Annotated in this window: 202 protein-coding genes, 5 tRNA genes and 1 pseudogene (1 of these 208 running past the window's edge); 45 read left to right on the forward strand and 163 right to left on the reverse strand. The window is 66.6% G+C overall.

All coding sequences use genetic code 11. The features are described 5' to 3' along the window. From ppc to aspS, 44 genes and pseudogenes are all read right to left on the reverse strand, one after another. On the reverse strand, positions 1–1,450 hold the 5' portion of the coding sequence (gene ppc / locus CHEID_RS05075; RefSeq protein WP_273661485.1) for a phosphoenolpyruvate carboxylase. 1,358 nt of this gene lie to the left of the window's left edge; 1,450 of the gene's 2,808 nt are visible here — the first part of the coding sequence; its start codon is at positions 1,448–1,450; its stop codon lies off the left edge, out of view. A 181-nt stretch (positions 1,451–1,631) separates the two neighbouring features. Next, positions 1,632–2,417, reverse strand: coding sequence for a triose-phosphate isomerase (gene tpiA, locus CHEID_RS05080; protein WP_112769503.1), 786 nt, complete (start codon positions 2,415–2,417; stop codon positions 1,632–1,634). 48 nt (positions 2,418–2,465) lie between these two features. Beyond that, the gene (locus tag CHEID_RS05085; protein ID WP_112769502.1) at positions 2,466–3,677 is read right to left on the reverse strand and encodes a phosphoglycerate kinase; all 1,212 of its coding nucleotides are present in this window, start codon (positions 3,675–3,677) and stop codon (positions 2,466–2,468) included. Positions 3,678–3,810: 133 nt separating this feature from the next. Then, positions 3,811–4,818, reverse strand: a complete 1,008-nt coding sequence (gene gap / locus CHEID_RS05090) for a type I glyceraldehyde-3-phosphate dehydrogenase (protein WP_112769501.1) — start codon at positions 4,816–4,818, stop codon at positions 3,811–3,813. A gap of 133 nt (positions 4,819–4,951) precedes the next feature. Continuing rightward, positions 4,952–5,938 carry a DNA-binding protein WhiA gene (gene whiA / locus CHEID_RS05095; protein ID WP_112769500.1) on the reverse strand — a complete coding sequence of 329 codons (987 nt, stop codon included), beginning with the start codon at positions 5,936–5,938 and terminating at the stop codon, positions 4,952–4,954. A gap of 81 nt (positions 5,939–6,019) precedes the next feature. Continuing rightward, complete coding sequence (locus CHEID_RS05100; protein WP_181645910.1) at positions 6,020–7,018, reverse strand: gluconeogenesis factor YvcK family protein; 999 nt, start codon at positions 7,016–7,018, stop codon at positions 6,020–6,022. Positions 7,019–7,047: 29 nt separating this feature from the next. Next, positions 7,048–7,956, reverse strand: a complete 909-nt coding sequence (rapZ, locus tag CHEID_RS05105) for an RNase adapter RapZ (protein ID WP_181645909.1) — start codon at positions 7,954–7,956, stop codon at positions 7,048–7,050. A 5-nt stretch (positions 7,957–7,961) separates the two neighbouring features. Continuing rightward, positions 7,962–10,025: an excinuclease ABC subunit UvrC gene (gene uvrC, locus CHEID_RS05110; protein ID WP_273661432.1), complete on the reverse strand. Its 2,064-nt coding sequence runs from the start codon at positions 10,023–10,025 to the stop codon at positions 7,962–7,964. A 20-nt stretch (positions 10,026–10,045) separates the two neighbouring features. Beyond that, a complete protein-coding gene (locus tag CHEID_RS05115) occupies positions 10,046–10,540 on the reverse strand; it encodes a PH domain-containing protein (protein WP_420536368.1) in 495 nt (164 codons plus the stop codon). After that, positions 10,537–11,019, reverse strand: coding sequence for a 6,7-dimethyl-8-ribityllumazine synthase (gene ribH / locus CHEID_RS05120; RefSeq protein ID WP_112769497.1), 483 nt, complete (start codon positions 11,017–11,019; stop codon positions 10,537–10,539). Before ribH ends, CHEID_RS05115 begins: the two co-directional genes overlap by 4 nt. Before the next feature lie 38 nt (positions 11,020–11,057). Continuing rightward, positions 11,058–12,302, reverse strand: a complete 1,245-nt coding sequence (locus CHEID_RS05125; protein WP_112769496.1) for a bifunctional 3,4-dihydroxy-2-butanone-4-phosphate synthase/GTP cyclohydrolase II — start codon at positions 12,300–12,302, stop codon at positions 11,058–11,060. 5 nt (positions 12,303–12,307) lie between these two features. Then, positions 12,308–12,961: a riboflavin synthase gene (locus CHEID_RS05130; RefSeq protein ID WP_112769495.1), complete on the reverse strand. Its 654-nt coding sequence runs from the start codon at positions 12,959–12,961 to the stop codon at positions 12,308–12,310. 14 nt (positions 12,962–12,975) lie between these two features. Continuing rightward, positions 12,976–14,079 (reverse strand): bifunctional diaminohydroxyphosphoribosylaminopyrimidine deaminase/5-amino-6-(5-phosphoribosylamino)uracil reductase RibD, encoded by a 1,104-nt coding sequence (ribD, locus tag CHEID_RS05135; protein ID WP_273660950.1) that lies wholly within the window; start codon positions 14,077–14,079, stop codon positions 12,976–12,978. Next, a complete protein-coding gene (rpe, locus tag CHEID_RS05140; protein WP_112769432.1) occupies positions 14,076–14,774 on the reverse strand; it encodes a ribulose-phosphate 3-epimerase in 699 nt (232 codons plus the stop codon). Before rpe ends, ribD begins: the two co-directional genes overlap by 4 nt. A gap of 10 nt (positions 14,775–14,784) precedes the next feature. Beyond that, positions 14,785–16,293 (reverse strand): RsmB/NOP family class I SAM-dependent RNA methyltransferase, encoded by a 1,509-nt coding sequence (locus tag CHEID_RS05145; protein WP_112769431.1) that lies wholly within the window; start codon positions 16,291–16,293, stop codon positions 14,785–14,787. Beyond that, positions 16,293–17,285: a methionyl-tRNA formyltransferase gene (fmt, locus tag CHEID_RS05150; protein ID WP_112769430.1), complete on the reverse strand. Its 993-nt coding sequence runs from the start codon at positions 17,283–17,285 to the stop codon at positions 16,293–16,295. The genes CHEID_RS05145 and fmt overlap by 1 nt, the downstream gene beginning before the upstream one ends. After that, positions 17,282–17,788, reverse strand: a complete 507-nt coding sequence (gene def / locus CHEID_RS05155) for a peptide deformylase (RefSeq protein WP_112769429.1) — start codon at positions 17,786–17,788, stop codon at positions 17,282–17,284. Before def ends, fmt begins: the two co-directional genes overlap by 4 nt. Positions 17,789–17,798: 10 nt before the next feature. Then, on the reverse strand, positions 17,799–19,841 hold the full coding sequence (locus CHEID_RS05160; RefSeq protein ID WP_273660951.1) for a primosomal protein N': 2,043 nt from the start codon (positions 19,839–19,841) through the stop codon (positions 17,799–17,801). A 19-nt stretch (positions 19,842–19,860) separates the two neighbouring features. Then, positions 19,861–21,138: a methionine adenosyltransferase gene (metK, locus tag CHEID_RS05165; protein ID WP_112769427.1), complete on the reverse strand. Its 1,278-nt coding sequence runs from the start codon at positions 21,136–21,138 to the stop codon at positions 19,861–19,863. A gap of 45 nt (positions 21,139–21,183) precedes the next feature. After that, positions 21,184–22,518 (reverse strand): bifunctional phosphopantothenoylcysteine decarboxylase/phosphopantothenate--cysteine ligase CoaBC, encoded by a 1,335-nt coding sequence (gene coaBC, locus CHEID_RS05170; protein WP_112769426.1) that lies wholly within the window; start codon positions 22,516–22,518, stop codon positions 21,184–21,186. 20 nt (positions 22,519–22,538) lie between these two features. Then, positions 22,539–22,790 (reverse strand): DNA-directed RNA polymerase subunit omega, encoded by a 252-nt coding sequence (gene rpoZ, locus CHEID_RS05175; RefSeq protein ID WP_112769433.1) that lies wholly within the window; start codon positions 22,788–22,790, stop codon positions 22,539–22,541. A gap of 70 nt (positions 22,791–22,860) precedes the next feature. After that, positions 22,861–23,427 carry a guanylate kinase gene (gene gmk / locus CHEID_RS05180; RefSeq protein WP_112769425.1) on the reverse strand — a complete coding sequence of 189 codons (567 nt, stop codon included), beginning with the start codon at positions 23,425–23,427 and terminating at the stop codon, positions 22,861–22,863. 4 nt (positions 23,428–23,431) lie between these two features. Continuing rightward, a complete protein-coding gene (mihF, locus tag CHEID_RS05185; RefSeq protein ID WP_112769424.1) occupies positions 23,432–23,752 on the reverse strand; it encodes an integration host factor, actinobacterial type in 321 nt (106 codons plus the stop codon). Positions 23,753–24,137: 385 nt separating this feature from the next. Continuing rightward, on the reverse strand, positions 24,138–24,995 hold the full coding sequence (gene pyrF, locus CHEID_RS05190; RefSeq protein ID WP_112769423.1) for an orotidine-5'-phosphate decarboxylase: 858 nt from the start codon (positions 24,993–24,995) through the stop codon (positions 24,138–24,140). Continuing rightward, positions 24,992–28,330 (reverse strand): carbamoyl-phosphate synthase large subunit, encoded by a 3,339-nt coding sequence (carB, locus tag CHEID_RS05195; RefSeq protein ID WP_112769422.1) that lies wholly within the window; start codon positions 28,328–28,330, stop codon positions 24,992–24,994. Before carB ends, pyrF begins: the two co-directional genes overlap by 4 nt. Positions 28,331–28,391: 61 nt before the next feature. Then, positions 28,392–29,558 (reverse strand): glutamine-hydrolyzing carbamoyl-phosphate synthase small subunit, encoded by a 1,167-nt coding sequence (gene carA / locus CHEID_RS05200; protein WP_112769421.1) that lies wholly within the window; start codon positions 29,556–29,558, stop codon positions 28,392–28,394. A gap of 94 nt (positions 29,559–29,652) precedes the next feature. Next, on the reverse strand, positions 29,653–31,023 hold the full coding sequence (locus CHEID_RS05205) for a dihydroorotase (RefSeq protein ID WP_112769420.1): 1,371 nt from the start codon (positions 31,021–31,023) through the stop codon (positions 29,653–29,655). Next, positions 31,020–31,982 carry an aspartate carbamoyltransferase catalytic subunit gene (locus CHEID_RS05210; RefSeq protein WP_112769419.1) on the reverse strand — a complete coding sequence of 321 codons (963 nt, stop codon included), beginning with the start codon at positions 31,980–31,982 and terminating at the stop codon, positions 31,020–31,022. The genes CHEID_RS05205 and CHEID_RS05210 overlap by 4 nt, the downstream gene beginning before the upstream one ends. Beyond that, positions 31,979–32,614: a bifunctional pyr operon transcriptional regulator/uracil phosphoribosyltransferase PyrR gene (pyrR, locus tag CHEID_RS05215; RefSeq protein WP_112769418.1), complete on the reverse strand. Its 636-nt coding sequence runs from the start codon at positions 32,612–32,614 to the stop codon at positions 31,979–31,981. Before pyrR ends, CHEID_RS05210 begins: the two co-directional genes overlap by 4 nt. Before the next feature lie 258 nt (positions 32,615–32,872). Beyond that, positions 32,873–33,436: pseudogene (nusB, locus tag CHEID_RS05220) on the reverse strand (transcription antitermination factor NusB); the annotation flags it as partial. Positions 33,437–33,448: 12 nt separating this feature from the next. Then, complete coding sequence (gene efp / locus CHEID_RS05225) at positions 33,449–34,012, reverse strand: elongation factor P (RefSeq protein WP_112769416.1); 564 nt, start codon at positions 34,010–34,012, stop codon at positions 33,449–33,451. Positions 34,013–34,112: 100 nt separating this feature from the next. Then, positions 34,113–35,195 carry a M24 family metallopeptidase gene (locus tag CHEID_RS05230; protein ID WP_112769415.1) on the reverse strand — a complete coding sequence of 361 codons (1,083 nt, stop codon included), beginning with the start codon at positions 35,193–35,195 and terminating at the stop codon, positions 34,113–34,115. 55 nt (positions 35,196–35,250) lie between these two features. Beyond that, positions 35,251–35,721 carry a type II 3-dehydroquinate dehydratase gene (aroQ, locus tag CHEID_RS05235; protein WP_112769414.1) on the reverse strand — a complete coding sequence of 157 codons (471 nt, stop codon included), beginning with the start codon at positions 35,719–35,721 and terminating at the stop codon, positions 35,251–35,253. Beyond that, complete coding sequence (gene aroB / locus CHEID_RS05240) at positions 35,722–36,855, reverse strand: 3-dehydroquinate synthase (RefSeq protein WP_146743852.1); 1,134 nt, start codon at positions 36,853–36,855, stop codon at positions 35,722–35,724. A gap of 26 nt (positions 36,856–36,881) precedes the next feature. Next, positions 36,882–37,415 carry a shikimate kinase gene (locus CHEID_RS05245; protein ID WP_113629889.1) on the reverse strand — a complete coding sequence of 178 codons (534 nt, stop codon included), beginning with the start codon at positions 37,413–37,415 and terminating at the stop codon, positions 36,882–36,884. Further along, positions 37,412–38,644: a chorismate synthase gene (aroC, locus tag CHEID_RS05250; protein WP_112769413.1), complete on the reverse strand. Its 1,233-nt coding sequence runs from the start codon at positions 38,642–38,644 to the stop codon at positions 37,412–37,414. Before aroC ends, CHEID_RS05245 begins: the two co-directional genes overlap by 4 nt. Positions 38,645–38,654: 10 nt before the next feature. Further along, positions 38,655–39,080 carry a prepilin peptidase gene (locus CHEID_RS05255; protein ID WP_273660952.1) on the reverse strand — a complete coding sequence of 142 codons (426 nt, stop codon included), beginning with the start codon at positions 39,078–39,080 and terminating at the stop codon, positions 38,655–38,657. Between the two features lie 52 nt (positions 39,081–39,132). Further along, a complete protein-coding gene (locus CHEID_RS05260) occupies positions 39,133–40,050 on the reverse strand; it encodes a shikimate dehydrogenase (RefSeq protein WP_238599245.1) in 918 nt (305 codons plus the stop codon). Between the two features lie 58 nt (positions 40,051–40,108). Further along, positions 40,109–41,245, reverse strand: a complete 1,137-nt coding sequence (gene mltG, locus CHEID_RS05265) for an endolytic transglycosylase MltG (protein ID WP_112768944.1) — start codon at positions 41,243–41,245, stop codon at positions 40,109–40,111. A 119-nt stretch (positions 41,246–41,364) separates the two neighbouring features. Then, entirely contained in the window at positions 41,365–41,847 is a 483-nt protein-coding gene (ruvX, locus tag CHEID_RS05270; protein WP_112768943.1) for a Holliday junction resolvase RuvX, read from the reverse strand. A 2-nt stretch (positions 41,848–41,849) separates the two neighbouring features. Continuing rightward, positions 41,850–44,555 carry an alanine--tRNA ligase gene (alaS, locus tag CHEID_RS05275; protein WP_112768936.1) on the reverse strand — a complete coding sequence of 902 codons (2,706 nt, stop codon included), beginning with the start codon at positions 44,553–44,555 and terminating at the stop codon, positions 41,850–41,852. Between the two features lie 120 nt (positions 44,556–44,675). Next, positions 44,676–46,022 carry a replication-associated recombination protein A gene (locus CHEID_RS05280; RefSeq protein WP_112768935.1) on the reverse strand — a complete coding sequence of 449 codons (1,347 nt, stop codon included), beginning with the start codon at positions 46,020–46,022 and terminating at the stop codon, positions 44,676–44,678. 12 nt (positions 46,023–46,034) lie between these two features. Beyond that, positions 46,035–47,300: a phosphotransferase gene (locus tag CHEID_RS05285; protein WP_112768942.1), complete on the reverse strand. Its 1,266-nt coding sequence runs from the start codon at positions 47,298–47,300 to the stop codon at positions 46,035–46,037. A gap of 160 nt (positions 47,301–47,460) precedes the next feature. After that, positions 47,461–49,290, reverse strand: a complete 1,830-nt coding sequence (gene aspS, locus CHEID_RS05290; protein ID WP_112768934.1) for an aspartate--tRNA ligase — start codon at positions 49,288–49,290, stop codon at positions 47,461–47,463. A 242-nt stretch (positions 49,291–49,532) separates the two neighbouring features. On the opposite strand from aspS, the gene ypfJ reads away from it, so the two are divergent. After that, a complete protein-coding gene (ypfJ, locus tag CHEID_RS05295) occupies positions 49,533–50,456 on the forward strand; it encodes a KPN_02809 family neutral zinc metallopeptidase (protein ID WP_112768933.1) in 924 nt (307 codons plus the stop codon). A 10-nt stretch (positions 50,457–50,466) separates the two neighbouring features. On the opposite strand, the gene hisS is transcribed toward ypfJ, so the two are convergent. After that, positions 50,467–51,765, reverse strand: coding sequence for a histidine--tRNA ligase (gene hisS / locus CHEID_RS05300; protein ID WP_112768932.1), 1,299 nt, complete (start codon positions 51,763–51,765; stop codon positions 50,467–50,469). An 8-nt stretch (positions 51,766–51,773) separates the two neighbouring features. Further along, the gene (locus tag CHEID_RS05305) at positions 51,774–52,532 is read right to left on the reverse strand and encodes an MBL fold metallo-hydrolase (protein ID WP_112768931.1); all 759 of its coding nucleotides are present in this window, start codon (positions 52,530–52,532) and stop codon (positions 51,774–51,776) included. A 155-nt stretch (positions 52,533–52,687) separates the two neighbouring features. Here CHEID_RS05305 and CHEID_RS05310 point away from each other — a divergent pair, with 155 nt between their 5' ends. Continuing rightward, the gene (locus tag CHEID_RS05310) at positions 52,688–53,557 is read left to right on the forward strand and encodes a peptidylprolyl isomerase (RefSeq protein WP_112768930.1); all 870 of its coding nucleotides are present in this window, start codon (positions 52,688–52,690) and stop codon (positions 53,555–53,557) included. Here CHEID_RS05310 and CHEID_RS05315 read toward each other — a convergent pair. The 24 genes from CHEID_RS05315 to CHEID_RS05430 all read right to left on the reverse strand — a co-directional run bounded on the left by CHEID_RS05315 (position 53,554) and on the right by CHEID_RS05430 (position 80,975). Beyond that, complete coding sequence (locus CHEID_RS05315) at positions 53,554–55,845, reverse strand: RelA/SpoT family protein (RefSeq protein ID WP_112768929.1); 2,292 nt, start codon at positions 55,843–55,845, stop codon at positions 53,554–53,556. The genes CHEID_RS05310 and CHEID_RS05315 overlap by 4 nt on opposite strands. Continuing rightward, positions 55,842–56,417: an adenine phosphoribosyltransferase gene (locus tag CHEID_RS05320; RefSeq protein WP_112768928.1), complete on the reverse strand. Its 576-nt coding sequence runs from the start codon at positions 56,415–56,417 to the stop codon at positions 55,842–55,844. Before CHEID_RS05320 ends, CHEID_RS05315 begins: the two co-directional genes overlap by 4 nt. Positions 56,418–56,573: 156 nt before the next feature. Continuing rightward, complete coding sequence (locus tag CHEID_RS05325) at positions 56,574–58,220, reverse strand: ABC transporter substrate-binding protein (RefSeq protein WP_181645868.1); 1,647 nt, start codon at positions 58,218–58,220, stop codon at positions 56,574–56,576. 1 nt (position 58,221) lies between these two features. Continuing rightward, positions 58,222–61,233 (reverse strand): protein translocase subunit SecD, encoded by a 3,012-nt coding sequence (secD, locus tag CHEID_RS05330; RefSeq protein ID WP_181645867.1) that lies wholly within the window; start codon positions 61,231–61,233, stop codon positions 58,222–58,224. A gap of 110 nt (positions 61,234–61,343) precedes the next feature. Then, positions 61,344–61,613: a preprotein translocase subunit YajC gene (yajC, locus tag CHEID_RS05335; RefSeq protein ID WP_112768926.1), complete on the reverse strand. Its 270-nt coding sequence runs from the start codon at positions 61,611–61,613 to the stop codon at positions 61,344–61,346. Positions 61,614–61,664: 51 nt separating this feature from the next. Continuing rightward, positions 61,665–62,756 carry a Holliday junction branch migration DNA helicase RuvB gene (ruvB, locus tag CHEID_RS05340; RefSeq protein WP_112768925.1) on the reverse strand — a complete coding sequence of 364 codons (1,092 nt, stop codon included), beginning with the start codon at positions 62,754–62,756 and terminating at the stop codon, positions 61,665–61,667. Next, a complete protein-coding gene (gene ruvA / locus CHEID_RS05345; protein WP_112768924.1) occupies positions 62,753–63,379 on the reverse strand; it encodes a Holliday junction branch migration protein RuvA in 627 nt (208 codons plus the stop codon). The genes ruvB and ruvA overlap by 4 nt, the downstream gene beginning before the upstream one ends. Continuing rightward, entirely contained in the window at positions 63,376–63,930 is a 555-nt protein-coding gene (ruvC, locus tag CHEID_RS05350; RefSeq protein ID WP_112768923.1) for a crossover junction endodeoxyribonuclease RuvC, read from the reverse strand. The genes ruvA and ruvC overlap by 4 nt, the downstream gene beginning before the upstream one ends. Before the next feature lie 69 nt (positions 63,931–63,999). Continuing rightward, positions 64,000–64,752 (reverse strand): YebC/PmpR family DNA-binding transcriptional regulator, encoded by a 753-nt coding sequence (locus tag CHEID_RS05355; protein WP_112768922.1) that lies wholly within the window; start codon positions 64,750–64,752, stop codon positions 64,000–64,002. Positions 64,753–64,860: 108 nt separating this feature from the next. Further along, positions 64,861–65,451, reverse strand: coding sequence for a pyridoxal 5'-phosphate synthase glutaminase subunit PdxT (pdxT, locus tag CHEID_RS05360; protein WP_112768921.1), 591 nt, complete (start codon positions 65,449–65,451; stop codon positions 64,861–64,863). Positions 65,452–65,522: 71 nt separating this feature from the next. Beyond that, positions 65,523–66,455 (reverse strand): acyl-CoA thioesterase, encoded by a 933-nt coding sequence (locus CHEID_RS05365; protein WP_112768920.1) that lies wholly within the window; start codon positions 66,453–66,455, stop codon positions 65,523–65,525. A 35-nt stretch (positions 66,456–66,490) separates the two neighbouring features. Beyond that, a complete protein-coding gene (gene pdxS / locus CHEID_RS05370) occupies positions 66,491–67,471 on the reverse strand; it encodes a pyridoxal 5'-phosphate synthase lyase subunit PdxS (protein ID WP_273660954.1) in 981 nt (326 codons plus the stop codon). A 75-nt stretch (positions 67,472–67,546) separates the two neighbouring features. After that, entirely contained in the window at positions 67,547–68,026 is a 480-nt protein-coding gene (locus tag CHEID_RS05375; RefSeq protein WP_112768919.1) for a hypothetical protein, read from the reverse strand. Then, on the reverse strand, positions 68,023–69,213 hold the full coding sequence (locus CHEID_RS05380; protein ID WP_112768918.1) for a glycosyltransferase family 4 protein: 1,191 nt from the start codon (positions 69,211–69,213) through the stop codon (positions 68,023–68,025). The genes CHEID_RS05375 and CHEID_RS05380 overlap by 4 nt, the downstream gene beginning before the upstream one ends. Then, a complete protein-coding gene (locus CHEID_RS05385) occupies positions 69,210–70,187 on the reverse strand; it encodes a phosphatidylinositol mannoside acyltransferase (RefSeq protein ID WP_181645871.1) in 978 nt (325 codons plus the stop codon). The genes CHEID_RS05380 and CHEID_RS05385 overlap by 4 nt, the downstream gene beginning before the upstream one ends. Positions 70,188–70,189: 2 nt before the next feature. Next, positions 70,190–70,864: a phosphatidylinositol phosphate synthase gene (gene pgsA, locus CHEID_RS05390; protein ID WP_112768917.1), complete on the reverse strand. Its 675-nt coding sequence runs from the start codon at positions 70,862–70,864 to the stop codon at positions 70,190–70,192. Further along, positions 70,864–71,493, reverse strand: coding sequence for an HIT family protein (locus CHEID_RS05395; RefSeq protein ID WP_112768916.1), 630 nt, complete (start codon positions 71,491–71,493; stop codon positions 70,864–70,866). Before CHEID_RS05395 ends, pgsA (CHEID_RS05390) begins: the two co-directional genes overlap by 1 nt. Before the next feature lie 76 nt (positions 71,494–71,569). Further along, positions 71,570–73,630, reverse strand: a complete 2,061-nt coding sequence (gene thrS / locus CHEID_RS05400) for a threonine--tRNA ligase (RefSeq protein WP_238599246.1) — start codon at positions 73,628–73,630, stop codon at positions 71,570–71,572. A gap of 216 nt (positions 73,631–73,846) precedes the next feature. Continuing rightward, positions 73,847–75,205, reverse strand: coding sequence for a Dyp-type peroxidase (locus CHEID_RS05405; RefSeq protein ID WP_238599244.1), 1,359 nt, complete (start codon positions 75,203–75,205; stop codon positions 73,847–73,849). Between the two features lie 15 nt (positions 75,206–75,220). After that, positions 75,221–75,865, reverse strand: a complete 645-nt coding sequence (locus tag CHEID_RS05410; protein ID WP_112768915.1) for a copper chaperone PCu(A)C — start codon at positions 75,863–75,865, stop codon at positions 75,221–75,223. 54 nt (positions 75,866–75,919) lie between these two features. Further along, positions 75,920–76,219, reverse strand: a complete 300-nt coding sequence (locus CHEID_RS05415) for a hypothetical protein (RefSeq protein ID WP_112768914.1) — start codon at positions 76,217–76,219, stop codon at positions 75,920–75,922. Between the two features lie 124 nt (positions 76,220–76,343). Continuing rightward, positions 76,344–76,868 carry a copper resistance CopC family protein gene (locus CHEID_RS05420; RefSeq protein ID WP_238599243.1) on the reverse strand — a complete coding sequence of 175 codons (525 nt, stop codon included), beginning with the start codon at positions 76,866–76,868 and terminating at the stop codon, positions 76,344–76,346. A gap of 224 nt (positions 76,869–77,092) precedes the next feature. After that, complete coding sequence (locus tag CHEID_RS05425; protein WP_273660957.1) at positions 77,093–79,714, reverse strand: glycosyltransferase; 2,622 nt, start codon at positions 79,712–79,714, stop codon at positions 77,093–77,095. A 172-nt stretch (positions 79,715–79,886) separates the two neighbouring features. After that, positions 79,887–80,975 (reverse strand): WcbI family polysaccharide biosynthesis putative acetyltransferase, encoded by a 1,089-nt coding sequence (locus tag CHEID_RS05430; RefSeq protein ID WP_238599242.1) that lies wholly within the window; start codon positions 80,973–80,975, stop codon positions 79,887–79,889. 93 nt (positions 80,976–81,068) lie between these two features. Here CHEID_RS05430 and CHEID_RS05435 point away from each other — a divergent pair, with 93 nt between their 5' ends. Genes CHEID_RS05435 through CHEID_RS05445 form a run of 3 tightly spaced genes read left to right on the forward strand, consistent with a single transcriptional unit; the run spans position 81,069 to position 85,890 of the window. Then, complete coding sequence (locus CHEID_RS05435) at positions 81,069–82,307, forward strand: glycosyltransferase (protein ID WP_273661489.1); 1,239 nt, start codon at positions 81,069–81,071, stop codon at positions 82,305–82,307. Between the two features lie 59 nt (positions 82,308–82,366). Then, positions 82,367–83,668: a glycosyltransferase gene (locus tag CHEID_RS05440; protein WP_112769733.1), complete on the forward strand. Its 1,302-nt coding sequence runs from the start codon at positions 82,367–82,369 to the stop codon at positions 83,666–83,668. Then, positions 83,665–85,890: a glycosyltransferase gene (locus tag CHEID_RS05445; RefSeq protein ID WP_112769734.1), complete on the forward strand. Its 2,226-nt coding sequence runs from the start codon at positions 83,665–83,667 to the stop codon at positions 85,888–85,890. Before CHEID_RS05440 ends, CHEID_RS05445 begins: the two co-directional genes overlap by 4 nt. Positions 85,891–86,018: 128 nt before the next feature. Here CHEID_RS05445 and CHEID_RS05450 read toward each other — a convergent pair. The 4 genes from CHEID_RS05450 to CHEID_RS05465 all read right to left on the reverse strand — a co-directional run bounded on the left by CHEID_RS05450 (position 86,019) and on the right by CHEID_RS05465 (position 86,541). After that, positions 86,019–86,090 (reverse strand) — tRNA-Cys (locus CHEID_RS05450). A gap of 101 nt (positions 86,091–86,191) precedes the next feature. Next, a tRNA-Gly gene (locus CHEID_RS05455) sits at positions 86,192–86,264 on the reverse strand. 54 nt (positions 86,265–86,318) lie between these two features. Further along, a tRNA-Val gene (locus tag CHEID_RS05460) sits at positions 86,319–86,390 on the reverse strand. A gap of 78 nt (positions 86,391–86,468) precedes the next feature. Next, positions 86,469–86,541 (reverse strand) — tRNA-Gly (locus CHEID_RS05465). Positions 86,542–86,888: 347 nt separating this feature from the next. On the opposite strand from CHEID_RS05465, the gene CHEID_RS05470 reads away from it, so the two are divergent. The 3 genes from CHEID_RS05470 to msrB all read left to right on the forward strand — a co-directional run bounded on the left by CHEID_RS05470 (position 86,889) and on the right by msrB (position 88,816). Beyond that, positions 86,889–86,960, forward strand: a tRNA-Val gene (locus CHEID_RS05470). A 127-nt stretch (positions 86,961–87,087) separates the two neighbouring features. Then, entirely contained in the window at positions 87,088–88,422 is a 1,335-nt protein-coding gene (locus CHEID_RS05475) for a glycosyltransferase family 87 protein (protein WP_112769735.1), read from the forward strand. After that, on the forward strand, positions 88,397–88,816 hold the full coding sequence (gene msrB, locus CHEID_RS05480) for a peptide-methionine (R)-S-oxide reductase MsrB (protein WP_181645925.1): 420 nt from the start codon (positions 88,397–88,399) through the stop codon (positions 88,814–88,816). The genes CHEID_RS05475 and msrB overlap by 26 nt, the downstream gene beginning before the upstream one ends. Before the next feature lie 57 nt (positions 88,817–88,873). On the opposite strand, the gene hemQ is transcribed toward msrB, so the two are convergent. The 3 genes from hemQ to hemE form a co-directional block, all read right to left on the reverse strand. Continuing rightward, positions 88,874–89,608, reverse strand: a complete 735-nt coding sequence (gene hemQ / locus CHEID_RS05485) for a hydrogen peroxide-dependent heme synthase (protein WP_112769737.1) — start codon at positions 89,606–89,608, stop codon at positions 88,874–88,876. Between the two features lie 131 nt (positions 89,609–89,739). After that, the gene (hemG, locus tag CHEID_RS05490; RefSeq protein WP_112769738.1) at positions 89,740–91,146 is read right to left on the reverse strand and encodes a protoporphyrinogen oxidase; all 1,407 of its coding nucleotides are present in this window, start codon (positions 91,144–91,146) and stop codon (positions 89,740–89,742) included. After that, the gene (gene hemE, locus CHEID_RS05495; protein ID WP_112769739.1) at positions 91,143–92,279 is read right to left on the reverse strand and encodes a uroporphyrinogen decarboxylase; all 1,137 of its coding nucleotides are present in this window, start codon (positions 92,277–92,279) and stop codon (positions 91,143–91,145) included. The genes hemG and hemE overlap by 4 nt, the downstream gene beginning before the upstream one ends. Positions 92,280–92,391: 112 nt before the next feature. Between hemE and CHEID_RS05500 the strand changes: the two genes are divergently transcribed. Both CHEID_RS05500 and CHEID_RS05505 read left to right on the forward strand, forming a co-directional pair. After that, a complete protein-coding gene (locus CHEID_RS05500) occupies positions 92,392–93,057 on the forward strand; it encodes a DUF3000 domain-containing protein (RefSeq protein WP_420536396.1) in 666 nt (221 codons plus the stop codon). Positions 93,058–93,082: 25 nt separating this feature from the next. Next, positions 93,083–94,390: a ribonuclease D gene (locus tag CHEID_RS05505; RefSeq protein ID WP_112769740.1), complete on the forward strand. Its 1,308-nt coding sequence runs from the start codon at positions 93,083–93,085 to the stop codon at positions 94,388–94,390. Here the strand turns inward: CHEID_RS05505 and dxs are convergent. The 5 genes from dxs to dut all read right to left on the reverse strand — a co-directional run bounded on the left by dxs (position 94,387) and on the right by dut (position 100,047). Then, positions 94,387–96,303, reverse strand: coding sequence for a 1-deoxy-D-xylulose-5-phosphate synthase (dxs, locus tag CHEID_RS05510; protein WP_112769741.1), 1,917 nt, complete (start codon positions 96,301–96,303; stop codon positions 94,387–94,389). The two genes, CHEID_RS05505 and dxs, sit on opposite strands and share 4 nt — an antisense overlap. Before the next feature lie 325 nt (positions 96,304–96,628). After that, positions 96,629–98,029, reverse strand: coding sequence for a class I SAM-dependent RNA methyltransferase (locus tag CHEID_RS05515; protein ID WP_273660962.1), 1,401 nt, complete (start codon positions 98,027–98,029; stop codon positions 96,629–96,631). Then, entirely contained in the window at positions 98,029–98,613 is a 585-nt protein-coding gene (locus CHEID_RS05520; RefSeq protein WP_238599347.1) for a DUF3159 domain-containing protein, read from the reverse strand. Before CHEID_RS05520 ends, CHEID_RS05515 begins: the two co-directional genes overlap by 1 nt. Before the next feature lie 199 nt (positions 98,614–98,812). After that, complete coding sequence (locus CHEID_RS05525) at positions 98,813–99,550, reverse strand: DUF3710 domain-containing protein (RefSeq protein WP_112769744.1); 738 nt, start codon at positions 99,548–99,550, stop codon at positions 98,813–98,815. Between the two features lie 29 nt (positions 99,551–99,579). Beyond that, positions 99,580–100,047: a dUTP diphosphatase gene (gene dut / locus CHEID_RS05530; protein WP_112769745.1), complete on the reverse strand. Its 468-nt coding sequence runs from the start codon at positions 100,045–100,047 to the stop codon at positions 99,580–99,582. A gap of 203 nt (positions 100,048–100,250) precedes the next feature. Here dut and CHEID_RS05535 point away from each other — a divergent pair, with 203 nt between their 5' ends. Beyond that, positions 100,251–100,745 (forward strand): DUF3093 domain-containing protein, encoded by a 495-nt coding sequence (locus CHEID_RS05535; RefSeq protein WP_181645991.1) that lies wholly within the window; start codon positions 100,251–100,253, stop codon positions 100,743–100,745. Positions 100,746–100,815: 70 nt separating this feature from the next. Here the strand turns inward: CHEID_RS05535 and CHEID_RS05540 are convergent, their stop codons facing one another. Both CHEID_RS05540 and CHEID_RS05545 read right to left on the reverse strand, forming a co-directional pair. After that, positions 100,816–101,115 (reverse strand): DUF4193 domain-containing protein, encoded by a 300-nt coding sequence (locus tag CHEID_RS05540; protein WP_112769147.1) that lies wholly within the window; start codon positions 101,113–101,115, stop codon positions 100,816–100,818. A 157-nt stretch (positions 101,116–101,272) separates the two neighbouring features. After that, complete coding sequence (locus CHEID_RS05545; protein ID WP_112769154.1) at positions 101,273–102,397, reverse strand: inositol monophosphatase family protein; 1,125 nt, start codon at positions 102,395–102,397, stop codon at positions 101,273–101,275. Between the two features lie 157 nt (positions 102,398–102,554). Here CHEID_RS05545 and ppgK point away from each other — a divergent pair, with 157 nt between their 5' ends. Together ppgK and CHEID_RS05555 are read left to right on the forward strand one after the other, a co-directional pair. Then, complete coding sequence (gene ppgK / locus CHEID_RS05550) at positions 102,555–103,319, forward strand: polyphosphate--glucose phosphotransferase (protein ID WP_112769146.1); 765 nt, start codon at positions 102,555–102,557, stop codon at positions 103,317–103,319. 322 nt (positions 103,320–103,641) lie between these two features. After that, positions 103,642–105,510, forward strand: coding sequence for an RNA polymerase sigma factor (locus CHEID_RS05555; protein ID WP_238599273.1), 1,869 nt, complete (start codon positions 103,642–103,644; stop codon positions 105,508–105,510). 22 nt (positions 105,511–105,532) lie between these two features. On the opposite strand, the gene CHEID_RS05560 is transcribed toward CHEID_RS05555, so the two are convergent. The 3 genes from CHEID_RS05560 to CHEID_RS05570 form a co-directional block, all read right to left on the reverse strand. Beyond that, complete coding sequence (locus CHEID_RS05560) at positions 105,533–105,913, reverse strand: DUF308 domain-containing protein (RefSeq protein ID WP_238599272.1); 381 nt, start codon at positions 105,911–105,913, stop codon at positions 105,533–105,535. 68 nt (positions 105,914–105,981) lie between these two features. Beyond that, positions 105,982–107,718 carry a DEAD/DEAH box helicase gene (locus CHEID_RS05565; RefSeq protein WP_112769145.1) on the reverse strand — a complete coding sequence of 579 codons (1,737 nt, stop codon included), beginning with the start codon at positions 107,716–107,718 and terminating at the stop codon, positions 105,982–105,984. Between the two features lie 2 nt (positions 107,719–107,720). Continuing rightward, complete coding sequence (locus tag CHEID_RS05570; protein ID WP_112769144.1) at positions 107,721–107,963, reverse strand: DUF3039 domain-containing protein; 243 nt, start codon at positions 107,961–107,963, stop codon at positions 107,721–107,723. 59 nt (positions 107,964–108,022) lie between these two features. Here CHEID_RS05570 and CHEID_RS05575 point away from each other — a divergent pair, with 59 nt between their 5' ends. The 6 genes from CHEID_RS05575 to galE all read left to right on the forward strand — a co-directional run bounded on the left by CHEID_RS05575 (position 108,023) and on the right by galE (position 113,790). Further along, the gene (locus CHEID_RS05575; protein ID WP_238599271.1) at positions 108,023–108,535 is read left to right on the forward strand and encodes a DUF3099 domain-containing protein; all 513 of its coding nucleotides are present in this window, start codon (positions 108,023–108,025) and stop codon (positions 108,533–108,535) included. Further along, positions 108,522–110,225, forward strand: a complete 1,704-nt coding sequence (locus CHEID_RS05580) for a DUF7782 domain-containing protein (RefSeq protein ID WP_181645887.1) — start codon at positions 108,522–108,524, stop codon at positions 110,223–110,225. Before CHEID_RS05575 ends, CHEID_RS05580 begins: the two co-directional genes overlap by 14 nt. A 3-nt stretch (positions 110,226–110,228) precedes the next feature. After that, complete coding sequence (dtd, locus tag CHEID_RS05585) at positions 110,229–110,684, forward strand: D-aminoacyl-tRNA deacylase (RefSeq protein ID WP_112769141.1); 456 nt, start codon at positions 110,229–110,231, stop codon at positions 110,682–110,684. A gap of 167 nt (positions 110,685–110,851) precedes the next feature. Beyond that, positions 110,852–111,946 carry a sigma-70 family RNA polymerase sigma factor gene (locus tag CHEID_RS05590; RefSeq protein ID WP_112769151.1) on the forward strand — a complete coding sequence of 365 codons (1,095 nt, stop codon included), beginning with the start codon at positions 110,852–110,854 and terminating at the stop codon, positions 111,944–111,946. A 114-nt stretch (positions 111,947–112,060) separates the two neighbouring features. Further along, positions 112,061–112,771: an iron-dependent transcriptional repressor DtxR gene (locus CHEID_RS05595; protein WP_112769140.1), complete on the forward strand. Its 711-nt coding sequence runs from the start codon at positions 112,061–112,063 to the stop codon at positions 112,769–112,771. 14 nt (positions 112,772–112,785) lie between these two features. Continuing rightward, entirely contained in the window at positions 112,786–113,790 is a 1,005-nt protein-coding gene (gene galE, locus CHEID_RS05600; protein ID WP_112769139.1) for a UDP-glucose 4-epimerase GalE, read from the forward strand. Here the strand turns inward: galE and CHEID_RS05605 are convergent. After that, a complete protein-coding gene (locus tag CHEID_RS05605; protein ID WP_112769138.1) occupies positions 113,747–115,222 on the reverse strand; it encodes a DUF4192 domain-containing protein in 1,476 nt (491 codons plus the stop codon). The two genes, galE and CHEID_RS05605, sit on opposite strands and share 44 nt — an antisense overlap. A gap of 231 nt (positions 115,223–115,453) precedes the next feature. On the opposite strand from CHEID_RS05605, the gene CHEID_RS05610 reads away from it, so the two are divergent. Both CHEID_RS05610 and CHEID_RS05615 read left to right on the forward strand, forming a co-directional pair. Continuing rightward, on the forward strand, positions 115,454–116,605 hold the full coding sequence (locus CHEID_RS05610) for a PAC2 family protein (RefSeq protein ID WP_112769137.1): 1,152 nt from the start codon (positions 115,454–115,456) through the stop codon (positions 116,603–116,605). Continuing rightward, on the forward strand, positions 116,596–119,190 hold the full coding sequence (locus CHEID_RS05615; RefSeq protein ID WP_112769136.1) for a DEAD/DEAH box helicase: 2,595 nt from the start codon (positions 116,596–116,598) through the stop codon (positions 119,188–119,190). Before CHEID_RS05610 ends, CHEID_RS05615 begins: the two co-directional genes overlap by 10 nt. On the opposite strand, the gene CHEID_RS05620 is transcribed toward CHEID_RS05615, so the two are convergent. Beyond that, positions 119,187–120,152, reverse strand: coding sequence for a hydrogen peroxide-inducible genes activator (locus CHEID_RS05620; RefSeq protein ID WP_112769135.1), 966 nt, complete (start codon positions 120,150–120,152; stop codon positions 119,187–119,189). The two genes, CHEID_RS05615 and CHEID_RS05620, sit on opposite strands and share 4 nt — an antisense overlap. 246 nt (positions 120,153–120,398) lie before the next feature. Between CHEID_RS05620 and hrpA the strand changes: the two genes are divergently transcribed. After that, positions 120,399–124,652, forward strand: coding sequence for an ATP-dependent RNA helicase HrpA (gene hrpA / locus CHEID_RS05625; RefSeq protein ID WP_181645886.1), 4,254 nt, complete (start codon positions 120,399–120,401; stop codon positions 124,650–124,652). 54 nt (positions 124,653–124,706) lie between these two features. Here the strand turns inward: hrpA and nrdR are convergent, their stop codons facing one another. Both nrdR and CHEID_RS05635 read right to left on the reverse strand, forming a co-directional pair. Then, entirely contained in the window at positions 124,707–125,252 is a 546-nt protein-coding gene (gene nrdR, locus CHEID_RS05630) for a transcriptional regulator NrdR (protein ID WP_112769150.1), read from the reverse strand. Between the two features lie 130 nt (positions 125,253–125,382). Further along, on the reverse strand, positions 125,383–125,985 hold the full coding sequence (locus CHEID_RS05635) for a hypothetical protein (RefSeq protein ID WP_146743833.1): 603 nt from the start codon (positions 125,983–125,985) through the stop codon (positions 125,383–125,385). A gap of 367 nt (positions 125,986–126,352) precedes the next feature. Here CHEID_RS05635 and lexA point away from each other — a divergent pair, with 367 nt between their 5' ends. Then, positions 126,353–127,210 carry a transcriptional repressor LexA gene (gene lexA, locus CHEID_RS05640; RefSeq protein ID WP_112769133.1) on the forward strand — a complete coding sequence of 286 codons (858 nt, stop codon included), beginning with the start codon at positions 126,353–126,355 and terminating at the stop codon, positions 127,208–127,210. 39 nt (positions 127,211–127,249) lie between these two features. On the opposite strand, the gene hflX is transcribed toward lexA, so the two are convergent. Continuing rightward, positions 127,250–128,701 carry a GTPase HflX gene (gene hflX / locus CHEID_RS05645; protein ID WP_112769132.1) on the reverse strand — a complete coding sequence of 484 codons (1,452 nt, stop codon included), beginning with the start codon at positions 128,699–128,701 and terminating at the stop codon, positions 127,250–127,252. Between the two features lie 74 nt (positions 128,702–128,775). Between hflX and CHEID_RS05650 the strand changes: the two genes are divergently transcribed. After that, complete coding sequence (locus CHEID_RS05650) at positions 128,776–129,552, forward strand: hypothetical protein (protein ID WP_112769149.1); 777 nt, start codon at positions 128,776–128,778, stop codon at positions 129,550–129,552. Between the two features lie 64 nt (positions 129,553–129,616). Here the strand turns inward: CHEID_RS05650 and dapF are convergent, their stop codons facing one another. Together dapF and miaA are read right to left on the reverse strand one after the other, a co-directional pair. Continuing rightward, the gene (gene dapF, locus CHEID_RS05655) at positions 129,617–130,570 is read right to left on the reverse strand and encodes a diaminopimelate epimerase (RefSeq protein WP_112769131.1); all 954 of its coding nucleotides are present in this window, start codon (positions 130,568–130,570) and stop codon (positions 129,617–129,619) included. A gap of 13 nt (positions 130,571–130,583) precedes the next feature. Continuing rightward, positions 130,584–131,558 carry a tRNA (adenosine(37)-N6)-dimethylallyltransferase MiaA gene (gene miaA, locus CHEID_RS05660; RefSeq protein WP_238599270.1) on the reverse strand — a complete coding sequence of 325 codons (975 nt, stop codon included), beginning with the start codon at positions 131,556–131,558 and terminating at the stop codon, positions 130,584–130,586. 248 nt (positions 131,559–131,806) lie between these two features. On the opposite strand from miaA, the gene CHEID_RS05665 reads away from it, so the two are divergent. Then, positions 131,807–133,189, forward strand: a complete 1,383-nt coding sequence (locus CHEID_RS05665; protein WP_273660967.1) for a DUF349 domain-containing protein — start codon at positions 131,807–131,809, stop codon at positions 133,187–133,189. A 32-nt stretch (positions 133,190–133,221) separates the two neighbouring features. On the opposite strand, the gene CHEID_RS05670 is transcribed toward CHEID_RS05665, so the two are convergent. Next, positions 133,222–133,941: an Rv2732c family membrane protein gene (locus CHEID_RS05670; protein WP_238599305.1), complete on the reverse strand. Its 720-nt coding sequence runs from the start codon at positions 133,939–133,941 to the stop codon at positions 133,222–133,224. Positions 133,942–133,952: 11 nt separating this feature from the next. Then, complete coding sequence (gene miaB / locus CHEID_RS05675) at positions 133,953–135,470, reverse strand: tRNA (N6-isopentenyl adenosine(37)-C2)-methylthiotransferase MiaB (RefSeq protein ID WP_112769411.1); 1,518 nt, start codon at positions 135,468–135,470, stop codon at positions 133,953–133,955. Between the two features lie 195 nt (positions 135,471–135,665). Here miaB and CHEID_RS05680 point away from each other — a divergent pair, with 195 nt between their 5' ends. The 4 genes from CHEID_RS05680 to CHEID_RS05695 are packed head-to-tail and all read left to right on the forward strand — an operon-like array spanning position 135,666 to position 139,000. Continuing rightward, complete coding sequence (locus CHEID_RS05680; protein ID WP_112769390.1) at positions 135,666–136,394, forward strand: amino acid ABC transporter ATP-binding protein; 729 nt, start codon at positions 135,666–135,668, stop codon at positions 136,392–136,394. 38 nt (positions 136,395–136,432) lie between these two features. Further along, a complete protein-coding gene (locus tag CHEID_RS05685) occupies positions 136,433–137,344 on the forward strand; it encodes a glutamate ABC transporter substrate-binding protein (protein WP_112769391.1) in 912 nt (303 codons plus the stop codon). Positions 137,345–137,362: 18 nt separating this feature from the next. Beyond that, positions 137,363–138,058, forward strand: a complete 696-nt coding sequence (locus tag CHEID_RS05690; protein ID WP_112769392.1) for an amino acid ABC transporter permease — start codon at positions 137,363–137,365, stop codon at positions 138,056–138,058. Continuing rightward, positions 138,059–139,000: an amino acid ABC transporter permease gene (locus CHEID_RS05695; RefSeq protein WP_112769393.1), complete on the forward strand. Its 942-nt coding sequence runs from the start codon at positions 138,059–138,061 to the stop codon at positions 138,998–139,000. Here the strand turns inward: CHEID_RS05695 and CHEID_RS05700 are convergent. The 8 genes from CHEID_RS05700 to CHEID_RS05735 all read right to left on the reverse strand — a co-directional run bounded on the left by CHEID_RS05700 (position 138,945) and on the right by CHEID_RS05735 (position 144,946). After that, positions 138,945–139,625, reverse strand: coding sequence for a regulatory protein RecX (locus CHEID_RS05700; RefSeq protein ID WP_112769394.1), 681 nt, complete (start codon positions 139,623–139,625; stop codon positions 138,945–138,947). The two genes, CHEID_RS05695 and CHEID_RS05700, sit on opposite strands and share 56 nt — an antisense overlap. Further along, positions 139,625–140,740 carry a recombinase RecA gene (gene recA / locus CHEID_RS05705; protein ID WP_112769395.1) on the reverse strand — a complete coding sequence of 372 codons (1,116 nt, stop codon included), beginning with the start codon at positions 140,738–140,740 and terminating at the stop codon, positions 139,625–139,627. The genes CHEID_RS05700 and recA overlap by 1 nt, the downstream gene beginning before the upstream one ends. A gap of 310 nt (positions 140,741–141,050) precedes the next feature. Further along, on the reverse strand, positions 141,051–141,257 hold the full coding sequence (locus CHEID_RS05710) for a DUF3046 domain-containing protein (protein ID WP_112769396.1): 207 nt from the start codon (positions 141,255–141,257) through the stop codon (positions 141,051–141,053). Between the two features lie 6 nt (positions 141,258–141,263). Then, positions 141,264–142,139, reverse strand: a complete 876-nt coding sequence (locus CHEID_RS05715) for a PspA/IM30 family protein (protein WP_112769397.1) — start codon at positions 142,137–142,139, stop codon at positions 141,264–141,266. Between the two features lie 109 nt (positions 142,140–142,248). Then, positions 142,249–142,545 carry a helix-turn-helix domain-containing protein gene (locus CHEID_RS05720; protein ID WP_238599307.1) on the reverse strand — a complete coding sequence of 99 codons (297 nt, stop codon included), beginning with the start codon at positions 142,543–142,545 and terminating at the stop codon, positions 142,249–142,251. A 137-nt stretch (positions 142,546–142,682) separates the two neighbouring features. Then, the gene (locus CHEID_RS05725) at positions 142,683–143,270 is read right to left on the reverse strand and encodes a CinA family protein (RefSeq protein WP_420536397.1); all 588 of its coding nucleotides are present in this window, start codon (positions 143,268–143,270) and stop codon (positions 142,683–142,685) included. A 13-nt stretch (positions 143,271–143,283) separates the two neighbouring features. Then, positions 143,284–143,886: a CDP-diacylglycerol--glycerol-3-phosphate 3-phosphatidyltransferase gene (gene pgsA / locus CHEID_RS05730; RefSeq protein ID WP_420536398.1), complete on the reverse strand. Its 603-nt coding sequence runs from the start codon at positions 143,884–143,886 to the stop codon at positions 143,284–143,286. A 52-nt stretch (positions 143,887–143,938) separates the two neighbouring features. Beyond that, positions 143,939–144,946 (reverse strand): TerC family protein, encoded by a 1,008-nt coding sequence (locus tag CHEID_RS05735; protein ID WP_112769400.1) that lies wholly within the window; start codon positions 144,944–144,946, stop codon positions 143,939–143,941. 94 nt (positions 144,947–145,040) lie between these two features. Between CHEID_RS05735 and CHEID_RS05740 the strand changes: the two genes are divergently transcribed. Continuing rightward, on the forward strand, positions 145,041–145,235 hold the full coding sequence (locus CHEID_RS05740) for a hypothetical protein (protein ID WP_146743851.1): 195 nt from the start codon (positions 145,041–145,043) through the stop codon (positions 145,233–145,235). Here CHEID_RS05740 and CHEID_RS05745 read toward each other — a convergent pair. The 9 genes from CHEID_RS05745 to CHEID_RS05785 all read right to left on the reverse strand — a co-directional run bounded on the left by CHEID_RS05745 (position 145,232) and on the right by CHEID_RS05785 (position 158,461). Then, a complete protein-coding gene (locus CHEID_RS05745) occupies positions 145,232–148,648 on the reverse strand; it encodes a DNA translocase FtsK (protein ID WP_238599309.1) in 3,417 nt (1,138 codons plus the stop codon). The two genes, CHEID_RS05740 and CHEID_RS05745, sit on opposite strands and share 4 nt — an antisense overlap. A gap of 162 nt (positions 148,649–148,810) precedes the next feature. Continuing rightward, a complete protein-coding gene (locus CHEID_RS05750) occupies positions 148,811–149,515 on the reverse strand; it encodes a TIGR03085 family metal-binding protein (protein ID WP_238599310.1) in 705 nt (234 codons plus the stop codon). 77 nt (positions 149,516–149,592) lie between these two features. Further along, on the reverse strand, positions 149,593–151,875 hold the full coding sequence (locus CHEID_RS05755) for a ribonuclease J (RefSeq protein ID WP_112769403.1): 2,283 nt from the start codon (positions 151,873–151,875) through the stop codon (positions 149,593–149,595). Positions 151,876–151,882: 7 nt separating this feature from the next. Then, positions 151,883–152,785 (reverse strand): 4-hydroxy-tetrahydrodipicolinate synthase, encoded by a 903-nt coding sequence (gene dapA / locus CHEID_RS05760; protein WP_112769404.1) that lies wholly within the window; start codon positions 152,783–152,785, stop codon positions 151,883–151,885. 60 nt (positions 152,786–152,845) lie between these two features. After that, positions 152,846–153,598, reverse strand: a complete 753-nt coding sequence (gene thyX / locus CHEID_RS05765; RefSeq protein ID WP_112769405.1) for an FAD-dependent thymidylate synthase — start codon at positions 153,596–153,598, stop codon at positions 152,846–152,848. A gap of 5 nt (positions 153,599–153,603) precedes the next feature. Further along, on the reverse strand, positions 153,604–154,353 hold the full coding sequence (gene dapB / locus CHEID_RS05770) for a 4-hydroxy-tetrahydrodipicolinate reductase (protein ID WP_112769406.1): 750 nt from the start codon (positions 154,351–154,353) through the stop codon (positions 153,604–153,606). Positions 154,354–154,472: 119 nt separating this feature from the next. Continuing rightward, a complete protein-coding gene (locus CHEID_RS05775; protein ID WP_112769407.1) occupies positions 154,473–156,761 on the reverse strand; it encodes a polyribonucleotide nucleotidyltransferase in 2,289 nt (762 codons plus the stop codon). A 216-nt stretch (positions 156,762–156,977) separates the two neighbouring features. After that, complete coding sequence (rpsO, locus tag CHEID_RS05780; protein ID WP_112769408.1) at positions 156,978–157,247, reverse strand: 30S ribosomal protein S15; 270 nt, start codon at positions 157,245–157,247, stop codon at positions 156,978–156,980. Between the two features lie 209 nt (positions 157,248–157,456). After that, positions 157,457–158,461 (reverse strand): bifunctional riboflavin kinase/FAD synthetase, encoded by a 1,005-nt coding sequence (locus tag CHEID_RS05785; RefSeq protein ID WP_273660968.1) that lies wholly within the window; start codon positions 158,459–158,461, stop codon positions 157,457–157,459. A 31-nt stretch (positions 158,462–158,492) separates the two neighbouring features. Here CHEID_RS05785 and truB point away from each other — a divergent pair, with 31 nt between their 5' ends. Then, positions 158,493–159,482, forward strand: a complete 990-nt coding sequence (gene truB / locus CHEID_RS05790; protein ID WP_112770344.1) for a tRNA pseudouridine(55) synthase TruB — start codon at positions 158,493–158,495, stop codon at positions 159,480–159,482. 45 nt (positions 159,483–159,527) lie between these two features. Here truB and CHEID_RS05795 read toward each other — a convergent pair whose 3' ends face one another. From CHEID_RS05795 to rimP, 8 genes are all read right to left on the reverse strand, one after another. After that, positions 159,528–160,172 carry a 4'-phosphopantetheinyl transferase family protein gene (locus CHEID_RS05795; RefSeq protein WP_420536399.1) on the reverse strand — a complete coding sequence of 215 codons (645 nt, stop codon included), beginning with the start codon at positions 160,170–160,172 and terminating at the stop codon, positions 159,528–159,530. A gap of 80 nt (positions 160,173–160,252) precedes the next feature. Further along, entirely contained in the window at positions 160,253–161,149 is an 897-nt protein-coding gene (locus CHEID_RS05800; RefSeq protein ID WP_273660970.1) for a metallophosphoesterase family protein, read from the reverse strand. Positions 161,150–161,265: 116 nt separating this feature from the next. Further along, positions 161,266–162,591 (reverse strand): MATE family efflux transporter, encoded by a 1,326-nt coding sequence (locus CHEID_RS05805; RefSeq protein WP_238599430.1) that lies wholly within the window; start codon positions 162,589–162,591, stop codon positions 161,266–161,268. Further along, a complete protein-coding gene (gene rbfA / locus CHEID_RS05810; RefSeq protein ID WP_112770302.1) occupies positions 162,572–163,012 on the reverse strand; it encodes a 30S ribosome-binding factor RbfA in 441 nt (146 codons plus the stop codon). The genes CHEID_RS05805 and rbfA overlap by 20 nt, the downstream gene beginning before the upstream one ends. Positions 163,013–163,065: 53 nt before the next feature. After that, on the reverse strand, positions 163,066–166,140 hold the full coding sequence (gene infB, locus CHEID_RS05815; RefSeq protein WP_273660973.1) for a translation initiation factor IF-2: 3,075 nt from the start codon (positions 166,138–166,140) through the stop codon (positions 163,066–163,068). Positions 166,141–166,438: 298 nt separating this feature from the next. After that, positions 166,439–166,747: a YlxR family protein gene (locus CHEID_RS05820; RefSeq protein WP_112770084.1), complete on the reverse strand. Its 309-nt coding sequence runs from the start codon at positions 166,745–166,747 to the stop codon at positions 166,439–166,441. A 115-nt stretch (positions 166,748–166,862) separates the two neighbouring features. Further along, a complete protein-coding gene (nusA, locus tag CHEID_RS05825) occupies positions 166,863–167,957 on the reverse strand; it encodes a transcription termination factor NusA (protein WP_112770085.1) in 1,095 nt (364 codons plus the stop codon). After that, positions 167,954–168,526 carry a ribosome maturation factor RimP gene (gene rimP, locus CHEID_RS05830; protein ID WP_112770091.1) on the reverse strand — a complete coding sequence of 191 codons (573 nt, stop codon included), beginning with the start codon at positions 168,524–168,526 and terminating at the stop codon, positions 167,954–167,956. Before rimP ends, nusA begins: the two co-directional genes overlap by 4 nt. A 43-nt stretch (positions 168,527–168,569) precedes the next feature. Here rimP and CHEID_RS05835 point away from each other — a divergent pair, with 43 nt between their 5' ends. Then, positions 168,570–169,691: a hypothetical protein gene (locus tag CHEID_RS05835; protein ID WP_146743897.1), complete on the forward strand. Its 1,122-nt coding sequence runs from the start codon at positions 168,570–168,572 to the stop codon at positions 169,689–169,691. Here the strand turns inward: CHEID_RS05835 and CHEID_RS05840 are convergent. After that, positions 169,688–171,469 (reverse strand): proline--tRNA ligase, encoded by a 1,782-nt coding sequence (locus CHEID_RS05840; RefSeq protein ID WP_112770087.1) that lies wholly within the window; start codon positions 171,467–171,469, stop codon positions 169,688–169,690. The two genes, CHEID_RS05835 and CHEID_RS05840, sit on opposite strands and share 4 nt — an antisense overlap. 58 nt (positions 171,470–171,527) lie before the next feature. Here CHEID_RS05840 and CHEID_RS05845 point away from each other — a divergent pair, with 58 nt between their 5' ends. The 3 genes from CHEID_RS05845 (at position 171,528) to CHEID_RS05855 (ending at position 174,430) form a co-directional block, all read left to right on the forward strand. Beyond that, entirely contained in the window at positions 171,528–172,394 is an 867-nt protein-coding gene (locus tag CHEID_RS05845; protein WP_112770088.1) for a YaaA family protein, read from the forward strand. 122 nt (positions 172,395–172,516) lie between these two features. Beyond that, positions 172,517–173,224, forward strand: a complete 708-nt coding sequence (locus CHEID_RS05850) for a S1 family peptidase (protein WP_238599397.1) — start codon at positions 172,517–172,519, stop codon at positions 173,222–173,224. Between the two features lie 750 nt (positions 173,225–173,974). After that, positions 173,975–174,430 carry a hypothetical protein gene (locus CHEID_RS05855; RefSeq protein ID WP_112770090.1) on the forward strand — a complete coding sequence of 152 codons (456 nt, stop codon included), beginning with the start codon at positions 173,975–173,977 and terminating at the stop codon, positions 174,428–174,430. A 68-nt stretch (positions 174,431–174,498) separates the two neighbouring features. Here the strand turns inward: CHEID_RS05855 and CHEID_RS05860 are convergent, their stop codons facing one another. From CHEID_RS05860 to mqo, 12 genes are all read right to left on the reverse strand, one after another. After that, positions 174,499–174,765, reverse strand: a complete 267-nt coding sequence (locus tag CHEID_RS05860; RefSeq protein ID WP_146743898.1) for a hypothetical protein — start codon at positions 174,763–174,765, stop codon at positions 174,499–174,501. 501 nt (positions 174,766–175,266) lie between these two features. After that, positions 175,267–176,976 (reverse strand): purine-cytosine permease family protein, encoded by a 1,710-nt coding sequence (locus tag CHEID_RS05865; RefSeq protein WP_238599394.1) that lies wholly within the window; start codon positions 176,974–176,976, stop codon positions 175,267–175,269. A gap of 97 nt (positions 176,977–177,073) precedes the next feature. Next, positions 177,074–178,120 (reverse strand): urease accessory protein UreD, encoded by a 1,047-nt coding sequence (locus CHEID_RS05870; RefSeq protein ID WP_238599393.1) that lies wholly within the window; start codon positions 178,118–178,120, stop codon positions 177,074–177,076. Beyond that, on the reverse strand, positions 178,117–178,773 hold the full coding sequence (ureG, locus tag CHEID_RS05875) for an urease accessory protein UreG (RefSeq protein WP_112770061.1): 657 nt from the start codon (positions 178,771–178,773) through the stop codon (positions 178,117–178,119). The genes CHEID_RS05870 and ureG overlap by 4 nt, the downstream gene beginning before the upstream one ends. A gap of 137 nt (positions 178,774–178,910) precedes the next feature. Beyond that, on the reverse strand, positions 178,911–179,750 hold the full coding sequence (locus tag CHEID_RS05880; RefSeq protein WP_112770058.1) for an urease accessory protein UreF: 840 nt from the start codon (positions 179,748–179,750) through the stop codon (positions 178,911–178,913). Positions 179,751–179,798: 48 nt separating this feature from the next. Next, the gene (ureC, locus tag CHEID_RS05885) at positions 179,799–181,511 is read right to left on the reverse strand and encodes an urease subunit alpha (RefSeq protein ID WP_112770057.1); all 1,713 of its coding nucleotides are present in this window, start codon (positions 181,509–181,511) and stop codon (positions 179,799–179,801) included. A 16-nt stretch (positions 181,512–181,527) separates the two neighbouring features. Then, positions 181,528–181,905, reverse strand: a complete 378-nt coding sequence (locus CHEID_RS05890; RefSeq protein WP_112770056.1) for an urease subunit beta — start codon at positions 181,903–181,905, stop codon at positions 181,528–181,530. Positions 181,906–181,914: 9 nt separating this feature from the next. Beyond that, positions 181,915–182,673, reverse strand: a complete 759-nt coding sequence (locus CHEID_RS05895; RefSeq protein WP_112770060.1) for a type 1 periplasmic-binding domain-containing protein — start codon at positions 182,671–182,673, stop codon at positions 181,915–181,917. 11 nt (positions 182,674–182,684) lie between these two features. After that, positions 182,685–182,990, reverse strand: coding sequence for an urease subunit gamma (locus CHEID_RS05900; RefSeq protein WP_112770055.1), 306 nt, complete (start codon positions 182,988–182,990; stop codon positions 182,685–182,687). A gap of 140 nt (positions 182,991–183,130) precedes the next feature. Next, positions 183,131–184,630, reverse strand: coding sequence for an MFS transporter (locus CHEID_RS05905; RefSeq protein ID WP_238599392.1), 1,500 nt, complete (start codon positions 184,628–184,630; stop codon positions 183,131–183,133). A gap of 68 nt (positions 184,631–184,698) precedes the next feature. Then, complete coding sequence (gene cobA, locus CHEID_RS05910) at positions 184,699–185,745, reverse strand: uroporphyrinogen-III C-methyltransferase (protein ID WP_273660976.1); 1,047 nt, start codon at positions 185,743–185,745, stop codon at positions 184,699–184,701. A gap of 97 nt (positions 185,746–185,842) precedes the next feature. After that, the gene (mqo, locus tag CHEID_RS05915; RefSeq protein WP_238599437.1) at positions 185,843–187,327 is read right to left on the reverse strand and encodes a malate dehydrogenase (quinone); all 1,485 of its coding nucleotides are present in this window, start codon (positions 187,325–187,327) and stop codon (positions 185,843–185,845) included. Between the two features lie 245 nt (positions 187,328–187,572). Here mqo and CHEID_RS05920 point away from each other — a divergent pair, with 245 nt between their 5' ends. Next, on the forward strand, positions 187,573–188,826 hold the full coding sequence (locus CHEID_RS05920; RefSeq protein ID WP_112770336.1) for an alpha/beta hydrolase: 1,254 nt from the start codon (positions 187,573–187,575) through the stop codon (positions 188,824–188,826). Beyond that, positions 188,823–190,277, forward strand: coding sequence for a mycothione reductase (gene mtr, locus CHEID_RS05925; protein WP_273660977.1), 1,455 nt, complete (start codon positions 188,823–188,825; stop codon positions 190,275–190,277). The genes CHEID_RS05920 and mtr overlap by 4 nt, the downstream gene beginning before the upstream one ends. Here the strand turns inward: mtr and map are convergent. The 4 genes from map to CHEID_RS05945 are packed head-to-tail and all read right to left on the reverse strand — an operon-like array spanning position 190,274 to position 195,051. Beyond that, a complete protein-coding gene (gene map / locus CHEID_RS05930) occupies positions 190,274–191,137 on the reverse strand; it encodes a type I methionyl aminopeptidase (RefSeq protein WP_112770212.1) in 864 nt (287 codons plus the stop codon). The genes mtr and map overlap by 4 nt on opposite strands. A 45-nt stretch (positions 191,138–191,182) precedes the next feature. Next, on the reverse strand, positions 191,183–193,024 hold the full coding sequence (locus tag CHEID_RS05935) for a penicillin-binding transpeptidase domain-containing protein (RefSeq protein ID WP_112770213.1): 1,842 nt from the start codon (positions 193,022–193,024) through the stop codon (positions 191,183–191,185). A gap of 48 nt (positions 193,025–193,072) precedes the next feature. After that, on the reverse strand, positions 193,073–193,786 hold the full coding sequence (locus tag CHEID_RS05940; protein WP_112770214.1) for a LuxR C-terminal-related transcriptional regulator: 714 nt from the start codon (positions 193,784–193,786) through the stop codon (positions 193,073–193,075). Further along, positions 193,786–195,051, reverse strand: a complete 1,266-nt coding sequence (locus CHEID_RS05945) for a sensor histidine kinase (protein WP_112770215.1) — start codon at positions 195,049–195,051, stop codon at positions 193,786–193,788. The genes CHEID_RS05940 and CHEID_RS05945 overlap by 1 nt, the downstream gene beginning before the upstream one ends. Positions 195,052–195,176: 125 nt before the next feature. Between CHEID_RS05945 and CHEID_RS05950 the strand changes: the two genes are divergently transcribed. Then, on the forward strand, positions 195,177–196,157 hold the full coding sequence (locus CHEID_RS05950; RefSeq protein WP_112770216.1) for an ABC transporter permease: 981 nt from the start codon (positions 195,177–195,179) through the stop codon (positions 196,155–196,157). 74 nt (positions 196,158–196,231) lie between these two features. Next, the gene (locus tag CHEID_RS05955) at positions 196,232–196,978 is read left to right on the forward strand and encodes an ABC transporter ATP-binding protein (RefSeq protein ID WP_112770291.1); all 747 of its coding nucleotides are present in this window, start codon (positions 196,232–196,234) and stop codon (positions 196,976–196,978) included. On the opposite strand, the gene ispG is transcribed toward CHEID_RS05955, so the two are convergent. The 3 genes from ispG to dxr form a co-directional block, all read right to left on the reverse strand. Further along, positions 196,975–198,135 carry a flavodoxin-dependent (E)-4-hydroxy-3-methylbut-2-enyl-diphosphate synthase gene (ispG, locus tag CHEID_RS05960; RefSeq protein ID WP_112770287.1) on the reverse strand — a complete coding sequence of 387 codons (1,161 nt, stop codon included), beginning with the start codon at positions 198,133–198,135 and terminating at the stop codon, positions 196,975–196,977. The two genes, CHEID_RS05955 and ispG, sit on opposite strands and share 4 nt — an antisense overlap. A 96-nt stretch (positions 198,136–198,231) precedes the next feature. Further along, a complete protein-coding gene (locus CHEID_RS05965) occupies positions 198,232–199,494 on the reverse strand; it encodes a M50 family metallopeptidase (protein WP_112770288.1) in 1,263 nt (420 codons plus the stop codon). Next, complete coding sequence (gene dxr, locus CHEID_RS05970; protein ID WP_112770289.1) at positions 199,479–200,669, reverse strand: 1-deoxy-D-xylulose-5-phosphate reductoisomerase; 1,191 nt, start codon at positions 200,667–200,669, stop codon at positions 199,479–199,481. Before dxr ends, CHEID_RS05965 begins: the two co-directional genes overlap by 16 nt. Before the next feature lie 103 nt (positions 200,670–200,772). Here dxr and CHEID_RS05975 point away from each other — a divergent pair, with 103 nt between their 5' ends. Beyond that, positions 200,773–201,348 (forward strand): DUF2631 domain-containing protein, encoded by a 576-nt coding sequence (locus CHEID_RS05975; protein ID WP_112770290.1) that lies wholly within the window; start codon positions 200,773–200,775, stop codon positions 201,346–201,348. 17 nt (positions 201,349–201,365) lie between these two features. Here CHEID_RS05975 and rlmN read toward each other — a convergent pair whose 3' ends face one another. Further along, complete coding sequence (gene rlmN / locus CHEID_RS05980; protein ID WP_273660978.1) at positions 201,366–202,511, reverse strand: dual-specificity RNA methyltransferase RlmN; 1,146 nt, start codon at positions 202,509–202,511, stop codon at positions 201,366–201,368. A 79-nt stretch (positions 202,512–202,590) separates the two neighbouring features. On the opposite strand from rlmN, the gene CHEID_RS05985 reads away from it, so the two are divergent. Next, positions 202,591–202,983 (forward strand): LapA family protein, encoded by a 393-nt coding sequence (locus CHEID_RS05985; RefSeq protein WP_238599258.1) that lies wholly within the window; start codon positions 202,591–202,593, stop codon positions 202,981–202,983. Here the strand turns inward: CHEID_RS05985 and CHEID_RS05990 are convergent. The 5 genes from CHEID_RS05990 to rpsB all read right to left on the reverse strand — a co-directional run bounded on the left by CHEID_RS05990 (position 202,980) and on the right by rpsB (position 207,182). Beyond that, positions 202,980–203,831, reverse strand: coding sequence for a phosphatidate cytidylyltransferase (locus CHEID_RS05990; RefSeq protein WP_112769063.1), 852 nt, complete (start codon positions 203,829–203,831; stop codon positions 202,980–202,982). The genes CHEID_RS05985 and CHEID_RS05990 overlap by 4 nt on opposite strands. Before the next feature lie 44 nt (positions 203,832–203,875). After that, positions 203,876–204,433, reverse strand: a complete 558-nt coding sequence (frr, locus tag CHEID_RS05995) for a ribosome recycling factor (RefSeq protein WP_112769062.1) — start codon at positions 204,431–204,433, stop codon at positions 203,876–203,878. 70 nt (positions 204,434–204,503) lie between these two features. Then, positions 204,504–205,190, reverse strand: coding sequence for a UMP kinase (gene pyrH, locus CHEID_RS06000; protein WP_112769068.1), 687 nt, complete (start codon positions 205,188–205,190; stop codon positions 204,504–204,506). A 214-nt stretch (positions 205,191–205,404) separates the two neighbouring features. Then, complete coding sequence (tsf, locus tag CHEID_RS06005) at positions 205,405–206,223, reverse strand: translation elongation factor Ts (protein ID WP_112769061.1); 819 nt, start codon at positions 206,221–206,223, stop codon at positions 205,405–205,407. 104 nt (positions 206,224–206,327) lie between these two features. Then, on the reverse strand, positions 206,328–207,182 hold the full coding sequence (gene rpsB, locus CHEID_RS06010; protein ID WP_112769060.1) for a 30S ribosomal protein S2: 855 nt from the start codon (positions 207,180–207,182) through the stop codon (positions 206,328–206,330). 573 nt (positions 207,183–207,755) lie between these two features. Here rpsB and CHEID_RS06015 point away from each other — a divergent pair. After that, positions 207,756–208,301, forward strand: coding sequence for a M23 family metallopeptidase (locus CHEID_RS06015; protein ID WP_112769067.1), 546 nt, complete (start codon positions 207,756–207,758; stop codon positions 208,299–208,301). Positions 208,302–208,327: 26 nt separating this feature from the next. Here CHEID_RS06015 and CHEID_RS06020 read toward each other — a convergent pair whose 3' ends face one another. From CHEID_RS06020 to betT, 11 genes are all read right to left on the reverse strand, one after another. Next, on the reverse strand, positions 208,328–209,275 hold the full coding sequence (locus CHEID_RS06020; RefSeq protein WP_112769059.1) for a tyrosine recombinase XerC: 948 nt from the start codon (positions 209,273–209,275) through the stop codon (positions 208,328–208,330). A 39-nt stretch (positions 209,276–209,314) separates the two neighbouring features. Then, positions 209,315–210,535, reverse strand: a complete 1,221-nt coding sequence (gene dprA, locus CHEID_RS06025) for a DNA-processing protein DprA (protein WP_273660981.1) — start codon at positions 210,533–210,535, stop codon at positions 209,315–209,317. After that, complete coding sequence (locus CHEID_RS06030) at positions 210,532–212,097, reverse strand: YifB family Mg chelatase-like AAA ATPase (RefSeq protein ID WP_112769057.1); 1,566 nt, start codon at positions 212,095–212,097, stop codon at positions 210,532–210,534. The genes dprA and CHEID_RS06030 overlap by 4 nt, the downstream gene beginning before the upstream one ends. A gap of 10 nt (positions 212,098–212,107) precedes the next feature. Continuing rightward, positions 212,108–212,458, reverse strand: coding sequence for a YraN family protein (locus CHEID_RS06035; protein WP_273660982.1), 351 nt, complete (start codon positions 212,456–212,458; stop codon positions 212,108–212,110). 172 nt (positions 212,459–212,630) lie between these two features. Next, positions 212,631–212,939, reverse strand: coding sequence for a DUF2469 domain-containing protein (locus CHEID_RS06040; protein ID WP_112769055.1), 309 nt, complete (start codon positions 212,937–212,939; stop codon positions 212,631–212,633). 22 nt (positions 212,940–212,961) lie between these two features. Next, positions 212,962–213,600, reverse strand: a complete 639-nt coding sequence (locus CHEID_RS06045) for a ribonuclease HII (protein WP_112769066.1) — start codon at positions 213,598–213,600, stop codon at positions 212,962–212,964. Between the two features lie 88 nt (positions 213,601–213,688). After that, the gene (gene lepB / locus CHEID_RS06050) at positions 213,689–214,489 is read right to left on the reverse strand and encodes a signal peptidase I (RefSeq protein ID WP_420536369.1); all 801 of its coding nucleotides are present in this window, start codon (positions 214,487–214,489) and stop codon (positions 213,689–213,691) included. A 40-nt stretch (positions 214,490–214,529) separates the two neighbouring features. Further along, on the reverse strand, positions 214,530–214,871 hold the full coding sequence (gene rplS, locus CHEID_RS06055; protein WP_112769054.1) for a 50S ribosomal protein L19: 342 nt from the start codon (positions 214,869–214,871) through the stop codon (positions 214,530–214,532). 121 nt (positions 214,872–214,992) lie between these two features. Beyond that, on the reverse strand, positions 214,993–217,287 hold the full coding sequence (locus CHEID_RS06060) for a Tex family protein (protein ID WP_112769053.1): 2,295 nt from the start codon (positions 217,285–217,287) through the stop codon (positions 214,993–214,995). Positions 217,288–217,309: 22 nt separating this feature from the next. Further along, a complete protein-coding gene (locus CHEID_RS06065; RefSeq protein WP_112769052.1) occupies positions 217,310–218,890 on the reverse strand; it encodes an aldehyde dehydrogenase family protein in 1,581 nt (526 codons plus the stop codon). A gap of 58 nt (positions 218,891–218,948) precedes the next feature. Continuing rightward, entirely contained in the window at positions 218,949–221,048 is a 2,100-nt protein-coding gene (gene betT, locus CHEID_RS06070; RefSeq protein WP_112769051.1) for a choline BCCT transporter BetT, read from the reverse strand. A gap of 325 nt (positions 221,049–221,373) precedes the next feature. Between betT and betA the strand changes: the two genes are divergently transcribed. Next, the gene (gene betA / locus CHEID_RS06075; RefSeq protein ID WP_438825429.1) at positions 221,374–223,143 is read left to right on the forward strand and encodes a choline dehydrogenase; all 1,770 of its coding nucleotides are present in this window, start codon (positions 221,374–221,376) and stop codon (positions 223,141–223,143) included. On the opposite strand, the gene trmD is transcribed toward betA, so the two are convergent. The 4 genes from trmD to rpsP all read right to left on the reverse strand — a co-directional run bounded on the left by trmD (position 223,140) and on the right by rpsP (position 226,610). After that, positions 223,140–224,018: a tRNA (guanosine(37)-N1)-methyltransferase TrmD gene (gene trmD / locus CHEID_RS06080; RefSeq protein WP_112769049.1), complete on the reverse strand. Its 879-nt coding sequence runs from the start codon at positions 224,016–224,018 to the stop codon at positions 223,140–223,142. The genes betA and trmD overlap by 4 nt on opposite strands. 9 nt (positions 224,019–224,027) lie before the next feature. After that, positions 224,028–224,579, reverse strand: a complete 552-nt coding sequence (gene rimM, locus CHEID_RS06085; RefSeq protein WP_112769048.1) for a ribosome maturation factor RimM — start codon at positions 224,577–224,579, stop codon at positions 224,028–224,030. Positions 224,580–224,611: 32 nt separating this feature from the next. Beyond that, positions 224,612–225,955 (reverse strand): NADP-specific glutamate dehydrogenase, encoded by a 1,344-nt coding sequence (gene gdhA, locus CHEID_RS06090; protein WP_112769047.1) that lies wholly within the window; start codon positions 225,953–225,955, stop codon positions 224,612–224,614. Between the two features lie 166 nt (positions 225,956–226,121). After that, on the reverse strand, positions 226,122–226,610 hold the full coding sequence (gene rpsP / locus CHEID_RS06095) for a 30S ribosomal protein S16 (protein WP_112769046.1): 489 nt from the start codon (positions 226,608–226,610) through the stop codon (positions 226,122–226,124). A 214-nt stretch (positions 226,611–226,824) separates the two neighbouring features. On the opposite strand from rpsP, the gene CHEID_RS06100 reads away from it, so the two are divergent. Together CHEID_RS06100 and CHEID_RS06105 are read left to right on the forward strand one after the other, a co-directional pair. After that, on the forward strand, positions 226,825–228,309 hold the full coding sequence (locus CHEID_RS06100; RefSeq protein ID WP_273660986.1) for a protein adenylyltransferase SelO: 1,485 nt from the start codon (positions 226,825–226,827) through the stop codon (positions 228,307–228,309). A gap of 96 nt (positions 228,310–228,405) precedes the next feature. Then, positions 228,406–228,951 carry an RBBP9/YdeN family alpha/beta hydrolase gene (locus tag CHEID_RS06105; protein ID WP_112769044.1) on the forward strand — a complete coding sequence of 182 codons (546 nt, stop codon included), beginning with the start codon at positions 228,406–228,408 and terminating at the stop codon, positions 228,949–228,951. A gap of 63 nt (positions 228,952–229,014) precedes the next feature. Here the strand turns inward: CHEID_RS06105 and ffh are convergent, their stop codons facing one another. Further along, positions 229,015–230,619 carry a signal recognition particle protein gene (ffh, locus tag CHEID_RS06110; RefSeq protein ID WP_112769043.1) on the reverse strand — a complete coding sequence of 535 codons (1,605 nt, stop codon included), beginning with the start codon at positions 230,617–230,619 and terminating at the stop codon, positions 229,015–229,017. Positions 230,620–230,686: the final 67 nt, after the last annotated feature.

Consider the following 230,686-nt stretch of genomic DNA (forward strand, 5'->3'; position numbering starts at 1 on the left):
CTGCCGCCCGGTAGATGCCGAGTTCCCGCTCGGTCACCTCGGACCAGGTGGCGCGGGGATCGACGAGGGGGCGGGGGGAGGACAACTCCTCGCGCAGCAGTTCCACGCGCTCCTCCTCCCCCAGCTCCGCGTAGTTGGGGTGTACGCCCGCGCGGCGGAAGACCTCGGTAAGGATCTCCTCGTGGCTCTCGGAGTTCTGCCGCAGGTCCAGGCTGGAAAGGTGGAAGCCGAACGTGGCCACGGCGGTGATGAGGTCAGCCAGTTTGTGGTCTGCGACGAGCTCCCCGAGGGTTTCCCGCAAAGCGCGGTCCACGATGCGCAGATCGTCCAGGAGCTCCCCCGGCCCGCCGTAGGGCTCGTGGTCGTCCTCGATAGCGCCCGTGGCGATGAACCTGGCGACAACGTCCCGGCCCAGGGTGGCACTGGCGGTGGCGGTGGTTCGCCCTCGGATGCCGTGGAGGGCGCGGCGGAAGGGTTCGTCGGCGCGGGAGGGGACATCGTTGTGACCGCGGGCGGCCAGCGTCTCCAGCTCCTCGGTCACGGCGGTGAGCCGGGAGGACAGCGACAGCTCGTGCTCCAGCTCAGCGAGCATACAGATGTAGTGCGCGAAGATGGTTTGGGCGGCCCGCTCGGTGGCAAAGGTGACGGTTTGGGCGGTGACGAAGGGGTTACCGTCGTGATCGCCGCCGATCCAGGTGCCGGGGCGGACGATGGGGGTCCGCGGGATGTCCTGCCCGTAACGCTGGGTGAGCTCGTCGGCGACGCGCCGGTTGATCGCGGGGATTTCCCCCAGCAGGCTGATGCCGTAGTAGCGCATGCCCACGTTCACCTCGTCTTGGATGCGAGGTCTCGCGGAGCGGATGAGGGCCGTTTGCCACAACAGGGTGATGCGGCGGCGCACGGCCAGTTCGATGTCGGCGAGCTGGCTGTCGGTGCGGGCGGTCCGGGGCGCCCGGAGGATCGCGCCGCGTTCGCGCATGAGGGCGGTGATGTCCGCCTGCACGTCGAAGACGGTGCGGCGGCGGGTCTCGGTGGGGTGGGCGGTGAGAACGGGGGCGACCAGGGCCCCGGCGAGCGTCTCGATGATTTGTTCTTTGGGGACGCCCTCAGCCTCGAGCGCCTCCCACGTGTAATCCAGGGAGGAGGGCTTCGCGGCCTCCCCTGCATCGGCAGCTTTATCCCGCTTGCGCTCCTCGTGGAGGTCCTCGGCCAGGTTGGCGAGGAGGGCGAAGTAGGTGAAGGCGCGGATGACGGGCACCGCGGTCTCGGAGGGCAGCTCGTGGTAGCGGCGGGCCAGGTCCTGCAGGCCGGATTCACCGTGGCGGATGTCGAAGGCGTGCTTGCGGGACTTCTCCACGAGGTCGAAGACCTCGTCGCCCTCCTGCTCGCGCACGACGGCGCCGAGGACGTGGCCAAGGAAGCGCACGTCGTCTCGCACGGTGGGAGTGATGCCGTCATTGTCCAGATCCGGGGGGACGATCGGAATCTCGGTACCCGGGATGGTGCGCTGGTTTGCGTCGGGGGTAGTCATGGCGGGTGATCACTTCCAATGCTCGGGGAAAAGAGGCCGCCGTTGCGGGGGCTCTCCAAAAGAGAGGCCGGGCAACGGCGAGTGGCTGGGGTGTTCGAGACTAGCTGGTGTGGGCCTGGGCTGCAGCGGCGACGAGGCGGGCGAAGTCCTCCCCGTCGAGGCTGGCACCGCCCACGAGGCCGCCATCGACGTCGGGCTGGGCGATGAGTTCACCGATGGAGTCCGTCTTCACGGAGCCGCCGTAGAGGATGCGTGCGCCCTCGGCGACCTCCGGGCTGGCGATGGAACGCAGGAGCTCGCGGATGGCCGCGCACACTTCCTGGGCGTCCCCGGCCCCGGCGACCTTGCCCGTTCCTATGGCCCACACGGGCTCGTAGGCGATCACGGTGCGGGCGAGCTGTTCATCGGTCAGGCCTTCCAGGGACTGGCGGGTCTGCTCGGTGACGTAATCCACGTGCTTGCCCTCCTCGCGGACCTCCAGGGGCTCCCCCACACATACGATGGGGGACATCCCGGCACCGAGGGCGGCCGCGGCCTTCGCGGCGACGAGTTCGTTGGATTCCTCGTGGTACTGGCGACGCTCGGAGTGTCCGACGACAACCCAGGAGCAGCCCAGCTTGGCGAGCATGGCGGCGGAGATCTCGCCGGTGTAGGCGCCGGATTCATGCGTGGAGACATCCTGGGCACCGTAGGACACCTGCAGCTTGTCCCCGTCGACCAGGGTCTGGATGGAGCGGATATCGGTGAACGGGGGGATGAACGCCACATCCACGGTGTCGTACATGTCCTTGGGCAGGGCGAAGCTGAACTTCTGCACGACCTGGATGGCCTCCAGGTGGTTGAGGTTCATCTTCCAGTTGCCTGCGATCAACGGTGTGCGGGCCATAATTGCCTCTTTCTGGCTAACAGAGCTGTGCGGATAGGTGTGCGGGGGCTAGCTTTCGAGGACGGCGACCCCGGGCAGCGACTTGCCCTCGAGGAACTCCAGGGAGGCCCCGCCGCCGGTGGAGATGTGGCTGAAGCCATCTTCTTCCAGTCCGAGGGTGCGGACGGCGGCGGCGGAGTCCCCGCCACCCACCACGCTGAAGGCACCAGCGGAGGTGGCGTCGATAATGGCCTGCGCGACCCCGCGGGTCCCGTGGGAGAAAGCTTCGAACTCAAACACGCCCATTGGGCCGTTCCAGAAGATCGTCTTCGCGCGGCCGAGGATCTCGCTGAACTTCTCCACGGACTTCGGGCCGATGTCCAGGCCCATCCAGCCGGCCGGGATGGAGTCCAGGTTGACCGTGCGGTGGTCGGTGTTCTTGTCGAAGCCCTCCCCCACCTCCACGTCCACGGGGAGGACGATGGCGTCCCCGTACTTCTCCATCAACTGCTTGCAGTTGTCTACCTGGTCCTCCTGCAGCAGGGAGCCGCCGACCTCGTAGCCCTGGGCCGCGAGGAAGGTGAAGCACATGCCACCGCCGATGATGAGCTGGTCCACCTTGGGGGCCAGCGCCTCGATCACGCCCAACTTATCGGAGACCTTGGAGCCGCCGAGCACCACAACGTAGGGCTGCTCCGGCGAGCCGGAGACCTTTTCCAGGACCTCTAGCTCCGTCTCCACCAGGCCGCCGGCGTAGTGGGGAAGCTTCTGGGCGACGTCGTAGACGGAGGCCTGCTTGCGGTGGACGACGCCGAAGCCGTCGGAGACGAAGGCGCCGTTATCACCGGTGAGGTCGGCCAGTTCTGCGGCGAAGGCCTCCCGCTCGGCGGCGTCCTTGGACGTTTCCCGCGCATCGAAGCGGACGTTTTCCAACAGGAGGATATCCCCGTCGTTGAGCCCATTGGCTCGCTCGTGGGCATCCTCGCCGGTAACGTCCCCGGCCAGCGGGACGAATTGGTCGAGCCGCTCCGACAGGGCCTCGGCCACAGGGGCCAGGGAGAACTCCGGCTTCACTTCGCCCTTGGGGCGACCCAGGTGGGCGGACACGATCACGCGGGCCCCGGCCTCCAGCAGTGCGCGGAGGGTGGGCAGGGAGGCGTCGATGCGCCCGGGGTCGGTGATCTGCCCGTCGGACAGCGGGACGTTGAGGTCGGAGCGAACGAGGACGTGGCGGCCCTCTACCCCCTCAGCGATGAGATCTTGAACGGTTTTGACGGCCATGGTGAACCTACTTTCCGGCGCGAGCGCCCGGGAGTGAGAGTGTGGAAGGTGGGAAGGGTGTGAGCTGCCCGAAACGACAGAACAGCGGCCGGGGTATACGGACCGACCGCTGTGTGCTCATTTCCGGCGTGGCTTAGAGGCGCTCACCGATGTAGGTGGCCAGGTCCACGAGGCGGCAGGAGTAGCCCCACTCGTTGTCGTACCAGGAGACGACCTTCACCTGGTTGTCGATGACCTTGGTCAGGCCAGAGTCGAAGATGGAGGAGTGCGGATCGCCGACGATGTCGGTGGAGACCAGCGGCTCATCGTTGGAGTACTTGGCAATGCCCTTCAGCGGGCCCTCGGCGGCCTTCTTCAGGGCGGCGTTCACGGCCTCCACGGAGACCGGCTTCTCGGCCTCGAAGGTCAGGTCGGTGACGGAGCCGGTGATGACCGGCACACGCACGGCGTAGCCGTCCAGCTTGCCCTTGAGCTCGGGCAGAACGAGGGAGACGGCCTTGGCGGCACCGGTGGAGGTGGGCACGAGGTTCACGGCGGCGGCGCGGGCGCGGCGCAGGTCCTTGTGCGGAGCGTCGTGGAGGCGCTGGTCGCCGGTGTAGGCGTGGATGGTGGTCATGAGGCCCTTGACGATGCCGAACTCGTCGTTGAGGGCCTTGGCCAGCGGCGCGAGGCAGTTCGTGGTGCAGGAGGCGTTGGACACGATGGTGTGGTCGGCCGGATCGTAGGTCTCGTGGTTGACCCCCATCACGAAGGTGGCGTCCTCGTTCTTCGCGGGAGCGGAGATGATGACCTTCTTCGCACCGGCCTCGATGTGAGCGCGGGCGTCGTTAGCGTCCGTGAAGAAGCCCGTGGACTCGATGACGATGTCTGCCCCGAGTTCGCCCCACTTGAGGTTCTTCGGATCCCGCTCGGCGGAGACGGCGATGCGGTGACCGTCGACGGTGATGGACTCGTCGTCGTAAGTGACCTCTGCCTCCAGGCGGCCCATCACGGAGTCGCTCTTCAGCAGGGCGGAGAGAGTCTTGTTGTCAGTCAGGTCATTGATGCCCACAACCTCGATGTCCGCCTTCGTGTTGCGGATGGCGCGGAAGAAGTTGCGGCCAATGCGGCCGAAGCCGTTGATGCCAACGCGGATCGTCACGTTAAGTCTCCTTTGACTGGGTCGTGATAGGTAGAAATCATCACATTGAATTGTTTTACTGTCTTCAGCGTACCCGCGTCCCTGGCGCTGCGCAGCGGGGCCGGGTGAACCCTCGCCCCCGCCGGACGCGGTATTAGTCCACGTCAGTAAAGAGATCCTCGGTAACCGCCGCATGCGTGTCGGGCACCCCCAGCTCCTCGGCACGACGATCCGCCATGGACAGCAAGCGGCGGACTCGGCCGGCCACGGCATCCTTCGTCATCGGCGGTTGGGCTAATTGACCTAGCTCCTCCAACGAGGCCTGGCGGTGTTGCACCCGCAACTGCCCGGCTTCGGCCAGATGCTCGGGCACGTCTTCCCCCAGCAGCTCGAGGGCCCGCTCCACCCGGGCGGCGGCGGCGACAGCGGCCCGGGCCGAGCGCCGGAGGTTGGCATCGTCGAAGTTCGCCAGCCGGTTGGCGGTGGCCCGCACCTCCCGGCGCATCCGCTGTTCCTCCCAAGTCAGCCGGGTGGACTGGGCCCCCATCATGGTCAGCAGCGCACCGATGGACTCGCCGTCGCGGATGACCACCCGGTGGATGTTCCGGGTCTCCTTCGTCTTCGCAGTCACGCCCACGCGGCGGGCCGTGCCCACCAGGGCCAGCGCCGCCTCGTTGGAGGGGGTAGCAACCTCCAGCGCGGAGGCCCGACCCGGCTCGGTGAGGGAGCCCCGGGCCAAAAAGGCCCCCCGCCACGCCGCGACGCACTGCTGCTTCGTTCCCCCGATAATAGCCCGGGGCAGCCCGCGGACGGGTCGGCCGACTCGGTCGATAAGCCCCGTGCGCCGGGCCAGCTCCGTCCCACCATCGGTCCACCGCATGACATAGCGGGCGGAGCGGCGCAGATTGCTGGCCCCAACCACCTGCAGCTCGGCGTTGATGTTGTAGAGGTCCGAAACAAAACCCATGATGCGGCGGGCGGTGGCGGCGCTATCCACCTCGGACTCGATCACGATGGAACGGGAGACGAGGTGCAGCGCCGCGCTATAGCGCAACAGGCTGGCCACTTCGGCGGTCTGCACGTCGGTGGCGCTCACGGGCACCCGGGCAAGCTCGTCCTTCATGTCCTGAGTTAGGGCCACGTCGCTTTTCTACCGTCCTCTCGAAGGCTGTTGGCACACACACAATACCCCCCGGCACCGCTTCGGGGCGCGGCTGAGCGATCAGTACTCCGGCGGGATGTTCTGCAACTCCGCCACGTCCGCGTGGGGGCAGGCAGCGATCTCCGAGAGGACCGCGGCCAACTTGTCCGGCATGTGTCGGTCTGTCCAGCGGCCGCGATTGTCGTCCTCCCGCACATCCCGGTAGATCACGCGGGCCCCCAACGTGGCGGCAGCCCGTTCCACGTGGCGGCGCACGGCGGCCCCAGGCATCGTGGACAGGTCCACAACGATGACGTCGATAGTCAGGCTGGGGCAGTGCTGCCGGATCATGTGGATGTGGTGCTCCATGGACATGTGACTGGTCTCCCCCGGCTCGGAGACGAGGTTCATGATCATGACCTTGGTCGCCGCGGTCGTGTTAAGGGCGTCCACAATTCCGGGGACCAGAACATGGGGAATGACGGAAGAAAACCAGGAACCGGGACCCAAGGTCACCACATCCGCGCGGTGGATAGCCTCCACCGCCGGATCCGCCGCCGGGGGGTCCGTGGGGATGAGCCGCACGCGCCGGACCTCTCCCAGCGTGGAGGCCACCGCCACCTGGCCGCGCACGGCGATGACTTCCCGGGGGTCCTCCTCCAAACCGAGCACCTCCGCCTCTAAATCCAGCGGCTCCGGGCTCATGGGGACTACCCGGCCCTTGATGCCCAGGAGGCGCCCGATCTCGTCCAGAGCGGCGATATCGTCACCCATCACCTGGGACAGCCCCGTGATGAGGAAGTTGCCCACGGCATGCCCTTTGAGCGCACCATTGCCCCCAAATCGGTGCTGCAGCAACTCCTCCCACAACCGGCCGCGCTCGGAATCCTTCGTCAGCGCCGCCAGGGCCATCCGCAAGTCTCCCGGCGGCAGAGAGCCAAACTCCCGGCGCATTCGCCCGGAAGAACCGCCGTCGTCCGCGACCGTGACAATGGCCGTGACGTGGTCCGCGACCTGCCTGCTCGCGCGCAAAGTGGAGAACAGTCCATGACCGCCCCCCAAACACGCAATCCGCTCCATCTGCCGCATCCTCTCGACCATGAACTGGCCTAACTCTTCCGGTCGTTGTTGAGATCCCGGTGCACCACGCGCACCGGTGCCCCCTCCGCCATGAGTCGGCGGGCCAGCTCCTCCACTACCGCGACACTGCGGTGATGGCCGCCCGTGCAGCCCACGGCGACGGACACGAAGTTCTTCCCCTCCCGGTGATAACCCGGCAGCATCGCCAATAGCAGGTGCAGGGCCGAATCCACGAACTCCTGGGAACCCGCTTGGCCCAGCACGTAATCCGCGACTGGCTTATCCACCCCGCGGAAATTCCGCAGCTCCGACACCCAATACGGATTGGGCAGAAACCGTGCGTCCAGCAGCACATCCACGTCCTTTGGCGCCCCGTGCTTGAAGCCGAAGGACTGCAGGTTGATGCGCACCCCGGAACCGTGCAATTCGCTGAACTCCGTCTCCAGGGTGCGCCGCAGATCATGCACGCTGGAATTGGTCGTGTCCACGATGATGTCCGCCCGCGCCCGGATATCCGCGAGCATCTCGCGTTCCCGGTCAATGCCCTCCTGCAGGGTCCCCTCCCCCTGCAGCGGGTGGGAACGTCGCACCGTGTCGTAGCGGGTGATCAGCTCGCGGTCATCGGCGTCCAAAAAGAGCATCACCGGGCGCCTGCCGGAGCTGGTCAACGAATCCAGAACACCGGTCAGGTTGCCCGCAAAGGCCCGGGAGCGTACATCCGTGACAATCGCCAACCGCTCCACCGGGGAATCGTCGGCGAAGGTGAGCTCTACCATCCGCATGATCAACTCCGGGGGCAGGTTATCCGCCACATACCAGCCCATCTCCTCCAGGGCGGCAGCCGTGGTCCGCCGACCCGCGCCGGACATGCCCGTGATGAGGACGAGGGAGGGGGCCTTGTGGTCCATCTGTTCGCCAGGGGAGTCCAACCTGCTCATGCCCGCTACTCTAACCCCTCTTTGCGGTGCAGGGCGGCGTAAACCGCCTCCGCCAGGGCGGGGCCGAAGCCCTCCACCTCGGCGATATCGGCAACGCTGGCCTGCTTGATCCGGGCCACCGATCCGAACTGGCTGACCAGTTGCTTGCGCCGCTTCGGGCCCAGGCCGGAAATGTCGTCCAACGCGGACCGGCGCATCCGGGCGCTGCGCTGTTGACGGTGAAAGGTGATGGCGAAGCGGTGGGCCTCATCCCGGAGGTTCTGGATGAGGTACAGCGCCGGGGAGTTGCGGGCCACGATCACCGGATAATCCTCCCCCGGCAACCACAGCTCCTCCAGGCGCTTGGCGATGCCCACCAGGGCCACGTCGGTGACCCCCAACTCCTCTAGCACGGCCTGCGCCGCGGCCACCTGGGGCTTGCCGCCATCGACGACGAATAGCTGCGGAGGGTACGCGAAGGCCCGCTTGGGCGGGGCGGAACTCAGCCCCTCCTCCCCCTCCAGCAGCTCCCCGCCCTCGTCCCCGGCGGGAACGGCGAGCTTGTCCTCCACGTGCCGCTGGAAGCGGCGGCGCACCACCTCCGCGATGCTGGCCACGTCGTCGGAGTGCCCCTCCCCGGCGGCCTGGCGGATCTTGTAGCGCCGGTAGTCCGACTTCTTCGGCAACCCATCTTCGAACACCACCAGGCTGGCGACCACATCCGTGCCCTGAATATGGGAGACGTCGATGCACTCGATGCGCAGCGGGGAGGAATCGAGCCACAACGCCTCCTGCAGTTCGTGGAGGGCGGCCGAGCGGGCGGTGATGTCCCCGGTGCGCTTCAACTTGTGCTGCTTGAGGGCCTGCTGCGCGTTGGACTGGGCCGTCTCCATGAGCGCCTTCTTGTCCCCGCGCTGGGGCACCCGGATGTTCACCGCCGCGCCGCGCAGGCCGCTGAGCCATTCCCCCAACCGGTCCGCATCGTCCGGGATCGTGGGAACCAGAATTTCCCGGGGCACGGGCGTGACCTGCTTGTCGCCCACGAGGTCCCCCAGCGCCGTGACCGTTGCCGGGTTCATGACCCGCGCCAGGGAACGGTCTACCCCCGGGGAGCTCGCGCCGCCCACGGCCGTCTCCGTGGCCGTGGCCAGCTCCGCCTCTTCCCCGTAGAACTGGGTGAGGAAGTTGGCAATGACCGTGGAATCGGCGACGTCGTCGCGCTCGACCACCCAGCCACGCTGGCCGTGGATGCGCCCGCCGCGAACGTGGAAGATCTGCACGGCCGCCTCCAGCTCGTCCGTCACGAGGCCCACGAGGTCCGCGTCAGTGGCGTCCGAGAACACCACGGCCTGCTTCTCCATGGCCTTCGTCATCGCGCCCAGCTGGTCGCGCAGGCTGGCGGCGCGCTCGAAGTCCAGGTTCTCGCTGGCCACCTCCATCTCCCGGCGCACCCGGCGCAGCACCGGCTCCGTATTACCGGCCAGGAAGCTGGAGAACTGATCCACCAGCTCCCGGTGCTCGGCGGGACTCACCGTCCCCACGCACGGCGCGGAGCAGCGGTCGATGTATCCCAGCAGGCAGGGCCGCCCGAGGGCCTCGTGGCGCCGGTACACACCCGCCGAGCAGGTGCGGATGGGGAACACTCGGGTCAGGGATTCCAGGGTCTCCCGGATCGCCCACGCCTTCGGGTAGGGCCCGTAGTAGCGAACGCCCTTGCGCCGGGGGCCGCGGTAGAGGAAGGCCCGGGGGATCTCTTCCTTCACGCTGATGGCCAGCATTGGGTACGTCTTGTCATCCCGGTACATGACGTTGAACCGGGGATTAAACCGCTTAATCCACGTGTACTCCAGGTTGAGCGCCTCCAGCTCGGAGGCCACCACGGTCCACCGCACCGCGGCGGCGGACTGCACCATCGCCCGGGTCCGCGGGTGCAGCTGGGAATAGTCCTGGAAATAGTTGGACAGGCGAGACCTGAGATTCTTCGCCTTCCCCACATAGATCACGCGGTCGGAGGCGTCCCGAAATGTGTAAACCCCGGGCTCCGTGGGGATCGTGCCCGGGGCTGGGCGGAAGGTCGCACGTCGGCTCATGGGGGACAACCGGCCTCTTGCTAGTCCTCGTCGGGCATGTAGGCATCCTCCAACTGGCGGAAGCGCTCGACCTTCGCGGCCACGTCCTTGTCCTTGATGTAGAAGGCGAGCATTGGCACGAACTCGAAGTCCGGCAGCTCCAGACGGGCGTTGCGGGAGGAGGCCGGGAAGCTCAGCCCGTAGATGATCTCCCACGGATAGAACTGGGCGTTGGCGATGTTGCGCACCTCCACCCCGGCAGCACCGGCCCGCACCCGGGGGCGCAGCAGCGCCAGGCAGCACGCGGAGAAGATCAGCCCGATGCCCACGAAGGCGAACTGATCCGCCGGGGTCACGGCAACGCCGGTGTTGCCCACGCCCACCACGATGGCCATGAAGATGTGCGCGGCCATGACCACTACCGCCGCGATGATCGCCACCTTGCGCAAGTAAGCGGAGGTCACCGTGAGCTGCCAGCCCTCGGTGTCGGGCGGGCGGCTATCGGCGTTGGAGTTGACGGAATCCACGAAACTCACCTTATCCCCTTGATCTCGCGCAGAACCAAAGCCGTGTGGATCGCGGCGATGGCGCTATCGGCGCCCTTATCCTCTGCGGCCCCCGGACCCCCGGCCCGGGCCTCCGCCTGCTCGGGGGTGTTGACGGTGAGCACCCCGTTGCCTACGGGCGTTCCCGTGTCCAACCCGGCCCGGGTCAGCCCGTAGGTCACCGCGTCACACACCACGCGGAAGTGCTCCGTCTCCCCCGCGATCACGCAACCGGTGGCCACGACCGCGTCGAAGCTGCGGCACGCCGCCAGTACGGCGATGGGCAGCTCCAGGGCCCCGGCCACCCGCCACTCGGTCACGCTGGCCCCCGCGTCGGTGGCCGCGCGGATCGCCCGCTCGTGCAGGCGGTCCACGATGGCGGCGTTCCACGTCGCGGAGATGACGGCGACGCGCAGCCCCTCGGCCTGTCCCGGGGCGAGGCGAATGGAGCTGAGTCCGGCAGCGGGCATGGTGAGTTCTCTCTTTCGTAGGTCGGCGCGGTCTCCCGCTAGCTCAGGGAATCCAACTGATGGCCCATTCGGTCCCGCTTCGTCCGGAGGTACCGAATGTTCTCCGGGTTGGGTTCAAGCTCCACCGGCACCCGCCCGCAGACGGTGATGCCGTAGCGCTCCAACGCGCCCTTCTTGGCCGGGTTGTTGCTGATCAGCTCCACCTTATGGATGCCTAAGTCTTTGAGGATCTGAGCCGCGGCGCTGTACTCCCGCACGTCGGCGGGCAACCCCTGGGCGGTGTTTGCATCCACCGTATCCAAGCCCTCGTCCTGCAACACGTAGGCCCGCAGCTTGGGCACCAATCCGATGCCGCGCCCCTCGTGGCCGCGGAGGTAGATGAGTACCCCCCGGCCCCGTTCGGCGATGAGGTCCAGCCCGGCCACCAACTGCTCCCCGCAATCGCAGCGCAGGGAGCCGAAGACGTCCCCGGTCAGGCACTCCGAGTGCACCCGCACCAGGACGGGCTCCGCGTCCGGGGCGCCGAAGCTCTCCTCGTCCCCGGCCACGAGAGCCACGTGCTCCACTCCGTCCACCAGGCTGGTGTACCCAATGGCCCGGAAATCCCCGTGGGTGGTGGGCATCCGGGTGGACACGCTGCGCTCCACCACTGGTGTGTGGGCCCGCCGCCACTCGATGAGTTGCTCGATGCTGATGAGCGCTAGGTTGTGGGCGTCCGCAAACTCCCGCAGCTCCGGCAACCGCGCCATCCCCGTCGGGTCCTGCTCGCTGACCACCTCGCACAGCACGCCCGCCGGGAACAACCCCGCGGCGCGCGCGAGATCCACGCTGGCCTCCGTGTGCCCGGCTCGGCTCAGCACTCCCCCATCGCGGGCCCGCAGCGGAACCACGTGCCCGGGGCGGTGGAAATCCTCCCGGGTGGACTCGGCCGCCGCCAGCGTCCGGATGGTGTGGGCCCGGTCCGCGGCACTGATGCCGGTGGTCACGGATTCGGCGGCGTCCACGGTGACGGTGTAGGCCGTCTGGCGGACATCCTCGTTGCGCCCGACCATCGGGGGCAGTCCCAGCCGATCGCAGTCCGCACCGGTCATGCCCACGCACACGTAGCCAGAACTGTGCCGCACCATGAACGCCACCAGCTCGGGCGTGGCCAGCTCCGCGGCGAAGATGAGGTCCCCCTCGTTCTCGCGGTTTTCGTCATCGACGACGATGACGGCCTTGCCCGCGGCGATGTCCGCAATGGCCCGCTCCACATCGTCCAGCGCAATGGGTTGTTGGTGCATCGTTCCTACTCGTCGGTGGCCTGTGCTCGTCCCGCCCCGCCACCCTGGGTAGCTTCCGGCGTACGGGGGCCAATCATCTTCTCGACATACTTGGCCAGCACGTCGCATTCCACGTTGACTCTATCCCCCGGGTGGAGCTGGCCCAGCATGGTGTCCCGCATTGTGGTGGGGATGAGGGAGACCTCGAACCATTCGCCCGCGCTTATCTCCGCGATGGTCAGGGAGGTGCCGTTGATGGTGATCGAGCCCTTCTTTACCAGGTAGCGGTCCAGGTCCTCGGGCCGATCGAGGCGGAAGCGGTAGACCTCCCAGTGCTGGGCGGGGGTCCGGGACAGTAGCTGTGCGGTGCCGTCCACGTGGCCCTGGACGACGTGGCCGCCGAAGCGCCCGCCCGCGGCCATGGCCCGCTCCAGGTTCACGGCATCGCCGATCTGCAGGGAGCCCAGGGTGGTGTAGTCCAGGGTCACTTTCATGACGTCTGCGACCCAGGCGCTCTCGGTGCGTTCCGCGACGGTGAGGCACACGCCGTTGACGCAGATGGAGTCCCCGGGCGCGGCGTCCCGCAGGACGGTCTGGGCGTCGATGCGCAGTTGGATGGCATCGCCTTGGGGTTCGATGGCGGCGACGCGGCCGGTTTCCTCGACTATTCCGGTGAACATGGGGTGTAGGTCCGTTAGGCCTTCCGTGGAGGGGTGGGGATGGGGGTTAGCGCGGTGGCGATGAACAGCACGTCCGGGCCGAGCGCCGTGAGGCCGCGGGGGTGTAGCCGGCGGAGATCGGCCATGGTGGTGGGGTGCTGTGGATCATTGTGGACGCCAGGGAGCCCGGCGCCCAACACAGCCGGCGCGGTGTAGCACTGGAGCCGGTCGGCGATGCCCGCGGCGAGGAAGGCCCCGATCAGGGTGGGACCTCCCTCCACCAGCACGTCCACGACACCGCGGGCCCGGAGTTCCGCCAGGGCCTCGGCAATATCGTGGGTGCGCAGGTGCAGGGACTGCTCTGGGGGGCCCTGGAACATGGCGTAGCGTTCCCGGGGCAGGTTTCGGCGGCCCAGGGCGACCCGCAGGGGTTGGTGGGGATAGGGGGTCCCCTCCGGCTGGCGGGCGGTGAGGCGGGGGTTGTCCGTGCAGACCGTCCCGGCCCCGACCACGATGACATCGCGGTGGGCGCGGTCGGCGTGCACCCGGGCCCGGGCGGCGGGACCGGTGATCCACTGGCTGCTGCCGTCGCTGGCGGCGATGAAGCCGTCGGCGGTGCGGGCGAGCTTGAGAGTGACGTGGGGGCGCCCCCGCAGTACGGAGAACAACCAGGCTTCCACGGAGTAGATCCCGGTGGAGGTGGACCAATCTGAGCTGACCACCCCATCCTCCCGCAGGTCCAGATAGGGCCCCTGGACCCGCACGCCCGCGGCGCGCAGCCGGTCGCCGCCTCCTGCGGCGGGACGGAAGGGATCGGCGAAGAGGTAATGCACTTCTGCCACCTGCGCCTCGATGAGGGCCTGGGCGCAGGGCCCGGTGCGCCCAGTGTGATTGCAGGGTTCCAGGGTGACGTAGGCATGGGCTCCGCGCGCCCGCTCCCCCGCCCGCCTAAGCGCCACGATCTCCGCGTGGGCGCCGCCGGGCGGCTCGGTAGCGCCGGTGGCGATGACCCCACCGTCCGCCGGATCCACGAGCACGCATCCCACCGGGGGGTTCGGGGATGTGGTCCCCGCGACTTGCCAGCCGGCCGCATCCGCGCGGCGGAAGTGGACTGCCTTCACGCCCGTTATCAGCGTCATCGGGCCTGCACTGCCGCCTGGCGGATCTGCTGCACGGCAGCGTCCGGGTCCGGTGCTCCGAACACGGAGCTGCCGGCGACGTACACGTCCACCCCGGCAGCGGCCGCCTGGGCCGCGGTCTCGGCGCCGATGCCACCGTCGATCTCGATGAGGGTGGCAAGGCCCTCCCGGTCGATGCGTTCGCGCAGGGCCCGCACCTTCCCCAGCACCTCCGGACGGAACTTCTGCCCGCCGAAACCTGGTTCCACGCTCATCACCAGGACAAGATCGAAATCCGCGAGGTGGTCCAGCAAGGGGTCCACGGGGGTATCCGGTTTGACGGAGATACCGGCCAGGGTGCCGCTGGCGCGCAGTTGTGCTGCGAGTTCCCGCGCTGCGGCCAGGGAATCCACGGCCTCCAGGTGGAAGGTCACGCTGTCGAAGTCCGCGTAGTCCTCGGCCCACCTCTGCGGGTCGGCGATCATGAGGTGCACGTCCAGGTGCTTATCCGTGTGCGGCTGCACCGCCGTGGCGACCGGCAGGCCGAAGGAAAGGTTCGGCACGAAGTGCGCATCCATCACGTCGATGTGCAGCCAGTCCGCGCTGGGCACGGCGGCGATATCCCGGGCCAGGAAGGCGAAGTCGGCCGCGAGGATAGAGGGGGCCACCAGCGTCTGCTGGCCGTTTCCGGGGCCCCCTGTCAGGGAATTCGTCATGCCCCCCAGACTACGCGGAGGCCTCCGGTCCCCCGGAATCACCGGGTTTGCGCAGCGCGGCAATGAACATCGCGTCCGTGGAGTGGCGGTGGGGCCACAACTGGATGAAGGGTCCGGCGGCACTTCGGGGAACCTCCGGCAGAATAGCGCCGGCATCGAGGATCTCGGCCCCCTCGCTGCGCGCCACCGCGTGGGCCACCTCCTGCGTCTCGGCGAGGTGCGGCGAGCACGTGGAGTACACCACCACCCCGCCCGGGGCGGCTGCAGCCAGCCCCGCGGCGAGCAGCTCGCGCTGCAGCGCCACCAGCTCCGCCACATCCTCCGGGGACTTGCGCCACCGGGCCTCGGGACGCCGGCGCAGCGCACCCAGCCCCGTGCACGGGGCATCCACCAACACCCGGTCGTATCCTGCGGGCATATCCAACGAGGAGATGGCCCGCAGATCGCGGCCATCGCCGGTGTGCACGCGCACCGGCAGGCCCCGCGTCGCCTTGTCGACTAGGTCCGCGCGGTGCCGGGTGACCTCGATCGCGTCCACCCGCACCCGCTGGGAGGTTTCCGCGCCCTGTCCCCACGCCGCGAGAAAGGCGGTCTTGCCGCCGGGGCCGGAGCACAGGTCCAGCCAGCGGCCCCGGTCCACCCGGCCCAGCGGAGCCCGGCACAGCGCCAACGCCACCAGTTGGGATCCTTCGTCCTGGACGGAGGCCAAACCTTGGCGGATGGCGTCCAGATCCCCTGGATCCCCGGAGGGAAGGTAGACCGCATAGGGCGAGTAAGCCCCGGTTTCCCCGCCCGTGACCAGCGCCAACTCCTCCTGGGAGATGGCCCCCGGCCGGGCCGCGAGGTGGACCGCTGGGCGGCGGTTGTTGGCGGCGAGGGCCTCTGCCAACTCCGGGCTGATGGTCGTGTCTGTATCCGCCCCCGGCTCCAGCAGCGCGTTGTTAATGGCGTCCGCAATCCACCGGGGATGGGCCGACCGCAGTGCAACATCCCCGATCGACGTGCCCGGGGCGATGCGACGCAACCATTCCTGCGCCGGGGTGCGGGTGATCGTGCGCAATACACCGTTAGCGAACCCGGCTGCCGAGCTGAAGCCGCGGTGGCGGACCAGTTCGACAGTGGTAGCCACGGCGGCATGGGGTTCCACCCGGGTGTGCAGGATCTGATACGTCCCCAGTCGCAGCGCATCCAGCACCGGGGGGTCGATGGCACCGATGGGCCGCCCCGCCGCCATTTCGATAACGGCGTCCAATTGCCCCGTGGCCCGCAGACAGCCATAGGTCAGCTCGGTGGCGAATGCGGCATCCCGTCCGCCGATCGACGCCGCCCGCAGCGCGCCGGGGAGCAGGAGATTGCCATAGGCCCCCTGACCGTGCACCTCCCCCAGCACGTCCAGGCACAACTCGCGCACCGGGTCCACCGTGCGGGCGGGGCGCCGGGGAGCGAGTGTGGGGTTGGTCTTCTTGGCGCTCGAGCGATTGGCACGGGCCGACTCGGAACGGGAGCGGAAACCGCCCATTAGTTCTCCTCCTGTTCGGGTGCTGCGGCAAAACGCAGCCCGGCGGCCAGACGGGACTGCTGGCCGCGCGCCCAGTCTGCGGCGTTCATCATTTTCTTCGCGGGCGGTTGGAGACTGAGCAGCTCGAGGGGATCGCTGCCGGTGCCCACGTAGACGGCGTTCTTCGCGGCATGCACCTGACCCGGTTGCAGCGCGGGTAGTTGGGCCTGCGGGTCCACGGGGGTCAGCGCGCCGATCTTGAACCTTTCCTGGTCTGCCAGCGTCCAGGCCCCCGGGGCCGGGGTGTGCGCCCGGCACCGACGGTGGATAGTTCCTGCCGGCCGGGACCAGTCGATCTGGGCGTCCGCGGCGGTGATCTTCGGGGCATGGGTGGCCCCCTCTTTTGGCTGCGGCCGGAGCGTCGCCGTGCCCTCCTCCAGGGCCAGCAGGGCCTGCGCCAAGAGGGGAGCACCTAGCTCGGTGAGCTCCTCCAGCAGCTCGCCCGCCGTCACCTCCGAGCCGATGGGAGCCGGGGCGGTAGCCAGGACATCGCCGGTATCCAAGCCCCGGGCGATGCGGAAGATGCTGGCCCCCGTCGTCTCATCCCCGGCGGCGATGGCCGCCTGCACGGGGGCAGCGCCACGCCACCGCGGGAGCAGGGAGAAGTGCAGGTTGATCCAGCCGTGCTCCAGGGCACCTAGCAGATCCGCCGGGATGAGCGTGCCGTAGGCCACCACGGCGATGGCGTGAACCCCGTGCTCGGCGTAGTCGCGGAGGTGGCGGCGCACCTCCTCGGCCTCGGGCGCAGAGGGGGCCAGGCTGGCCCACTTGTGCACCGGCAGGCCCAACTCCGCAGCGGCCTGGGCCACCGCGGAGGGGCGTGTCTTGCGGCCGCGCCCCGTGCGGGCATCGGGTTGGGTGAGTACACCCAGGATCTCCAGGCGCGGATTGGCCGCCAGGGTACGCAGGGCCGCCGCGGCCGGTTCCGGGGTCCCGGCGAACAGAATCTTCATTGGTTGAACCACTCCGACTGCCGGATCTGGGCCATGGCCGCCTTGCGCTGCTCCGGGGCGAGCTTGGACAGGAAGAGCACCCCGTCCAGGTGATCGGTCTCGTGCTGCACGCAGCGGGCCAGCAGCCCGTCCACCTCGCGGTCGATGGGCTGGCCATCCAGATCCGTGCCCCGCACTCGCACGCGGGCTTGCCGGGGGACCTCCCCGCCTACATCCGGGATAGACAGGCAGCCCTCCTGCTCGGTGATCATCTCGGGGCCAATCGGCTCCCAGGTGGGGTTGCAGATGTGCCCGCGATCCCCGTCGCAGTCGTAGACAAACACGCGCTTGGTGACCCCCACCTGATTAGCCGCCAGACCCACGCCCCCGTAGGCATCCATCGTCTCCAGCATGTCCGCGACGAGGGTACGCAGGGCCGGATCCTCGGCGGGGTTCTCCTGCACCGGGTCCGCCACGGTGCGCAGGACCGGATCTCCGAAAAGTCGCATGTTCAGCACTGTCATGGGCCTCAGGTTAACCGATGCGCACGGGGTCCATGACAACCCTCAGCGGAGCTGCGGCATGTTGAATCTGGCGCACATTCTGCGCAGTCCGCAGACTCGTGCCCAGGGCGTGGGCATGGGCGTGGGGCACCCGGATGATGGCGCGCCGGGCCTGGTCGGCGTGCGTGGGGGTCAACCCGGCGGGCAGGCGCACCCCCGCGGGCAACGGCACCGGGCCCAGCACCTGCGATTCCGGCGGGGCCTCCCAGCACTGCAGCAGCTCCTGGACTGACTGGGCGGTGCCGTCCACCGCCGCGACCGTGACCGCCGGGGGGAACTGGGCCTCCCGGCGATTGACCAGCTCCCGCCGGGCAGCACCGAGGGGATCCCACCGGATGAGCTGCTGCACGGCCGCGTGGTGGGGCTCCCCGGCCAGGACCACGCAGCCGCCGTCCGCGCGCGGTGAGACGAGGGCCGCCGCCTCCATCCACTGCCGCAGGGCGGATTCCCCTGCCCGCAGATCTTGGCGGCCGAGGGGGAGCCACGGATCCAGCAAAACCGCTGCGCCGTAGAGCCCCTCCGCCACCCTGGGCTCGGCACCGGGGGTGGCCACCACGATCTCGGGCCGGCGGCGCACGCTGTCTACGATGCGGTCGGAAGACGAGCGGACCACGGGGATCCCCGGAAAGGCCCGCCCGAGTTCCTCTGCGGTGCGGTCATGGCCGAGGACCGTCATGCGCACCCCCCGGTGGCCGCAGTCCCCGCAACGAAAGGCCGGATCGGGACGGCCACACCACCGGCAGGTCGGCACTACGGGGGAATCTTCCTGGCCCCGCAGCTCCAGGGGCCCGTTGCAGGCCCGACAGCGCGCGGGAGCTCGGCAAGCGGAGCACGCCAGCGCCGGGGCATATCCGCGGCGGGGAACCTGGATGAGCGCGGGGCTCCCCGCCTGCAGGGCCGAACGAATCGCGGTAAAGGCCACGTGCGGGATGCGCCCGGACCCCGCCGTGGTGGCCTCCGCGGCCTGGGCCACCTCGCTATCGCCCACGGCCCGGATGAGCGGCATGCGGCGGCGCAGCTCCTCCACCGCGGGCCTCACGGTGTGCAGTCGGCCCTGCTCCACCCACTGCTGGAGTTCCGCGCTGCGGTGTACCCCGGTGAAGACCAGGCCCGCCTCCTGGGCCTCCGCGCGGTGCATGGCCACCTCCCGGGCGTGCAGATAGGGGGCCCGGGGGTCCACCAAGTTGTCGTCGCCCTCCCCCAGCACGACGACGAGCCGCAGCTTCGCCACGGGCAGCAGCATCGCCGATCGGGTCCCCACCACCACCCGCGCCTGCCCCTTCACGATGGCCAGGTAGCGCCGGTAGCGGGTCGCCGGGCTCTCCGCCGCCGTCATCTGGGTGATCTGGGCCGCCGAGAGCCACCGCCGTAGGGCGGCGACCACGGCATGAACTGCCCGGTTCGTAGGCGCCAGCACCAGCACGCCCCCCTCCCCCCAGGCCGTGGCCGCCGCCAGCGCGGCGACCAGTTCGGCGGGGTCCAGCCCCGGCGGGATCAGCACCGAGGCCCGGGGGTGGCGCCCCTCCACTGCGGCGCGGACCAGCTCTGGGCCGAAGCGGAAGGCGGACCAGGCGGCGGTGGCGTCCGCCATGCTGCTGCGTTGGCACTCCTCGACCGGAACCAGGGAGCCGACGAGATCCGCCCAGGGTTTGCCGCCCCCGAACAGACCATCGGCCTCCGCGCGGGCGTGGCGCGGCGGAATGACGGAACGGATGATGTCCGAGCGGGTCCCGGCGCTGCGCTCGGCGAGGTGGCCCACCATGCGCCACAGGTACTCCGGGACCACCGGGATGGGGCTGACCACGCGCTCGATGGGCTTGAGCTGGCCGGCGTAATCCGTCGACCGCCGCCGCTCAATGAGAATCGCGTCCACGAGGCGGCCGCTGAACCGCACCCGCACCCGCACCCCCGGTTGGGCGGTGTCGTAGAGCTCGTGTGACACCCGGTAGTCGAACAACCGGTCCAGATGGGGCACGGACAGCAGCGGCAGGACGCGTGCGACCGGCTCGTTCATGGCTTCTCCCGGGGGGCGCCTAGCGGTGGTTGGAGGCCCCCAGGGGGCTGCGTGCGGGGGTGCTGGGCCGGGCGGCGGCTCGCTGTGCGGCGGAGCGGAGCTGGTCGGTTCGGTTCGTGCGCTCCCATGGCAGGTCGATGTCGGTGCGGCCGAAGTGGCCATAGGCCGCGGTCTGGGCGTAGATGGGGTGGCGCAGTTCCAGCTCCCGCAGAATGGCGTTGGGGCGCAGGTCGAAGACCTCGATCACGGCATCCTGGATGGCCTGGACGGGCATGCTCTCCGTGCCGAAGGTCTCCACGTACAGGCCGACGGGCTTGGCGCGGCCGATGGCGTAGGCCACCTGCACCTCGGCGCGCTCCGCTAGCCCGGCGGCGACGATGTTCTTGGCCACCCATCGCATGGCGTAGGCCCCGGAGCGGTCCACCTTGGAGGGGTCCTTGCCGGAGAAGGCCCCGCCGCCGTGGCGGGCCATACCGCCGTAGGTGTCCACGATGATTTTGCGGCCGGTGAGGCCGGCATCCCCAGCGGGCCCGCCGAGAATGAAGGAGCCGGAGGGGTTGACGAGAATCGTCATGTCCCGGGTGACGAGGTGGTGGATGCCCGCTTCCCGGATGCAGTGGTCGATAACGTGCTGTTTGAGGGATGCTTCGAGGGAGCGCTGCTGGGGCGCGCCGGACCAGGATTCGTCGTGCTGGGTGGAGATGACGATGGTGTCGATGGCCACCGGCGTGCCCGACTCGTCGTAGGCGAAGGTCACCTGGGTCTTGCCATCGGGCCGCAGGCCGGGGACGATGTTCGCCTTGCGCACGTCCGTGAGCCGACGGGCGAGCCGGTGGGCCAGCGAGATCGGCAGGGGCATGAGCTCTTTAGTCTCGTTCGTGGCATAGCCGAACATGAGCCCCTGGTCCCCGGCGCCGAGTCGATCCTCCTCGTCGAGGTCCCCCGTGTGGGAGTTGCGGTGTTCCATGGCGGTGTCCACCCCGTGGCCGATTTCCGGGGATTGTTCGCCGATGGAGATGCTCACCCCGCAGGTCCGGCCGTCGAATCCCACGTCTGAGGAGGTGAATCCGATGCGGGTGAGGGTATCCCGGACGATCTGCGGAATTTCCACGTAGCCGCTGGTGCGCACTTCCCCGACGACGTGAACGAGTCCGGTGGTCACAACGGTCTCCACCGCGACGCGGGCGTTGGGGTCCTCCCGCAGCATGGCGTCCAGGATGGAGTCGGAGATGGCGTCGCAGATTTTATCCGGGTGCCCCTCGGTCACGGACTCGCTGGTGAACAAGCGCAATGCCACTGTTTTCTCAAACCTCTTTTACGTGTTGTGTCGGACTGGATCATCCTAGACCAAGCGGTCTATTGCCCGATAGTCGCGCTCCAAGAGGTGCTCGACCACATCGAGGATACGGATGGACACGTCCAGCTTGTGCCCATTGGGGACGCCAATAACCCGAGCGCCTCCTTCGGCCTGCGCGCGGGAGGTGGCGTCCTCCCCCGGTGCCGGGGGGGCCACGAGAATCCACCCGGAGCTATCCTCCTGGCCGAACACCTTGCCCTCCCCCACCGCGTTGCACATGATCATGTCGCAGCCCTTGCGCTTCAGCTTGGCCAAGCCGTGATGCAGAGGATCGCCGTCGGTGTCCCCCGTCTCCGCGGCGAACCCCACCAGCAGCGGGCGGCACTCCGCCCCTCTGGACTGCACGAGACTGCGCAGGATGTCGGGGTTCTCCACCAGCTCGAGCGTGTTGAGGTTCGCGGCCGAGCCCTTCTTCAGCTTGGCGCCGGCCACCTGGCCCGGCCGGTAATCCGCCACTGCGGCGGCCATGATGACCACGTCCGCATCCGCTGCGGCGTGTTCCATGGCACGGTGCATTTCTAGGGCCGTACCCACCTTGGTGACCTGGGCCCCCGGGGGCAGGGGAAGGTTTTCCGTCACGCCCGCCACAATGTGCACCTCGGCGCCGCGCTGGGCCGCAATGTCCGCCAGCGCATAGCCCTGTTTGCCGGAGGAGGAGTTGCCGAGGAAGCGCACCGGGTCCAAGGGCTCGTAAGTCCCCCCGGCGGAGACAACCACCTTGACCCCTGCCAGGGACTGATCGAAGGCCCCGGGCCGACTGCGATAAGCGGCCAGGGCCAGGGCCCCAATATGGTCCGGTTCCAACATGCGCCCGGGCCCGGTGTCCGTCCCGGTCAGGCGGCCGTGGGCGGGGTGCAACACCGTGATCCCCCGGCTGCGCAAGGTGTCCACGTTGGCCTGGGTTGCCGGGTTGCACCACATCTCCGTGTGCATCGCGGGGGCCACGACGATGGGGCACGTGGCCACCAGGCAGGAGCTGGTCAACAGGTCATTCGCGCGGCCGTGGGCCAGGCGGGCCAGCAGATCCGCCGTCGCCGGGGCGATGACGATGAGGTCGGCCTCCTGGCCGAGCCGGACGTGCTGCACGCTCTCGACGTCGTCAAAGACCTCCGTGCTCACCGGGTGGTGCGAGAGGGCCTCGAAGGTGGGGGCGCCGACGAACTTCAGGGCAGCGGGGGTGGGCACAACGCGTACATCTACCCCGGCCTCGGTGAAGTAGCGGACCAAATGGGGGGCCTTGAAGGCCGCAATGCCGCCACCCACGCCCACCAGCACCCGGCGGGGGCTGGCAGTTGCGAATGACGGCACGTGGTTAGTCACACCGGACAGGATATTCCCCTTTAGCCCTCGGTGTGCTCCAGCAGGTCACCGTTGATCTCGCGCAGGGCGATGGACAGCGGCTTCTCGTGGATTTCCGGGGTTACCAGGGGGCCGACGTACTCGTAGACCCCATCGTCGATGGTCTGGAAGTAGTTGTTGATCTGCCGGGCGCGCTTCGCTGCATAGATCACTAGTGCGTACTTGGAGGACACCTTCGTGAGCAGCTCATCGATGGGCGGGTTGGTGATCCCAATGGGCGGGTCAAAGACCATGTCGTTGGTATCGGCGGCGGTGGAATTCTCCACGAAAAGACACCTTCTTCGGAATTGCGGTTGTTTTGGGTTAGCTGAGGATCTCGGCGATGCTGGCCACTGCACTATCCACGTTATCGTTGACCACTACGTGGTCGAATTCGTCCTGTGCGGCGAGTTCCCGCTTGGCGGTCTGCAGCCGCCGGTCGATGACGTCCTGGCTCTCGGTGCCCCGGCCGGTCAGGCGCTGAACCAAGGCCTCCCAGGAGGGGGGCGCGAGGAAGACAGTGTGGCTGTCCGGGATAAGGGCCTTCACGTTACGTGCCCCCTCCAGGTCCACCTCCACGAGCACCGGGCGATTGTCGGCCAGCGCCGCCTCGATCGGTTCGCGGGGAGTACCCGAAAGCTGCAGACCGCCGTGGATCTCGGCCCATTCCAGCATGAGGCCAGAGTCGATATTCCGACGGAACTGCTCTCGGGTGACGTAGATGTAATCCTGCCCGTCCACTTCGCCGGGGCGTGGGTCGCGTGTCGTCATAGACACGCTGAAGAAGAGGTTGGGAACCTCGCTGCGCAAGCGGGAGACTACCGTGGATTTCCCCACGGCGGAGGGGCCAGCCAAAACGACCACTCGCCCGCCAGACAGTTGTGCGCTCAAGTCCCTACGCCTCGAAGCCGAAGTGCTCCAGCAGGGCGCGACGCTGACGATCGCCCAGGCCGCGCAGACGGCGGGTGGGGGCGATCTCGAGCTGGTTCATGATCTCTTCCGCCTTGACCTTGCCCACCTTGGGCAGGGAGACCAGCAGAGCGGAGACCTTCATCTTGCCCAGAATCGGATCGGTATCCGCGTCCTTGAGCACCTGCTTCAGGTCGGTGCCGCCTCGCTTGAGCTTCTCACGCAGCTCAGCACGAGCCTTGCGGGCCTCAGCCGCCTTCTTGAGAGCTTCTGCGCGCTGATCCGGGGTCAACTCTGGAAGTGCCACGGGGTTCCTCCGTATGTGTCAAAGAATGCTATCGGTCTATGCGCTGCCGATCCGGCTTCCCCGCATTGGTGGGAAAGCGCGAGCCGCCAGCCGTTTACTGGAGCTACATCGCAACGGATGTCCTCCGGGGTTACGTGCCGCCCATGTGGGTGACGCTCCAACGTTCTCAGGTTCACCCTGGAAGTGAACACCGGTAGAGCGTAGGAGGTGCCGCTGGCTAAAGCCAGTCGACACTCCCGAACCAAAGGTAGTGGTGGGCCACTGACAATCGTCAAGGAATGAGATTATTCTCACCCCCAAAACGCCGCGCCCACCCTCAGCTATCGTGCCAAGGGCTGTTGCGCCTCGGCGTGTCCCGGGCTAACTGCTCGGACAGTCTAACACCTTAGGCAGTCGGCCCCGTGGACAGGGCCAGCGCCGCCGTGTGTTCCAGCACGGCAGCGTGCAGGGCCTGCGGCTCCGGTCCGGACTTCAGGACGGCGCGGGAGACGTTCGGACTGACTAATTCCAGCGCGTTGCCCGCGATTCGCCGCACGTCCTGGGGGGTGCCCCCCTGCGCTCCGACCCCCGGCATGAGAATCACTCCGCCCACTGCGTCCAGGTTCGGTGGATCCTGCACCGTGGCGCCCACTACCACGCCCAGGTTGCCGGGACCTTCCCCGGTTCGCTCGGCGTTGAGCCTGCCCACCCGGTCCACGACGTCCTGATCCAGCCGACGGTCCCCCTCGGCGCACCGGGCCCGCTGGACACTTGGGGCTTCCGGGTTGGAGGTCGCCGCGAGCACAATTGCTCCCTTGTGGTGGCGTTGCGCCAGTTCGAACACGGGAGTCAGGGAGTCCACGCCCAGCCAGGGGGATACCGTGAGGGCATCCACGCTCAACGGGGACTCCGGCGCCAGCCACGCCGTCGCGTATCCGGCCATCGTGGAACCGATATCGCCGCGCTTGGCGTCCGCGATAACGAGCACACCCCGCTCCCGCAGCGCCGCAATGGCCTCCTCCAGCACCGCATAGCCGACGGACCCAAAAGCCTCGTAGAAGGCCACCTGGGGTTTGACCACACAGGCCGCCTCCCCGAACCCCTCCACGCAGCGGCGAGAGAACTCCCGCAGCCCTTCCGCGCTCACCGGCAAGCCCCAGGCCCGCAGCAAGTGGGGGTGCGGATCCATGCCCACGCAGAGCTGTCCGTGCGTGGCGGCGCGCAGCGTGAAGCGCTCGCCGAAGGTGTGCTGGCCCGCGCTCATGAGTGATCGATCTCCTGGATGGCCAGCACTCCGGTCTCACGATTGAGGAGCGCCTCGATGCCCTGCACTGCGGCGACGGTGCCTTGGACGGTGGTGATGCAGGGGATGCCCTTCTTCACCGCGGCCGCGCGGATGTCGTAGCCGTCATTGCGGGCCCCGGCGGACCCGGCAGGGGTGTTGATGATGAGGTCGATCTCCCCGTCTTGGATGTGGTCCACCACGCTGCGGCCCGCTGCCTGCGGATCCCGCTGCACATCGGAGACCTTGGCGACGACGGTGCACTCCACCCCGTTGCGGCGCAACATGCCCGCAGATCCGGCGGTGGCATACACCTGGAAGCCCAGGCTGGCCAGGCGCTGGATGGGCATCAAGAGGGTGCGCTTGTCCCGATTGGCAATGGAGACGAACACCGTGCCCCCGGTCGGCAGGGAACCGAAGGCCCCCTCCTGGGACTTGGCGAAGGCGGTGCCGAAGTCCGCGTCAAGCCCCATGACCTCCCCGGTGGACTTCATCTCCGGGCTCAGCAGGGAATCCAGCACCTTCCCGTCCGGGGAGCGGAACCGGTTGAAGGGCATGACGGCTTCCTTCACCGCGATGGGATGACCCATGGGCAGGCTGCCGCCGTCGCGATCCTCCGGCAGCACTCCCTCCTCCTTCAAAGAGGAGATGGTCTCCCCCAGCATGATCCGGGCCGCCGCCTTGGCCAGGGGCACGCCGGTGGCCTTGGATACGAACGGCACCGTGCGGGAGGCCCGGGGGTTGGCCTCGATGACGTAGAGCGTGTCGTCCTTCAGCGCGAACTGCACATTCATCAGGCCCTTCACACCGATACCCAACGCCAGCTCGCGCGTCGAGCGGCGGACGTTCTCGATGTCCTCGGCGCCGAGGGTCATCGGCGGCAGCGCGCAGGCGGAGTCCCCGGAGTGGATGCCCGCCTCCTCGATGTGTTCCATCACGCCGGCCAGGTACACGTCCTCCCCATCACAGAGGGCATCCACGTCGATCTCGATGGCGGAGTCCAGGAAGCGGTCCACCAGCACCGGGTGGTCCGTGTTCAGCTCGGTGGCCCGGGTGATGTAGTCCTCCAGGGACTGCTCGTCATAGACGATCTCCATGCCCCGACCGCCCAGGACGTAGGAGGGCCGAACGAGCACCGGGTACCCGATGCGAGCGGCCACCTCCCGGGCTTCCGCAAAACTCGTTGCCGTGCCATAGGCCGGGGCGGGCAGACCGGCGCGGGACAGCACCTTGCCGAACTCCCCGCGATCCTCGGCGGAGTTAATGGCCTCCGGGCTGGTGCCCACGATGGGGACCCCCGCATCCGCCAACCGCTGCGCGAGCCCCAGCGGAGTCTGCCCGCCGAGCTGCACAATGACCCCCGCGATCTCCCCGGACTGGGATTCGGCGTGGTAGACCTCCATCACGTCTTCGAAGGTTAGCGGCTCAAAGTACAGGCGGTCCGCCGTGTCGTAGTCGGTGGAGACGGTCTCCGGGTTGCAGTTGATCATCACCGTCTCGTACCCCACCCGGGACAGCTCCAGGGCGGCGTGGACACAGGAGTAATCGAACTCGATGCCCTGGCCGATGCGGTTGGGGCCAGAGCCCAGGATCAGAACCTTCTTCTTCTCCCGCTGCTCGGCGACCTCCGACTCGGCCTCCGGGTCCAGCTCATAGGAGCTGTAGTGGTACGGGGTTTTGGCCTCGAACTCCGCCGCACACGTATCCACCGTCTTGAACACCGGGCGGATCCCCTGGGCCCAGCGCAGGGCGCGCACCCCGTCCTCCCCCGCCAGTTCCGGGCGCAGCGCCGCGATCTGGCGGTCGGACAAGCCCATGTACTTGGCGCGGCGCAGCAAGTTCACATCCAGCACCGGCGCGCTTTCCAGTTCCTCGCGGAACTCCACCAGCGCCACCAGCTCGTGCAGGAACCAAGGGTCGATGCCGGAGGCCTCGTAGACCTGCTCCACGCTGGCTCCCAGGCGCAGCGCCAGCTCTGCATCGTAGAGGCGGCCCTCCGTGGGTCTGCGCAGGCCGTCGAGGACCCGCGCGAGGTTGGTGGCGTCCTCACCGGCAAAAGAGGAATCCGGCGCGGTCCAGAACCCGGCGGGCTTGGTCTCCAGGGACCGCATGACCTTGTTCAGCCCGGTGATGTAGTTGCGGCCGACCGCCATGGCCTCCCCCACGGATTTCATGGTGGTGGTCAGGGTGTCGTCGGCGCCGGGGAACTTCTCGAAGGCGAACCGCGGGGCCTTGACGATCACGTAGTCCAGGGTGGGTTCGAAGGCCGCGGGGGTGACCTCGGTGATGTCGTTGCGAACCTCGTCCAGGGTGTAGCCGATGGCCAGCTTCGCGGCCAGCTTAGCGATGGGGAAGCCCGTGGCCTTGGAGGCCAGGGCGGAGGAGCGGGAGACGCGGGGGTTCATCTCGATGGTGATGAGGCGCCCGTCGGTGGGGTTGATCGCGAACTGGATGTTGCAGCCGCCCGTGTCCACGCCCACCTCGCGCAGAATTGCGATGCCTTGGTCGCGCATCTTCTGGAACTCGCGGTCCGTCAGGGTCAGGGAGGGGGCCACCGTCACGGAATCCCCGGTGTGCACGCCCAGGGCATCCACGTTCTCGATGGAGCACACTACCACGACGTTGTCCGCCCCATCGCGCATGAGCTCCAGCTCGAACTCCTTCCACCCCAGGATGGATTCCTCGATCAGCACGTTCGCCTCCGGGGATGCCGCCAGCCCGCCGCCGGCAATGCGCTCCAGATCCTCCTGCGTGAAGGCCAGCCCGGAACCCAGGCCGCCCATCGTGAAGGAGGGCCGCACGACGACGGGCAAGCCCAGCTCCTCCACCGTGGAGTAGACCTCCGCCATGTTGTGGCACACGCGCGAGCGCGCGGACTCCCCGCCGATCTTTGCGACGATGTCCTTGAACTTCTGCCGGTCCTCCCCCCGCTCGATCGCGTCGATGTCCGCGCCGATGAGCTCCACGCCGTACTTTTCCAGGATGCCCAGCCGGTCCAGTTGGATTGCCGCGTTGAGTGCGGTCTGGCCGCCGAGGGTCGCCAGAACCGCGTCGATCTTGTGCCCCTCCGCCTGCTCCGCAGCGAAGATTTTCTCGATGTACTGCGGCTGGATGGGCTCGATGTAGGTGTGGTCCGCGAACTCCGGGTCCGTCATGATCGTGGCCGGGTTGGAGTTGATGAGGGTCACCCGCAGGCCCTCCTCCTTGAGCACCCGGCAGGCCTGCGTACCGGAGTAGTCGAACTCGCAGGCCTGGCCGATGACGATGGGGCCGGAGCCGATAACGAGCACGTGGTTGATGTCTGTGCGGCGGGGCATGAAGGGCCTTTCCGTGGGGATGTACAGCGGTGGAGCGTGGGGGTAGAGGGTGCGGCGAGCTTTAGATGGCCGCGCCGGGGGCTTTTGCGCCGTCCAGCATGCGGATGAAGTCGTCGAACAGGGGGTTAGCGTCGTGCGGGCCGGCGGCGGATTCTGGGTGGTATTGCACGGAGAAGGCCAGCCCGTTGGTCAGCGCGACTCCCTCCACCGTCCCGTCGTTGAGGCAGGTGTGGGTCACCCGGGCGGGGCCGAAGTCCGTGTCGAATTCGGCCATCGGCTCCCCGGCCAGGGCGAAACCGTGGTTTTGGGCGGTGATGTCGATGGCGCCGGTGACGTGGTTGAGGACGGGCACGTTCGTGCCGCGGTGGCCGAACTTCAACTTGTAGGTATCCATGCCCAGCGCGCGGCCCAGGATCTGGTTGCCGAAGCAGATGCCGAAGAAGGGGATCTTGGCGCCGAGCACCTTGCGCACCTGCGCGACGGTCACGTCTGCGGTGGCGGGGTCGCCGGGCCCGTTCGAGACGAACACGCCCTGCCCCTGGTATTCCTCCAGCAGCTCTTGCACCCGCTCAAAGGGGGTATCCGAGGGGACGACGACGGTGCGTACGCCGCGCTTAATGAACTCGCGGGGGGTGTTGGTCTTGATACCCATGTCGTATGCCACGACGGTGTAGCGCGTCTCCCCCTCCGGATCCACCACGTAGGCGTCGTCGGTGGAGACATCCCCGGCCAGGTCTGCCCCGGCCATGGTGGGCTGTTCGCGGACCGTCGCGAGCATCTCCTCCTGACTGGGCAGCTCCTCCCCGGAGAACAGCCCGGCGGCCACGGAGCCTTTGTCTCGCAGGTGCCGGACGATGGCCCGGGTATCCACCCCCTGGATGCCGATGATGTTCTGGGCCCGCATTTCCGCCTCGAGGCTGCGGTTGGCCCGCCAGTTGGACACGGTGTGGCTGAGGTCCCGAACAACCAGCCCAGCGATCCAGATCTTGTCGCCGTGGGATTCCGAGTCCTCGTCGTTCCACCCGGTATTGCCGATGTGCGGTGCTGTGGCGACCACGATTTGCCGGTGGTAGGAGGGGTCCGTCATGGTCTCTTGGTATCCGGTCATGGCCGTGGTGAAGACTGCTTCGCCCAGGGTCTGACCTTGCGCGCCGAAGGCCTCGCCCCGGAAGATCCGGCCGTCCGCCAAGACCAGCGCCGCAGGAGTGCGGGGGTGCTTCCGTGTCACGTGTGGTCCCTACTTTCTGTTGTGTTCTTCTTCTTCTGGACGCCAACCCCGACCAAGCGCCGACTGCACTTTCCCGCGAGGCTGTGCGGGGGGGTTAGGTGACGGCTTGGCCGTCGCGGCAGGTGATCTTGCCGCGCAGGATGGTGGTGGATACCCGCACGGGCATGTCCATGCCCTCGTAGGGAGTGTTCCGCGCCTTGGAGGCCATATCCCTGCCACTGGCAACCCAGCTACGGGTGGTGTCCACCGCGCAGAGGTTGGCCGGCTCCCCCACCGCGATGGGACGGCCGTGGCCGGGGAGTTTGGTGATCCGGGCGGGGTTTTCGGACATGACCCGGGCCACGAAGCGCCAGTCCTGGTCCCCGTCGAGGACGAAGATCTGCGCGATCAGCGCCAGGGAGGTCTCCAGCCCCAGCATCCCGGGGCGGGCGAGGTCGAACTCGCAGCACTTTTCCTCGCTGCCGTGGGGGGCGTGGTCCGTGGCCACGCAGTCCACGATGCCCTCGGCGAGGGCCCGGCGCAGCGCCTGGACGTCGCGGTGTTCCCGTAGGGGTGGGTTGACTCGGTTCACTCCGTCGTAGGTGGCCAGGCGCTCGTCGGTGAGCAGCAGGTGGTGGGGGGTGACCTCCGCCGTGAGCGGGATCTGTTGCTCCTTGGCCCACCGCAGCAGGGCCACGGTCCCCTCGGTGGAGGCGTGGCAAATGTGTAGGCGGCCGCCGTAGTCGCGGGCCATGATGGCATCCCGGGCCACGATGGACTCCTCGGCGACGCGCGGCCAGCCCCGCAGGCCCAGGCGCGCGGCGGTGGAACCCTCGTGGGCCACGGCGCCCTCCGTCAACCGGGGCTCCTCGCAGTGCTGGGCCAGCAACACGTCTTCGCCTCGGGCGTACTCAATGGCGCGGCGCATGAGGCGCGGATCGTGCACACATTTGCCGTCGTCGGAGAACATCCGGACCTTGGCGTCCGAATCAGCCATCATGCCGAACTCCGTGAGCTCGGAACCATGCAGACCACGGCTGATGGAGCCGACCGGGTGCACGTCGCAGAGGTTGGTGTTCTGCCCCTTGAACCACACCGTCTCCGCGATGGCTGGGTTGTCCATGACCGGGGAGGTGTTGGCCATCGTGAACACCGCCGTGAAGCCGCCCTGGGCGGCGGCGGCGGAGCCGGTCGCGATGGTTTCGGTGTCCTCGCGGCCCGGTTCCCGCAGGTGGACGTGCATATCAACGAGGCCGGGCAGCAGCACCTGGCCCTGCAGGTCCACACTCGTGCCCTCCGGGGAGAGCGCATCGGCGAGGTCCGGCCCCATCTCGGCGATGACCCCATCCCGGATGAGAACGTCTATGGGTTCCCCCTCCCCATAGGGCAGGACCCCGCGCAACAGTAGTTCTGCGGCAGCCCCGGTGGGGTGCGGCGCTAAAGCCCCCGTGCTCGGGTAGGCGGACTCGGTTGTGGGCTGGTTCATTGCGCCTTTCCTAGGTTCAACTGGGCCTGGGGGCCGACGAGCAGGGTGAAGAGGACGGCCATGCGGACGTGCACACCGGCCGTGACCTGCTGGAGCACCACGGCGTTGGGGGCATCCGCCACATCGTCGCTGATTTCCATGCCGCGCAGCATGGGCCCGGGGTGCATGACAATCGCCCCGTCCCGCATCGCGGCCAGGCGCCGGGGGGACAACCCGTAGCGCACCGCGTATTCGCGGTGGGAGGGAAAGAATCCGCCGTTCATCCGCTCTTGCTGCACGCGCAGCATCATCACCGCGTCCGCGCCGCGGAGGGCATCATCGAAGTTTTGGGTGACCCGCACCTGGCCCCCTGCTTCCCGGCCCCAGGTCTCCACTCCGAAGGGCAGCAGCGTGGGGGGAGCCACGAAGGTCACGTCCGCGCCGAGGGCCGTGAGCAGCTCGGCATTAGAGCGGGCCACGCGGGAGTGCAGGATGTCCCCGACGATGACCACGTGGGTTCCCTCGATCTGCCCGCGATGGCGGCGCAAGGTGGTGGCGTCCAAAAGCGCCTGGGTGGGGTGCTCATGGGCCCCATCCCCGGCGTTGACCACCGCGGTATCGGTGAGCCACCCGGCCACTTGCCGGGCCGCACCGGAAGAGGGGTGGCGCATGACGATCGCGTCCGCCCCCACGGCCTTGAGCGTCAAGGCGGTGTCCTTGAGGGATTCGCCCTTCTTCACGCTGGAGCTGGAGGCGGAGATGTTGATCACATCCGCGCTCATCCACTTGCCGGCCGTCTCGAAGGACGAGCGGGTGCGGGTGGAGTTTTCGTAGAACATTGTGAAGATGGTGCGGCCGCGCAGCGTGGGCAGCTTCTTCATCTCCCGCCCGTGGAGGGCCTCGTGGAAGCGATCGGCCTCGTCGAGGAGGCCAGTGATTTCCGCCGCGGAGAGGTCCGCGATGCTGAGGAGGTGCTTCATGCCTGGGTGCCCCTGTTTCCCTTGGTGGTCGTCGTGGTGCTCTCGGCGTGGGTGGGCGTGGCCCCTGGTCGGTGCAACAGCACCCGGTCTTGGCCATCGAGCTCGCTGAGCTCCACGATGACGTCCTCCGTGGAGGAGGTGGGGATGTTTTTGCCCACGTAGTCCGCGCGGATGGGCAATTGCCGGTGGCCGCGGTCGATGAGGACGGCGAGTTGCACCTGTCCGGCCCGGCCGATGTCCCGCAGAGCGTCGAGGGCGGCCCGGATGGTGCGGCCGGAGTAGAGCACGTCGTCGACGAGGATGACGGTGCTGCCGTCGATTCCGCGATCCGGGACCGTAGTGGGTTTCAGGGCGCGGTGCGTGGTGCTGGTCCGCAGATCATCGCGGTAGAGGGTGACGTCCAGGGAGCCGTGGAAGACGTCCACCCCGGAGAACTCGGTGATGCGCTCGGCCAGGCGCCGGGCCAGCGGCACCCCGCCAGAGGGGATCCCCAGCAGGATGACGGGCGGGGATTCGGCGCTATCCAGCGCGGTCTTCTCAATGATCTGGTGCGCGATGCGCGCCACGGTGCGGCCCACGTCCTCCGGTTCCAGCAGGGTGACCGGGGGCGAGCTTTCGGTGGCTCGGCTCATCGTGACCTCCTTTCCCGCCTCACAGTGCGGTCCGTTAAAGGATGTCTTGGTGACGTTTTTCTCGCCCGAGCTTAGCACGCAAGGGCCGGGGGGTTAGGCCTCCGAAGTCGAGCCCCGGTCCTCCGGCCTGGGCTCGGTGGCCCGATGCTGGTCGATGAGGACCCGTTCGGCGGCCTTTGCGCGCTCCGCAGCGTCCTCGTCGGCGGGCGAGTCCACCTCCGGTGCTTGCTGTTCGCCGGCTTTCGGGCTGCGTGCCTGGTCGGCCAGTACCTCTGCCGTGGCGGCAGTGTCTTCATCAAAAGTGGTCATGGTCTTCTCCTGTTCCGGGGCGCGCCAGCGCTCGGCCAGCCGGTCCAGCACGGCGTGCACGTAGGCCTGGGCTTTGACGTGGCTGTACTCACTGGCCAGCTCCACGCCCTCCACGGTGGCGACCTCCCTGGGCACCTCCGGGTTGAACATCAGCTCCCACGTGGACACGCGCAGCACAGCCCGGTCCACCGCGGGTAGCCGCTCCAGCTTCCACTCCTCGGAGAGGTGCTCGGCGATGGTGTCGTCGATGGCGTCCAGGTTCTCCGCCACCCCCGTGACGATCGTCTGGGTGTAGGGCATCACTGGGCGGTAGTGGGCAGTGGGATCCTGCGCGAGCTCCACGTGCTCCTCGATGACCTCCACCGGATCCACATCCCGAAACTCCGCCTCGAAGAGCAGGTCCACGGCCCGGGCCCGGGCCCGGTAGCGGGACCCGTGGCGCTTGCGGCCGACCTGCTCGCGTTCGCCCGCCCGTTGGCGTTTGGACCCAGTTGGGTGTTGTTCGTCTTTCACCGCGCGCGAAGCCTAGCTGTTGACGCGGGAGAGGTACTGGCCATTGCGGGTATCCACCTTGACCACGTTGCCGGTCTCCAGGAACAGCGGCACCTGGATCTCGGCGCCGGTCTCCAGGGTGGCGGGCTTGGTGCCGCCCGTGGAGCGATCGCCCTGCAGCCCGGGGTCGGTGTGCTCGATGCGCAGCTCCAGGGAGACGGGCAGGTCCACGAACAGCGGCTCCCCCTCGTGAAAGGAGACCTGCACCTTGGTGTTTTCCAGCAGGAAGCGGGCGCCGTCGCCGAGCAGGTGGGGGGCGGCTTCAATCTGGTCGTAGGTCTTGTCGTCCATGAGGACGTAGTTGGTGCCGTCGTTGTACAGGTAGGTCATGTCGCGGCGGTCCACCGTCGCGGTTTCGACCTTGACGCCGGCGTTGAAGGTCTTGTCGACAGTCTTGCCAGACATCACGTCCTTCAGCTTGGTGCGCACGAAGGCCGGGCCCTTGCCGGGCTTGACGTGCTGGAATTCGACGATCTGCTGCAGCTTGCCGTCGATCTTCAGGACGAGTCCGTTTTTAAAGTCTGCCGTGGTTGCCACGTAGAGCCTCTCTGTGGTCGGTTGTTATGTTTTTTTGGACGCCACCTCCACCGATCGCATCCACCCAGTTCAACCTAGGTAGTCTAGCAGCCGCCGGGGGCTAGACCACGTGAAGATCGAGCGAGGAGGGGTTCAGGCTCTCCGCGCCGGTGGGTGTGATGACGTAGGTGTTCTCCAGCCGCACTCCAATCCGCCCGGGCAGGTAGATGCCCGGTTCCACGGTGAGGGTCATGCCCTCCTGCAGGGTTTCCTCGGGGTCCACGAACCCAGAGGCCGACGGGGCTTCGTGGACGTCCAGCCCCACACCGTGACCGGTGCTGTGGACGAAGAACGGCCCGTAGCCGGCATCCTCGATGACATCCACGCAGGCTTGGTGGATATCCCGCAGCCGGGCACCGGGGGCCAAAAGCTGTGCGCCGGCCCGGTGGGCCCGTAGGACGATGTCGTAGATCTCCGCGCCCAGCGCGTGGGGCTTTTCGATGCTCACGCACCGGGTCTGATCGGAGGCGTAGCCGTCGACGTACACGCCGAAGTCCACGGTGACGAGGCCGTAGAGGAGAGGATCCCCAGATGCGCCCGCGTGGGGCTTGGCCGAGTTGGCCCCACTGGCCAGGATGGTATCGAAGCTCAGTCCGTCGGCCCCGGCCATGCGCAGCCGGTACTCCAGGTCTGCCGCAGCCTCGCGCTCGGGGCGATTGGCCCGGAGCGCGCCCCCTGCCAAGAACTCCGTCCACACCCGATCGGCCAGGTGCCCCGCCCGCCGCAGGGCGTCGATCTCCGCGTCGTCCTTGATGAGGCGCTCGCGCTCGACAGTGCCGCTGAGGATCGGCGGGTCCCCCAGCGCCTTGGCCCGGGCCACGGGCAGGGAGGGTTCCACGGCGAAGGCGCCCTTTTCCCGCAGGGCGGCGAACAGGTCTCGCTCGATGAGGATCTCCATGTCCTCCGGGGCCCCCGTCTGCTGGCGGACCTGAGTGGTGTAGCGCCCGTCGGTGCCCAGCACACAGGAGCCATCGGGGCGCAGCAGTAAAACCGCGTTGGAGCCCGTGAAGCCCGTGAGATAGCGCACGTTTTTCAGGTCGGTGATGAGCAGCGCGCCGTGATTGGCGTCCGCAATATGCCGCCCTACGCGCTGACGCCGCTGCCTACCGCGCTCGGCGGTCTCGTTCGCGTTAACTTCTGCCATGGTGGTGCTGGTCCTCCTGGTTTGTCTCACGTGTTGACGACTGGGAATGGTGCCCCTAGCGGGGGCTGCTCGCGGTGTTGCGGTCGGCAAAGTACTGCAGGGCCAACTCGTAGCCGGTGACCCCCAGCCCCGCGATCACGCCCTCCGCTATGGCGCTGAGGTAGCTGTGGTGCCGGAACTGCTCCCGGGCGTGCACGTTGGAAATGTGCACCTCCACAAAGCCTGCGCCATCCGCGATCTCCGCGAGCGCATCGCGCAGGGCCACGGAGGTGTGGGTGAACCCGCCCGGATTGATGATGACGGCGGCGCCCTCGTCGGCGGCCCGGTGGACCTCCTCGATGAGCTCGCCCTCGTGGTTGGACTGCACGCAGCGCACAGTCAGGTTCAAGGTCTGGCCGCGGCGGCGGAGACGAGCCTCCACGTCCGCGAGGGTCGTGGCCCCGTAGACCTCCGGCTGCCGCTTCCCCAACCGGTTGAGGTTGGGCCCGTTGAGAACCACGACGCTGTCAACGTGCTGCTGCGCCATCTACTCCGCTCCCCTCGGCTGGGTTGCCGCATAGGCCGCCTGTAGTGCCGCCCAGTCCGGGCCCGCCAGGCGGGTGGGGCGGCCGATGCCTTCCAGCACCACGAAGCGAATGTCGGAGCCGCGGTTCTTCTTGTCGCGGCCCATGACGTCGATGAGGGTATCCAGATCCGCGCCGCCATACGCGATGGGTAGGCCCACGCTGGCGAGGATGCCGCGGTGCCGCTGGACCTCCGACCGGGACAGCAGCCCGACGGCGTGGGCGAGCTCGGCCTCGAAGACCATGCCCACCGCGACGGCGTGACCGTGCCGCCAGCGGTAGTTTTCCTGATGTTCTACGGCGTGGCCATAGGTGTGGCCGTAGTTGAGAATCTCCCGCAGGTGGGACTCCTTAAGGTCCTGGCCCACCACGTCCGCCTTGACCTGGATGGAGCGCCGGATGAGCTCCGGGAGCGCACCCTCTGGATCTACAGCGGCTGCCGGGTCTGCCTCCACGAGGCTGAGGATCTCTGTATCGGCGATGAACCCGGCCTTGATGATCTCCGCACTGCCGGCGACGAGCTCGGCCCGGGGTAGGGTGCGCAGCACCTCGAGGTCGACAATCACCCCCGCGGGTTCGTGGAAGGAACCGACGAGGTTCTTGCCCGCCTCCGTGTTGATCCCGGTCTTCCCACCCACGGCGGCATCCACCATGGCCAGCAGGGTGGTGGGATAGTGGACCACGCGGATACCCCGCATCCACGTCGCGGCGATGAACCCGGCCACGTCGGTGGCGGCCCCGCCCCCCACGCTGAGGATGGCGTCCGCTCGGGTCAGCCCGGCCTCGGCGCACGCGGCCCAGGCCCGGCCTGCGGCGTGGAGGGTTTTGCCCTCTTCTGCGTCCGGCAGCTCGTGGAGCACCGTGCGCAGGGCCCGCGCCCCCTGGTCTCCCCCCTCCAGAAGGTCCCGCAGCTGAATGACCCGATCCCGCAGAGCCGGCTGGTGGAGGATCAGCACGGTGGAGGGAGCCTCCCCCAGGGCCGCGCGGATGGCCGCCGCGCTGGGCTCGATGGAGCGGCAGATCGTCACGTCATAGGGGTTCGCGGAGGCCACCCGGATGTGTCCCGAGTGCTGACCCATCGTGTCGGCGCCAGTCATCTCGCCTGTAGTTACATCAGCGCCTGTCACATCATCACCTGCCTGCGCTCGGATTCCACATCGTCGATGAAGTGAAGAATGTCCGTGACAACCCGCTGCGGGTCCTTTCCATCGGAGTGCACCCGGTAGTTCGCCGCCGATTCATACAGCTCGGCGCGTTCGTCGAGGAGCCGCCGGTACGTCGCCTCCGGATCCGGGACGTTGAGCAGCGGGCGGGAATTGTCCCCCGCGGTGCGCCGCACGCCCTCCTCCACGGAGACGCGCAGATACACCACAACGTGGTCCATGAGGCGCCGTTGCGTCGCTGGGCTGAGGACGGCTCCGCCCCCGAGGGACACCACCCCTTCAGTGGCGAGGGCCTGCTCCACGGCCTCTTCCTCCACCCGGCGAAACTCCGCTTCCCCCAGATCCGAAAGCACCGTCCCGCAGGGCTTGTCGAATCGCTGGGCGATGAGATCGTCGCTGTCCACCACGTGGGTATCCAAGGCGTGCGCCAGACGGGTCCCGATGGTTGTCTTGCCGCTGCCGGGCGGACCGATAAGAACCACGCGGGGGCTCATCCTTGCTGCTCCTCAACCTCGGCATTCGAAAAGTCAATGCGCTGGGCAATTGCGGCGATGTAGGCTGCAGCGTTGCGGGTCGTTTCCCCGACGCTATCCCCGCCGAACTTCTGCAGTACGGCGCGGGCCAACACCAGGGCAACCATGGCCTCCGCCACAACTCCCGCAGCCGGGACAGCCACGACGTCCGAGCGCTGGTGGATGCCGGTCGCCGATTCTCCCGTATCCATGTCCACGGTGCGCAGGGCCCGGGGAACGGTGGAGATGGGCTTCATCGCCGCGCGCACCACCAGGTCCTCCCCATTGCTCATACCCCCCTCGATGCCGCCGGCCCGGTTGCTCAACCGACGCACCCCAGAGCCGCTGCGCTCCATCTCGTCGTGGGCCTCGGAGCCGCGCCGCCGAGCCTCGGCAAACCCGTCACCGATCTCCACGCCCTTGATCGCCTGGATACTCATGCACGCGGCCGCCAACTGGGCGTCTAGCCGCTCCTCGCCGCTGGTGTGGGAGCCCAACCCGATGGGCAGCCCCTTAACCACCACTTCCACCACCCCGCCGAGCGTATCCCCGGACTTCTTCGCCGCCGTGATCTCCGCGATCATCGATTCCTCTGCGGCTGGGTCGCAGGCGCGCACCGGGGAGGCGTCGATCTGGGCCAGATCCTCGTAGCTGGGGGTGGGCCCGGCGTAGGGCTCGGACTGTCCGATGGAGACGACGTGACTGAACACTTCCACGCCCAGGACCTCCCGCAACAGGGCGCGGGCGAACGTAGCTGCGGCCACCCGGGCCGCCGTCTCCCGGGCCGAGGCGCGTTCCAGAATGGGCCGGGCCTCCGTGTGCCCGTACTTCAACATGCCGGAGAAGTCCGCGTGCCCCGGGCGCGGCCGCGTCAACCGGGCCCCCCGGCCGGAGTTCATCTCCTTCTCCACCTGGGGATCCCCCTGATCCAAGGGATCGGCGGACATGATGGTGGTCCACTTCGGCCACTCCGTGTTACCGATCATCACCGCCACCGGAGAACCGAGGGTCTTGCCGTGGCGTACCCCGGAGAGGAAAGTCACCTCATCCGCCTCGAACTTCATCCGGGCCCCCCGCCCGTATCCCAGGCGCCGTCGGGCAAGCTGACGGGACACCTCCTCGCGGGTGACGCTCAACCCCGCGGGGAGGTTCTCCACCAAGGCGATCAGTGCCTGGCCGTGGGATTCGCCAGCAGTACTCCAACGCAGCATGCGCAACATCTTACAGGCCAGGGCAGACAAGCAGAGCCGCGACGGTACCGGCCACCATCGCCGGCCCAAAGGGCACCTTCCCGGCCCGCGCTACTGCCGCCCAACCGAGACCCACCACCCCGGCGACCCCCATAGCGATCCACACCCCCACGGGGTGATCCCAGTTGGCCAGGCACCCGCACACCAGCGCCAACTTGGCGTCCCCCGCACCCACCAGCCGCCGCCCCCGCCGCAGGGCAGGCAGGGCAATCGCCGCCCACCACAGGATCCCGCCCAGGATGGCCTCGGCGTGGCCGCAGACTACCGCCGCGCCCCAGACCGCGGGCACCGCAGGCAGGACGAGGGCGTTGGGCAAGCGCAGGGTGCGGGCGTCCCACACCACCACCGCGGCAGCCCACAGCGCCAGCGCGCAGGCCCCCCACGCCGAGCACAGCACGACCGCTTCTTCCCCCCCGTTTTATTTCCCCCAAAAAAGCTACCCCCCAATCTTAGTGGCCGGGGCGATCCTCCCGCAGCGTCTGCAGGAACAACCCCGCTGGGGCCGCCACCCCGGTGAACAACCGGAACTGCTCTTCAGCCTGACCCGCGAGCATCCGCAGCCCGTCGGCGTACGGAATCGAGCGCTCCTCGGCGGCGCGCATGAGGGCCGTGGGATAGGGATCGTAGATCACGTCTACTATCCCCGCCGCTCTTGTGAAACTGGCGGCGTACTGGGCCGCGGCGGCGTCTGGAATGGTGGATACGACCACGCTGGCCTCGCAGCACCGCCGCACCAGATCGGGGGAATCCAGGCGCACCCAATCGAAACTCAGGCCGCATTCTAAGGCGAGGGCCTGCAAGTTAAGCGCGCGTTCGGAGCGGGCCGCCACGGTAACCCCCCGCACCCCCGCCGCCGCTAGCGCAGCCACCGCCGGGCGGGCCGTGCCGCCGTTACCCACGACAACCGCCTGGGATCCCACAAGCGTCATCGAGCCCTTGTGCTGAAGGAAGGCCAGGCAGGCGGTGACCCCGTCCACGTCGGTATTGTCCGCCAGCCAGGTGCCATCCTCTCGGTGCACCAAGGTGTTCGCGGCGCCGATAGCCTGCGCCCGGGCCGTGGCCGCATCGGCGAGGTCGAGGGCGATGGATTTGCCGGGCATGGTCACGGAGAAACCCCGGATGAGGGGATCCCCGCTGCCCAACAACTGGCGGAACTCTCTTGCCTCCCCGGCCTCCACGCGGGTGTAGAGCATGTCCACTCCGGCCACCTCGTAACCCCGACGGTGGATCAACGGGGACTGGCTGTGCTCCACGGGGCGCCCCAGCACCGCGCAGCGGGGCGTGGAAAGCTCCAAGAACTCCTCGGCGCTGACCAGTTCGGGTTGCGCCGGGTGCTGCGAGCCCTCCGGCATCGTGTGCTTTCCCATGGTTCTTCCCGCTGGTCCCTTCTGGCTCGTTCTGGGGATGTGATCCGCGTTTGTCCCGTTAGCGGGCGGAATCTAGGACGCCATTGCTCTGCGACTGAGCCACGGCGCGCTGATGATCTGCGAAGTCCTTGTTGAACACCGTGGTGCCGTTCTTGTCCACGGTGACGAAGTACAACCAATCCCCAGGGGCAGGATTCTCTACAGCCTTGAGGGCCGCGAGCCCCGGCGAGGAGATAGGCGTATCCGGCAGACCTTGCTTGGCGTAAGTGTTCCAGGGGGTGACCCGCTCGCGATCCTGATTGGTGGTGGCCACCTCTTGTTCGTCGATGGCGTAGTTCACCGTGGAGTCGAACTCCAGGCGCTGCTTGACGTCCAACCGGTTGAGGATCACCCGGGCGACCTTGTCGAAGTCGCCGGACGGGGCTTCCCGCTCCACGAGCGACGCTGCGGTGATCATCTCGTAGGGCTTGAGTTTCACCTGCGCTGCGGCCTGTTCCAGGCCGGTGTCCTCGTACGTTTGGGCGGAATCCGTCACTACGTCCTTGACGATCTCTTTGGCATCGAGCTGGGGGTTGAACACGTGGATGCCGGGCGAGATGAGCCCCTCGATGCGACGGGGATCCGCCCCTCGGGCGTTGACGGCCGCCTGGGCCCACTGGGGCACGCCCAGTTCCGCAGCGGGCGTCTGGGCCACGGCGTCCCGCAACTTCTCCGGGGTCACGCACGTTCCCGGGTCCTTGCAGGTCTGCTGGGAGATGAGGGTGAAGATACCCGGCCGTGTCTGGCCGCCGACCACCCGGACGTCATCGAGGGTGGCTCCGGTGGGGACGTCCACCACACCCTGGCGCTGCTTCTCATCCGTCAGCGTCTTCAGCGCAGCTTCGGCGGACATCTCCTTCCGAAGGGGGTAGTAACCCGCCATGAGGGAGGCATTGGTCTTCTCTGCCTGGTTAATCAGGGCCTTGCGGGAGCCGACGATGTGCTCGTCGACCAGCATCGGGGCCAGGGCGGAGACCGAGTCGCCGTCCTCCACGCGAACCATGATGACGTCCCCCGTACCCGAGCCCTCGTAGTCGCGGTTGCCGCGAACCTCGCGGACGTAGAAGACATATGCCGTTACACCGACGAGCAGGGTGATCAATGCGACTGCCAGGGCCGCAGCCAGCTGGCGGCGCCTGCGGTACTTCGGCTGCATGCTCTTCTTTTGCACGCTGCGCTGAGGAACCGGTTTTGGTGCCACTAGGTTTGCCTTTCGAAAGGGGTTAAAGCCGATAGCAAAAATAACATAATGGTCACATTAGCGGTGCACCGCTTTTACTTCCCCACCCCGAGAGCCCGACGGGAATCTAGCCAGCCCTGCAGAATGTGCACCGCAGCGGCCTGATCGATTTTCTTTCGGCCCATCTTGGAATTGACGCCCGACAACCGCAGAGCGGTAGTCGCAGCCACCGTGGACAAGCGTTCATCGGCCAACCGGGTGGGGATCTGCGGCAGCTCCCCAGCGAGGTGGCGCGCAAATTGCACCGCCTTTTCGGTACTTGCGGTGGAACGCCCACTAAGCGCTGCGGGAAATCCTACGATGATTTCTACGACAAAGTTTTCCTCAGCCAGTTCCACTATGCGCGCTATATCACCGCGATCGATCGGGCCCGTGGCCGGAACTGTTTCCAGGGGACTGGCGAGAATACCGTCCGGATCGCTGAGGGCAACGCCGATTCGCACCGTTCCGACGTCGATACCCAAGCGTCGGCCACGCCCCGGATCGGTGGCCGCCTCCGGGCGGGAGGGGCCCTCCAGGGTCACCGCTCCCCCGGCCGCTGGGCGGCAAGGTGCCGACGCACTGCGGCCAGGCCGGTTGCGATGTGCTCCGGCTCGGTCCCGGACCCTTGGGCCATCGCGGGCTTTCCACCCCCGCGGCCGCCGACCTCTGCGCCGAAGACGCCAACTACTTCCCCGGCCTTGATGCCCAGGTCCACGGCCGCGGCGTTCGCCGCTGCGACGAAGGGCACCTTGCCCCCATCCCGGGCGGCGAAGAGTACGACCGCCGGGCGTTCGCCGAAGCGGGCGATGGCATCCTGCACGAGCGCCCGGACGTCCTTGGCGGCAACGCCCTCCGGCAGCTCCGCGGTAACGAGCGCTACCGAATTAACGTCCTCGGCCCCGTCGATGAACTGCCCCACCTGGCTGGCTAGCTGGGCCCGGCGGAGTTGCTCCACGTGCTTCTCGGCCGCCTTCAAGCGGGCGCTGAGCGCTTCGATGCGCTCCGGGAGGTCCGCGGAGGGTGCCTTCAGGGCGGTGGATAGCCCTGCCACCACGCTGCGCTCGGCGGCAAGATGCTCGAAGGAGTTCATCCCCGTGTAGGCCTCGATCCGGCGCACCCCGGAGCCCACGGAGGATTCCCCGAGCACGGAGATCGGCCCGATTTGGGAGGAGTGCCCGACGTGAATCCCGCCGCACAGCTCCATGGAGAAGGGCCCGCCGATCTCCACGACCCGCACCTGATCCCCGTAGTTCTCCCCGAACAACGCCATCGCCCCCATGGCCTTGGCCTCCACCAGGCTGGTCTCGATGGTGTTCACCTCGTAGTCCGCGTCCACTGCGGAGTTGGCCACGGTCTCGATCTCGCGGAGCTGATCGCCGCTGAGCTGCCCGCCGTAGCTGAAGTCGAAGCGCAGGTAACCCGGCTTGTTCATGCTGCCCGCCTGCACCGCGGTGGGGCCCAGCACTTGGCGCAGTGCGGCGTGGATGAGGTGGGTGCCGGAGTGCGCCTGCCGGGCCTGGTGCCGCCACGCCCGGTCCACGGTGGCCATGAGCCGCTCCCCCACGGCGAGCTCCCCGCCGGTGATGTCCACGTAGTGCACCCACAGCTTCTTGCCTACCTTTTGCACGTCCACCACGTCCCCCACGCCGCCGGTTCCGCGCAGTTGCCCCCGGTCCGCGAGCTGGCCACCGGCCTCGGCGTAGAAGGGGGTTTGGTCCAGGATGACCTGCACCCGGCTGCCATCACCAGCCCGCTCCACCAGGGCGTTGTCGGCGATGATGCCGAGTACGGCACCCTCGTCCTCCAGCTCCGTGTACCCGGTAAAGACCGTGGGATGGTTGTCCACGAAGGGGCGGTAAATGGATACGTCCGCGTGGCCCAGCTTCTTCGCGTCGTTATCTGCCTTGGCCCGGGCCCGCTGCTCCGCCATGAGGGAGTGGAAGCCAGCCTCGTCCACCTCAAGGCCGGCCTCCGCAGCCATTTCCATGGTCAGGTCAATGGGGAACCCGTGCGTGTCGTGCAGGCTGAAGGCCACGTCCCCCGGCACGGCGGTGCTGCCGGATTCCCGGGCGCTGGCCACGTAGGACTCGAACAGTTGCGAACCGGATTCGAGGGTCTTGAGGAAAGCCTTTTCCTCGCCCACGGCCACGGAGCGGATGCGCTCCCAGTTCTCGGCGATCTCCGGATAGGAAGGCGTCATCGTGGCCCGCACCGTGTCCATGAGCACCTCCATCGTCTCCCCCGTGGCGCCCAGCAGGCGGGCCGACCGGATGATGCGGCGCAGCAGGCGACGCAGGATGTACCCCCGGCCCTCGTTGCCGGGGGTCACCCCGTCCAGGATCAGCATGAGTCCGGTGCGGCAGTGGTCGGCGATGACGCGGAAACGCACATCCTTCACGTCAGCTCCGGCCCCTCGCCCGGTGCTGGCGTCCACAGCCCCATAGGTGGCCCCGGTCAACTTCTCCGCCGCCTCGATGACGGGCCGCAACAGATCGGTCTCGTAGACGTTGTCCACGTCCTGCAGGATGCAGGCCACCCGCTCCACACCCATGCCGGTATCGATGTTCTTCTTGGGCAGGGGGCCCAGGATCTCGAAGTTGTCCTTGCCCAGCCCCTCCCCGCGCTCGTTTTGCATGAACACGAGGTTCCAGATCTCGATGTAGCGGGTATCGTCGACGATCGGCCCGCCCTCGCGGCCATGCTGGGGGCCCCGGTCGTAGTAGATCTCCGAGCAGGGGCCGCAGGGTCCCGGCACCCCCATGGACCAGTAGTTATCGGCCATCCCGAGGCGTTGGATCCGCTCGGCGGGCACCCCGATCTTCTTCTCCCAGATCTCGGCGGCCTCGTCGTCTTCCGTGAACACGGTGACCCACAGCCGGTCCTTGTCCAGGCCCAACCCACCGGAGCTGACATCCCCCGTCAGCAGGTTCCAGGCGTGGGTGATGGCCCCCTCCTTGAAGTACTGGCCGAAGCTGAAGTTGCCGGCCATCTGGAAGAAGGTGTTGTGGCGGGTGGTGATGCCCACCTCCTCGATATCCAGGGTGCGCACGCACTTCTGGATGGAGGTGGCGGTGACGAACGGCGGGGTCTGCTCCCCCAGGAAGTAGGGCTTGAACGGCACCATCCCCGCGTTGACGAACAGCAGGTTGGGGTCGTCCAGAATCAAGGACGCGCTCGGCACCTCGGTGTGTCCGGCCTTGGTGAAGTGCTCGATGAAACGGCGACGGATCTCATGCGTCTGCACGGCTATTCAAACCTCAGTTCTCACAGGGGGAAAGTCGGTGGGGTATGGGTGTGCTCAACCTGCAATATTCTAGCGGTTCAGCAGTGGGCCCTTCGCCGGGTGCCCGGGTTGGTGGGGCGGCTAGCGGCCCATCATTTTGCGCAGGGTGTCTAAGCGGGGGCCGATGACCCGTTCGTGGCCGTGGTTGCTGGGCTCGTAGTAGCGGGCTTTGTCCAGGTCCTCCGGCAGGTACTGCTGCGGGACCACGGCGTTGGGGTAATCGTGGGGATAGCGATAGCCCACGGCATTGCCCATGTCCTGTGCCCCGGCGTAGTGCCCATCGCGAAGGTGGGCGGGGACCACCGCGCCCTTGCCCTGGCGCACGTCCGCGATAGCGCTGCTAATGCCGCGGTAGACCGCATTCGACTTCGGCGCGGTGGCCAGGTGCACGGTGGCCTGGGCGAGCGCGAGCCGGCCCTCCGGCAAGCCGACGAGGTTGACGGCCTGGGAGGCGGCGACCGCAACGCTGAGGCTCTGCGGGTCCGCCATGGCGATGTCCTCGCTGGCGTGGATGATGAGGCGCCGGGCGATGAACCGGGGATCCTCCCCCGCCTCCAGCATGCGGGCGAGGTAATGCAGGGCCGCGTCCGGATCGGAGCCGCGAATGGACTTGATGAAGGCGCTGGTCACGTCGTAATGCTGGTCCCCGTCCCGGTCGTAGCGGACGATGGCCTGATTGGTGGAGCGCTGGATGTCCTCCACGGTGACGGTCATTTTCTTGGGGACGCCCTGAGCCTGGCGCGCGGTATCCACCGCCGCTTCCAGATACGTCAGCGCGCGCCGGACGTCGCCGGCGGCCAGGGCGACGAGGTGATCGAGGGCGGCCGGTTCCAGCTCCACGGAGCCCCCGTAACCGCGGGGGTCTGTGGTGGCTCGGCACAACACGTCAGCAATGTCCGACGGCTGGCAGGCGCGGAGCTGGACGACCAGCGAGCGGGACAGCAGCGGGGAGACTACGGAGAAGGAGGGGTTTTCCGTCGTCGCGGCGACCAGCAGGACGGTGCGGTTTTCCACTGCCGCGAGCAGGGCATCCTGCTGGGTCTTGGAAAACCGGTGGACCTCGTCGATGAAGAGCACGGTGGCCTGGCCCTGCGTGGCGTAGTGCCGGGCGGACTGGATGACGGCCCGAACCTCCTTCACCCCCGAGTCCAGGGCGCTGAGGGAGACGAAACGGCGCCCCTCGGCACTGGAGATGAGGTTGGCGATCGTCGTTTTCCCCGTGCCGGGTGGCCCGTAGAGGATGACGGAGCTCTCCCCACGGCCCTCGATGAGGGCGCGCAGTGGGGTGCCGGGGCCCAGGATGTGATCTTGGCCGCGCACCTCCTCCAGGGTCCGCGGACGCATCCGCACAGCCAGCGGCGTGTGGGTACGACGGCAGCTTTCGGGGTTTCCAGCGGCGGAGTGGAACAGGTCTTCTTCAGCGCTCATAGCGGCCTCTACCTATAGGGCCCGGTGCTGGGGATGGGCTCCCATGTCCGCAAGCTGGTCTAGCAGCTTGTGCGTGAACTCCGCCACGTCCGGGAAGCGGGGGTCCTCGTGGCGCTGGGCAAACCGGGAGATGGCCTCCACGGTGGTAGCCAGATCCTGCAAGTGCACCTGGGTGAGGTTTTGTAGTTGCTCCCCGGTGATGGAGAAGTGCCCGGAGGTCTGCAGGTTGGCCCGCCCGTAGTACAACAGGGTCAGGGAGAAAAAGGCCCAGCCGATGAGGGAGGCCATGATCGCTTCCAGCAGGGTGGGGGTGTCCTTGAACTGCGGCCACACGCCCGCGACCTCCGCGCGCCAGGCGGCGAGGAACTCGTCGGTCTCGGCATCGGTCAGCGCGTCTGTCGTTGTGTCCTGCGGGAAGCCGGCGATGACACAGGCCGCGTCGAAGGCGATATCCCGGAAACCGGCCCATTCGAAGTCCAGCAGCACCACCCGGTTGGTCATCATGAGGTTGTCCGGGGTCAGGTCGAAGGGGGTAAACGCACTGGTCTGCGATTGCAGGGAACGACCGGCAGCCGCCCGGGCGAACTCCACCACCGTGGGGTTGATACGCATTCCCGTCGACCGCAGAAGCTCGATGCCGGTTCGGATGAGCTCGGACACTTCTACGTCCCGGTCGGTGATTTCCGAGACGTCCACCCCGTGCTTGGCGCATTGTCGGCGCAGCAGCGTATCGTAGGCCGCCTCCCGGCCCGCGGTGGCGGCGTGCATGTGCCCCAGTGCCCGCCCCAACTTGCGCAGGGCCAGGCGGCGTTCCTTTTCCGGGCGGAGGTTGAGGATGTCCGTGAAGTTTTCCCCATCCCCGGCATCCGAGAGAATGAGCAGGCGCTGGTCCAGGTCATAGGCCAAAAGCTGGGGCCCGGGGCGCCCGCTTTCCCCGAGGGTATTGGTGAATTGATAGGCGACGACCTCTCGGATCATCGCGGCATCGTCATCGGACAGTTTGGCCTCGGCGGGGCCTTTGGTGGCTCCTGCTGCGGTGGAGGCCCCGGGGCTGACCTGCCCGATCTTGGCCCCCACTGCCGCCCTGGGGGACCCATCCTTTGGCGGCAACTGTTTGATGACGATCGACCGATCTTGGAGGAAAGGGGACGGTGAATTGCGTACCCGCACCACTTGGCTGGACCCATTGCCGCCCAATTCTTCGGGGTGAGTGAGTTCCGGGGTGCCGCCGAACCGCACCGCGAGCAGCTGGGCTGCCGCAGCGACGGTCTGTTCCATTGCGGGCACGGCGAATGTCACTTCCTCGAAAGTGGGCTTGTCTGTGGGCTGCCCCCCCTTAAGGGGGGCAGCGGGCAACACGGCCCCTAACCACTAGGCGCTACGGCGCTCAATTCTAGGGCCCTAGCGCCCGGAGGAACCGGGGTTTGAGTAGTTCTCCCTATAACTGCGGAGTGTCGGCGGACTTCGTGTGGGCGTGTCCGCCGACGGCGGGGCGCTTGGGTTTGGCGTCGATCCCCGATTCCTTCCGCTGAGCGGCGGAGATCTCTCCCGGTGCATCCGTAAGTGGATCCACCCCACCGCCGGACTTGGGGAAGGCGATGACGTCCCGGATGGAGTCGAAACCCCCGAGCAGGGCGACGATCCGGTCCCAACCAAAGGCGATACCGCCGTGCGGCGGGGCCCCAAAGGCAAAGGCATCCAGGAGGAAGCCGAACTTTTCCCGAGCTTCTTTCTCGCTGATGCCCATCACCTCGAAGACCCGTTCCTGGACGTCCCGGCGGTGGATACGGATGGAGCCTCCGCCGATCTCATTGCCGTTGCACACGATGTCGTAGGCATAGGCCAGGGCCGCACCCGGGTCCTCGTGGAAGGTGTCGAGGAACTCCGGCTTGGGGGAGGTAAAGGCGTGGTGAACCGCCGTCCAGGCGGAGTGGCCAAGGGCAACATCCCCGCTGGCCTGAGCATCCGCGGCGGGCTCGAACATGGGCGCATCCACCACCCACGTGAAGGCCCAGTCTCCCTCCTTGATGAGCCCCAGCTTCTCGGCGATGGCGCCGCGGGCGGCGCCGAGCAGCGCCCGGCTGGACTTGGTCTCCCCGGCGGCGAAGAAGATGCAGTCACCCGGCTTGGCGCCGACGTGCTCGGCGATACCGGCCCGCTCGGCCTCGGTGATGTTCTTAGCCACCGGGCCGGACAGCTCCCCATCCTCCCCGACGAGGATGTAGGCCAGGCCCTTGGCGCCGCGCTGGCGTGCCCAATCCTGCCATGCGTCCAGTTGGCGGCGCGGCTGGCTTGCACCGCCCTCCATCACCACGGCGCCTACGTACTCGTTCTGGAACACCCGGAAGGTCGTATCGGCGAAGAACTCGGTGCACTCCACGATCTCGATATCGAAGCGCAGGTCCGGCTTGTCCGAGCCATAGCGGCGCATGGCCTCCGCGTACGTCATCCGCGGGATAGGCGTGGGAAGCTCGTAACCGATCTGGGCCCACACCGCCTTGAGGATCTCCTCGGCCAGGTGGATCACGTCCTCCTGATCCACGAAACTCATCTCCACGTCCAACTGGGTGAACTCCGGCTGCCGGTCGGCGCGGAAATCCTCATCCCGGTAGCAGCGGGCGATCTGGTAGTAGCGCTCCAGTCCGGCCACCATGAGAAGCTGCTTAAACAGCTGTGGGGACTGCGGCAGGGCATAGAACGTGCCGGGCCGCAGACGGGCGGGCACGAGGAAGTCCCGGGCACCCTCCGGGGTGGAACGGGTCAAGGTGGGGGTCTCCACCTCCGTGAAGTCGTGCTCCTGCAGCACCGACCGGGCGGCCGCGTTGACCTTGGAGCGCAGGCGCAAAGCATCGCCCTGTTGTTGGCGTCGCAAATCAAGATACCGATATCTCAGCCGGGCCTCTTCCCCGACCTCCCCGCCCGATGCCGGATCGTCGATTTGGAAGGGCAGGGCCGCAGAAGTGTTGAGCACCTCCAGCTCACTAACATCTACCTCCACCTGACCACTGGCCAGGTTCGGGTTCTCCGAACCCTCCGGGCGGGCCTCCACCAGGCCGGTGACCCGAATGCAGTACTCGCTGCGCAGGGCGTGGGCGCGCTCGGCAACCTCCGATTCCCGGAAGACCACCTGGGCCACGCCGGAGCGATCGCGCAGGTCGATAAAGATCACGCCACCGTGATCCCGGCGCCGACCCACCCAACCCGTGAGCGTTACCTGTTCACCAATGTGGTCACTGCGGAGCTCGCCCGCGAGGTGCGTCCGGAGCACGTTGCGCTAATCCCTTCGTCTGGTGCGGGCCCCCACGACAAACATTCTCGGCCCCTTGATTATCGCCACCCCCAAGAACTGATGGGCGCCGTGCCACGAGCTGCGCTTGCAGTTGCGCCCAAAACTGGTGGCCACGTCAGGAGCTAGCCGCGGGAACTCACACGTCCATGTTGAATAACCGACCCCTCACTATACGCCCACGGGGCAGACCGCCGGCCGCCGCCCTGTGGCAAGATTGCACCGTGACCTTCAACTCAAACCTCGGGGACAACAGCGGCCGCGCCAGTGGCGGTGGCGGCGGCATGGGCGGCGGCTTCGGCGGTGGTGGCGGGAACTTCCTGCTCGCCCTGCTCGCCAGCCGACTCGGCGCCCGCTTCGGCATCCCCGGCATGCTCATCGTCGGCGGCCTCGTCTTCTTCCTCACCGGCGGCTTCGGCGGTTTCGGCGGCGGCCACCAGCAGTCCGGCACTACCCAGCAGGGTGGCCGCGGGGACCTCAGCCACTGTAAGAACTACCAGGACGCCAACAAGTACGACGACTGCCGCATCCAGGGCACCGCCACCGCGCTGGACAAGTTCTGGGAGCAGGCCCTGCCCGCCGAGCGGGGCATCCAGTACACCGAGCCGAAGGTGCGCATCAACGGCGGCAAGCAGCGCACCGGCTGCGGCTTGGCAGATCCGGGCCAGTCCGGCCCCTTCTACTGCCCCGGTGACCAGACCGTCTACGCGGACACCCCCTTCTTCCAGGAGCTCAAGCAGTTGGGCGGCTCCAACGGCTCCTTCTCCCAGATGTACGTTGTGGCCCACGAGTTCGGCCACCACATCCAGAAGCTGGAGGGCAACCTGGGCCTGTCCAACTACAACGACCCCGGGGAGAACTCGAACGCCGTGAAGATCGAGTTGCAGGCAGACTGCTACGCCGGGTTGTGGGCCTCCCACGCCGACAAGGGCCAGGGGGCCGTGCTGGACCCCGTGACCCAGGAACAGGTGGACCAGGCGGTGCAGTCCGCCCAGGCCATCGGGGACGATGCCATCCAGAAGTCCTCCGGGCAGGAGGTCAACCCTGACCAGTGGACCCACGGCTCCGCTCAGCAGCGGGTGGATTCCTTTCTGCGCGGTTACCAGGGCGGCACGATGGATAGCTGCAAGCAGCAGTTCAACCGCTAGCTTGGGGGGCCTAGCGCTCCCCCAGGCGGACAGCCAGGTGCTCGGTGAGGTCCTCCAGTCGGATGTCCACCTGCTCGCCGGTGCCGAGGTCCTTAACCGCGACCCGTCCCTGCTCTAGCTCCTGATCGCCGAGCACAAGTGCAAACAGCGCCCCGGCCCGGTCCGCGCCCTTCATCGCGCCCTTGAGCCCGCGCCCGCCATAGGCCATGTCTGCGCGCAGGCCACGCGCCCGCAATTGGTCCACGATAATCGGCATCCGGCTCCGCGCGCCCTCCCCCAGGGCCACCCCGTACACGTCCACGCGCCGCCCGGCGCCGGCCTGCACCCCCTCCGCCTGCATCGCCAGCAGGGTGCGGTCCAACCCGAGGCCGAAGCCAATCCCGGATAGATCCTGCCCGCCCAACTGGGCCATCAGCCCGTCGTAGCGCCCGCCCCCGCCGATCCCGGACTGGGCCCCCAGCCCATCGTGAACGAACTCAAAGCAGGTCTTGGTGTAGTAGTCCAGCCCGCGCACCATCCGCGGGTTCACCACATACTCCACCCCCATGTCTCCCAACAGCCCGGTAACCGTCTCGAAGTGCTCCCGGGAGGCGGCGGAAAGGTGGTCCAGGAGCAGCGGCGCCTCCTGCAACTGGGCGATCATCTCCGGGCGCTTATCGTCCAGGACCCGCAGCGGGTTGATCTCCGCGCGGCGCCGCGTTTCCTCGTCCAGGTCCAGCTTGGCCAGGAACCCCTGCAGCTTCTCCCGGTAGGCCGGGCGATCCCTCCAATCCCCCAAGCTGGTTAGCTCCAGGCGGTACCCAGTGAGCCCCACGGACTTAAAGCAGCGGTCGGCCAGCGCAATGACCTCCGCGTCCAGCGCGGGATCGTCCACGCCGATGGCCTCCACCCCGAACTGCTGGAGCTGGCGGTAGCGCCCGGCCTGGGGGCGTTCGTAGCGGAAGAAGGGGCCGGTGTAACACAGCTTGGCCGGCAGTTGCCCGCGATCGAGGCGGTGTTGGATGACGGCCCGCACCACGCCCGCCGTCCCCTCCGGGCGCAGCGTGACGGAGCGTCCTCCGCGGTCGGCGAAGGTGTACATTTCCTTGCTGACCATGTCCGTGGATTCCCCCACGCCCCGGGCGTAGAGTCCAGTGTCCTCGAAAACGGGCAACTCCAGGTGCTCGTAGCCGGCGTTGTCGGCTGCGGTGGCGAAGTTCTGGCGGATGGCCCGGAACTCGGTGGACTGCGGGGGGTAGTAGTCCGGTATGCCCTTGGGGGCGGAGAGGGCGGTCTTGTTGCTGGGGGTTGGGTTGGGGCGCTCGTTCACCCGTCTCACTATAGGGGCTGGCCCTGCAGGTAGGGATTGCTGGCCTTCTCCTCGCCGATGGTGGTCTGGGGGCCGTGACCGGGTAAGACGATGTCTCCGTCCGCGAAGGTTTGCCGCAGGCGGCGCAGGGAATCCGCCATATCCGCCGGGTTGGAAAGCGGCAGGTCCGTGCGGCCGATGGATTGCCGGAAGAGCACGTCACCGCCGAGGATGTGCCCGTTGCGGCGGTACATCACCGATCCCGGGGAGTGCCCGGGCATGTGGTGGACTTCCCACTGCTCCCCGCCGAGGGTGGCGGTATCCCCTAGCTCTCGCAGGTCCGCGATGGGGCCCATGTGGTCGGTGTCGAAGAGCATGGCGAGTTCGGGGCCGAGGAATTCGGGGTGCTGGGCCATGGGGATGTCCGCCGCGTGCAGGTAGACGGGGGCGCCGAGGAGGTGCGCGTCGCGCATGTGGTCGATGTGCCCGTGTGTGAGGTAGACCGCGTCAATCCGGCAGTGGAGCTGGTCCGCGATGCGCTGGATCACCGGTGCGGATCCCATGCCGGGGTCCACGACGCTCATGGACTGTGGGGATGTGGTGGTCGGTGCGGAGGTGGTTGGGCTTGCGGTGGCCGGGGCGGGCGGTTGTTCTATATACGACGCCACCTCCGCCGGGTCCACGGGTTCAGCGAAGAGCAGATAGCAGTTCGTTTGCAATGGGCCGGCAGCGAAACCGATCATTGTGGTCCGTGCGCTGGCATCTGGCGAAACTTCGGGCTGCGTCATAGTGGCCCCCAGGCTAGTCCACGGGCGGGGTCCACCGGGGCGGGGCGGACCTAGCGGGCTGCGAGCATGGGGCATAATGGCCAAGTTATGCCTTGCGGCGGATCGACCGCCTGTTGGGGCCCCGTGGACAAGTCGATGATGTGTGAGGACGTGTGATGGCCACCAGCGACAAGCGCGAGATGGTGAACGCCGACCGGCGGGACGAGGCTCTGCGCAAACTGGATCAATCTTTGAAGAAGGCCCAGCGACGGGAGCGATTGGCTCCCCTGGGGGTGGCCATCGCCACCCTGGCCACCCTGGCCCTGCTGCTGGGCAGCATCGGCTTCCTGGCGACCCGTAGCAGTTCCGATCAGGAGGATTCGGCACAATCGGCGGCTTCCAGCTCCTCGGAGACCCCAAGCACCGCCGCCCTGCCCAAAGGGCCCAAGCAGCCCTACCCGGCCAGCGTGCAGTGCGACTACTCCAGCAGCGGGGATGCCGCCAAGCCGGTGAGCGCACCGGACGGGGCCAACGTGACGACCTCCGGCACCACGAAGGTCACCATCAAGACCTCCCAGGGGGACATTCCCGTGGAGGTCAACGCCGGCCAGTCTCCCTGTACCGCCAACTCCTTCCTGCACTTGGTGAAGGAGAAGTTCTTTGACGATACGGTGTGCCACCGTCACGTGAAGTCCGAGGGCCTGGGCATCCTGCAGTGCGGCGATCCGACCGGCTCCGGCTCCGGGGGGCCGGGTTACAAGTTCAAGGACGAGTTCCCCACTAACGGGGTGGATCCGCAGGAAGCGCAACAGCCGGCGAAGTACCCGCGCGGCACGCTGGCGATGGCCAATGCGGGCCCGGACACTAACGGGTCCCAGTTCTTCCTGGTCCACACCGACAGCACGCTTCCCCCGAAGTACAACATCTTCGGGACCATCAGCCCCGAGGGTTTGGAGACCCTGCAGAAAATCTCGGACGCCGCCCCCGAGGGCGATGCCAAGCCTGCCCAGGAGGTGCGGATCACGTCCGCCGCGGTGGATTCCTAGCCGCCGGAGGTCACCCGGTACACGTCGAAGACGCCTTCGATGTTGCGGAGCTGGTTCATGAGGTACCCCAGTTGCTTGGTGTCGGAGACCTCGAAGGTGAAGCGGATTACGGCCACACGGTCCTCCGACGTGTGCGAGCTGGTGGCGTTGATCGGCACCTTTTGGTCGGAAATGACCCGGGTGACCTCGGAGAGCAGCCCGTTGCGGTCCAGGCCCTCGATCTGGATGGTGACGAGGAACACGGCGTTCTTCCAGGAGGAAGCCCAGGAGACCTCGATAATCCGCTGCGGCTCGCTGTGCAGTTTTTCCGCGTTGGTGCAGTCCGTGCGATGCACGGAGATGCCCCCGCCCTTCGTGATGAACCCGAAGATGGTGTCCCCCGGCACCGGGGTGCAGCACTTGGCCAGCTTTGCGGAGAAGTCCGACTGCCCCTGAACGAGAATGCCGGAGCCATCCCCCCGGCCCTCCTGCACCGTATTGGCCAACCGGGAGGTCGTCCCCCGGGATGCCACCGCCCGGGAGCGGGTGGCCGCCAGCACCTCTTCGGCGTCCTCCTCGGCCCGGAAGTGCTCCATGAGCTTGGACGTGACGTGGTCCACCGACAGGTCCGACCGGCCGATGGCGGTGTAGAGCGCGTCCACATCCGCATAATGCAGCTCGCTGGCCAAAGAGCGAAGGGCTTCCGGCGTGAATAGCCGGTGCATGGGCAGGCCCCCGCGCTTGATGGCCGCGGCGAGCATGTCGCGACCCTTCTCCAGGGCCTCCTCGCGTCGCTCCTTGGCGAACCACTGCCGGATCTTCGCCTTCGCCCGGGGGGAACCAACGAAGTTCATCCAGTCCTTGCTGGGCCCGGCCTGCTGATCCTTTGAGGTGAAGATCTCCACCTTGTCCCCGGTCTTCAGCGTGGATTCCAGGGCTACGAGCTTGCCGTTGACCTTCGCGCCGATGCACCGGTGCCCCACCTCCGTGTGCACCGCGTAGGCGAAGTCCACCGGCGTGGAATTGGAGGGCAGTGTGATCGCATCCCCCTTGGGGGTGAACACGAAAATCTGGTTCGTGGACAGGTCGTAGCGCAGCGAATCGAGGAATTCGTTGGGGTCTGCGGCCTCCTTCTGCCAGTCCAGGAGCTGGCGCATCCACGCCATCTGGTCGACTTCCTCGGCACTGCCCTTGTGCGAGCCGCGGGTCTCCTTGTACCGCCAATGGGCGGCGATGCCGAACTCCGCGTTGTGGTGCATCTCGTGGGTGCGAATCTGGATTTCCAGGGGCTTGGCATCGGGGCCGATGACGGTGGTGTGCAAAGACTTGTACACCCCAAATCGGGGCTGGGAGATGTAGTCCTTAAACCGGCCCGGCATCGGCTGGTACAGGGAGTGCACGGCCCCCACCGCCGCATAGCAGTCCCGCACACTGTCCACGAGGATGCGGATGCCCACCAGGTCGAAAATCTCGTCAAAGTCCCGGCCCCGCACGATCATCTTTTGGTAGATGGACCAGTAGTGCTTGGGCCGGCCCACCACCTCCGCGGCCACGTTGGAGGCGGCCATATTCGCCTCGATCTCTGCCTTGACCTGCGCGATGTACTGATCGCGCTTGGGGGCCCGGTCGGCGACAAGGCGAACGATCTCCAAGTACTTCTTCGGGTACAGGATCGCGAAGGAGAGGTCCTCCAGCTCCCACTTCACCGTGGCCATTCCCAGCCGGTGGGCCAGGGGCGCGATGACCTCCAAGGTCTGGCGGGCCTTCTTGGCCTGCTTCTCCGGCGGCAAAAAACGCATGGTACGCATGTTGTGCAGCCGGTCGGCCACCTTGATCACCAGGACCCGCGGGTCATGGGCCATGGCCACGATCATCTTGCGGATGGTCTCTGCCTCCGCCGCCGAGCCGAGGGCCACCTTGTCCAGCTTGGTCACGCCGTCCACGAGGCGGGCGACCTCCGCACCGAAGTCCTCCGTCAGCTCCTCGAGGGAGTAGTCCGTGTCCTCCACCGTGTCGTGCAACAGGGCCGCGACGAGGGTGGTGGTGTCCATGCCAATTTCCGCAGCGATGGTGGCGACCGCCAGGGGGTGGGTGATGTAGGGCTCCCCCGACTTGCGATAGACCCCCTCGTGCAGGCGCTCGGCTGTGGCGTACGCCCGGTTGAGGGCGTCCACATCCGCCTTCGGGTGGAATTTACGGTGGATGACCACAAGGGGTCCCAACACCGGGTTGACCTTGGCCTTACTGGTCCCCGTCAGGGTGCGGGCGATCCGCGCCGCCATCCACAGGGACCCGCGATCCTGGCTCATTGCTCCTCCGCTCCCCCGCTACCGGCGACATACAACGGCAGGTCGGCGAAGTGCTTGCGACCGCCCAAACCCTGCACTTCCAGGACCACAGCGAGGGCGACGACGCCAGCACCGGCGCGCTCCAAAAGCTCCCGAGAGGCCCGCAAGGTCCCGCCGGTGGCGAGGACGTCGTCCACGAGGATGATCCGCTTACCCTCCAGCGGAATCCCGGAGGCCGGAATCTCCAGGGCCGCGGAACCATACTCCAAGTCGTATTCCACGCGGTGTACTGGCGGCGGGAGCTTGCCGCCCTTACGTATCGCCAGGATTCCCAGCCCCAGCTCGAGGGCCACTGCGCTGCCCAGCAGAAAGCCCCTGGCGTCCAACCCCCCAATGAGATCCGCATCGAACGAGCGGCAAAAGGCGGTGAGATCCCCAACCACCTGGGCGAATGCATCGGGGTCCGCAAGCACCGGCGTAAGATCCTCAAAGACGATGCCGGGCTGGGGAAAATCCGGGACGACGCGGGTCAATCGACGAAGCGCGTCCGCAGCGGCGCCAGGAGTGCTGGTGGGGTGGGGGGAATACGGCACGGTATCAGGGCACCTCCATTGTCGTCATCGGCCGGGGGATCGTTGCGTCAGCGCGGCGTCGGTGGCGGCCATCCGCCAACGGAAGGCGGTAGACCCACGATAGTAGAACCCCGCCAGCCGCGATGCTGGGTGTACGGCGCCGGGGGGTTGGAACACTCAGATCGCACCCGGGTTTCCCTCGGGGCTCGGCGGCTTCGGCACCGGCTCGGATTGACGCTGCCAGCGGTCCATGTTCCAGCTCAAGCCGGTCTCCCCGGGGTTGTCCACCACGCCCGCGATGTGCTGTTCCACAGCAACGGCGCGCGGCTCGTTGACCAGCGGGAGGGTCTCTGCCGCATCCGCAAGGGTGCGTTCCGCATCCCGCACCTTGTCCAGCGGGGCCGTGGCGGGCACGTCCGTGGTGGGGTTGCGGCCGAAGGAGCTGGTGGTGGTGAGCAGGGCCTCATAGTCGGTTCCCAGGGTGCCGGGGTGGGCGGCGTCCACCTCCACCGGGCGGATGGTCACCCCTCCTGCCGCGCAGCTACGGGTGATGTTTTGCACCATCGCGGCGTAGCGGGGGACCTCCTTGAGGTAGCCGATGCGCACGGTCGTGCCGTCCAACTGCTGCTTGGTGCGATTGGGGTCCACGGCGGTGTTGGCCTCGGCGACGTCCTTCAACCGCGGGGCCAGGGGATCCGTGGGCGCGAGGATGCGCAAGCCCACGGGTTGCACCTCCACGCCGGTGGCGGCCTTCACCTCCCCGGCGATGGAGCCCCGATCGATGCAGGCACCGAGGGCGCGGCGGGCCTCTGGGGAAGCGAGCGCCCCCGCATCCTCCAGGCGCAACAGGTCCACCCGGGAACCCGCGGTCTTCCGCGTGCGGAAGTTGGGAGCGTTGAGCTCCTGGGCGGCGAAGTCCGTGGTGGCCGCGGCGTCTGCCACGACGAGGTGATCATCGTGGGCCAGGCCCTTGAGCTCGGAGCCCACGGGATGCAGAAAGACCCTGCGCTCCTGGGGTGGATCGGCCTTCCAGTTGGGGTTGGGTTCCAAGGTCAGCGTGCCATCCTGGGCGCGGGAGCTCACGCGGTAGGGGCCGAAGGTGGGCACCTCGCTGGGGTCCGTCTGTCCGAGGTCGAAGGTGTTGCGCCACTGCTCGGCGATGGGTTCGAGCTGGGCCGGCGCCTCGGACTGGAGCGCGCCGACGATGTCCGGGACCTCCGCGCGCTGGGCCACGGTATGGGCGGGCAGGACGGTCCCCGCGCTGAACAGCTCCCGGAAGCGGCCGCCGAAGCCCTCCTTAAAGGTCACACTAAAGTGCTTGTCTTGGTCCTGGCAGGCCACGGACTGCACCTGGCGGGCCATGGGCATGTCCGCGCCGAATTGGGCCGCGTTCTGCCCGGCTGTGACCGCAAGCAGGAAGTCCGTACAGGTCACCGGGGTGCCGTCAGAATAGGTGGCCTTGTCGCTGACCTGGTAGTCCACGGTCTGCGGGTCCTCCGGGCGAGGCGTAGCGGTCAGCAGGTCCGGGTTGGGCAGCAACTGGCCGTTGGGGCCCGTGATGAAGGCGCCCGGGTACAGGCGGGCGGAGACCTTTGCCGCGTCCGTCATCACCCCCAGTTGGGAGGCGGCATTGGTGGTGACGATCGGCAGGGCCAGGCTGTAGCCAAACTCCGGGTCGGAGCCGCCGAACCCGTCCACGGGATTGCCGGAACCGCAGGCACTCAGCCCGTCGGCTGCCGCCACGCCAAGGGTTAGGGTCGCCGCGAGGACGGCGGCCCGGCGGGTGGGGTGCGAGGCGGTTACTGGGGTGCGTGGCGAGTCCATGTCACATCCCCGGGCGCCAGGAACGGCCATCGCCGATCTCCCCGCGATCGGCGCGGGGGAAGCTGACCTTGCGCGCCCCGGCATCGGCGTCCTCCTCCTCGGGCTCCGGCCGCCTCCCCGGCTTCGATCCGGCGGTCTCGACGTCGGTTAACCGTTCGGGCTCCTCCTGCGCGCGGGGACCATCGGCCGCTTCCGCGTCGGGCTGTGCTGCGCGCTCGCTGGGCCCGGCTCCGGCTCGGGCGCGCCGGACCTTTTCATCGTGGCGGCGGTATGCGGCGCTCCGGGCCTTCATCGTCACCAGCAGCGGCGCGGCAAAGAGGATGGAGCTGAACGTTCCGGCGATCACGCCGATGAACTGGACGAGGGCCAGGTCCTTGAGGGTGCCCACGCCCATGAGGCCCACGGCGATGACGAGCAGAGAGGCGATGGGAACCAGCGAGAACACGGAGGTGTTGATCGAGCGCATGATGGTTTGGTTCACCGCCAGGTTCACCTGCTCCGCGTAGGTCGCGCGCGTGGAGTTGAACAGGCCCGTGGTGTTCTCGTGGACCTTGTCGAAGACCACGACCGTGTCGTACAGGGAGTAGGCCAGGATGGTCAGCAGGCCGATGACCGTCGCCGGGGAGACCTCGAAGCCGACCAGGGAGTAGATCCCGGACACCACGGTGAGATCCACCAGCACCGTGATGATGGCGGATAGGGCCATGTCCCAGCGCATGCGGATGGCGATGTACACGAACACCAGCGCCAGGAAGGCCCCGAGAGCCAGGAGCATCCGGTTGGTGATGGTCTTGCCCCATGATTCGGACACGGTCGAATCGTTGATGGCGTTCTCGTTGACCTCACCGCGGGAATTCTTCGGCTGGTACTTATCGAACAGCGCCGAACGGGCCTTGGTGATCTGGTCGTCGCTAAGGCGTTCGGAGGTGATTTCCACTACCCGCCCGGTGCCGCTGCCCACGGTCTGCACGGTCTGCGGTTGCACCCCGGTGGCCTCCCGGAAGGTCTGGGAGACCGAGCTTTCCGCGATCTCTCCATTGGGGGGCATGCTGATGCGGGTGCCACCGGCAAAGTCGATGCCGGGGGTAAATCCGCGCAGGGCAATGGTCAACACGCAGCCGATGAGCACTGCGGCCAGGGCGGCGTACCAACGCCGACGCTGGGGCACGATGGGCAGATTCGCCTCCCCGTTGGCCACCCGCTCGAGGAATCCGGGGGCTTTCTTGCCTCCGGTTGCCTTCTCACCCTCACGCTCACGTCGGTCCGCGCCGGAGAAGCGGCGGGCCGCCCGCATTGCAGATCCCAGCCCGTTGAGCCGGGGCTGGGCCAGGGCCGGCTTGCGGGACAGCAGGATGAGCAGGGGCGCGGTAACGGTGAAGGCGATGAAGATGTCGAACAGCGTGGTCAGACCCAGGGTGAAGGCAAAGCCCTTCACCTCCCCGACCGCCAGGAAGTACAGGATGACAGCGGCGATGAGGGACACGAAGTTACCCGTCACGATGGTCTTGCGGGCGCGCCGCCAGGCCCGCGGAACCGCCGAGCGGAAGGTGGCACCCTGGTGGATCTCGTCCTTGATGCGCTCGAAGTACACCACGAAGGAGTCCGCCGTGGTGCCGATACCGATGATCAACCCGGCGATACCGGCGAGGTCCAGGCTGTAGCCAATCCACCGTCCGAGTAGGACGAGGGCAGCGTAGACCAGGGAAAAGCTGGCGACGAGGGAGACGATGGCCACGCCTCCCAGCCCGCGGTAGTACCACAGGGCATACAGGGAGACCAGGGCCAGGCCTACGAGGCCCGCGATGATGCCCGCCCGCAGGGAAGCGGCGCCGAGGGTGGGTGAGATGGTCGTGGCGGTGCCGCCGCTCTCCCCGTTCTCCCCAACAAAGCTCAGGGGCAGGGCACCGTAGCGCAGGTTGTTGGCCAGCGACGCGGCCTCCGCTTCAGAGAAGGACCCGGTGACCTGCGTCGCGCTCCCTGGGGGCGTCGCTTCCTGCACCTGGGGGGCGCTGATGACCTTCGAGTCCAGGGTGAAGGCGACGCGCTGGCCCTGTAGCTGCTGGCCCAGCTTGTACCAGGTCTCGCCACCCGGGGTGTCCTTGCCCGTCTTGAACTTGAAGGAGACCGCCATCTGGCTTTGTCCCTGCGGCACCCCGTGGGTGATGGGCGCGTTGTTGTCGATCAGCTCGCCGGTCAGCCGGGGCGCGTTGGGGCCCTCCTCGTAACCGTCGAGCACCGGCGCGGGACCCAAGATGACGGGTCCTTCCGGGGAACAGGTGACCAGTGGACGGGAGGGGTCATCGGCTCCGGCCAGGGGGTCCGCTTTATCGCACGAGAGCATGGCGGCAGCGGCCTGCTCCTCGTTGGGGTCCTTGGACTGGCGGATGTCCCGCAGCGTCTTGACGGCATTGTCCCGCTGCTGCTGTTCCTCCGTGCTGTTGGCAGCCTGCTTCGGGGGGTTGGTGGTCGCCGTGATCTTATCGGGGACGCCCTGGACCTGGCTCTTCTTCAACTCGGGGACGAGTTGGGCGAGCTTCGCGTTGACCTCGTCCGGGGTCATGGCGCCGCTGGAGACCATCCGGTTGGCTACGTCTTGGAGTGCCTTGGGGAGCTCCTGCGTGGGGGGTGCCGGGTTGATGACGGGCCGGAATAGCAACTGGGAGGTCTTGCCCACGGCCTTCGCCTGGCCGGCTTCGGTGCCCGGGACGGTGATCACGATGTTGTCCCCGTCGGTGACCACGCGGGCCCCGGAGACGCCCATGCCGTTGACGCGGTTCTCCATGATGTTCCGCGCCTGCTGTAGCTGATCCCCGGTGGGCCGACCGCCCTGGGGCACCAAGGTGATGCGGGTACCGCCCTGGAGGTCGATACCGACCTTCGGGGTGGGGGTGCGGTCCCCGGTGAACATGATCAGCGCGACGAGGCCGATGAGTACCGCGGCGAACAGCGCCAATGCTCGTTTGGGCCAGATAGCCGCCGGGGCCTTGCGGCCTCTGCTCCGGGCTTTTGCCACGAGGTTCGCTCCTTGTGCAGGTGGAGGGTAGTAACCCAGCGATAGTAGCGCGTGGGCGGGTCCCGGGTCACCAAGGGCCGCCGCTGCGGGACTGGCAGGCCCGGGCCCGGTTAGGCCTCGGGAACGCTATCGGCGGACTTGAGCACGGCGGAGCGATCCCACGTCGTCAACACTTCCGGGGCGATTTCCAGCTCCACGCTGCTGGCCTCCACATTGCGGACGGTCGCGTGCAGCCCCGAGGTCAGTTGCACACGCATGCCGGGTTCCAACGCCGCCTGGAACGCCCGGATCTCCTTGAACCGCTTGTTCTGCCGCCACATCTGCAGAACCGGGAAGATGAGGAAGACGAGCAGGAGCAGGAGCAAAAGGATCGGATTCATGGCCCACAGTGTGCCATAAACCCCTTAGCCCCCACCTCGAGGTCCGGTGGCCTACTCGCCCGGTGCCTCCGGGGGCGCGGTGAGCCCCATATGACGCCAGGCCCGCACGGTGGCCACGCGTCCCCGCGGGGTTCGGGCGATCATGCCGGCCCGGACGAGGTAGGGCTCGCAGACCTCCTCCACGGTGGAGGGCTCCTCCCCCACCGCCAGGGCCAGGGTGCTCACCCCCACGGGACCGCCGCCGTGACCTCGAACGAGGGCGTCCAACACCCCCCGGTCCAGCCTGTCGAGGCCCAGGTCATCCACGTCGAACACCACGAGGGCTTCCCGAGCCACGGCGAGGGTGACCTCCCCTGCGGTGTTGACATCCGCGAAGTCCCGCACCCGCCGCAGCAGGCGGTTGGCGATTCTCGGCGTGCCCCGGCTGCGCGAGGCCACCTCCCGGGCGGCCTCCGGGGTGATGTCCACACCGAGAATTCCGGCGGTGCGGGTGACCACCTCCGTCAAATCCGCCACGTCGTAGAACTCCATCTGGGCGGTGAACCCGAAGCGGTCGCGCAGCGGGCCGGTGAGCATCCCGGCCCGCGTGGTGGCTCCCACCAGTGTGAACGGAGCGATTTCGATGGGGATGGACGTGGCCCCGGGACCCTTGCCCACGATGACATCCACCCGGAAGTCCTCCATCGCCATGTACAGCATCTCCTCGGCGGGCCGGGCAATGCGGTGAATCTCGTCGATGAACAGCACATCCCCCTCCATGAGGTTGGAGAGCATGGCCGCGAGATCGCCGGCCCGCTCCAGGGCCGGACCGGAGGTCATCCGCAGCGATGTCCCCAGCTCCTGGGCGATGATCATGGCCATCGTCGTTTTTCCCAACCCCGGCGGGCCGGCCAGCAGAACGTGGTCGGGACTCACCCCACGGGCCCGCGCACCCCCCAGGACAAGGTCCAACTGGGCACGCACCTTGCGCTGGCCGATGAACTCCTCCAGGGTCTTCGGGCGCAGCGAGCCCTCCACGTCCGAATCCCCCGGCACCTGCCCCGCGCTGAGCTCCGGGCTGGGCGATAACGGCGATGGAGTTTTCGCCTCCTCCGGCAGGGAGAACTCGGTGCGCTCAATGCCGTTGTCCGCAGACCTGCTCATGGTTTGCTACCCCCTAGGATGCTCAAGGCAGTGCGCAGCAGGGCGGAGGCGGACGTCTCCGCACCGCTGCGCTCGAGGGCCGCGGCCACGGCGGCTTGGGCCTTGTTCTCGGTGAACCCCAAACCCACGAGGGCCTCCACCACCTGGGACACGAGGCCCACTGTCCCCGGTGCGGTGCCCGGTAGCTGCGCGTCGGTCGGTAGCGTCGTACCCCCCACCTCCCCGGCGGCCACCTTGTCCTTGAGATCCACGGCCATCCGCTCGGCCAGGCGCTTGCCCACCCCCGGCGCCCGCTGCAGGGCCTTGATATCCCCCTGGCTCACGGCGCGGACGATGTCCGCTGGGCTCAGCACGCTCATCACCCCCAGGGCCAGCCGCGCCCCCACCCCGGAGACCTTCTGCAGCACGCCGAACATCTCGCGCTGCTCGGAGGTGCTGAAGGCGTAGAGCGTCTGGGAGTCCTCGCGAACCACGAAGGAGGTCAACACGGTGGCCTCCTGGCCCCGGCTGAGCTCCGCGAGGGTACTTGCCGTGGCCACGCAGTGGTAGCCCACGCCGGCGCACTCGATGACCGCGTAGTCCAGCCCCTTATCGATGACGGTCCCGCGCAGTGATGCGATCATGCTGTGCCTTTCACGATGTGGTTCATGGGAGCCCGCCAGCAGTGGCAGACCGCCAAGGCCAGCGCATCGGCGGCATCGGCGGGTTTCGGCGGCTCCCCCAGGCCCAGGATGCGGGTGATCATCCGGGTCATCTGCACCTTATCGGCCCGCCCGTTGCCGCTGATGGCCTTCTTCACCTCGCTGGGGGTGTACATGTGGACCTCCGCGCCCCGTCGTGCGGAGGCGGCCATGAGCACGCCCGCCGCGTGCGCCGTGTTGATGGCGGTGGAAATATTCGAGCGCTCGAAAACACGCTCGAGGGCCACAACATCCGGGCGGTAGTCCGCCATCCACTCCTCCACAGCATCCGATAGGCGCAGCAGCCGACGGGACAGGTCCTCCTGCGCGGGGGTTCGCACCACCCCGACGGCGACCGGCAGGACCGCCCGGCCCCGACCTGCCTGAACGACCGATAGACCGCAGCGGGTGAGCCCCGGGTCAATGCCCATGACCCGCAGGCCCTCCAGGCTGGCGGGGCGGCGGGTGCCGTTGGCTGTTGGGGTGGTCACCATAACGCGGCCAAATTTAGCACATACGGTCGATTGTTCTTCTTGTGGACGCCCGGGCCCGCGCAGCGGGTGCTAGCCCTCCAACTCCGCAAGGACCGCGTCCGGGACATCCATATTCGTGTACACGTTCTGCACATCATCGGAATCCTCCAGGGCATCAATGAGGTTCATGACCCGCTTGGCCGTGGAGGCATCCGCGGGCACCTCCATGGAGGGCTTGAAGTCCGGCTCCACGGAGTCGTAGTCGATACCCGATTCCTGCAGCGCGCCGCGCACAGCCATCATGTCCCCCGGTTCGCACACCACCTCGAACTTCTCGCCGAGGTCGTTGACTTCCTCCGCACCGGCTTCGAGGACGGCCATGAGAATGTCGTCTTCCGTGTTGCCGGCCTTGTCCAACAGGGCCACGCCCTTGCGGGTGAACAGGTAGGCCACGGAACCGGCGTCCGCCATGTTCCCGCCGTTCTTATTCATCGCGGTGCGCACGTCCGTCGCGGCCCGGTTGCGGTTATCCGTCAGGCACTCGATGAGCATGGCCACGCCACCCGGGCCATAGCCCTCGTACATGATGGTCTGCCAGTCCGCGCCGCCGGCCTCTTCCCCAGAGCCGCGCTTGCGGGCCCGCTCGATGTTGTCGTTGGGCACGGAGGCCTTCTTGGCCTTGGTGATGGCATCTTGCAGCGTGGGGTTACCCGCGGGATCGCCGCCTCCGGTCCGGGCGGCGACTTCCACGTTCTTGATCAGCTTGGCGAATTCCTTGCCGCGCTTCGCGTCGTTCGCCGCCTTCTTGTGCTTCGTTGTTGCCCATTTGGAGTGGCCTGACATATGCCTCTTCGTTTCTTTGTCTTGTGCGTTATGTGCGTTCTTACGTTACTATGCCCCGCCCCTGCCGCCTGGACCCTATGGCGCGGCTCCTCCCCCTTTGTGCTCCCGCTAGCGGCTCTGCTCGACCAGCGAGAGGAAGTAGCGGTGGATGCGATCATCGCCGGTGAGCTCCGGGTGGAAGCTGGTACCAAGCACCACCCCGCTTTGCACCGCGACAACCGTGCCATCCGGCAGAGTCGCTAGCTCCTCCACGGACTCCCCAACCCGCTCGACCCGGGGGGCTCGGATGAACACCGCCTCGGTGTCCTCGGCCACGTGGGCCATGTTCAACGTCGTTTCGAAGGAGTTGACCTGTCGGCCGAAGGCATTGCGGCGCACCGAGATATCCAGGGCACCCAGGCTGTGGGCATCCGGGCGGGTGTCCAGCACATCCGTGGAGAGCATGATGAGACCCGCGCAGGTCCCGAAGGTAGGCAGGCCGGCAGCGATGGCCTCGCGCAGAGGCTCCAGCATGCCGGACAGGTCCAGCAGGCGGGAGATTGTTGTGGACTCGCCCCCGGGGATGACGAGCCCGTCCAGGCGCTGAAGGTGATCGAGTCGGCGCACGGGCGTGGGGTCCGCGCCGAGGTTGCGCAACATGTCGGTGTGCTCGGCGAAGCCGCCTTGCACGGACAGAACGCCAATGCGGGGTGTGGGCATAGGTTTGCTACTACTCCTGGTGATGCTGGTCGATGTGGCTCTGTCGCTGTGGGTCTATCGCTAGGGGTGAATCACTGTGGGTTACCGGGGGAATTGGCGGGATCCTTCCACGGCACGGTGTGCTTGCCCGGCAGCAGAGCGCGCGTCAAGCCCTCCTGCGTCACGATCGCGACGAGCTGTCCCTGGCGGTTGAAAATGCGCCCATGGGTGATCGCCCGGCCCGCGTGCGCCGACGGGGAAATCTGATCGTAGAGCAACCACTCGTCGGCGCGAAAGGGGCGCAGGAACCACATGGCGTGATCCAGCGAGGCCTCCTGGACCTGCATGTCCTCGTGCGGGACCAGCGCACTGGACAGCAAGGTCATGTCGGACATGTAGGCCAGGGTGCACACGTGCAGCGTTTCGTCGTCGGGCAGGGCTGCCTTGGACTTGAACCACACCACCTGCTGGGAGGCGGCGTACTTATTGGGTTCGTAGGAGTCCGCCGGGAGGATCCGAATGTCCCAATCGCTCCACTCCTGCAGCAAAGCGCGCCGGACGGGCGTCATATCATCCCGATCAACGACCACATCCTCGGGATCCGGGACGGCACGCATCGCATCCGAATGCTCGGGCCCCTCGTCTCCCGAGACGTGAAAACTGGCCTGCATGACGAAGATGGGCCTGCCCTCCTGAGTGGCTTCCACCGACCGGGAGCAAAAGGACCGACCGTCGCGGATGCGGGTGACCGTCAACAGGATGGGCAGATCCGAGTTGCCCGCCGCGACAAAGTAAGCGTGGAGGGAATGCACGCCGTAATCCGGCTGCACCGTGCGGGTGGCGGCGACGAGGGCCTGGGCCGCGACCTGCCCGCCGAAGGTCCGGCGCAAGGTGGAGGGAACCACCCTGCCGCGGAAGACATCCCCGTCGATGCGCTCGACATCGAGGACGTCCAGGATGCGCGGGTGGGACTGCGCGGGCCGATGCTCGCTCTGGGTTGCCCGCAGGTTATCGGCACCCACCATGCCAAAAGCCTCCCTTGTCGTGTGGGGAACGACGTCTACCAGCCGCGCTCGGCCAGACGGTGCGGCTGGGGAATGTCGTCCACGTTGAGCCCCACCATTGCCTCGCCCAGACCCCGGGACACGTCCGCGATAGTCGCAGGATCGTCGTAGTGCTGGGTGGCCTGGACGATGGACCGGGCCCGCTTCTCCGGATCCCCGGACTTGAAGATGCCGGAGCCCACAAACACACCCTCCGCACCCAACTGCATCATCATCGCAGCATCCGCGGGGGTGGCGATACCCCCGGCGGTGAACAGCACCACGGGCAGCTTCCCGGCCCGGGCGACCTCGCGCACAAGGTCGTAGGGGGCCTGAAGCTCCTTGGCGGCAACGTAGAGCTCGTCCGCGGGCATCGAGGACAGCCGGTTGATCTCCGCCCGAATGGTGCGCATGTGCGTCACCGCGTTGGAGACATCCCCGGTGCCGGCCTCCCCTTTCGAGCGGATCATCGCGGCGCCCTCGTTGATGCGGCGCAGGGCCTCCCCGAGGTTCGTCGCACCACAGACGAAGGGCACGGTGAAGCCGAACTTGTCGATGTGATTGCGGTAATCGGCCGGGGTCAGCACCTCCGATTCGTCGATGAAGTCCACCCCCAGCGACTGCAGGACCTGGGCCTCCACGAAGTGGCCAATGCGGGCCTTGGCCATCACGGGGATGGACACGGCATCGATGATGCCCTCGATCATGTCCGGATCGGACATGCGGGAAACCCCACCCTGGGCGCGGATGTCCGCGGGCACTCGTTCGAGCGCCATCACGGCGGTAGCACCGGCATCTTCGGCGATCTTGGCCTGCTCGGGGGTCACCACATCCATGATGACGCCACCCTTGAGCATGTCCGCCAGCCCGCGCTTGACGCGGCCGGTGCCGGTGGCCTGCTGCGCGGGCGGCTCGGTGGAAAAACCGGAGGCCGGGGCGGAGGACGCGGCGGTGTAGGAGGACTCTTCGGTCACGGCAGATACATTCCCGTCTGTCACAGGGACTACTTACGATTAGAACTACGGATAGTCTAACTGGTCTATTCCCGGCCCCGGCATGCTGCCCCGGCGCAGCTAGGGCTGTTCTCCTGCGGAGAGCGCCTCGTAGAACTCCGGCAGGGGCGCCGAACCGGCCAAGTGCAACGCGTGGACCACTGCCCGGGAACGCACCGTGCGGGTATCGGCCACGGCATCGTTGTAGAACCGCGCGGCCAGGTCCACCCGGGTGGAGGCATCCACAAAGGCGGGATGGGCCAACGTCTCCGCCGTCAATCGCCGCAGCATTCCGTTTTCCACATCGGAACGCGCCCCCATATCCGTGGCGCGCAGGGGCACGCGGCTCACCTGGGAGGACATCCCCGCCAGCTCCGGCTGGACCGCCCCAATAACCGCCGCCCGGGCCGCCAGGGCCCCCTCCAGGCTGATGCGGGCGGAGTCCGTGCGAATATGCAACCGATTGAGCCGGGTGGCAATCCCGCTGGCCCACATGCCTGCCACCACGGCGAGGACGAGCAGCACCAGAGCCAGGAGAACCCACAGGGGAAGCTGGATCACGTCAACGTCACCTTTCTAGCGGGGCGAACGACCGTGTCGTAGACCTGCTCCACCCGCGTGGTCACACTCTCCCAATCGAAATCCACGCTGCGCTGGCGCCCGCGCTCCGCCAGGGCCCGTCGCCCCTCCGGGTCTGAGAGCAGCTCGATAAGCCGGTCCCCCAACTCGTGGGAGTTGCCGTTGGGGAAGTGCACGGCGGCGCGGCCGTGATCGGATACCGCCGTGAACGCCGGCAGGTCGCTGCTGACCACCGCGGCCCCCGCGGCCATCGCCTCCACCAGCACAATGCCAAAGCTCTCCCCGCCCGTGTTGGGGGCCACGTAGATGTCGCTGGCCGCCAGGGCCGCCGCCTTGTCCGCGTCGCTCACCCGCCCCAGAATGCGCACGCCTCCCGGCCTGGGGCCAGCCGCCCCGGCGGGCCCCACCTGTCCCACGGGCTCCAGCCCTTCCGTGTGCCGCAGGCCCATCGCGCGGATGCGGTTGACCAGCCCGGGGATGGATCCGCCACCGGCGATGACGAGCTCCACCGTGGGATGTTGAGCCAAGATCCGGGGCATGGCGTCCAAAAGCACCCCCAGGCCCTTGCGCGGCTCATCGAATCGACCCAGGAACATGATCCGCGGGCACCCCGGCGGCAGGCCCGCCAACGGTTGCGCACTGCGATAGGCCCCCGTCGCCACCCCGTTCGGCACCAACACGGGATCCCCGGCGAGCATCTCCACCTGCCAGCGCCGGGCCTCCTCCGAGACCGCGATGCCGCCCTGAATCCGCTCCAGCATTGGGCGCAGGACCGGCAGGGCCACCCGCAGCACGCGGGACTGACTCGCGCTGGCGTGATAGGTGGCCACGATGGGCCCCTCCACCTGTGCGAGGGTCAGCATGGAATAGGAGGGCGAATTCGGTTCGTGAATGTGCACCACATCGAACTGCCCGGCCCGGATCCACCGCCGGATTCGGTGGGCGGTGCGCGGCCCGAAGCTCAGCCGAGCCACCGACCCGTTGTAGCGAATGGGGATGGAGGCTCCCCCCAGCTCCACGAAGGGCGGCAAACCCTCCCGCAGCCTGCCGGGGCCGATGAGGCTGACGTGATGGCCGCGGCGCAGCAGCTCCTCGCACAGCTCGATCGCGTGGTTTTGCACCCCACCGGGCTCGTCGAAGGAGTAGGGGCAGACCATGCCGATTCTCATGCGCCGGCCCCCTGTTCTCCCTCGGCCACCCGGGTACGGGCGGAGTCGGACACATCCGCCAACCACACCTTCTGCAGCATGTGCCAGTCCTCGGGCCAGCGCGCGATATTCGCGGCAAAGCCATCGGCAATCGCCTGGGTCATCGCCGTCACGGCCTCCCGCGAGCCATCGGATGCGCTCGCGATCCCCGCGACGTCGATCTCCTCCCCCACAAGCATCCGCCAGGCAGAGCCCTCAAACGCGATGTGCACGACGTGCAGGGCGGCGCCGCAATTCAGAGCGAGCCGCGCCGGACCGGTGGGCAGCGCCGCGGGCTCCCCGAAGAAGTCCACCACCACCCCGCGGCCGGTGAGGTCGCGCTCCCCCAGCAGACATACGGTCCCCCCGGAGCGCAGCACCTCCTCCAGCCGCTGCATCGGCGGTTGCTCCCCGCCGGACAGCGCCAGCACCTCGAAGCCCAGGGATTTCCGGTAGTTCACGAAGGCCTCGAACAGGCTCTCCGGCCGCAGCCGCTCCGCCACCGTGGCGAACGTGCCAAAGGCGTGCACGAGGTACACCCCGGCCATGTCCCAGTTGCCGGTGTGGGGCAGGGCGAGGATCACGCCGCGCCCGGAGGAGATGGAGCGTTCGAGGCGCCGCACGGAGGTTTCATCAATGCACGTGCTTAGCCGCTCCCCCAGGTCGGAACGCTGCACGAGGATCGGGAGTTGGAAGGCTTCGCGCCAGTAGCGCAGATAGGAGCGCATGGCGCGGCGCACAAGATCCCTGGTCACGTTCTCCGGCCCCACCACTCTGGCGAGGTTGCGGCGCAATTGTTCCGGCCCTTTTCCCCTTTTGGACGCCAGATCCGCGAGCGCGTCAAACAGTCTCCGCGCCACGCTTTGGGGCAGCCGGGCGGTCAGAGCCCAGCCCGCGCGGTAACCGGCCGCGGAGAGATCGGCGCGGGTGATGTCCGGGAACCCAACCCACCCCACGGTTAGCGCCCTTCCTGGATTCGGGACCCCCGCTGGAACTCTCGGGCCCCCTCCGGGGCGGCGATGCCCTCCCCGGCGATATTGGAGCGTCCGACGATGACCAGCCGCTCCGCCACGGTGTAGACGGATCCCAGGCACAGGATCCATAGCCCGGCCGCGAGGATGTAGGGAACCCCGAACCCGGAGAGGCCGAGCGACACGAGACCGATGATGAGCCGCTCGGGCCGCTCGATGAACCCGCCGACGACCTTGATGCCACTGGCCTCCGCGCGGGCCTTGACGTAGCTGGTGACCTGGCTGGCCACGAGGATAATGAGCGTCAGCGCGAGCAGGACGCTCTCCCCCGGACGGTGGAGGGCGAAGTCCAGGGCGATCGCGCCGAAGAGGGCGCCGTCGGCGATCCGGTCGCAGGAGGCATCCAGGGTGGCCCCGAAGCGGGTGCCGCCCCCGCGGAGGCGGGCCATGGTGCCGTCCACCATGTCGGTGCACACGATGAGCCCCATGAGGATTGCGGCGGCGGCGTGGTGGCCGGTGGGGATGAGGCCCACAGCGGCGGCGACGGCAGCGGCGGTGGATCCGGCGGTGACCATGTTGGGGGTCAGGCCCCAGCTCAGCAGCTTGCGGGCCACCGGTTCGATGACTACGGCGGCGGGGCGGCGTCCATGCACGCTGAGCATCAGATGTCCCCGTCTCCGCGTTGCTGGTTTTCCGTCTTGTGGACGCCCGGCCCATCCGCATCCTGCAGTTTCCGCCAGGCCTTGGCGAGCAGCTCCCTGGTCTCTCCCAGCACCTGCGGGAGCACCTTCGTGCCGGCGATCACGGTCATAAAGCTGGAATCCCCCGCCCAGCGCGGCACGATGTGCTGGTGCAGGTGGGTGGGAACGGAACCCCCGGAGGCCCGGCCGAGGTTCATGCCCACGTTGACGGCATCCGGGTGGGAGACCTCCCGCAGCACCCGCAGGGCGTGCTGGGTAAAGCGGGCGAGTTCCTGCGTCTCCGCCCAGGTGAGGTCCGCGTAGTCCGCGACCTGGCGGTAGGGCACCACCATCATGTGCCCCGGGTTGTAGGGAAAGAGGTTGAGCACGCAGTAGACGGTCTCGCCGCGGGCGACGACGAGCCCGTCTTCGTCGGACATCTGGGGGATGTCCAGGAAGGGGTCCTCGGAGCGGGATTCAGTGGTCAGGTACGCCGATCGATACGGGGCCCACAATCGCAGTAGTCCATCGGGCAGCTTCGGAGTATCCCCTACGCCGCTATCCCGATATGGTTCCTGCGCTTGTGCGTCTGCACCGGTCTCTGTACTCATCGCGTTGAAGTTCCGTCTCCTCGTCTCGGGCCCATGGCGCGCGTGCTGCTGGTGAAATTGCGTTCTGCGGCGGCACCTAGCCCTCGGCCAGGGCCGCGGCCACCATCTCCTTCGTCGGCTGCTCGTTGCGGCGGTTGGAGATCCACTCGCAGATTAGATCGATCGCGGCCTCCTGCGCCACGCCATTGACCTGCGTGCCGTCGAGGAAGCGGAAGCTCACTGCACCGGCCTCCGCGTCGCGGGCCCCAGCCAGCAGCATGAAGGGGACCTTACCCGTGGTGTGGGTGCGGATCTTCTTCTGCATTCGGTCGTCGGAGGTATCCACCTCCGCGCGCACGCCCCGGGCCCGCAACTGCGCCATGATGCCCTCCAGGTAGCCGTTGAACTCGTCGGCGACGGGGATGCCCATCACCTGGTGCGGCGCCAGCCACGCCGGGAAGGCCCCGGCGTAGTGCTCCAGCAGCACGCCGAAGAAGCGCTCGATGGACCCGAACAGGGCCCGGTGGATCATGATGGGTCGTTGCTTGGAGCCGTCCGGGGCGGTGTACTCCAGCTCGAAGCGCTCGGGCAGGTTGAAGTCCAACTGCACGGTGGACATCTGCCAGGTGCGGCCGATGGCGTCGCGGGCCTGTACGGAGATCTTCGGCCCGTAGAAGGCCGCCCCGCCCGGATCCGGCACGAGCTCGAGCCCGGAGGCCGTGGCCACCCGCTCAAGGATGGCCGTGGAGCGCTCCCAGATATCGTCGGAGCCAACGAACTTCTCCGGGTCCTTCGTGGAAAGCTCCAGGTAGAAGTCGTCCAACCCGTAATCCCGCAGCAGGGAGAGGATGAACTCCAGCACGCGCTGCAGCTCTTCTTCCAACTGGTCTTCCGTGCAGTAGATGTGGGCATCGTCCTGGGTGAACCCGCGGGCCCGGGTCAGGCCGTGGATCACGCCGGACTTCTCGTAGCGGTAGACCGTGCCGAATTCGAACAGGCGCAGCGGTAGCTCCCGGTAGGACCGGCCCCGGGAGGCGAAGATAAGGTTGTGCATCGGACAGTTCATCGGCTTGGCGTAGTAGTCCTGCGCCGGTTTGGTCACCGTCCCGTCCGCGGCCGTCTCCCCGTCCAACTGCATTGGGGGGAACATCCCGTCGGCGTAAAAGTCCAGGTGACCCGACTTGCTGAACAGGTCTCCCTTGGTGAGGTGGGGGGTGTTCACAAAGGAGTATCCGCTGGCCAGGTGGCGCTTGCGGGAGTGCTCCTCCATCTCCAGCCGAACGATGCCCCCGGCCGGGTGGAACACGGGGAAACCGGAGCCGATCTCATCCGGGAAGCTGAACAGGTCCAGCTCCGTGCCCAGCCGCCGGTGATCCCGCCGTTCGGCTTCCGCCAGCATTTCCTGGTAGTGGTCCAGGGCTTCCTTGGATTCCCACGCAGTGCCGTACACACGCTGCAGCCCCGCCTTGGACTGATCCCCCCGCCAGTAGGCCGCAGAGGAGCGGGTGAGCGCGAAAGCGGGGATGTATCGGGTGGTTGGAACGTGGGGGCCGCGGCACAGGTCGTACCACTCCACGTCCCCGGTGCGGGGGTTGACGTTGCGGTACGCGGTGAGCTGGCCCGCGCCGATCTCCGTGGCCTCTGCAGAGTTGGGGTCCACGTTGGACTTGTCCTCGATGAGCTCCGTCTTATAGGGCTCCGCCGTGTAATCCGCGCGTGCTTGATCCACCGAGTCGTAGGCCATCCGCTCGAACTTCTGCCCGGACTTGATGATCTTCTTCATCATCTTTTCGATGCGGGCCAGGTCCTCCGGAGTGAAGGGCTCGGCCACATCGAAGTCGTAGTAGAAGCCGTTTTCGATGGCCGGGCCGATGCCCAACTTTGTGCCGGGGAACTCCCGCTGCACGGCCTGGGCTAGGACGTGGGCGGTGGAGTGCCGGATGACGGCGCGCCCGGCTTCCGTGTCTGCCGCCACCGCGGTGACCTCCGTGTCCCGCTCCGGTTGCCAGGCCAGGTCGCGGAGCTGGCCGCCCTGCTGTTCCTGCACGCAGACGATGGCCTGCGGGCCCTTGTTGGGTAGCTCCAGGGAGCGCATCGCCGTGCCGGCAGTTGTCCCAGCGGGAACGGTAAAACTCACTGGCTGGGCTGCGGTTGGCATGGCATTCACGGTTTAGGCCTCCTTGGGGCACACGGGTCTTGCTTACGGCGGCGGTCACATACCCGGTGACAGCCGGTTAATCTCCACTCGAGTGGACAGGGGGTTTCCCGCCGAGTGGTGCGCGCAGCGCACCGGGGCGTTGCCGGGGGGAGTTAACCCCGGTGAGTCTACCCGGTCTAGCTAGGGGCCTCTCGCTGCGGCACACGTGGGCTGGCCCTAGGACAGCAGCCCCTGGCCCCAGTACTCCTCTGCCCGGGTGCCCGGCGGGCACCAGAACACCGCCGAACCGATGTGCGTGATCCACTGGTTCAAGCGATCCCCCTGCGCCAGCCGACGCTGCAGGGGCACGAAGGCCTTCGCGGGATCGTTCTGGAAGCAGATGAAGATCAGGCCCGTGTCCCCGTCTCGGGAGGTCATGCCGTCGTAGTTGAAGGGTCGACGCAGGATGGTCCGCCCGGAGCCCGCGGTGATCCCGACGTGGCTGTGGGGGTCGATGACAGGGATGCCCGTCGAGTCAACTGCGTTAAGGTCCGGCTCGTCGAACTCCCCGCCGCCGGTCAGCGGCGCGCCGGTATCGATCCGGCGCCCGAAGACGGTTTCCCGGCCCCCGCGATCAAGGGCCTCCCAGTCGGAAAGTTTGAACCTGATCCGCCGGACGATCATCGCGCTGCCGCCCTGCTGGTCCCACACCGCCTTGTCGAACTCCTCCGGGGTCCGAGGCACAATGGAGCCATCCTTGAAACCGAGGAGGTTGCGGGGGGTTTGTCCCTGGGGACTGTCCACGAAACCGCGCTGGGTCCACTTCACCGTCACATAGTCCTTCGCGCCTCGGCTGAGGACCCGCATGGCATGGGACACCGCGGTGAGGTCATCTCCGCAGACCTGGAGCACCAGATCGCCCCCGCTGTACTCGGGCTGCAGCGCATCCCCCTTGAATGGCGGGAGGCCGTTGCGAAAATTGGGGAGCCATCCGGGGAGGCGCCCGGTGATGTTGGCGTCCGCAATGAGCTGCGGGGACCACCCGACCGTGACGGTGAGGTTGCGCGGATCCCCGGTGAGCTCCGGTTCCAGATCTGCCAGCGCGGGGCGGCCTTGGGTCATGGCGCGGGCGTCCGAGGTCCAGATGCGCATGAGGCGGGTGAGGTCGCGTCGGACGTTGTTTCGGTCCTTGAGGTCGAAGGCGACGACAAGGCCGTGACGCTGGTGTGGGGTTTCGATGCCGGCCTGATGTTTGCCGTCGAAGGCCACGGTGGTCTTCTGGGCGGCGTTGCGCTCCTCTTCGGGGCTGACCTGCGTGAAGCCCCCACCGGCGGAAGGGCTGGCCGCCGCGGAGCCGGAGGGTTCCGCAGAACTGGCGTTGCTAGAACATGCTGCCAGCGCACCTCCCGCGCCCGCCAAGCCCAACCCGGCCAGCATGGTGCGGCGGTTGATGGCGGAGGTGCGGGAAATCCGAGGGGCGGATTCCGGAACGGCCGCGCCCTGCCCTGGTGTCCCTTGGAGGGATGGGGCATCGGCTGGCCGACCGGGGTGGGCTCCACCTACTCGGTTCTCTGGGTGCGGTTGCTGTGCAGACATGGTCTCGCTGGGTTTCTAGTGCTGGTGCTCGCTGTGGTCCATGCCGGGCATGTTGGAACCGGACATGTTCATCTCGGTGCCGTTCATGTTGGACATGGAGTCCCCGTAGTGCTCGTGGTTGGACTGCTGCACACGCACCGGCACGGAGCCCAGCTTGTATTCGCCACCCTTGTCATCCGTGAGGGTCAGCTCCACGGAATCCCCGGCGGCGATCTCCTGGGGGTAGTTCATGATCATGATGTGGTTGCCGCCGGGCTTGAGCTCAAACTCGCCGTTGGCGGGGATCACGAAGCCGTCCGGATCTTCGCTCATCACGCCGTTGACCACCTGGTGTAGCTGGTAGGTGGCCTTGAGGGACCCGGAAACCTTGGTGATGTGGATGTCCTTATCGGTGTGGTTCATGAGCTTGCCGAAGGCCGCGGTCATGTCCATCTCCGTGCCCTTGGCGCCCACGTAGCCCTCGGAGAACTCCAGCTTCTTGTCGCTGGTGGCCTCAGAGGATGCGCTGGTGGTGGCCGAGCCGCTTTCGGGGGTCTTGGCCTCGGTGGCGGCGTTGGTGTCGCTGGAGGGCTCCTGGTTGTCGGAGCTGCAGGCGGCCAGGCCCAACCCCGCGACGGCGGCGAGGGCCAGGGCGATCTTCTTGCTGGAGTGAACGGTCATCGATGTCTCTTTTCTCGTGGTTCTAGCGTTTGTTGGTCTTTGGGGGGCCGGGGGCTAGCGGGCCGTTGCGGTGGCGCCTGCTGCGCTGGTGGGTGTGCCCATCGTGCCGCTTGACCCGTTGGCCGCCGTAGTCGGCTCGTTCATGGTCCAGCCCATTGCCCCGGTGCTGGAGGGGGCGGTCCCGCTCATCTGTCCTGCAGGGGTTTCCTGCGTTTCCACGCTGGGGGCCGTGGCACCGGTGGTCGCGGTGTCCACGTGGGGGCCGCCGTCCTTCTGGTGCGGGGGGCTGCAGGCCGCCAGGGCAGCGGCCGTGGCAAGCGCCAGGCCGACGGCGGTGATGGAACGGAACTTCATGGTCGTGCTTCTCCTAGGACATATTCGTGGCTTCCTCTGCGGTGCACAGAGGATCAGGGGCAGGTTGGGGGATATAGGACGCCACCAACCTCAGCGCGTCTTCGCCGACCCGTCGGGCGGCCGACTAATCCTTCTTGTTGAGGGACCGCCAGCGGGCAATAGCGATCGCGAGTGCTCCTGCTACCACGACGATACCGCTCACGGGGAGCAGCCAGGACGGAACTCCCCCGCGGTCGTTGTCCTGCGCGGCCTCGCTGGCCGTTGCCTCGGGGGCCTGCGTTTCGGATGGTGCAGCAGCCGATTCGGAACTTCCCTCGCGCTCGGGGCCGTCGTAGTTAAACTCCAGGGAGCCGCGGGTGGAGTGTCCATCGGAGGACGTGATCTGGTAGCCGACGGTGTACTGACCGTCGCTCAACGGAACGGACTGGGGCACGTCGATGCTCAGCTTGCGGCCGTCCGTCTTCGGCGGGGCGGACACGAGAACATGGCCGTCGCGGGAGAGCGCAACGGTGTTGAAGGTGTCCTTGGGCTCGCCGGAGAACTCGAGATCGATGTGGTCCAGGGGCTGAGTGATGGTGGAGCCGTTTTCCGGGTAGGAACGCACGACGAGATCGTGGGCCTGGGCCGTCCCACCGAGCCCCACGCTCATGAACGCGGCCATTCCCGTTGCTGCGAGAACTGTTGCCGAACGAAACCGCGGACGGGGGCGAAGACGGGAGGAAGAACCTACAAGGCGCACGTTATCTATCCATTCCTAAACTGCGTTGATGTGTAACAGTGGTCGGGTACCAGCCTCTCAGGGTTCCCGACCAGCACCAAATGTGCGCAGAATCACAGGCCACGCGGCGGTCTGCGTGGGGGTGGACGAACCCCCTAGTGCCACTTCCCAAAGAGCGCCTCTAACCGCAGCGGTGCGGCGGTCTCCGCCAGGTCCCCCTCCCCCAGGTCCTCATCCGGCAGGTCGCTGAACAGCCCCACGGGCCCGGGGAGCGTCACCCGTCGCCCGGCGCGCTCCAGGCGCTCCCAGGCCCGCCTGCGGGTACTGACTACTTCTGCTACCAAGACCAGTACGCGTTCACGTTTTTCCTCGCCGGTTTGGGGCGTGCTTACCCACCACTGGGCCCGGCCACCCCGGCGGGCCACGTGGGTTAACGCGGTGGCCAGGCTGGTGCCCTCGTCGGTCTGCTCCGCGCGGGCCCGCGCCCGCAGGGCGGCGAGGAAACGGTTCAAGTCCACGATGTCCACGCTAAAGCGGCTTTGTCCGCGCAGACGCGCCCCAGTCTCGGCGCTGGATCCGGTCGGGTCCGAATGCCACTGCACCCGTGGATCGGCGGCGTAGAGCTCCCGGACGCTAGCCAACTCCGCGGCCCACCACGGCGGGTGCGGCGCGGATCGGCGGGGATCGGGCGCGTCTGCGGGATTGATATGGATCGTGCAATCGGCGCACTGCAATAGCCGCTGGATCCCCAAGGCAAGGTGGCCGGGCCGCATGCCTGGATCCAGGGGGCCGAGGTGAAAGACGATCTCCGGGACGTCGAACAGGACACCCGGTGGGCGAAACTCGGGATGGGCAATGCGGTGGGCCAGCGCCACCGTCTCGGCATTTTTCTCCACGCAGGCCCGGTCCAGAGCTCCCTCGGATCGTCCCGCCCAGTCGGCGCCACGGTGAACAGCCCGTGCTAGCGGCTGATGGCGCAGCACCCCTCCCCGCTGCCATGCCTGCCACGCCAGTTCCCAATCCTCTCCGCCGTATCCGATCAGGGTGGCGTCGAAACCCCCACACTCGTCGAAGAAATTCCGCCACATCCCCCAGGTCGCAGAGATGAGAAAACGGAAGCTCGTCTCCCCCGCCTCACGCAGATTCACGGTGCTCCGCCACCCCTCCGCCAGCCACTCTGGGACGCTGGGCTGCGCCTGCCCGGGAACATCGTGGGCGCGAGCACCCACCACGACGGCCCGGGGGTCCTCGTCCAAGGCCTCCACCATTGCCGAGACATACCGCGATTCCGGCACCGTATCCCCGTCGAGGAACAGCAGGATGTCTGCTGCATCGGCCGCACGGGCCCCGAGATTGCGGGCCGCGGCAGCGCGGAACCCACGGTCTTCCTGCCGTACACAGGTGATGGGCAGATCCCACTGGGCCTGCAAAACCGTTGGGTCCAGGGGATCCGGGGATCCATCGTCGGCGAGGACCACCCGCAGGGGCCCGCAATAATCCTGCTTCCCTAGTGCCCCAAGCACCGCATCCAGGCCCGCCGGGTCCTGGTAGTACGGCATGACCACCGCCACCGATGGCTGGGACCGGGCCGAGGCGTCACGGCGGGTGGGCCCGTCCCCGGTTACCCGCTCGGCCGGCGGGTTCAGCGCCAGCTCAGTCGCGCTTCCCCACTGCTGGGCCCACCGCGCCTCCACGGCGTTGGCCACCTCCGGCCATCCCCAGGGCCGCGGCTCGTACCGGGCTGCAAAGCGTGGATCCTTGATCGCTGCGGCCATGGCACTGGACCATTCTCCGGGCTCCACGAGCACCACCTGCTCGCCAAAATCCTCGGCAATCTCCCGGGCGTAGGGGCTGTGAGCCACCAGCACGCGCCGACCGGCCGCGAGCCACTGCATGAGGGACCCCGAGGCCGAGACGTGCCGGTGCGCGCACACCGGGATGTCCACGCGGGCCATCTGACGCGTCAGCTCCTCCTGCGCGAGGTAGCCCGTGTGCTCGTAATCTACGCGACCTTGGCCCGCCAGGTCGTGGAGCGAGTCCGCGAATTGCTCGTGCCCGGCGGAGACGCCGCCGAGGTTGCGCAGCACAGGCCGGGGCTGGGGCAGGCTAGCGAGGGCGGAGATGACGTCCTCGTGGCCCTTGCCGGGGTACACGAATCCCAGGATGCCCAGGACCGCCGGGGTGCCCTCAGGGTGAGTCGGCCGCTGCTGATGTGGTTGCTGCTGCTGTGGTTGCTGCTTTTGCTGCTGGAGATCCGTGGCGTTGGCGTTGCCCGGCTGCGGTAACGGCAGGTGCACCACCCCAATTTTCGCGCGCCAGCGTGCGGGCTCGCCCCACCCGCCATAGTCGGCGGCCGCGGCGGCCAACTCCGCGGCCTCCGCCCGGGAGTTCGTCACCACAACGTCCGCGCGCTGGACCAACCGGCCATACGCTGCGCGGCGCCGGGCGTAGCGCTGCTCGCCCTCGGCAGGTTGGGGCACATCGTGGAAGCTCACCGATAGCTTCTTGCCCTCCACGAGGGCGAGCAGATTATCTACCGCCTGGCTGGGCGAGGGCCCGAAGAGGTGATCCGTGAAGGTCACGTGGACCCGGCGGAACTCCGCCAGCCTCCGGCGCACATCGGCGATCCGCGCTGGGTCGGGTTCCCGCACGAGCGCGCCGGGGCAGTGCGCGTGAAGGCCGAGGGCGTACTCCACCACACCGTGCTCGTCGGGTCCGATGATGATGTGCGCTTCGGGCCGGTGTTGATGGGCCTCGGGCCGGTGTTCGTGGGCCATAGGGGCCGGCGTCTCCTTGTGTCAATGTGTCCGCTGGTGATGTGTCTGCTGGTGGTGTGCCTATCGCCGAATATATGTTGCCGATTTGATCATCCATCGCCCCGCCCGGCTGATCTCACCCGGCAGATACCACCCGGCCGCTAGCGCCGGACGGCGCCCGGGCGGGGCGGGCTCAGCGCGGTAGGTAGGGTCCAAAGCCCAGTAGCTCCAACTTATCCCGGTGACGCAGCAGCCCGGCCTCCACGATCTCGGGATGCTCTCGGTAGAAGGCCATATGCTCGGCGAACAGCTCGTCGGCGCGGACCTCCCGGCCATCGACCCGCCAGCTCTGCCGCTGGCTTAGCTGCCAGCGGGGGTCCCCCGCGTCCAGGTCCATACCCAGCGCGGTGAGCGCCGCGGGCTCCAGGGGCGAGTCGATGCGCCCCAGCATCTCCCGATCGGCCGGGGCCCGGCAGGCCCCCTCCCCCGCCGTCCCCGCGGAACTACTTATGTGCGCGCGGGTGCCACGACTCTCGGCTTCCCGGATCTGCGCGAAGACCCGGTCCCCCATCGTGCGCAGCGTCTCGTTGTCCGGGTGGTTGATGGTGTGCCACACCGGATGGCGCGCGAGCACATCGCTCATCTGCACGGCCCCTGCCGCAGATTCGCGTCGCCGTAGCTGCTCCACGGACTCCTCCGCCACGATTGTCAGGGCCTGCTGGCCTGCCTGGGGGGCCACCGGCTGCCGTCCGCCGGTTGCAGCGGCGACGAGGATGCGCAGGTCGTGATAGGGCAAAACCGGGGGATCCAGCCCCGGTTCCAGCGGCGAGCGAACGATGGCCTGATAGGGGGTCAGCCCATCCCACCGCAGCACCGGGTAGATGACGGTTGACGCCGTGGCTGGTAGGTGTTGTTGGAGTTGCGTCGTGCCGATGGGCATGCCCCGGTAGTCTGAGCGCACCGGCTGCATGACGAGCACATCGGTGGCCGCGAGGGTGGCGTAGACGCTGGGCAAATCGCTGGGGACCCACTCATGGATAGGCGGCACCCGGTGGGAGCGGATAGCCTGCGTGCTGCTCAGCACGATCCGTAAAGATTCCGCCTGACAGTTACCCACGACCGTGACCCGGGGCAGTGCTGCGGCCTCGCCGTCCTCGCCCGGCGGCGGGAAGGCGAGCTTAAGGCCGTAGAACTCGCCGTAGTGTTGCCGACGGCCGGGGTCCTCGGCCAGTTGCTGTAGGTAGTCCATGTGCTCGGGAGTCCCCTCTCCTCGGTGGGCCACGGGCGCCGTCCAGCCGGCCCCCGATTTTCTTACAGGGTAGCCGCAACCTTTTGTTCAGGTGGGTTGCTGGGAACCGTTAGACTAACCGACGTGATGACAGGTGTGGGCGCCGGCGAAAGCGCAGAGAGCGAGCGCGGCCGTCGCGCTCAGCCGTCGGACCGACCCTCCACATCTCCCCCTCGCGGCTGCTCCCCCACCACTGCAACGATCCTGTCCATTCCGGCTGGGCACCCCTATGTCCGCGCGCTGCAGCCGTCCGGTGGCTGGTCAGATGTGCGGATTCTTCCCGATCCCATTGTGGACGCCAGGGACCCCCAGCGCTGGTGGCCGCATCCGGCTCTGCAGGCGCAGTGGTGGGCCGATAACTATCCCGTAGAGCATCCCCTAGAGCCGCACTTGCGTCAGCCGACGAAGAATTCGGCGGAGCCCGTGGATCCCGTGGACGCCGTGCACGTCCACTTCGGCTTCGAGCACCTCAGCGTGGCAGAGGTAGAGGATTTCGTCGCGGCGCTCCAGGAGCGACACATCCCGCTCGTGGTGACCGTACACGACGTGGATAACCCCCACCTGGCCCTGCCCGAACAGCAAGCCGATCACCGTCGGCGGTTGGGAGTACTTCTGGCTGCGGCGCAGTGCATCCTCACGCTCTCCCGTGGGGCCCAGGAAGAGATCGAGCGCAGGTATGGGCGCACACCCACGGTGGTTGCCCATCCCCCCATCGTCCCGAACCCCCAGGCCGTCCCCCACCTCGTCACGCGGGGCGCGGAGGAGCCGGGGCGGTGCGGGCTGGAACACCGCACGGTGGGGGTCTTCCTTAAATCTCTGCGCTCCAACGTGGTGCGCAATCCGGCGTTCTACCGGGACCTGGCCGCTCACATCCACCCGGCCAAACTCCGCGTCTTCGTCCACGAAGATCAGGTGGATGACGAGTTGATCCACCATCTGCGCAGCAACCGGGAGTACATCGATGCGCGCGTGCATCCCCCCATGCCCGATGAGGAGCTCTACCGCCAGATTCGAGCGCTGGATGCGGTGGTGTTGCCCTACGAACGTGGGACACATTCCGGGTGGTTGCGCATGTGCGAGGACCTAGGGGTGCCCGTGGCGGTCCCGGACTGCGGATTCTTTCTCTCCCAAGCAGACCCGGCATCGCATGTACGGGAGTACCCCACGGGGGACGGCCGCGCGGCCGGAGTGGAGCTTCGAGAGCTGCTAGTCAACCCCGCTGCGGGGGTGAGGCCCGATAGCCGTGCAGTTGTCGATGTGGTGGGTTTCCACTACCAGTTATACCGGGAGTTGCATTCACAACGGCTGCAAACTGACACCAGCTAATCCCCGGCGCATAGCACAGCGAAAGACCCACTGGTTCCGACGAGCAGATAGGTTTCTTCTTGACCACCACCGAAAAGGCGTTTACCCAACCATCGCCTTCTGCGGCGTGCACCACTTTCCGTCCCCTGAAGATTGCCTTTATCGGCCCTGCACGCTTTCCCATTCGCGAGCCCTATGCCGGGGGCTTGGAAGCATTTTGCCACATCCTGGTCAAGACCCTGCGCACCCACGGCCATGACGTAGATTTCTACGCCGCTCGGGGCTCCGACGGCCACGTCACCTCCCTGGAATTCCCCACCGTGGATTGGACGGATCACCATCAGCAGGCCACAGATGATTCCTACCCGCCAGGATCCCGGGAGCTCGAGGACCTGGCCTTCCGCCGCACCATGGATCACATCGCCGAAACCGACTATGACCTGGTACACAACAACAGCCTGCATCCCAGCGTCTTCGACGTGGCCGCCCACCACAATCTCCTGACCACCCTGCACACGCCACCGGTCCCGGACATGCAGGACGCTATCCTCGCCGCCGGGGATTGCGCCGGGTCCTTCGCTGCGGTGAGCGCCGCCACCGCCGGGGCCTGGCGCCTGCCCTCCCAGCCCTCAGTTATTCACAATGGGGTGGATTGTGGGCAATGGAAGCTCGGCCCCGGTGGCCCACACGCTATTTGGTTCGGACGCATTGTTCCGGAAAAAGGGCCGCACGTTGCGATAGACGCCGCCCGTGCCGCTGGATTACCACTCATCATTGTGGGACGAGTGGGAAATCCGATGTACTTTCGATCGGAAATTGCGCCCCGGCTCGGACCGGACGTCATGTGGTTGGGGGTCCTGCCTCATTCCAAACTCGCGAGCCTCGTCGGCCGTTGCTGCGTGACTTTCGTCACTCCCCGGTGGGATGAACCCTTCGGAATGGTCGCGATCGAATCCCTTGCCTGCGGCACCCCCGTGGCCGCCATCGGCCGGGGAGGGGTCACCTCCGTTTTAGCCGGACTGCCAATTGATGTAGCCGACGATCCGAACGCCCGCCCTAGCTCAGCCGCGGTGGCCGGGGTTGGGCTCGCGGACGCTGCCGAAGCCGCCCTACCCGGCGGTCGTGGCAGCGGCCTGGCCCGGGCCTTGCTCGGCGGAGGCCTGGCCCCCACTCACCGCCGACGGGCCCACGACGCGCAGGCCGGGGACCTCCTCGCGGAAGGCAAGACCACCGAACAGCACCTCGCCGACCAGTTGGCCCAGATCGCCCTCACCGTGCGCAACTACGAGCGCCAGGCCTTCCGGGATTACGCCGTCCAGAACTTTGCACTGCCGCTGCTCACCGAACGCTATGTCGAGCTCTACCGCCGGACCACGTCATGATCGCCCCACCCCCGTCCTCCCCCATTGGGTCGGCCGCCGAGTGCGGCCCCGTTGGCCTGTATGCCCATCACGCCGGCAGCGGGCACCTCCACCGCTGCGCCGCTATCGCCCGCGAGCTGAACAAGCGGGGCGTGCGCACGGAGATTCTCTCCAGCCGGGATCCGGGTACTGGCGTCCACCTGCCCCTGGACCTCCGCAAACCACGAACTGCAACAACAGATGCCTCCCCAAACGCCGCTGGCGCCGCCGGATCGGACGCCGCCGACTTGCTCGCCGCAGCACCCGAGGCCTACGTGGATCCCACGGCTCACGGCAGCCTCCACTGGGCCCCGCTGGGCGTACCCGGGTACACCCACCGCATGGCGGTCATCGCACAGTGGATCCAGGAGCACCGGCCTGCAGCGATGTACGTGGATGTGTCCGTGGAGGTTGCGGCCCTCTGTCGGCTTCTCGGCGTGCCAGTCGTCACGCTGGCGATGCCCGGATCCCGGCAGGATGCGCCCCACCAACTCGGCTACCAGCAGGCCCACGCGATCCTTGCCGGGTGGCCGAACTGGGTACCGACCCCCGCCCACCTGCACCGCTGGGCGGATAAGCTCGCCCCCGTCGGCGGGCTCACCCGTTTCGAGGGCCGCCCCCGGCCACCCCGCACCGCGACCGCAACTGCGACCGCGCCCGACGATCATCGGGCACCCCTGATCACCGTATTGCAGGGCAGCGGCGGGGACAGTTGGACCGAGGCCTACTGGGAGGACGTCTTCCGTTCCCACAGCGCTTACCGCTGGCAACTGCTCGGCGGCAGCCGACGAGTCGCAGATCCCTTCCCCTCCCTGTGTTCCAGCGACCTCGTCATCGCCGCAGCAGGGCAGAACTCGGTCGCAGACATCGCCGCCGCCCAGGTGCCGGCCATCCTCCTGCCCCAGCACCGCCCCTACGACGAGCAGCAGGCCACCGCCCGCCTCCTTCAGCGCGCCGGCCTGGCCCATATCGTGTGGGACCTACCGGGCGCTACGCAGTGGGAGCCCCACCTGCAGGCGGCGTGGCGGCTGGGTGATGGTGCCCAGACCGGGCGGACGCGAGGTTGCGAGTGGGAGCACTGGCAGGTCTCGGGGGCCACCGCCCGGGCCGCCGAGGTCATCGCCCAGGTTGCGAGCGGGGGTCGGCTCAGCGGGGCCATGACAGCCCTGGCCCACACCCGCGAACCCCTCACGCGTCCGCAGCCCCCCGTGTGCATCGTGACCCTCGCGACGGTCTCCCGCGCCGATCATCTCCGGCGCCAACACCGTAGCGTTCAGATGTTCGCGCAGGGGGCGGGCAGCGGCGTCGATCAGCGCGAGGTCCGCCACCTCTGCGTGGCCTTGGACTCCGCCGCCGAACTGCGCGCCGCGCTTTCGGATGCCCCCGACCTAGAGATTGTGGACCTGCCCACCGATCCGTCCGACACCGGTCACGGCCCCTCCTCCATCCGGCTAGCGGCCGCGCGGAACTACGCCGCCGAGCAGGCCATCGACCGGGTGGGGCGCGATGGGATTGTGGTGTTTTTGGACGCCGATTGCCTCGCGTCCGCCGAACTCATCGAACGCTACGCCTCAGCGGTAGCCGTGCCGAAGGGCGCGGAGCATGCGGGCGCCGCAGTAGTGGCAACGGGGCCGGTGACCTACCTCACGGAGGAACAGACCCGGGGCATCGCCAGCTTCCTGGATGCTCTGCCCCCCAACGACGCGGTCGGTGAAGCAGAACGCGGAACGCTGGCCGAGCTGCAGGCGGCAGCCCACCGCCCCCACGCGGCGCGGCCCCGGCCGGGCTCGGGGGAAGGTTGGGAATCCACCCCGGGGGACTATGACGTTTTCTGGTCGCTGTCGTTTGCCCTGACAGGACGAACGTGGGTGCATATCCGCGAGCGTTTCGGGGGCTTCGACGAGGGCTTTCGTGGATATGGCGGGGAGGATACGGATTTCGGATTCAACCTGCGCCGGGAGGGGATCCGGCTGCTGTGGGTCGGCGGGGCCGATGCCTACCACCAGCACCATCCGGTCAGCTCGCCACCGTGGGAACACCTGTCGGAGATCGTCGAGAACGCCAATCGCTTCTACGCGAAGTGGGGCCGGTGGCCGATGGAGGGGTGGCTGTCCGCCTTCGAGCGGGCCGGGGCCGTAGCTTTCGTTCCGCCGGACGCGACCGGGCGTAGGGGGCTGACCCTAAAGCAACGTGCCCGGGATTGATGATGTCGCCGGGGTGACCGAACGCGCCGGGTGATCGACAACCCGCTGGACTCACCGTGGGGTCGCAGGAAGGTTCGGGCATAGGAAATGGCGCGCCTGAAACGCGCCAGGTACTGCCACATAAAATGAGGTGGAAACGGGAATCGAACCCGTGTAGACGGTTTTGCAGACCGTTGCCTAAGCCACTCAGCCATTCCACCAGCGGCACCCATCCTACAGATAGGTATGCACAGGTAGGGTGCTCCCCCCGGAACCGGCGGTTATGGGTCGAAGCCGTCCCCCGGTGCGAGAGGACCCTGTGAGCGGATGACGAGACTCGAACTCGCGACCCTCACCTTGGCAAGGTGATGCGCTACCAACTGCGCTACATCCGCATGAGCCATGCGATGCAGCCACCGAACAGGAACGGCAGCCGCGTCTTACAGCCGTGCGCATAACTGGGATCGAACCAGTGACCTCTTCCGTGTCAGGGAAGCGCTCTCCCGCTGAGCTATACGCGCTAGGATCTCCCAAAACCGGGCATCCTCCTGGGCCGCTATACATGAACCGCCAGGGAATCCAATATCGGGAAACCGGGGAGCGGATGACGAGACTCGAACTCGCGACCCTCACCTTGGCAAGGTGATGCGCTACCAACTGCGCTACATCCGCATCTGCAAACCAACATCCTCCACGCGCCGGTACCAACTTGAGAGCTGGACGTGCTTATTCGGCACATGTCATTCGCTGTTGCGTTCACGAACTTTAGCCGCTTGGGGCCAAACGATCCAAATCCGCAGGTCCGCGCCAGGGCTAGACCAGGCCCACCGCCGTCAATGCCAGGGACAGGGTGTATCGCCAAGCACAGAATGCATCCCGGCCACCGCCAAAGATGGGCTGGCGGTCCAACCCCGTGAGCTGGAGATTTGTGTGGAAAGCAGACCCCGGTGGTATGTTTCTTCGTGGTTCAAAGCCCGGGCTTGCCGATGGCCTGCCTGGTACGACCCACTCCCGATTTCGGTCCTATAGCTCAGCGGGAGAGCGTTCCGTTCACACCGGAAAGGTCACTGGTTCGATCCCAGTTAGGACCACAGCCAAGTTTCTGCACCGGTTGCCCTTAACGGCGCCGGTGCTTTCGTTTTGTCTGGTCGCCGCGTCGAGACCCTCGGTGCGCCTCGCCTCGCCGCCCCCCAGCGGCCCCTACACTGTGGTCTCATCATGGTTAGGTCATCTTCGCGCGCCACGAAGGCGCCCACTCAGTCCCCGGGAGTTGCAAAGACCACCCCACAGCTTTCCGGGCGACAGGCATCCACCGTGCTCGCCCTCGTGATGTGGCCACTGGCCGCCATGAGCTTCATCCACAAGGTTCTGCTGGTTCCCCAAAACAAGCACGAGACGGACGACTTCACCACGGTCTGGGAGGCCCTCCACCGCTTCCGGGCGGGGATCCCGGTCTACTCGGAGAACTACAACACCGTGGACCCGCACTACCTCTACTCCCCCGGCGGCACCCTGCTGCTCAGTCCGCTGACCGCGCTGCCGGGCCCGGGCCTGGGCAGGCTGTTCTACATCGCCGTCAACGGCGGGGCCATCGTCGCCGCTCTTGCCGTGCTGACCGTCATGTTCGGCCACCGACTTCGCGGGGGCGTGTGGCCGACCGCAATCTTTGCGCTTTTCGGCACGGAAGCGGTGTACAACACCCTCCTGTTCTCCAACAACAACGGGATCCTCCTGCTCTTCCTCGTCGGGTTTATCCACCTGCTGCTGCACCGCAGGGATATCCTCGCCGGGATTCTCATCGGCCTGGCCATCACGATCAAACCCCAATTCGCGCCTCTGCTCTTCCTGCCCCTGGTTCGCAAGCAATGGGCGGTTTTCGCCGGCGGCCTGGGTGTTCCCGTGCTGTTCAATCTCGCCGCGTGGCCCCTGATGACCCAACCCCAGGAGTACGTCACCGAGCTGGTGCCCTACTTGGGGCAGGTGCGCGATTACGCGAACTCCAGCATTCAGGGCGTGGGGGCCTATTTCGGCATCCCGGGTCCCTTAATTCTGCTGCTGCGCGTCATTGCCATGCTCTTCGTTGCCGTGGCGGTTCTGCTGCTGTTGCGCTACCGCGAGCGAGATGAGCTGATGTGGGCCACCACGACGAGCTCCATTTTGCTGGCGGGTGTCTTCCTCATCTCCAACCTGGGGCAGATGTACTACTCCATGCTCCTTGTCCCGCTGCTGTTTACCGTGACACGTTCCCGTTCGGTCATGCACAACCCGGTGGCGTGGCTGGGGATTTACTGGTGCATGAGTTCGGATGTGTGGTTCTCGGACCGGTGGGAGTGGCCCGGACGCATCGTGGAATTTTGCCGAGGCACTGTAGGTTGGGCCCTATTGATCATCGCCGTCGGCACCACGGCCGCCGTCTGGTGGATGCAGGACCGCCGGACCGCACGGCGCCCGGCACCCAGCAGCGATGATGATCGTTCTTCCCCCACCCGCAGCCCCACATCCACTAAGGAGGGCGACAGCACCCATGATGGACTTTCGCAATCTCACCGATGAGCAGTGGCGCGAACGCCTCGATACCGAGGAGTTTCGCGTACTGCGCCGCGCCGGGACGGAGGCCCCCTTTACCGGGGAGTACACGGACACGGAAACGCCCGGCATTTACCGCTGCCGGGCCTGCGGTGCCGAGCTTTTCCGCTCCACAGAGAAGTTCCACTCGCATTGCGGGTGGCCAAGTTTCTTCGATCCCGCGGACTCCTCGGCCGTGGAGCTGCGGGAGGATAACTCCCTGGGGATGCGGCGGGTAGAAGTCCTCTGTTCCCGGTGCCACTCCCACTTGGGCCACGTCTTCGAGGGGGAAGGCTACGACACCCCCACCGACCAGCGCTACTGCATCAACAGTGTATGCCTCACCCTAGACAGCACCCCTGAGCAGGAGTCCCCCGCTTAACCGCGCAGCGATAGCCGCCCGGCCCCCCTCCCGAGGCGAGGGGCACGTGAAGCCCGCTTACGCGAGAGAGCGGATGTAGGACTGGATGTGCTCGGAGCTGTCGTCGATCCGGTGTCCCGTGAAGAAGGGGATCTCCTCCCGAACATGCCGACGGGCCTCCGTGTAGCGCATCTTGTGCATGAGCTCCACGATCCGGTCGAGCGTCGGGGACTCGAAGGCCAGCAGCCACTCGTAATCACCGAGGGCGAAGCCGGAAATCGTGTTGGCCCGCACCTCCTTGAACCCGATGGCCGCCATGCCGTGATCGCGGAGCATGGTGGAGCGCTCCTCTGCGGGCAGAAGGTACCAGTCGTAGGAGCGAACAAAGGGGTACACGCAGATCCACTTCTGCGGCTCCTCCCCCATGATGAAGGAGGGCAGGTGCGAGCGGTTGAATTCAGCCGGCTGGTGCTGCCCGGCGTTGGACCAGAAGGGTTCGCAGGCATGACCCAGCTTGGTGGCGCTGAGCAGGCGGCGGTATGCGGCTTGGAGGGCTTCCATGTCCTCGGCGTGCCACCACACCATGAAGTCCGCCTCGGCCCGTAGCCCGCCGATGTCATAGACCCCGCGGACAACCAGGTCTTGGTCGTCGTAGGAGCGCAGGAAGGCCTCGAAGTCCGCGGCAATCGCATCGCGGTCATCGCCGAGGACCCCAGGCTTCACCTTGAACACCGAGTACATTGCGTAGCGCGTAGTGCGGTTGAGCTTCTCGATATCCAGTTCGTCGGCGGAATGGTCGGTTTGTTCTGCCATGACTTCTCTAGACTGCCTTTCGTTGAAGAGGTGTGTAAATCCGGGCTCGGGGGTCGCGCCCGCGATCTTGCTTCCACGCTACTCCCGCGGCCTCGATCAACAGACAAGGGCTGGAGCTGCGCTGCGGTGAGTCACGGCCGGGGGGAGGGTGAGAGGTCGGCTGCAAGCCGGCGGGCCGCGGCGATGCCCGATGCGGCGGTTGCCGGCACTCCGACGCCATCGACCATGGCGCCGGCCAGAGCGAAGGTGGGGACCGCCGCGACGGAATCCATCGCCACCTTCAGCGCCTCGGCATAACCCACCCCATAGCGGGGCAGTCCCCCGTGCCAGCGTTGCACGAAGTACTCTTCCGGGCGCTTGCGCTCCCCGGTGATGGCCTCCAGGTCCTCCGCCGCGAAGTTGATCAGGGCCCGGTCCGGCAACTCCACGTACCAGGGCTGGTCATACGTGCCGTAGCTGGCGCGCACGAAGGCCCCGCCGTGCTCGGCGATGTGGGGCCACTTCCGGGAGCTGAAGGTGAAGGCCTTTGCCTCTGTGGGGGCATCGGGGCCCAACAGCACCCCAGAGCGCTCGGGGATTCCGTGATCGGAGGCGAAACGCATCCCCACCACTACCGAGCTGGACAGCTCGATATCCGAGAGGATGCCCGCCGCGGTATCAGCGACGTCCCGCAGCAGCAGAGCGGCGGTCGGCGCGGGGGCCGCGAGAACCACACCATCCACCGTGCCGATCGGTTCCAGGTACCACCCTTCGCGGGAGCGCCCGATGGATTCCACGGCGGTGTTGAACAGAATCTCCGGGTCCGCCTGCAACACCATCTGCTCCAGCAGCGACCGAAAGCCCCCAGCCAAGGTCTGGAACACCGGCCCGGAACGCCGTGCGCCCCCTGCCGTCCGTACGGCCAGGAGGTCCGCAACGACATCCGAGAGGTAGAACTGGGCCCCACCTGCGCCGGCCCGGTCCAATGCCGCGGCCAGTTGGGGGATTGTGGAGCGCACCCCCAGCCCGTCCGCTCCGCAGGAGTACACGCCGCCCAACAGGGGGGTGACCAACCGGTCCACCACCGCCCGCCCAAAGCGGGCTTCTACGAGCTGCCCCACTGCGGCATCCTGACCGGGCTCCCACGTCATGGGTTCCCCGCCCCGCTCCTCGTCAATGCGCCGACGTTCCTCGGCGGGGAGGATCGCTTGCACGTCCTCTCCCCGTGCGGGGATCCCCATCACCGTGGCCGCAGGCACGTCGACGAGTTGGCCCCGGCAGTAGAGGCTGGAGGTGTATTCGGTGCTGGGCGCCCGCAACTGGTGGCCCAGCCCGACCTGCTCCACCAGCTCCACGAAATCCCGCCGGAAGGCGAGGAAGGCCTCCGCCCCCATATCCACCGGCCCCCCGGCGAAGTTGACGGTCTTGAGTTTGCCGCCGATCCGGTCATACGCCTCCACCAGCATGATGTTGGCCTCGGGGCCGAGCTGGCGGCGCAGCTCCCACGCCGCGCTCACCCCGGCTATGCCTGCTCCGATGACGGCGACCCGTGGTGTCATTGTTGATGAACCTCCTCGAAGGCGCGGGTAATGGCGTCCGGATCGGTGGTGGGCAACACCCCATGCCCCAGATTGAAGATGTGACCTCGAGCAAGCCCCCGAGCCATGGCCCGATCGGCCTCCCCACACACCCGCTGCACCTGCTCGCGCACGACCTCCGGGCCAGCGAAGAGAACCGCGGGATCCAAATTCCCCTGGAGCGTGCGCAGACGCTGTTCCGGGGAACCCTGGGGGTCCTCAGTCGCCAGGGCCGAACTGATGCGCTCGGCGGCGCTATCCAGGGGCACCCGCCAGTCCACCCCCACGACATCCGGGCCCACCACGGCCATGTCCCCCAGCAGCTCCCCGGTCCCCACGCCAAAATGAATCCGCGGAATCCCATAGGGCTCCAGCGCGGCGAAGATCTCCCGCGAGTAGGGGGCCACGTATTCCCGGTAGTCCCGGGCAGATAGATACCCCGCCCAGGAATCGAATAGTTGCAGCGCATCCACCCCGGCCTCCGCCTGCACCGCGAGGAACCGGATGATGGAGGGGGTCAGTGCGCGCATGAGCTCATGCCAGACCTCCGGTTGCGAATACATCAGGCCCTTCGTGACCTCGTGGTTCTTCGAGGGGCCGCCCTCCACGAGGTAGCTGGCCAGGGTGAAGGGAGCCCCGGCGAAACCGATGAGGACCTGGTCCTCTCGCAAAACCTCGAGCACCCCGGCAATCCCCTCCACCACGGGCTGCAACTGCTCGGTGTGCACGACGGGGAGATTCCGCGCGGCCTCCCGGGTGCGAATCGGCTGAGCCACAACGGGCCCTCGGCCGGGAACGATATCCAGGTCGATGCCGGCGGCTTTGAGGGGAACGACGATGTCGGAGAAGAGGATGGCGGCATCCGCGTCATGGCGGCGCACCGGTTGCAGCGTGATCTCGCTGAGCAAATCTGGGGTGAAGCAGGCGTCCAACATTCCGACATGTGCCCGGATCTCCCGATACTCCGGCAGGGACCGACCGGCCTGCCGCATCATCCACACGGGCCGCCGGGAGGGAGTATCACCGCGGGCGGCGGCGAGGAAGGGGGCATCGTGGGCAGCGCGGCGACGGGATTGCGCCGTTGCGACATCGAGGGTCACGGGGTCATGCGTCATGGGGCCATTATGCCAGTCCCACCGGACGGGCCCTTTTCCCCTCTAGGCCATCGGCCCCGTGGTCTGCGGCGCGCCTCAACCCCTCCGCTAAGTCTCAAGGCTAGGTTTACACATCGTGAGCCGAGACCACGAGACTACCCAGTCCCCCGCACCGGATTACTTCGCCGACGCGGTGAAGAGCATGACGGACACCGCCGTGAGACCCGGGATCGAACTCTCCAACATCCGACCACCCCGCAACCTCGCCCCACTGAGCCACGCCATCGGTCTGGAGGTCCAGCGCGGCCACGGCGGCGCTGAGGTCGTGAGGGCGGTTCCGGAGTTTTCCGATCCGGACGCCGGGGGCGACGCGTTCGGTCGACTGATCCTCTTACACGACCCCCAGGGCGAGGACCAGTGGGACGGGGCAAAGATGCGCCTCGTGGCCTACATCCAAGCGGACATGGACGCCTCCGTGGCCGGGGACCCCCTGCTCCCGGATGTCGCCTGGGATTGGCTGACCGAGGAGCTGGAGGGCCCCGCCGTGGCCCACACGGACCTAGGCGGCACCGTCACCTCTACGGCCTCCGTACGCTACGGGCAGATCGGCGGTCCCCCCCGGGCTTTCCAGCTAGAGATGCGGGCGAGCTGGACCGCCACCGGCACGGATCTTTCCGGTCACGTCCAGGCCTTCGCCCGCGTGCTCGCCAAGGTGGCGGGACTGCCCCCAGAAGGAGTCGCCACGCTCTCCTCATCAGGAGCACGCGGAAGCCGGGTCCCGCGGGCCACGGGCAGCTAGTCACCGCCAGGGCCCCGTCACGCACATGGACTTCCGCCTCGTCTCCACCCCCGACCAACTGGCCCACGCGGGGGCGCAACTCCTCGACCTAGGGTCCGGGCCGCTGGCCGTGGATACCGAGCGCGCCGGAACCTACCGCTACAACGACCGCGCCTTCCTCATCCAGGTCCGCCGGGCCGGGGCGGGGACGTTCCTCATCGACCCGGTGGACCACCCCCGCGAGGTCCGCGCGCTCGGGGCCCGGCTCGCCCCCATCCCATGGCTGCTTCACGCGGGGCAGACGGACCTGCCCAGCCTGGTGGAGGTCGGCTGGACCCCCACCAGCTTCCTGGACACTCAGCTTGCCGCGGCGCTGCTCGGGCACCGGCAGCTAGGACTGGCCGGCCTCGTTCAGTGGTACACGGGCACCGTCTTGACCAAGAACCGCGGCCAAGAGGACTGGTCGCGCCGCCCCCTGCCCGAACAGTGGCTGCGCTACGCCGCGCTGGACGTGGAATACCTGCTGCCGCTCCACGACATCCTGGCCGACCAGCTCCAGCGGGCCAACCGCTGGGAGTGGTACCTCCAGGAGTGCAACCACGCGCTGCACACCCACGGCCACGGTTTGCCGGAGCCGCAGTGGCAGCGGATGAAGGGGTTATCCTCCCTCCGATCTGCGCGATCCCGGGCAATCGCCCGCGCGTTGTTCGAGACCCGCACGCGGCTGGCCCGGCAGGCGGATCTTCCCCCGGAGGCGGTGTTGCACAGCAAGGACATCGCATACATCGCGGCCCGCCCAGCCGAAAGCCGCGAACGGCTGCGGGAGGTCCTGTCCCGCCTTTCGGCCCAGGTGGGTCCCCCCAGACTCCGGCAGCGCAACGGCCGCCGGCGGGCCCTGCTCCGCCGCCACGGCGAGGAACTGCGACGGGCCCTGGCGACGGCGCTGACCCTCCCCGACGACGAGCTGCCGTCCTTCACCGGCGCCACCCCCATCGCCGGTACCCCTGCCCCGGACCAACAACATGGCTATCCCGATATCCGCACGTGGGATCGCGACTACCCGGAAGCCGCCCGCTGCTATACCGCGCTCACCGAATCCCTCGGGCACTGCGCTGAGCACCTAGACCTCGATCCGGCCCTACTTCTCAGCACCAAGGATCGGCGCGGGATCGCCTGGAGGTGGGGTCAGCAGTGGTCCGCCCAAACTGGCCCCGACGCCGCGTGGCCCGCGCAGTCCGCAGATCCGATCGGGGACGTGGAGGAGCTGCTCGGCGTCCTAGCGCAACAGCGCGGTGTGCGTCCCTGGCAGATCGATCTTATTCTGGACGCCACCATCCCTAGCGTTTTGGCCTAGCTTGCGCGCAGTTGCGCGCACCATTCGCGGACGCGCTCGTGCACGGCATCCGGGTCCATATCCAGCTCCGCGAGTACTTCGCTGCGGGAGGCGTGGGCGAGGAACTGCTGGGGGATGGCGATGTGGCGTACCGGGGTATCCACGCCAGCGGCGTTGAGGTGGCGCTGGAGGACACTACCGGCCCCGCCGTGCTCCCCGTTGTCCTCCACTGTCACCACCAGATCTGCCTGCGCCGCGAGCTGGACCAGGGAGTCCGCGCAAGGCAGAACCCAGGTTGGGTCCACCACCGTGGCCCGGTAGCCCTGCTCCACTGCGGCATCGGCCGCGGCCTGGGATTGCAGGGTCAAGGCCCCGTAGTTGACGACGAGCACGTGGGGGCGGTCTTTCTGAAGCCCTGCCGTCGCTTCGGTGTCGGCGGGTCCCTCGAAGAGCACGTCGAAGTCCTCCTCCTCTCGCACGGCGGGGAGGTCGGCGGGCACGTTGCCCTTGGGGAAACGCACGACGGAGGGGCCCTCGGAGATGGCGCAGCAGCGCGTCAGCGCGCGGCGCAGCCGGGCCCCGTCGCGGGGCGCGGCGATGTGGATGCCGGGCACGATGCCCATGATGGACAGGTCCCACATGCCGTTGTGGCTGGGCCCATCGGACCCGGTGACCCCAGCGCGGTCCAAAACGATGGTGACGCCCAGCCGGAGCAGCGCTACGTCCATGAGGGTCTGGTCGAAGGCCCGGTTGAGGAAGGTCGAGTAGACGGCGACGACGGGGTGGTAACCGCCGAGGGCAAGGCCTGCAGCACTGGTTAGCGCGTGCTGTTCGGCGATCCCCACGTCGAAGGTACGGCTGGGGTGCACCTCGGCGAACTCGGTGAGCCCGGTGGGTCCCGCCATCGCAGCGGTGATCGCAACAAGGTTGTCATCCCTGTTCGCCAGCTCGATGAGGTGCTGGGAGAAAACCTTCGTCCACCCGGGTTTGGAGGTGCCGATGGGCTCGCCCGTGACTGGGTCGATCACACCGGTGGCGTGCATCTGGTCGGCCTCGTTCTGCTCGGCCGGGTCGAATCCCTTACCCTTGCGGGTCATGGTGTGGACAATGACGGGGCCGCCGTAGTCCTTGGCGTATCGGAGGGCGTTTTCGACCTGCCGCACGTCGTGCCCATCCACGGGGCCGATGTACTTCAACCCCAGGTCGGAGAACATTTCGTGGGGGATGACGGTGTGCTTGACCCCCTCCTTCAACCCGTGAATCAGCTGAAAGGCCCGATCCCCCACCCAGCCCATGCGCCCCAGGGTGTTTTTCCCGGACTCCATGACCTTGTCGTACACCGGCTGCAGGCGCAGGGCGGCTAGATTTTCCGCCATTCCCCCGATGGTCGGAGAGTAGGACCGCCCGTTGTCGTTGACCACGACGATGACGGAGCGCTTCTTCCCCGTGGCGATGTTGTTCAACGCCTCCCAACACATGCCCCCGGTCAGGGCACCATCGCCGACGAGCGCAACGACGTGGCGGTGTGTCTGACCGCCAAGCTCAAAGGCCTTCGCCAAGCCGTCCGCGTAGGACAGCGCGGCGGAGGCATGGGAAGACTCGGTCCAGTCGTGGGGGCTTTCCGCCCGATCCGGGTACCCGGACAGGCCGTCTTTTTGGCGGAGCGTGTCGAACAGCTCGCGCCGACCGGTGAGGATTTTGTGAACGTAGCTCTGGTGGCCGGTATCGAACAGCAGCGGGTCTGTGGGACTGTCGAAAACCTTGTGCATCGCCAGGGTCAGCTCCACCACACCGAGGTTGGGCCCAAGGTGGCCACCCGTCGCGGAAACTTTTTCGATGAGGAAGGAACGAATTTCAGCCGCGAGCTCCTCTAGCGCCGGGGTGTCCAGCTGCTTGATGTCTGCGGGTGAGGAAATGGTCTCGAGGATTCCCATGCGGACGAACGCTTCTCCATCCAGTTCGCTGCTACGGGCCGGTGGGGCGGTGCCGGCAGGGGCCCCGGGGCGCGGGGGCCCTGCCGCCACCTCCCCGATGTCCTGGCCATAGCGTGTGGCTCGGTCGGTCGGTTCTTCACCGATCGGGGCCGTTTTCCTCCCCACTGGGTTGCAGGGGTGCCACGGCCGACGATCAGCGTGCTCCGGCGCCCACATCTCCGCTGCTAAGCGGGGGTTGCGCGGCGCCGCGCGCGGTTCTCCCCAGCTTAGTGGGGAGCTTGGGGGCCGCGTTAATAATGCGTTTCACACCCGCCGTCTGCCCTGTTCAGTGGCCTGCGGCCGGCACGAGATGAGCGAGCAGCTCGACGTGGTGGGTCAGCCCAAAGGCGTCCACGACGGTGACGTGCTCCACCTGGTACCCACATTCCGCCCACGCCGCGAGGTCCCGCGCGGCGGTGGCGGGATCGCAGCCAATGTGAACGATATGGCGGGGTTTGGCAGCTGCGATCGCTCGAATCGTGGGGGCCCCGGCACCCACCCGCGGGGGGTCCAGGACCACGGCGTGCACTCCGCCCTCGGTGCGCAGTGTGGCCAGGCTCCGGGCGGCGGCGTCCTGACGGGACCGGGCGGAATCGGAAGTCTTGCCCCGCCTGCGGCGACGGTGCACTGCGCGGGGCCGGTGGGCGCCAATAGCCCCGGAGACGAAGCGAACGTCCGCCCCCAATTGCCCGTCGCCCAGTGCCGTCCGCCCCGCTTCGCTGGCGGCGGAGGCAACATCCATACTGTCTACCCGGTCGGCCAACCGCGCCAGAACCGGGACGAAGGCCCCGGCCCCGCCGTACAGGTCCCATGCGGTTCCTGGCCCCGCCGGCAGATGGCGGCCGATCCACTCGGCGTAGCTGCGCGCGGCGGCACCGTGACCCTGCCAGAAGCTATCGACGGGGAGCTCCCAGCGCTGGTCTCCAATTCGGCGGTGGACGGTGCCGCTGCCCAGCACAACGTGCGAGCCGTGCTCCCCGAGCTCCACCGCAGAGTGCTCCCCATCGTCACCCAGAGCCACCGCCACCTGAGCGCCCGGGGTGAACCGCATGGTTGCGAGGGGGCCGACCAGTCCCGGTGCCCACTGGGCACACTCGGCCGCGTCAATGGAGATGAGGTCGTGCGATGCCGCCCGTCGAATGCCGGCCCGTCCCTCGTTATCGACGCCAAAACGGGCGCGCGTCCGCCAGCCTCGCTGTGGTGGCAGGCTCAGCACGGAAACCCCGCCGCGTTCACCGCCGACCTCCGCGTCCACCGGGCACAGGTGCAGGTGGCCGATACGGGCGAGCTGGTCCAAGACCACCGCGCGTTTGAACTCCAGCGCACCCTCCGGGTCCACGAAGGACAGATCACAGCAGCCGGCACCCGCCAGGGCTGCGGGACATTGCGCGGCAACCCGGTGCGGGGAGGGTTGCCCCACCTCCAGGGCCCACCCGGTGCGGAAGGAGCGCGGCTGTTTCTGCTGTTCCCGTTGTTTCTGCTGTTCCCGCTTCACCCGACCTGCGGCAGAACCCTGGTCGGGCAGGGGATCCAGGGCCACCTGTACGCTCCGCTCCCCTGGCAGGGCTCCGCGAACGAAGATGACCTGGCCCTCCGGGGTGCGGGCCAAGCAACTCCCCCCGTGGGCGGGCCCGGCAATATCCACAACCAGCGTTTCTGGCGACGGTGCGGACTTGGCGTGGGTCATCAGTGGCGACCCTCCGCGGCGTTGGCGCGGCGTACCGCCCACACCGTGATTAGCAGCGCGGCGATGGTCAGGGGCCACCCCATGGCAATACGGGTGTACCCGAGCGCGGTGGTGGCGTCCCGAAGATAAAGCCACTGCTGGACCCCGAACCGGGCGAAGAAGACCACGGCCCAACACGCGGTGGCCAGGCTGAAGGCCCGCACGGCCCGACGGTTGGTGCGCCAGCGCTGATCGTGGCCGTTGATCGAGCGCCAGATCACTCCGACGAGGGGCCAGCGCAGCGGGATACTCAGGCTAAAGACGATACCCGCGACAAGCGAATACCAGATTCCGTAGGCGAAGAAGCCCTTGGCGTCGCCGAGGATCCAGGCGATGGCGGCGCCGATGGCCACGCCGATAAAGCCGCTGACCGCCGGCTGCACGTTTTCTTTGCGAACCAGGCGCCAGACAAGAACGGCCGTGGCCACCCCGAGGGCAGCGCCGAGGGCGGGCTTGAGACCGTAAGCGTTGTTGACCGGGACCATCACAAGGATGGGCAGGGTGCTCGCGACCAAGCCGCCTAGCCCGCCCATCTGCTCGAGCATCGTGGCAGAGGAAGCGGGGGTATCCGAGTCGGAAGCATGGGACTTTGCCGGGCTGGCGCCAGGCGCGGATCCGGTCCCAACGCCGGGCGGCGGTGTCGAGGGGGTATCGGGCGAACCGTTGGGTTCAGGGTGCGAGGGCATGTGACGAGGGTAGACCGAAGCGATCCGGAGAATCGAGGGCGGGACGCCTCTGGCCCGGTTAAGCCTGCCCTCGGCCCTCGGATTGGGCCTGCGCCTGCGCCTGAGCCTCGAGGTGGCGGCGCAGTTCATCGGCCATGGCCTGGGGGATCTGCACCGGCAGGGCGGTGCCGGCGGGGATGGGGTCCTTCCCGCGCATCACAAAGGTGCGCGCGATGATCTGGCGGGTCAGCTCCACCAGGTCGGCAGAGCCGGCGCCGGGCCCGGCCAAGGTCATGCGCAGCATCCAACGGGGGCCGCTCACACCGATGACGTGCATCGCGGCATCCCCGGACTCGGCGTGCACCTCCTGGCCCCAGGGGCCTTGCTCCATGCTGACTTGCAACCCGTCCTCAGCCATCCCCTGCAGGATTTCGGTGGCCGCTTCCTCCCACATGTCGGTGCTCTTCGGCGCGGCGAAGGCGACCGGAGTGATGCGACCAAAGGGGGTGACAATGTGAACCATCTGCGGGCCGGACGGGCCCATCTCCACCTGAACCTCCCCCTCGTGGGGCACGGGCACCATGAGGGAGCCGAGGTCCAGGCCGCCTTTGGCGAAATCGGAGAAGTCGAACTGCCGGTAGTCCACGCTGTCGCCGTCGAAGGGACCGAAATCCCCCTCCACCCGGTCGTAGCCAGCGGCGCCCGCAGTCGGTTCTGCGGCGGGCTCCTCTGCCCCAGCCTGGCTCTCGGGGACCTCTGCCGCGTCGGTACCGGGCTCTGCGGAGTTCTTCTGCTTCTTCTTAGCGAATCGCCACATGGTGTTCACCCTAGTCAGTCGGCCAGTGCCTAGTGGGAACCGGTGGAACCATAACCCCCGGCACCCCGGACCGTCTCCCCAAGCTCGTCGATGTCCGCTACCTCCTCTACCCCGCACAAGCTGACCTGCTGGACCACAAGCTGGGCGATCCGGTCCCCCCGGGCGATCTGCACCGGAATGTGGGGGTCCAGGTTGATCAGACACACCTTGATCTCGCCGCGGTAGTCCGCGTCGATGGTGCCGGGGCTGTTGACGATGGAGAGGCCACTGCGCGCCGCCAACCCACTGCGCGGGTGCACTAGGCCCACAGTCCCGACCGGCAACGCGATGGCAATGCCCGTACCCACCAGGGCCCGATGCCCCGGCTCGATACGAACGTCCTCGGTGCTGCGCAGGTCCAGCCCGGCGTCCGTGGGATGGGCCCGGGAGGGTAGGGGCAGGCCGCGGTCCAGGCGAGTTATGCGCAGGGGAGCTTCCCCCTGGGTGTGCTCAGTCATGGCCCCATACTGTACAAGTCTTCCGCTCCCCCGCCGCTGCCTTCCCCGGCCCACCCCCCGAGCTGGGCGCCTCGACCGCCTCGCAGTGGGTAACAATGGCGCCTAGTAGTATTGGAGCATCTGAAACCACTGCTGCATCCGGCAAGTCCTGGATCCGGCGTTGTGGGTAATAAGCCAATTAGCGTTCAGACAGGAGAACTGCTGTGCCAGACGTGCGCCCGCCCCATGGGGGTTCCGAGGTGTTGTACTCGGAGCGCCAGCGGGTGCCGTTGACCTGGTGGCTGTTGTGCGCGGGCGTGGTGGCGATTATCGCCTGGCAAGCTCAAATGCAACGCCCGTGGTGGTGGGGGGCAATCGCCGGGGTCCTGGCGGGGGCAGCCGCGACGTGGATGTTGCTGCGGCTGTCCACCACCCGTATTGCCGTCGTCGCCCAGCCGGACGGGCAGCGCTGGCTCCACGCGGGCGGGGCTAAGATTCCGGCGCGCCTCATCAGCAGGGCGCTCGTCATCCCCCCGACGGCCAAGCAGGCGGCCATGGGGCGGCAGTTGGATCCGGCGGCCTACGTGGTCCACCACGGGTGGATCCCCACGATGGCCATGGCCGTGCTGGACGATCCGGACGACCCCACCCCCTACTGGCTCATCTCCACGAAAGATCCGGACGGGCTTCTAGCCGCCCTCGACCGCCCGGTGTACTAAATCCCCGCTGGTTCCGCCGCCCCCACGCCCCCCCTGATCTGCTTCCCCTCCCCCTGCCCGGCGCTGCGCCCTAGGCGCAGTCGACGCAGATGTATTCGTTGTCCCCGGCATTTTCGGCAATCCTGCTGCGGTGCTGGACTAGAAAGCACACGCTGCACGTGAACTCGTCGGCCTGGCGGGGAATGACCGTCCCGGAAAGCTCCTCCCCAGACAGGTCCGCCATGGGCACGTCATAGGGCTCTACGATCTCCCCATCGTCGGTGTCATCGACGTCGGGCTCCGCTTTCTCAGCCGCTTTCAGGCCTTCCAGCGAGTCCGTCTCGATGTCCTCATCGCCGCGGCGGCGGGGGGCGTCGTAATCAGTGGCCACGAAGTTCCTCCTACAGGTGACCGCGATCTAAAACCATTTCTTTGCGGGAAGTAATAACCCCCGCAGATTGCTTCGTCTAGACCGGTTTATCGTTTCGTCGTCCGCGCATACTAGAGCACTTTCCAGGGCCTTGTCACGTCAATCTCACACGGGGGCCTTATTGCGGTTCCAGCTCACCCCCGGCACCGTTTTCCAGGAGAACTCCCCTAAGCCTCTCGGCCACTTTGTCAATCGCCGCCATCACTAGCATTCCCCGGTCACTTCCGATTGTGAGCTCAGGGATCCACACCTGCGCCCCGGCACGCGCGGCGATGATGGCACCGGCGGCGTGATCCCAGGACCCCAGGCCGTGCTCGTAGTAGGCATCTACTCCGCCCGAGGCCACCAGGCACAGGTCCAGAGCCGCCGAGCCGATCCGTCGGAAGTCCCGCACCGCTGGCAGAACGGCGGTCGCCAGCTCCGCCTGGGCCCGCCGACGTTGGGAGAGATAGCTAAACCCTGTGGCCACGAGCGCTCGGCTCAGGGGATCGGCCGGGCCGGCGGGGGAACCCACGCCAATGGCGGTTGCGGGGGCATGTTCTGGGCCGTGTGTGCTTATGGACGCCATATCCTGCGCGTTGGCCCGAGCTCCCACCCTGGCGCTGTAGACCCGCTGGGCGGGAACATGGGCGACAGCCCCCACGACAGGAACACCGTTGACGGCGGCGGCCACGCTCACGGCGTAAGCGGGAATGCCGTAGATGAAGTTCACGGTGCCGTCGATGGGGTCCACGACCCACTCCACCTCTGCCCAGCCGACATCCTCTGCCCGCTCGCCCTGCGCTGCGCATTCCGGATCGGGCGAAAGGACGGTCTGACCGTCTTCCTCCCCAAGCATGCGGGCACCGGGTGTGGCCTGCGCCAAGTTCTGGCGAATCTGTCGTTCGGCGCTCTGATCCACCTGTGTGACGGGGTCCACGCTGGAGCTCTTGGTCTCGGCTACGGGGACCCGTCCGTAGGTGAGCCCTGAAGCTCCCCCAGCTTCGCCCTGTTTTTCCGCGCCGGTCGCTTCGCTGCGGAGTGTCGCGATGAGCTCGGCGGCCGCGACAGCCGCCCTGACGGCGGTGTGGTGGAGGTACTCGAGATCCTCGGGTCCGTACGGGCCGGCGTGGGTCCCGGAGGTCGTGTCGGGGGTGAGCAGTAGATGTGGAGCGGCATGGCGGCAACCGCGCACGGTGGAGGTGGCGTCCACACCCGATCCACCAGAACCGACGGCGGGCCGGGGGGAGAATGAGAAATCCATGGGCACCATGATGGTCGATTCTCCATCGCTGCGTCGGCGGCCGTGACTGCAGCGGGATGCGTCGCCCCGGCAACACGCCCCCCATACTTGCGCGCGGAATGCAGCGTTACTGCTGGTCGGGGGACGCCCCGTGGCGCCCGCATGTAGCATGTGCCCCATGAGCGAAGTTCACAGCGAACGAGGCTTTGGCGTGGATATCGGTGGTTCCGGCGTCAAAGGGGCAATAGTCGATCTGGCCACGGGGCAATTGGTTGGGGACAGAAAGAAAATCGGCACACCCCAGCCCGCTACTCCAGACGCCGTAGCCGAAGTCGTCCGGGAGATAGTGGACTGGTTTGAATGGACCGGTCCCGTGGGAATCACAGTTCCCTCTGTTGTAAAGCACCAAATTACCCGCACGGCAGCAAATATCGACCCCCAATGGATCGGTTCGGATGTCCAGGCCCTCTTCGCCAAACACTTGGGCACCCGGCAGCTCACCGTATTGAACGACGCCGACGCCGCCGGGTTGGCGGAAGTGACCTACGGCCCCGACGAAGCCCGCAGCGGTTCCGCCATGCTGCTGACCTTCGGCACCGGCATTGGTTCGGCCCTGCTCATGGACGGACAGCTATACCCGAACACCGAGCTTGGCCACATGCCCTTCGGCACCACTGAGGCGGAAAAGTGGGCATCCTCCGCCGTTCGGGAACGCGAGGACCTCAGCTACAAGGAGTGGGCCAAGCGGGTCAACGGGGTCATGCACCTCTACGAACGGCTCTTCTTCCCCCAAACCTTCATCGTCGGCGGGGGCATTTCCCGCAAAGCCGAGAAGTGGGTTCCCTACCTGGACGTGGAGGCCCCGGTCATCCCCGCCAAGCTACGCAACGAAGCGGGAATTATCGGCGCGGCCCTTGCCGTTAGAGACAACGTGAGGCCCTAGGCTAGGGACCCCCGACCAGGGGAACCGACCCATTGCGTTATAATGGGCGGTCGATTACCGGTCCCGCGATCACGCAGTTCGCGAGGGCAGGTGGTGGCCACAGTTGTGGCTTCACCACCACGAGCGCGCAACCGAACACTAGTAGCCACCCTCCCCTTGGCAACCTGAAGGTGCCAGGCCGCTAGCAGTGAGGGCCTGGAGCAGTATCCTCCTTCCCTCCACACGGGTGGCCTTCTGCTCCGTCGCACGCGGGGATTGGCGCAGCCTGGAACGAGGGGCGCACCAGACCTCCACACTCAGTAGGACAAAGGAAAGGGCTTTCGTGGCTTCACAGGACTCGACCACCCCCGGCACGACCGCCAACGGCGCCGCCGACGCCGGGAACGCTGCACAGGGCGCACCTGCCCGCAAGAAGGTGGCCAAAAAGGCCGCCGCCCGCAGCACCCGGAAGGTCCAGCAGAAGTCCACCAGCCCGTCCCCTGCCCCAGAGGCCGACTCCGCCGAGACCAGCGGCACCGACAAGGCTTCGGACCAGAAGACCGCCGCCAGCGGGGCGAAGAAAACGGCGGCGAAGAAGACTGCCGCCAAGAAGACCACGGCGAAGAAAACAGCAGCAAAGAAAACCACTGCCCGAAAGACGGCGGCGAAAAAGACAAATACGGCCAAGCTGGAGTCGGCGCAGGCAGCACGACAGGAAGCCGCCGGGGATCCGGTCACCACCGCTCCGGATGCTGCTACCAGCGCTCCCGCTTCCGGCGCGGCCAAGGACTCGGCGGAACAGAGCTCCACCGCCGCGAAGAAGACCACCGCCAGGAAGACGGCAGCCAAGAAGACAGCGGCCAAGAAGACAGCCGCGAAAAAGACCACCGCGGCGAAGAAGCCTTCCACCGCGATGAGCGTGACTGCTGCGGACGAACAAACCGTCCCGACGGTGGATGCCGCGGACATCGCGGATGCCCCAGACGCCGTGTTGGCTGACGATCTGGACGTCACCGCCGTCGCAAACGCCGACGGGGACCTGGTCGACGGCGATACCAGTCTCGACGAGGACGACGTGGAGGACCTCGACCTGGATGCGGACCCGGACGAGGACGAAGACGACGACGAAACCACCGAGGAACTGGGCGACGAGGACGACGAAGACACCGAGGACGCTGAAGACGCCGAGGAGGATTCCTCCAGCTCCTCGGCTGAAACGGATGGCAGTTTTGTCTGGGATGAGGATGAATCTGCCGCCCTGCGCCAAGCCCGCAAGGACGCGGAACTCACCGCTTCCGCGGACTCCGTTCGCGCCTACCTCAAGCAAATCGGCAAGGTGGCCCTGCTCAACGCCGAACAGGAAGTTTCGCTGGCCAAGCGCGTCGAGGCCGGTCTCTACGCCACCTACCGCCTGCAGACCATGGAGAGCAGCGGCGAACGCCTCGCACCGATGCAGCGCAAAGACCTGCGGGACATCGCCAAAGACGGGCGCAAGGCCAAGAACCACCTGCTGGAGGCCAATCTCCGCCTTGTCGTGTCCCTGGCCAAGCGCTACACGGGCCGCGGCATGGCATTCCTGGACCTGATCCAGGAGGGCAACCTGGGCCTCATTCGCGCCGTGGAGAAGTTCGACTACACCAAGGGCTACAAGTTCTCCACCTACGCAACCTGGTGGATTCGCCAGGCCATCACCCGCGCTATGGCGGACCAGGCCCGCACCATCCGCATTCCCGTGCACATGGTGGAGGTCATCAACAAGCTGGGGCGGATCCAGCGCGAGCTACTGCAGGACCTCGGCCGCGAACCCACCCCGGACGAGTTGGCCCGGGAGATGGACATCACCGTGGATAAGGTGCTGGAGATCCAGCAGTACGCCCGCGAGCCCATTTCCCTGGACCAGACGATCGGCGACGAGGGCGATTCGCAACTCGGGGACTTCATCGAGGACTCCGAGGCAGTCGTGGCGGTGGACGCGGTGTCCTTCACTCTGCTGCAGGACCAGCTCCAGGATGTGCTGCATACCCTCTCCCCCCGTGAGGCGGGCGTGGTGAAGCTCCGCTTCGGCCTCACCGACGGGATGCCGCGCACCCTCGACGAGATCGGACAGGTCTACGGGGTCACCCGGGAACGCATCCGGCAGATCGAGTCCAAGACCATGTCCAAGCTGCGCCACCCCTCCCGATCCCAGGTATTGCGGGACTACCTGGACTAGCGCTCGGCCCCCTTTCGGATCATTACTTGGATCCGATCTCGTTGATGCACTGGGTGAGCGCGTCCCCTTCCTTGCCCTGGCATTGGTCCACGGCGCGGGAGACCATCGTGGTGGACACGATCCCCACGATCATCGCGAGGATCCCCAGCACCAACCCCGTGGCGGCGTAGGCCCGGGGTGCCTGCTTCCGACTGGCGACAGTGAGCGCCACAATGCCCACGGCGATAGCGATGATGGCCGCGATGATTCCGAACACGGGCAGCAGACCGCAGGGCAGCGCGAGGATGCCGAGGATCAACGCCGCCAGCGACAGTCCCGTCACCCGGCGGGGTTGAACGGCGACCGGCTCGGCCCGCCGGGGTGCGGACGATCCGGAAAGGTCGGAGTAGTTATTCGGGACCATGAGCTTCTTCCTCTGCTGGCGCGCCTTCCCCAGTGGGCGGCGGGGGGTGAGTGTAACGACCCCAGAGCCTACCAGTCCCGTAGGTAGGCAATCCTATCCCGAAGTTGCTCCGCCGAACACAGCGCGGTGGGCGGCCCGCCACAGTTGCGCCGCACCTCGGTGTGTATCGCGCCGTGCGGCCGACCCGTCCGGCCGGCTGTCATGGACACCAGCGCGTTGAGTTCCTTCCGCAACGCTGGCAGCTCCTCGGCAGCGTGAGCTCGCGAGGACCGGGACCCATCGGCCTGCTCGGGAGCCCGTTCCGCACGCTCCTGCCGGTTCCCCGCACTCGATGCCGACGCACCCGCCGCTCTCGCCTGTCGCGTGTCCAGTTGGCTGGCCTGGCGTTGTTGCAACAGCATCCGCATCTGCTCGGCATTGAGTAGCCCGGGCAGTCCGAGGTACTCGGCCTCCTCCTCCGAGCCGGTGATGGTGGCGGTGCCGTAGGTGGAGCCGTCGAAGATGAGGCTGTCCAGTTCCGCGTCGGCACCAATGGATTCGAAGCCCTTGTCCTCCTCCGGCTCGTTCTCCGTGCGCTGCGCCTGATTCAGCAGGGCCTCATCCCATCCCTCTTGGGTGCGGTGCGGTTTGCCGAGCACGTGGTTGCGCTGGGATTCCATTGTGGACGCCAAGTCCAGCAACACGGGCACACTGGGCACGAAGATGGACGCGGACTCGCCCGGCCGGCGAGCGCGGACAAAACGCCCCACGGCCTGGGCGAAGAACAGCGGCGTGGAGGCGGACGTGGCGTACACTCCCACGGCCAGTCGGGGCACGTCCACGCCCTCCGAGACCATGCGCACCGCCACCATCCACTCGTTGCTGGACTCGGAGAACTCGCTAATCCGCCGGGTCGCGTCCGCCTCGTCGGAGAGCACGACGGTCACCGGGGTATCGCTAATGCTGGACAGGATCTTGGCGTAGGCGCGCGCGGTGGTCCGGTCGGAGGCGATCACCAGACCGCCGGCATCGGGAACATGCGTTCGTAGCTGCCGCAGCCGGGTGTGGGCGGCCTGCAGCACGGCGGGGATCCACTCGCCGCGGGGGTCCAAAGCTGTGCGCCAGGCGCGCGCAGTCTGTTCCGGGGTCAGCGGCTGCCCCAGCCGAGCTTCGAACTCCTCCCCCGCGCTGGTGCGCCAGCGCGCTTGTCCCGAGTAGGCGAGGAAAACGACGGGGCGCACCACGCCGTCCCGCAGCGCATGGGAGTAGCCGTAGGTGTAGTCGGCCGTGCTTTGCAGGGCCCCACCGTCGGCGACCGGCTCGTAGCGCACGAAGGGGATCTGGGAGTCGTCCGAGCGGAAGGGGGTGCCGGTCAGTGCGAGGCGGCGCTCGCTCGACGAGTACGCGAACCGGACCCCATCCCCCCAACTTTTGGCGTCCCCGGCGTGGTGGATCTCGTCCAGGATGACGAGGGACTTCTTAGCGGTGGCGACCTGATAGTGCTTGGTGGGCTTCATCCCCACCTGGGCGTAGGTGACGGCAACACCGTCATAGGCTCTGTTGAGCGCTGAGGAGTTGCCGAATTGCGCGTCGATGGCGATGCCGTTTGCCGCCGCTGCAGCGGCCCACTGAGTTTTCAGGTGTTCTGTGGGAACCACGATGACGATGCGGTGAACAATGCGGGCATCCAGCAGGGTCCGCGCAATGGTCAGGGCGAACGTCGTCTTACCCGCCCCGGGGGTCGCGACGGCGAGGAAGTCCTTCGGCGCCGTAGCGATGTACTTGTCCAGTGCCTCCTGCTGCCAGGCACGTAGTTTCCGCGGCACGCCTACTTTTTGCGCAGCATCTGGTAGAGCTGCTCGCACTTCGGACACACGGGAGAGCCGGGCTTAGCCTGCTTCGTGACCGGGAAGGTCTCCCCGCACAGGGCTACGACCATGTTGCCCATGACGGCGGACTCCACGATCTTGTCCTTCTTGACGTAGTGGAAGAACTTCGGCGTGCCCTCGTCGGTGCGCTCCTCTGTGGCGACGTCCGGGCGCTCGATGGTGGTCGTACTGGGGCTACTCACGGTTACCCATCATGCCCCGCCAGCGCCGTCATTTCCAACTGCGTACTAGCGTGGAGCGCATGCCTGTTGCCAAGCCCAGTCGCCGAGCTCGCCGCCGCCGCGGTGAGCCCGTGGAGCTGATCACGGATGCGCGGCGCAGCCCCTTGGAGAACTGGCGTAAACGGCGCAAGACCTACATCATCCTGCAGCTCATCCGCCTGCCTCTGCTCGCCCTAACCGGCCTTGTGCTGTGGCTGACCCACAATACGGTGCTCGCCGTCATCATCGCCTCCATCAGCGTGCCGCTGCCGTGGATCGCGGTCCTGCTGGCCAATGAGACCGGGGATGTCGATAAACAGGAGCGCAAGGTGTACAAGCCCGCCGTGGTCCGGCAGAACCGGGACTTCTTCGCCCCGCCCCATCCTCAACTGGGGCCGGCTCACAACGAGGCCGCCCAGTTGCCATCCCGCACGAGCGATCAGGCGGGGGTTCATCCCCCGGAGGGCCCCGATCAGCCATGGATTGTGGACGCCACCGAACACCAGCGCCCCACCACCTCCGACGGAGAGGACCCCACCCATGCCCCAAGCTGAACTGCCCGAGCCTCCGCTGCTGGAACCACCGGAGCACTCCGAGCGCGTGCGCGATGCGCTCCGGCGGGCCGTCGCGGCCCTCACCACCTGCGATTACTCGGAGCAGATGGTGCACGAGGCGCTGGGCGAGGCGGGGCTCACTGCCCTCGCGAAGCGCTGCCCAGCCGGGGCTCGGCGGCGCCTGCGCCTTCGGGCCGCGGCGCAAGCCGTGGGAGAGCAGTCCCCAGCGGCACAGTCCCCGGGCTGTCGGGGCGAGTCCAGCTGGGACCCCGCCCGGCGCCGTGCGCAGCTCATCGTCAGCGCGGTGTACCTGCGCACGCCCCACCCCCGCGCGGACCTGGAGGCCATCTTCGGCCCGTCGCTTACCGAGGAGCTGGTGGACACCGGTCTGTGGCGCTCGACCGGCGCCGGGGTTGGTGGCGTCCTCCCCGATCTTTACGCCCCGAGCGTGGACATCCGACCCATTCGGAGCACACCGCACGGCGGCAGCGAGATCATTATTGCTTCGGACGCGGACGCCTCCCTGGACCTACGCGTGCCCCGAAGCGACTTCGTGCCCGGCGTGGGCAATGCCCCCCGTTCACTGCTGGGCACCATCCCGCCGCGGCCAGGGCGGCGCATTCTCGATCTCGGTTGTGGCTCGGGTGTCCTCGGCCTCATCCTGGCCACGGCGGATCCGCACGCCCAGGTGACGGCCACGGACATCTCCCCACGGGCCCTCATGTTCGCCGCCGCGAGTGCCGCGAGCGTGACAGATGGCCGCGTCCGCCTGCTTCACGGTTCATGGTTCGATCCTGTGGAGGGCGAGGAATTCGACACCATTGTGTGCAACCCTCCCTTCCTCATCGGGCCCGGGGCTCAGCGGCACGTCTACCGGGACGGCGGCCTCGAACTCGATGGCGCCAGCCGCCTGGTGATCTCGCAGGCCCCGGATTACCTGGCTGACGGAGGAAGCGCCCACCTCCTGGCAAGCTGGGCCCTGGGTGAAGGGGAAAGCGCGGCCCAGCGGGTTGCCGGGTGGATACCGAATCGGGGGGTGCGGGCCTGGGTGGTGCGGCGCGAGGAAGTCAACATAGAGGAGTATGTAGCCACCTGGATCGCGGACGAGGCGGTGGATCCCCGCTCTGCGGAAGGAACCCGGCTCGCCGAGGGGTGGCTGGACTACCTGGAGGCCAAGGGCATCCACCGGATCGGTTTCGGCTGGGTGCACATGCGCCGCATCGAGGGTCCATCGGAGGTCACTGTGGAGACGATGGATCACCCCCTGGCTCCGGGGGCCTACCTGGGTACGGAGGTGGCGGAGTGGTTTGAGCGTGCCGAGTGGGTGGCCCAGGTGGAGAACGCGGACGTGTTGCGAACGAGCTTTGCAGTCCGCCCAACAGTTGCATTGGAAATAGTTGACATCCCCGATGGTGCGGCGCGGCTGGGATTCGTCCACCACCACCGTCGCCTGGTTCGCACCGACGGCCCTGCGTGGTCTCACGACATTGACGAGCACCTGCAGGCCATTCTCGCCGGGCTCAGCCCGCACGGGTTGGACCTCGGGGACGTGGTGGAGCTGTACTGCGCGGCGCGGGACATCGCGGCCGAGCAGGTCCGCGAGCAGGCCGCGACCGCAATCGTGGAGCTCGTTCGACACGGGTTAGTGCTCCCGGCGGAACTTATCGCCGAGGACACGGAGGAGGTGTAAACAATGCGCGCAGTGCTATCCACGGTGAGCCGGGCACAGGTGAGCGTGGGCGGGGAGGTTGTCGGGGCCATCGGCAGTCCCGGGTTGCTCGCTCTCATCGGGGTGGGCGCACAGGACGCCGACGAGGCAGCCTCCACGATGGCCCGCAAGATCGCAGATCTTCGGCTCTTTCCCGCCCCGGGGCAGTCGTGGACCGACGGGCCCCGCAACCACTCGGCGGTGGACGTTGGAGCCGAAATCCTTGTGGTCAGCCAATTCACCCTGATGGGGGCAACGGCCAAGGGGCGGCGACCCTCCTGGGGCGCGGCGGCCCCAGGCCCCCAGGCGGAACCGGTCATCGAGGACATCGTCGCTTACCTGCGTGCCCGCGGGCTCCAGGTAAAAACTGGGAGATTTGGGGCAAATATGACTGTCGAGTCCACAAACGAGGGGCCGTTCACCGTCATCGTAGACACCTGAGTTCAGGCCGGTCAGCGGCCCTTTCGGGCTACCCTTGGGGGTAATCGGGGGTATGAATTTTTCGCTCGTTGCGGAACTTTGTCTACCCAGTGGAACAATATGTCCCACTGGGCCGTTAAGCGATTAGAACGCTCGCTCCCCTATGCCTGCAGGAGGACATGAACCGCATGACGAACTCCATGTATGAGGACGATGAAGTTGAACGGGGTGTTGGTGCGGATACCGATTTAGACCGGCAGGATTCCTCCGAGGATGACCGGACATCCCGGTCCCAGCGGCCTTCCGGGGATCCCGATTCCGACGGCTCCGAGGCGAAGGAAGACAAGGGGCGCCGTCGGGGCAACAACGACAACCCCTCTGCAGACCTCGTCCGCGTTTACCTCAACGGGATCGGGAAAACGGCGCTGCTCACGGCAGACGATGAGGTGGAATTGTCGCAGCGGATCGAGGCGGGGCTCTACGCAGAGCACATCTTGGCCAGCGGTGAACAGCTTACCCGAGCACGCAAGCGCGATCTGAAGATTCTGGTGCGCGAGGGCAAGCAGGCCCGTACCCACCTCCTAGAGGCCAACCTTCGCCTGGTCGTCAGCCTCGCCAAACGCTACACCGGGCGGGGCATGCCGTTGCTTGACCTCATCCAGGAGGGAAACCTCGGGCTGATCCGAGCCATGGAGAAGTTCGACTACACCAAGGGCTTTAAGTTCTCCACCTATGCAACGTGGTGGATTCGGCAGGCCATCACCCGGGGCATGGCGGACCAATCGCGAACCATTCGACTGCCGGTGCACCTCGTGGAGCAGGTGAACAAGCTGTCTCGGATCAAGCGGGAGATGTACCAGCACCTCGGGCGGGAAGCCACCAACGAGGAACTGGCCGAGGAATCGGGCATCGAGGAGTCCAAGATCGAGATGCTGCTCAAGCAATCCCGCGATCCAGTGAGCCTGGACATGCCCGTGGGCAGCGATGAGGAAGCACCACTGGGGGACTTCATCGAAGATTCCGAGGCGACCGATGCGGAGTCCGCTGTCGTTGCCTCCTTGCGCCACTCGGACGTCCGGGCGGTGCTGGACACCCTCGAGGAGCGGGAGCAGGACGTCATCGAGCTTCGCTACGGCCTCAATGACGGGATGCCTCGAACCCTGGACCAGATCGGTCGGCGTTTCGGGTTGTCGCGGGAGCGGGTGCGCCAGATCGAACGGGAGGTCATGGCCAAGCTGCGTGAGGGCGATCGCGCCAACAAGTTGCGTGCCTACGCGGGCTAAAGCGGATGTGGACCCGTCCGCGCCCAGGGGCCGTGTAACGTCTAAGTGCATTAGTCATCCATGTGATGGGCGCGCCGTGGCTGGCGCGGCTGAGGAGAAAGGGCAGTCCGCACCGTGAGGGACCTCGTAGATACCACCGAGATGTATCTCCGCACCATCTACGAACTGGAGGAAGAGGGAATCCCCCCGCTTCGGGCCAGAATCGCCGAGCGGCTAGATCAGTCGGGCCCCACGGTGAGCCAGACCGTCGCCCGGATGGAGCGCGACGGGCTGCTCAGCATCCAGCCGGACCGGTCGCTCAAACTCAGCGATGAGGGCCGTGCCCTGGCCACCGCCGTCATGCGCAAGCACCGGCTTGCGGAGCGCCTGCTGACGGACGTCATCGGGCTGCCGTGGGAAAAGGTCCACGATGAGGCCTGTCGGTGGGAACACGTTATGGGCGACGAGGTGGAACGCCGCCTGGTCAAGGTACTCGACGAGTTTTCCACCTCCCCTTTCGGCAATCCCATCCCAGGATTGGCCGACATTGTCGAGGAGGAAGCGGCTCCCGCCTCGACAGACACTGCCGGTGCCTCCCCCGCGTCTGCCCCGGGTGTCCGCGGCAGTGACGTGGATGCGGACGATCCCGTAGAGGTGACGATCGTTAGCTTCAACGAGATCGTTCAGCTCGAGCATAAAATCATGGCGAAACTCAGCACCCTCGGCATCAATCCGGGTTCGCAGGTCCGAATGCATGCGACGGATGACGGGCTGGTCCTCACCGGGGACAACGGGAGCGTGACCGTCCCCCACGAGTTGGGCCATGCTATCCGGGTCATTCCTTAGTAGACTGCGCGGGCATGACTGAATTCCCCGCCGATTCGCACATCCTCGTTACCGGTGGCGCCGGATACGTCGGCAGCGCTTGCACTCAGGTGCTGCTGGACCGGGGTTACCGGGTGACCGTCGTGGACAACCTCACAACGGGGAACCGGGACGCCGTCCCCGAGGGCGCCAGCTTCGTCGAGGGGGATATCCGCAACGTGGCCCGGGACATCCTCGGCTCGGAGGATTTCCAGGCCGCCTTCCACTTCGCCGCCCGCTCCCTCGTCGGGGAATCCGTGGAGCACCCAGAGGAGTATTGGCATCACAACGTGGTGACCTCCCTCGAACTACTGGACGCGATGCGGCTGCATCGAGTGAACAACCTCGTGTTCTCCTCCACCGCCGCCTGCTACGGAGAGCCGGAAGAGGTGCCCATCACGGAGGATGCGCCCACCTCCCCCACGAACCCCTATGGTGCCTCCAAGCTCGCGATCGACCACATCATCTCCTCCTACGCCACAGCTCACGGGCTGGGCGCCACGAGCCTGCGCTACTTCAACGTCGCCGGGGCCTATCGCGGCTGCGGGGAGAACCGCAGCGTGGAGACCCACCTCATCCCCCTCGTACTCCAGGTCGCCCTGGGGCACCGGGACGCCATCAAGGTTTTCGGCACAGACTGGCCAACAGCCGACGGCACGGCGGTGCGGGATTACATCCACATCCTCGATCTCGCGGATGCCCACATCCTCGCAGCCCACACCAACGCGCCCGGCAAGCACCGCATCTTCAACCTCGGCAGCGGCGATGGTTACAGCGTGAAGCAAGTGGTGGAAACCTGCCGCGCCGTAACGGGCCACCCCATTCCCGCCGAAGATGCTCCCCGCCGCGCCGGGGACCCGGCGACCCTCATCGCGTCGTCCGCCCGCGCCATCGAAGATCTGGGGTGGCAACCCCAGCATTCGGATTTGGAAACGATCGTGCGGGATGCCTGGGAGTTCACCGCAGCCCTTGGCGACCGGGCGCACTCATCACGGCGCTGACCGCCAGCCAATCCACGACCTCCGCGAGTTTGCGCAGCTCCTCGGTCTGCGGATTTGCCCCGGACTGAGTTCCCCGACCACGCTCGGTCATCGAGGCGGGGATGCAACCGAGGCCGCACTTCAGCCCGCCGACGAGGTCCTTGGCGCCCGGACGGGTGAGCCGGTCAATCGTGCTGTGTCCCTCTGCAAGGTAGCTGCTTAGGTGGCGCGACACCTCCCCCACGTAGTGCGCGGCCAACAGTGACTGCACCTCCTCTCGGCCCACCCATGGATCCGTGTCCGCCTGGCTGTGCATGTGCTGTGATGACTGTGCCGTCCCCTGATCTGACGGCCCTCCCTCTCCTCGCTTCGATCCGTGTGCGACGGTCTCCAACTCCTCCACGGCCCGCTGCATCGTGTGGGAGGCAACCACCCCCTCACCGGCCCCGGCCAGCAGATGCGCCAGGCCGATCATGGCCCGAATCCGAGGCGGCCCGGCTAGGCGCCGCACGGCGTCGGCGAGGGCCGGGCGCAGTACCGGGAAGTTCTCGCCCAGTCCCACCACGAGCAGCAGCGGCAGAGTGTGGCGGTGCCCGGCCAACAGCGCGACGGCCCCGATCACATCATCGTCGTTGCACAAGGACTGCGCCGTCCTGCACATCTGCACGCGCACCTCGTGAAGGGCCCGCACAACGGTGGCGGTAGCGCCGTATAGCTGGCCTCCGCAGGGGATGTGGGCAGACGGGGTGCAATCCCCGCAGGGGGACGGGCCCGGCGGCACCCCGCCGCCGTCCCGGCCGTCGCCCGGCCAGGGATCCAGCCACGCCTCCAGCTCCTCGCGGTCCCGGAAGTAGAGGGCTCCACTGACGGCCGCGTTGATGCTCACCGGATTATCCCGCACGTCCGTTACCGCCCCCTCTTCCACCCACAGAGGATCCCCCTCGGCTTCCACCCGGCAAAAAGCGGTGCTCCGGCGGGCCCGCCAAGTCGCGCCGCTGTCAATGGCGTCCACCCAAAATAAGCCAACGCACTCGATGTCCTCGGTGGCGAGGAAGGCGGAGGTGGCGTCCAGAAAAGACGCGGCCTTCTCCCCCGATCCCATGACCGCCACCGCCACGGCCTGAGCGCCCGCTGTCTCCCCCATCACCGCGGCCATCGCCCGCAGGGCCTCATCGAGGGACCACCAATCGGCATCGGCGCGCACCACCGGCCCCACACGCATCCGGCTGGCTTGGCTCGCATGCGGTAGCAACCCGATGACCAGCACGGAATTATCCGGATGGAAGCCCAACATGCTGGGTAACGCCGCGATGATCTGGCCAGGGCTGCCGCCGAGGTGAATGGGCGTCGGGGGGATCGCTCTCTCGATGTCCCGGCACTCACTGGGTCCCTGCGCCCGCGGAATATTGGAGCACGTGTTCTGGTTGTACGAGGCACTTCTGCGAGATGTCATGGGCCAGATGTTTCCCGCCGCACAGCCCCACCGGGATGACCCACCCGGGAAAACCCCAGGTGGGTGTGGATTACCGGAAATGTGTGGAAAAGTAGCCAGGAAGCATGACCCCCATCAGGCCCCACCGGGGACCCGCCGGGACCTGCCGAAAGCAACCCCATCCTCGCAGTTGATAGGATTATTCGACACCGCCTGCTCGCCGCGGTTCGATGGGAAGGAAGTGCCACAGACATGACTGACAACACGCCGGCCAACAACCAGGCACGCAACCGGATGTACGAGATGGAGTACCCCGCGCCCATTGATACGTCAGGGGAGCACTTTCGGCTCCCCCGCCTGCCGGAACGGCGGATCAACCCGGAAGGCCACGGCGCCGCCGATGAGGAGGGCACTGCTGAGGGCCTGCCCATGCTCATCGCGTTGCACGGGTACGCCGATGCCGGGCAAGCCGTCGCCCACTCCGGTACCCACCTTCTTCAAGCCCTGCCGCACTCCCGTGTCGCGCGATTCAACGTCGACGAACTCGTGGACTACCGTTCGCGGCGCCCAGGTGTGACCATCGAGGGCAATCGAATCGCTGACACGGACCGCCTAGAGCTGGACCTGCACGCGGTGGACGACGCCGACGGGCACAAGTTCCTCCTTCTGTCCGGCCCCGAACCCGACCTGCGCTGGGAGGCCTTCAGCGAGGCCGTTGCGGATCTGGCCCGCCGCGTACGCGCGTCCAAGGTGGTGACCTTATACGCCGCACCCATGGCCGTGCCGCACACCCGGCCCATCGCCATCTCCGCGCACGCTTCCGATCCGGAGCTGGCCCGGGACTTCCACTCGTGGGACGCTCGGATCACCGTTCCTGGGGCTGCGGCGCTGGAGGTGGAGCGCCGCCTCAGCACCCAGGGCTGCGCGACGATCGGCCTGACGGCACACGTTCCGCACTATGTGTCCGCTCACGACTACCCGGAGGCCACGTACGAGCTGCTCAAGGCCGTGTCCGGCATCACCGGGCGCGTCTTCCCGCTCAAGGCCCTGGAAGCGGAGATGAACCGGGTCCAGCATCAACTGGCCGAACAGGTGGAGGAATCGGAGGAAATCGCCTCCGTCGTCCACGCCCTCGAGCGGCAGTATGACGCACATGCCGAAAAGACCCGGCAGCGCCGCAACAACTCCCTGCTCGCTCCCGGACAGTCGATCCCGACGAGCGATGAGCTTGGGGCGGAGTTTGAGGCCTTCCTCGCCGAGATGTCCCACGGAACCGATGGCGCTGCGGATGGCCCGAGCGCGAAGGCCAACGGAGGCACCGGATGGCGCGGGGACACCGGCGAGCGCAGTGATGACGACCGCACAAAGGACGAGTGCGACGAGGATGAGCGCGGTTGTCCATAGCCACGCAGCTAGCCCAGATGCTCCCGGACCTCGATGAGGTCCCGGCATCGCTCGTGGATGACGCGATCCTCGCCAGCTTCCTCAGGTGGGTATCGGATCGAGGCATCGAGCTGTATCCGGCCCAGGAGGAGGCCGCGACTGCCCTGGTGGCGCAGGACAACGTCATCCTGTCCACGCCTACTGGATCCGGAAAGTCCATGGTCGCTATCGCGGCCCACTTCATCGCGTTGGCCCGGAAACAGCGCTCCTTCTACACAGCGCCGATCAAGGCCCTCGTCAACGAGAAGTTCTTCGCCCTGTGTGAGGTCTTCGGCCCGGAAAACGTCGGCATGATGACCGGCGATGCCACGGTTAACGGGGGTGCGCCGATCATCTGCGCGACGGCCGAGATCGTCGCGAATATTGCGCTTCGGGAAGGAGCCCGGGCGGATATCGATCAAGTGGTCATGGACGAGTTCCATTACTACTCCGAGCCCGATCGCGGTTGGGCTTGGCAGGTGCCGCTGCTGGAACTACCCCGCTGTCAGTTCCTGTTGATGAGCGCCACCCTGGGCGATACCCGGTGGCTGGAAGAAGACCTCACCCGCCGGACCGGCCGAGTCACCACCCCAGTGACCGGCAGCGTGCGGCCGGTACCGCTGAGCTTCAGCTACGTGTACACCCCGGTGCCCGAGACCCTCGAAAACCTCCTGGCGGAGAACAAGGCGCCCATTTACCTGGTGCATTTCACCCAGCGGGAGGCGATCGAGCGGGCCCAATCCCTAACCAGTATTCCCCTCGTCGGAGCGGAACAGCGCGCGCAGATCGCGGACGCCATCGGTTCTTTCCGATTCACCTCGTCCTTCGGCTCGGTGCTCTCCCGACTCTTGCGACGCGGCATCGGGGTGCACCACGCGGGCTTGCTCCCGAAGTATCGCCGCCTCGTCGAGAGACTGGCCCAGCAGGGGCTGCTCAAGGTCGTGTGCGGAACGGACACCTTGGGGGTGGGCATCAACGTGCCCATCCGCACCGTCGTGTTCACCTCCCTGGCGAAATACGACGGCTACAAACACCGGATTCTCAAATCGCGGGAGTTCCACCAGATCGCCGGCCGCGCCGGGCGGGCGGGCTTTGATACCGAGGGGACCGTCGTGGTTCAGGCCCCGGAGCACGAGATCGAGAACTTCCGCCTGCGCCAACGGGCTGGCACGGACCCCAAGAAGCTCAAGAAACTCCGCAAGAAATCGGCACCGTCCGGGCAAGCCACCTGGAGCGAATCGACGTATGAGCGTCTGAAGGACGCGCAGCCGGAAGAACTGACGAGCCAGTTCCGGGTGTCTAACTCGATGCTGCTCAACGTGGTGGCCCGGCCGGAGTGGACCTACGCGGCCCTACAGCACCTGCTGCGGGGCAACCACGACACACGGGCCAAGCAGAACCAGCACATCCGCACCACCATCGAACTCTACCGGGGCCTGGTGCAGGCGGGCATCGTCGCCGAGACCGCAGCAGACACCCCCTCCGGGAAGACCGCGGAACTCACGGAGGATCTGCAGCGGGATTTTGCGCTGAATCAGCCGCTGGCCCCCTTCGCGCTGGCCGCACTGGAACTGCTGGACCCGGAGTCCCCCACCTACACCCTGGACGTAATCAGCACATTCGAAGCAGTGCTGGACTCCCCCCGTCAGATCCTACTGGCCCAGCAGCGCAGCGAGCGGGGCGAAGAACTGGCCGCGCTCAAAGCGGAGGGGGTGGATTACACCGAACGCATGGCCCTCATCGAAGAGGTGACATGGCCCCAGCCCCTGGCAGAGGAGTTAGACCGGGCATTCGAGGTTTACTCCGGGGCCCATCCGTGGGCCAAGGACTTCGATATCGACCCGAAATCCATCGTGCGCGACATGATCGAGAAGGCCATGACGTTCTCCGATTTCGTCGCCGCCTATCAGCTAGGTCGGCTCGAGGGGGTCGTGCTGCGCTACCTCACCGACGCCTGGCGAACCCTGGAACACTCCGTGCCCGCATCCCACCGCACGGAGGAGCTCGAGGACATCCTCAACTGGTTGGCTGAGCTGGTCCGCCAGGTGGACTCGTCGCTCATGGACGAATGGGCAACCCTCAACGATCCGGATGCCCCGCTGAGCGAGGAACAGGTGCGCGAGCACGCTTACGGCGAGGAAGACAGCTCCGCGCTCAGCAGCAATGAACCGGCCCTCATCCGGATGATCCGCAACTACTTCTTCCGGCACGTCGAACTGTTTGCCCTCGAGCGCGAAAACCAATTGGTGCAGATGGATGACTACCTGGACAATCCCCCCGATTGGCCCGCCGCGATGGACGACTACTTCGATGAATACGCGGACGTCGGCGTCGACGCGGCGGCCCGCTCCCCCCAGCTCATCAGCATTCGCCGCTCCGCAGAACCCAGTGCCCGCGAAAGCACGGACGAGGCTGCCGCCACGTCATCCCGCTTGTGGCACGTACGGCAGACCATCAGCGACCCCGAGGGGGACCACGGCTGGGCACTGGTGGGCGTAGTCGACTTGGATGCCACCGACGAAGCCGGGGAGATCCGCCTGAGGACGCTGGACATCGTCAGCGGTTAGCACACCCGCTCGACGAGGAGTTCGCGGCTCTCCTGAACCGATTCCGCGAAGGCCTGGCTGACCATCGCCCCCAGGGCCATGTAGTCACCCTCCCTGGAGGAGCTTGTGCGATACACCAGCCCCACGTGCCGGTTCGCGGATGTCACCCCTTCCGCAAAGGTAGCCAGCGCAATCCCGGGACGTTGACATTCGGCGGCGACGGCGCTGACGGGCACGAGCGTCGTCCCCAGTCCCGCACCCACCAGTTGAATGACGGTGGCCAAGCTGGCCGCTCGGGTGAGGGCATGTCGGGGATCGTTGCGCATCGCCACGGTCCGGCACAGGTCGAGAACCTGATCGCGGAGGCAGTGACCATCGTCAAGCAGAAGAACGTCGAGCTCCGCCAGCTCACTCGCCGCTATTCCGTGCTGCCCGGCCAGCCGGTGGTTCTCGGGGACGACGAGCACGAACTCCTCGGTGTACAGGGGGACCTTGGTCAACCCACCCCCCTCGATGGGGAGGCCTACCACGGCGACATCGATGCTGCCCTGGCGCAATTGGTCCACGAGGTGCAGGGTCTTGTCCTCGACCACCCGGGGCGTGAGGTCCGGGGCCTGGTGTGGGAAAAGCCCCAGCAGGGCGGGCAAAAGGTAGGGTGCGATTGTGGGGATCATGCCGATGGACATGGGGCCGGTCATACCGCCACTAGCGCCCCGGGCGTGGGCGACGAAGTTGTCCAGGCTCTCCATCGTGGCCTGCGCCAACGGCAGCAGAGCGCGGCCAGTTGGGGTGACGATGACACGGCGGGTAGATCGTTCAATCAGTTGCACCCCGAGCCCGTTTTCCAGGGCGGCCAGTGCCTGTGAAAGGGAGGGCTGGGAGATTCCGAGATGGGCTGCGGCCGTACCGAAATGGCCGTGCTCAGCGATCGTCGCAAACGTCCGCAACTGCGCTAGCGTAGGGCGATACTCTCGGTTGACCACGAGGGAAAGTTTAGCGCAGGTCGAAACAAGAATTGCTAACTCCGCTGCTTCGATAGCACCGATGTAATGCGATCGTCATTTTTGCGTAAACCCGCAAACCCACCGCCATCCTGGGGAAGCGGCCGCAAATCGGGCAGGGCCGGGCGGGAAGGAAGACCGGGCAGCGCGCCGGGGACGCACCGGAGGCCCACCCGCTCCGCCATCTGCTGCGGAGGCGCTCATCCGGGGGTTGTTAAACTTCCACAGGTGAAGGACTCCGCCCACCACTCACCCCGCAGGAAAGGCCGTCGGCGGCGATCCCGGCACCGTGGACCCGATCGCTCCCCCGTCACCGTCGAGCGCGTTATTCCCGCTATTTCCTATCCGGAAGCTCTGCCCGTTTCCCAACGCCGCGACGAGATCATGGCGGCCATTCGCGATCATCAGGTGGTGATTGTCGCGGGCGAAACGGGGTCCGGGAAGACGACGCAGATACCCAAGATGTGCCTCGATCTCGGCCGGGGTCGGCGACAGGTTATCGGACACACCCAGCCGCGGCGCCTTGCAGCCCGCTCCGTTGCCGAACGAATCGCGGAGGAAATGGGCACGTCGGTGGGCGAGCCCGGCAGTTCGGTGGGCTATAAGATCCGGTTTGACGATACTATTAGTCAATCCACCGCCGTGAAACTCATGACCGATGGTGTTTTGCTCAATGAGATTCAGCGGGATAGGACGCTCAAAGCCTACGACACCATCATTATCGACGAGGCTCACGAACGCAGTCTCAATATCGATTTTCTCCTGGGCTACCTCAAGCAACTGCTGCCGCGCCGCCCGGACCTTAAGATCATCATCACCTCCGCCACCATCGACCCGGAGAGTTTCGCCCAGCACTTCAGCGATTCCCGGGGCAATCCGGCGCCCATCATCGAGGTCTCCGGCCGCACCTTTCCGGTGGAAATCCGGTATCGTCCGCTCACCACCGAAATCATTGAAGACGCCACGTCCACCGTGCGCACCGTCGAGCGCGATCCCCTGGAGGCCCTCACCTCCGCCTGCCGGGAACTCATGAGCGAGGGCGACGGGGACATCCTCTGTTTCTTCTCCGGCGAGCGGGAAATCAGGGATGCTGCAGAAGCGCTAGAAGGCGAGTTCAATGGTGGCGGGGGTCGCCCCGGGTCCAAGCGCGTGGACATCTTGCCCCTATTCGGGCGGCTCTCCAACCAGGAGCAGCACCGCGTCTTCCACCCGGGTGGGCGTCGGCGCATCGTGTTGGCGACTAACATCGCAGAGACTTCTCTCACCGTCCCCGGGATTCACTACGTGGTGGACACCGGTCTGGCGCGAATTTCTCGGTACTCCAGCCGAACGAAAGTCCAGCGCTTGCCCGTGGAGGAGATCTCTCAGGCCAGCGCAAAACAGCGATCGGGCCGGTGCGGCCGCATCGCCGACGGCATTGCTATTCGCCTGTACTCCCAGGAGGATTTCGAAGCCCGGCCGGAATTCACCGATCCGGAGATTCTGCGAACGCACCTCGCAAGCGTCATCCTCGCTATGGCTGCATTGGGTCTGGGAGATATCTACGATTTCCCGTTTGTCCTACCGCCCGACAAGCGTGCCGTGAAAGACGGCATCGCGCTGCTCGTGGAGCTAGGAGCCCTTGACGAGGACAAGGGTCACCGCAAGCGGAACGCCACCGGCGACGACGGCTCGGCAACCGGGTCGAGCGCGGCTGGGAATTCCGGTTACAGCTTGACTCCGGTGGGGCGTGACCTCGCCCGGATTCCCGCCGACCCGCGCCTGGCCCGCATGCTAGTGGCGGCCCACGCTGCGGGGGTAGTAGACATGCTGGCGGTGCTTGTGGCGGCTTTGTCCATCCAGGACATTCGGGAGCGCCCGCTAGAACACCAGGCCCGGGCGGACCAACTGCATGCGCGTTTTGCCAGCGATTCGGATTTCACGTCAATTATCCTACTGTGGAACTACATCCAAACCCGGCGCAAGGAGTTGAGCGGCAACCAGTTTCGGAAACTCTGCCGTGAGGAATTTCTGCACTACGTTCGAGCCCGGGAATGGATGGATCTGGTCCGCCAATTTCTCAGCATCGTGCAGGACCTCGGCTGGGAGATTTCTTACATCCCCCACGTGCGTGAGCTGGTTTTCGACCCCACCGCCCTCAACGAGGATGTACTGCACCAGTGCGTTCTCTCCGGAATGGTTAGCCATATCGGAATGCGTGAGGGTAACTCGCGTCAATTCCTGGGGACCCGAAACTCTCACTTCGTCATCCACCCCTCCTCGCAGTTGGCCAAGAAACCGCCACAGTGGATTATCGCCGCAGAGTTGGTGGAAACATCCCAGGTGTTCGCACGAACCGTCGGCCCCTGCAAGCCGGAGTGGGTGGAGCAGGTCGCAGGCCACATGACCAAAGCCACCTACTCGGAACCCTATTGGTCCGCGAAACGCTCGGCAGCCATGATCCACGAGAAAATCATGCTGCTGGGATTGCCCATCATCGCGGATCGGGTGGTCTCCCTAAGCAAGGTGGACCGGCCCCAGGCCCGGGAGATGTTCATCCGCCGGGCTTTGGTGGAGGGCGACTGGCGTACCCACCACCGCTTCTTCGCGCACAACCAGGAAGTTCTGGCCGAAGCCTCACAACTGGAGGACAAGGCCCGTCGGCGGAACATCGTGGTAGACGACGAAACCCTCTACAACTTCTACGATGCTCGCCTGCCGGAGTCCGTCGTCAGCGCCCGGCATTTCGATAGCTGGTGGAAAAAGGCCCGTCACGGGCATCCCCACCTGTTGGACTTCGACCTAGATGCCCTTATCGAATCCCCGGAAGCAGCCGCGGCAGCCGGTGAGTTCCCGGACACGTGGATCCAGGGCTCCCTGCGCTTTGACCTGTCCTACGTCTTCGAACCGGGCCGTCCGGATGATGGCATCACCATGCGCGTGCCGCTCCCCTTGCTGGCTACGGTGGACGAGGAACAGGCCCAATGGTTGGTCGCAGGAATGCGGGAGGAATTGTGCGTAGCTCTCATTCGTTCCCTCCCCAAGGCCCTGCGCAAATCGGTTGTGCCGGCCTCCAACTTCGCCGCAGCGGCGCTCGGCAGGATGAGCGCCTTCGACGGCCCCATCGACCGCGCTCTGGCAGACGCATTGAGGGCCTTAGGTGGAACCGGGATCGACGCGGAGGATTTCGACTGGTCAAAGGTCCCGCCTCATCTACGGGTGAACGTTGCGGCCATTGATCGCCACGGCAAGGTGGTGGCCGCGAGCCGAGATATCTCCCAACTCAAGGCGGACCTTTCGGGCCAGATCACTCAGGCCATCGCCAAGGCCAGTGCCCAGGGGCGAATGCGCGGAGCCGGGCACGGTGCTGCGGGGTCGGACGGACGGACCGGCGGCCAGGGGGCGCAGGACACACGCAACGGGCACGGTGCTGCGGCCAAGTCCGGCTCCTCTGGGGGCCGAGGCACGGGCTCCAAGGGGCGGCGGGGTGCCGCATCGTCCGCTGGCATGGGCGGTGACGAGCTGACGCGAGCCGCTAAGTGGACGGCGGAGGGTATTGGCGTCATTCCGGAACATATCGAGACCATCATTGACGGCCAGCCGGTCCAGGCCTACCCCGCCATCTTGGCGCAGGACGGCGCAATGATCGTCCGGGCATTTCCGACGAAACAGGCAGCGGCGGCGCAGCAGTTCAAGACGGTGCTGGATCTCATGGTCACTGCAGTACGGGTGCAGCCGCAGCAGATGATCAAGGGGTTACCCCTGCGCCAGCGCGTCGCGATGGGGACCTATGCCAGCCGCGTGGGCACCGATTCCGCCCCGAGCTCCGGGAGATCGAACGGCGGGTCGAAACGAACCGGGGCATCGAACAAGACCGGGGGCTGTAAGCGGAATGGTGGGGCGCAGCAGACCGGGGTGGCCCAGGGAGTAGAGGGGCTTGTCGCCGACTGCGTGGCTGTGGCCTGTCGGGACATCCTCACCTCGATTGGCCCCGTGTTGCGCGATCCGGATGAGGCGGACCGTGCGATCGAGCAGGCCAGGCAGAAGGTGCCGGGGATGGTCCGGCAGATGGTGGTTGCTGTGGCGCCCGCCATTCTCGCCGTGGAGGACCTCCGCGCGGAGTTGCGGGAATGGTCTGGGCCGATCATCAAGGACATTCAGCAGCAGCTCGGGTTTTATCTGCCTCAACACGCGGTGGCGAGGCATGGCGTGGGGCACCTGAAGCATGTGCCGCGGTATGTTGCGGCCGTCAAGCAGCGGTTGGAGGACCTCGAAGCGCAGCCTGACCGCGATGAGGACCTGGAGGAACAGGTGCGCCAGGCTTTCGAGTACTACCGGGCGACTGTCGATCGGCTACCGTCTGCGCGGGCTCATTCGCCCCAGCTCAAGGAGGTGCGGTGGATGATTGAGGAGCTGCGTGTGAGCCTGTTCGCCCAGAACCTTGGCACGACCCGTTCGGTATCCGTGGCGCGGATCCGGAAGGCATTGGAGAAGATCCGCTAGGCGCATGGCCAGCCCTTGTGGAACCGCCCGGACCCGTTTCCCGAACCGCCCATGTCAGTCGGCTCGCTGGGGTAATTCCACTAGGCTTCCCCCTCCCGCACGTCCCTCCGGTGGCTCTGTTCGCGGCGGGTCGTGCATCTCGGTCGCGGCCAGCACCGTGTGGGCCCGCAGGGTCGCGATCTCCTCCTCGAAGTCTTCTGCTGAGGTAAAGGACTTGTACACGCTGGCGAATCGCAGGTAGGCGACTTCGTCCAGGCGGCGGAGAGGGTCTAATATGGCCAGCCCAATGTCGTGGGCGGGTACCTGCGATCCGTGGGTGGCTCGGATGCTCTGCTCGACTTCGTGGGCCAGTCGTTTGAGGGCATCCTCGGAAACTTCTCGGCCTTGGCAGGCTCGCGACACGCCCCGGATGACTTTGTCCCGGCTGAATTCCTCCGAGACTCCGTTGCGCTTGGTGACCAGAAGAACGGAGCGTTCCAGGGTGGTGAAACGCGTCCGGCATTGCGTGCACTCACGTCGGCGGCGGATAGCGACACCGCCGTCGACGGTGCGGGAGTCCACAACGCGAGACTGTTCGGAGCGGCAGGAAGGGCACAGCACGCCGCCTAGCTTAGCCACCCAGCCCCCGCTCGCCCCATGACCTTGTCCCCTTTTTCACCTTGTTCCCTTTTCACGCACGGCGGGTTGCCAGTCAGGGGAAGAAGGCACCTGGTAGGCGGAAGGTATCTGGTCACAGGAAGACGAGTGGGCTCATTCCCGCGGTGAGGATGATGGACCCCACGGATAGGGTCAGACCACCCGGGGACTCGGCTACCCGGCGAGCGGTCCGGAGAAATTGTCCCCACCGCCGAACGGGCGTGCCTCCGTGGGCCCGCGCGGCACCGTCCCGAGCCGTACGGTCGGCCCGGGCACGCTGCACATTCGAACAGCCGCTTGTGGATACCTGGCTCCGCCCCCGGGTTCGCGGTCCGCGGGATAGGGCCAGACCGCCTCCTGCGGTGTTCGAACCGGCGAGTTCACCGCGATCCGCCCAATCCGGCTTTCGAGTCCGGGGTGTGCGACCCGGAGCGGCGGCGGTTTCCGTACGTGTGCCCCGGGCGCTCTGACCGTCAACTACAGACTCGACGACCCCTAGGGAGATGAGCTTCTGGACGTGATGGCCGCGGTGCACCTTCGCCGGGGACAAAGCCGGGCGCACCGCCGCGGGGCGGACGCGCGCAGTGCCCCGGTTCCCCGCCTCCAGACAGCGAGAGGTGAGCACAACAGGCTGTTTAGCGCCGACTGCGGGGCGACGATCAGCATGACGGATATCTGGGAAGCTGAGAATAGTCACGGCGCGGAAGTATCCTTTCGCGGTTGGAGATGGCTAACTGGGGACGAGGAGCTATCCCCGGGAACCACCGGCGGCTGAGGAGATATTCCTCCCCTGGCACTACCTGGCGGCCACGGGTTCCACTAGTAGAGCGCACGGGCGGGACATTCCCTGTGTAGAGAACATCGAACAGAGCGTTTTATCGTACACCCGTTCGAACTTGTCCATGCCTGGAAAGTTAGCACGCGTGTTCGAGCCTGTCCATACAAACCCCGAAACTTTTCGAACGTATGTGTCACGAATCGTCCAGCTCATCGTGTAGCGTGATAACAGCCAGGCGCCGGAGGCGTCACACCATCGCTGTTGCGGGGACGAGAAGGAGAAAACGATGGCACCACGGGAAAGCTCCACACCAGGGGACGGCACGGTAGAGCCGCTGCGTGGGCGGCGTAGCTCGAAGGGGAAGAGCAGCACGGCCAAGACCAGCGCGAAAGGCTCCGACAAGGGGGCCGAGAAGGCCACCCCCAGGCCTGCAGGCAAATCCAGTTCCCGCTCCCCCAAGCGGGCCCCGCTGACCGACCGGCAGCGCCGCATCCTGGAGGTCATCCAGGATTCCCGCGCGCTTCGGGGTTATCCCCCGAGCATCCGCGAGATCGCCAACGCCGTGGGCCTGCAATCCACGTCCTCCGTCTCGCATCACCTCAACTCCCTCGAGAAGGCGGGTTACCTGCGCCGCGAGGACAAGAAGCCCCGGGCCGTGGACGTGCGTTCTTTCGACGGCAGTGAGTACGACGTCACTTCCCGGAAGAAGCCGGGACGTCAACCCCGCCCGGCTCCGGCAGCCGAAGAGGACTCCGCGGCCCTCCTACCCCCAGCAACCTACGTCCCGGTGGTCGGGCAAATCGCCGCGGGCAATCCAATCCTCGCCGAGCAGAACGTGGAAGCCCACTTTCCCCTGCCCACGGAATTGGTGGGCCAGGGCGAGCTCTTCTTGCTCCAGGTGGTCGGCGAATCGATGCAGGACGCCGGTATTTTCAACGGGGACTGGGTCGTCGTGCGATCGCAATCTGTCGCAGAACAAGGGGACTTCGTCGCAGCAATGATCGACGGAGATGCCACCGTTAAGGAGTTCCATCGCAACGCCGAGGGCGTGTGGCTGCTCCCCCACAATGATCTTTTCGAGCCCATCCCCGGGGACGAAGCCCAAATCTTGGGCAAGGTTGCGGCCGTTCTGCGCAAGATCTAGCCCCGCCCCCCGGCCCGGCGCAGAAGCTCGCCCTGCGATCTAGGCCCCCAGGCCCTCCGCGCGAAAATCCGCCAGCTCAGCGGCAACCACTGCGGGCAGGCGCACGTCCACAACCGTTCCCGTAGCCCCGTACTCTTCGTGAGTTACCGTCCCCACCTCGTGGAGACGCGAGATAAGGTCGCCCCGGGTGAAGGGGATCAACAACCGAACGTGTTGGTCCAGCGAATTGAGGAACAGCTCCAGCCGGGCCTCCAATTCCGCGATGCCCTCCCCCGTGCGCGCGGAGACAAAGACAACGTCATCCAAGCGATGCCGCAACTCGGCCAGAACAATCGGGTCCGCCGCATCCACCTTGTTCACCACGAGGATCTCCGGCGGGGCCGGGCGCCCGGTCTCCGCGACAATGTCCCCGATAACGGAGTTCACGGCCGCGATCTGCTCCAGCGGGAAGGGATCCGACCCATCCACAACGTGGAGGACCACATCGGCTGCCAGCACCTCCTCCAACGTGGAGCGGAAAGATTCCACAAGCTGCGTGGGGAGGTGGCGGACAAACCCAACCGTGTCGGTGAACACCACGGCCCGGCCATCGCGCAACTTGGCCCGCCGGGTGGTCGGGTCCAGGGTCGCGAACAGGGCATCCTCCACCAACACCCCCGCCCCGGTCAACGCGTTGATCAGCGAAGACTTCCCCGCGTTCGTGTACCCCGCGATAGCTACCTGAGCGAGCGCCGCACTATCCCGGCGCTCCCGCTGCACATCCCGGGACGTCTTCATCCCCGAGATCTCCTTGCGCAACCGGGCCATGTCCGCCCGCAGGCGTCGGCGGTCAGCCTCGATCTTCGTCTCACCCGGTCCGCGCAGCCCCACGCCGCCGTTGGATCCGGCCCGCCCACCGGCTTGACGGGACAAGGCACCGCCCCATCCACGCACCCGCGTAATGAGGTACTCCATCTGGGCCAGCGCCACCTGGGCCTTGCCCTCCTTCGACTTGGCGTGCTGGGCGAAGATATCGAGGATGAGCATGGTGCGGTCGATCACCTTGACGTCCAGGGCCTTCTCCAGCGCGATCATCTGCCCCGGACTCAGTTCGCCGTCGCAGATCACCGTATCCGCGCCCGTTTCCCGCACGACGGCCCGCAGCTCCTCCACCTTCCCCCGGCCGATATAGGTTCCCGAGTCGGGCTTGTCCCGTCGCTGGTACAACACATCCACGACCTCCGAACCGGCGGTATCCGCCAGGGCTCGAAGCTCCTCGAGGCTGGCCTCGATCTGGGCCAGGCTGCCCTGGGTCCACACCCCCACCAGCACCACCCGCTCCAGGCGGAGCTTGCGGTACTCAACGTCGTAGCCTTCCGCCTGCTCGTCGGTGTAGTCGCTGACCCCCCGGGAGAGGCGGCGCAAGCTGGTGCGGGCCTCGAGGTCCAGCTCGCCTACTGTCGGGTCCTCTTCGGACCATCCCGGCTCACCGGGCCATTCTTGCTGTGTCATTGTGTTCTTTTCTACACCGGTGCGACCGGAACCGGCGTAACCGGTGGGGGTTTGGCAGGGCTAGCATGGCTGTCATGATTGCGGAGCTCAACAGCATCGGACTGAACTTCCCCCGGTGGCAGGATGCCCTGGAGGCCGCGTATGCCTCCGGCCGCCTGGGGGTGCTGGGGGAGGTTGGCGACGGCCAACTCCTGTGCTACGACGATGCCAGCGGCAGCCGCCTCGTCATCCTCGCCGCCGAACCCTACGGTTGCTTCGCCAGCTTCCGCACGGGAGCCCCCACCACCGGCCACATCTCCATGGTCACGGACATCATCGGCGTGGTGGACATCGTCGCGGACACCACCGAGCTGCACACCAGCGGCCAATCGGCCCCTGTCCTCGGTACGGTCACGGCCACGGTAGATCAGGGGCCACTATTTTCGGACGTCGGTACCCTCAACTACCAACCGATAGCTCTTTCCGCCATCGCCACGGATGTCCGGCTTCACGCCGACGGCGCCGGGTCCCAGGAGCCCTCCGTGGTGTCCACGGGGTACCGGGATCTATCCGCCGGAAGCACGGCCCCGCACGCCGGGGCTCAGATCCGGGTGCCCCTCGCCTCCGTGCGGCCCGGGCGAAACGAGCTCACGGGGCAGAGCTTCACGATCGCGGAGGTGCAACAGCCCTTTCCCTTCACCCTGCTCCTCCCCCACGACATCGCGGACCCGGCAGAGCTGGGCACCACCGTAGTCGAGGGCGCCGTCGTTGAGGGCACCGTGCAATTCGCCGTCTCCCTCTCCGCGCCCGCGACCTGCGGCGGCGCCGGGGGGTGTGGATCGGGTAGCTGCGGGTGCGACGGCTGCTCCTAACCGGCGGCCACCAGAGCGCTTTAGCCAGCTCGGCTTCACCCCCGTGCGCTGTCGTTTCTGGGCGCTAGGTCACGGAGTTGGCGTCCAAAAGAGGAAAAGAACCCCGGAAGACAATCTGAGATGGGCCGGTGAGCGTGGAACCATCCTCGGTCACGCTCACCTGGACTTCTCCGCCGGGCACGGAGACAGCGACATTCCCCACCCGGCGCCCCCGGTGGGCAAGCGCTGCCACAGCCGCGGCGACGGTGCCCGTCCCGCAAGACTCGGTCTCCCCAACCCCGCGCTCATGCACCCGCATATGCGCCCGGCCGCCGGCCAGCGGGGTCAGCAACTCCAGGTTCAGGCCCTCCGGGAAGACCTCCGGATCCCCCTCCACGGGCAACGGCACGGGCAGTTGCGCCAGGGAATGGGCGTCGTGATCCTCCAGGACTACAGCCAGGTGCGGGTTACCCATATCCACGCCGAGTCCCCGCAACTGCTGGCCATTCCACCGGGCCGTGGCGGGCCCGAGGAGGTGCGGAGCCCCCATGTCCACGCTGACTACCGCGTCCCGGGCGTCGGCACGGTGGAGGACCACCCGCTTGGCCCCGGCGCGGGTGCCCACGGAGAAGGGCTCTACCCCCTCGGCAGCGGGAATGAGCCCCTCCGCAACGAGGACGTGGGCGAACACCCGCACCCCATTGCCGCACATTTGGGCTACGGAACCGTCGGCGTTGCGATAATCCATGAACCACGTCGCCTTCCCACATCCGGTGGGTCGCTGCGGGATCACGCCCGCGCGCTCCAAGGCCCCTGCCCGGGCTACCCGGATGAGGCCATCGGCCCCCACCCCGGCGCGCCGATCGCACATGGCCCGCACCAACTGCGGGGGGCATTCCAGCTCGGCCTCGGGATCCACCAGAACCACGAAATCGTTGCGGGTGCCGTGGGCCTTGATGAAGGGCAGGGCCGGGCGCTTCGACGTGGGCGGGCCGCTCTGTGTGCCGACGGCTGGGGAGATGTCGCGGGAATCGTTCATCAGGTGCCCCACTTTATACCCCGCTCGCCTGCGCCTCCGCGGCCAACTGCACCACCGCAGCCACGGCCGCTGGGTCCCCAGCCTCTACCCACCGGATGCGCGGATCGCGCCGAAACCAGCTACGCTGGCGCCGCGCATAGCGCCGGGTGCCGACCACCGTGGACTCCTGAGCTTCGTCGACAGTCATCGTTCCGGCGATGGCCGCCAGGGCCTGGGAATAGCCGATGGCCCGGCCAGCGGTGCTTTGCTCCACCAGCCCCCGCTCGACGAGGCCCCGAGTTTCCGTAAGCAGGCCCGAGTCGAACATGCGCTGCACGCGCGCCTCCAGGCGGGGGGATAGCCAGGTGGCGGGGGCCTGCAGGCCGATAATCCGGGCGTTCCACCGCGGCGGGCGATTCCTGTCCGGCTGGGTGGCGCTGAAGGGTTTACCGGTCAGTTCGATGACCTCCAGGGCGCGGACGATTCGGCGGGGATCCCGGCGTTCAATGACGGCAGCGGCCTGGGGATCCACCGCGGCCAGGTGATCGTGTAGGGTCTCCACCCCAACGCGGTCCTGCTCGACCATCCAGCGTTGCCGGACCTCCGGATCCGTGGGCGGGAATTGCCAGTCGTCGATCAGGCCCTGGATGTACATCATGGACCCGCCCACGATGACGGGGATGGTCCCGTCCCTGCGTAGGGCGTCCACGACCTGACCGGCTTGTTTCCGGTAGCGGGCCACGCTCGCCGTCTCGGTGACATCCAGGACATCCAACAGGTGGTGGGGAATGCACCTGCGCTGGGCGGGGGGAAGCTTCGCTGTGCCGATATCCATGCCCCGGTACATCTGCATGGAATCCGCGTTGACCACCTCCCCGCCGAGTTGTTCCGCCACGGCCAGGGCGGCCTCCGACTTCCCCGAACCCGTGGGGCCCACGATGACGATGGGGGTGGGCAGCGGCGCCGCGTCGGGTGGCGGCGGGCCGGTGTGGGTGTCGGTCGGGGTCACAAGGCTCTACGGTAGCGGCGCTCTCGGCGACCGAACGGTACGGGTGCGGATGTGGGGGCGGGAACACCGCCCGCGCCTGTCCACACCTGCCCGCACCCCTGCTTGCCCCGGAACTCAAGGGGTAACGTGTGTCATAATTCACTTTTGCACCTTCTACCCTTGATCGTTACCGCTCAAACCCCTCCCATATGTCCCCGGATCGTGTCCGTCCCGTGCGCCCACCGCGTGCTCATCGCTAAGGAGTAACCATGACGCAGCATCCCGCGACTCCTGATTCCCCTGCCCCCGGCTCCGCCCCGTCTGGCCCCTCGCCGAAGCCGACTCCCAAGCCCCATCCCCTCCCCGGCCCCGCGACCACTCCCGGGTCCCCTGCTGCCGCAACGCCTACGCCCGCCCCGGTGCCCACCCCAGCGCAGTCCGATGCCGCCACCTTCGGCCGGGTGGACGAGGATGGCACCGTGTGGGTCCGCACCGCCAATGGGGAGCGCCAGGTCGGCCAGTGGCAGGCGGGCAGCCCGAAGGAGGGCCTCGCCCACTATGCGAGCCGCTACCAGGACCTAGCCACGGAGGTAGCGCTGCTGCAGGCCCGCTTGAAATCGCACCCGGAGGAGGCCCAGCGCATTGGGTCGGACGCCACCGCCCTACGCGCCGGCCTGGACACCGCAGCTGTCGTGGGCGATCTCGTGGCCCTCGACCGGCAGCTAGCCGCCATCGAGCAGGCCAGCGTGGACACTAAAGAGCAGTTGGAGCAACGGCGCCAGCAGGAGCGGGAGCAATCCCTGGCCCGCAAGGAACAGTTGGCCACGGAAGCAGAAACCATCGCCGCGGAGTCCACCAACTGGAAGGCCTCCGGCGACCGGCTACGCGAGATGTTCGAGGAATGGCGCACGATCCGGGGCGTGGACAAATCCACCGACGATGCCCTGTGGGAGCGTTTCTCCACCGCCCGCGAGAGCTTCCACCGCCGCCGTGGTGCCCACTTCGCGGAGTTGGACCGTAACCGCTCCAGCGTCAAGCGCGCGAAGGAGGAGATTATCGCCCGTGCGGAGGAGCTGCAGGATTCCACGGACTGGGTGGAGACGTCCAAGGCATTCCGGGGGCTCATGGACGAGTGGAAAGCCGCGGGTCGCGCCGGTCGCGCCGCCGATGACAAGCTGTGGGACCGTTTCCGGGCAGCCCAGGACGTTTTCTTCGGAGCCCGCAAGGCCGCCGAGGCCAAAAAGGACGAGCAGTACCAGCACAATGCCGAGGCCAAGCAGGCATTGTTGAATGAATATTCCCCGCTCATTTCGGACGCCACCTCCCTAGCGTCCGCGAAAGCGGCCCTCCGGGAGCTGCAAGATAAGTGGGAGGAAGTGGGCTACGTCCCCCGCCGGGACATCTCCCGCTTCGAGAAGGACATCCGCACCTTGGAGGACAAGGTCGCCGCCCTGGAGGATAGAGAATGGCGGCGAACCGACCCCGAGCTCCAGGCCCGGGTGGCCCAGTTCCAGGGCCGCGCGGATCGATTGGCCGCCGAGGCGGAGGCCGCCGCCGCGAACGGCAAGACCGCCAAGGCCGAGCAGTTGCGCCAGCAGGCCGAGCAGTGGCAGGAGTGGGCGCGGACTGCGGCCTCGGCTACGGAGAGCTAAGCTCCCCGGCCCCTCCCCCGGCCCCGGGGAAGTTAACCCTCCTGCTTGCGCTGCCGCCTCGCCCGAGCGCGGGCGCGGCGGTCATCGACGATCTCCTCGGCGGGCCGGGGGGCAATGCCCGTGCGCAGGACCTGCTGGCGGGCCTGCGCTTCGGCGTTGTTGCTCGCCTCCTCCCGCCTCGCAGCGGCCAGCGCCCGCTGCAGGTGATTCTTGGTGAACAGCAGCCACGTCAACCCGCCGAAGACCAACGTCATCCCCACGCATCCGACGATCAGCCCGAAGCTGGGCCCCACCCCGGTGTCCGTCACCGGCCGGGATTGACGCATCCAAATAGCCAGGATGCTGTACCACCAGCCGATCCCGCCGACTGCCCAGTTCACCCAAGCCACCAGCCAGGACTTGGACACGATTGTGCCGACCGTGAGCAGCAGGCCCCCAATGAGCGCGAGGGTGGCGTAGGCGTATTCGGGGTAGGTGGTGTGGGCCGCACCCGCCTTGGCGGAGTGAAAGAGGACGTCGTAACCCATGACCGCTCCCGCATGGGGCAGGAAGAAGTACAGCAGAACTGCCATAGTCCCCGTTGTCATCAGCGGTAGCTGATAGCGGTAGTCCACTACTTTCGCAGCCTCCCGCTCGGCGGCGCGCAGGTCCTTGCGGTATGGCGCGAGGCGGTCCGGCTTCGCGGCCGGGGAGGTCCCCGCCGTTGCCGGGGTCCCCCGGCCCTCGGAGCTCTTGCCTGCTGAGTTCGTCACGTCCCTCGCCTCTACCTTCCGATCTGCTCAACCGCGTCATCGCGGCGGATAGTTGGTAACCCTAGTCCCACCCCCACCGGGGCGGTTGTGGGCACCCGCCCGGCCTCGGACATATCCCCCGCCCGGGTGCGCACGTGATCGCGCACGCCCGTATCCGAGATGAGGAAGTGCGGGGCGGCGGAGGTGATCTCCACGGTCACCTCGTCCCCCGGGCGCACCGAGCCGTCGTGGGCGAAGTGGACTAGCCGCCCGTCCCTGCAGCGCCCACTCATCCGGTGGGTCCGGTCGTTCTTGCGGCCCCCGCCCTCTAGCACCAGCAGCTCTTGGGTCGTGCCCACGAGGGCCCGGTTCTCCTCTTCGCTGATGCGCTCCTGGAGACGCAGCAACCGGTCGTAGCGGTGCTGCACAACGTCCTTCGGCACCTGCTGGTCCATCGTGGCCGCCGGCGTGCCCGGGCGCGGGGAGTATTGGAAGGTGAAGGCACTGGCGAAGCGGGCCTGTTCCACGACATTCAAGGTGTCCTGGAAGTCCTCCTCCGTCTCCCCGGGGAAGCCGACAATGATGTCCGTCGTGATCGCGGCGTGCGGCAGTCGCTCCCGGACCCGGTCGAGGATTCCGAGGAACTTCCGGGAGCGGTAGGACCGCCGCATCTGCTTGAGCACCCGGTCCGAGCCGGACTGCAGCGGCATGTGGAGCTGCGGGCACACCACGGGAGTCTCCGCCATGGCCTCGATCACGTCCTCCGTGAACTCCGCCGGGTGCGGGCTGGTGAACCGCAGGCGCCGCAGGCCCTCAATCTCGCCGCAGGCTCGCAGCAGCTTCGCGAAGGCCCCACGATCGCGCGGGAGGGTGGCGTCCGAAAAATTAACACCGTAGGCATTGACGTTCTGCCCCAGCAGAGTGACCTCGGTGACCCCCTGCTCCACCAGTGCCCTGACCTCCGCCAGGATGTCGCCCGGCCGCCGATCCTGCTCTTTGCCGCGCAGGGAGGGCACGATGCAGAACGTGCACGTGTTATTGCACCCCACGGAGATGGAGACCCACCCCGCGTAGGCCGATTCGCGCTTGGCGGGCAGGACGGAGGGGAACTGCTCCAGGGCATCCACGATCTCCACCTCGGCGCGCTCGTTGTGCTCCGCGCGCTGCAACAAGGTGGGCAGGGAACCCAGGTTGTGCGTCCCGAAGACCACGTCCACCCACGGGGCCCGATCAACAATCCGCTGGCCATCCTTCTGGGCCATACACCCGCCCACGGCGATCTGCATGCCCGGGTGGGCGTCCTTGACCGCCTTTACCTGTCCCAGAGTTCCGTAGAGCCGGTTGTCCGCATTCTCGCGCACAGCACAGGTGTTGTACACCAGCACGTCCGGGACGGAGCCGTGCGGGGCCGCGACATACCCGGAGCTTTCCAGAAGCCCAGAGAGGCGCTCGGAATCGTGAACGTTCATCTGACACCCAAAGGTCCGCACTTCGTAGGTACGCGCCGACGCGGAATCGGCCTCCCACGAAGTCTGAAAATCATCGCCAATTGTCGCTGCTGGGGGTCTTATCACGGGGAACGATCCTACCGCCGTCCCGGGGGGAAGAGCGAAAAAGATCGGCCGCTGCGGCGCCCCGGATGCATTAAAGTTCTATAAATGACTGAGAGCACCCTCGGCAGCCCAGAACCGCGACCCCAGGCGAGCCCTCCGCCACGCCCCGATGGCACAGCCCACAGCACCCCCATGATCTCGCTCAAGGGGGTGGACAAACACTACGGCGACTACCACGCCCTCCGGAACATCAACCTCGACGTGCCCGCCGGGCAGGTGGTCGTGCTTCTCGGCCCCTCCGGCTCCGGCAAATCCACCCTGTGCCGCACCATCAACCGCCTCGAGACCATCGATAGCGGCGAGATCCGCATCAACGGCGAACTCCTACCGGAGGAAGGCAAAGACCTCGCCCGGTTGCGCTCCGAAGTGGGAATGGTCTTCCAGTCCTTCAATTTGTTCAGCCACATGACCATCCTGGAGAACGTCACGCTCGCGCCCCGCAAGGTGCGCAAACTCTCCGCGGCGGACGCCAAGGAAAAGGCCATGAGCCTGCTGGAGCGCGTCGGTATCGCCGAGCACGCGCAGAAGTACCCGGCGCAATTGTCCGGCGGTCAGCAGCAGCGCGTCGCGATCGCCCGGGCCCTGGCCATGGACCCCGCGGTCATGCTCTTCGATGAGCCGACGTCCGCCCTGGATCCGGAGATGATCAATGAGGTTCTGGACGTCATGGCCGACCTCGCCTCCGGGGGCATGACGATGGTGTGCGTGACCCACGAGATGGGGTTTGCCCGCAAGGTTGCCAACCGCATCTTGTTCATGGCGGAGGGCAGCATTGTGGAGGACGCCAAACCGGCGGATTTCTTCCAGAACCCGCAGACGGATCGAGCCAAGGACTTCCTGGGCAAGATCCTGGGCCACTAAAGCCCCGGTAGCCGAGGCAGAGAGGGGTAATAGGGAACATGACTTATTCCACGCACCACCGCAGCGCGCAGCGGCCCGCAGCCGGGCTGCTGCGCCGGGTGGGAGCCGCCCTCCTGGCGGCCTGCACGGTTATGGGGCTCGCCGCCTGCAGCGGCGGGGAGCCTCGTGACCTGCTCAGCAGTATCCGAGACGGACACGTGATCCTGGGCACTAAGTTCGACCAACCGGGGTTGGGCGTGCGCACGCCCGACCGGGACTTCGCCGGGGTGGACACCGACGTCTCCCGGTTTGTGGTGAACTACTTGGCCCACAAGCACGGCTGGGCAGAGCCCAAGGTCACTTGGCGGGAAACGCCCACCGCTCAGCGGGAGACACTGATCGACAACGGGGAGGTGGACATGATTGCGGCGACCTACTCTGTTAACGCCGGGCGGTTGCGCGCCGTGGACTTCGCCGGCCCCTACCTACTGACCCACCAGGGCCTGCTCGTGCGCAACGGCGGGAAGATCAACGGGTTGGAGGACATGGACAGCTCTACCTTGTTGTGCTCCGTCACCGGTTCCACGCCCGCCCAGAAGGTGAAGAAGGCACTACCGCAGGTGCAACTCCAGGAGTTCGATACCTACTCCGCCTGCGTGGAAGCCCTGGCCAACGGCAAGGTGGATGCCCTGACCACGGACGCCACGATTCTCGCCGGTTTTGCCCAGCAGCATCCCGGCCAGATGCGGGTCGTGGAGCTGAAGAAACCCGACGGCAAGTACTGGACCAACGAGAACTACGGAATCGGGATGGCCAAGGGCCACCCACAGGCCGTTGCGGCGGTCAACGAAGCTCTCAACGCTATGCACGACACCGGGGAGTACACCCGCATCTTCCACCGCAACCTCGGCGAGAACGTGGATCCGGGGAAGAAACCGGCCATCGGCGATCTGTCATTTGTGAAGACTTAGGAAAGGAGGAACAGTGCCATGAATTCCGATGTGTGGTCCCAGTTAGGGCCAGCGCTGTTGCCGGCGTTCTGGATGACGATCAAGCTCACCGTGCTCTCGGCGATCTTCTCCATGATCCTCGGCACCATCCTCGTAGCCATGCGGGTCTCCCCGGTGCGGATTCTGCGCGTGCTGTCCACCTTCTACATCAATACGGTGCGCAATACGCCGCTGACGCTCATCGTGCTGTTCGCCATGCTGGGCCTATGGGTCAACCTGAGCATCACCCTGGCGAACAACGGCCCCAACAATGCGCACTTCGCTACCTCCAATGCCTTTCGGCTGGCGGTGCTGGCCTTTACGGTGTACACCAGCGCCTTCGTGGCGGAGTCCCTGCGGTCCGGCATCAACACGGTCCCCTTCGGGCAGGCGGAAGCGGCCCGATCACTCGGGTTCACCTTCACGCAAAATTTCAGCTACATCATCTTCCCGCAAGCGCTGCGGGGTTCCATCGTGCCGCTGGGCAATACGTTGATAGCCCTGACCAAGAACACGACTATTGCCTCGGTCATCGGCGTGGCCGAGGCATCCCTACTGATGAAATCCACCATTGAGAAAAACGCCGATCAGGTGCTGTGGATCTTCGGCATCATTGCCCTGGGGTTTGTCATTCTCACCCTCCCCACGGGCCTTCTCTTTGGCTCCCTGAGCCGACGATTGGCGGTGAAGCGGTAGATGTCGAACACGCGCGCAACAGTTCTTTACGATGCCCCTGGTCCGAAGGGGCGGCGGCTTAACAGCATTCTGACCGTGGCTACGATCGTCGTTCTGGCTGCGTTCCTGGTGTGGGTGTTGCGCACCCTCGGGTCCACGGGCCAGTTAGAGGCGGCGAAGTGGAGCCCTTTCACTACCGCCTCGACATGGACCACCTACATCCTGCCGGGACTGTGGGGCACCCTGAAGGCGGCGGTCGTGTCCATCCTGGCGGCGCTCGTGCTCGGTGGTTTGCTGGGCGTGGGAAGGCTTTCCCACAACCGGTTCATTAGCGCTATCTGTGCGGTGGTGGTGGAGTTCTTCCGGGCGATTCCGGTGCTGCTGCTAATGATCTTCGCCTACCAGGTCTTCGCGATCTACGGGCTTGTACCGACGAGTCAACTGGCCTTTGCCGCGGTGGTCTTCGGCTTGACCTTGTACAACGGCTCGGTGATCGCCGAGGTCCTGCGCTCGGGGGTGCAGTCGCTGCCGAAGGGCCAGGAGGAAGCGGCGATGGCCCTGGGGCTGTCCCGGGCCCAGACGATGACGCGCATCCTGCTTCCCCAAGCGATCGCGGCGATGTTGCCGGCCATCATCTCCCAGATGGTGATCGCGCTGAAGGATTCGGCCCTGGGTTACACCATCGGGTACGTGGAAGTTGTGCGTTCCGGCCTGCAGTCAGCTTCCTGGTACCAAAACTACTTCGTGGCGATGATCGTGGTGGCCGTCATCATGATCCTCATCAACTACACGCTGTCCCGGGTGGCCGAGCGGGTGGAGCGTCAGCTCCGGGCGGGCCGGGCTCGGCGGAATATCGCCGCCAAGGTACCCCAACAGCAGGATCAGGGTTTGGATACGAAGGACAACGTCAACGTCGATTGGCACGATCCGGCGCACCGGGATCTTCGGAGCACGGCGGAGTAGACCGCAACTCGGCAATACGGCCCTCCAGGGCGGCCTTTCCGGCTGCGATGCTTTCGGCGGAGGAAAACCCACGCCGCGCTGCGACTCCAACGATCCGCCGCAACGCTGCCTGGTATGCGGCGCGATTGTGCGGAATGGTTCTGAGCTGACCGGCCTTCTTCTCCACGAGGGCCCGCAGGATGTCCCGATCCTGCTGGGCGTCTAGCTGTGCCAGGGCGCGGTCGATGATGCTCGCGTCCACCCCCTTGTCCTGCAGCTCGCGGCGCAGCAGGTGGGAGGATTTGCCCAGGTGTTTGTGCCGCTGGTGGACCCATTGCTCGGCGAAGTCCTCGTCGTTAAGCATCCCGTTGTCCAGGCAACGCTGGACGACTTCCTCGATCTCAGCTGCCTCGAACCCATCTGCCGCCATCCGTTCGCGCAGCTCGTGCTCCGAGCGGGCGCGGTGGTTGATGAGGCGCTGAGCTTTGGCGATCGCCGGGGCTAGTTCGCGCTCCCGCTGCTTGTCCACCAACTGCCCCGTGATGGGGCCACCCCCGGCCTCCCACTGGGCCAGGTGCTTGCGCAGTTGCTCGACTTTGGCCGCCCGGCTGGGCTTAGCCCTGGGGCTGGCCGGGTCGGTGGGCACTAATCTTCGTCCTCGTCATCGAAGTTGGGCACCACATCGATGGGCTCATCCTCGGGAGACACGGCATCGTCCGCGCTGCCCTTCCTCACGGCGTAGGGCCCCACCCCAAGCTGCCGCATGATCCGATCCTCCAGCTCGCTGGCGAGATCCGGGTTGGACTTGAGGAACTCGCGGGCCTTCTCCTTGCCCTGGCCGAGCTGCTCGCCCTCGTAGGTGAACCAGGCGCCGGACTTCTTGATGATCCCGTGTTCCACACCGAGGTCGATGATGGAGCCCTCGCGGCTGATCCCCTCCCCGTAGAGGATGTCGAACTCGGCGATCTTGAATGGCGGGGAAACCTTGTTCTTGACCACCTTTAGGCGGGTCCGGTTGCCCACCACGTCCTGGCCGTCCTTGAGCGCCTGGATCCGGCGGATATCGCAGCGCACGGACGCGTAGAACTTCAAAGCCTTACCACCGGTGGTGGTTTCGGGCGAGCCGAACATCACGCCGATCTTCTCGCGGAGCTGGTTGATGAAAATGGCGGTTGTCCCGGTCTGGTACAGCGCACCGGTCATCTTACGCAGCGCCTGGCTCATGAGCCGGGCTTGCAGGCCGACGTGGGAATCTCCCATATCCCCGTCGATTTCCGCTTTGGGTGTCAACGCGGCCACCGAGTCGATGACGACGATATCGATGGCTCCGGAGCGGATGAGCATGTCGGCGATCTCCAGGGCCTGCTCACCGGTATCCGGCTGGGACACGAGCAATGCATCGGTATCCACCCCCAGCTTGGCGGCGTAATCCGGGTCCAGGGCGTGCTCAGCGTCGATGAAGGCGGCGATACCCCCGGCCCTTTGCGCCTCGGCAATGGCGTGAAGGGCGACGGTCGTCTTACCCGAGGATTCTGGCCCGTAGACCTCTACAACGCGACCCCGGGGGAAACCCCCGATACCTAGGGCCACGTTGATGGCGATATTGCCCGTGGGGATAGCGCTAATCGGGGGGCGGTTATCGTCCCCCAGGCGCATGATGGCGCCCTTGCCAAAGTCCTTCTCGATCTGGGCCATCGCCAGGTCCAGCGCCTTGGAGCGGTCAGCCCCGGTGGCTACGGCCGTCTTCTTCTTCGGTGCCATAGTGTTTTCGTCTCTCCTTGATGGGGAAGCTTCTCGTGCGGACTATCTAGGCCGGATGTGCACACCTAGCCGCACACCCAACCGCAGTGCTCAGAAGTTCGTGGGGCATACCCGTGCGCCCACAAACCTTGCTCGTAGTTGTTAGACGCCGCGCGGCCCCAAAGGGTTCACGCGAACCGACCGAAGCGAGCATCAGCAGCCAATGGCCTGCAGTGTGCCCCACACGCCGGACATCTGCACCCACCATACACGAACAAGTGTTCGAAAGCGTACCGAAGACCCCGCTCGTGCCGCGCAGGGGCACAACCCGCTAGAGGTCCTCCCCCAACTGCCGTTCCTCCGGAACGTCGAAATCCTCGCACAGCGCCCACCAGACCTCGCGCAGGTCCATCCCACGGTGGATGGCCTCCGCAGCCGTCATCCCCACGGAACTCAGCACATGACTGTCGGCGATCCACGCGGCGAAGCTGTCCCCAAACTCCCCGCGGGTTAGTCGATCAAACTCGGTCTGTCGCACGGGACGTTAGCTATTGCGCCGCAGCTCCCGCATGCGCTCGGCCACGGCGTCCTGAGAGACATCCCCGACCATCGGCTCCTGGGCTCTGTTGCCTTGGTTGCCCTGGCCCAAGGCCTGCTGCTGACCACCGGAGATAGCGCTGTTGCCGCCCGCGGACCCACCGGAGCCCGCCATCTCCGCCCGGATCTGCTCCAGCCGGGAGTGCCCAGCCATCTGGATACCGGCGGACTCCACTTCGGCCATCCGGCCCTGCACAGAATTCTGCGCCAGCTCCGACTGCCCCAGGGCGTTGGCGTAGCGCCGCTCGATCTTCTCGCGTACCTGGTCCAGGTTCGGCGTGGAACCCTGCGCCATCGAGTTCATGGACTGGACGGACTCGGCCACCTTTTCCTGCATCTTGGCCTGTTCCAGTTGGCCCAGCAGCTTGGTGCGCTCCGTCGTCTTCTGCTGGAGCTGCATGGCGTTGCGCTCGACGGCCTGCTTGGCCTGCGCGGCCTGCTGCAGGGACTGGTCGTGCATGGCCTTGAGGTCCTCCACGGACTGCTCGGCCGTCACCAACTGCGCCGCGAAGGCCTCTGCGGCGTTTTCGTACTCGGTGGCCTTTGCCGCATCCCCCTGCGCCCGGGCCTTCTCGGACAGGGTCAGCGCCTGCCTCGTGTTCGCCTGCAGCTTCTCGATCTCCGAGAGCTGACGGTTGAGCTTCATCTCCAACTGACGCTGGTGCCCAATCACGGTCGCGGCCTGCTGGGACAGGGCCTGGTGCTGCCGCTGAGCCTCCTGAATGGCCTGCTCAATCTGGATCTTGGGGTCCGCGTTCTCCTCAATCTTCGAGTCGAACAGCGCCATGAGGTACTTCCATGCCTTGACAAACGGATTGGCCATGAGTGCTTCGAGGCTCCTTGGATTGAATGATCTAACGATGGTCGAGTGTTCTTCGTCCACTCTAAACCGGTGGCGTGCCCGGTGCGGTATTGTGCGCGCGTCCGGTGGTCTACTCCGTACCCACCGATGCGGCCATTGTGGACGCCAGCTCCGCAGCCGCGGCGTCCAGGGTCATCATGGAGGCCGCCTCCAGAATGATCGAGGCCACGCTCACCCCCATCGCATGGCACACACTCGCCAGTAGTTCGGAGGAGACCTCCTTGCGGCCGCGTTCGAGCTCGGAGAGGTACCCGGGGCTGACGTTGGCCAGCTTCGCCAGGTCCCGCAGCGTAAAGCCGTTAGCCATCCGGCTTTCCTTGAGGGTGGAGCCCAGGGCCTCCCGCAGCAGCGGTTCTTCAGTGGGCATGCAGCCACCGGCTGGTTCCGCACGGCGATCGGAGACCGTCGCGGAAGCAGGGCGCGGGGAGGGGGCGGGGCGGTGGCGCTCTAACAGCGCGACCGACCCGGGCCTGTTATGTGCCGTGTTGGTTGCCATCAATGTGCCTAACGTAGGAGGGCCTGGCTTTTGTTCCCGGCGGTGACCGCAATGTGCGGCTCCACCTCGACTAGCAAATCTACAGCCGCGTCGACCGCAGCCGAGCGGATTGCCTGTCGCCGCGCCGCGGGCTCGAGCGGGCCCCACGGGCCCCGGGTTAGGGTGCGCACCCACGAGCTCCCGGCCGGCTCACGGATGTCCGCCGGAACCCGAGTTTTCGCCAACGCCTGTGCGCTCACCCACGCCGCCACGTATACCTCCCCCACGGGATGCCCGTCCTGGGGATCGGGCCCTGCCACACCCGTCAGGCCCACTCCCACATCAGCCCCGCACGTGTGCGCCACCCCCCGCGCCAGCTGCCGGGCCACCTCGGGGTCCACTGGACCGCGCTGACGCAGCAGTTCCTCATCCACCCCGGCCAGGGTGTGCTTAAGATCCGTGGCATAGACGACCACGCCACCGCTCAGCACGGCAGAGGCCCCGGGCACGCTGGCCAAGTGGGCGCACACCATGCCTGCGGTAAGTGACTCCGCCACTGCGAGCGTGCGTCCCTTGTGCGACAGTTTCTTTATCAACGCGCTGGCGTTGGCGTCTATAAGCACCACAGAGCTAGTTTTCGCGACGGGAATCGACCAGATATTGCACGCCCGTGACCACCGTGACCACGACCGCCACCGCCATGACCCCATGGGCGGCCCACGTGATCAACCCGCCGACCGGCATGACGTACAGCGCGACTGCCAAGGTCTGCAGCACCGTCTTCAACTTGCCGCCCTGGGATGCGGGCACCACCATCGAGCGACGCGCCAGCACCATCCGCCACAGGGTGATCCCCAGCTCCCGCACCACGATAACGGCGGTCACCCACCACCACAGCTCGCCCAGCACGTTGAGGCACACCAGGGCGGAGATCATGAGGGCCTTATCCGCAATCGGATCGGCCAATTTGCCGAAGTCCGTGATGACCCGGTACTTCCGGGCCAGGTGGCCATCCACCTGATCCGTGGCCATGAGTAGCGCGAACGCCGCCAAGGCCCACCACCGACGGGTTACCTCCCCGGTCTCCGTGAGCCCCTCCCCCGCAGAAGACAGCAACAGCCACACGAACAGCGGGATGAACACAATCCGCACGCAGGTGAGGATGTTGGGCAGACCCACCCGGCGGACGAAACGGCCGAATCCGCTCAGCCGGCGCTGGTCCTCGCTATTGATTCCGGGGCCCGTCGGGGCCACTCGTGGCTTAGGGGAGTGCACGTAGCAAATTCTACCCGTTCTGTTCGGCGGCCCGGTGTCGGCGGGACCCCACGGTCAGGCTCAGCACCGTCGTGACGATAAGCACGCCCACGATGACCACAAGCGATGTCACCACCGGGATCTCCGGCACAGCCACGTGCTCGCCACCATTAACGAAGGGCAGCTTGTTTTCATGCAGGGCGTGGAGGAGCAGCTTGATACCGATGAACCCCAGGATGATCGCCAGGCCGTAGGAGAGGTAGACCAGCTTGTCCAGCAGGCCGTCCAGGAGGAAGTACAACTGGCGCAGGCCGAGGAGCGCCAAGGCGTTCGTGGTGAACACTATGTACGGCTCGGAGGTAATGCCGTAGATCGCCGGAATGGAATCCAAGGCAAAGAGGAGATCCACGAATCCGATGGCAAGCAGTGCCACGAACAGCGGTGTGAGCACGATCTTCTTGTCTCGGTAGAACAGCTTGTCCCCGTGGTAGCCCTCAGAAACCGGCACAGCCCTGCGGATAAACCGGACCACCGCCATGTCATTGGGATCAGTTTCCCCCTTTTCTGACATCTCATCCCGCACGAGCTTAACGGCCGTCCACAGCAGGAACAGGCCGAAGAGGTAGAAGACATCGGACCACGCGGCTATCATGGCCGCGCCGAGCGCGATGAAGATTCCCCGAAAGACGAGAGCTAACGCGATACCGATTAACAGCACCTTCTGCTGATACTCTCGCGGGATCTTGAAAGCACCCATGATCAGAGCGAACAGAAATAGGTTGTCCACACTGAGGGCCTTCTCGGTGACGTAACCGGTGAAGAACTCGATGCCGTGCTGGTGCGGGTTACCGGGCTCGGGCCACGTCAGCCACAGAAATCCGCCGAAGAGGCAGGCCAGGCCGACATAGAACAACGACCACAGCGCGGACTCCCGCAGCGAGGGTTCGTGGGGGGTGCGCACGTGGCTGAAAAAATCGAAGACGAAGAAGCCCGCGATAACGGCGATCGTGATCGCCCAGGTCAAAAAATTTACTTCCATAGCTACGCTCAGACCTCCGGTCCTAGACAACGGTGAGGAACCGGAGGTCTCCCCCGCCGGCGGCCGCACAACAGGTGTGGGTGCGCCGACCGACATGACCGGGATGTCCCCGCCGCGCACCCATGGGGTGCGGGCGGGGCAAGCCGTGTTGACGATCAATGCCGACGTAGCGGATGTGGGGTACTCCCCTCCATTGCGGGCAACAGTACACGAGCCCAGCACGATTGCGGCAATTCCCCCAGTGGGCCTGGCCGCTGTCACCGGACGCGGCCGGGCACACGGGACCTAGAAGGCCCCGCGGGTCGGGTCTGCGGAGACGACCTTCGCGCCCTCCTCACCGGATTCCGACCGCGAGGCACCCGCTGGACCGGCTGCATCCCCTGCATCCGCCGGCTGTGCCGCCCCGGGCTCCACCACGGACTCTGTGGGGTCCTCATCCTCCACCCCGGCGCCGTCCACCCCGGAGCCGTCCGCCATGTCATCCTTGGGGGCCTCCGCCGGATCGGCGCCCTTGATCATCCACAGGATGGTCTCCAGCTCCTCCGGCTTCACCAGCACTTCCCGGGCCTTGGATCCCTCGGAGGGGCCAACAACCCCGCGGGTCTCCATGAGGTCCATCAACCGACCTGCCTTAGCAAACCCAATGCGCAATTTGCGCTGCAGCATGGAAGTGGAGCCGAACTGGCTGGTCACCACCAGCTCCACGGCCTGCAGCAGGTCGTCCAAGTCATCCCCGATATCCGGGTCGATGTCCTTTCCGCCCTCTGCGGCCTTCTCGTCGGTCACTCCCTCGGTGTAATTGGGTGCGGCTTGGTCCTTGGCAGCGTCCACGACCGCCTGCACTTCCTCGTCGGTGACGAAGGCCCCCTGGATACGGCGGGGCTTGCCGGCGCCCTGCGGGATGAAGAGCCCGTCGCCCATACCGATAAGCTTTTCCGCGCCACCCTGGTCCAGGATCACTCGCGAGTCCGTCAGGGAGGACGTGGCAAAGGCTAGGCGGGAGGGCACGTTCGTCTTAATCAACCCGGTGACCACGTCCACGGAGGGCCGCTGGGTGGCGAGCACCAGGTGGATCCCAGCCGCCCGGGCCTTCTGGGTGATGCGGACGATGGAGTCCTCGATCTCCCTCGGCGCGGTCATCATTAGGTCCGCCAACTCGTCGACGACACACACGATGAAGGGGTAGGGCCGGTATTCCCGCTCGGACCCCAGGGGGGCCGTGATCTCCCCGGAGCGGACCTTCCGGTTGAAGTCCTTGATGTGCCGCACGCGGGTGGACTTCATGTCCATGTACCGCTGTTCCATCTCCTCCACCAGCCAGGTCAGTGCCGCCGCGGCCTTCTTGGGTTGCGTGATGATGGGGGTGATGAGGTGCGGGATGCCCTCGTAGGGGGTGAGCTCCACCATCTTTGGGTCCACGAGGATCAGGCGCACCTGCTCAGGGGTAGCCCGCGTGAGCAGGCTGACCAGCAGCGAGTTGACGAAGGCGGACTTACCGGAGCCGGTGGACCCGGCCACCAGTAGGTGCGGCATCTTCTGGATGGAGTGGGCCACAAAGCCGCCCTCGATGTCCTTGCCGAGGCCCACGAGCGTGGGATCCGCTTCCCCTTCCACCGCGGGTGCCTTGAGCACATCTGCCAAGCGCACCATCTCCCGGTCGGTGTTGGGGACCTCGATGCCCACGGCGGATTTGCCGGGGATGGGCGCGAGCAACCGGACGTTGTCGGTGGCTACGGCGTAGGCCAGATCCGACTGCAGGTTCGTGATCTTGGAGACCTTCACGCCCGGCCCCAGCTCCACCTCGTAGCGGGTGACTGTGGGGCCACGGGAGAATCCGGTGACGGTGGCATCCACCTTGAATTCCTGGAAGACGGCGGTGATGGCCTCGATCATGAGGTCGTTGGCCCGACTCCGTGCCTTCGGCGGTTCCCCCGGGAGCAGCAGGTCGGTGGAGGGCACGGTGTAGCCGCCCGTCTCCGCCGTAGCCCCGGATCGCTCGGCAGGTGCTGCGGCGGCTTGTTTCTTATCGACGCCACCACCACCTCGCTTCTCAACTGCCGCCTTCGGGCTCGCCTCTCCCGCGCCCTCGGCGGCCTGACGCTGCTCCACCTCAGCGGCGTCGATCCCGGAGCGAGCGACGATGGCCTGGCGGATGGCCTCCCGGGAGCGGTCGACGGAGTCCCCGGCGGAATCCGCGCCTGGGTCCTTCACAGCCGGAAGCACTGCGGTGTCCGCATGCTCCACGGGAGCGCTCTTGCGCGCGGGGGTAGTGGTCTGCTCGACGGCAGCGGAGAATCGCCGCGGGCGCGGCGATTCGGGCCCACACGCGGGAGGGGCGTCCACAAGGGGAAGATCAAGATCCTCCTCCACCTCCCGGGGCCCGGCGGATCGAGGAATAACCCGGGTGCTCCCGTTCTGGGGAGCGGGCCGGCGCGTCGCCTGGGTTGCGCGATCCTCCGCCATGGCGCGCTCCAGCTCCTCGTCCACGAGGTCGTACTCGTCAAACTGGGCGGGGTCCTCTTCCTCCCACTGATCTGCGGAATGTAAATCTGCCCGGCCAACGTGGCGGTTATCGCGCCACTGGCGCAGCGCGCCGACCAACTCGGTGACGGTCAGGCCGGTGAGCTGGAGGGCTCCGTAGACGATGGCGAGCAGCAGCAGGGGCACAGCCAGGTACTCGCTGAAGCCCACGGCCATGGGGGAACCGATGAACTGGCCGACGATGCCCCCGGCCACGGCTTTCGCTTCAGTGGTGACGGGTTGACCGGCGAAGATGTGCAGGAGGCCGAGGATGGACAGGACGATAAGAACGGCCCCGCCCCACAACCGCAGCGAGGAGCGCTGCGTGTTGGTCACGCCCACCATAAGCACCCACGCCGCCCCAATCAGGGCCACGGGCACCACGAAGGCGCCGGCGCCGATTACCCAGCTCAACCCGGCGGCAATGGCACCGCCCACGGCACCGCCCACTCCGAACCACAACGTGCCCGCAAGAATGAGGCCGAGGGCAAACACCCCCAGGGCGGGCCCGTCGTAGCCGCCGCCCAGACGGCCGGGTTCCGGGGCAGCCAGGTGATCCGCCTCGTCGCTGTAGCCCTGGGGCTGATCTTCCCGGGGGGCCTTGCGGGCGCCTTCCTCCAAGGTGGTGTTTGCCCGCTTGGACACTCGGCCCGTGGAGTGCGGCACGGTTCCGTCGGCATAGTTCGCCGCGGCGCGGGAGGCGGCCTGGGCTTTGCTGAGGGGGCGGTTAATGCGGACCGTCGGGGCCTCGCGGTCGTCCTCCGCACCGCGGGCGGCGCCGTTGTCGGCCAGGAGATCCTCGTCGAGGTCGACTTCCCCCGCTGGGCGATGGTCACGGGTACCCTGCTGACCGCGAGGGGGCCGTTGGCTAGCACCGGCCATTTTGCGGGTCAGGCCACCAATGCCGCGGGCGGCCTGGGACATGGCGGAGCCGATGTGCGACCCGAGAACGCCATAGGGGCTGGGGGTCCGCTCGAAGTCGGAGGTATCGTAGGCGTGGCGCTGGGAGCGGGCCGGGGCCGACGAGCGACGAGCAGACGTGCCTGCGGCTGCGCCGCGATGGGCTCGCTGCTTGGCGGGGGTGGTGGCCCGGCGGTTATTGGCGCGGGCGCTACTGCCGGGGCCTTGCGGGCTGCTGGCGTTGGTCCGGGCGCGCGTGCGCGTTCCACTCCTCATAGACATGGCGCCTACTTTAATCGGTCCCGTCACTGCCGTCACAGTTGCAACACACGCCACATCGGTCACAGTTCGGAAACGATCGGAAGCTTATTCAGCCTCCGGGACTCGACGTGAACCCGCCGCAGGGGAAACTGGGCGGGCTGAAATGGGCTTCGGTGGGCGGGCTTAAATGGTGCGCCGCTTGATCTTTTCCTGGGCTCCCTTGGTCAAGTCCTCGATCTTGACCTGGGCTACATCATCGCGGCCGAGGAGCCACAGCACTAGTTCCCCTGCCGGTCCGCTGACTTGTGCCCGGGGGCCACCTGCGGAGCCGCCCTCCAGCGAGCTGTGCTCGCCGCCGGGGACGTCCGTGCGCTGAAGTATCACGCGCGCCGGGGACCCGGCGCACACGAGGGGAACCATGCGGCGTGCGGCCGCCCATAGTTCGTTGCTGTGGGCTTCCGAGAGCTGGCGCGGTTCCACATCGCCCGCCTGGCCCGGCTCCCCCGTGCTGGCGGCGCGGCGCACATCTTCGTGGTGGACGAAGTTCTCCACGGCGTTGACGAGGTTGTCACCGGCGCGCATGGGGTTCCAGGCCGGGGGGCCGCAGCGGAACATCTCCACCAGCTCTGCGTAGGGCTTGGAGCCATAGGTGTTCTGTACCGAATCGAGATGGCCGGACAGGAAGGGCACGAACATGCCTGCGGCGGCGTCGGGTCGGTATTCCCGCACGACCAGGTGGGCGGCGAGATCCCGCGTGGTCCACCCCTCGCAGAGCGTGGGGGCATCGGGACCACTCACGGCCAGCAGGTCGGCGAGCTTGGCGCGCTCCGCCTTGGCAACGGTCATAGGGGCGGAGGACGGCGAGCCGGAGGCTGTGTTTTCGCTCATGGTGGCCAGCTTACGTACGCTTCACCGGGAGCGCATGTGCGCCCAGGGCGCCCGGTGCCCCCGCCGGGGGCGAGGGGTTACAGAGCCGGTCGGGATTCGACCTCGTCTAGCTCTTCGACGATCTCGCTGGTCATGGGAATGACCGTGGGAACCACGAGGGGCTTGCGCTTCCACTTGTCGGCGATGTGCTTGCCGACGCGCCGGCGGATGGCCTGCGCCATGCGGTAGGGGTCGTTCTCCCCTTCCCCGGCCAGGTCCATCATGATGTTGTCCACTAGCTCGCGCAGCTCGGTGAGCATGTCGCGGGCATCGTCGGAGAACCCCTTGGCCTGGATCTGCGGGCTCTCCAGCGGCCGTCCGCTGCGGTTGTCGATGACCACCGAGACGGCGAGCAGACCACCGTCGGCCATAGCGGTCCGATCCTCCAGCACCTCATCGTCGATGTCCCCCATGCGCACACCGTCGACGTAGAGGTTGCCCACGGGGAACTGCCCGACGACCCGGGCCTGCCCGTCGACGAGGTCCACGACCACGCCGTTTTGCGCCAGCGGGATGTTCTCCGGGTTCACCCCGGTGGAGATCGCCAGCTCCTTGTTGGCCCGCAGGTGGCGCCATTCCCCGTGGACGGGCATGACGTTGCGCGGCCGCGCGGCGTTGTAGAGGAACAGCAGTTCCCCGGCCAGGCCGTGACCGGAGGTGTGCACCTTGGCATCTCGTCCAGTCACGACGGTGGCGCCGATCTGGGAGAGCATGTTGATCACGCCGAAGACGGCTTCCTCGTTGCCGGGCACGAGGGAGGAGGACAGGATGATGACGTCCCCGTTGCGTACGGTGATCTGGCGGTGTTCCCGGCGGGCCATCCGGGACAGGGCGGCCATCGGCTCACCCTGCGTGCCGGTGGTGATGAGCACAACCTTGTGGGGGGCCATCTTGCCGGCCTCGTCCATACTGACGAAGGTCCCCCGCGGTGCGGTGAGGTATCCCATGCGCTCGGCGATCTCCATGTTGCGAATCATGGAGCGGCCCGTGAAGGCGACCTTCCGGCCGGCGGCCACCGCCGCGTTCACCGCAGACTGCACGCGGTACACGTTGGAGGCGAAGGAGGCGATGATCACGCGCTGCTTGGCATCCCGGACCAGGCGGTTCAGGGTGGGGGCGATGTCCGCCTCGGAGCCAGAGAAACCGGGAGTAGCGGCGTTGGTGGAGTCACACAGGAAGAGGTCCACGCCCTCGTCACCGAAGCGGGACAGTGCGGGCAGGTCGGTGGGACGCCCATCCAGCGGCGTTTGGTCCAGTTTGATGTCACCGGTGTGCACGACCAGGCCGGCCCCGGTCTTCAGGGCGATGCCCAGGCAATCCGGGATGGAGTGGTTCACCGCGAAGAAGCGCAGGTCGAAGGGCCCGCGGTTGAGGTGGGATTCCTCGTTGACCTCAATGAGCTTCGGCCGCTGGCGGTGCTCCTGGGTCTTGGCCTCGATGAGGGCACAGGTGAACCGCGAGGCGATGATCGGGATGTCCGCGCGCTGCTTGAGCATCCACGGAATGGCGCCGATGTGGTCTTCGTGGCCGTGGGTGACGACGAGCGCCTCCACCTTGTCCCACTTGCCCTCCAGGTAGGAAAAGTCCGGCAGGATCAGATCCACGCCCGGTTCACCGGAGCTGGGGAAGAGCACGCCACAGTCGATGATGAGCAGGCGGCCGTTGTATTCGAAAACGGTCATGTTGCGGCCGATCTCGGAGATGCCACCCAGGGCGACGACGCGCAGCCCGTTCTTCGGGGCGCTCGGCGGGGAGGGCAGACGCTTGGTGAGGTCCGCACCCTGCATGGACTTCAGCGGGCCCTTGCGCTGGTTGCGGTCTCCGCGGTCCCCCCGATTGTTGCGGCCACCGCGGCCGTTGTCGTTGCCGCCGTTACCGTTGCCACCGTTGCCGTTGTTGTTATTGCCGCCGCGGTTATTTCCGTTGCGCTGCCCGCCGCGGTTATTCTCCGAGCTGGAGTCCTCCCCACCTCGGTTCGAGCTGCGGTCCCCGCCACGGCCGCGTCCCCGGGAACGCCGGGAGCGGTTACGGGAGGAGCCCTTGGCGTTGTCCCCCTGCGAGCCGTTCCCCGAAGAGGTGTCGGAGTCCGCCGGTGCGCCGGCCACCGAGCCGTCGTCGAATGTCGTGGCAGCGGCCGCATTGGCGGGCGCTGCTTGGGTGGGCTGCTGGGCCGAGTCAGAACCCTGGGCCCCCTCTACCGCCGCTTGGGCGCGGGCCCGGGCTGAATCGGCGTCCTTGTTGTCGGCCTCTTGGGTCGTTTCCGCGCTCGGCGGAGCCGCCTGCCGGGTTACTTTTCGTCCCCGGGAGCGTTGTTCAGTCATATTTTTCCTATACCCCTGCCTCACGCAGGTCTTTTTCCAGCTGTTCTAGTTCTGCTGGGGATGGTTCAACGATTGGTAGCCGTGGCGAGCCCACATCAATTCCGCGCAGCTTCAAACCCGCCTTCGCCAGAGCCACTCCCCCGAGCCGCGCCTGGGCGCGCTGCAGGGGCACCAGGCTCACCGCGATCTGACGGGCGGTGGCGATGTCCCCGGCGTCGTAGGCTTCCCGCAAGGCTTTGAGCCTGTCGGCAGCCAGGTGGCCGATGACGGAGATGAAGCCGGTTGCTCCGCTGGCCAAGAACGCCAGATTAAGCGGATCATCCCCGGAATACCAAGCCAGGTCGGTAGTTTCCACGAGTTCCATCGCTGCGGCGAGGTCCCCCTTGGCGTCCTTCACAGCGGCGATGTTGGGGTGCTCCGCGAGTCGGCGGATGGTCGCGGACTCGATGGGAACGTTCGTGCGCGAGGGGATGTCGTAGAGGCAAATCGGCACGTCCACCGCATCGGCCACGGTGGTGAAGTGCCGGTACACCCCCTCCTGGGATGGGCGGGAGTAGTAGGGCGTCACGATGAGCAGGGAATCGGCCCCGGCTGCGGCGGAGGCCTTGGCGATGTCCACGGACTCCGCAGTGTTGTAGGTCCCGGCCCCGGCGATCAGGCGAGCCCGATCGCCCAGTTCAGCTCGCACGGCTCTGAGTAGGTCCAGCTTTTCCGCGATCTTCGTGGTGGGGGATTCACCGGTGGTCCCGGCTAACACGAGGGAGTCGCACCCCTTGTCCACGAGGTGTCCGGCGAGCTCTACGCCGCGGTCCACGTCGATGGACCCATCTGGGGTGAACGGTGTTGCCATCGCCACGGAGATTGTGCCGAAGTGCTCGGCACCGCGCGTCGCTGCATTACCAGTACTCATGGGTTACCAGGTTACCTTCCCGTTGTGTCGTTGGAAGCATTCGCCGCACCGGCGCACACTTCAGGAGTCGCTGACGTAGGGGCTTGTGGCCATCTGGGTGCCGTCACGGAGCTGGGAGATGGAGAAGTCAGCGAAGACTTCCGGGGAGATCTCCTGCAGCAGCCGGAGGCACTCCACCGCCACTGCCCTGATCTCGGCGTCGGCGTGCTCGGCGGCCCGCATGGCGATGAAGTGCCGCCAGGACCGGAAGTTTCCGGTCATAACGAAGCGGGTCTCGGTGGCGTTGGGGAGCACCGCCCGGGCAGCTTGCCGGGCCTGCTTGAGCCGCAGGGCAGCGTGAGGTTGGGCCTCGGTGTGCCCGGCTAGCCCCTGGAGGATCTCCCCGTAGACGTCGTGGGAGACGTCCGCAGCTCGCAGGAACAGGGCTTTGAGCTGCTCGTCGGCGGCGATGGCGGCGGGCAGCACCACCCGCGCCTCCTCCGCCGGCACATAGCGTTGGGATAGCTGGCTGAAGGAGAACATGCGGTGGCGCATGATCTCGTGGCTGCATGACCGCGAAACGCCCCGGAGGTACATCGTCGCGCTGGCGTGTTCGAGCACCGCGAGATGGCCCACGTCCAGGATGTGCCGGATGTAGGCGGCGTTGGTCGCGGTGTGCGGGTTGGGTTTATCGAACGTTTCGTAGCAGGCCCGCCCGGCGAACTCGGCGAGCGCGGAGCCGTCGGGGGCCTGCGGATCCCAGTCGATGTCTTCCGGCGCCGTGAAGGCCGTGTGGCCGATGAGCCGGATGTCCAGGTCTACTGCGACGGCCATGTCGGTTAGACGTCGAGGCCGAGGAAACCCTCAAGGCCGATGGTCAGCCCGGGGTACTGTGCAATCTTTTGGACGCCGATAACCACGCCCGGCACGAAGGACTCGCGATCGTAGGAGTCCTGCTTGATGGTGAGGGTCTGGCCTTGGGTGCCGAAAATGACCTGCTCGTGGGCGACCATGCCAGTCATACGGACCGCGTGGACCGGGACGGATTCCACCTGGGCACCCCGGGCTCCGTCTAGCCGCTGCTCGGTGGCATCAGGCTGGTCTCCCAGCCCGGCCTTCCGGCGGGCGGCGGCGATGCCCTCCGCCGTGTGAACGGCGGTTCCGGAGGGGGCATCCTTTTTATTGGGGTGGTGCAGCTCGATCACTTCGGCGGACTCGAAGAAGGGCGCCGCGATTTCGGCGAACTTCATCGTGAGCACTGCGGAGATGGCGAAGTTGGGGGCGACGAGCACGCCGACGTCCGGGTGATCCGCTAGCTGTCGGCGGACGGCATCGTAGCGCTCTTGGGTCCAGCCGGTCGTTCCGACGACGGCATGGATGGAGTTGTCGATGCAGAAGGCGACGTTGTCCATGACGGCATCCGGCTGGGTGAAGTCCACGGCGACGTCGGTATTGCTATCCACGAGCACCTGAAGGTCTTCGCCGCGGTCGACGGCGGCAGACAGCTCCATGTCCTCGGATTTTTCGATCGCCGCAACGATGGCGGTGCCGACCCGCCCGTTGGCGCCCAATACTGCTACTCGAATCATGCTTGTATCTCACCTTCTGCGGATTGCGGTCTGCTCTACCCCCACCTTTGGGAAGGGGTTAGGAGCGACGGGGGGAAGTTATGACGACAGGGGAAATGGGGCCGGGTGCGAAGACGGCCCTAGTCCTCCACGGGCACCAGGGAGATCTTGCCGCGATTGTCGATATCGGCGATCTCCACCTGCAGCTTGTCGCCGACGTTGACCTCGTCCTCCACCTTCTCCACCCGGCGGTCCCCACCGATCTTGGAGATGTGCAGCAGCCCGTCCCGGCCCGGGAGCAGGGAGATGAAGGCACCAAAGGCGGTGGTCTTCACCACGGTGCCAAGGAAGCGGTCCCCCACCTTCGGCAGTTGGGGGTTGGCGATCGAGTTAATTCGGTCCACAGCGGCCTCGGCGGCGGGTCCGCCCACGGCCGAGATGAACACGGTGCCGTCCTCCTCGATGGTGATGTTCGCACCGGTTTCCTCCGTGATCTGGTTGATGGTCTTGCCCTTGGGGCCGATGACCTCACCGATTTTGGACTGGGGAATGTTCACCGTGGTGATGCGGGGGGCGAATTCGCTGAGCTCCTCGGGGCCATCTACGGCGCCGGCCATGAAGGTGAGGACCTCTAGGCGAGCTTCGTAGGCCTGGCCCAGGGCATCTGCCAGCACATCGGAGGGGATGCCGTCCAGCTTCGTATCGAGCTGAAGAGCGGTGACGAAGTCCGCAGTCCCGGCGACTTTAAAGTCCATGTCACCGAAGGCATCCTCGGCCCCCAGGATGTCCGTAAGGGTGACGTACTTCTCTTTCTTTCCGACCGTGCCGGTCACCAGGCCCATGGCAATCCCGGCGACGGGGGCCTTCAGGGGCACCCCGGCCATGAACAGGGAGAGGGTGGAGGCGCACACGGAGCCCATCGAGGTGGAGCCGTTAGACCCTAGGGCCTCCGAGACCTGACGAATGGTGTACGGGAAGACCTCCCGGTTGGGGATGACGGGGGCCAGCGCGCGCTCGGCCAGTGCCCCGTGTCCAACTTCCCGACGCTTGGGGCTGCCTACCCGGCCGGTCTCGCCGGTGGAGTAGGGAGGGAAGTTGTAGTGGTGGATGTAGCGCTTGACGCTCTGGGGGCCCAGCGAGTCGATATGCTGCTCCATCTTGAGCATGTCCAGTGTGGTCACGCCCATAATTTGCGTCTCACCACGCTCGAAGAGGGCAGAACCGTGGACGCGGGGCAGGATGTCCACAACTGCTCCGAGGCTGCGCAGGTCCTTGGGCTTGCGACCGTCGATTCGGATGCCCTCCTCCAGGATGCGCTGGCGCACAATCTGCTTCGTCACGTCGTTGTGGGCCGCGCGGATCTCGGCTTCACGATCCGGGAAGCTCTCGGCGAGTTCCGCCACGACTTCCTGCATGTTCTCCGCTAGGGCTTCGTCCCGCTCCTGCTTGTCGGGGATCTGCATGATGTCCGCGAGAGCCTCTTCGGTCTCCGCCTCCACGGCGGTGAGGACATCCCCGCCAAACGGCGGGAACAGCTCGAATTCGCGCTGCGCGGCATCCACGGTGCGGGCCAGCTCGACCTGCGCTGCGCAAAGGGTAGCGATGAAGGGTTTTGCGGCCTCGATCCCCTGGGCCACAACGTCTTCGGTGGGGGCGGGGGCACCTTCGGCGATGCGCTCCACCACGTTCTCCGTGGCTCCGGCCTCCACCATCATGACGGCCACGCTGGGTTCCGTGGAGCTGCGGCGGGCGTGCCGACCCCGGCCGCCGCCGCGGGCCTTCTTCACCGGTTCCGTCACGCGGCCGGCGACAACCAGCTCGAAGACCGCTTGTTCCTCCTGATCCTGGTCGGGGAATGCGACCCACTGCCCCTCCGGATGATCCTCGTCCACCACCAGGGCCATGCGCACCGCGCCGACGGGCCCGGACACCGGCAGGCCGCTGAGCTGGGTGGCTGCAGAGGCACCGTTGATGGCCACGACATCGTAGCGTTCCTTGGGGTCCAGGGACATGACGGTGACGATGACCTGCACCTCGTTGCGCAACCCCTTCGCGAAGGTGGGGCGCAGGGGGCGGTCGATAAGCCGGGCGGCCAGAATGGCTTCAGTGGCCGGTCGGCCCTCTCGGCGGAAGAAGCTGCCGGGGATGCGCCCCACGGCGTACATGCGTTCCTCCACGTCCACGGTCAAGGGGAAGAAATCGATGCCCTCCCGGGGCTGGCGGGATGCGGTCGTGGTGGACAGGAGCATCGTGTCGTCGTCGAGGTAGGTGGCCACGGCACCATCTGCCTGGCGGGCCAGCAGGCCCGTCTCGAAGCGGATGCTGCGGACCCCGAAGTCCCCGTTGTCGATGGTTGCCGCTGCCTCCCAAACCCCGGCCTCCGGATCGACCAATTCAATCGTGACGTTCTCGTTCTGCGGTGCGCTCATAATGTGGAGTGCAAGAACCTTTCTGCATTTTGTGCGGTGGCACGGAGATCCCACAGTGAACTTTTCCTCACGGCCTGGTCATCGATGCCGACCGTCGTGGGCGTGCCGATCATTGCCCTCCCGGGGAGGGCTGGTAAATCGCGATTCCGAGGGTATCACGAAAGAACCGCCCTCCAGCATGAGCTGGAGGGCGGCACCGTGACTTTGCGTCGCGTCCTAGCGGCGCAGGCCGAGGCGCTCGATGAGCGAACGGTAACGATCAATGTCGTTTTCGGCGAGGTACTTCAGCAGGCCCTTACGGCGACCCACCAGGAGCAACAGGCCGCGACGGGAGTGGTGATCGTGCTTGTGATCCTTCAGGTGCTCGGTGAGCTGGCGAATCCGGACGGTCAGCAGGGCGATCTGTGCCTCCGGGGAACCCGTATCGGTCTCATGCAGACCGAATTCCTTAAGGGTGCTGGCCTTCTGCTCCTGGGTTAGAGCCATGGTGGGAGTATCTCCTCAATCTCGATGGTTGTTTCAGTTTGCGCGTTGTTATTGGCGTCCGGAAGAAAAAAGAACAGTAACCGGAAAAGCGCCCGCGGCTACCGCAAACCACAGCCGCATGACGAGCAGCAAGCCTAACACCGTCGGTGACCGCAAACAAAAAGCGTGCGAGCGCCAAGTGACGGCGCAGCCACGAGCGGACGGCACACTTAGGGCCGCGTGGGAGCGCCCGCAGCGGCGCTCTCCAGCACGCTGCGGGTATTCGCCACATCCCGCTCGATCGCGGTCACAAGCTCCTCCACGCCGCTGTAGGTCTCCTGGCCCCGCAACCGCTCCACGAAGCTGACCTGGACCTTCCGGCCATAGAGATCGGCCTCGTGATCGAGGATGAAGGATTCCACGCTGAGGGGCTCGTGCCCAAAAGTCGGATTGGTCCCCACAGAGATCGCCGCCGGAAGCTGCGCTCCCACCGGCATGGTACCGACGAGGCCGCCGGGAGCTTCCCCCTCCTCCGGCACCACGGTGACATACCCCGCATACACCCCCTCCGCCGGGAGGGCATACATCTCCGGGAAGTACAGATTCGCCGTGGGGAACCCCAGGGCCCGACCACCCCGCCCGGCCCCGTGGACCACCTCCCCCTCCACCTCGAAGCTGCGCCCCAAAGCCCCCGCCGCCGCGGCAACATCGCCGGCCACTAGCCGCCCGCGAATCCAGGTGGAGCAGATGGTGTGATCCCCCTCCGTCAACAACGGGACAACCTGAACGTCGATCCCCCGCTGCGCACCCAGCTCGGCCAGCATCTCGGAGGTGCCCTCCGCGTTCCGACCGAAGGTGAAGTTCTCCCCCACAATGACGGTGCGGGCGTGCAGGATGTCGACGAGAACCCGATCCACGTACTCCTGCGGGGTCCACCCGGCCAGCTCGCGGGTGAACGCCACCACGACCACGTGATCGATCCCGCAGGCATAGGCCTGCTCGGCGCGCTGATGCACCGTACCCAACAGGGCGGGCACCGCAGACGGGCGGAACACCACCGTGGGATGCGGGTCGAAGGTGAACATCACGCTGGCGATCCCCCGCCGCCGAGCTTCGGCTACGGCCCGGTCCACCAGCTCCCGGTGGCCGCGGTGAACCCCGTCGAACACGCCGATCGTCACCACGGTGGGGCCCAGGTCGGTGGGAACCCTGTCCAGTCCGTACCACATACTCACGAGTGGCTAGCCTAGCCCATAGACTTGCGCCATGTCCGAAACCCCATCCTCCGCAGATACCGCTGCCCACCGGCCCCCGGAGGGCGGCATCCTGCAGCGATCCGGCGTGCTCGTGGTGGACAAGCCCGCCGGGATGACGAGCCACGATGTCATCGCACGGTTGCGCCGCATCTTCGGCACCCGCCGGGTGGGCCACGCCGGGACGCTGGACCCGATGGCCACCGGCGTGCTGGTCGTGGGGATCGAGCGGGGCACGAAGTTCCTCGCCCATGTCGTCGCCCATAACAAGCGCTACGAGGCCACGGCGGAGTTCGGGGCCACCACCGTCACCGAGGATTGCGAGTCGGCGGCAACCTCCATCGCCCCAGCCGCGAGCATCCGGGCCCTTCGGCCGGAAGCGGTCGCCACCGCCCTCACCTCATTCTGCGGGGACATCGAGCAGCGGCCCTCCTCCGTGTCCGCAGTGAAAATCAACGGCAAACGCGCCCACGAACTGGTCCGCGCCGGGAAGGACGTGCAGCTACCCGCCAGGCCGGTGAGCATCCACTCCCTCACGGTCGACCAGGTGGAACTCTTGGAACGCTCGGCCGCCGATGCGGCCCTGGTGGGCGAGGGCCCCCGCTGGCGCGCGGCCTTCGCGGTGCACTGCTCCTCGGGCACCTTCGTGCGGGCCCTAGCCCGGGACGCCGGGGAGGCCCTGGGAGTGGGGGGATATCTCACACAACTCCGCCGGGTGAGTTCGGGGCCGTTTCCGCTTGCGGAGGCCCAGACCTTGGAGCAGCTTGCGGCGCGTCCGGTGTTGACCTGGACCTTGGACGAGGCGATGGCTCGTTGCTTTCCCGTGCGGGAGATCTCCGAACCCCAGGCGCGGGATCTAGCGCTGGGCAAGTGGCTGGAACCCATCGGGCTTCAAGGGGTCCACGCGGCGGTAGGCCCGCGGGGGCGGGCCATCGCGCTTATCGAGGAGCGCGGATCCCGGGCGGCCAGCGTTTTCGTCGCCCGTCCGGCTGGCATGGACTAAGGCTGTTCACTGCCGCTGAAGCCGCCCTACCCCGCTGGCTAACGGCTAGTACCGCCGCACGGCCGTCACCGTGGCGATGAACCCGCCGGAGATGATCCAGCGCCCCTCAATGAAGGGCACGGGCTGCGGCTGGGCCAGCAAGTGCGCGGTGAAGGTGCCATCCGCACGGATGTCGATATCGGCCTCGTCGAAGTCCAGGAAGCGATGCGTCAGCGGGAACCAGGCCTTGTAGGTCGATTCCTTCGCACTGAACAGCACCTTGCCCATCAGCTCCCCCATCTCTCCGCGCTGCAGCCTGCGCAGTCGGCGCAACTCGGCGGGCCGCGCGATGGCCTCCAGCACCCCGTCCGGCAGCGCCGTCGCGGGTTCCGCGTCGATGCCGAGGGAGGCCCACCGCGTGCTGCTGCCCACGAGCGCTGCCCGATAGCCGTCGGTGTGGGTCAGCGACCCGGTGATGGCGTCCGGAAAAAGGGGCATTCCCCGCCGCCCCCGCAAGATGGGCAGGTCCGGGCCGAAGGAGCTCATGGCCTGGTGCGCGCACCAGCGAGAATCCCCGAAATCCGCTTTACGCCGATCTACGGCGGTGGCCACGAGCGCGCGTTCCTCGTCATCCAGCAGCTCGTACTTCTCCAGAGTGGGCGCGGTGGGGGGAACGTGCAACTCCACGATGCGGGTGCCGGTGGGCAGCATGTCGGCGACCACGACGGGGTCCTCCAGCTCGCCCCGCGGGGTTAGGGCAGCGGCGTGGGGTAATTCCACCGTGCGTTGACTCATTGCTCCACCTCCTCCGTGAGCACCGGGTAGGGCCATAGGCCGCGGTGTAGGCGCGGCCGTAGCGTGTATTGCCACTCTCTGGGATAACCGAGGGATACCTCCACGTGCGTTACGCCGTCGATGTTCCGGCGGACGGGCAGGTGCAGGTGACCGTGGATAACCGTACTGGCCCGGTAGCGCTTCGGCCACCCCTGGGTGTGCCGAGTGCCGGACCACAGGGCAATTTCTTCGTGGCGGACCCCGGCCATCATCTCCCGGGCGAGCGGCCAGTGGTTGACGAGGACGGTGGGCTCGGTGACTTCGCTGAGCCGGTCGACGGAGTAGTGCAGGCGTTCGTGGCACCACAGGGGGATGTCCACGTAGGGGGCGATGGCGTGGTGGTCGGTGAGGACGATGCCGCGTTCCTGGGCGGCGCTGAGGGCCTGGTCCCGGGTGGTGTCCGGGGCGCGCCAGGAGTGGTCGTAGAGGGTGAACAGCGGGACGATCCGATGGCCCGCGAAGCTCAAGTAGGGATCTTCCGGTGTGCTCGCCCCGGCGCTGCGAGCTGAGCGGATGACTGCCTCGTACTTATCTTTCCCGGTGAAGCGGTCGGTGCTGCGGGCGTAGATCTCGTGGTTGCCGGGGGTATAGATGACCTGCTGGAAGGTGGCGCAGAGGTCGTTGAGGGTGCGCCGGATGGTGCCGAGGTTCTCCGCAATGTCCCCGGCCACGATGAGCCAGTCCTTGGGGTGGGTGGGGCGAATAAATTTGTGGACAACGCCACGGTTACCTAGCGCGGCCATGTGCAGGTCGCTTACGGCCCACAGCGTGCGCCGACCGGGCGACCCGGAGCTGGGCGGCGGGGGGCCCTCGGGTGCGGGTCCCGGCGGGGGTGGCGATGTCTGGAGATCCATGGCGGTTCACAGTATCCCCGCGCGGCCGCCGGGCCGGGAAGGGTTCGGGGTGAGAATTACCTGTGGCGGGGGTAGCTACCGGGGGTAGCTGACGTGCCCCCGGGCTCCCAGACCCCTTAGCTCTCGGCCCAGCGCCCCGATTGGAAGCGCCACACCACCGCACCACACCGCAGCACGAGGAAGAGCAGCAGCCCGCACCACAACCCGGGCAACCCCCACCCGAGGGCCAGCGAGAGCCAACCCAGCGGGATGAAGCCCACGACTACGGAGAGCACCGTCGCCGTGCGCAGGAACCGGACGTCGGAGGCGCCCAGCAGCACCCCGTCCAGCGCGAAGACCACGGAACCGATGAGCACCATGACCACCAGCAGCCACCAGGCCTGCCCAATGCGGCCCAGCACCACCTCATCCGTGGTGAACAATTGCGGGATGTAGCCACTACCCGCAGCCAGGGCAGCGGCGATGAACAGTCCCGCCAGGACGGAGAAGCGGATCACGCGATAGGCCACTGCCTCCGCGGACGCCCGGGACTTCCGCCCCAATGCAGCCCCGACGAGGGCTTGGGCGGCGATTGCCACGGAGTCCAGCACGAGGGTGAGGAAGTTCCATAGCTGCAGCAGCACCTGGTGGGCGCCGAGAGCCCCGCTCCCCATCCGGCCCGCCACCGCAGCAGCGGAGAGAAAGGCAACTTGAAAGGACAGGGAGCGCACGATCAGGTCCTTGCCCATGGCCAGTTGCGGCCGAATGACTGACCAGTCCGGACGCCAGGGCCTGGCGTCCCCAAACCTCCGCCACCACAACATCGCCGTGGCCACGAAGCAGGCAGCGACGATGCTCTCCCCCAGCACGTTCGCCAGGGCGGAACCGACCACGCCGAAACGGTGCACGGCCCACGGGACGGTGATGGCCATGGGGATGACCCCCGCGAGCGTGAACAGCAGGGGTAAGCGGGTGTTGGCCACCCCCCGCAACCAGCCGTTTCCCGCCATAACCACGAGGGCGGGGACGATGGACAGGCAGGTGATCTGCATCCAGCTAGTGGCAAGCTGCGCCACCTCGGGATCTGGGGCCAGGGCCCGCATGATGATGGGACACGCGGCGAAGATGGTCACCGCCAGGGTGCTGCCCACGGCGATCGCGACCCAGGTGGCCTGGATCCCCTCGTAGATGGCATCCGCGAGCCGCCCGGCCCCGTAGAGTCGCGCGGACCGGGCGGTGGTGCCGTAGGAGAGGAAGGTCAACTGGGTGGTGACCGTGGATAGCACGGTTGCCCCGGCCGCGAGGGCGGCGAGTTGAGTCGCGCCCAGGCGGCCGACCACCGCCGTGTCCCACAGGAGGTACAGCGGGGTGGCGGCGAGGACCAGCAGAGCGGGCCACGCCAGGGAGAGGATCGTCAGGGAGCTGATCCGCTCCTGGCCAGGGCTATTCTCCGGGCTCGGCACTGCGGTAGGGATCCGCCTCGCCGGCCGGGCGGGAGTTCGCAGCCTGCGCCCGGATTTCCTCATCGCGGGCTCGGGCGCGGGCGAGGAGCTCCTCCATATGAGCGGAGGCCTCCGGGACCGTGTCCACCGCGAAGCTCAAGGTGGGGGTGAAGCGAACCCCGAGCTGATCGCCGACGATCTTGCGCAGTTGGCCCTTGGCCTTGGTCAGCGCCGCCTCCGCCAGGGCGAAGTCCGGGGCATCCTCGATGGTGCGGCCGCGCACAGTGTAGAACACCGTGGCGTCGTGCAGATCCCCGGTGACTCGGGCGTCGGTCACCGTGATGAACTCCACCCGGGGGTCCTTGATCTCCCGCTCCAGTGCGGTTGCCACGATGGTTTGAATCCTCTTGGCCATCCGCGCTGCCCGTGCGTGATCAACCATGGGCCTACAGTTCTCTCTTTCTTTTACTTACCTGACATGAAAACCGGCGACCGCTAGGTGCGCGGCACTTCCACCATCTCGAAGACCTCGATGATGTCGTCCACCGCGATGTCCGGGTAGGACAGCACCATGCCGCATTCGTAGCCGGCGCTGACCTCCGTGACATCGTCCTTCTCCCGGCGCAGGGACTCGATGGTCGCCTTCTCGGTGACCACGTTGCCATCGCGCACGAGTCGCACCTTGGCGTTGCGACGGACCTTGCCGCTTTCCACCATGCAGCCTGCAATGAGGCCGACGGACGAAGCTTTGAAGATCTGCCGGATTTCGGCCTTGCCGATTTCCCGCTCCTCGTAGATCGGCTTGAGCATGCCCTTGAGGGCCTGCTCCACTTCCTCGATAGCCTTGTAGATCACCGAGTAGTAGCGGATCTCCACGCCCTCGGCGTTGGCCACTTCCGTGGCCTTGCCTTCGGCGCGGACGTTGAAGCCGATGATCACCGCGTCCGAGGCGGCCGCCAGGTTGACGTTCGTCTCCGTGACCGCGCCCACGCCCCGGTCGATGATGTTCAGGGCGACCTCGTCGTCCACCTCGATCTTGAGCAGGGCATCCTCGAGGGCCTCCACCGTACCGGCGTTGTCGCCCTTGAGGATGAGGTTGAGCATGCTCGTCTCCTTGAGCACCTCGTCCAGATCCGCCAGGGACACGCGCTTACGGCTCTTGGCCTGCATGGCGTTGCGGCGACGGGCGTTGCGGCGATCGGCGATCTGCCGGGCGGTGCGATCCTCGTCAACCACGAGCATGTTGTCGCCAGCGCCGGAGACGCTGGTGAGGCCCAGCACCTGCACGGGGCGGGACGGGCCAGCCTCGCGCACGTCGTTGCCGTGTTCGTCGATCATGCGGCGAACGCGGCCGTGGGCATCGCCGACGACGATGGAATCGCCGACCCGCAAGGTACCGCGCTGAACGATGATCGTGGCCACAGGACCACGGCCGCGGTCCAGGTGGGCCTCGATGGCCACGCCCTGGGCATCCATGTCCGGGTTGGCCCGCAGGTCCAGGGAGGCATCCGCCGTCAACAGCACGGCTTCCAGCAGAGCCTCGATGTTCGTGCCCTGCTTAGCAGAGATGTCCACGAACATGGTCTCTCCGCCGTACTCCTCGGGAACCAGACCGTATTCGGTGAGCTGCCCGCGGATCTTCTCCGGTTGAGCGCCTTCCTTATCGATCTTGTTCACGGCCACCACAACCGGCACGTCTGCGGCCTTGGCGTGGTTGATGGCTTCCACGGTCTGCGGCATCACGCCGTCGTCCGCGGCGACCACGAGGATGGCGATGTCCGTGGACTTGGCGCCACGGGCACGCATCGCGGTGAAGGCCTCGTGACCCGGCGTATCCAGGAAGGTCACCAGGCGCTCGCTGCCCTCCATGTCCACCGGCACCTGGTAGGCACCGATGTGCTGGGTGATCCCACCGGCCTCACCGCCACCGACGTTGGCCTTACGAATCGTATCCAGCAGGCGGGTCTTACCGTGGTCCACGTGACCCATGACGGTCACCACCGGGGGACGCTGGGCGAGGTCTTCCTCTTCGCCCTCATCCTCACCGAACTGCAGATCGAAGGACTCGAGCAGCTCCCGGTCCTCGTCTTCTGGAGAGACGACCTGGACCTTGAAGTCCATCTCGTCGCCCAGCAGCATCAGCGTCTCGTCGGAGACGGACTGGGTGGCGGTGACCATTTCGCCAAGGTTGAACAGGGCCTGCACCAATGCTGCCGCGTCCGCGTCGATCTTGTCGGCGAAGTCCATGATGGAGGCGCCGCGAGCTAGGCGGATGGTCGCACCCTTGCCGTTGGGCAGCTTCACGCCACCAACAACGGAGGGAGCCTGCATTGCCTCGTACTCGTTGCGCTTCTGCCGCTTGGACTTGCGCCCGCGCCGCGGTGCGCCACCCGGGCGCCCGAAGGCGCCGGCAGTACCACCGCGACGTCCACCGCGACCGCCGCGCGGTCCACCCGGACCGCCCGGTCCGCCACCGGGGCCACCGGAGCCGCCGCGTCCACGGCCGCCACCGAAGCCCGCGCTGGACTTGGAGGGCATCTGCCCGGGGCTGGGGTGGTTGGGCATCATCGCCGGGCTGGGTCGGCGCCCACCGCCCTGGCGCTCGCCGCCGGGACGGTCACCCGTGCGCGGAGCGCCGCCGGGTCCACGCCCGCCAGCCTGCCCGCGTCCACCGGGGCCGCGCTGACCGGGGCGCGGTGCCCCACCGGGGCGGGGTCCCGTGCCACCGGGCCGCGGCATATCGCCGGGGCTGGCTTGGCCCCCGCGGGGACGCGGTGCCGGGCGCTCCGTGGCGGAGAAGGGGTTGTTGGCCACGCGGGGGCGACCACCGGGCTTCGGACCCGGCTTCGGGCCGGGCTTGCCGGGGGTTGCCGCCGCGCCGGCGGTGCCACCCGGGCGTTGGGTACCGCCGGGGCGCGGGGATGCCCCCGGGCGGGCAGAGCCACCGGGGGTGGCACCGGGCTGGGCACCCTGAGCCGGAGTGCCCGGCCGACCGGCACCGGGACGGTTTCCGCCGGGGCGGTTGGCGCCGGGGCGAGGTGCGCTGCCGCGCTCTGCTCCGGAACGCTCTGCGCTGGAGCGGTCCGCACCCGAGCGATCTGCACCGGGACGGGCAGCGCCGGGACGGGGCCCCGGGGTGGGGCCGGATGCTGCAGCGGAGTTGGGGGTACCCGGGCGGGGCCCCTTAGCACCGGGCGTTCCGGCGGCCTGCGGACCGGGCTTCGGCGAAGCTTCGGGGCGGGCACCTGCCGGGCCGCCAGCCCGGGAGGGGTTGGGCCGGGCCGGGGATCCCGGCTTGGCGCTGCTGCTGGGGGTGGTCCCCGGCCGGGCGGCATGGGTGGGCGCACCGGGCTTCGGGGCGGGCACATTGCCCCCGCCACTCCTGGCGGAGCCAGCGGAGTCCGACCCGCCCACGCCATAGTGCTTTTTCATCTTCTTCACCACGGGGGGTTCCACCGTGGAGGAAGCGGTCTTAACGAACTCGCCTTGCTCTTTGAGCGTTGCGAGAAGTTCCTTGCTCGTCACACCGAGCTGCTTTGCCAGCTCGTGAACGCGTAGCTTTCCGGGCACTACTCTCCTTTTGTTGGGTGGAGCCGCAGGCCCGGTCGGTGCGCTAACGCTAGGCGCCCACCAGGTACGTACGGCTCCCGTACGTGTGGTAACTCATCGCTGATGCTGCTTCATCGTGCGCTCATCAGTGTCTCGGTTCTTTCCTCGGTCGATGTAAACGAAGGTGTCCCCACCTAGGCGATCAACGCCGGGCGGGACCTTGTCCAATCCCTCATTGTGCCCCATAGCGGCCGCTGTAGTGAACTCGCGGCCCCCTGAGGCGGGGGGAATGGGCCCTCACCACGGGCTTCGAGCCCCCTCAGCTCGGCGGGGATTCTCCCGGGCGCTGGAGAGCAGCGATGTACTGCCCCACTGCGTCCGTGGACGTTCCCACCGGGACGCGCAGCGCCCTGGGGAGGGCTCGGCGCTTTTCCGCGAGGGCATAGGCCTCCATGGTCGGGGTGAGCCAGGCCCCACGGCCTGGCAGCTTTCGTTGCGGATCTGGGACGATGGTCCGCGCACCATCCGAGCCCACCTGCACCACGCAACGCAACAGCTCCGCCGGTGGGAGGACCTGCCGCAGCGCGACACACGTGCGTTGGGGGCAAGCCTTCGCAGGTGTGGACAAGGGAAGTGGGCCTCTTTCCTGTCCCCCGGGCGGTTGGGCCGGGGGGTGTGCGGGATACGTCCGTAGGCGAATTACATCACCGTGATTTAGTTTAACGCGCGGCGTCCCTAGGGCTCTAACTACTCTCCGCCGCGTCCCCGCCGTTTTCCACAGCGTCCCCGCTAGGCATCCGACCTACGGCATCCCCCAGAGTGCGGCTCTCCTCCTGCGCCAGCCCAGCGGCCTGCGTCTCGGAGCGGATGTCGATTTTCCACCCGGTCAACCGCGCGGCCAAACGGGCGTTCTGCCCCTCCCTCCCGATGGCCAGGGACAACTGGTAGTCCGGCACAACCACCCGCGCCACCTGCGCCTCCGGGTCCAACACGGTCACGCTGACCACCTTGGAGGGAGCCAGCGCGTTGCCCACGTAGGTCCCGGGATCCTCGGAGAAGTCAACAATGTCGATCTTCTCGCCGCCCAGCTCCGACATGATCGCGGAGACCCGCTGACCCCTGGGGCCGATGCAAGCACCCTTGGCGTTGAGCCCCTTCACCGTGGATTGCACGGCCATCTTCGTCCGGTGCCCGGCCTCCCGCGCGATGGAGACAATCCGCACCGAACCATCGGCAACCTCCGGCACCTCCAGCGCGAACAGCCCTTCCACCAGCTCCGGGTGGGTGCGGGAAAGGTTGATCTGCACGGCCCGCCCACCCCGGTTGGTCACGTCCGTGACGAAAGCCTTGACGCGGGCGCCGTGCTCCGGGTGCTCCCCAGGGATGTGCTCGGCGGGCAGGATTTGCCCGTCGATGCCGTCGAGCTCTGTGCCCAATCGGACGACGGTGATGCCGCGCTCGTTGGCCCTGGCGTCCCTATTGACCACCCCGGAGACCACCGAATACCGCAAGGGCGCATATTCATCGAACCGACGGCGGGTGCGCGCCTCGGTAATGGCGGAGCGGATGGCGTCCCGCACGACGCGGGTGGCCGAGCGGCCGAAGTTCTCCGGCGTGTCGTCTAGCTCGCCGGTGACCCGTCCCTCCTCATCGCGTTCGATCTGCAGCACCCGCACTTCCCCGGTCGTGCGGTCGATGTCTACCCGCGCGCTGCCCCGGTACCCCGTGGACTCCCGGTAGGCATGCACGAGGCCGCGGCTGATGGAGGCCAGCAGCTCCTCGGTGTTCACGCCCTCTTGGCGTTCCATGGCGTAGAGCACGCTGAGGTCAATATTCACTTGTTTCTCCTGCGGTATTCTTCCCGATCCAACCCGATGAGTTCGGCCTCCACCTGGGGGGCCGGTGAGAACTCAATTTCTACCACTGCCCCAGCCACCTCCTCGAATCCCACTTCTCGGATGGACGGCGGGGCCCCTTTGCGGCCCTTGTTCCCCTGCGCACCGTGGGAGCCCATGGTCGGTGCCGAGAGGAGTACGACGCCACCCTGATCCACCGCGGCCACTCGACAGATCTGCCCAGAGGGGAGCTTCACCAACCGACCGGTGTTACGGCGCCAATGGCGGGGCTCGGTGAGGGGATGATCCACACCGGGAGTGGTGACCTCCAGGGTGTATCCCGGGCCAAAGTTCACCTCCCCGGCGGACTCGATCGCGTCTAGCCGGGCGGACAGCGCTCCGCTGAACTCCTCCAGGCCGTCCAGGTCGGGCCGCTCATCGGCGTCCACGGCCACGCGAACTGCGGACTTAGCCCCTGCCTTCGTGATGGTCACACCCTCCACGTCGTAACCGAATTCACGGGCCAGGGGCTGGATGTGTTGGGTGAGATCCTCGACGGTGGGGAAAGCCATGCCCCGAACAGTATCAGCCACCCGGTTTGGCACACTGGGGTGCGTGACTGCGCTTCCCCGCCCTCTCCCCCACCCCGCTGCCGGTTCCGGAGTTACCCGTCGGCAGTTCCTCGCCGGCGCCGCCCTGTCCCTCGCGGGCCTTCCCCTCCTCGCAGCGTGCAGTCCGCGCACAGTGGTGTCCGCCTTCGCCGACCCCAGCCCCAATGAGGGGCTCGCCGACCTCTTGGCGTTGATGCGCCGCGCCGGTGGGGCACCGCAAGCTACGGCGAATGCCCCCGCCGATCCCGCAGCCGCCCTCATTCGGCGCCAGATTCCCCTAGTCGCCGGGGAGTTGACCAGGCAGTGCGGGGTGGACAAAGAGGGCCACGGGCCACAGGACTGCACCCAGGCGGCCGAAGGCACCGGGCAAACCGAGCCGACGGCGGACGCTGCTGATTCTTCCGCCCCACGCCCGGGAGCTAAGCAGGTGCAGGACGCTATGGAGCGCCTGGCCGCCGATCCCCAGGGTGCGCCAGGATCGGCCCCAGCCGCGCGAGATCGCTCCGCGCAGGCTCATCTCATGGCCGGGTTGTACTCGGGGCTAGCGGCGGTGACGGAGTTTCCCAATAAGCAGCGGGCAGATCAGGTCACGCGGGATCTTCAGGACGCCGTGAGCGGCGCGGGTGGTGGCAAGAAGTCCCTGGCCAAGGAGCTGGACCGCAGTTTGCCCGGGCTACTCGATCGTCTGCACGCAGCGGTGTGGGCCCTGGGCCTGGCCTTGGCGCAGGAGGATAGCCCCGCACGGGCGGGCATCCGGGACTGCGCAGATACCCTGCGGGTCTGCCGGGATGCCGTGGCCCAAGTGCTGGACGCTTCCCAGGCGGCAGGGGGCGGGGGCGTGCCCTATCGTCCACCGGCAGGGTTTGCGGAAGGTTCCCGCCCCGCCCCCACGTCCGGGGAGCAGGCGGTGAAGTACACCGGCGAGGATGTGGACGGGATCATCGCGGCGCTCCGGCAGGAGGTGTGGCGGTCTACCTCCGCCCCCGCGCGGCGCTTCTACACGGTATGGGCGGGCCGGTTGGCCCAACCCTTATCCCAGTTGGATGCCCCGCTGGGCCTGAAAACCCAAGAGATCACGCTGCGGGGTGAGCAGCCCAGCGGGCAGGCGGCGCCGAAAACCCCCTAGAGTTCCTGCAGGGCCTTTTGCACCGTGGCCACGGCCTCCTCGTAGGCCACGTCCAGCTTCTCCCCCGTAAATCGGTTGCGCAGCTCCACCTTGCGCTCGCTGAAGCCCCGGCCCACCACCACGATGAGCGGCATCCCCAGCAGCTCGGAATCCTTGAACTTGACCCCCGGGGACACCTTGGGACGGTCGTCGTACAGCACGTCCAGTCCAGCGTCGGAGAGTTTTTCCACGAGTTCGCTGGCCGCAGTGGTGGCGGCCTCATCCTTGTTCGCGATGACCACGTGAACGTCGTAGGGTGCCACGGTGGCGGGCCAGCGCAGACCCACCTCGTCGTGCATTTGCTCGGCCAGCACTGCCACCAGCCGGGAAACGCCGATGCCGTAGGAACCCATCGTCGGGACCGTCCGCTTGCCGGACTCGTCTGGAATGTACACCTCGAAGGCCTCGGTGTACTTGCGGCCCAGTTGGAAGATGTGCCCGATCTCGATGCCCCGGGCCAGGGTGAGGGTCCCCTTTCCGTCCGGGGCGGGATCCCCCTCCAACACTTCCGCTGCTTCAACGACCCGGTCGAGCGTGAAGTCCCGCCCGGCCACCATGCCCACCATGTGATGCTCCGGCTTGTCGGCACCGGTGATCCAGGCAGACCCCTCGAAGACGTGCGGGTCCGCGAGCACCTGCAATCCGTGCTCGGCCAGTGCCCGCGGACCCACGTACCCCTTGACCAGGAAGGGGTTGCGGGCGAAGTCCTTATCGTCCGCCAATTCCACGGTGGCCGGCACGAGCGCGGCCTCGAGGCGCTTCATGGCCACGTCCCGGTTGCCGGGAACAAGCACGCCAGCCAGGGTGGGGCGGTGCGGGTTGCCCTCGTCATCCGTGCCGGGCTCCGTGATGCGAACGATGACGCACTTGAGGGTGTCCGCTGCGGTGACATCGCGGCCACGCACGGCAACGCGCTCCCGGTTGGCCCACTCCACCAGGGATTCGATCGTGGTGCAGTCCGGGGTGTGGTGTTCCGTGGCCTCCGCCTGCCCGGTGATGGGTAGCGCTGCCGGGGGGTGGGTGACCACGGCCTCCACGTTCGCGGCGTAGTCGGATTCGGTGGAACGCACGAAAGTGTCCTCGCCGTTGTCCGCGATAGCCAGGAACTCCTCCGATGCGGACCCACCCATGGCCCCGGAGGTGGCCGCGCAGATGACGTACTCCACCCCGAGGGTGTCGAAGATCCGGCGGTAGGCCCCCCGGTGTAACTGGTAGCTTTCCTCCAGCCCCTCGTCCGCCATGTTGAAGGAGTACGAATCTTTCATCACAAATTCCCGGCCCCGCAGGATGCCCGCCCGGGGGCGCTCCTCATCGCGGTACTTCGTCTGGATTTGGTACAGGATGATGGGGAAATCTTTGTACGAGGAGCACTCGGCTTTCACGGTGGAGGTGAACAGCTCCTCGTGCGTGGGCCCCAGCACGTAGTCCCCACCCTTGCGGTCCTTTAAACGGAAGAGTGCGTCCCCGTAGTCCTCCCACCGCCCGGTGGTTTCGTAGTGCTCCTTGGGCAGCAGCGCGGGGAAGCTGAGCTCCTGCGCGCCGATGGCGTTCATCTCCCGCCGCACCACGTTCTCCACTTTGTTCAGCACCCTCAGCCCCAGCGGTAGCCAGGAGTACACGCCCGGTGCCACTCGGCGCACGTAGCCTGCCCGGACGAGCAGCTTGTGGCTGGGCACCTCGGCATCAGCCGGGTCATCGCGCAATGTGCGCAGGAACAGCGAAGACATGCGGGTGATCATGTTGCAAAGAGTACAAGGTAGGGCCCTTGGTTTGCGCCACCGGCTAGGCTACGTCCCCATGCTCATAATCCTGCCGCCATCCGAGACGAAGGCACCCGGGGGCACAGGGGGACCGCTGAACTTCGATGAGCTTTCCTTCCCCCTGCTCACCCCCACCCGCGTTCGCGTCGCCGAGGCCCTGCGCCGCCTGTGCTCCGGGGCCGATCACGCGGAGGCCCTGCGGTTGCTGGGGCTGCGCGAAACCCAGCGGGAGGAGCTCCGCCACAATGCCGAGCTACAGGATTCCCCAACGCTGCCCGCCGTGGAGCGCTACACCGGCGTGGCCTATGACGCGTTGGACGCGAACGGCACCCGAACCGGCCGGCCCCTGCCCGCAGCCGCCCGCTCCCGGTTGGCGATCGGCTCGGCGCTGTTCGGCGTGGTCGGCGCGCGAGATCCCATTCCCTGCTACCGCCTGTCCGGCTCGGCGAAGCTGCTGCCGGAACAGGGGGGCAAGCCCGCGACGCTGCGCTCTTTCTGGGCCGGGGGCCAGGCGGGCCCCAACATCGCCGCTGCGGTGGCGCGCTGGCAGGGTGGCGTCCATAAGAACCACAACGCCGTCATCGACCTGCGTTCCGGGGCCTATGCGAACCTCGGCCGCATCCCCGGAGCCGTGAGCGTGCGTGTGGAGGCCGAGTACCCCGACGGCGAGCGGAAGGTGGTCAGCCACTTCAATAAGCACTACAAGGGTCTGCTGGCGCGGGCGTTGGCGTTGGCCCCAGAGGATTTGGGGGCTGAGTCCGCCGGGCGGTCAGGTGCGGGCGCCGATCTGGCGGAGGGCCTGGCCGATCTTGTGCAGCGATTGGATTTTGGTGAGGACGCCACCTACCGCGCGCTTCCCACAGCATCAGACACGGTGACACTCATCGTGCCCGCACGGCGATAGCTCGCCAAAGGGGCCCCTCAACCCCTGACGGCCTTCCCGGGGGTACACGAGGGAAATTCGCAGCGTGAGGGCCGAATAATTTTCTAGACACCGCCGGTGAACGTGGGTTAGACTCAGCCGCTATGAGAAAAATTTCCAGGGTTATAGCAGGAGTTGCTGCGTCTGCAGCAATGGTCACGGGGGCTGGTGCACTGGGGGGCGCGGCCTCCATGGCGACGGCGCAGGCGGCAACGGGCCCGGTGGCGCTCGGCGGCGGCTCTGGAATCATCATCACGGAACAGCACAGCGGCGAGAAGTTTTTGTGCTCCCTGTCTGCTGTGGGCCGGGACCGCAACAACAACCTCATCGCGCTGACTGCGGGCCACTGCGGCAAGCCGGGCGACAAGGTCGCCAGCGAGTACTTTGAGGGCCAAGGCGACATCGGTACGTTCACCCACTCGTGGGAGAGCCCGGACGTCGCCGTGATCGACTTGGACGATTCCAAGGTCACTCCGCTGCGCACCGTGGGCGGAACCACCATCAACCGCATCGGCACCGCTCCGCTCTTCGGGCAGCCGGTCTGCAAGGAGGGCCGCTCCACCGGTCGTACCTGCGCGTGGGCCTGGGGGCAGGATCGCAACTTCATTGTCGAGCAGACCTGCGCCGTCGGCGGCGACTCCGGCGGACCGTTGGTGCGCGGCGACGAGCTGGTCGGACTGATCAGCTGGGGCCCGGAGCCCTGGTGCAACCAACCCTTCCCAGCGCCCTTCCACGCCCCGGACTGGTCCACCAACATTGCGGACGCGATGAACGTGATCAATTCCCAGGCCGAAGGCTTCACGCTGGCCTAGGTCGCTCGCAACTGTGCGAAACCCCCCTCCCCCCAACGCCTGTGAAGTGCGTGGGTGGGAGGGGGGTTTCTATCGGTAGAGCGATATGGTGCCCGGCGGTGACACCGCGAAGTACTCACCGTTGTCCGACCAGAAGACCGATAGCGGTATATCATTCGCACAACGTTCGGCGAAGCAATCAACGATGGCCCGGTGCATTGTCCGCGTAAACGCAAGGAGAAAAGCAAATGGATTCCCACTCTCAACAGGACTACACCGAGTACTGTCCTCCCTCCGAGACGGGCACACCCATGGAACAGATGTTGTCGGAGGACGAGCTGAGTCCTGTACCCCTGTTGGAAGTCGCGGGCATGGAAGTGAGTCCCATTTATTCCACCGATTGGGGCTGTGGCGCATCGAATGAGTCGGCTCCTTCCGAAGTGGACTGGGGCTCCGTGCCCGCCCTCCCTCATCCGCCGACATTGACGGTTACGTCATCCCAGCCGCCGCACGAAGTAAACCTCACCTTTCTTGCTGGTCGTCTCGACAACGATACGGACGAATCCTCTGCGATATTGGACTCTGCGGGGTATTCAGGTTCGCACACCCCGCGCTGCTCCATCAGGCGAGTAGACGCAGGAACCACCGAGGTAGTTCTGGACAGGTCTGCAGCTGAGCAGCGCGGGGCGAAGTACATTTCTGTGCAATTGGGGTGGCACGCCGTTGGGGGCTATCAAGCTCGCAGTTGGTTGCTCAAGGTACGCTAGCATTATGGCCTTGGACTTCAGTCACTACAATTTCCAGGACTCTGAAGGGAACCAGCTCAAATATGTTGATTGCGGGTATGTGTTCCAGAGTCTTCTTACTGGGCAGATTGTCACTACGGCGTTCTTCTTCGTGGCCACCCCCGAAGGACGGGTTCGATTCGACTTCTTACCCAGTATCGTAAATTTATTTGCTGATGGCGGGTCTCGGGAACACGGATACTCACTCGCAAATGTCGAGGAACAAGAATTAGAGGAGCACGAACCTCTCCTCTATCGGGGAATGATTGACGATATTTCCTCTATCGCCTTCGATCATGAAGGCTTTTTGTATAGGCCGGTGTTGGAGGAGGTCGATCTCGGTGCGGGGTTATTCCTCGACTCCGATGGCTATATAAAGCAGGCCACAACCGGCACTAAATGCTCTCCTGGGAACTACAAATACGCTTTGCAGGCTGAGTAAGGGTAGGATCAGGATGATTTTCCCTCGCGTTTTCTCGAAAGAGGGGTTGTCCTGTTAGCTTTTACCATCTAGATGTTTCCCAGGACTGAGGGTTCCCATTCGCACTGACCTCCTGAATTCTGATCTCCGCCAAGCACATTAATCTTGTCTGGCGTCGTCACCAAACGAGGTCCACACTGTGTGCCATAGGCAAAGAATATATTCTTCCCATCCCAATAGATGCGCTTTTTCTCGCCCCCTGGAAAGATTGCTGCCTCATGTGGGTTTATCGTTTCAGCTTGCACTTCTAGATTAAATTCGAAACCAGTACCGGGGACCTGCTCGGTGCTGTCCATCCGAACGATGTTTATGGGAGTTCCTTGGCTGTTTCTCCATAAGGGCTGAGATTTCGCGGAAGAACAGTACACACCTTCCGAGTCCTGCGTACAGAGGATCGGAGCCTTTCCCCCTGCCAGATGGACCGAGGAGCCAACGTTTCTCTGGGGCCACGTCCGCGCCTCAAGGAAGGCCTGCTTATCCGGGACGCCAGCTACGGGATTGTCCTGCCCAGGTTGCGTAACAGGATGTGGGGCCTGGGGCTGATCCCCTTCTACGGAGGGGTGTGGTTCCGCCGGGATGGGGCTGGGCCTGGAGCTGTCTTGAGCAGAAGACGTAGTGACTGTCAGGGCCGCGGGCTTTTCGTCTTCGAAAGTCCCACATGCCACCAGCAAACTACTTGCGATCAAACCTGCTGGAGCAGCCAGCCATCTCCTGCGCAATCTCATGTCTCCATTTTCGTCCCGGTCTCTGCCCGAGTGCTACTGCTACCCGCCCGTCCTCCCCCCTTTTGCCCCCTTTTAGTCCCCCTTGTGTTCCGGAAGCACGTGTTCGCCAGAGCGGTCCAGGGTGAGGGCCAGCGAGGAGACGTACTGCTTCTCGCCGTTTGGCCCCGGCTTCGCGGAAGCGATCATGTCCGGCCGCTCCACCTGCTCACCGGTAATGGCGCACTCAAGGCGGTGGTCGGCGGGATTACCGTGCTCGTCGTACATCGGAACGTCGATACCGTCGTTGGTCCGTCGCAAGTAGTGGCGCCCCTTCGTGGCGATAGCCATCACCGGGGTGACCACCACTGCGATGATCGCCGCGAACAGCGGGCTGAAGGGCGCCATGGCCTCGCCGAACACGCCGAAGAACATCGCAATCGAGATGCCGCCGCTGGCCAGCAGGGAGACGAGCCCCACCGGGTTGTAGTTATGCAGCATCCCGCGCCGGAACTCGGGCTGCCTGGGGGACAGGCCCAGCAGGTACTTGTTGAAGGTGATGTCTGCGGCGACAGTGAAGATCCACGCGATCGCGAGGTTAGAGTAAAAACTGAGCACGAAGCCCAGGACTTCGAACATGTTGAACTCCATCAGCGCCAAGGAGATACCGACGTTCAGGACCACGAAGACCACGCGGCCGGGGTAGCGCTTCACGGAGCGGGAGTAAATGTTCGTCCACGCCAGGGAACCGCAGTAGGCATTGGTGACGTTGATCTTAATCTGGCTGACCACCACGAGGACAACCGCCAGGACCATTGCCAGCCACCCCGGAACGAGGTCCCGGAACACGGAGAGGAACTGATTCACCGGCTCCACCGCAGCCTTCTCCCCCTGGCCCAGCACGGAGATGATGTAGACCGCCAGGAAGGCACCGATGATCTGCTTGATCGCCCCGAGGACAACCCAGCCCGGGCCGCCCATGATGACGGCCGTCCACCAGGAGCGCTTGTTGGCTTCGGTACGCGGAGGCATGAACCGCAGGTAGTCGATATTCTCCGCGATCTGAGCCGTAAGCGATAGGCACACGCCTGCAGCGAGCATCATCGCCGCGAAGGAGACCCCGGAATTGTCTTTGCCGCCGTAGCTAAGGAAGGTAGAGACGGTAGACGGATCCTTGATGAGAAGGAACAGCAGCGGGACGAACATCATGATCAGCCAGATCGGGTTCGTCCACGAGTGCAGCTTCGCCAGGAACTTCATCCCGTAGATCACCAGCGGAATGATCATCAGCGAGCTGATCGCATAACCGGCCCACAGCGGAATGCCCAACCCCACCTTCAGCCCCTGGGCCATGATGGCACCCTCTGTCGCAAACAGGATGAAGGTGAAGGAGACGAAGATCAGGTTGGTCAGAATGCTACCGAGGTACCCGAAGCCTGCGCCTCGAGTAATGAGGTCCAGGTCCAGGTTGTACCGGGCTGCGTAGTAGGCCAGTGGGAAGCTGGAGATGAAGATGAGTACTGCGGCGATGAGGATGCCGCCGATGGCGTTTCCCGTTCCGTTCTGCACGCCGATGGTGGCGCCGATGGAGAAGTCCGCGAGGTAGGCGATCCCGCCGAGGGCGGACGTTGCCACCACCGCGGGAGTCCAGGTGCGGTAGCTGCGCGGGGCGAAGCGCAGGCTGAAATCTTCGGCACCCGTTGTCTTTTCAGACGGTAGGGTTGCCGGGTTCTCGAGGGGGTGCTCGGCTGTGGGATCTGCGCCCGGCTGCCCGGAGGCAGCGGCAGTTTTCGTTGGAGGCGTCATGATAGTCGACGTTATGGGGGCCGTGTTTCTGCGAGCCGATACCGCCCATTGCATTTTTGTTACAGCGCGGACGCTTATATTTCTATGATGTTTCCGGCTACATGACCCGCAGGTCGAAAGCGGGACGCCCCACCACTAGTTGGCGCGCGGTACTGTGGGCCCGCCCCAGGGCCCCGCGCACCTCGGGCACGCTGTGACCCGCCACGCGCACCATGCACCCCACGTTCCCCACTAGCGTGGACACACCGATAGCCACGGATTTGTCACCCGAATCCGCACCCGCTGCCGCGGTTGACTTTCGCAGCTCCTCAACAACCTCCCGGGTCTGGTGAAGACCAACGGGCCGGCCGGCGGTTGGGACCACCAGAAGGGTCCCCCACACCGGCCATCGCCCGTAAAGCATGGGGCTCCGGCCAACCCCGGGGCCCAGAATGCACACATTGTCGTTCAGTACCGTCGGGTACCCCTCCACCATCACCCTGGTGCGCTGCGCGAAGGCCTCGAACTCGTGATACTCGCCGCGCGCCAGACGGCCGACCATCACTACCTCGCTAGCCAGCAGGGTTCCCTCGGCGGCAACGGTAAAATCCGTCTGTTGTAGGCACCGGGAACCGGCGAACAGGGTGGTGTGCCCCGGAAGGTACTCAGCCACCGCCCCCTCCCCCACGCCGAGCGACGTCCACTGGGAACCGAAGCCGGCGTTCATCCGATGGACGTTCGTCGCAGCCTGGGTTGTCACCGTCGCCTGGGCCCCGGGAGCGAAGGTGAACCGCTGACGGATGCGATCGTTCTCAGCGACGCCCCCGCCGGTCGTGCGTAGGTACAGGCATGCATGGGCGGGATCACCCGGGTCCACGTACAGCGGACGGGCGATGTGCATGGGAGTTTTCACAAAGCGCTCGGACAGGGCAGTTTTCCCCGTGCGCCCCGGCGCGAAGGTGGCGTGGAGCACCCCCACCTTGCCTGGCTGTCCCACGGCGCGAACGCCGGTGACGGCACTGTGGGCATGGGCGTCCACAATGGCAATGTGCCGCGCGAAATCGGACGGGATAGGGGGCGTGACGGCCCCCACCGACAACCGCTCGTCTCCCCCGAACGGAACAGCCCGGACTCCGGCGGCCCCATCCCCACCAGCCCCGATCACGGGTGTGTCTCGTCCCCACCGGTGCGATAGGCCTCCAGGGCGCTGAGCAACTGGTCGATCCCCTGGCCATCCAAGCTGTTGGTGAGCACGACCGTCTTGCCGTTGCGGACGTGCTGGGCGTCGCTGTGCATCCGGTCCACATCGCAGCGAACATACTGGGCGATATCCACTTTATTGATCACTAGCACGTCCGAATCCGTGATTCCCGGGCCGCGCTTACGGGGCATCTTCTCCCCCTCCGCTGTATCCAGAACGAAGACAAACACGTCTACGAGCGCCGGGGAGAACGTGAGGGTTAGGTTGTCCCCGCCGGACTCGAAGAAGAGGGTGTCGATGTCGGGGTGCTCCTCCAACAGCTCCGCCGCCGTCATGAGGTTCATCGTCGGGTCGTCGCGAACGGCGGTGTGCGGGCAGGAACCGGTTTCCACTCCCACGACGTGATCGCCGGGGATAATGTCTGCCAGCTCACGGCGGATGTGGTTGGCGTCCTCCTGCGTGTAGATGTCGTTGGTGATCACACCCACCCGGTGCCCCTGGTCCACCAGCTTGGGGACGAGGGCCTCGATGAGGGCGGTCTTACCGGATCCGACCGGCCCCCCGATGCCGATTCGAAGCGGCTGCGGCGTGGGGGTTGGGGTTGTCGCGGAGCTCATAGATTCGTGAGTGTCCTTTGGATCGTGCTTGTTCATCTGGGTCGTGCTTGTTCGTCTATCCGATAGTCTGCCCGGCACGCCGGGTGCCTCCTTGCTTACCACCTTTGCGGAACCGCAATGGCTGGGCCACGTCACCGCTAGCTCATGAACAAACGGGCGGGGGCTACCTCGTGCACGGCGCTGGCCATATCGGCACCGGGGCTCGCCCGGCCGATCATCGCCCACTGCTGCGGCCCGGCCCGCTGTCCTTGCGCGGGTTCCAGCAGCTCCAGCGCATCCGATACGCAGCAGCCCGCCAAGTCCTCCACCAGCTCCATCACGGCGGCGACGATCTGCTGGGCACCCACGTGATCGCACTGGCCTAACCGAAGGGCCGCGCTGGACCACCCGACCGCAAGGCCCAGCAGCTCCACGGCCACCGCCTCCTGCGCGCTCAACCCGTTGCTGTGGTGGACCAGGCCCAGGGCAATGGCCTGGTTCCCGGGGCTGCGCCGGCCCAGCGGCCCGCCGGAACTCACCGCGTCGGCATAGGCCTCCAGTAGGCCACCGGGGCGAAACTGGGACGGGTGGACCTCGCGGTGCATTCTCAGCGTTTGCCTCCCGACGCGGGTGGAGGCCTTGCGCAGTTCCTCGGTCACCTTGGTTGCGCTGAGCTCCTCATCGATCCCACACAGGGCGGTCACCGCGGCGGGCAGGTCGCAGCACTCCCACGCAGGGGCTCCCAGACCCGCTTGCCCGTCCACGCAACCGCCGAGGATCACCGCGGCAGCCGTTGCCACCCCGTCCCCCGGGGCCGCGGTGTGGCGCAGATGGCCCTCAAGGGCTTCCCGCACCGCAGCGGATCCGGCGACCTGGCCGGTTTGAATTAGCCCCTCCAGCCCGTAGGACAGGGTGTAGCGGCCGGAGGGATAGGCCGAATCCCCGTAGACCACTGCCTGGAGGAGCGGTCCGAGGGGCCTGCGTGGGGATGGGGTCATGGTTGTCCGGTCGCGGTGCGAGTCGATGGGGTGGCTGCGTCCTCATCCCTAGAACAGGTAGTGGAGCTGGGCCAGGGGCAGGGAGGTCGCCGGGTCAATGGTGGCGATCTGACCGTCGACCCGGACCTCATAGGTATCCGGGTCCACGGAGATGTCCGCAACCCGATCGTTGCGGACCATGTCCTTCTTCCCGATGGAGCGGCAGTGCCGCACCGGGAGCACCAGGCTGTTCAGTCCCAGTTTCTGCGGGATGTGATTGTCGATGGCGGCCTGGGACATGAAGGTCGCCCGGGTGGCTTGGAGGGCGGAACCGAGGTTGCCGAATTGGTCGCGGTAGTACACCGGCTCCGGTGTGGACAGGCTGGCGTTGGGGTCCCCCATCACCGACCAGCAGATGCGCCCCTGCCGCAGTACGAGGCGGGGTTTGGCGCCGAAGGAATCGATCGGCCACAGGACGAGGTCCGCGAGCTTGCCGGGTTCGATGCTGCCGACGTGTTCTGCGATGCCCTGTGCGATGGCCGGGTTGATCGTTACCTTCGCCACGTAGCGGAGAACGCGATTGTTGTCATCACCGGCGTCCCCCGCCAACTCGCCGAGCTGTTCGCGGCAGTGGTGGGCGGTCTGGAAGGCACGGCTCCACGTTTCCCCCACGCGCCCCATGGCCTGCGAATCTGAGCTGAAGATGCTGATCAATCCCATGTCGTGGAGCACCGTTTCCGCGGCGATCGTCTCCGCCCGCACGCGGGAATCGGCGAAGGCCACGTCCTCCGGGATGTCGTGGGAGAGGTGGTGGCACACCATCACCATGTCCAGCAGCTCTTCGACGGAGTTGACGGTATAGGGCAGGGTGGGGTTCGTGGAGGCGGGCAGGACGTTGGGCATGCCAGCGACCCGGATGATGTCCGGGGCATGTCCGCCGCCGGCGCCCTCGGAGTGGAAGGTGTGGATCGTCCGCCCGTCGATGGCGCGGGCGGTGGATTCGAAGAAACCGCCCTCGTTCAGGGTGTCCGTGTGGATGGCGAGCTGGACGTCGTAGCGCTCGCAGGTATCGAGGGCGGCGGGAATGGTCGCCGGTGTCGCGCCCCAATCCTCGTGGATCTTCAGGCCGGCCGCGCCCCCCTCCAGTTGGGAGTCCAGGCCGATGGTCAGCGACGCGGAGCCCTTGCCCAGGAAGCCCGTATTGACCGGCATGCCCTCGGCCGCCCGCAGCATGAATTGGATCCCGGAGGCCCCGGGGGTGCAGGTCGTGCCGAGGGTCCCCTCCGCCGAGCCGGTTCCGCCGCCGAAGAATGTGGTGATGCCGTTGGACAGGCCCTCTTGCGCCTGCTGGGGGGTGATGTAGTGAATGTGTGCGTCGACGCCACCAGCAGTGAGTATCCGATGCTGCCCCGCAATGACCTCAGTTCCCGGCCCGATAACGAGCTCGGGGTCGATGCCGTCCTGAGTACTCGGATTGCCAGCTTTGCCGATCTTCACGATGCGGCCGTTCTTGATCCCCACATCCCCTTTGACCACGCCCACCTTGGCGTCCACAACAATGGCCCCCACAATGACGGTATCTAGGGCATCGACGGCGCTGGGGTCCATGGCCATCCCGTCGCGCACGGCCTTACCGCCGCCGTACATGGATTCATCCCCGTAGTCCCCGGCGGAGAGGTCCTTTTCGATGCGGATGCGCAGGTTCGTATCGGCCAGCGTGACCTTGTCCCCGGTGGTGGGGCCGTAAATCTCCGCATAGCGTTGTCTGTCGATGCTCGTCATGGTCAATCGTCTCCTGTTAGTCGTCCGCCGGGTTGAGGAAGCCGTGAAGAGCTTCCATCGCGCGGCCGCGAACCGCTTCATCGTCCAAGGGGCCTTCCACGAGCCCCGCAAAGCCGTGCATGATGCGCTGCCCGCCGAAATCCACGAGCTCCACGTCCTTCTCGTCGCCGGGTTCGAAGCGCACGGCGAGGCCGGAGGGGATGGCCAGGCGCATGCCGTAGGCCTTTTCCCGGTCGAAGGATAGGGCCGGGTTGGCCTCGAAGAAGTGATAGTGGGACCCCACCTGAATGGCTCGATCGCCGGTGTTGGCCACGGTGAGCGTGAGGGTTCGCTTGCTGGGGTTGATGGTGATGGTGCCCGCGGCGACCTCGTAGGCCCCGGTAGATCCGGACATGGCTTCCTCCTAGTGGGTGTGCGGGTGGGAGTGGGAGTGCGGGTGGGAGTGGCCGTGGGAGTGCTGCTCCTCCTCCCCGTGGGAGTGAGCGAAACCCTGGCCGTGGTCGGCCAGCAGCCCCAGCGCGATGCCATCGTCCCCCGTGCTCTCCCACAACCGGAGCGCACGCTCGGCGGCCAGCTCCACCGACCTGCGAAGACCCTGGGCGCTAAACAGCGGGGTAGCCTCGCTGGCGCTGCCACCGCCCAAGTCCCCGCGCATGTGGACGATCCGTTCGGCACCCAGCGCCACGAGGCGATCCGTCGCCCGGTCCACGTTGGGCCATCCGCCGGGGCCCTCGAAGGCCACCTCCACCAGGTCGTGGCGGGAAAACTGCTGGGCCAGGCGGACCCGGCGCAGCAGCTCAGCATCGGCAAACGGGTTCACCTCTTGGGCCACGACGAGGGCCCCCACAGCGCGATCGGCGTCCAGCGCGCGCAGGTGGTGGCGCAGGCGCGCGATCGTGTAGGTGTCGTTCGCAATTGCCTCGGCCAGGCAGACTGCAAACCCCTGCGACCGGAGCCATTGCAAGCCCTGTGCCGCATGGGTGATGGAGGTCAAATCCCGCCCCGTGCTGGCTGGCACGACCAGCAATGGCCGGTCCCGATCCGCCACAGCGGACAGCTCCCGTGGCCGACGGAGTACCGGGCACCCGCTCGCCGTTGCCAACCACTCCCCATTGGGGGCCTCCGGGCCCGCATAGATAACGACCAGCCGTGAATCGTTCACCACGGAAACCCTCACTCTCCGATCGGATCGTGCACGCTGACCAGCTTGGTGCCATCCGGGAAGGTCGCCTCCACCTGGATGAGGCTCAGGGTGTCCCGAACCCCCGGCAGCACGTCATCCGGCCCCAGAACCTGCGTACCAATCTCCATAGCTTCGGCGACCGTGCGCCCGTCCCGGGCGGCTTCGATCACGGCATCCGAGATGAGCGCCGTCGCCTCCGGGCGGTTGAGCTTCACCCCCCGGGCCTGCCGCCGACGGCTGACCTCCGCGGCAGTGAAGATGTAGAGCTTGTCCAGTTCCCTCGGGGTGAGGTTCACGCTAGGCCTTCCTTTAGCTAAGTCAGGGGAGATGGGGATGGGGGAGCCACCAGAATTGTTTTTCCCCACTGTAGGCGCGGGTTGTTTCCGGTCGCATTGCCCCTATGTTGCGATTGGGCTAACGGTGTCCCTAAGAACAACTACCCGGACTGGGCCGCAGCCTCGGCTTTTTTGCCCTCCGCAACCTCCGCGGGCGTGAATCGAACCCACACCAGAGCCACGACCGCCATGATCCCGGCCAATCCGGCACAAACCAACAGGGATTGGGTGTACCCCGCAGCCAGGGCATCCCGAATCGCAGGGGACAGGGCACCGCGCTCCTGCACCGCCGGATAGGCCCCGGCCAGCAGGGACCTCGTGCGGCTCTCCCCCACCGCGGCCGCAGCGGCCAAACCAAGCGGCCCACCCAAGGTCTGCGCGACCAAAGAGGTGGCGGTCAGCGGTCCTACGTCCTCCGGCCGCACCCCCGCGACCACACACAACGTCAGCGGGATGAGCGCCAGGCCAACCCCCGTGGCGATGGTGAGGATAGTGGGCAACAAATGCAGCCAATAACCGCTGTGCGCATCCAGCGTCTGGGCGAAGAAGAACCCGGCAAGCATAAACATCCCACCTGCGGCGATGAGGAACTTTGGCGCGATCGTACGCACCGCCTGGCCGGCCACCCAGGCCCCGAGCCCCAGGCCCACGGCAAAGGGGATGAAGGCGAACCCGGAGGCCAAGGGGGTGTACCCCAGGGACTCCTGCACGAACAGCGCTACCTGCACCGTCATGGCCATCAATACCGCCCCGGCCAATACCAGGCACACGAAGACCACCGTGCGGCGGCGATCCCGGAACAGGTGCAGCGGCAGCACGCCCGTGCTGGTGGAACGCTGGGAGCGGAAGAAGGCGACCAGTACGGCTGCGCCGACGACGATCGGCAGGATCACCAGGGGCCGACCCCACCCGGTACCCCCCATGGACAGGCCGAACACCAGCAGGGTGGACGCCACCGTCGCCAGAACTGCCCCGGTGACGTCCAGCTTGATCTGCCGCTGCGGGGGCACCACGGTCAGCGCCCGCAACCCCCCGATGACGATGAAGACCCCGATCGGCACGTTCAACCAGAAGATCCAGCGCCAGGAGACCTCCGTCAGCGCGCCGCCGAGGATGAGGCCGGAGACGGACCCCAGCCCGGTCATCGCCGCGAAAACGGAAAAGGCCTGGTTGCGGGTTTTCCCCGGGGCGAAGGTCACCACGATGAGCGCCATGGCCACCGGGGAGGCCACCGCCGCGCCCACCCCCTGCAGCACGCGCGCGGCCTGAAGGGTCACCGGGCCCGTGGCGAGCCCGCACAGCAGGCTGGCGGCCGTGAAGGCCCCCACTCCCCCAAGAAACATGCGCTTACGGCCGAAGGCATCGCCCAGGCGCCCGCCGAGCAGCAACAACCCCCCATAGGCCAGGGCATAGGCCAGCACCACCCAACTGCGCAGTTGATCGCTGAGGCCCAGCTCTACCTGCATGCGGTTGAGCGCGAGATTGACCACCGTGCCGTCCAAGACGACCATGAACTGCAACGCGGAGAGCACGATCAGCGGCAGGCCCAAGGCGGAGCCGGTCACCGGGTAGGTGTGCTGCTGCGGAGAAGGGGATGTCACTGTGGGGAAGTCCTCACGTTGTCGTCACTGGCGAAAATGGGGGGCGGGGACAGGTTGGCACATCGCGTTTACTTCGCCACGCGCCGGGTGGCGGCGTCCCCCACCACAAAGATGGCCGGGGCCCCCACCTCCCCCACCCCGTCGCTGGCCAGCGTGCCCAACGTCGTGTGAGATACGCGCTGCTGCGGGGTGGAGGCGGATTCGATCGCCGCGACAGCAACCTGGGGGGACCGCCCGCACCGGATGAGTTCGGCGGCGATGGCGGGGGCATTCTTTACCGCCATGATCAGGACGAGGGAGCCGCGCATTTGGGCCACCACATCCCAGCGGACCAGGGACTTTGGGTGCCCCGGGGGAAGGTGGCCGGAGATGATAGTGACTTCGTGCACCAAACCGCGGTGGGTCAGGGACAGACCGGCCAGGGCGGGGGCGGAAGTTGCCGAGGTCACGCCGGGGATGACGGTGTACGGGATCCCCGCCTGCGCGCAAGCCTCCGCCTCCTCGAAGCCCCGGCCGAAGATGAACGGGTCCCCGCCCTTGAGGCGCACAACGTGCTTGCCCTGGCTGGCATGGGAGACGATGAGCTCGTTGATCTTGTCCTGGCTGACCTGCTTGCCGTAGGGCAGTTTGGACACGTCGATGAGCTCCGCGCCCTCGCGGGCGGCTTCTTCGGCCAGGTGGAAGGGGCCGAGGTGATCGGCGAGAACGACGTCCGCCTCCGCCACCGCGCGTTTACCCGCGACGGTGATGAGGTCTGCAGAGCCCGGGCCCCCACCCACCAAGGTCACCCGCCCCGGTGACGGTTTCTCGGCGGAACCAGAGCGGGGGAAAAGGTCCCGGCCCCGGTGGTCTTCCACGGGCAGGCCGTGGTGCGCCGCCCAGTCCAGGACGCGCTCGGCGTCCTCATCCGGGGTGCGACCGGGAATGAGGCAGAGCTGGACCGGGCGGGGGCCAAAGGCGGTGGGAACTGCCAGCCCCTCCCGGTCCCCTCCACCCAGGCGGGCGGGCGAGACGATGGTGGGACTAGCGCCCTGCTCGGCGACGCGCTGAGCTGCGAGATCCGCACCGGGGCCCTCGGCAATCAGGACGGCACTGCGAGTGAGGTGGAGTGTCATAGTGGCAGTCGAGAAATGGGAAAGGTGGGAGAGGCGGGCGAGCGCTCCCCCTACGTCCTCTCCCCTTCCCGCTGATGGGCTGTGCAGCCGACCCGCGTTAGGCCAGCTTCAGGGACTTTTGGGAACGCTCCCACTGCTGGGAGAACAGCTCCGGGTTGCGGGCCAGGCGGGTGCCGTAGGAGGGGATCATCTCCTTGAGCTTGGGGCCCCACTCCCCCATGTACTGGCCGAAGCACCGCTCCAGCACCTCCACCATGGCGGCGGGGGCGATGGAGGCACCCGGAGACGCACCCATGAGCCCGGCGATTGTGCCCTGGGAGTTGTTGATCAGCGCCGTGCCGAACTCCAGGGACCCGAACTTGGGGGCACCGATGGGCTTAATCACCTGCACGCGCTGCCCGGCGATGACCAGCTCCCAATCCTCCGGATTGGCCTCCGGCATGTAGGCCTGAAGTGCGGCCACCTTGGCCTTGTGATCCTTGAGCACCTCCTCGATGAGGTACTTCGTCAGGCCCAGCTCCTGCAGGCCCACACCCACCATGGAGGGCAGGTTGTTGGGACGCAGGGACTTGAACAGGTCAAGGAACGTGCCTTGCTTCAGGAACTTGGGGGTCCACCCGGCGTAGGGCCCGAACAGCAGACCGCGCTTGCCGTCGATCACGCGGGTATCGAGGTGCGGCACGGACATCGGGGGCGCCCCGATCTCCGGTCGGCCGTAGACCTTCGCGTCGTGCTGGTTGATGAGCTCCTCGTTCGTGCAGCGCAGCCACTGACCGGAGACGGGGAAGCCGCCGTAGCCCTTGATCTCGCGGATGCCGGCCTTCTGCAGTAGTGGCAGGGCCATGCCGCCGGCGCCAATGAAAACGAAGTTCGCGGTGACTGCCGTGGATTCACCGGTGTGCAGGTTCTTCGTGGTGACTTGCCACTTCTCCCCCATCTGATCGATGGCGGTGACCTGGTTGCCGTAGCGCACCTCCACACCCTCGGAGGTCACGGCGTCCAGGTACTGACGGGTCAGGGCACCGTAGTTGATGTCCGTGCCGTCCTCGAACCAGGAGATCGCGACGGGCTCGGTAAAGTCCCGGCCCCGAGCCATGATCGGCAGGAACTCGGTGAACTTCTCCTCGGACTCGGAGTGCTGCATGTTGGGAAAGAGCGGGTGATCCTTGAGGGCCTCGTAGCGGGCGCGCAGGAAGTCCACCTGGTCCATGCCATGGGCGAAGGAGACGTGGGGCACCCGGTTAATGAACTCGCTGGGATCTCCCAGGACGCCCTGCTCCACGAGGAAGCTCCAGAACTGGCGGGAGACCTGGAACTTCTCGTTGACGCCCACGGCCTTGGAGATGTCCACCTTGCCCCGGACCTCCGGGGTGTAGTTCAACTCGCAGAGGGCGGAGTGGCCGGTACCGGCGTTGTTCCAGGGGTTGGAGGATTCGGCGCCTGGAGTGTCCAGCCGCTCGACAATTAACTGGCTCCACTCCGGCTGGAGCTGCTTGAGCATGACTGACAGGGTCGCGGAGATCACTCCGGCGCCAACTAGAAGGACGTCGACTGAATCCTTGGCGGACGTATTCGTTGCCACGTTTAACTCATTCCTTATACCGGCCGAGACACACGGCTTGGCCTTCGCGATGAGACTGACCCCCGAGGGTGATCCATCCCCCGCGCACGTCATGAGCGGGTCAGGAAAAAGGGAGGGCCAGGCGCTGATCAGGGTTGCTGGGTCACCCCAACTCTACGCCCCAGGGGTCCGGAAGCAATATCCCATCGGTGTAAGCCGCCCGGTCGCGCCCCACCCCCCGCGAAGCCCCGGTATACGATGGCCGGGTGAGCAGCGCCAATCCCACACCCGCGGCCGCCGATCCGACCAGCCGATTCAGCCGTGCGGAGATCACCTCCCACCTCGGCTCGGAGGAACCGACCCCCAGCGTGGCCTCCCTTGTATTCGAACCCGATGACCTGGGCCCGGGTTTCCAGCGCCACCTCGTGGAGATGGGGCCCGATCCGGACGGCGAAACGCCGGTCCGCCTCGCCCTCATTCGCTACCGGCCGGACGAATCGGACCGCGACTTCTTCTACCGCCCCGCCGTGATCTTCATCCACGGCATGACGGATTACTTCTTCCACGCTCACGTGGCCCACGAGCTGCACGCCCGCGGGTACGCCGTATACGGCCTGGACCTGCGCAAGTGCGGTCGGGCCTGGCGGGAGGGCCAAACGTGGCACCACGTGACGGACCAGGCCTTGTACGACGAGGACATCACAATTGCCGGCACGCTGATCGCCGCAGCCCACGGGAGCGTCGTGGTGGAGGGGCATTCCACCGGCGGACTGAATGTGGCCACCTGGGCCGGTCGGCTCAATGCCGCCGCCGAAGCCCACCCCGACGGCCCCGAGGCGCAGTTGCAACAGCATCTGCGCGGCGTGGTGCTCAACAGTCCATGGCTCGGCCTGCAATTGGACCCGGTGAGCGCCTTCGTCTCCACCTACATCTTCCCCCTCCTCATCAAGGTCTTTCCGGACCTCGGAGTCCCGGGGGGCATCACTCCGGCCTATGGCCGTTCCCTGCACATCAGCGAGCACGGCGAGTGGGATTACGACCTGCGCTACAAGCCCCTGGCACCCCGGCCGAAAAAGGCCTCTTGGCTCGTGGGGGTCATCCGCCAGCAGCGCGGTTTCATGCGCCATCCCATGAACACCGGGGTGCCCACAATCATGTTCACTTCGGAGCGCCACCACTTCGCCAAGCACTTTTCGCTCACCCAATTGCCTCCCACCCTCATCAACCGGTGGGCTCCGCAACGGGCGCAGTCGAACATGCCCAGCATCGAATCCCGGCGGGCCGCGACAGATGGGGCGGACCTCATCCTGAAGCCCAAGCAGATGCGCGCCCGGATTGGTCGCCTGGCTCCCCACGCGGAAATTGTCGTGCTCAAGGACGCGTTGCACGACGTGTTCCTCTCCCGCCGCGCTGTCCGGGACCGGGCGATCAACGAACTCGCCGAGTGGTTAGCGCAGGTGGCCCCTGCACCCCACCGCCCATCTGTCCCCCAAACCTCAGAGAGTTGTGCTCCCCGATGACTTCCCCTTCCAATAACTCCCCCTCCCCCGATACGACCCCCGCGCCCCTCGCCGCCTCCAGCACGGCACCGGAGCACTTCGACATCATCATTGTAGGCACTGGCTCCGGCAATTCCATTCCCGGGGAGCACTTCCACCACAAGCGCGTTGCCATCGTGGAGGAATCGACCTTCGGCGGCACGTGCATCAACGTGGGGTGTATTCCGACGAAAATGTTTGTCCACGCCGCAGATGTGGCCCGGGATTTTGCCGATAGCGAGCGCCTTAGTCTCCACGGTTCTTTTGACGGTGTCGATTGGAAACACTTACAGCAGCGCATTTTCGGCCAGCGGATCGATCCCATTGCCCAATCGGGGGAGGAATACCGCCGCGGATCGCAAACCCCAAACATCACGTTGTTTTCCGGACGGGCGGCTTTCGTGGCCCCCCGCACGCTCCAGATTGGGGAGGGTCCCATCATCACGGGCGATAACGTGGTGCTGGCCACCGGTGGGCGCCCCATGATTCCCCGACCGATTGCCGAATCCGGCGTGCCCTACTACACGAACGACAACGTCATGCGCATGGAGCGGCTGCCGAAGTCCATGATCATCGTGGGCGCGGGCATTATTGCCGTGGAATTCGCCCACGTGTTCAGCGCATTCGGCACGGCTGTCACCGTGCTGGCCCGGGGGGAGAACCTCCTGCGGAAGATGGACGAGACCCTCGTGGATCGCTTCAACTCGGTGGCGGATGCGCAGTGGGAAACCCGCCGGAATACGGAGATTGTCTCGGCCCGGGAAGAATCGGGCGAGATCATTGCCACCTTGAGCGACGGCTCCGACATTCGCGCCGAAGCACTTTTGGTGGCGACCGGTCGCGTCAATAATTCCGATCGCCTTAACGCCCCGGCTGGTGGCGTCCAACTTGCCGATGATGGCCGGATCATCACCGATGAATTCGGACGCACCAGCGACCCCGCCGTTTTTTCTCTTGGGGACGCCACCAACACATTTGAACTGAAACACGTCGCGAATGCCGAAGCGCGCGTCGTCGCCCATAATCTGCTGCATCCGCAGGATCTCCGGCGCTTCAACCACGACTTTGTACCCAGCGGCATCTTCACGCATCCGCAGATTGCCACCGTCGGGATGACCGAGGAAGAAGCCCGCTCCACCGCTTCCGAGCGCAAGGCGGACGTTGTCGTGAAAGTCCAGGAGTACTCGGACGTCGCCTACGGCTGGGCCCTGGAGGACACCACCGGGTTCTGCAAGATCATCGCCGACCGCAACAGCGGGTACATCCTGGGAGCTCACATCATGGGCCCCCAGGCCACCACGCTCATCCAGGAGCTCGTGACCGCCATGGCCTTCCGCCTGGATTACCGCGAGGTGGCCCGGGGCCAGTACTGGCCTCACCCGGCGCTCACGGAAGTCGTGGAGAATGCCCTGCTCGGCCTCGACGAGGGCTAATCTTCGAGCTGGGTAAGCACCTCACAGCCCTCGGGGGTCACCACCAGCGTGTGCTCGAACTGGGCGGTCCACTTGCGGTCGCGGGTCTGCACCGTCCAGTCGTCCTCCCACACGTCGTAGGCCAGGCCGCCGAGGTTGATCATCGGCTCGATGGTCAACGTCATCCCCGGCTCCAGGACAGTTTTCTGGTGCGGCTCCTCGTAGTGCAGGATCACAAGGCCATTGTGGAACGTCGTGCCGATACCGTGGCCGGTGAAGTCCCGCACCACGGAGTACCCGAAGCGCTTGGCGTAGGCCTCGATCACCCGTCCGATCACGTTGATCTCCCGGCCGGGGCGCACCGCCTTAATGCCCCGCCACAGGGCCTTCTCCGTCCGCTCGACGAGGAGACGGTGTTCCTCCGACACATCCCCGGCGAGGAAGGTAGCGTTCGTATCGCCGTGGACCCCCTGGTAGTAGGCGGTCACGTCGATGTTGACGATGTCCCCATCCTCCACCACGGTCGTATCCGGGATGCCGTGGCAGATGATCTCGTTGAGGCTGACACAGCAGCTCTTGGGGTAGTTGCGGTAGCCCAGCGTGGAGGGATACGCCCCGTGATCGCACATATACTCGTGGGCAACCTGGTCTAAGTAATCGGTGGTTGCGCCGGGAGCCACTGCCTCCCCCGCCGCCCGCAGGGCCCCGGCAGCGATCCGGCTGGCCTCCCGCATGGCGGCGATGGTCTCCTCCGTCTGCACCCAGGGCTCCCCCACGTTCTCCTGGACCGAATCCTGCCAGGCGTATTCCGGGCGGGGGATCCCATCCGGGACGTGGCGCAGCGGGGTGGGGTTACCGGGTTGGAGGGGGCTTCTGGTCATGGAAACCGATGGTACTCAGAGGGCCGAGGCCGTCGGCGTAAGGGGTTAACCCTCTGCGGCGGGCGCGGGCGAACCCTGATCGGGCCCCTTGTCCATGTTCGCGAAGAAGTGGTTGGTCACGCTCACCGCGGACTCGGAGCCGCCCCCGTAGACGATGAGCGTGGCGAAGGCCAGGTCCCCCCGATATCCCGTGAACCAGGCATGCGAGCCGTTGTTCACTTCCGCCTCACCCGTCTTGCCGAACACTTCACCGGACCCAGCGATACCCCGGGCCGTACCGGTGGTGACCACCGCGCGCATCATCGACCGCAACTGGTCCACCTTCCCAGGATCCAGCGGCTGGGCGGCTTGATTTTTACTGCGAGTCTGGTGGTTGCCCCCGGAGATGAGGTAGGGCGTAGGCATGGACCCGCGCTGGGCCGTCGCAGAGACGAGGGCCATGCCGAAGGGGCTGGCCAGATCCAGGCCCTGGCCGTAGCCGGCCTCGGTGCGGTCCAGCAGCACATCCCCGCGCGGGACGGACCCAGTGAAGGTGTCTAGCCCGTCGATGGTGAAATCCACACCGAGTCCGAACTGGGAGGCCACGCCCGCGAGCTGGCCCGGGGCCAAACCGCTGGAGACATTAGCGAAGGTCGTGTTGCAGGAAGCCGCGAAGGCCCTCTGCAAAGTGGTGGTGCCCAGGGAGAACCCGTTGTAGTTGGTCACCACTCGTCCCCCGATGTTCTGGGTTCCGGGGCAGTTCACGGTGGAATCCGGGGACAAGTCTTGGTGGCTCAGCCCGGCGTAGGCGGTGAGGATCTTGAAGGTGGAGCCCGGGGGGTACTGGCCCATGAGGGCTACGTTGCCGTCCTCGTCGGCCTTCGCGGTCTGGGCCACCGCCAGCACTTCCCCCGTGGAGGGGCGCAGAACCACCATCATCGCCTTGGCGTCCCCGCGCGTATCCACCGCTGCCTGGGCGGCATCTTGAACGTTCTTGGCCAGGGAGACGTGGACGGCGGGGGCCGGGTTGGGGTCCGCGCCGTCCAGTTGCTTGACCTCGGCGCCGTTGGCCGTGACGGCGGCGACTTTCCAGCCGTTCGCGCCCTGTAGGTCCTTGTCCACCAGAGTGGAGACCCGGCTCATGATGTCCGGGGCGAAGCCCGGGTCCGGGCGCACCAGCGCGGATTCCTGGTTGACCCGGACCCCGTCGAAACCCGCGAGAGCGGCGGCGAGCTTCGGTCCCTGCACCTCCCCGAGCGTAACGACGGAGAACTGGCCGTTGACCCCCTTTGCCTCTGCCGCGAGCGCCGCGGGGTCGATGCGCGGCACCGCGGGGTCCGTCGCACGCAACCCGTCCAGTTGCGCGGCCACGCGATCCAGGGTGCCCCGCACGTCTTTCACTTTCTTCGTGTCCACCAGCACCCGGTAGGCGGACCCGGGGGCCAGCAGGACGGCCCCGTCGGAACCCACAACGCTGGCCGTCTGGGCCGGCACCGCCCGCAGCTCCAGGTGTTGGTTCGCGCCGAGGGCGGGGTGGAGCACACTCGGCTGCCAGCGCACCGTCCACTTGGAGCCGGACTTCGTCAACGTCATGGTGGAGCCGTACCTCATGTGGCGGTCCCCCGGCAGGTCCCAGTCCATGCTGTAGTGGGCGGTGGCGGTGTTGCCGTTCGTGTCCACCTTGTCCAGGTGGGTGGCTAACCCCTCGGCTTGCAGCTTGTCCCACGACTGGTCGATGGCGTCGTTCGCCGTGGCCGCATTATCGGTGAGATCTCCCGGCTTGGAGTGGCTCGCTAGGTCCTGCAGGAACTTTTCTGCGGTGTCGTCGGCCACGTCCGGGCGGGGCGTGCACGCGGCCGAAAACAGCAGGCCAGTGAGCACGAGGGTGGAAAAGACACGGCGACGCATGGGCGTCAGGTTAACACCGCGTACCGCCCGCGAGCTGCTGGCGCGCCCTCAGAGGATGCCCTTCTCGCGGGCAGTGGCCACGGCCCCAGTCCGGTTGCTCACGCCCAATTTGGTGAAGATGTGGCCGAGGTGGCTTTTGATGGTGGCCTCGGTGAGCACCAGAGTGCGGGCGATCTCCCGGTTGCTGCGTCCATCGCCGACGAGGCGCAGAACGTCCATCTCCCTGGGGGTCAGCGCCTCCGCCGGGTTATTCAACCGGCCCATGAGTTTTCCCATAACCTGCTGACTCATCACCGCTTCCCCGCGGGCCGCCTTGTGAATGCCGGCCACAAGGTCCTCCGGCGGGCAGTCCTTGAGCAGGTACCCCACGGCCCCGGCGGAGACCGCCCCCACCACTTCCCCGTCGGAGGAGTAGTTCGTCACCACCAGCACTTGCGGGGGATTGGCCAGCGCCCGCAGCCGTTGGGTGGCCTGAACTCCCCCGGCCCCGGCACCTGCGGCGTTGCTGGGGGATTGCCCGAAGCGGAGGTCCATGAGCACCACGTCCACCCGCTCCGAGCTCTCGGCCAGGCGCGTCACCTGACGCACCGCCTCTTCGGGGCTCTCCACGAGGCCCACCACCCGAATATCCTCGCTGCCGGGCACGGAGGTCAGCACGGCCTGCAGCCCGGCGCGGACCACCGGGTGGTCATCGGCGATGAGAACGTTGATGACGCCCCCTCCCCCGCGCGCCGGTTGAGCTGCCGCTGAGTTAGATACCATCAGTCGTCTCCTCCCTGTGGTGGGGTGCGATCGCTCGTGGAAGCGGGGATGCTCACGGACACGCCGGTGCCCCCGCCGACGCTGGATTCCACGGTCATTTGCCCACCGAGTGACCGCACCCGCGTGTTTACCCCTGCGAGGCCGGATGTCCGTCCCCGATCCCCCTGGGGGTCCAGGTCCACCTGCTGCGGGTCGAATCCGGTGCCGTTGTCCACGACGTCCACGGACACGCATTCCGGGTGGTAGGTCAGCGTGACCCGGCCGCTGCCCCCGGAGTGCCGCACGACGTTGGATACAAGGGACTGGGTGACGCGAACGATGGTGTTCTCCACCTCCGGGGGCAACTGGCGAGGGGAGCCGTCGATGTCGAAGCGCAGGTCCGTTCCCAGGGGCGTGCTCGAGCAGATCCGGGCCAGCGCTACCGGAAGTTCCGCGCTGGTCAACGGGGCGGGCTGAAGGGCCGCAATGATTCGGCGGGTCTCGGTGAGGTTATCGCTGGCGGTTTGCTTGGCCAGGGCGATCTGCTGCGCGGCGGTGGCCTCGTGCCCGGCCGGCAGGCTGGATTCCACAGCGGAGAGCAGCATGTGGATGGAGGACAACCCCTGGGCCACGGTGTCGTGGATCTCCCCGGCCAGCCGCGCCCGCTCGTCCGTCTCCCCCGCCCGCCGGGAGGCGGCCAGGGCCTCGGCCCGGGCGGCGACGAGGGCATCCATCGCCTCCGCGCGCGCCTGCGCCTCCGCGTAGAGCAGGCGGAAGCCCACACCCAGGACCCAGGCCACGCCCGCGCCGATGATGGGCCCCACCATGGCACCTAGGTTGATCGCCCCCGAGTTCTTCGCCTCCAGGTGCACGGCGAGCACCGCCACCACGGCCAGGGTGAGCAGCACGATGGCCACCCCGCTGGCCAGCGGCCGCAGGAAGCGCACGAGGACGAAGAACAGGGGGAAGGCCACGAACGCCGCGTCGACCTCCGCGATGGCCATGAACAGCCACGCCGCACACACCGCCACCAGCCACAGCCACACTGGCCAGGGGTGCGCGCCGCCGCCCATCGGTTGTGCGATGTCACCCGCCCGCCGCGCGATGAAGGGCAGTCCGCCGGCATAGGTCACGAGAAAGACCGCGATCCCCACGTAAGCCCAGCCGTTGCTGGCCTGCATAGCGACCAACACGAGCAGCGCGGCGAGCAGGATGTGCAGTGCCCAGGCCAAACCCCGCCATAGACGGTGGAGCAGCTGGGTGCTGGCGGGCGAGGTAGCAGTCATGATGAAATCTTCGCTCAGTGTAGGCCACCGCGCTGGGTCCGGGCGCTTCTCATACTTTTGGTGGAAGCGAACTCCGACCCCTTGGCCGATGTGGCCGGGGCCCGGTGCGCGCGAGACTGAACACTATGTTCCAAGGATTCCGCGAATTGCTGGCCGCGAAAGGCCGGACCCTGCTCATTGTCCTCACCGTGGGGATGATCACGCTCATGGTGACGTTCCTGTCCTCCCTTGCAGGCGGTTTGTCCTACCAGTCCGTCAGCGCGCTGAAGTACCGGCTTGATTCCGTCGCGGGCGCGGATTCCGCCCTCGTTCTCACGGAGGCCGGAGCCGCCCCTTCCTGGTCCTCCTCCCAGCTCACGGATGAGCAGCTCGCGGCGGTAGAGCGCCAGGGCGGTCGCCCCCTGCGCATCGCACGAGACCGGGTGGACGCGGATCCCGTCATCTACCTGTCGGATCCCACTGTTGCCCCCGGAACCGCCGTGGCCAACGCGCCGCTGGTGGCGTCCCACCCCACGGTCAATCCGGGCGGCCACCCCCTGAGCACCAGGCAGGCGGACAGGGACATCTTCTTGGATCACATGCCCGTCATCCGCATTTCGGAGCAGGACGCCACCACCCTGGCGCGCGCCAACGTCGCCGCAGTGCTGGACCACCCCGGGGCCCCGATCCCGGGAACGACCCAGCTACCCGGCTCCCAACGCTGGGAGGCATCCTCCTCCTACCAGGGGGAACAGATGTCCCTGAACCTCATGATTACCCTGCTGTACGTCATCTCCGGCCTGGTCCTGGGGGCCTTCTTCATGGTGTGGACGATGCAGCGGCTGCGGGGGGTATCCATTAGTTCCGCGCTGGGAGCCTCCCGCCGGGTGCTGGCGGCGGATTCCCTGGGCCAGGCGGTCGCGGTGCTCGCACTGGGCATACTCGGCGGCGTGGCCGTGACCGTGGCGGCCGCGAGCGTTATGGGCGGGGCCCTGCCGATCGAGCTCTCCGCGCAGAGCACCGTCAAGCCGATGCTCATCCTGCTGGCCTGCGGGTTGGCCGGTGCCGCCCTGTCTCTGCGCCCGGTGCTGACCACCTCCCCCCGCGCAGCGCTGGCCAACGCCTAGTTCCCCCCACCCACCTCCCCCAAAAATCCGCCGAAAGGACCCCGGTGACAGTCACCATGACCATCACGCAGACCATGAATCACCATAGCCCCGCCCCCACGAGCTCCGCGGCCTCGGGCCTGCGCATGCGCGGCATCACCCTGGATGTGCAGGACGGCTCCCAGCGCCGCCGCATCCTGGACTCCGTGGACTTAGACGTCGCCGCCGGGGAGGTGCTGGGCATCACGGGCCCCTCTGGCTCCGGCAAGTCGACGCTCCTGGCCGTGGCCGGGTGCCTGCAGGCCCCCACCGCGGGACGCGCGCAGCTTCTGCTGGGCGGGGATTCCCCGGAAAGCACCGTCGAGCTCGGCCGGGACACCGGACGCGCGGCGGCCCGGATCCGCCGCAACCACATTGGCTTCGTGTTCCAGCAGCCCAACCTCTGGCCGGCCCTGCGCGTCATGGACCAGCTCCGAGCCGTCAGCCGCCTGGACCGCATCCTGCCGATGCCCCGCTCCGCCCGCCGGGCCGTGGATGCCCGCGCCGCAGAGCTGCTGGAGGCCGTGGGGCTCGCGGATATGGGCGCGCGCCGCGTGGGGGAACTTTCCGGCGGCCAACAGGCCCGGGTGAACGTCGCCCGCGCCCTGATGAACCGGCCGCAGCTACTGCTTGTGGACGAGCCCACGGCCGCCCTGGACACCGCTAGCGGCACCCAGGTGACCCAGCTCATCGAGCGCATGGCCCTGGATAACGGGGCGGCGACCCTCTACGTCTCCCATGACGCAGAGCAACTCGCCGCCCTTAACCGGGTGCTCACCCTCGTGGACGGCAAGGTCGCCTAGCGGGTGACCTTCACCTCCGCCTGGGTGCCTTCCACGGCCTCGAGGCCCTCCTCTTCGGCGATGCGCATCGCCTCTTCGATGAGGGTCTCCACAATCTGATCCTCGGGAACGGTCTTGATGACCTCCCCCTTGACGAAGATCTGGCCCTTGCCGTTGCCGGAGGCCACCCCCAGGTCAGCGTCGCGGGCCTCCCCGGGCCCATTGACCACGCATCCCATGACGGCCACGCGCAGGGGGAACTCGATGCCCTTGAGCCCCTCCGTCACCTGGTCCGCCAGGGTGTACACGTCCACTTGCGCGCGACCGCAGGAGGGGCAGGAGACGATCTCCAGCTTGCGGGGCCGCAGGTTCAGCGATTGGAGGATCTGGTCCCCCACCTTGATCTCCTCCACCGGATCCGCCGACAGGGAGACCCGGATGGTATCGCCGATGCCCTCCGCCAGCAGGGCCCCGAAGGCCACGGAGGACTTAATCGTCCCCTGGAAGGCCGGCCCGGCCTCGGTGACCCCCAGGTGCAGCGGGTAGTCGCTCTTCGCCGCGAGCTGCCGGTAGGCCTCCACCATGATCACCGGGTCGTTGTGCTTCACGGAGATGGCGATGTCCCCGTAGCCGTGTTCCTCGAAGAGCTGCGCCTCCCACAGCGCGGACTCCACCAGCGCCTCTGGGCTGGCCTTCCCGTACTTCTCCAGGATCCGCTTGTCCAGGGAACCGGCGTTCACCCCGATGCGGATGGGAATGCCCGCATCTCCGGCGGCCTTGGCCACCTCCTTGACCCGGCCGTCGAATTCCTTGATGTTGCCGGGGTTCACCCGCACTGCTGCGCAGCCGGCGTCGATGGCCGCGAAGATGTACTTAGGCTGAAAGTGAATGTCCGCGATCACGGGGATCGGGGATTTGCGGGCGATGGCCGGCAGGGCCTCCGCGTCCACCGTCTTGGGGCAGGCCACCCGCACGATGTCGCACCCAGAGGCGGTGAGCTGCGCGATCTGCTGGAGGGTGGCGTTGATGTCGTGGGTCTTCGTGGTGGTCATGGACTGCACCGAGATGGGGTAGTCGCTACCCACGCCCACGTTGCCCACCATAAGTTGGCGGGTCTTCCGGCGCGGGGCCAGGACGGGCGGTGGGGCATCGGGCAGGCCCAGGGGGATGGCGCTCATAGAGGGCTATTCATACCTTTCCGGATCAGGCGAAATTCCTGCGGGGTGTGTACGGGGCCATCCTACTCCCGCTGGCCACCGCTCCCGGTGGGGCATCTAGAACAGGCGCACGGGGTTGACGACGTCCGCAATGATGACAATCGCCCCGAAGACAAGCAGCAACGCACTGGCGGCGTAGGTCAGCGGCATCAGCTTGCGATAATCCACCGGTCCCCCGGGGCCGAGCCCCCGACGGCGGCGCCACCCATCGCGCACCCGCTCCCACAGGACCACCGCGATGTGCCCACCGTCCAGCGGCGGCAGCGGGATGACGTTGAACGCGGCGAGGAAAAGGTTGAGGCTGGCGAGGGTGAGCAGGAAGGACGGCCACTGCTCGTACTCCACCAGCTCCCCGCCGATCCGGGAGGCCCCCACCACGCTCATGGGGGAATCGGCGTCCCGCTGCCCGCCGAAGATCGATTGAATTACCCCGGGGACCTTCGCCGGGATGGAGGCCAGCCCCTGCGCGGTCTTCTCCGTCATCTGCCCGGTGAAGCCCACGGCCCCCGGGATGGCGCTGAGGACGTTGTAGTGCCGAATGCGGTCACCCACCCGATCGACGGTGATGCCCACGGCCCCGGTCGTGGTCTTTTTTTGGGACGCCGTTAACCGCTCGACCAGTGCAACGCGTAGTTCAAGGTCGACAGTGGCCCCGCCCCCACGGCGCACCTGGGCCGGGACCTGGAAGCTGTCGCCCGGCTTCGCGCCGGTCTCCGCCACGTGCTGTGCGGCGGCGGAGTTGAGCGCGGCGACGAAGCCCGGGAAGTCCGCGACCGCCTGGCCGTTGAGGGAGGTGAAGGTATCCCCCGGGCGCACCCCGGACTCCTCGGCGGGCCCGGGTCCGGCGCAGTCGCCCAAGGTGCCGTCGGGGTTTTGGGTGGGGGCCACGCAGGTGGTCGATTGCACCGTGGCCGACTGGGTCGCGTTGAGGTTCGGCAGGCCCCATCCCACGGCGACGGCGAAGACGATGAGCAGGGTCAGCGCGATGTTGACCAAGATCCCGCCGGAGAGCACGAGCACCCGCTGCCACCAGGGCTTGGCGTACATGGCATGTGGGGCTTCCTCGTCGGTGAGCTCCTCCAGTTTCGTCATCCCGGCGATATCGCAGAAACCGCCGACGGGGATGGCTTTCAACCCGTATTCCGTGGGCCCCGAGGCGTGCTGGCGCGTGGTGGACCATAGCGTGGGGCCGAAGCCGATGAAGTAGCGGCGCACCCGCATCCCGCACCGCCGGGCGATGAACATATGCCCGGCCTCGTGGGCCGCGATGGAGATGCCGATGCCGAGAGCGAAAAGGAGGACGCCTAGCGAGAAAGCCACGGGCGCATCCTCTCGTGGGCCTTGCTTCGGGCCTCCCGCTCGGCGGCGAGGACATCCTCCAGGTCCCGGGGCTCGTCCTTGAGGTGCGCGCAGTCCTCCACGACGGCGGCGACGGTATCGACGATCCGGGGGAAGCTCAGCGTTCCGGCGAGGAACTCCACCGCCGCTTCCTCGTTGGCCGCGTTGTACACCGCGGGCATGGTCCCCCCGGCCAGGACGGACTGGCGGGCTAGTTCAACTGCGGGGAAGACCTCCTCGTCGAGGGGCTCGAAGTCCCAGTGGGCGGCGGCGGTGAAGTCCAGCGGGCGCTGGGCCTCTGCCACGCGTTCCGGCCAGCCCAGGGCGAGGCTGATGGGCAGCTTCATGCTGGGCGGGGAGGCCTGCGCGATGGTGGCCCCGTCCACGAAGGTGACCATGGAATGGACGATGGACTGGGGGTGGACGGTGACGATGATGCGGTCCGCGGGGATCTCGAACAGCAGGGAGGCCTCGATAAGCTCCAGGCCCTTGTTGACCATGGTCGCGGAGTTCAGGGTGTTCATCTGGCCCATGGACCAGGTGGGGTGGTGCGCTGCCTGCAGGGGTGTCACCGGTTCCAACTGTTCGCGGGTCCATCCCCGAAAGGGCCCCCCGGAGGCGGTGAGTACGAGGGTGGAGACCTCCCGGCAGGTGCCCGAGCGCAGGCACTGGGCCATCGCGGAGTGCTCCGAGTCCACCGGCACCAACTGGCCCTCGTCGGCGGCCGAGGTGACCAGGTGCCCCCCGGCGACGAGCGATTCCTTGTTGGCTAGGGCCAGGCGGGCAGGGGTGCCCAGCGCCGCGAGGGTGGCATCCAGGCCCAATGAACCGACGAGGGCATTGAGGATGACGTCGGTGTGCTCCAGGCGGTCGGCCCAACTCTCGATGAGCCGTTTTGCGGAATCGACGCCCCTAATCGTGCGCCCCTTGAGCTGCGAATCCAGAAAATCCGCAGTGTGCTCGCTGGACACCGCGACCCGATCGGCACTGAGGTGGAAGGTGGTGGCCTGCTCCAACATCAGCTCCGGCTTGGAGCCGTTGGCGCAGATCCCCACCAGCTCAAAGCGGTCCTGGTTGGCCGCGATGACCTCGAGGGCCTGTGTGCCGATGGACCCTGTGCTTCCGAGAACTATGACGCGCGTCTTCACCCGGACTATTGTTCCACGGATCGGGTGGCGGTTATCACGCCACCCCGTGCGGGGGTTTAATGCAGACCACGGCGCGATGGTGTGCCACTATAGATCTGTTGACAACTGTCGTATGGAACTTGCCGGCGCCGGTGAGTTTCACCAACTCCAGGAGGAAGCTGTGGGCGACCACTCCAAGCCAGAATCTCTCGCGGTCCCTGCTCAGGCGGATTCTCGCACCCACGCGGCGGGCAGCGAATCCCACGTTGAAAGCGCTCCGGCGCACTCCCACGCCGCTGCTGCCCACGGCGGTCACGAGCAGCACTACGAGGTCTTCGACAATGTCTCTGAGGCGGAAGTGCCCTCGGCTCGCTGGGGTTGGTCCATGCTGAAGAAGCGCGGGGTGATCATCGCGGGTCTCCTCGGTGGCCTCTTTCTGCTCGCGATGCTGTTCGGCAACCACAAGGGCAACGTGGAGAACTACTGGCTGATCGGCCTGGCCATTGTGACCTTCCTGGGAACGCTCTGGGTCGCCTTCCAGCCCACCCTCACCCAGAAGCAGACTGTGACCGCCCGGAACCAGCCGGTGGGCCACGTGGAGCCGGAGTGGGCCCGCGACCAGCACAACCTCACTGGCGTGTACGCCAAGCTCACCCGGGAGGAACTCGCCGCCCTCAACCAGGGCGGCCACGAGCCCGAGAGCCACTAGAACACGCTAGCCACTAGCTAGACCTCGGCGGCTAGCTGACCGCACGCCGCAGCGATCTCCTGGCCCTTCGTGTCGCGCACGGTACAGGGGACTCCCTGCTCGTTCACGCGGCGGACGAATTCATCCTGAACGGGGCGGGGGGAGGCATCCCATTGGGACCCGGGGGTGGGGTTCAGGGGAATGACGTTCACGTGGACCTTGGAACCCAGCGCGCGGTGAAGCTTTTTACCCAGCAGATCCGCTCGCCACGTGTGGTCATTGACGTCCTTAATGAGGGCGTATTCGATGGAGACCCGGCGCCCGGATACATCCGCGTAATACCTGGCCGCATCCAGGACCTCCGCAACGGACCACCGGTTGTTCACCGGAACGAGGGTATCCCGCAGCTCATCATCGGGTGTGTGCAGAGATACCGCCAGGCGCACCGACATCCGCTCGTCCGCCAGCTTCCGAATTGCCGGGGCCAGGCCCACGGTGGAGACGGTCACGTTGCGTTGGGAGATGCCAAATCCCTCTGGTGCGGGGGCCGTGATTTTCCGCAGGGTGGCCAGGACCCGCTTGTAGTTGGCCAGGGGCTCCCCCATTCCCATGAAGACGATGTTGGATAGGCGCCCGGATTCTCCGTCCACCTCCCCGCGCTCCATCGCTGCGGCGGCGTTGCGGACCTGCTCGACCATCTCGGCCACGGAGAGGTTGCGATCCAGGCCCCCTTGCCCCGTTGCGCAGAAGGGGCAGGCCATGCCACAGCCGGCCTGGGAGGAGATGCACAAAGTGGCCCGATTGGGATAGCGCATGAGCACCGACTCGAGCAGGGTCCCGTCATGCAGCCGCCAGAGGGTCTTGCGGGTTTCCCCGTCGTCGGCTTCAACACTGCGCAGCGGAGTCATCAAGGGCGGGAACAGGGCCTCGCCGACCGCGGCGCGCTGAGCCTCCGGCAGGTCGGTCATCGTGGCCGGGTCCCCGTTGAAGCGGGAGTAGTACTGCCGGGAGATCTGATTGGCCCGGAACTTGGGCAGGCCCACTTCCGCTAAGGCTGAGACCACCTCCGACGGGTCCAAATCCGCGAAGTGCTTTGGCGGCATTCCTCGGCGGGGAGCCGAGAAGTTCAGTGGGATTGGCGCGGATCCGGAGGCGGGCGTGGTCTTGGGGGCCGGTGAGGTCATAGCCGCCAATTATCCCACCGGAGGCGGGCGCGAGCGCAAACGTGGCGCCGAGAGGGGCCGATAGTTTTAAATGGGACACATGAACCGCAAGAATCACAGCGAACGCAAAGTTGCTTCCCAGAACGCCGAGCCCGGCGTCGCACCGACACCATCCCCAGACGCCGCACCTCACCAGAGTTCGACCTCCACCGCGCCGACAAAGACCTCCGGCACCCCGCCCAAGGTCAAGCGCTCCATGGCCGGAAGCACATGGGTGGCCCTCATCCTCGGGGCCCTGCTGTTGATTCTGTTGCTGGTCTTCATCCTGCAAAACCAAACGGCCACCCAGCTTCAGTTCTTCGGCTGGCAGGCCGAGTTCCCCGTGGGAGTGGGCATGCTCATCGCCGCGATCGTGGGCGCACTCATCATGGCCCTGGTCGGGGGCGTGCGCATCATCCAGCTACGCGGACAGGTGAAGCACCCCCGGCGTTAACGCGCGGAGAGCATATTCAGCACGACCCAGGTGATCATGGCACCCGGGAGCATGCCGTCCAGCCGGTCCATGAGGCCCCCATGGCCCGGCAGCATGCCGGACATGTCCTTGATGCCGAGGTCCCGCTTGAACTGGCTTTCCACCAAGTCCCCCAGCGTTGCGCTCACGGCCAACCCCACCCCCAGGAGGATTCCCGCCCAGAAGGGGGCGTGAAGCAGCAGCACCACGCAGGCCACGCCCACGATGCAGGAGAACACGATGGAACCCGCAAAACCCTCCCAGGACTTCTTCGGGCTCACAGCCGGGGCCATCGGGCGAGACCCGAACAGCACGCCAAAGACATAGCCACCCACGTCTGAGGCCACCACGCACAGCATGAAAGTGAAAATAAAGGAGGCTCCGGATACCCCATCGCGCTGCATGCGGGAGAGCATCGCCGCAAAGGAGCCGAACAGGGGGATCCAGGTGAGGACGAAGACCCCGACCGCCACGTCCCGGACGTAGTTGTGCGGCGGGGACTGTCTGCCGTGGTGGAACAGGCGGGTCACCATGAGCAGCAGCACGCTGATCACGAACCCGGCCACGAGGCCGGACGTGCCAAAGGGCAGGGAGAGCCAAATCATCACCTGCCCGCCGATGCCGAGCACCAGCAGGCTGAGGACGTATCCCGCTTCGTACAGCCTGCGCCAGACTTCATAGGTGGCCAACCCCATAGCGATAGCGATAAGCGGATACCAGGCGTAGGGAATTTGCAGCGCGAGGATGACGAGCGCGCCGAGAAGGACCCCCACTCCAATAGCTTGTTTGAGGTTCCGGCCGGCCTTATTCTTGGGCTTGGGAGCAGGCACTGTGATCGTGGGATGGAAGAGGCGGGGCGGTTACCGCACCCGCACTAGACCTCCATCAGCTCCTTTTCTTTGTGCTCGACCAGGCCGTCAACTTGCTGCACGTAGGTGGAGGTGACCTTCTCCAACTCCTTTTCAGCGGCCTTGACCTCATCCTCGCCAGCGTCCCCGTCCTTCTGGATCTTCTGCAGGCGCTCCATGCCCTTCCGGCGGATATTGCGGATGGCAATCTTCGCATCCTCCCCCTTGGAGCGAGCCACGCGCACGAGGTCCTTGCGGCGCTCCTCGGTCAGTTGGGGGATAGTGACGCGCAGAACTTGACCGTCGTTGGTGGGGTTCACCCCGAGGTCAGAGTTGCGAATCGCGTTCTCGATGGGCCCCATGGAGGACTGCTCGTAGGGCTTGATGAGCAGCATGCGCGGCTCCGGCACGCTGATCGTGGACATCTGCGTGATGGGGGTGGGTGCCCCGTAGTACTCCGCAACGATCCCGTTAAACATTGCGGGGTTGGCGCGGCCCGTTCGAATGGTGGTGAGTTCCTCGCGGGCGTGCTCCACAGAGCTCGTCATGTGCTCTTCGGAATCGAGCAGAATGTCATCAATCATGTCACCGGATTTTAGCAGCCCACCCCGGCACACACCCCGCCGCACACGGACGGCCCGCAAGGAATGCGCGCTAGGACTCGACCAGCGTTCCGATTCGCTCGCCCGCGACCGCCCGGGCAATATTCCCCTCCGTGAGCAGGTTGAAGACCAGGATAGGCATGTCGTTATCCATGCACAGGCTGAACGCGGTGGCGTCCGCCACGCGCAGGCCCTTTTCGATGACCTCCCGCGGCGTGATCTCGTGGTACATCGTGGCATCCGGGTTGGTCCGAGGATCGTCGCTGAACACTCCGTCGACCCCCTTTGCCATGAGGAGGACCTCACAGCTAATCTCCAAAGCCCGCTGGGCGGCGGTCGTATCTGTAGAAAAGTAGGGCATACCCATGCCCGCACCGAAGATCACGACCCTCCCCTTCTCTAGGTGGCGGTCGGCCCGCAGCGGCAGATAAGGCTCAGCGACCTGGGTCATCTGGATTGCCGTTTGCACCCGGGTCTCCACCCCCTCCTGCTCCAGGAAGTCCTGCAGGGCCAGGCAGTTCATTACGGTGCCCAGCATCCCCATGTAGTCCGAGCGGGACCGGTCCAACCCGCGCTGCTGCAGCTCCGCGCCGCGGAAGAAGTTGCCCCCGCCGATGACCACGGCCACTTCCACCCCGCTGTTAGACACCTCCGCGATCTGCCGCGCGACGTTTTGCACGACGTCCGGGTCGATGCCGACTGATCCCCCGCCGAACATCTCGCCGCCAAGTTTGAGCATCACCCGCTTGTAGGCGCTCCGGGTTTCGCGGTCCTGGTCGGTGTTCGTCACGCTGGGTTCTCCTTGTTCCGGTGGTTTTGTGCCGGTGGTTTTGTGCCGGTGTGCACTGCACATCCGACAGATAAGCCTACACAAGGGGCATGCGAAAACCCCCACTGCTCGGGCCGCTAGCAAGCGACCGCAGTGGGGGGGCAGCAAATGGGCGATAGGCCGGTTAGGCCTGGCCCACCTCAAAGCGCTCGAAGCCGGTCAGGGTGATGCCGGCGGCATCCACAACCTGCTTAACGGTCTTCTTGGACTCGGTGACGGAGGGCTGGTCCAACAGGCACACGTCCTTGTAGAAGCCCTTCACCCGGCCCTCGATGATGTTCGGCAGGGCCTTCTCGGGCTTGCCCTCTTCCCGGGCGGTGGCCTCCGCGATCTCGCGCTCCTTTGCCACGACGTCGGCGGGCACCTCATCGGCGGACAGGTAGCGGGCCTTAAGGGCGGCCACCTGCATAGCGGCGCCGCGGGCGGCCTCGGCGTTGTCGCCGGTGTAGGTCACCAGCACGCCCACTGCCGGGGGCAGGTCGGCGGAGCGGTGGTGCAGGTAGGTAGCGACGTTCTCGCCGGAGACGGTGACTGCCCGCTTGAGCTCCAGCTTCTCGCCGATCTTGGCAGAGAGCTGCTGCAGCGCCTCCAGGGCGGTCTGGCCGTCCACCTGTACCTGCTCCAGCTCCTCGCGGGAGTTGGCCTGGGCAGCTGCGGCGGCTTCGGCGACCTTGTTGGCGAAGTCGATGAACTCGTTGTTCTTCGCAACGAAGTCCGTCTCGGCGTTGACCTCGATCATGGTGTTGCCGGAAACGGCGATCAGGCCCTCGGAGGCGCTGCGCTCGGCGCGCTTGCCCACGTCCTTGGCGCCCTTGATGCGCAGGATCTCGATGGCCTTGTCGAAGTCGCCCTCAGAGTCGACGAGGGCCTTCTTGCAAGCCATCATCCCGGCGCCGGTGATCTCGCGAAGCTTCTTTACGTCAGCTGCGGTGTAGTTCGCCATGTGCGGCGATCCTCCTTTAATTGGAAGTTGTGTTATCCCGTGGGCCAGCCTAAGCGGGCTGGCCCACTTTCGCTGGGGAGCGGTGGCGATGCCCCCGCTAACCGTTAGCTCTGCTCGGTCTGGGCCGGTGCCTCGGCAGCCGGGGCCTCCGTGGCGGGAGCCTGTGCCTGCTCAGCGGGCGCCTCCGCGTTGGCGGCAACCTCAGCGGCGTCCGCCTCTGCCTTGCCCGTGTCCCCGGCGGCGTCCTTCGCGGCGGCTTCCTGGCGCTCGGCGCGAGCCTGTCGGCCGGCTTCCACGGCGGAGCTGACCACGGAGGTCAGCAGGGACGCGGCGCGAATGGCGTCGTCATTACCCGGAATCGGGTAATCGACAACATCCGGATCACAGTTCGTGTCCAGCACGGCGACGACCGGGATGTTGAGCTTCTGGGCCTCGGCGACCGCGATGTGCTCCTTGTTTGTGTCGATGATCCACAGGGCGGAGGGCACCTTGGCCATCCCGGAGATGCCGCCGAGCACGCGCTCCAGCTTGTTGCGCTCGCGGGTGAGCATGAGGATTTCCTTCTTGGTGCGGCCCTTGTAGCCATCCTCGTCCGCCTCCATGGCCTGGAGTTCCTTGAGGCGGTTGAGGCGCTTGGCCACCGTCTGGAAGTTGGTCAGCATGCCGCCGAGCCAGCGGTGGTTGACGTAGGGCATGCCCACGCGCTCCGCCTCGTTGGCGATAGCTTCCTGGGCCTGCTTCTTCGTGCCGACGAACAGGATGTTGCCGCCGTGGGCAACGGTTTCCTTGACGAACTCGTAGGCCTCATCGATGTAGGTGAGGGTCTGCTGGAGGTCGATGATGTAGATGCCGTTGTGGTCGGTGAAGATGAAGCGCTTCATCTTCGGGTTCCACCGGCGGGTCTGGTGCCCGAAGTGGACGCCTGCATCCAGCAGCTCGCGCATAGTAACAACAGCCATTGGTGTTACAGGGACGGCGTTTTCTCCTCGCGGAGATGGGGTACACGATCGGATCGATGGTGCGGCCTCTGGTCCGTCCCTTCCTCGCTTTCAAAAGTCTAGGGTTTCACGGTTTTCTTCCGGAAAATGTGCTCACCTGCGCCCGCTACAGCGGGTATCGGCTTGCATCCGGCCTGGCAGATGCCCCAAGGCTGTGCCCTGCCGTATATGACCCGCCCGGGGCACGTTTGCGGCGTACCGTCGGGCGGGACCGTTGACGGTGGGCCACGGATGTGGGGCCACGAACGATCTACGCGTAGTCAATGTGCTCTGCTGCACCGCGCCGTTCAGGCTTTGGGGCCGAACCGAGCGGGCGAATCAGTAACGTCGTGTTTTACTGGGTTCCGCCCACGCTGAATGCGGCAGTGGGCACACTGCGATGCATCAGCTTATTGCCCAGCGGCGGCTTTTTCAATCCACGGTCTCTTCGTCGATTGCGTCCTGTGGATGCCCGGTGCGGCAGCGGTCCGGTTGTCCCCAGGCTTCGGATGCGGTTGTTTCTTTCGGACGCCACCACCGCGCACCCTTGTGAGCATGCGCCCTTCCCAGAAGTTCCGGCTGGCTCTGCTGTGCCTGCTCAGCCTCGTGTGCACCACCCCCGTAGCCCTGGCGGAGGCCCCGCCCGTGGCGGTCGCTTCCCGGGGCCACCGCCTGCCGATAGCATGGCCGGCTGGCCAGGACCCGGCCCGGGCTGTGGTCCGGCCTGCGGACATCCCTGAGCACAACTGGGAGCCGGGCCACCGCGGTGTGGACCTGCGGGCAACGCCCGGGCAGGAGATCCGGGCCAGTCGCGGCGGGCGGGTGCACTTCGCCGGAGTGGTGGCGGGCACCCCGGTGGTCAGCATTGTGCACCCGGGGGGTGTGAAAACGACGTATGAACCCGTCGTGGCATCCGTCGTCACTGGGTCCCCGGTGCGCCGTGGGCAAGTTCTGGGGACCTTGGCGGATCCGGCGACGTTGCCGGAGCACACTCGCAAACCCCAGGGTTTGTCCTGGGGCGCGCGACTGCTCGACGCGGAAGGGCGCTACGTGGACCCGATGAGTCTACTCGGGGGCCTCCAGGTGCGTCTGCTCGAATGAGGCCGTGCTCCCCAGGTCTAGTCGGCCTAGTCGGTGGAACCGGACCGCGGGTGGGCTTGGTCGAAAACGGCCCGCAGCCGCTCGGTGCCCACGTGGGTATAGATCTGGGTGGTAGAGAGGCTGGAGTGGCCCAACAATTCCTGGACCACGCGCAAATCTGCGCCGCCCTCCAGCACAGCGGTGGCCGTGGAGTGGCGGATACCGTGTGGAGATAGCCGGGGCCCCTCGGCCTGGGCAGTCACGACGTTGACGACGTCCCTGACCTGGCGCGAGCCGATCCGTGCCCCCCGAGCCCCAAGGAACAGGGCGTTGGTGGGAGCTGACTGGCCCCGGTGCTGCCGACTGCGTACTTCCTCCCGTCGGGCGAGCCACGCTTGCACCGCTGCGCTGGCAGTCGCCCCAAAGGGGACCACCCGGGTCTTGTTCCCCTTTCCCGTTACCCGAACGGTGTGGTTGAGAAGGTCTAGGTCGCCACAGTCAATGCCGACCAACTCGGACACGCGAATGCCGGTGGCGAAGAGCAGCTCCAACATCGCCCAGTCCCGGGCGGCAATGGGGTTGGCGGGATCCTCCTGGGCCGCGCGGCGAAGGTCATCCAGCAGCCCGGCGGCCTGCTGCTGGCGCAGCACCTTCGGCAGGACCCGCCGCGGCAGAGGGGCTTTGAGGGTGGCCACGGGGTTTGCTGCACACCATCCCTGGTGGACGAGGAAGGTCCCGAACCCTCGCATGCTGGAGGCCAGCCGGGCGATCGTGGCGCGGCTGGCGCCGGCATCTGCCGCCCAACCAAGAACGTCCCTCGCGCGGTTCAGGGTGAATCCGTCCACGGTGGTGATCCCCTCCAAGGCGGTGCGCAGATCCCGCTCGTAGGCGCGGACCGTGTTCTCCGACCGGGCGGAGACGTGCCGTAAATAGCGAACGTAGGCGCTGATGGCCTCGTCCAAGTCCACCGGGCCGGAGGGATCCGCTGTAGCCATGTGACTGATGTTACCCGTGGGACCCCGCCAGGCTGGGCGTCATCGAGTACCTGGCGCCTTAATCCACCGGCTCCCCTCCCGGCGAACGTAACCCCGTTTCTCCAAGTCCCGCAGGGTGCGCATGACGAGGTTCCCGCTTAAGCCCGTTGCGGCCTGCACGTCGCTCACGCTCCCGGCATGGGCCTCGCTGCCGATGGCGCAGGCGTCGAAGACCATCGTTTCACTTAGGGTGAGTGCTGTTTTACCGAAGGGCAGTTCCGGTTCGCCGGGCGCCGCACCACGCCCTAGTGGTTCCAGTTGCTCCCGGATGTCCCCGGCGCAGATCGCCATCGCAGCCCGATTGTCGCGAATGTACTTCAGGCAGCCCTGGAACCCGGCAGAAGTGACCGGCCCCGGCACCGCCAGCGTGGGTTTCACCATGGCCTCCGACCAGTTGGCCGTGTTCAAGGCACCCGAGCGCAACGGGGCCTGCAGCACGACCGTCCCCAGCGCGAGGCCCGCCACGAGGCGGTTGCGGGTGAGGAAGCGGTGCCGCGCCGGCGGCACACCCGGCGGGTATTCGCTGACGGTGCACCCGTGTTGCCGGATGCGCCGAAAAAGCGGGCCATGGGCACTGGGATAGTCCACGTCGGGGCCGCTGGCGAGCACGGCGATGCTGCTGGCCCCGCAATCTAGGGCGGCCTCGTGGCACACCCGGTCGATGCCCAGGGCTCCTCCGGAAACGACGCTGTAACCGGCCAATCCCAGCTCCGTGGCGAACTGCTGGGCCACTTCCCGGCCATATCGACTCGGCGCCCGCGTGCCCACCATGGCCACGCTGAGCTGCACTAACCGGTCCAACCTGCCTTCCCCCTCCACCCAGAGGGAAAAGGGGGCCGTGCTGAGACCGCGCACGGTGGAGTCGCTGCCCACCCCCGCCCCGTGGAGCGAGAAGAAGGAATCGTCGAGCCGCCGGGGCCACTCTGGGCAGCCTGGGAAGATCAGCCGCATCCCCCGCCGACGGGCGATCTCCGCGTCCTGGCGCGGGTCGGCGCAGTAGCGATTGGCGGTGGCCTGCAACAGCCCGTCCGGTAACCCCGTGTCCCGGGTCGCGATCCTCTCGGCCACGTCCACGACATCGGCCGGTTGGCTCGTCTCTCCGCCGGGCCACAGCAGCTCTAGGAGGTCCCCGCGCGAGGCCTCAATGACCCGCCGCAAATACACCCAGGCCAGGTACTCCCGCCGGTCTACGGTGTCGCCCCACTGCTCTGGCCCGCTCATGCCACCGCCTCCAGTACCCGGCTGGAATACAGCTCAACAGCATCCAGGATGTGCCCCAGGCCGGGCCGGGCGGTCCCCTCCAAATCCGCGAGGGTCCACGCAACCCGCAGAGCACGGTCCACCCCGCGTTGGGTAACGGCCGCCTCTCGAAGCAGCTCCTGGAGCGCCAGCAGCCCCTCCTCCTCTGGGGCTCCCAGCTTGCGAAGCACCGTCCCGGCCACGGTGGCATTAGTGCTATGGGCCCCGGGTGCAAGCTCGGCCCACCGCCGGTGGCTGCGCTCCCTGGCCTCCGCAACGCGGGCGGCAATGACGGCCGTGGTCTCCTCCCCGGACCCCCGGATGACCGCCGCCCTCGTGGATCGGGTACACGCGTAGACGTCGATGCGATCCCGCAGGGGGCCGGAAAGTTTGGCCTGGTAGCGCTGCCGGACACTCCCCGGGCAGGTGCAGTCGGCGGCCTGTTCCGCCCCGCAGGGGCACGGATTGGCCGCCAGCACCAACTGAAACTGGGCTGGAAAGCGAACGCTCCGGCGCGCCCGCACAATCTCCACCCACCGGGTTTCCATGGGCACCCGCAGGGCGTCCAGCACCTCCGCCTTGGCTTCCGGCATCTCGTCGATGAACAACACGCCGCGGTGGGCCAGGCTGATCGCGCCGGGCAGGATCCGTCCGCTGCCACCGCCGATGAGCGCCGCCTGGGTCACTCCGTGGTGCGGGGCGATGAAGGGGCGCTGACCCGACCACACCCCAGCCAGGTTCCCCTTGTGGCCGGCGATGGAATGCACGGCGGCGACCTCTAGTTGCTCGGCTCCGCTCATGGGCGGCAGGATCCCCGGCAGTCGCCGGGCCAGCATGGACTTGCCGGACCCGGGCGGCCCCATGAGCATGAGGTTGTGTCCCCCGGCGGCGGCCACCTCCACAGCTCGGCGGGCCTCCGGCTGGGAGACCACCTCCGCCATGTCCGGCGGCGTCGGATGGGCATAACCGTCGCCTCCACCCTCGGCCCGCTGGCTTGCGGGGGCGAGGGCCTGCCCGGTGTGCAGCCAGGTGAGCACGTCTGCCAGGCTCTCCACGGCGTACACGCGCACCCCGGGTGTCCCCTGCTCCGCCCGCGCCGCCTCGGTGGCATTGGCGGCGGGGACCACCACCTCCGGAATGCTGTTGGCCCCGGCGGCCTGCACGATGGGCACCACCCCATCCACCCGGCGCACGGACCCGTCCAGGCCCAGCTCCCCCACCAGCACGGTGGTACTTAGTCGCCGCTGAATCCGAACGCTCCCCAGTTGGGCGCTAACCATGGCGCACACCATGGCCAGGTCGAAACCCGCACCGCTTTTCGGCACGGAGGCCGGGGACAGGCTCATGACCACTCGGCTCTGCGGCCAGGGCACCTTGGTGTTGTGCATGGCGGAGCGGATTCGGTCCTTCGCCTGGACCACGGAGGCATCCCCCAGCCCCACCACGCTAATCCCGGGCAGCCCCCGGCCCAGGTCGCATTCCACGGTGACGAGCAATCCCTCCAGCCCCTCGAGGGCAACGCATCTCGCTTGTCCTACTCCCATGGCCCTGCCCTCACCAAACCCCTTCCACGTGGTGGCGCACCCCGTCGGGGCCCACGTCGATGACGTCAAAGCGCACGTCCCGCTCCCCTTCGGCGGGGTTCTCCCGCAGCCACAGCGCGGCGGCGAGCCGCATCTTGCGCAGCTTGGCCGCGGTGACGGCCGCCAATCCGCCACCGGCCCACTGGCTGGCCCGGTATTTCACCTCCACGAACACCACCATTCCGGCAGCGCTGCGGGCGATGAGGTCCAGCTCCCCGAAGCGCGAGTGCCAGTTCTGCCCCAGCACCGCGTATCCCCGCTGTTCTAGGTAGTGCCGGGCCTGCGTTTCCCCGCGGCGCCCGGTCTCGCGCGTATCCCCCATGCCGTGCTTCCCCCGTTCCTCCCGCTTAGTCGGTCTGTCTCCGTCCCCGGTGGTCGCTGCTGCCTAATCTGTCAGCGACCGTCATTGTGCCCGCCGGGAGGGGTGTGGGAGGGGACCCCGGATAGGCGAAAGCCCAGGACCCTGTGGAAAGGCCCTGGGCTGTGGAGAGGCTCTAGTTCTCCGGCAGTTGGAACTCCGGCTTGTCCAGCTCCTCGATGTTGACGTCCTTGTACGTGATCACGCGGACAAACCGCACAAACCGGGCCGGGCGGTACATGTCCCACACCCAGGCATCGGACATGCGCACCTCGTAGTACACCTCTCCGCCGGAGTTGCGGGGGATCAGCTCCACAGCATTGGCCAGGTAGAACCGTCGCTCGGTTTCCACCACATAGGAAAACTGGCTGACCACATCCCGGTATTCGCGGTACATGGACAACTCAACGCTTGCCTCGTAATCGTCCAGTTCCTCAGCGCTCACGGCCTGGGATTGTCCTTCCTCGCTACGGCAGCTGCTTGTCCAGCCACAACCGATGGGCTGCGGCCACATTGGAGTAAGTGTAGCGATGGTGGGGGGTGCCCCCGTGGAGGCTCACCGCAGCCATATGCGCCGCAGTGCCATAACCCTTGTGGGCGGCCAGGCCGTAACCGGGATAGGCGGCGTCCAGCTCACCCATGAGCCGGTCCCGGGCGACTTTGGCCAGTACACTCGCCGCACTAATGCAGCGGGCCACCTGGTCCCCCTTGATCATGGGCAAATGGGGCCGGGTGAGCCCGGGGATGGCCATGGCGTCGCTGAGGATGTACCCGGGCCGCCGGTCCAGTTTGGCGACCGCTTGACGCATGGCTAGCAGGTTCGCGGGCTGAATGCCGTGGTGGTCGATCCAGGCTGCGGGAATGTGGACGACCGCCCAGCTCACGGCAAGGTTCTTGATGACGCCCTCTAACCGCGCGCGGGTCGCTGCGCTGAGTTTCTTCGAGTCCGTCAATTTTTCTAGCTGCGGCAGCCGGCCGGGCGGCAGAATGCACGCCGCCGCCGTCACCGGTCCACAGCAGGCCCCGCGCCCGGCTTCATCCACCCCCGCGACGGGCCCCAGCCCGGCGGCGTGGAGGGTGTATTCGTAGGTGCGGGCGTGCGGCAGGGTCTTTATGGGTCGGCGGACAACGGGGATTTTCACCTGGTCAGATCTCCTCAGCCTGCCCGGGGCACGAAGGGGAACATAGCCCCCGCTAGTTGTGCTGGATGTCCGGATTGTCCACAAAGCCGGTGCGGCCGAAGGGCAGGACGATGGCCTCTACCCGGCCCACAACGTTCTCCACGGGCACGGTCCCCTGCAGCTCATCGCCCATATGCCCCCGGGAATCCAGGGAGTTGGTCCGGTTATCCCCCATGACCCACAGGTTGTCCTGGGGCACGGTGACTGGCCCGAAGTAGGGCCCCTGGCAGGCCTGGGATCCGGTGGCCGGGTCCACGGGATTGCTCATGGGCTTTTCGGTGAACTCGTCGTCCACCTTTTTTCCGTTCACCATGATGCCGGGGTCCCCAGCCCGGCACTGGACGGTCTGTCCCCCCGTGGCGACAACGCGCTTGACCAGCGTGTTCTCGTCGGGAGCGATGATCCCCACGACGCTTGCGGCGTTTTGAATGCCGCGGATGACGTCATTGCGGGAGCGCTGCGAGGTGTAGCTGCCATTCCAGGAGTCCGGCCCCCGGAAGACCACCACGTCCCCCGGGTGTGGGGAGGAGTCCCCCAGGTAGGCCAGCTTGTTCACGAAGATGCGGTCCCCATCGCATCCGGCGCACCCGTTGAGCGTGGGCTCCATGGACTCGGAGGGGATGAGGTAGAGCCTGCCCACGAACAGATTGAAAGCTCCCAGGATCAACATCGTCACAACGAGGATGATGGGGAGCTCAATCCACCAGGGGTAGGTCTTCTTCTTGCTGTCCTTGCTTGGCGTGCCCTTCCGCGCGGTGGTCGCGGGTTCGGCGCCGGACTTGGCGGAGGGGGCAGTACTTGGCTGATCAGACACGATGGTTCACCCTACCAGCCCCGGCCCGCCCGGCTAGCGGTTAGCGCTTCTCCTTGATGCGGGCTGCCTTGCCGCGCAGGTTGCGCAGGTAGTACAGCTTGGCGCGGCGGACCTTGCCGCGGGAGATCACGTCGATATGGTCGATGTTCGGGGAGTGCACGGGGAAGGTGCGCTCCACGCCGATGCCGAAGGAGATCTTGCGGACCGTGAAGGTCTCCCGGATCCCGGAGTTCTGCCGGCGGATGACGAGACCGCGGAAGACCTGCAGGCGGGACTTTGAGCCCTCGATGACCTTGACGTGCACGTCGAGGGTGTCGCCGGGGCGGAAGTCGGGGATGTCGGTGCGCAGTTGGGCGGCATCGACCTTGTCGAGAATGTTCATGGAACTTGTCCTTTACTCGCCTGGATAGAGGACCCTCGCGGCTTTTCGCTCATCGCATTCTGCGCGCCCACGGGTTCGTACCCACAACAGTTAACCGAAGGGATTATGCCAGGCGCCCTGGTCACCGGCCAAACCCGGCGCGGCGCAGGGCCCCGGCCATGGTGCCTTTCGCTGCGGTGCCTTTAGCACGAGCGCGGGGCTTCGCCCCCCGGCGAGCGCTGTCGCTCAAGCGCAGGCTTAGCCCGATGCGCTGGCGATTGGCGTCCACCTCCAGAACTTTGACCTTGACCACCTGGCCAGAGCGCACCACATCGTGCGGGTCCGCGACGAATCGATCGGACATGGCGGAAACATGCACCAACCCGTCCTGGTGCACGCCGATGTCGACAAACGCCCCGAAGGCGGCAACATTCGTCACGGTGCCCTCTAGGATCATCCCGGGGCTGAGGTCGGAGATGCTCTCCACCCCCTCTTTGAGCGCGGCGGTGACGAATTCGGGGCGGGGGTCCCGGCCGGGTTTGTCTAGCTCGCTGATCACATCCCGCACGGTGGGTAGGCCGAACGCCTCCGTGGTGTAGTCTGCCGGGTTGATCGTGCGCAGAAGGCGGGTGTTGCCGATCAGTTCGGGTACCGCGGCCCCCGTGGCCTGGGCGATGTGCCCCACGAGGGGGTAGGCCTCCGGGTGGACTGCGGACTCGTCAAGGGGATCTGCCCCGCCGTGGATGCGCAGGAACCCGGCGGCCTGTTCATAGACCTTCTCCCCCAGGCGGGGCACCTTCTTCAGCTCTGCCCGCCTGGCAAAGGCCCCGTGACTATCCCGGTGGGCCACGATGTTCTGCGCCACCGTCTGGTTCACCCCCGCGACGCGGCGCAGCAGCTCGGCGCTGGCGGTGTTCACGTCCACGCCCACGGAGTTCACGGCATCCTCCACCACCGAATCGAGCCCCGCGGCCAGGGCGGATTGGTTGACGTCGTGCTGGTATTGGCCCACGCCGATGGATTTCGGGTCGATTTTCACGAGCTCCGCCAGGGGATCCTGCAGCCGTCGGGCGATGCTCACGGCCCCGCGCAGGGAGACGTCCATGTCCGGGAATTCCCGGGCGGCCACCTCCGAGGCGGAGTAGACGGAGGCCCCGGATTCGGAGACCATCACCGCCACCGGCCGGCGCTTGCTGCCCTCATCCGCCGGGCTGACCGCTGCGCAGATCTCCCGCGCCAGCTTCTCGGTCTCGCGGCTGGCCGTGCCGTTGCCCACCGCCAGCAGTTCCACGTGGTGCTTGACCACGAGGGAGCGCAGGATCGCGGCGGCTTTCTCCCACTGGCCCTTCCCGGTGTGGGGGTACACGATGGCGGTGTCCAGGACCTTTCCGGTGGGGTCCACCACCGCGCACTTCACCCCGTTGCGGTATCCGGGGTCCAGGCCGAGGGTGGCCCGCTGACCCGCCGGGGCGGCGAGCAGGAGGTCCTTGAGGTTGCGGGCGAAGACCTCCACGGCCTCGGCGTCCGCGCGTTCCTTGAGCCGGCCGCGCACGTCCACCGCAGAGCTGATAGCCAGCTTGGTGCGCCAGGCGTAGCGCACGCACTCGGCACGAAAAGCGTCCGGCCCCTCCTCCCCGATCGGCTGCAACTGCGCTAGTTCGGCGATGAGACCCTCGTAGAACTCCTCCTCGTGCCCACCGTCCAGGGTGAGGCGCAGCACCCCTTCCTCCTCCCCGCGCAGCAGGGCGAGGATGCGGTGGCTGGGCAGGTTGGCAAAGGGTTCCTGAAAATCGAAATAGTCCCGGTATTTGGCGCCGACGGTTTCTTTTCCCTTGTGGACGCCAGCAACCACGCGCCCGTGCGAGGCGAATTCTTCCCGGACCCTCCCGACTACCTGGGCATTGGTGGCGATCGCCTCCACGACGATGGCGCGGGCACCGGCTCGGACGTCGCGCTCGCCGGGGAAGTCCGAGCAAAGGTAGGCCCCGGCGTGCTCTCCTTGCGGCGGGACCGGGCCCCGGCCGAGGAGGTACTCCGCGTAGGGTTCCAGCCCGGCTGCGCGGGCCTTGGCCCCCTTCGTGCGGCGGGTGGTCTTGTAGGGCAGGTAGAGGTCTTCCAGGCGGGCCTTGGAATCCACGGCGGCCAGTTCCGCGTTCAGCTCGTCGGTGAGCTTGCCCTGGGCCGCGATGGCTTCCCGGATGGTCTCGCGGCGCTCGTCGAGCTCCCGCAGGTAGGTCCAGCGGGTTTCCAGGTGGCGCAGCTGGGTGTCGCTCAGGCCCCCCGTGGCCTCCTTGCGGTAGCGCGCGATGAAGGGCACGGTGTTTCCCTCCGCCAGCAGCCGCATGGCCCCGGCGACATCCCCCGGGTGCGCCTCGATTTCCCGGGCGATGATCTGGGCGTGGCGCGAGTGGGATTCAGTTAGCTGCTTCGAACTCATTCGCCACAGTGTAGAGCCCGCGCTACTCGGCGAACCACCCGGTGACCGCCGGGTTGAGATTGCGGTAGATGTGCTTGTGCTCCTGGTACTCGGCTAGCCCGGTGGGCCCCAGCTCCCGCCCGTTGCCGGACTGCTTCATCCCGCCCCATTCCGCCTGGGGCAGGTAGGGGTGGAAGTCGTTGATCCACACGGTGCCGTGGCGCAGCGCACCGGCCACCCGCTCCCCCTTCCCGGCATCCTCGGTCCACACCGCCCCGGCCAGGCCGTAGCTGGTGTCGTTGGCGATCGCGATGGCCTCCGCCTCGTCCGTGAAGGTCTCCACCGTGACGGTGGGGCCAAAGGCCTCAGCGTGGACGCAGTCCATGGACCGATCGCAGTTCGTGACGACCGTGGGCAGGTAGAACTGACCGGCGGAGAGGTCGGTGGCCCCGGTGGAATGGGGCCCCTCGTTGTCCCCGGCGGTGGCGCGCCGACCCCCGGTGGCGATGGTGGCCCCCTGCTGGCGGGCGCGGTCCACGTAGTCCGCGATCTTGTCCCGGTGGGCTGCGGAGATCACCGGCCCCGTCTCCGCGGCCTCGTCGGTGGGCCCGCCGAGCTTAATCTGGGAAGCGCGGCGCACGAGATCCGCGGTGAACTTCTCCGCGATGGATTCCTCCACAATGAGGCGGGACCCTGCGGAGCAGACCTGTCCGGAGTGCAGGAAGGCGGCGTTGAGGGCGTTGTCCAGGGCCGCCGGGTAGTTGGCGTCCGCAAAAATGACATTGGGATTTTTACCGCCGAGCTCCAGAGCCACCCGCTTGATGCCTTCCGCGGCATTGCGAGCAATGAGCCGCCCGGTGACCAGGCCGCCGGTGAAGCTGACCATATCAACCTCCGGGCTGGTGGACAGGGGCGTGGCGCAATCGGCACCGGCCCCGGTGATGAGGTTGGCCACGCCTGCGGGCACCCCGGCGGAGTGCAGCACGTTCATGAGCATCATCGCGGTGTGGGGCGTCAACTCCGCCTGCTTGAGCACGAAGGCATTGCCCGCCGCCAGGCACGGCGCCACCTTCCAGGCCACCTGCAGCAGGGGGTAATTCCACGGGGTGATGAGGGCGCACACCCCGATGGGCTCCGCGACTACCCGGGAGGCCACGGTGGGATCCCCGGCGTCCACGACGCGTCCGGCATGATGACCGGCTAGCGTGCCGAAGTATTCGAAGGAATCGGCGATATCGGTCATGTCCATGCGGGACTCCGCCAGGCGCTTGCCCGTGTCCGCGGACTCCGCTGCGGCAAGTTCCTCTGCGTTCTCGCGAATGGCCCGCGCCACCGCCAGCAACACGTCTCCGCGCTGACGGGCCGGGGTGTTCCGCCACTCCCCCTTCTCGAAAGCCCGGCGGGCGGCGGCGATGGCCCGGCGGGTATCGTCCTCACCGGCCTCGCTGACCTCCCCCACGAAAGACCCGTCGGCGGGGTTGCAGATCCGCCGGGTGCCCCCATCGCGCGCAGGGACCCACTGCCCGTCGATGAACAGGGAGGCCGGGCCGGCGGCGGGGAGGGTGCCCTCCAGCAGGATGGACTGGTGGGGGTCGAAGATGCCGTTATCGGGCGCGAAGGTCATAGGGGTGGGTACACCTTTCGTCGTGCGGGGTTGTGCCTGCGATGTCCTGCGTGCGGGCTCAGTCCTGGGCCCAAGTGTGGACCGGATCTGCGCCGTCGGACAGGTCGGAGGAGCCGGGCAGGTCCCGTTGCATGTGCAGGAACTGCAGGTGGCGCTCGTAGAGATCCAGCACATTGTGGATCAGCTGGTCCCGGTTATACCCGTAGACGTCGTAGCCCAGCGAACCGGTGTTGTCGAAGACCTCCAGCCGGTAGTACTTCTCCCCTTCCGCGGCCGCTCCGACGTTGCGGGTGAAGGCCGGCACGGACTGCTGGACGGGATAGATCTGGTAGCGGAAATCCTGCTCTTGACCCATGCCCACGCGCAGGTCGAGGAACCGTACGGGCAGATCGGTGGCGGTATCCGTGATTAAGGTGGCGGAGTACCCCTGGTCGTTGAGCTCGGTGGCGACCTCCTCCAGGGCCGGCTGGGCGGTCTGCGCCAGGTACTTCTGGGCATGGGCGGCATCCGGCCACGTGTTCGCCCGGGACAGCCTGCGGCGCCAGGCCATGGGGTGCTCCCCAGCGCCGCTGCGCCCGGACATCGCGGCATGGATAGACACGGCAGATGCGCTCTTTTGGTAATTTTCCAGCCGCAGGGAACGGACTAGCCCGGCCATGATGGCGTACATAACGAAGGCGAAGGGCAGCCCCATGACGATGGTCGCCGACTGCACCGTGAGCACGCCGTCAATCTGGAGCAACACAATGGTGAGCAAGCCAATCAGGATGGACCAGAAGATACGAGACCACACGGGGCCGTCCTGCCGGGCGTCGCTGATCTTCGAGGTGAAGTTACTCATCACCAGGGCCCCCGAGTCAGCCGAGGTGATGTAAAGCAGCAGCCCGATCAGCGTTGCTAGGGCGATGAGGATAGAGGCGCCGGGGTGGGTGGATAGCAGATCATAAAAGCCGCGCTGGGGGGCTTCCATCGTCGCTTTCCCGAAGGCGACGTCGCCGCCCAGAACCCGGTCCAGGGCGGAGTTACCGAAAAAGCTCATCCACCCGAGGATGAAGAGGAAGGGAATGGTCAAAACCCCGATGACAAACTGGCGCAGGGTCCTGCCGCGGGAGATGCGGGCAAGGAAGAGCCCCACAAACGGAGCCCAAGCCACCCACCAGGCCCAGAAGAACAGGGTCCAACTGGCCATCCAGGCCTTGGTTTGATCGGGGGTGGCCGAGAAAGCGTAGGTATCCATGGTCATTCCGGGCAGGCCCGAGATGTAGTCACCCACGTTTTGCACCAGGGCGTCCAGAAGAAAACCGGTCCGTCCGGTGACCACCACGTAGATGGCCAGGGCAATGGCGAGCACCACATTGATTTCGGACAGGCGCTTGATGCCCTTATCCACGCCCGACACGGCGGAAGCGGTGGCAACGGTGACTGCCAGCGCCACAAGTCCGATTTGGGTGGTGGGTCCGTCGGACCAGCCGAAAAGCAGCTTCAGGCCGTAACTCAACTGGACCACGCCAATCCCCAGGGAAGCGGCGATGCCGAAGACGGTGCCCAGCACCGCAGCGATATCCACCGCCTCCCCCAGGGGGCCGTGAATGCGCTTTCCGATAAGCGGGTACAGCGCGCTGCGGATGGCCAGGGGCATGTTTAACCGGTAGGCGTAGTAGCCGAAAGCCATGCCCATGAGGGCGTACATGGCCCACCCGGAGATTCCGTAGTGGAACAGGGCGTACGTCACCGCCTGCTGGGCGGCCTCGCGGGTCTCCCCCGGTCCCATGGGCGGAGCAAAGTACTGGGTTACCGGCTCCGCAACGGAGAAGAACAGCAGGTCCACCCCGATGCCCGCCGCGAATAGCATTGCTGCCCAGCTAAAGAGGCTGAATTGTGGCCGGGAATGGTCTGGGCCCAATCGAATAGTACCGGCCTTGGATGCGGCGACGGCGAGGATAAAAACGATCACGACAGTCGCCGTGAGGATATAGAACCAACCCAAATTGGTGATAATCCAATTTGTCACGCTACCCAGCGTGGATTCGGCATTCTCGCGGGCAAAACGAGCCCATAGGGTCACCGCCAGAATACCGATTGAGGAGATGATGAAAACGGGCCAATTGGCCTTCGGGGCGGGAATATCCTCCGCACCGTAGGAGGTGGAAGAGCCCATCTTGTAGGTGCCGACAATGACTCTCGGCGTGGATTCTTCCCTTTCTTCGTCCGAACGTGTCACAGGTGTTACCTCTCCTCGGTAAACGTCGTTTGCGCGGGGCTGTTTACCAACCTAAGGCACCGCAGTGTCAGATGTCACATGCTCCGGTGGTGGCCTGGCGCGAGGAAAAGGTCTGCACACCGAATAGGTCGTGCACCCCGGCGCGCGTTAACATCGGGAATATCGCATCCATGTCTACGGGCATGTCTACGGGGCTGCTTACCTGCTACCCGTATGTCCGGTTAAAGAAAGGAAGGCCGCATCCTTGGCTCTGACGAAGAAGATTCGCGCCGCTTACTCCCGCCATGACCGCAGCGGGGAGGTGATCGAAGACCGTCGGCGCGACGTCGTGATTGTCGGCGGAGGCTCTGCCGGGTGCGTCCTGGCCAACCGGCTCAGCGAGAACGCCCGCACCGAGGTGCTGGTGCTCGAGGCCGGGCGCCCGGACAGCCTATGGGACCTGTTCATCCACATGCCCGCAGCATTCTCCTTCCCCATCGGGGACAAGCACTACGACTGGATGTACGAGTCCGCCCCCGAACCGGAGATGAATGGCCGCCGGATTTACCATGCCCGCGGCAAGGTGCTGGGCGGCTCCAGTTCCGTCAACGGCATGATCTTCCAGCGCGGCAACCCCATGGACTACGAGAAGTGGGGGGCCCTCAAGGGAATGGGAAACTGGGACTTTGCCCACGTCCTGCCCTACTTCAACCGGATGGAAACGGCCCTGGGCGCGGAACCGGGTGATCCCCGCCGGGGCCACAGCGGGCCGCTGAAGCTCACCCGCGGTCCGGCGACCAGCCCGCTGTTCCAGGCCTTCTTCCGCTCGGTGCAACAGGCCGGGTACAACCTCACCAACGATGTCAACGGCTACCGGCAGGAGGGCTTTGCCCCCTTCGACCGCAACATCCTCGGCGGCAAGCGCCTGTCGGCCGCCCGCGCTTACCTGCATCCCGTTATGGGCCGCAAGAATTTGGATGTGCGCACCCGAGCCCTGACCACGAAGGTGCTTTTCGAGGGGACCCGCGCAGTGGGCGTGGAATACGAGTGGAAGGGTGCCAAGCGCCGCGTCTATGCGGACAAGGTGATTCTGTGCGGCGGCGCCTTCAACACACCCCAGTTGCTGCAGGTATCCGGCGTGGGGCCGAAGGAGGTACTGGAGAAGGCGGGCGTCCCGGTCCGCAAGGACCTGCCCGGAGTTGGCGAGAACCTCCAGGACCACCTGGAAGTGTACGTCCAGTACAACGTGACGAAGCCAGTGAGCTCCCAGCCCTATCTAAAGAAGTGGCGCCGCCCCTTCCTGGGATTGCAGTGGCTACTGACGAAGAAGGGGCCGGTGGCCACCAGCCACTTCGAGGCAGGGGGCTTCGCCCGCTCCAACGACGCCGAGGACTACCCGAACCTCATGTTCCACTTCCTCCCCATGGCGGTGCGCTACGACGGCACCCAGCCGGAGGGAACCCACGGCTTCCAATTCCACGTGGGGCCGATGTACTCGGACACCCTGGGCCACGTCCACATCACGAGCCCGGACCCGAAGGTCAAGCCGGAGATCATCTTCAACTACTTGGCCACCGGCCAGGATCGCCGGGAGTGGGTGGAAGCCGTGCGCGTGTCCCGTCGGCTGCTGGATACCCCGGCAATGAAGGAATACACGGACGGGGAAATCTCCCCCGGGCCGCAGGTAGAGACGGACGAGGAGATCCTGGAGTGGGTCCGCAACGACGCGGAGACAGCCCTCCATCCCTCCTGCACGGCGAAGATGGGCCCGGCGGAAGATCCCATGGCCGTGGTGGACCCGGACAGCATGCAGGTACACGGGTGCGAGAACCTTTACGTGGTGGACGCCTCGGTCATGCCTATCATCACCAACGGCAACATCTATGCCCCGGTGATGATGCTCGCAGAGAAGGCTGCCGACCTCATCCGGGGCCGCAAGCCGCTCAATCCCGTGAACGTGCCGTTCTACCGGGCCAAGCAGGATATGCCGCTCTACGCCGAGGGCGAGGCCGTGCGGGATCACACGCAGGCCATCCCGGGTGCGGCAGACTAGTTTTGGTTGCTGGCGGGGCCGCCCTGAATCCCCTTGAGGAAGTCCTCGTCGTCAGCGCCGAGACCTCCCTGTCGCCGCAGGATCTCGATCAGCTCCGGCCGGTTCGCCAGCGTCCGCCGCAAGGATTGCTCCCGCCGCCACCGCGCCACCTTCGCGTGGTTTCCGCTGAACAGCACCTCCGGGACATCTAGCCCCCGCCAGGACCTCGGTTTGGTGTAGCTGGGACCCTCCAACAGGCCGTCCTGGAAGCTGTCCTCTTGGTGACTGGCCTGGTTGCCCAGCACACCCGGAATTAGGCGGACGATAGCTTCAGCAATCACCAGAACCGCAACCTCCCCGCCGATGAGCACGTAATCACCGATACTTACTTCTTGCACGCGATAGGTTCTCGCGGCATCCTCGATAACCCTTTGGTCGATCCCCTCATAGCGACCGCAGGCGAAGACCAAGCGGCTGCGCTGGGACCACTCTTCGGCCATCGCCTGGGTGAACAGCTTCCCTGTGGGAGTAGGAACAATCAGGGTAGGGATTTCATTAGCGACATCATCGCAGCGCCTATCATCGTCCCCAGCACCCTCTGTTGCGGTTACATTCAATCGGTGTTGTGCAGCCGTTGTCAGGGAAGCCTGCGCACCGGCAGGGCCAGCCATCGTGGCCACATCTGACAGCGCGGGCCCCCAGACGGTTGGTGTCATCACCATGCCAGGTCCTCCCCCATAGGGGGTGTGGTCCACAGATTTGTGCGCGTCTTTAGCCCAAGAGCGCAAGTTATGTATTCGAATGTCCAGGATCCCTGTTTCGAGGGCCTTCCCCACCAGGGCGTGTCGCAACGGCTCGAAGTACTCAGGAAATATGCTCACAATGTCGAGACGCATGATGGCTACCTACAGCTCCAGCAAACCTTCGGGCGGCTTGATCACGATCAAACCTGCTTCCAAATCCACAATGGGCACAATCGGCCGTTTAAAGGGGATGAGAACACTTCGTCCCGCATTGGGTAGATTCGAGCCCTCATCGATTAGAACCTCGAGCAGTTGCCCTGCTGGGGTGTGCTGAACGCCTGATATATGGCCGATACTGGGACCACAACCCTCCGAAGCTATCCGGGTAAGCCCGTTGTGGACCGCTAAACCAACGAGTTCGTCGTCGTAGAAGGATTCACCATCCTCCTCCGGAAGCGGTTCGGCGTAGAAGCTCAGTCCACGCAAAGACTCGGCACTCGTACGGTCCGTTATTTCCTCGAAGGCGATTAGCATGCGACCCTGGTGCGGACGCATCCCCCGTACCGTTAAGGTCTTTCCTCGCGTCCCCTGCACTCCATCGAGCTGGCTTCCGGGCGCGAAGCGGCGGTTGACATCGTCCGTTGTCACCTCTACGACGACCTCGCCGCGAACACCGTGGGGCTTTACCACTCGCCCAATGCGCACTTTGTCCATGCCGCGTGTTGGCGCCCTCTCCTTGTCGATGGCTATATGACGCCCTGCGCCAGCATGGCGTCTGCGACCTTCTTGAATCCCGCGATGTTCGCACCCACCACGTAATTGCCCGGTTGGTCGTACTCCTCTGCTGTGGTCGCACAGGTTTGGAAGATGTTACTCATGATCGAACGCAGCCGCTTGTCCGTGTAGCCGAAACTCCAGGAGTCGCGAGACGCATTTTGCTGCATTTCCAAAGCCGAGGTTGCCACCCCACCGGCATTCGCGGCTTTGCCAGGTGCGAAGTGGATACCCCGTCGGCGGAAGACGTCCACGGCATCTGCCGTACAGGGCATATTAGCTCCCTCTGCGACATAACGACACCCTTGATCCGCCAAAGTCTTCGCGGCTTCTCCGTCGAGCTCGTTCTGGGTCGCGCACGGCAGTGCCACGTCAGTTTCAATGTCCCAAATGCTCCCCGAGTCTCGATAGGTGACACGATCAACCTCTGCAGCGTAGTCCGACATCCGCCCCCGTCGGCGTTCCTTAACATCCTTGAGCAACTCGATATTGATCCCGTCGGGAGCATGTACGTACCCGGAAGAATCGGACATTGCAATCACGGTGGCACCTAGTTCCTGCGCCTTTTGAGCCGCGTAAATCGCGACATTGCCGGAACCCGAAACGGTAACACGAGCCCCGTCAAAGCGCTGCTTGTCTGCGCTGAGCATCTCTTGGGTGAAGTAGACGGCGCCGTAACCAGTTGCCTCGGTCCTCACCAGGGAGCCTCCCCACTTGAGTCCCTTTCCAGTGAGGACGCCCGATTCGTATTCGTTTGTGAGACGGCGGTACTGACCAAACAAATAACCGATTTCGCGACCACCAACACCTATATCACCGGCCGGAACATCCCGATACTCGCCTATGTGTCGATGGAGCTCCGTCATGAACGACTGACAAAAGGTCATGACTTCACGATCACTTCTACCCTTGGGATCGAAGTCTGCCCCGCCCTTGGCGCCTCCGATCGGCAGGCCTGTGAGGGAGTTTTTGAAAATTTGTTCGAACCCTAGAAATTTAACGATCCCGAGATTGACCGAAGGATGGAACCTTAAACCACCTTTGTAGGGCCCAAGCGTAGAATTGAATTGCACTCGGAAGCCCCTATTAACCTGCACGACTCCGGTGTCGTCGACCCAGGGAACCCTGAAGATAATTTGACGTTCCGGTTCGACCATCCGCTCGATCAACCCGAAGTCGTCATAATGTGCATCTTTTGTGAGTACGAACTTCAGACTTTGCAGCACCTCGTGTACAGCCTGATGGAACTCCGGCTCACCGGGATTCCGGTTTAGGATCTTGTCGTAGTAACCCTTTATCGTCGAGTCAACGGACATCACGGCCTCCTTGGTGCAGGGTTTCACAGTAGATAGCTATCAACACTACGTTCGCAGCCTCATCTGCGAAAGCTATTACCCCCGTGCCGAATAGGGAGTCCCCCTACAGCACCGTATATCGGTGGCGTAGAGGGACCAGTAGCTACAGGAAAACCAGACCCGACGCCTAGTTTTCGGCGTTCTCCGAGGCCTCGGACTTCGCCTGCTGTTCGTCGACTTCATCCTCAGCAGCCGCTTCCGCGGCAGCCTTTGCTTCGGCCTCTTCGCGGGCCTTGCGCTTCTTCTCGGTGATGGCCTCCGCGGTGGGGGCATCCGCAGCCTCGGCGAGAGCAGCGTTGAACAGGTCCAGCTTGGAGGTCTTCTCCGGCTGAGCCTTCAGGGTGCCCTCGGCGCCCTTAAAGCCCTTGAACTTCTGCCAGTCCCCGGTCACCTTCAGCAGGGCCAGAACCGGCTCCGTGGGCTGAGCGCCCACACCGAGCCAGTACTGGGCCCGCTCGGAGTTAATCTCGATGATGGAGGGATCGTACTTGGGCTGGTAGATGCCCAGGTTCTCGATCACCTTGCCGGAACGGCGGGTCCGGGAATCGGCAACCACGACGCGGTACTCGGGGGTCCGAATCTTGCCGAGGCGCTGCAGCTTGATCTTGACGGCCATGACAGGCTCCTTCTCATTTCTTGGTCACTGGGCAGTTCAGGACGCCCGCACCTAGCGTGCGAGCCGGTTCAGCCCTTGAGGTTTAACCTGCGCGTGACCACCGGCCGACCGTAGACGGATCTCGGTGTAACGCAGGGGAAAACAACCTGAGCCATATTACCTGCGCTGTCGCGGTTTGGCCAAAAGCCCCCAGCGCTTACCTACACTGGCGGCCATGCCCCACCACCCTGGCCAGCTCCCCACCCTCCACCACCACTTCGCCTCCGCGCTTCCGGAAATGTCCGTTTCCTACACTCCCCGCAGCGCCGAGGGCGCGGAGCTTGGCGTCTTTAATGAGAAATTGGCCGAGGACCTGGGCCTGGACCCCGACTGGTTGCGTACACCCGACGGCCTCGGGTTCCTCACCGGCACGCGGCTGCATCCGGCAGCCCAACCGGTCGCCCAGGGCTACTCCGGCCACCAATTCGGCGGATTCTCCCCGCGCCTCGGCGACGGGCGCGCAGTGCTGCTCGGGGAACTACACACGCCCGCCGGCCAAACGGTGGACATCCACCTCAAAGGATCCGGCCCCACCCCCTTCTCCCGCGGCGGGGACGGTTATGCCGCGCTGGGACCAATGCTGCGCGAATACCTGGTCAGCGAAGCGATGCACGCGCTAGGGGTTCCCACTACCCGAGCCCTGGCTGTCATTCGGACCGGGGCGCAGATCGTGCGACCCAACACCACCGACCCCGACAAAGCCGGGGTGTTCGAACACCAGCAGGGCGCGATCCTCGTGCGGGTCGCTGGCAGCCACCTGCGGGTGGGAAGCGTCCAGTACGCCCGGCTCCTGCAGACCGAGCAGAACACCGGCCCGCTGGCTCGCCTGCTAGGTGTGGCCCGGGAAAGGCACTATCCTCACCTGCCCCAGGGGGACTACCTGGGCCTGTACCGAGCGGTGTGCCAGGGGCAGGCCGAGCTGGTGGCCCAATGGATGCGGCTGGGTTTCGTCCACGGCGTGCTCAACACAGACAACACCACCTTGTCCGGGGAGACCATCGACTACGGCCCCTGCGCCTTTCTAGACCGCCTAGACCCCGACACCTGGTTCAGCTCCGTGGACACCCACGGGCGCTACGCCTACCGGAACCAGCCCTCCATCATCATGTGGAACCTTGCCCGGCTGGCGGAGGCGATGCTCCCCCTCGTAGACGTGGAGGCCATCGGCGCTGAGCTGGAGGGCTTCCCCGCCGTATACCGACGCGCGTGGCTGGCACACATGGGCCGAACACTCGGCCTTAGCGCCCATCTACAAGCCGACCCTGCTACCCGGGACGTGGCTACCGCCCTTATCGACGAACTGCCGGGGACCTTGCACGCCGCCGAGCTCGACATGCACCACTTTTACCGGGACCTGGCCTACCGAGACCTGGCCGCTGGAACCGTGGAGGCTCCGACCCCGCAACTGCGCGATTGGATCGCCCGCTGGGGCGACCTCCGGCCGGACCGCGCCGCCATGGCCGAAGTTAATCCCCTCATTATTCCCCGCAACCACGTTCTGAACGCGGCACTCGGCAACGCAGAAGCAGGCGACATGGGGCCTTACCTGCGGCTTCTGGATGCGGTCACCCATCCCTTCCGGGACAGCGCCGACGTGCGGGAGTTGGACCGGCCCGCTCACCCGGACGCGGCCAAAACGACCACATACTGCGGGACTTAATCGCCGCCGGGCCTGGTTGCTGCAGGGCCTACTGATGTCGATATAGCCTGCGTGTTTACGGACCATTCCTCTGAGAGATCCCATTGGAGCTTCCCCATGACGACCATTCTGATCTCGCCCGGGTATACGAATTCAGGCCCCGATCACTGGCAGACCCTTCTCGAGGGTAAATTCACACATACCCTCAGGGTCCAGCAGAAGTCCTGGGACCTGGTCGAGCGTCAAAGCTGGATAGAAGGAATCCAAGCAGCGGTGGACAGGATCCCAGCGCAAGACGACATCCTTATGGTAGGTCACAGTTGCGGGGCTGTAGCAGTTGCACAATGGGCATGTGAGATGCCCATCGAACGGCGAGTGAAGGCACTGATCCTCGTGGCGCCAGCAGATGTGGAAGCCCAACGGGCCCTGCCCGCTATTTCTCCCCAGGCACCGCTCCCATCTACGCCTATCCCATACTCATCTCTGTTGGTCACAAGCGATGATGATCCCTTTTTGACGAGCGAGAGGGCACGCCAATTCGCTCGCCAGTGGCAGGTTTCCCCGCACCACCACTTCGAAAGCGGAGGACATTTCGCGACGAACGACGGATTTGGGCAATGGCCGTGGATCGACGAGATTATCGGTCAATTCGCGGAATACTAGGGCCAATTGTCGCGGCAAGGACGCCGGTGCTGGCCGGGGGATTTCGATTCCCGATAGTTGGGTTTACCGGCCTCGGGGCGGCTTGCCCTTCTTCTCCATCTTGCCGAAATCCAACTTGGAGAAGTCGATGTCTTCGAAACCCGGGGGCATCTGCTGCTGAAGGGCCTTGAGATCCGGCATACCCTGTGGCATTCCCTGGGGCATCCCCTGCGGCATCGCGTTGGGGCCGACGTTCGGCCGCTGTCCCCCGCGGGGCCGGTTGTTCTTGCCCTTCTTACCCTTCTTGCCCTTGCGCTGCTTCTGCTTCTTCGTGGCGGAACGGCCGCCCATTCCGAACTGCCCGGCCATCTTGGACATCATCTTGCGGGCCTCGAAGAACCGCTCGACAAGCTGGTTGACTTCCTGGACGCTCACGCCTGAACCGTTAGCGATGCGCTTGCGCCGGGAGGCGTTGAGGATCTTCGGATCCCGTCGTTCGGCGGGGGTCATGCCGCGAATGATGGCTTGGATTCGATCGAGTTGCTTCTCGTCGACCATGTCCGCCAACTGGTTCATCTGGGAACCGCCGGGCAGCATTTTCAGGATGTTGCCCATTGGGCCCATCCGGCGGATCATCATCATCTGATCCAAGAAGTCCTCCAGCGTCAGCTCCCCGGAGGCCATGCGCATCGCGGAGCTCTGCGCCTGCTCCTGGTCCATGACCTGCTCGGCCTGCTCGATGAGCGTGAGAACATCCCCCATGCCCAGAATGCGGGAGGCCATTCGATCCGGGTGGAAGGTATCGAAATCCTCCAGCTTCTCACCGGTGGAGGCGAACATGATGGGCTTGCCGGTGACTTCCCGAATGGAAAGCGCGGCACCACCGCGGGCGTCGCCGTCCAGCTTGGTCAGGACCACACCCGTGAAGTCGACGCCATCCCGGAAGGCCTCCGCCGTCGTCACCGCATCCTGGCCGATCATCGCATCGATGACGAACAGGACCTCGTCCGGTTCCACCGCGTCCCGGATGTTCCGGGCCTGGCGCATGAGCTCCTCGTCAATGCCCAGACGACCGGCGGTGTCGATGATGACGATGTCGTGCTGAGTGCGGTAGGCCTCCTCAATGCCGCGCTGTGCGACATCGACGGGGTCACCGTGACTCGTACCCAGCTCGTGATCGTGGGAGTCCAGGCTAGTGCCGGGATCCGGGGCAAACGTAGGCACACCGGCCCGCTCACCGACGATCTGGAGCTGCTGCACCGCGCCCGGGCGCTGCAAGTCACAGGCCACGAGCATCGGGGTGTGCCCCTGCTTGGCCAGATGGCGGGCGAGCTTGCCGGCCAGGGTCGTCTTACCGGCACCCTGCAGGCCGGCGAGCATGATGATCGTCGGCGGGTTCTTGGCCAAATTGAGCCGGCGGGTTTCCCCGCCGAGGATCCCCTGCAGTTCCTCGTTAACGATCTTGATGACCTGCTGCGCGGGGTTAAGCGCCTCGGAGACCACAACCCCGTTGGCGCGTTCCTTGATCCGCTTGATGAAGGCGCGCACGACGGGCAGGGAGACGTCTGCCTCCAGCAACGCGAGCCGAATCTCGCGGGCGGTCGTGTTGACGTCCTCCTCCGTCAAGCGCCCCTTACCGCGCAGGCCCTTGAGCGCTCCGGATAGACGGTCTGATAGCGACTCGAACACGCTTCTGCTAGCTCCCTACCTCAGCGACAATGATTCCACCGTGTTGTTGCGCACACACGATAATCTC

Origin of the sequence: Corynebacterium heidelbergense, from assembly GCF_028609845.1 — a bacterium.
Taxonomy (GTDB): domain Bacteria; phylum Actinomycetota; class Actinomycetes; order Mycobacteriales; family Mycobacteriaceae; genus Corynebacterium; species Corynebacterium heidelbergense.

What these genes read in the sequence shown, in the direction of transcription:
- CHEID_RS05575 (WP_238599271.1), top strand. Translation starts at nt 108,023, where the DNA reads ATGCCTGTTGCCAAGCCCAGTCGCCGAGCTCGCCGCCGCCGCGGTGAG.
- CHEID_RS05435 (WP_273661489.1), top strand. Translation starts at nt 81,069, where the DNA reads ATGACAGGTGTGGGCGCCGGCGAAAGCGCAGAGAGCGAGCGCGGCCGT.
- pyrF (WP_112769423.1), bottom strand. Translation starts at nt 24,995, where the DNA reads ATGAGCGCGGGCCAGCACACCTTCGGCGAGCGCTTCACGCTGCGCGCC.
- carB (WP_112769422.1), bottom strand. Translation starts at nt 28,330, where the DNA reads ATGCCCCGCCGCACAGACATCAACCACGTGCTCGTTATCGGCTCCGGC.
- CHEID_RS05735 (WP_112769400.1), bottom strand. Translation starts at nt 144,946, where the DNA reads ATGGAAGTAAATTTTTTGACCTGGGCGATCACGATCGCCGTTATCGCG.
- CHEID_RS05665 (WP_273660967.1), top strand. Translation starts at nt 131,807, where the DNA reads ATGACGCAGCATCCCGCGACTCCTGATTCCCCTGCCCCCGGCTCCGCC.
- CHEID_RS05260 (WP_238599245.1), bottom strand. Translation starts at nt 40,050, where the DNA reads ATGGGAAAGCACACGATGCCGGAGGGCTCGCAGCACCCGGCGCAACCC.
- CHEID_RS05280 (WP_112768935.1), bottom strand. Translation starts at nt 46,022, where the DNA reads ATGAGCGCTGAAGAAGACCTGTTCCACTCCGCCGCTGGAAACCCCGAA.
- CHEID_RS05475 (WP_112769735.1), top strand. Translation starts at nt 87,088, where the DNA reads ATGGTTAGGTCATCTTCGCGCGCCACGAAGGCGCCCACTCAGTCCCCG.
- CHEID_RS05865 (WP_238599394.1), bottom strand. Translation starts at nt 176,976, where the DNA reads ATGACGCCTCCAACGAAAACTGCCGCTGCCTCCGGGCAGCCGGGCGCA.
- uvrC (WP_273661432.1), bottom strand. Translation starts at nt 10,025, where the DNA reads ATGAGCCGACGTGCGACCTTCCGCCCAGCCCCGGGCACGATCCCCACG.
- ureG (WP_112770061.1), bottom strand. Translation starts at nt 178,773, where the DNA reads ATGAGCTCCGCGACAACCCCAACCCCCACGCCGCAGCCGCTTCGAATC.
- CHEID_RS05940 (WP_112770214.1), bottom strand. Translation starts at nt 193,786, where the DNA reads ATGGTATCTAACTCAGCGGCAGCTCAACCGGCGCGCGGGGGAGGGGGC.
- rpsO (WP_112769408.1), bottom strand. Translation starts at nt 157,247, where the DNA reads ATGGCTCTAACCCAGGAGCAGAAGGCCAGCACCCTTAAGGAATTCGGT.
- CHEID_RS05315 (WP_112768929.1), bottom strand. Translation starts at nt 55,845, where the DNA reads ATGAGCCAGGATCGCGGGTCCCTGTGGATGGCGGCGCGGATCGCCCGC.
- dtd (WP_112769141.1), top strand. Translation starts at nt 110,229, where the DNA reads ATGCGCGCAGTGCTATCCACGGTGAGCCGGGCACAGGTGAGCGTGGGC.
- truB (WP_112770344.1), top strand. Translation starts at nt 158,493, where the DNA reads ATGTCCGAAACCCCATCCTCCGCAGATACCGCTGCCCACCGGCCCCCG.
- aroQ (WP_112769414.1), bottom strand. Translation starts at nt 35,721, where the DNA reads ATGGCGCAGCAGCACGTTGACAGCGTCGTGGTTCTCAACGGGCCCAAC.
- rapZ (WP_181645909.1), bottom strand. Translation starts at nt 7,956, where the DNA reads ATGAGCAGGTTGGACTCCCCTGGCGAACAGATGGACCACAAGGCCCCC.
- msrB (WP_181645925.1), top strand. Translation starts at nt 88,397, where the DNA reads ATGGACTTTCGCAATCTCACCGATGAGCAGTGGCGCGAACGCCTCGAT.
- ispG (WP_112770287.1), bottom strand. Translation starts at nt 198,135, where the DNA reads ATGAGCGCCATCCCCCTGGGCCTGCCCGATGCCCCACCGCCCGTCCTG.
- CHEID_RS06020 (WP_112769059.1), bottom strand. Translation starts at nt 209,275, where the DNA reads ATGGCTACAGCGGATCCCTCCGGCCCGGTGGACTTGGACGAGGCCATC.
- ribD (WP_273660950.1), bottom strand. Translation starts at nt 14,079, where the DNA reads ATGACGCTGATAACGGGCGTGAAGGCAGTCCACTTCCGCCGCGCGGAT.
- CHEID_RS05695 (WP_112769393.1), top strand. Translation starts at nt 138,059, where the DNA reads ATGTCGAACACGCGCGCAACAGTTCTTTACGATGCCCCTGGTCCGAAG.
- mltG (WP_112768944.1), bottom strand. Translation starts at nt 41,245, where the DNA reads ATGCAGCCGAAGTACCGCAGGCGCCGCCAGCTGGCTGCGGCCCTGGCA.
- CHEID_RS05305 (WP_112768931.1), bottom strand. Translation starts at nt 52,532, where the DNA reads ATGACGCAGCCCGAAGTTTCGCCAGATGCCAGCGCACGGACCACAATG.
- CHEID_RS05210 (WP_112769419.1), bottom strand. Translation starts at nt 31,982, where the DNA reads ATGAAGCACCTCCTCAGCATCGCGGACCTCTCCGCGGCGGAAATCACT.
- CHEID_RS06030 (WP_112769057.1), bottom strand. Translation starts at nt 212,097, where the DNA reads ATGGGAGTAGGACAAGCGAGATGCGTTGCCCTCGAGGGGCTGGAGGGA.
- CHEID_RS05520 (WP_238599347.1), bottom strand. Translation starts at nt 98,613, where the DNA reads ATGCTCGAGCAGATGGGCGGGCTAGGCGGCTTGGTCGCGAGCACCCTG.
- rpsB (WP_112769060.1), bottom strand. Translation starts at nt 207,182, where the DNA reads ATGGCTGTTGTTACTATGCGCGAGCTGCTGGATGCAGGCGTCCACTTC.
- rpoZ (WP_112769433.1), bottom strand. Translation starts at nt 22,790, where the DNA reads ATGGTCTTTGACCCGCCCATTGGGATCACCAACCCGCCCATCGATGAG.
- lexA (WP_112769133.1), top strand. Translation starts at nt 126,353, where the DNA reads ATGGCACCACGGGAAAGCTCCACACCAGGGGACGGCACGGTAGAGCCG.
- CHEID_RS05985 (WP_238599258.1), top strand. Translation starts at nt 202,591, where the DNA reads ATGAACCGCAAGAATCACAGCGAACGCAAAGTTGCTTCCCAGAACGCC.
- hemG (WP_112769738.1), bottom strand. Translation starts at nt 91,146, where the DNA reads ATGACACCACGGGTCGCCGTCATCGGAGCAGGCATAGCCGGGGTGAGC.
- ribH (WP_112769497.1), bottom strand. Translation starts at nt 11,019, where the DNA reads ATGCCCGCTGCCGGACTCAGCTCCATTCGCCTCGCCCCGGGACAGGCC.
- pdxT (WP_112768921.1), bottom strand. Translation starts at nt 65,451, where the DNA reads ATGCCCACACCCCGCATTGGCGTTCTGTCCGTGCAAGGCGGCTTCGCC.
- CHEID_RS05850 (WP_238599397.1), top strand. Translation starts at nt 172,517, where the DNA reads ATGAGAAAAATTTCCAGGGTTATAGCAGGAGTTGCTGCGTCTGCAGCA.
- pgsA (WP_112768917.1), bottom strand. Translation starts at nt 70,864, where the DNA reads ATGCTCAGCGTGCATGGACGCCGCCCCGCCGCCGTAGTCATCGAACCG.
- rbfA (WP_112770302.1), bottom strand. Translation starts at nt 163,012, where the DNA reads ATGGTTGATCACGCACGGGCAGCGCGGATGGCCAAGAGGATTCAAACC.
- CHEID_RS06035 (WP_273660982.1), bottom strand. Translation starts at nt 212,458, where the DNA reads ATGGGGGATACGCGCGAGACCGGGCGCCGCGGGGAAACGCAGGCCCGG.
- CHEID_RS05420 (WP_238599243.1), bottom strand. Translation starts at nt 76,868, where the DNA reads ATGAGCGTGGGGCTCGGTGGGACGGCCCAGGCCCACGATCTCGTCGTG.
- CHEID_RS05205 (WP_112769420.1), bottom strand. Translation starts at nt 31,023, where the DNA reads ATGAACCAGCCCACAACCGAGTCCGCCTACCCGAGCACGGGGGCTTTA.
- CHEID_RS05425 (WP_273660957.1), bottom strand. Translation starts at nt 79,714, where the DNA reads ATGGCCCACGAACACCGGCCCGAGGCCCATCAACACCGGCCCGAAGCG.
- CHEID_RS05590 (WP_112769151.1), top strand. Translation starts at nt 110,852, where the DNA reads ATGACGAACTCCATGTATGAGGACGATGAAGTTGAACGGGGTGTTGGT.
- CHEID_RS06105 (WP_112769044.1), top strand. Translation starts at nt 228,406, where the DNA reads ATGACGACCATTCTGATCTCGCCCGGGTATACGAATTCAGGCCCCGAT.
- CHEID_RS05365 (WP_112768920.1), bottom strand. Translation starts at nt 66,455, where the DNA reads ATGGTGGGTGCCGATAACCTGCGGGCAACCCAGAGCGAGCATCGGCCC.
- CHEID_RS05405 (WP_238599244.1), bottom strand. Translation starts at nt 75,205, where the DNA reads ATGTCTGCACAGCAACCGCACCCAGAGAACCGAGTAGGTGGAGCCCAC.
- CHEID_RS05840 (WP_112770087.1), bottom strand. Translation starts at nt 171,469, where the DNA reads ATGATCACCCGCATGTCTTCGCTGTTCCTGCGCACATTGCGCGATGAC.
- rimM (WP_112769048.1), bottom strand. Translation starts at nt 224,579, where the DNA reads ATGGACAAAGTGCGCATTGGGCGAGTGGTAAAGCCCCACGGTGTTCGC.
- hemQ (WP_112769737.1), bottom strand. Translation starts at nt 89,608, where the DNA reads ATGGCAGAACAAACCGACCATTCCGCCGACGAACTGGATATCGAGAAG.
- CHEID_RS05580 (WP_181645887.1), top strand. Translation starts at nt 108,522, where the DNA reads ATGCCCCAAGCTGAACTGCCCGAGCCTCCGCTGCTGGAACCACCGGAG.
- CHEID_RS05945 (WP_112770215.1), bottom strand. Translation starts at nt 195,051, where the DNA reads ATGACTGCTACCTCGCCCGCCAGCACCCAGCTGCTCCACCGTCTATGG.
- thrS (WP_238599246.1), bottom strand. Translation starts at nt 73,630, where the DNA reads ATGCCAACCGCAGCCCAGCCAGTGAGTTTTACCGTTCCCGCTGGGACA.
- aroB (WP_146743852.1), bottom strand. Translation starts at nt 36,855, where the DNA reads ATGACTGGCGCCGACACGATGGGTCAGCACTCGGGACACATCCGGGTG.
- map (WP_112770212.1), bottom strand. Translation starts at nt 191,137, where the DNA reads ATGACCAGAAGCCCCCTCCAACCCGGTAACCCCACCCCGCTGCGCCAC.
- galE (WP_112769139.1), top strand. Translation starts at nt 112,786, where the DNA reads ATGACTGAATTCCCCGCCGATTCGCACATCCTCGTTACCGGTGGCGCC.
- CHEID_RS05380 (WP_112768918.1), bottom strand. Translation starts at nt 69,213, where the DNA reads ATGAGAATCGGCATGGTCTGCCCCTACTCCTTCGACGAGCCCGGTGGG.
- dxs (WP_112769741.1), bottom strand. Translation starts at nt 96,303, where the DNA reads ATGGGAATCCTCGAGACCATTTCCTCACCCGCAGACATCAAGCAGCTG.
- CHEID_RS05750 (WP_238599310.1), bottom strand. Translation starts at nt 149,515, where the DNA reads ATGAGCGAAAACACAGCCTCCGGCTCGCCGTCCTCCGCCCCTATGACC.
- CHEID_RS05395 (WP_112768916.1), bottom strand. Translation starts at nt 71,493, where the DNA reads ATGAGTACAGAGACCGGTGCAGACGCACAAGCGCAGGAACCATATCGG.
- CHEID_RS05145 (WP_112769431.1), bottom strand. Translation starts at nt 16,293, where the DNA reads ATGGGCGGTTTCCGCTCCCGTTCCGAGTCGGCCCGTGCCAATCGCTCG.
- CHEID_RS05795 (WP_420536399.1), bottom strand. Translation starts at nt 160,172, where the DNA reads ATGCTGCCCACCGGCACCCGCATCGTGGAGTTGCACGTTCCCCCCACC.
- CHEID_RS05935 (WP_112770213.1), bottom strand. Translation starts at nt 193,024, where the DNA reads ATGCGTCGCCGTGTCTTTTCCACCCTCGTGCTCACTGGCCTGCTGTTT.
- CHEID_RS05680 (WP_112769390.1), top strand. Translation starts at nt 135,666, where the DNA reads ATGATCTCGCTCAAGGGGGTGGACAAACACTACGGCGACTACCACGCC.
- CHEID_RS05310 (WP_112768930.1), top strand. Translation starts at nt 52,688, where the DNA reads ATGGCCACCAGCGACAAGCGCGAGATGGTGAACGCCGACCGGCGGGAC.
- CHEID_RS06015 (WP_112769067.1), top strand. Translation starts at nt 207,756, where the DNA reads ATGCGCCCTTCCCAGAAGTTCCGGCTGGCTCTGCTGTGCCTGCTCAGC.
- CHEID_RS05245 (WP_113629889.1), bottom strand. Translation starts at nt 37,415, where the DNA reads ATGAGCCCCCGCGTGGTTCTTATCGGTCCGCCCGGCAGCGGCAAGACA.
- pyrH (WP_112769068.1), bottom strand. Translation starts at nt 205,190, where the DNA reads ATGCTCAAACTTGGCGGCGAGATGTTCGGCGGGGGATCAGTCGGCATC.
- CHEID_RS06100 (WP_273660986.1), top strand. Translation starts at nt 226,825, where the DNA reads ATGCCCCACCACCCTGGCCAGCTCCCCACCCTCCACCACCACTTCGCC.
- CHEID_RS05650 (WP_112769149.1), top strand. Translation starts at nt 128,776, where the DNA reads ATGATTGCGGAGCTCAACAGCATCGGACTGAACTTCCCCCGGTGGCAG.
- CHEID_RS05410 (WP_112768915.1), bottom strand. Translation starts at nt 75,865, where the DNA reads ATGACCGTTCACTCCAGCAAGAAGATCGCCCTGGCCCTCGCCGCCGTC.
- CHEID_RS05685 (WP_112769391.1), top strand. Translation starts at nt 136,433, where the DNA reads ATGACTTATTCCACGCACCACCGCAGCGCGCAGCGGCCCGCAGCCGGG.
- thyX (WP_112769405.1), bottom strand. Translation starts at nt 153,598, where the DNA reads ATGGCCGTCGCAGTAGACCTGGACATCCGGCTCATCGGCCACACGGCC.
- CHEID_RS05505 (WP_112769740.1), top strand. Translation starts at nt 93,083, where the DNA reads ATGGACTTCCGCCTCGTCTCCACCCCCGACCAACTGGCCCACGCGGGG.
- tpiA (WP_112769503.1), bottom strand. Translation starts at nt 2,417, where the DNA reads ATGGCCCGCACACCGTTGATCGCAGGCAACTGGAAGATGAACCTCAAC.
- CHEID_RS05610 (WP_112769137.1), top strand. Translation starts at nt 115,454, where the DNA reads ATGACTGACAACACGCCGGCCAACAACCAGGCACGCAACCGGATGTAC.
- CHEID_RS05755 (WP_112769403.1), bottom strand. Translation starts at nt 151,875, where the DNA reads ATGACTGAACAACGCTCCCGGGGACGAAAAGTAACCCGGCAGGCGGCT.
- ureC (WP_112770057.1), bottom strand. Translation starts at nt 181,511, where the DNA reads ATGACGAGCATCGACAGACAACGCTATGCGGAGATTTACGGCCCCACC.
- CHEID_RS05745 (WP_238599309.1), bottom strand. Translation starts at nt 148,648, where the DNA reads ATGTCTATGAGGAGTGGAACGCGCACGCGCGCCCGGACCAACGCCAGC.
- dapB (WP_112769406.1), bottom strand. Translation starts at nt 154,353, where the DNA reads ATGATTCGAGTAGCAGTATTGGGCGCCAACGGGCGGGTCGGCACCGCC.
- dapA (WP_112769404.1), bottom strand. Translation starts at nt 152,785, where the DNA reads ATGAGTACTGGTAATGCAGCGACGCGCGGTGCCGAGCACTTCGGCACA.
- CHEID_RS05160 (WP_273660951.1), bottom strand. Translation starts at nt 19,841, where the DNA reads ATGAACGAGCCGGTCGCACGCGTCCTGCCGCTGCTGTCCGTGCCCCAT.
- CHEID_RS06060 (WP_112769053.1), bottom strand. Translation starts at nt 217,287, where the DNA reads ATGAGTTCGAAGCAGCTAACTGAATCCCACTCGCGCCACGCCCAGATC.
- fmt (WP_112769430.1), bottom strand. Translation starts at nt 17,285, where the DNA reads ATGAAGATTCTGTTCGCCGGGACCCCGGAACCGGCCGCGGCGGCCCTG.
- gdhA (WP_112769047.1), bottom strand. Translation starts at nt 225,955, where the DNA reads ATGTCCGTTGACTCGACGATAAAGGGTTACTACGACAAGATCCTAAAC.
- CHEID_RS05445 (WP_112769734.1), top strand. Translation starts at nt 83,665, where the DNA reads ATGATCGCCCCACCCCCGTCCTCCCCCATTGGGTCGGCCGCCGAGTGC.
- rimP (WP_112770091.1), bottom strand. Translation starts at nt 168,526, where the DNA reads ATGGCTTTCCCCACCGTCGAGGATCTCACCCAACACATCCAGCCCCTG.
- dapF (WP_112769131.1), bottom strand. Translation starts at nt 130,570, where the DNA reads ATGAACGATTCCCGCGACATCTCCCCAGCCGTCGGCACACAGAGCGGC.
- tsf (WP_112769061.1), bottom strand. Translation starts at nt 206,223, where the DNA reads ATGGCGAACTACACCGCAGCTGACGTAAAGAAGCTTCGCGAGATCACC.
- CHEID_RS05890 (WP_112770056.1), bottom strand. Translation starts at nt 181,905, where the DNA reads ATGTCCGGATCTACCGGGGCCTACGAGGTCGCCGCGGGCACCATCACC.
- CHEID_RS05525 (WP_112769744.1), bottom strand. Translation starts at nt 99,550, where the DNA reads ATGTGGCGATTCGCTAAGAAGAAGCAGAAGAACTCCGCAGAGCCCGGT.
- hemE (WP_112769739.1), bottom strand. Translation starts at nt 92,279, where the DNA reads ATGACGCATGACCCCGTGACCCTCGATGTCGCAACGGCGCAATCCCGT.
- frr (WP_112769062.1), bottom strand. Translation starts at nt 204,433, where the DNA reads ATGATTGATGACATTCTGCTCGATTCCGAAGAGCACATGACGAGCTCT.
- ruvB (WP_112768925.1), bottom strand. Translation starts at nt 62,756, where the DNA reads ATGAGCAGGTCTGCGGACAACGGCATTGAGCGCACCGAGTTCTCCCTG.
- rplS (WP_112769054.1), bottom strand. Translation starts at nt 214,871, where the DNA reads ATGAACATTCTCGACAAGGTCGATGCCGCCCAACTGCGCACCGACATC.
- CHEID_RS06065 (WP_112769052.1), bottom strand. Translation starts at nt 218,890, where the DNA reads ATGACCTTCGCGCCCGATAACGGCATCTTCGACCCCCACCAGTCCATC.
- CHEID_RS05775 (WP_112769407.1), bottom strand. Translation starts at nt 156,761, where the DNA reads ATGAGCGCACCGCAGAACGAGAACGTCACGATTGAATTGGTCGATCCG.
- dprA (WP_273660981.1), bottom strand. Translation starts at nt 210,535, where the DNA reads ATGAGCGGGCCAGAGCAGTGGGGCGACACCGTAGACCGGCGGGAGTAC.
- CHEID_RS05860 (WP_146743898.1), bottom strand. Translation starts at nt 174,765, where the DNA reads ATGGACAGCACCGAGCAGGTCCCCGGTACTGGTTTCGAATTTAATCTA.
- CHEID_RS05100 (WP_181645910.1), bottom strand. Translation starts at nt 7,018, where the DNA reads ATGGAGCGGATTGCGTGTTTGGGGGGCGGTCATGGACTGTTCTCCACT.
- CHEID_RS05515 (WP_273660962.1), bottom strand. Translation starts at nt 98,029, where the DNA reads ATGACCCACGCCAAGTCCGCACCGTCGCCAGAAACGCTGGTTGTGGAT.
- CHEID_RS05130 (WP_112769495.1), bottom strand. Translation starts at nt 12,961, where the DNA reads ATGTTCACCGGAATAGTCGAGGAAACCGGCCGCGTCGCCGCCATCGAA.
- aroC (WP_112769413.1), bottom strand. Translation starts at nt 38,644, where the DNA reads ATGCTGCGTTGGAGTACTGCTGGCGAATCCCACGGCCAGGCACTGATC.
- CHEID_RS05085 (WP_112769502.1), bottom strand. Translation starts at nt 3,677, where the DNA reads ATGGCCGTCAAAACCGTTCAAGATCTCATCGCTGAGGGGGTAGAGGGC.
- def (WP_112769429.1), bottom strand. Translation starts at nt 17,788, where the DNA reads ATGACAGTGCTGAACATGCGACTTTTCGGAGATCCGGTCCTGCGCACC.
- pyrR (WP_112769418.1), bottom strand. Translation starts at nt 32,614, where the DNA reads ATGAGCCGAGCCACCGAAAGCTCGCCCCCGGTCACCCTGCTGGAACCG.
- CHEID_RS05740 (WP_146743851.1), top strand. Translation starts at nt 145,041, where the DNA reads ATGACCGGGATGTCCCCGCCGCGCACCCATGGGGTGCGGGCGGGGCAA.
- rpe (WP_112769432.1), bottom strand. Translation starts at nt 14,774, where the DNA reads ATGACGAATTCCCTGACAGGGGGCCCCGGAAACGGCCAGCAGACGCTG.
- recA (WP_112769395.1), bottom strand. Translation starts at nt 140,740, where the DNA reads ATGGCACCGAAGAAGAAGACGGCCGTAGCCACCGGGGCTGACCGCTCC.
- ruvA (WP_112768924.1), bottom strand. Translation starts at nt 63,379, where the DNA reads ATGATCGCATCACTGCGCGGGACCGTCATCGATAAGGGGCTGGACTAC.
- CHEID_RS05355 (WP_112768922.1), bottom strand. Translation starts at nt 64,752, where the DNA reads ATGTCAGGCCACTCCAAATGGGCAACAACGAAGCACAAGAAGGCGGCG.
- cobA (WP_273660976.1), bottom strand. Translation starts at nt 185,745, where the DNA reads ATGACACTCCACCTCACTCGCAGTGCCGTCCTGATTGCCGAGGGCCCC.
- CHEID_RS05560 (WP_238599272.1), bottom strand. Translation starts at nt 105,913, where the DNA reads ATGGTCCCGAATAACTACTCCGACCTTTCCGGATCGTCCGCACCCCGG.
- CHEID_RS05955 (WP_112770291.1), top strand. Translation starts at nt 196,232, where the DNA reads ATGAATCACCATAGCCCCGCCCCCACGAGCTCCGCGGCCTCGGGCCTG.
- CHEID_RS05325 (WP_181645868.1), bottom strand. Translation starts at nt 58,220, where the DNA reads ATGGACTCGCCACGCACCCCAGTAACCGCCTCGCACCCCACCCGCCGG.
- CHEID_RS05690 (WP_112769392.1), top strand. Translation starts at nt 137,363, where the DNA reads ATGAATTCCGATGTGTGGTCCCAGTTAGGGCCAGCGCTGTTGCCGGCG.
- rpsP (WP_112769046.1), bottom strand. Translation starts at nt 226,610, where the DNA reads ATGGCCGTCAAGATCAAGCTGCAGCGCCTCGGCAAGATTCGGACCCCC.
- CHEID_RS05950 (WP_112770216.1), top strand. Translation starts at nt 195,177, where the DNA reads ATGTTCCAAGGATTCCGCGAATTGCTGGCCGCGAAAGGCCGGACCCTG.
- mtr (WP_273660977.1), top strand. Translation starts at nt 188,823, where the DNA reads ATGACTTCCCCTTCCAATAACTCCCCCTCCCCCGATACGACCCCCGCG.
- ruvC (WP_112768923.1), bottom strand. Translation starts at nt 63,930, where the DNA reads ATGGTGACCACCCCAACAGCCAACGGCACCCGCCGCCCCGCCAGCCTG.
- hflX (WP_112769132.1), bottom strand. Translation starts at nt 128,701, where the DNA reads ATGACACAGCAAGAATGGCCCGGTGAGCCGGGATGGTCCGAAGAGGAC.
- CHEID_RS05415 (WP_112768914.1), bottom strand. Translation starts at nt 76,219, where the DNA reads ATGAAGTTCCGTTCCATCACCGCCGTCGGCCTGGCGCTTGCCACGGCC.
- CHEID_RS05605 (WP_112769138.1), bottom strand. Translation starts at nt 115,222, where the DNA reads ATGACATCTCGCAGAAGTGCCTCGTACAACCAGAACACGTGCTCCAAT.
- CHEID_RS05845 (WP_112770088.1), top strand. Translation starts at nt 171,528, where the DNA reads ATGCTCATAATCCTGCCGCCATCCGAGACGAAGGCACCCGGGGGCACA.
- trmD (WP_112769049.1), bottom strand. Translation starts at nt 224,018, where the DNA reads ATGCGTCTCGACATTGTGAGCATATTTCCTGAGTACTTCGAGCCGTTG.
- betT (WP_112769051.1), bottom strand. Translation starts at nt 221,048, where the DNA reads ATGGGCTCTTCCACCTCCTACGGTGCGGAGGATATTCCCGCCCCGAAG.
- CHEID_RS05125 (WP_112769496.1), bottom strand. Translation starts at nt 12,302, where the DNA reads ATGCACCAACAACCCATTGCGCTGGACGATGTGGAGCGGGCCATTGCG.
- CHEID_RS05230 (WP_112769415.1), bottom strand. Translation starts at nt 35,195, where the DNA reads ATGGCAGAAGTTAACGCGAACGAGACCGCCGAGCGCGGTAGGCAGCGG.
- yajC (WP_112768926.1), bottom strand. Translation starts at nt 61,613, where the DNA reads ATGAATCCGATCCTTTTGCTCCTGCTCCTGCTCGTCTTCCTCATCTTC.
- CHEID_RS05715 (WP_112769397.1), bottom strand. Translation starts at nt 142,139, where the DNA reads ATGGCCAATCCGTTTGTCAAGGCATGGAAGTACCTCATGGCGCTGTTC.
- CHEID_RS05285 (WP_112768942.1), bottom strand. Translation starts at nt 47,300, where the DNA reads ATGGAACAGACCGTCGCTGCGGCAGCCCAGCTGCTCGCGGTGCGGTTC.
- CHEID_RS05855 (WP_112770090.1), top strand. Translation starts at nt 173,975, where the DNA reads ATGGCCTTGGACTTCAGTCACTACAATTTCCAGGACTCTGAAGGGAAC.
- CHEID_RS05800 (WP_273660970.1), bottom strand. Translation starts at nt 161,149, where the DNA reads ATGGATCTCCAGACATCGCCACCCCCGCCGGGACCCGCACCCGAGGGC.
- ppgK (WP_112769146.1), top strand. Translation starts at nt 102,555, where the DNA reads ATGAGCGAAGTTCACAGCGAACGAGGCTTTGGCGTGGATATCGGTGGT.
- CHEID_RS05720 (WP_238599307.1), bottom strand. Translation starts at nt 142,545, where the DNA reads ATGCCCACTGAAGAACCGCTGCTGCGGGAGGCCCTGGGCTCCACCCTC.
- CHEID_RS05545 (WP_112769154.1), bottom strand. Translation starts at nt 102,397, where the DNA reads ATGGATTTCTCATTCTCCCCCCGGCCCGCCGTCGGTTCTGGTGGATCG.
- dut (WP_112769745.1), bottom strand. Translation starts at nt 100,047, where the DNA reads ATGACTGAGCACACCCAGGGGGAAGCTCCCCTGCGCATAACTCGCCTG.
- CHEID_RS05880 (WP_112770058.1), bottom strand. Translation starts at nt 179,750, where the DNA reads ATGACCCCATCCCCACGCAGGCCCCTCGGACCGCTCCTCCAGGCAGTG.
- CHEID_RS05975 (WP_112770290.1), top strand. Translation starts at nt 200,773, where the DNA reads ATGGAACTTGCCGGCGCCGGTGAGTTTCACCAACTCCAGGAGGAAGCT.
- rlmN (WP_273660978.1), bottom strand. Translation starts at nt 202,511, where the DNA reads ATGACCTCACCGGCCCCCAAGACCACGCCCGCCTCCGGATCCGCGCCA.